This window comes from Leifsonia sp. NPDC058248 (genome assembly GCF_042881905.1).
In the GTDB taxonomy this organism is placed as follows: Bacteria; Actinomycetota; Actinomycetes; order Actinomycetales; family Microbacteriaceae; genus Leifsonia.
On the sequence record NZ_JBHVXB010000005.1, the window covers coordinates 159,647 to 327,594 of the forward strand.

150 protein-coding genes, 1 tRNA gene and 1 pseudogene are annotated in these 167,948 nt (G+C 68.9%); 84 read left to right on the forward strand and 68 right to left on the reverse strand.

Annotated elements, in window-relative coordinates; genetic code table 11:
• Positions 1–35: 35 nt before the first annotated feature.
• Positions 36–1,055, forward strand: a complete 1,020-nt coding sequence (locus ACFVV5_RS10070) for an NAD(P)-dependent alcohol dehydrogenase (RefSeq protein ID WP_387242810.1) — start codon at positions 36–38, stop codon at positions 1,053–1,055.
• A gap of 5 nt (positions 1,056–1,060) precedes the next feature.
• Here ACFVV5_RS10070 and ACFVV5_RS10075 read toward each other — a convergent pair whose 3' ends face one another.
• Entirely contained in the window at positions 1,061–1,987 is a 927-nt protein-coding gene (locus ACFVV5_RS10075) for a Ppx/GppA phosphatase family protein (protein WP_387242813.1), read from the reverse strand.
• 43 nt (positions 1,988–2,030) lie between these two features.
• Here ACFVV5_RS10075 and ACFVV5_RS10080 point away from each other — a divergent pair, with 43 nt between their 5' ends.
• Positions 2,031–2,414 carry a VOC family protein gene (locus ACFVV5_RS10080; RefSeq protein ID WP_387242816.1) on the forward strand — a complete coding sequence of 128 codons (384 nt, stop codon included), beginning with the start codon at positions 2,031–2,033 and terminating at the stop codon, positions 2,412–2,414.
• A gap of 24 nt (positions 2,415–2,438) precedes the next feature.
• On the opposite strand, the gene ACFVV5_RS10085 is transcribed toward ACFVV5_RS10080, so the two are convergent.
• The 5 genes from ACFVV5_RS10085 to ACFVV5_RS10105 form a co-directional block, all read right to left on the reverse strand.
• Complete coding sequence (locus tag ACFVV5_RS10085) at positions 2,439–3,629, reverse strand: OmpA family protein (RefSeq protein WP_387242819.1); 1,191 nt, start codon at positions 3,627–3,629, stop codon at positions 2,439–2,441.
• 53 nt (positions 3,630–3,682) lie between these two features.
• Positions 3,683–4,552, reverse strand: a complete 870-nt coding sequence (locus ACFVV5_RS10090) for a hypothetical protein (protein ID WP_387242821.1) — start codon at positions 4,550–4,552, stop codon at positions 3,683–3,685.
• 20 nt (positions 4,553–4,572) lie between these two features.
• Complete coding sequence (locus tag ACFVV5_RS10095) at positions 4,573–4,929, reverse strand: hypothetical protein (RefSeq protein WP_387242824.1); 357 nt, start codon at positions 4,927–4,929, stop codon at positions 4,573–4,575.
• On the reverse strand, positions 4,916–5,584 hold the full coding sequence (locus ACFVV5_RS10100; protein WP_387242827.1) for a hypothetical protein: 669 nt from the start codon (positions 5,582–5,584) through the stop codon (positions 4,916–4,918). The genes ACFVV5_RS10095 and ACFVV5_RS10100 overlap by 14 nt, the downstream gene beginning before the upstream one ends.
• A 284-nt stretch (positions 5,585–5,868) precedes the next feature.
• Positions 5,869–6,576 (reverse strand): TetR family transcriptional regulator, encoded by a 708-nt coding sequence (locus tag ACFVV5_RS10105; RefSeq protein WP_387242830.1) that lies wholly within the window; start codon positions 6,574–6,576, stop codon positions 5,869–5,871.
• 59 nt (positions 6,577–6,635) lie between these two features.
• On the opposite strand from ACFVV5_RS10105, the gene ACFVV5_RS10110 reads away from it, so the two are divergent.
• From ACFVV5_RS10110 to ACFVV5_RS10125, 4 genes are all read left to right on the forward strand, one after another.
• The gene (locus tag ACFVV5_RS10110) at positions 6,636–7,505 is read left to right on the forward strand and encodes an SDR family NAD(P)-dependent oxidoreductase (protein ID WP_387242833.1); all 870 of its coding nucleotides are present in this window, start codon (positions 6,636–6,638) and stop codon (positions 7,503–7,505) included.
• Between the two features lie 159 nt (positions 7,506–7,664).
• A complete protein-coding gene (locus ACFVV5_RS10115; protein WP_387242836.1) occupies positions 7,665–8,258 on the forward strand; it encodes a DUF2510 domain-containing protein in 594 nt (197 codons plus the stop codon).
• A 107-nt stretch (positions 8,259–8,365) separates the two neighbouring features.
• Complete coding sequence (locus ACFVV5_RS10120; protein WP_387242839.1) at positions 8,366–8,620, forward strand: hypothetical protein; 255 nt, start codon at positions 8,366–8,368, stop codon at positions 8,618–8,620.
• A gap of 235 nt (positions 8,621–8,855) precedes the next feature.
• Positions 8,856–10,241 (forward strand): FAD-binding oxidoreductase, encoded by a 1,386-nt coding sequence (locus tag ACFVV5_RS10125; protein ID WP_387242842.1) that lies wholly within the window; start codon positions 8,856–8,858, stop codon positions 10,239–10,241.
• A 20-nt stretch (positions 10,242–10,261) separates the two neighbouring features.
• Here ACFVV5_RS10125 and ACFVV5_RS10130 read toward each other — a convergent pair whose 3' ends face one another.
• Positions 10,262–11,344, reverse strand: a complete 1,083-nt coding sequence (locus ACFVV5_RS10130; protein ID WP_387242845.1) for a DNA glycosylase AlkZ-like family protein — start codon at positions 11,342–11,344, stop codon at positions 10,262–10,264.
• A 94-nt stretch (positions 11,345–11,438) separates the two neighbouring features.
• Between ACFVV5_RS10130 and ACFVV5_RS10135 the strand changes: the two genes are divergently transcribed.
• Together ACFVV5_RS10135 and ACFVV5_RS10140 are read left to right on the forward strand one after the other, a co-directional pair.
• Positions 11,439–12,092, forward strand: a complete 654-nt coding sequence (locus ACFVV5_RS10135) for a DUF1345 domain-containing protein (RefSeq protein ID WP_387242848.1) — start codon at positions 11,439–11,441, stop codon at positions 12,090–12,092.
• Between the two features lie 111 nt (positions 12,093–12,203).
• Positions 12,204–13,319, forward strand: coding sequence for a fatty acid desaturase family protein (locus ACFVV5_RS10140; protein WP_387242851.1), 1,116 nt, complete (start codon positions 12,204–12,206; stop codon positions 13,317–13,319).
• Positions 13,320–13,351: 32 nt separating this feature from the next.
• Here ACFVV5_RS10140 and ACFVV5_RS10145 read toward each other — a convergent pair whose 3' ends face one another.
• Positions 13,352–14,749 (reverse strand): diguanylate cyclase domain-containing protein, encoded by a 1,398-nt coding sequence (locus tag ACFVV5_RS10145; RefSeq protein WP_387242854.1) that lies wholly within the window; start codon positions 14,747–14,749, stop codon positions 13,352–13,354.
• On the reverse strand, positions 14,746–15,591 hold the full coding sequence (locus ACFVV5_RS10150; RefSeq protein ID WP_387242856.1) for an alpha/beta fold hydrolase: 846 nt from the start codon (positions 15,589–15,591) through the stop codon (positions 14,746–14,748). The genes ACFVV5_RS10145 and ACFVV5_RS10150 overlap by 4 nt, the downstream gene beginning before the upstream one ends.
• Positions 15,592–15,695: 104 nt before the next feature.
• Here ACFVV5_RS10150 and ACFVV5_RS10155 point away from each other — a divergent pair, with 104 nt between their 5' ends.
• The gene (locus ACFVV5_RS10155) at positions 15,696–16,472 is read left to right on the forward strand and encodes an EAL domain-containing protein (protein ID WP_387242859.1); all 777 of its coding nucleotides are present in this window, start codon (positions 15,696–15,698) and stop codon (positions 16,470–16,472) included.
• On the opposite strand, the gene ACFVV5_RS10160 is transcribed toward ACFVV5_RS10155, so the two are convergent.
• Positions 16,469–16,783 (reverse strand): hypothetical protein, encoded by a 315-nt coding sequence (locus ACFVV5_RS10160; protein WP_387242862.1) that lies wholly within the window; start codon positions 16,781–16,783, stop codon positions 16,469–16,471. The two genes, ACFVV5_RS10155 and ACFVV5_RS10160, sit on opposite strands and share 4 nt — an antisense overlap.
• A 109-nt stretch (positions 16,784–16,892) precedes the next feature.
• On the opposite strand from ACFVV5_RS10160, the gene ACFVV5_RS10165 reads away from it, so the two are divergent.
• A complete protein-coding gene (locus ACFVV5_RS10165; RefSeq protein ID WP_387242865.1) occupies positions 16,893–17,225 on the forward strand; it encodes a hypothetical protein in 333 nt (110 codons plus the stop codon).
• A 60-nt stretch (positions 17,226–17,285) separates the two neighbouring features.
• Here ACFVV5_RS10165 and ACFVV5_RS10170 read toward each other — a convergent pair whose 3' ends face one another.
• Positions 17,286–17,735, reverse strand: coding sequence for a DUF1931 family protein (locus tag ACFVV5_RS10170; RefSeq protein ID WP_387242868.1), 450 nt, complete (start codon positions 17,733–17,735; stop codon positions 17,286–17,288).
• Between the two features lie 246 nt (positions 17,736–17,981).
• Between ACFVV5_RS10170 and ACFVV5_RS10175 the strand changes: the two genes are divergently transcribed.
• The gene (locus ACFVV5_RS10175) at positions 17,982–19,718 is read left to right on the forward strand and encodes a cation:proton antiporter (RefSeq protein WP_387242870.1); all 1,737 of its coding nucleotides are present in this window, start codon (positions 17,982–17,984) and stop codon (positions 19,716–19,718) included.
• A gap of 89 nt (positions 19,719–19,807) precedes the next feature.
• Positions 19,808–22,450, forward strand: a complete 2,643-nt coding sequence (locus ACFVV5_RS10180; RefSeq protein ID WP_387242873.1) for a transglycosylase domain-containing protein — start codon at positions 19,808–19,810, stop codon at positions 22,448–22,450.
• 29 nt (positions 22,451–22,479) lie between these two features.
• Here the strand turns inward: ACFVV5_RS10180 and ACFVV5_RS10185 are convergent, their stop codons facing one another.
• Complete coding sequence (locus ACFVV5_RS10185; RefSeq protein WP_387242876.1) at positions 22,480–25,764, reverse strand: glucodextranase DOMON-like domain-containing protein; 3,285 nt, start codon at positions 25,762–25,764, stop codon at positions 22,480–22,482.
• Between the two features lie 269 nt (positions 25,765–26,033).
• On the opposite strand from ACFVV5_RS10185, the gene ACFVV5_RS10190 reads away from it, so the two are divergent.
• Positions 26,034–27,287: a low temperature requirement protein A gene (locus ACFVV5_RS10190; protein WP_387242879.1), complete on the forward strand. Its 1,254-nt coding sequence runs from the start codon at positions 26,034–26,036 to the stop codon at positions 27,285–27,287.
• A 28-nt stretch (positions 27,288–27,315) separates the two neighbouring features.
• On the opposite strand, the pseudogene ACFVV5_RS10195 reads toward ACFVV5_RS10190, so the two are convergent.
• Positions 27,316–28,181, reverse strand: a pseudogene (locus ACFVV5_RS10195) (aldo/keto reductase).
• 81 nt (positions 28,182–28,262) lie between these two features.
• Between ACFVV5_RS10195 and ACFVV5_RS10200 the strand changes: the two are divergent.
• On the forward strand, positions 28,263–28,937 hold the full coding sequence (locus tag ACFVV5_RS10200; RefSeq protein ID WP_387242882.1) for a DUF4386 domain-containing protein: 675 nt from the start codon (positions 28,263–28,265) through the stop codon (positions 28,935–28,937).
• A gap of 33 nt (positions 28,938–28,970) precedes the next feature.
• Here ACFVV5_RS10200 and ACFVV5_RS10205 read toward each other — a convergent pair whose 3' ends face one another.
• Complete coding sequence (locus ACFVV5_RS10205; protein WP_387242884.1) at positions 28,971–29,591, reverse strand: hypothetical protein; 621 nt, start codon at positions 29,589–29,591, stop codon at positions 28,971–28,973.
• Positions 29,592–29,676: 85 nt separating this feature from the next.
• On the opposite strand from ACFVV5_RS10205, the gene ACFVV5_RS10210 reads away from it, so the two are divergent.
• Together ACFVV5_RS10210 and ACFVV5_RS10215 are read left to right on the forward strand one after the other, a co-directional pair.
• A complete protein-coding gene (locus ACFVV5_RS10210) occupies positions 29,677–31,101 on the forward strand; it encodes a glutamate decarboxylase (RefSeq protein WP_387242887.1) in 1,425 nt (474 codons plus the stop codon).
• A gap of 55 nt (positions 31,102–31,156) precedes the next feature.
• Positions 31,157–32,563 (forward strand): DUF2252 domain-containing protein, encoded by a 1,407-nt coding sequence (locus tag ACFVV5_RS10215; protein WP_387242890.1) that lies wholly within the window; start codon positions 31,157–31,159, stop codon positions 32,561–32,563.
• Positions 32,564–32,584: 21 nt separating this feature from the next.
• Here the strand turns inward: ACFVV5_RS10215 and ACFVV5_RS10220 are convergent, their stop codons facing one another.
• The 9 genes from ACFVV5_RS10220 to ACFVV5_RS10260 form a co-directional block, all read right to left on the reverse strand.
• On the reverse strand, positions 32,585–33,679 hold the full coding sequence (locus tag ACFVV5_RS10220) for a DUF1611 domain-containing protein (RefSeq protein ID WP_387242893.1): 1,095 nt from the start codon (positions 33,677–33,679) through the stop codon (positions 32,585–32,587).
• 237 nt (positions 33,680–33,916) lie between these two features.
• Positions 33,917–34,951, reverse strand: coding sequence for a zinc-binding dehydrogenase (locus tag ACFVV5_RS10225; RefSeq protein ID WP_387242896.1), 1,035 nt, complete (start codon positions 34,949–34,951; stop codon positions 33,917–33,919).
• Between the two features lie 73 nt (positions 34,952–35,024).
• Complete coding sequence (locus ACFVV5_RS10230) at positions 35,025–36,584, reverse strand: PucR family transcriptional regulator (protein WP_387242898.1); 1,560 nt, start codon at positions 36,582–36,584, stop codon at positions 35,025–35,027.
• A complete protein-coding gene (locus ACFVV5_RS10235; RefSeq protein ID WP_387242901.1) occupies positions 36,581–37,618 on the reverse strand; it encodes a DUF917 domain-containing protein in 1,038 nt (345 codons plus the stop codon). The genes ACFVV5_RS10230 and ACFVV5_RS10235 overlap by 4 nt, the downstream gene beginning before the upstream one ends.
• A 3-nt stretch (positions 37,619–37,621) precedes the next feature.
• Positions 37,622–38,725, reverse strand: a complete 1,104-nt coding sequence (locus ACFVV5_RS10240) for a DUF917 domain-containing protein (RefSeq protein ID WP_387242904.1) — start codon at positions 38,723–38,725, stop codon at positions 37,622–37,624.
• A complete protein-coding gene (locus tag ACFVV5_RS10245) occupies positions 38,722–39,843 on the reverse strand; it encodes a DUF917 domain-containing protein (RefSeq protein WP_387242907.1) in 1,122 nt (373 codons plus the stop codon). Before ACFVV5_RS10245 ends, ACFVV5_RS10240 begins: the two co-directional genes overlap by 4 nt.
• The gene (locus ACFVV5_RS10250; RefSeq protein ID WP_387242910.1) at positions 39,840–41,393 is read right to left on the reverse strand and encodes a hydantoinase/oxoprolinase N-terminal domain-containing protein; all 1,554 of its coding nucleotides are present in this window, start codon (positions 41,391–41,393) and stop codon (positions 39,840–39,842) included. Before ACFVV5_RS10250 ends, ACFVV5_RS10245 begins: the two co-directional genes overlap by 4 nt.
• A 41-nt stretch (positions 41,394–41,434) precedes the next feature.
• Complete coding sequence (locus tag ACFVV5_RS10255) at positions 41,435–42,799, reverse strand: purine-cytosine permease family protein (RefSeq protein ID WP_387242913.1); 1,365 nt, start codon at positions 42,797–42,799, stop codon at positions 41,435–41,437.
• A gap of 153 nt (positions 42,800–42,952) precedes the next feature.
• Positions 42,953–43,369, reverse strand: coding sequence for a (deoxy)nucleoside triphosphate pyrophosphohydrolase (locus ACFVV5_RS10260; protein WP_387242916.1), 417 nt, complete (start codon positions 43,367–43,369; stop codon positions 42,953–42,955).
• 108 nt (positions 43,370–43,477) lie between these two features.
• Between ACFVV5_RS10260 and ACFVV5_RS10265 the strand changes: the two genes are divergently transcribed.
• The 5 genes from ACFVV5_RS10265 (at position 43,478) to ACFVV5_RS10285 (ending at position 51,055) form a co-directional block, all read left to right on the forward strand.
• Positions 43,478–47,968 (forward strand): FtsK/SpoIIIE domain-containing protein, encoded by a 4,491-nt coding sequence (locus tag ACFVV5_RS10265; protein ID WP_387242919.1) that lies wholly within the window; start codon positions 43,478–43,480, stop codon positions 47,966–47,968.
• A gap of 69 nt (positions 47,969–48,037) precedes the next feature.
• Positions 48,038–48,334, forward strand: a complete 297-nt coding sequence (locus ACFVV5_RS10270) for a WXG100 family type VII secretion target (RefSeq protein WP_387242922.1) — start codon at positions 48,038–48,040, stop codon at positions 48,332–48,334.
• Between the two features lie 41 nt (positions 48,335–48,375).
• Entirely contained in the window at positions 48,376–48,660 is a 285-nt protein-coding gene (locus tag ACFVV5_RS10275) for a hypothetical protein (RefSeq protein ID WP_387242925.1), read from the forward strand.
• Entirely contained in the window at positions 48,660–50,519 is a 1,860-nt protein-coding gene (locus tag ACFVV5_RS10280; RefSeq protein WP_387242928.1) for an alpha/beta hydrolase, read from the forward strand. The genes ACFVV5_RS10275 and ACFVV5_RS10280 overlap by 1 nt, the downstream gene beginning before the upstream one ends.
• A gap of 26 nt (positions 50,520–50,545) precedes the next feature.
• Positions 50,546–51,055: a hypothetical protein gene (locus ACFVV5_RS10285; RefSeq protein ID WP_387242931.1), complete on the forward strand. Its 510-nt coding sequence runs from the start codon at positions 50,546–50,548 to the stop codon at positions 51,053–51,055.
• A 214-nt stretch (positions 51,056–51,269) separates the two neighbouring features.
• Here ACFVV5_RS10285 and ACFVV5_RS10290 read toward each other — a convergent pair whose 3' ends face one another.
• The gene (locus ACFVV5_RS10290) at positions 51,270–51,572 is read right to left on the reverse strand and encodes a DUF1905 domain-containing protein (protein WP_387242934.1); all 303 of its coding nucleotides are present in this window, start codon (positions 51,570–51,572) and stop codon (positions 51,270–51,272) included.
• A 40-nt stretch (positions 51,573–51,612) separates the two neighbouring features.
• Between ACFVV5_RS10290 and ACFVV5_RS10295 the strand changes: the two genes are divergently transcribed.
• On the forward strand, positions 51,613–52,098 hold the full coding sequence (locus tag ACFVV5_RS10295) for a hypothetical protein (protein WP_387242937.1): 486 nt from the start codon (positions 51,613–51,615) through the stop codon (positions 52,096–52,098).
• Positions 52,099–52,181: 83 nt separating this feature from the next.
• A complete protein-coding gene (locus ACFVV5_RS10300; RefSeq protein ID WP_387242940.1) occupies positions 52,182–52,805 on the forward strand; it encodes a hypothetical protein in 624 nt (207 codons plus the stop codon).
• A 55-nt stretch (positions 52,806–52,860) separates the two neighbouring features.
• On the opposite strand, the gene ACFVV5_RS10305 is transcribed toward ACFVV5_RS10300, so the two are convergent.
• On the reverse strand, positions 52,861–54,300 hold the full coding sequence (locus tag ACFVV5_RS10305) for a lipase maturation factor family protein (protein WP_387242943.1): 1,440 nt from the start codon (positions 54,298–54,300) through the stop codon (positions 52,861–52,863).
• 79 nt (positions 54,301–54,379) lie between these two features.
• The gene (locus ACFVV5_RS10310) at positions 54,380–55,102 is read right to left on the reverse strand and encodes an endonuclease/exonuclease/phosphatase family protein (protein WP_387242946.1); all 723 of its coding nucleotides are present in this window, start codon (positions 55,100–55,102) and stop codon (positions 54,380–54,382) included.
• A 98-nt stretch (positions 55,103–55,200) separates the two neighbouring features.
• Between ACFVV5_RS10310 and ligD the strand changes: the two genes are divergently transcribed.
• Positions 55,201–56,220, forward strand: a complete 1,020-nt coding sequence (ligD, locus tag ACFVV5_RS10315; RefSeq protein ID WP_387242948.1) for a non-homologous end-joining DNA ligase — start codon at positions 55,201–55,203, stop codon at positions 56,218–56,220.
• Positions 56,221–56,239: 19 nt separating this feature from the next.
• Here the strand turns inward: ligD and ACFVV5_RS10320 are convergent, their stop codons facing one another.
• Entirely contained in the window at positions 56,240–57,307 is a 1,068-nt protein-coding gene (locus tag ACFVV5_RS10320) for an ATP-dependent DNA ligase (protein WP_387242951.1), read from the reverse strand.
• A 108-nt stretch (positions 57,308–57,415) separates the two neighbouring features.
• Here ACFVV5_RS10320 and ACFVV5_RS10325 point away from each other — a divergent pair, with 108 nt between their 5' ends.
• On the forward strand, positions 57,416–57,862 hold the full coding sequence (locus tag ACFVV5_RS10325; protein WP_387242954.1) for an SIP domain-containing protein: 447 nt from the start codon (positions 57,416–57,418) through the stop codon (positions 57,860–57,862).
• Positions 57,863–57,890: 28 nt separating this feature from the next.
• On the opposite strand, the gene ACFVV5_RS10330 is transcribed toward ACFVV5_RS10325, so the two are convergent.
• The 7 genes from ACFVV5_RS10330 to ACFVV5_RS10360 all read right to left on the reverse strand — a co-directional run bounded on the left by ACFVV5_RS10330 (position 57,891) and on the right by ACFVV5_RS10360 (position 63,927).
• Positions 57,891–58,763: an SDR family NAD(P)-dependent oxidoreductase gene (locus ACFVV5_RS10330; protein ID WP_387242957.1), complete on the reverse strand. Its 873-nt coding sequence runs from the start codon at positions 58,761–58,763 to the stop codon at positions 57,891–57,893.
• Positions 58,760–59,125: a Fe-S oxidoreductase gene (locus ACFVV5_RS10335; RefSeq protein WP_387242961.1), complete on the reverse strand. Its 366-nt coding sequence runs from the start codon at positions 59,123–59,125 to the stop codon at positions 58,760–58,762. The genes ACFVV5_RS10330 and ACFVV5_RS10335 overlap by 4 nt, the downstream gene beginning before the upstream one ends.
• A 4-nt stretch (positions 59,126–59,129) precedes the next feature.
• Positions 59,130–60,578 (reverse strand): dihydrolipoyl dehydrogenase family protein, encoded by a 1,449-nt coding sequence (locus ACFVV5_RS10340; RefSeq protein WP_387242964.1) that lies wholly within the window; start codon positions 60,576–60,578, stop codon positions 59,130–59,132.
• A gap of 60 nt (positions 60,579–60,638) precedes the next feature.
• Positions 60,639–61,424: a crotonase/enoyl-CoA hydratase family protein gene (locus tag ACFVV5_RS10345; protein ID WP_387242967.1), complete on the reverse strand. Its 786-nt coding sequence runs from the start codon at positions 61,422–61,424 to the stop codon at positions 60,639–60,641.
• A gap of 23 nt (positions 61,425–61,447) precedes the next feature.
• On the reverse strand, positions 61,448–62,371 hold the full coding sequence (locus tag ACFVV5_RS10350) for an arginase family protein (protein ID WP_387242969.1): 924 nt from the start codon (positions 62,369–62,371) through the stop codon (positions 61,448–61,450).
• 16 nt (positions 62,372–62,387) lie between these two features.
• On the reverse strand, positions 62,388–63,035 hold the full coding sequence (locus ACFVV5_RS10355) for an NADPH-dependent F420 reductase (protein WP_387242972.1): 648 nt from the start codon (positions 63,033–63,035) through the stop codon (positions 62,388–62,390).
• 115 nt (positions 63,036–63,150) lie between these two features.
• Entirely contained in the window at positions 63,151–63,927 is a 777-nt protein-coding gene (locus ACFVV5_RS10360; protein WP_387242975.1) for a PspA/IM30 family protein, read from the reverse strand.
• Positions 63,928–64,238: 311 nt separating this feature from the next.
• Here ACFVV5_RS10360 and ACFVV5_RS10365 point away from each other — a divergent pair, with 311 nt between their 5' ends.
• A complete protein-coding gene (locus ACFVV5_RS10365; protein WP_387242978.1) occupies positions 64,239–64,991 on the forward strand; it encodes a gamma-glutamyl-gamma-aminobutyrate hydrolase family protein in 753 nt (250 codons plus the stop codon).
• A 31-nt stretch (positions 64,992–65,022) separates the two neighbouring features.
• On the opposite strand, the gene ACFVV5_RS10370 is transcribed toward ACFVV5_RS10365, so the two are convergent.
• The 8 genes from ACFVV5_RS10370 to ACFVV5_RS10405 all read right to left on the reverse strand — a co-directional run bounded on the left by ACFVV5_RS10370 (position 65,023) and on the right by ACFVV5_RS10405 (position 73,260).
• Positions 65,023–65,625 (reverse strand): GNAT family N-acetyltransferase, encoded by a 603-nt coding sequence (locus tag ACFVV5_RS10370; RefSeq protein WP_387242981.1) that lies wholly within the window; start codon positions 65,623–65,625, stop codon positions 65,023–65,025.
• The gene (locus ACFVV5_RS10375; RefSeq protein WP_387243246.1) at positions 65,595–66,230 is read right to left on the reverse strand and encodes a protein-L-isoaspartate(D-aspartate) O-methyltransferase; all 636 of its coding nucleotides are present in this window, start codon (positions 66,228–66,230) and stop codon (positions 65,595–65,597) included. Before ACFVV5_RS10375 ends, ACFVV5_RS10370 begins: the two co-directional genes overlap by 31 nt.
• A gap of 256 nt (positions 66,231–66,486) precedes the next feature.
• Positions 66,487–67,506: an N-acetylglucosamine kinase gene (locus ACFVV5_RS10380; protein ID WP_387242984.1), complete on the reverse strand. Its 1,020-nt coding sequence runs from the start codon at positions 67,504–67,506 to the stop codon at positions 66,487–66,489.
• On the reverse strand, positions 67,494–68,765 hold the full coding sequence (locus ACFVV5_RS10385; RefSeq protein ID WP_387242987.1) for a 6-phospho-beta-glucosidase: 1,272 nt from the start codon (positions 68,763–68,765) through the stop codon (positions 67,494–67,496). Before ACFVV5_RS10385 ends, ACFVV5_RS10380 begins: the two co-directional genes overlap by 13 nt.
• A 2-nt stretch (positions 68,766–68,767) precedes the next feature.
• Positions 68,768–69,673: a carbohydrate ABC transporter permease gene (locus ACFVV5_RS10390; RefSeq protein ID WP_387242990.1), complete on the reverse strand. Its 906-nt coding sequence runs from the start codon at positions 69,671–69,673 to the stop codon at positions 68,768–68,770.
• Entirely contained in the window at positions 69,670–70,572 is a 903-nt protein-coding gene (locus ACFVV5_RS10395; protein ID WP_387242992.1) for a carbohydrate ABC transporter permease, read from the reverse strand. The genes ACFVV5_RS10390 and ACFVV5_RS10395 overlap by 4 nt, the downstream gene beginning before the upstream one ends.
• 83 nt (positions 70,573–70,655) lie before the next feature.
• Positions 70,656–71,993, reverse strand: a complete 1,338-nt coding sequence (locus tag ACFVV5_RS10400; protein WP_387242995.1) for an ABC transporter substrate-binding protein — start codon at positions 71,991–71,993, stop codon at positions 70,656–70,658.
• Between the two features lie 85 nt (positions 71,994–72,078).
• Positions 72,079–73,260: an ROK family protein gene (locus ACFVV5_RS10405; RefSeq protein ID WP_387242998.1), complete on the reverse strand. Its 1,182-nt coding sequence runs from the start codon at positions 73,258–73,260 to the stop codon at positions 72,079–72,081.
• Between the two features lie 200 nt (positions 73,261–73,460).
• On the opposite strand from ACFVV5_RS10405, the gene ACFVV5_RS10410 reads away from it, so the two are divergent.
• Entirely contained in the window at positions 73,461–74,018 is a 558-nt protein-coding gene (locus ACFVV5_RS10410) for a hypothetical protein (protein ID WP_387243001.1), read from the forward strand.
• 12 nt (positions 74,019–74,030) lie between these two features.
• Here the strand turns inward: ACFVV5_RS10410 and ACFVV5_RS10415 are convergent, their stop codons facing one another.
• Positions 74,031–75,029 carry an SDR family oxidoreductase gene (locus tag ACFVV5_RS10415; RefSeq protein ID WP_387243004.1) on the reverse strand — a complete coding sequence of 333 codons (999 nt, stop codon included), beginning with the start codon at positions 75,027–75,029 and terminating at the stop codon, positions 74,031–74,033.
• Positions 75,030–75,137: 108 nt separating this feature from the next.
• Here ACFVV5_RS10415 and ACFVV5_RS10420 point away from each other — a divergent pair, with 108 nt between their 5' ends.
• Complete coding sequence (locus ACFVV5_RS10420) at positions 75,138–76,406, forward strand: mechanosensitive ion channel family protein (protein WP_387243007.1); 1,269 nt, start codon at positions 75,138–75,140, stop codon at positions 76,404–76,406.
• Between the two features lie 31 nt (positions 76,407–76,437).
• Here ACFVV5_RS10420 and ACFVV5_RS10425 read toward each other — a convergent pair whose 3' ends face one another.
• Complete coding sequence (locus ACFVV5_RS10425; protein WP_387243010.1) at positions 76,438–77,166, reverse strand: alpha/beta fold hydrolase; 729 nt, start codon at positions 77,164–77,166, stop codon at positions 76,438–76,440.
• A 247-nt stretch (positions 77,167–77,413) separates the two neighbouring features.
• Between ACFVV5_RS10425 and msrB the strand changes: the two genes are divergently transcribed.
• From msrB to ACFVV5_RS10440, 3 genes are read left to right on the forward strand one after another with little or no spacing between them, the layout of a single operon-like run.
• On the forward strand, positions 77,414–77,875 hold the full coding sequence (gene msrB, locus ACFVV5_RS10430) for a peptide-methionine (R)-S-oxide reductase MsrB (RefSeq protein WP_387243013.1): 462 nt from the start codon (positions 77,414–77,416) through the stop codon (positions 77,873–77,875).
• A complete protein-coding gene (gene msrA, locus ACFVV5_RS10435; protein ID WP_387243016.1) occupies positions 77,872–78,408 on the forward strand; it encodes a peptide-methionine (S)-S-oxide reductase MsrA in 537 nt (178 codons plus the stop codon). The genes msrB and msrA overlap by 4 nt, the downstream gene beginning before the upstream one ends.
• Positions 78,409–78,432: 24 nt before the next feature.
• Positions 78,433–79,389 carry an MBL fold metallo-hydrolase gene (locus ACFVV5_RS10440; RefSeq protein WP_387243019.1) on the forward strand — a complete coding sequence of 319 codons (957 nt, stop codon included), beginning with the start codon at positions 78,433–78,435 and terminating at the stop codon, positions 79,387–79,389.
• Between the two features lie 16 nt (positions 79,390–79,405).
• Here ACFVV5_RS10440 and ACFVV5_RS10445 read toward each other — a convergent pair.
• Positions 79,406–79,478, reverse strand: a tRNA-Arg gene (locus ACFVV5_RS10445).
• 65 nt (positions 79,479–79,543) lie between these two features.
• The gene (locus ACFVV5_RS10450; protein ID WP_387243022.1) at positions 79,544–80,185 is read right to left on the reverse strand and encodes an iron ABC transporter ATP-binding protein; all 642 of its coding nucleotides are present in this window, start codon (positions 80,183–80,185) and stop codon (positions 79,544–79,546) included.
• Between the two features lie 170 nt (positions 80,186–80,355).
• Between ACFVV5_RS10450 and argS the strand changes: the two genes are divergently transcribed.
• The 8 genes from argS to prfA all read left to right on the forward strand — a co-directional run bounded on the left by argS (position 80,356) and on the right by prfA (position 91,649).
• Positions 80,356–82,032: an arginine--tRNA ligase gene (argS, locus tag ACFVV5_RS10455; RefSeq protein WP_387243025.1), complete on the forward strand. Its 1,677-nt coding sequence runs from the start codon at positions 80,356–80,358 to the stop codon at positions 82,030–82,032.
• A gap of 10 nt (positions 82,033–82,042) precedes the next feature.
• The gene (locus tag ACFVV5_RS10460) at positions 82,043–82,843 is read left to right on the forward strand and encodes a DUF2993 domain-containing protein (RefSeq protein WP_387243028.1); all 801 of its coding nucleotides are present in this window, start codon (positions 82,043–82,045) and stop codon (positions 82,841–82,843) included.
• A gap of 129 nt (positions 82,844–82,972) precedes the next feature.
• Entirely contained in the window at positions 82,973–84,427 is a 1,455-nt protein-coding gene (lysA, locus tag ACFVV5_RS10465; protein ID WP_387243031.1) for a diaminopimelate decarboxylase, read from the forward strand.
• Positions 84,424–85,797, forward strand: coding sequence for a homoserine dehydrogenase (locus tag ACFVV5_RS10470; RefSeq protein WP_387243034.1), 1,374 nt, complete (start codon positions 84,424–84,426; stop codon positions 85,795–85,797). The genes lysA and ACFVV5_RS10470 overlap by 4 nt, the downstream gene beginning before the upstream one ends.
• Complete coding sequence (gene thrC / locus ACFVV5_RS10475) at positions 85,797–86,912, forward strand: threonine synthase (protein WP_387243037.1); 1,116 nt, start codon at positions 85,797–85,799, stop codon at positions 86,910–86,912. The genes ACFVV5_RS10470 and thrC overlap by 1 nt, the downstream gene beginning before the upstream one ends.
• Positions 86,909–87,889, forward strand: a complete 981-nt coding sequence (thrB, locus tag ACFVV5_RS10480; RefSeq protein ID WP_387243040.1) for a homoserine kinase — start codon at positions 86,909–86,911, stop codon at positions 87,887–87,889. Before thrC ends, thrB begins: the two co-directional genes overlap by 4 nt.
• 277 nt (positions 87,890–88,166) lie before the next feature.
• The gene (gene rho / locus ACFVV5_RS10485; RefSeq protein ID WP_387243043.1) at positions 88,167–90,458 is read left to right on the forward strand and encodes a transcription termination factor Rho; all 2,292 of its coding nucleotides are present in this window, start codon (positions 88,167–88,169) and stop codon (positions 90,456–90,458) included.
• A gap of 111 nt (positions 90,459–90,569) precedes the next feature.
• Complete coding sequence (gene prfA / locus ACFVV5_RS10490) at positions 90,570–91,649, forward strand: peptide chain release factor 1 (protein WP_387243046.1); 1,080 nt, start codon at positions 90,570–90,572, stop codon at positions 91,647–91,649.
• Between the two features lie 43 nt (positions 91,650–91,692).
• Here prfA and epsC read toward each other — a convergent pair whose 3' ends face one another.
• Both epsC and cysK read right to left on the reverse strand, forming a co-directional pair.
• Positions 91,693–92,265, reverse strand: coding sequence for a serine O-acetyltransferase EpsC (epsC, locus tag ACFVV5_RS10495; protein ID WP_387243049.1), 573 nt, complete (start codon positions 92,263–92,265; stop codon positions 91,693–91,695).
• Between the two features lie 6 nt (positions 92,266–92,271).
• Positions 92,272–93,210, reverse strand: a complete 939-nt coding sequence (gene cysK, locus ACFVV5_RS10500; protein ID WP_387243052.1) for a cysteine synthase A — start codon at positions 93,208–93,210, stop codon at positions 92,272–92,274.
• Between the two features lie 108 nt (positions 93,211–93,318).
• Here cysK and prmC point away from each other — a divergent pair, with 108 nt between their 5' ends.
• Positions 93,319–94,197, forward strand: coding sequence for a peptide chain release factor N(5)-glutamine methyltransferase (gene prmC, locus ACFVV5_RS10505; protein ID WP_387243055.1), 879 nt, complete (start codon positions 93,319–93,321; stop codon positions 94,195–94,197).
• 53 nt (positions 94,198–94,250) lie between these two features.
• On the opposite strand, the gene ACFVV5_RS10510 is transcribed toward prmC, so the two are convergent.
• A complete protein-coding gene (locus ACFVV5_RS10510) occupies positions 94,251–95,228 on the reverse strand; it encodes a TetR/AcrR family transcriptional regulator (protein ID WP_387243058.1) in 978 nt (325 codons plus the stop codon).
• A gap of 134 nt (positions 95,229–95,362) precedes the next feature.
• Between ACFVV5_RS10510 and ACFVV5_RS10515 the strand changes: the two genes are divergently transcribed.
• Both ACFVV5_RS10515 and ACFVV5_RS10520 read left to right on the forward strand, forming a co-directional pair.
• Entirely contained in the window at positions 95,363–96,274 is a 912-nt protein-coding gene (locus tag ACFVV5_RS10515) for an ATP-binding cassette domain-containing protein (protein WP_387243061.1), read from the forward strand.
• Positions 96,271–97,086, forward strand: a complete 816-nt coding sequence (locus ACFVV5_RS10520; RefSeq protein WP_387243064.1) for an ABC transporter permease — start codon at positions 96,271–96,273, stop codon at positions 97,084–97,086. Before ACFVV5_RS10515 ends, ACFVV5_RS10520 begins: the two co-directional genes overlap by 4 nt.
• A 53-nt stretch (positions 97,087–97,139) precedes the next feature.
• Here the strand turns inward: ACFVV5_RS10520 and ACFVV5_RS10525 are convergent, their stop codons facing one another.
• A complete protein-coding gene (locus ACFVV5_RS10525; RefSeq protein ID WP_387243068.1) occupies positions 97,140–97,838 on the reverse strand; it encodes an HAD-IA family hydrolase in 699 nt (232 codons plus the stop codon).
• On the reverse strand, positions 97,838–98,470 hold the full coding sequence (locus tag ACFVV5_RS10530) for an HAD family hydrolase (RefSeq protein WP_387243071.1): 633 nt from the start codon (positions 98,468–98,470) through the stop codon (positions 97,838–97,840). The genes ACFVV5_RS10525 and ACFVV5_RS10530 overlap by 1 nt, the downstream gene beginning before the upstream one ends.
• Before the next feature lie 62 nt (positions 98,471–98,532).
• Between ACFVV5_RS10530 and ACFVV5_RS10535 the strand changes: the two genes are divergently transcribed.
• The 13 genes from ACFVV5_RS10535 to ACFVV5_RS10595 all read left to right on the forward strand — a co-directional run bounded on the left by ACFVV5_RS10535 (position 98,533) and on the right by ACFVV5_RS10595 (position 109,496).
• Positions 98,533–99,258 carry an L-threonylcarbamoyladenylate synthase gene (locus tag ACFVV5_RS10535; protein WP_387243074.1) on the forward strand — a complete coding sequence of 242 codons (726 nt, stop codon included), beginning with the start codon at positions 98,533–98,535 and terminating at the stop codon, positions 99,256–99,258.
• Positions 99,259–99,261: 3 nt separating this feature from the next.
• Entirely contained in the window at positions 99,262–100,599 is a 1,338-nt protein-coding gene (locus tag ACFVV5_RS10540; RefSeq protein ID WP_387243077.1) for an MraY family glycosyltransferase, read from the forward strand.
• Positions 100,596–101,081 (forward strand): hypothetical protein, encoded by a 486-nt coding sequence (locus tag ACFVV5_RS10545; RefSeq protein WP_387243080.1) that lies wholly within the window; start codon positions 100,596–100,598, stop codon positions 101,079–101,081. The genes ACFVV5_RS10540 and ACFVV5_RS10545 overlap by 4 nt, the downstream gene beginning before the upstream one ends.
• A 176-nt stretch (positions 101,082–101,257) precedes the next feature.
• Entirely contained in the window at positions 101,258–102,055 is a 798-nt protein-coding gene (atpB, locus tag ACFVV5_RS10550) for a F0F1 ATP synthase subunit A (RefSeq protein ID WP_387243083.1), read from the forward strand.
• Positions 102,056–102,106: 51 nt separating this feature from the next.
• On the forward strand, positions 102,107–102,328 hold the full coding sequence (gene atpE / locus ACFVV5_RS10555) for an ATP synthase F0 subunit C (protein WP_064111451.1): 222 nt from the start codon (positions 102,107–102,109) through the stop codon (positions 102,326–102,328).
• A 33-nt stretch (positions 102,329–102,361) separates the two neighbouring features.
• Positions 102,362–102,919: a F0F1 ATP synthase subunit B gene (locus ACFVV5_RS10560; RefSeq protein WP_387243086.1), complete on the forward strand. Its 558-nt coding sequence runs from the start codon at positions 102,362–102,364 to the stop codon at positions 102,917–102,919.
• A complete protein-coding gene (locus ACFVV5_RS10565) occupies positions 102,919–103,713 on the forward strand; it encodes a F0F1 ATP synthase subunit delta (RefSeq protein WP_387243087.1) in 795 nt (264 codons plus the stop codon). The genes ACFVV5_RS10560 and ACFVV5_RS10565 overlap by 1 nt, the downstream gene beginning before the upstream one ends.
• A gap of 67 nt (positions 103,714–103,780) precedes the next feature.
• Positions 103,781–105,418, forward strand: coding sequence for a F0F1 ATP synthase subunit alpha (gene atpA / locus ACFVV5_RS10570; RefSeq protein ID WP_387243090.1), 1,638 nt, complete (start codon positions 103,781–103,783; stop codon positions 105,416–105,418).
• 36 nt (positions 105,419–105,454) lie between these two features.
• Positions 105,455–106,354: a F0F1 ATP synthase subunit gamma gene (locus ACFVV5_RS10575; protein WP_387243093.1), complete on the forward strand. Its 900-nt coding sequence runs from the start codon at positions 105,455–105,457 to the stop codon at positions 106,352–106,354.
• Between the two features lie 41 nt (positions 106,355–106,395).
• Entirely contained in the window at positions 106,396–107,859 is a 1,464-nt protein-coding gene (gene atpD / locus ACFVV5_RS10580) for a F0F1 ATP synthase subunit beta (protein WP_387243096.1), read from the forward strand.
• A 2-nt stretch (positions 107,860–107,861) separates the two neighbouring features.
• Positions 107,862–108,122, forward strand: coding sequence for a F0F1 ATP synthase subunit epsilon (locus ACFVV5_RS10585; RefSeq protein ID WP_387243098.1), 261 nt, complete (start codon positions 107,862–107,864; stop codon positions 108,120–108,122).
• A 2-nt stretch (positions 108,123–108,124) separates the two neighbouring features.
• Positions 108,125–108,682: an AAA family ATPase gene (locus ACFVV5_RS10590; RefSeq protein ID WP_387243101.1), complete on the forward strand. Its 558-nt coding sequence runs from the start codon at positions 108,125–108,127 to the stop codon at positions 108,680–108,682.
• 1 nt (position 108,683) lies between these two features.
• Complete coding sequence (locus ACFVV5_RS10595) at positions 108,684–109,496, forward strand: YaaA family protein (protein ID WP_387243103.1); 813 nt, start codon at positions 108,684–108,686, stop codon at positions 109,494–109,496.
• A gap of 488 nt (positions 109,497–109,984) precedes the next feature.
• Here the strand turns inward: ACFVV5_RS10595 and ACFVV5_RS10600 are convergent, their stop codons facing one another.
• Together ACFVV5_RS10600 and ACFVV5_RS10605 are read right to left on the reverse strand one after the other, a co-directional pair.
• Positions 109,985–110,560 (reverse strand): DNA-3-methyladenine glycosylase I, encoded by a 576-nt coding sequence (locus tag ACFVV5_RS10600; RefSeq protein WP_387243106.1) that lies wholly within the window; start codon positions 110,558–110,560, stop codon positions 109,985–109,987.
• Positions 110,557–111,054: a methylated-DNA--[protein]-cysteine S-methyltransferase gene (locus ACFVV5_RS10605; protein ID WP_387243108.1), complete on the reverse strand. Its 498-nt coding sequence runs from the start codon at positions 111,052–111,054 to the stop codon at positions 110,557–110,559. The genes ACFVV5_RS10600 and ACFVV5_RS10605 overlap by 4 nt, the downstream gene beginning before the upstream one ends.
• A 124-nt stretch (positions 111,055–111,178) precedes the next feature.
• On the opposite strand from ACFVV5_RS10605, the gene ACFVV5_RS10610 reads away from it, so the two are divergent.
• From ACFVV5_RS10610 to ACFVV5_RS10625, 4 genes are all read left to right on the forward strand, one after another.
• Positions 111,179–112,141, forward strand: coding sequence for an aldo/keto reductase (locus ACFVV5_RS10610; RefSeq protein WP_387243111.1), 963 nt, complete (start codon positions 111,179–111,181; stop codon positions 112,139–112,141).
• A gap of 102 nt (positions 112,142–112,243) precedes the next feature.
• Positions 112,244–112,936 carry a TetR/AcrR family transcriptional regulator gene (locus tag ACFVV5_RS10615; protein ID WP_387243114.1) on the forward strand — a complete coding sequence of 231 codons (693 nt, stop codon included), beginning with the start codon at positions 112,244–112,246 and terminating at the stop codon, positions 112,934–112,936.
• A 9-nt stretch (positions 112,937–112,945) separates the two neighbouring features.
• Entirely contained in the window at positions 112,946–114,679 is a 1,734-nt protein-coding gene (locus ACFVV5_RS10620; RefSeq protein WP_387243116.1) for an ABC transporter ATP-binding protein, read from the forward strand.
• A complete protein-coding gene (locus ACFVV5_RS10625) occupies positions 114,676–116,658 on the forward strand; it encodes an ABC transporter ATP-binding protein (RefSeq protein WP_387243119.1) in 1,983 nt (660 codons plus the stop codon). Before ACFVV5_RS10620 ends, ACFVV5_RS10625 begins: the two co-directional genes overlap by 4 nt.
• Before the next feature lie 232 nt (positions 116,659–116,890).
• Here the strand turns inward: ACFVV5_RS10625 and ACFVV5_RS10630 are convergent, their stop codons facing one another.
• From ACFVV5_RS10630 to ACFVV5_RS10640, 3 genes are all read right to left on the reverse strand, one after another.
• Positions 116,891–118,279, reverse strand: coding sequence for an NAD(P)/FAD-dependent oxidoreductase (locus ACFVV5_RS10630; protein WP_387243122.1), 1,389 nt, complete (start codon positions 118,277–118,279; stop codon positions 116,891–116,893).
• Positions 118,280–118,395: 116 nt separating this feature from the next.
• A complete protein-coding gene (locus ACFVV5_RS10635; RefSeq protein WP_387243124.1) occupies positions 118,396–119,808 on the reverse strand; it encodes an aspartate aminotransferase family protein in 1,413 nt (470 codons plus the stop codon).
• A gap of 2 nt (positions 119,809–119,810) precedes the next feature.
• Entirely contained in the window at positions 119,811–120,293 is a 483-nt protein-coding gene (locus tag ACFVV5_RS10640; protein ID WP_387243127.1) for an Lrp/AsnC family transcriptional regulator, read from the reverse strand.
• 88 nt (positions 120,294–120,381) lie between these two features.
• Between ACFVV5_RS10640 and ACFVV5_RS10645 the strand changes: the two genes are divergently transcribed.
• Positions 120,382–121,815 (forward strand): gamma-aminobutyraldehyde dehydrogenase, encoded by a 1,434-nt coding sequence (locus ACFVV5_RS10645; protein WP_387243130.1) that lies wholly within the window; start codon positions 120,382–120,384, stop codon positions 121,813–121,815.
• 149 nt (positions 121,816–121,964) lie between these two features.
• A complete protein-coding gene (locus ACFVV5_RS10650; RefSeq protein WP_387243133.1) occupies positions 121,965–123,464 on the forward strand; it encodes an APC family permease in 1,500 nt (499 codons plus the stop codon).
• An 88-nt stretch (positions 123,465–123,552) separates the two neighbouring features.
• Here the strand turns inward: ACFVV5_RS10650 and ACFVV5_RS10655 are convergent, their stop codons facing one another.
• From ACFVV5_RS10655 to ACFVV5_RS10665, 3 genes are read right to left on the reverse strand one after another with little or no spacing between them, the layout of a single operon-like run.
• The gene (locus ACFVV5_RS10655) at positions 123,553–124,956 is read right to left on the reverse strand and encodes an aldehyde dehydrogenase family protein (protein WP_387243136.1); all 1,404 of its coding nucleotides are present in this window, start codon (positions 124,954–124,956) and stop codon (positions 123,553–123,555) included.
• Positions 124,953–126,116: an acyl-CoA dehydrogenase family protein gene (locus ACFVV5_RS10660; RefSeq protein WP_387243139.1), complete on the reverse strand. Its 1,164-nt coding sequence runs from the start codon at positions 126,114–126,116 to the stop codon at positions 124,953–124,955. The genes ACFVV5_RS10655 and ACFVV5_RS10660 overlap by 4 nt, the downstream gene beginning before the upstream one ends.
• On the reverse strand, positions 126,113–127,366 hold the full coding sequence (locus tag ACFVV5_RS10665) for a CaiB/BaiF CoA transferase family protein (protein ID WP_387243142.1): 1,254 nt from the start codon (positions 127,364–127,366) through the stop codon (positions 126,113–126,115). The genes ACFVV5_RS10660 and ACFVV5_RS10665 overlap by 4 nt, the downstream gene beginning before the upstream one ends.
• A gap of 147 nt (positions 127,367–127,513) precedes the next feature.
• Between ACFVV5_RS10665 and ACFVV5_RS10670 the strand changes: the two genes are divergently transcribed.
• The 11 genes from ACFVV5_RS10670 to ACFVV5_RS10720 all read left to right on the forward strand — a co-directional run bounded on the left by ACFVV5_RS10670 (position 127,514) and on the right by ACFVV5_RS10720 (position 145,518).
• A complete protein-coding gene (locus ACFVV5_RS10670; protein ID WP_387243145.1) occupies positions 127,514–128,287 on the forward strand; it encodes a FadR/GntR family transcriptional regulator in 774 nt (257 codons plus the stop codon).
• Positions 128,280–129,038: a cache domain-containing protein gene (locus ACFVV5_RS10675; RefSeq protein WP_387243148.1), complete on the forward strand. Its 759-nt coding sequence runs from the start codon at positions 128,280–128,282 to the stop codon at positions 129,036–129,038. Before ACFVV5_RS10670 ends, ACFVV5_RS10675 begins: the two co-directional genes overlap by 8 nt.
• A gap of 109 nt (positions 129,039–129,147) precedes the next feature.
• Entirely contained in the window at positions 129,148–130,584 is a 1,437-nt protein-coding gene (locus ACFVV5_RS10680; RefSeq protein WP_387243151.1) for a gamma-aminobutyraldehyde dehydrogenase, read from the forward strand.
• Positions 130,585–130,613: 29 nt separating this feature from the next.
• Entirely contained in the window at positions 130,614–131,777 is a 1,164-nt protein-coding gene (locus tag ACFVV5_RS10685) for an FHA domain-containing protein (RefSeq protein WP_387243154.1), read from the forward strand.
• 37 nt (positions 131,778–131,814) lie between these two features.
• Complete coding sequence (locus tag ACFVV5_RS10690) at positions 131,815–132,651, forward strand: PP2C family protein-serine/threonine phosphatase (RefSeq protein WP_387243158.1); 837 nt, start codon at positions 131,815–131,817, stop codon at positions 132,649–132,651.
• A 244-nt stretch (positions 132,652–132,895) separates the two neighbouring features.
• Positions 132,896–134,320, forward strand: a complete 1,425-nt coding sequence (locus ACFVV5_RS10695; protein ID WP_387243161.1) for a serine/threonine-protein kinase — start codon at positions 132,896–132,898, stop codon at positions 134,318–134,320.
• Positions 134,320–140,223 (forward strand): Ig-like domain-containing protein, encoded by a 5,904-nt coding sequence (locus tag ACFVV5_RS10700; protein ID WP_387243165.1) that lies wholly within the window; start codon positions 134,320–134,322, stop codon positions 140,221–140,223. The genes ACFVV5_RS10695 and ACFVV5_RS10700 overlap by 1 nt, the downstream gene beginning before the upstream one ends.
• 94 nt (positions 140,224–140,317) lie before the next feature.
• Positions 140,318–141,289 carry an AAA family ATPase gene (locus ACFVV5_RS10705; RefSeq protein WP_387243168.1) on the forward strand — a complete coding sequence of 324 codons (972 nt, stop codon included), beginning with the start codon at positions 140,318–140,320 and terminating at the stop codon, positions 141,287–141,289.
• Positions 141,286–142,629: a DUF58 domain-containing protein gene (locus tag ACFVV5_RS10710; protein ID WP_387243171.1), complete on the forward strand. Its 1,344-nt coding sequence runs from the start codon at positions 141,286–141,288 to the stop codon at positions 142,627–142,629. The genes ACFVV5_RS10705 and ACFVV5_RS10710 overlap by 4 nt, the downstream gene beginning before the upstream one ends.
• 1 nt (position 142,630) lies before the next feature.
• Complete coding sequence (locus ACFVV5_RS10715) at positions 142,631–144,949, forward strand: transglutaminase family protein (RefSeq protein WP_387243173.1); 2,319 nt, start codon at positions 142,631–142,633, stop codon at positions 144,947–144,949.
• A 65-nt stretch (positions 144,950–145,014) separates the two neighbouring features.
• Positions 145,015–145,518, forward strand: a complete 504-nt coding sequence (locus ACFVV5_RS10720) for a hypothetical protein (protein WP_387243176.1) — start codon at positions 145,015–145,017, stop codon at positions 145,516–145,518.
• A gap of 6 nt (positions 145,519–145,524) precedes the next feature.
• Here the strand turns inward: ACFVV5_RS10720 and ald are convergent, their stop codons facing one another.
• Entirely contained in the window at positions 145,525–146,649 is a 1,125-nt protein-coding gene (gene ald / locus ACFVV5_RS10725; protein WP_387243179.1) for an alanine dehydrogenase, read from the reverse strand.
• Positions 146,650–147,017: 368 nt separating this feature from the next.
• On the opposite strand from ald, the gene ACFVV5_RS10730 reads away from it, so the two are divergent.
• The 4 genes from ACFVV5_RS10730 to ACFVV5_RS10745 are packed head-to-tail and all read left to right on the forward strand — an operon-like array spanning position 147,018 to position 151,154.
• Entirely contained in the window at positions 147,018–148,232 is a 1,215-nt protein-coding gene (locus ACFVV5_RS10730) for a PotD/PotF family extracellular solute-binding protein (RefSeq protein ID WP_387243182.1), read from the forward strand.
• On the forward strand, positions 148,232–149,431 hold the full coding sequence (locus ACFVV5_RS10735) for an ABC transporter ATP-binding protein (protein ID WP_387243185.1): 1,200 nt from the start codon (positions 148,232–148,234) through the stop codon (positions 149,429–149,431). Before ACFVV5_RS10730 ends, ACFVV5_RS10735 begins: the two co-directional genes overlap by 1 nt.
• Positions 149,431–150,354 carry an ABC transporter permease gene (locus tag ACFVV5_RS10740; RefSeq protein WP_387243188.1) on the forward strand — a complete coding sequence of 308 codons (924 nt, stop codon included), beginning with the start codon at positions 149,431–149,433 and terminating at the stop codon, positions 150,352–150,354. The genes ACFVV5_RS10735 and ACFVV5_RS10740 overlap by 1 nt, the downstream gene beginning before the upstream one ends.
• Positions 150,351–151,154 carry an ABC transporter permease gene (locus ACFVV5_RS10745; protein WP_387243191.1) on the forward strand — a complete coding sequence of 268 codons (804 nt, stop codon included), beginning with the start codon at positions 150,351–150,353 and terminating at the stop codon, positions 151,152–151,154. Before ACFVV5_RS10740 ends, ACFVV5_RS10745 begins: the two co-directional genes overlap by 4 nt.
• A gap of 103 nt (positions 151,155–151,257) precedes the next feature.
• Here ACFVV5_RS10745 and ACFVV5_RS10750 read toward each other — a convergent pair whose 3' ends face one another.
• Positions 151,258–152,256 (reverse strand): asparaginase, encoded by a 999-nt coding sequence (locus ACFVV5_RS10750; protein ID WP_387243194.1) that lies wholly within the window; start codon positions 152,254–152,256, stop codon positions 151,258–151,260.
• Positions 152,253–153,614 carry a 4-aminobutyrate--2-oxoglutarate transaminase gene (gene gabT, locus ACFVV5_RS10755; RefSeq protein ID WP_387243197.1) on the reverse strand — a complete coding sequence of 454 codons (1,362 nt, stop codon included), beginning with the start codon at positions 153,612–153,614 and terminating at the stop codon, positions 152,253–152,255. The genes ACFVV5_RS10750 and gabT (ACFVV5_RS10755) overlap by 4 nt, the downstream gene beginning before the upstream one ends.
• Before the next feature lie 37 nt (positions 153,615–153,651).
• Between gabT (ACFVV5_RS10755) and ACFVV5_RS10760 the strand changes: the two genes are divergently transcribed.
• Complete coding sequence (locus ACFVV5_RS10760) at positions 153,652–154,125, forward strand: OsmC family protein (protein WP_387243199.1); 474 nt, start codon at positions 153,652–153,654, stop codon at positions 154,123–154,125.
• Positions 154,126–154,222: 97 nt separating this feature from the next.
• On the opposite strand, the gene ACFVV5_RS10765 is transcribed toward ACFVV5_RS10760, so the two are convergent.
• Positions 154,223–154,501: a hypothetical protein gene (locus ACFVV5_RS10765; RefSeq protein WP_387243202.1), complete on the reverse strand. Its 279-nt coding sequence runs from the start codon at positions 154,499–154,501 to the stop codon at positions 154,223–154,225.
• A gap of 67 nt (positions 154,502–154,568) precedes the next feature.
• Between ACFVV5_RS10765 and ACFVV5_RS10770 the strand changes: the two genes are divergently transcribed.
• Positions 154,569–155,129 carry a CGNR zinc finger domain-containing protein gene (locus tag ACFVV5_RS10770; RefSeq protein WP_387243204.1) on the forward strand — a complete coding sequence of 187 codons (561 nt, stop codon included), beginning with the start codon at positions 154,569–154,571 and terminating at the stop codon, positions 155,127–155,129.
• Here ACFVV5_RS10770 and ACFVV5_RS10775 read toward each other — a convergent pair.
• Genes ACFVV5_RS10775 through gabT (ACFVV5_RS10785) form a run of 3 tightly spaced genes read right to left on the reverse strand, consistent with a single transcriptional unit; the run spans position 155,126 to position 158,147 of the window.
• Positions 155,126–155,884, reverse strand: coding sequence for a lysophospholipid acyltransferase family protein (locus ACFVV5_RS10775; RefSeq protein ID WP_387243207.1), 759 nt, complete (start codon positions 155,882–155,884; stop codon positions 155,126–155,128). The genes ACFVV5_RS10770 and ACFVV5_RS10775 overlap by 4 nt on opposite strands.
• 48 nt (positions 155,885–155,932) lie before the next feature.
• Entirely contained in the window at positions 155,933–156,793 is an 861-nt protein-coding gene (locus ACFVV5_RS10780) for a hypothetical protein (RefSeq protein ID WP_387243209.1), read from the reverse strand.
• A 16-nt stretch (positions 156,794–156,809) separates the two neighbouring features.
• Entirely contained in the window at positions 156,810–158,147 is a 1,338-nt protein-coding gene (gabT, locus tag ACFVV5_RS10785; protein ID WP_387243212.1) for a 4-aminobutyrate--2-oxoglutarate transaminase, read from the reverse strand.
• Between the two features lie 92 nt (positions 158,148–158,239).
• On the opposite strand from gabT (ACFVV5_RS10785), the gene ACFVV5_RS10790 reads away from it, so the two are divergent.
• The 5 genes from ACFVV5_RS10790 (at position 158,240) to ispG (ending at position 163,786) form a co-directional block, all read left to right on the forward strand.
• Positions 158,240–159,217 carry an FKBP-type peptidyl-prolyl cis-trans isomerase gene (locus ACFVV5_RS10790; protein WP_387243215.1) on the forward strand — a complete coding sequence of 326 codons (978 nt, stop codon included), beginning with the start codon at positions 158,240–158,242 and terminating at the stop codon, positions 159,215–159,217.
• A gap of 39 nt (positions 159,218–159,256) precedes the next feature.
• On the forward strand, positions 159,257–160,336 hold the full coding sequence (locus tag ACFVV5_RS10795; RefSeq protein WP_387243218.1) for a 1-deoxy-D-xylulose-5-phosphate reductoisomerase: 1,080 nt from the start codon (positions 159,257–159,259) through the stop codon (positions 160,334–160,336).
• Between the two features lie 245 nt (positions 160,337–160,581).
• The gene (locus ACFVV5_RS10800; RefSeq protein ID WP_387243221.1) at positions 160,582–161,022 is read left to right on the forward strand and encodes a hypothetical protein; all 441 of its coding nucleotides are present in this window, start codon (positions 160,582–160,584) and stop codon (positions 161,020–161,022) included.
• A 232-nt stretch (positions 161,023–161,254) separates the two neighbouring features.
• The gene (locus tag ACFVV5_RS10805; protein WP_387243249.1) at positions 161,255–162,577 is read left to right on the forward strand and encodes a M50 family metallopeptidase; all 1,323 of its coding nucleotides are present in this window, start codon (positions 161,255–161,257) and stop codon (positions 162,575–162,577) included.
• A 54-nt stretch (positions 162,578–162,631) separates the two neighbouring features.
• Positions 162,632–163,786, forward strand: a complete 1,155-nt coding sequence (gene ispG, locus ACFVV5_RS10810) for a flavodoxin-dependent (E)-4-hydroxy-3-methylbut-2-enyl-diphosphate synthase (protein WP_387243224.1) — start codon at positions 162,632–162,634, stop codon at positions 163,784–163,786.
• Positions 163,787–163,936: 150 nt separating this feature from the next.
• On the opposite strand, the gene ACFVV5_RS10815 is transcribed toward ispG, so the two are convergent.
• Both ACFVV5_RS10815 and ACFVV5_RS10820 read right to left on the reverse strand, forming a co-directional pair.
• Positions 163,937–165,364 (reverse strand): RNB domain-containing ribonuclease, encoded by a 1,428-nt coding sequence (locus ACFVV5_RS10815; RefSeq protein WP_387243227.1) that lies wholly within the window; start codon positions 165,362–165,364, stop codon positions 163,937–163,939.
• 9 nt (positions 165,365–165,373) lie between these two features.
• Complete coding sequence (locus tag ACFVV5_RS10820; RefSeq protein WP_387243231.1) at positions 165,374–166,075, reverse strand: YoaK family protein; 702 nt, start codon at positions 166,073–166,075, stop codon at positions 165,374–165,376.
• Between the two features lie 34 nt (positions 166,076–166,109).
• On the opposite strand from ACFVV5_RS10820, the gene ACFVV5_RS10825 reads away from it, so the two are divergent.
• On the forward strand, positions 166,110–167,876 hold the full coding sequence (locus ACFVV5_RS10825; RefSeq protein WP_387243234.1) for a proline--tRNA ligase: 1,767 nt from the start codon (positions 166,110–166,112) through the stop codon (positions 167,874–167,876).
• The last annotated feature ends 72 nt before the right edge of the window (positions 167,877–167,948 follow it).

The following is a 167,948-nucleotide window of genomic DNA, read 5'->3' on the forward strand; positions in this document are numbered from 1 at the left end:
CAACGTAAGGTAACGACGTGATCCGAGGCGGAATCATGAGGGCAGCGGTCTATCGCAGGTTCGGCGGTCCCGAGGTCGTGCACGTCGAAGAGCTCCCGAAGCCGACGCCCGGACCGGACGACGTGCTCATCCGGGTGCACGCGAGCACGGTGAGCGTCGCGGACTACCGCGCGCGCAGCCGCGACCTCCCGAAGGGGCTCTGGTTCTTCGGACCGCTCACTTTCGGCGCGTTCCGGCCGCGCATCCCGGTTCTCGGCATGGATGCCGCGGGAGTCGTCGAAGCCGTCGGCGCGAACGTCACGCGGTTCTCACCGGGGGACGAGGTCATCGCGATGCTGGGATCGAAATTCGGCGGCCACGCCGAGTACGCCCGCATCCCGGAGCACGGCGGCATCGCCCTGAAGCCGGCGAACCTGGACTTCGACGACGCCGCCTCTCTGATCTTCGGCGGCCACACCGCCGTGTCGTTCCTCGATCGCGCCGGCGTCGGCGCCGGCGACGAGGTCCTCGTGAACGGGGCCTCCGGCGCCGTCGGCTCCGCCGCCGTGCAGATCGCGAAGCACCGGGGCGCGACCGTCACCGCCGTGTGCAGCGGTGCCAACGCCGAGCTGGTGCGGGAACTCGGCGCCGACCGCGTCATCGATTACGCCGAGACCGACTTCGCCTCCGAGGGGCTGACCTATGACGCGATCGTCGAATGCGTGGGAAACGCGCCCTTCGAACGCGTCGAGAGCTCCATCAAGCCGGGTGGCGCCTACCTGCCGGTGATCAGCGATCTGCGCGGCATGCTGCGCGCCCGCGGCAACGCCCGTCGCAGCGGCAAGGCGATCCCGTCGAGCAGCGTCCCGTCGTCTCCGACGCTCCTCGCCGAGGTGGTGGCGATCGCCGAGCAGGGCGGGCTGCGCCCTGTCATCGACAGCGCCTACGGCCTCGACGATGTCGCGGAAGCGCATCGGCGGGTGGCGACCGGTCACAAGCGGGGGAACGTGGTGCTCCGCATCCGTGGCGCCGAGGAGGGTGCCGCCGAACACCATGCGGCGGCCGAGCAGGGGTAGCCGCGCTACGCGAGGTGGTCGAGGTAGCGCAGGATGATCCCCTCGCGCAGGGCCCAGGGGCAGACCTCGAGCTCGTCCACGCCGAACGCCCGCATCGTCTCCCGCAGCACGACCCCTCCGGCGACGATCTGGAACGTGCGGTCGGCGGTGATCCCGGGAAGGGCAGTGCGCGCATCCGCCGGCATCTGCGCCAGCCGAGGAACCCAGTCGGCCAGTTCCGACCGCTTGAGCAGGCTCCGCTCCGTGCCGCCGGGACCCGCAGCCGTCGAGCCCGCGAGCCGCGCAAGCGACCGGATGGTCTTCGACGTCCCGATCACGTGCTCGTTCGGCGAGCGCTTCGGGAACGCCTTCACCGCATCCTCGAGCACCGCCCGGGCGTGGTCGCGAAGCGTCTCGACCTGGTCGGGCAGCGGGGGATCGTCGTGCAGGAACCCGATCGTGCTCCGTCCGGCGCCGAGCGGCACCGAAACGGCGACATCCGGGTACTCATCCACTCCTGCCGCGATCTCGAGCGAGCCGCCGCCGATGTCGAGGAGCAGGATGCTGCCGGATGACCAGCCCGACCAGCGGCGCACGGCCAGGAACGTCAGCCGTGCCTCGTCCTCGCCCGACAGCACCTGGAGGTCGACACCGGTCTCGCGAAGGATCCGGTCGAGGACCGCGGGCCCGTTCGTCGCCTCGCGCAGGGCGGACGTCGCGAACGGCAGCAGCTCGTCGATGCCCTCCGCGTCGGCGACCCGCATCGCCGCGGCGATCGCATCCAGGATCGCCTGGCTTCCCTCGTCGCTGATCGCGCCATCCGGGGTGATGTACCGCATCAGCCGAAGCACCGACTTGTGCGTGGCGGCCGGGATGGGGCGGGCGCCCGGGTGCGCATCCACGACGAGCAGGTGGATGGTGTTCGAACCGACGTCGAGGACTCCGAGGCGCATAGTCAGACAGTACTGCGCGCGAACCCCGCGTAGCATGGCGCCCATGGCCAATCCGGTTGTACATTTCGAGATCATCGGGCCCGACCCTGACGGGCTGCGAAGCTACTACGCGGCTCTGTTCGGGTGGGATGCTCCCGCTGGAGCGCCGGTCGCGGCGGAGGTGTCCGATCAGGACGCGTACTCGTTCATCGACACCAGCCTGACCGGCGATGCCGGCATTCCCGGCGGCATCGGGGGAGGGCCGGATGCCGTGGCGCACGTCACCTTCTATGTCGGGGTTCCGGATGTGGAGGCCGCGCTCGACGACGCCGAGCGGCTCGGCGGCACGCGGGTGCTCGGGCCGGTCCGCAACGAGGGCGGCGACGTGACCGTGGGGCATTTCATCGATCCTGCGGGCAACCTCATCGGGGTAGCGGGCCCGCAGTAGAGGGGCCACCGCCCAGGCAGCGCGCTACCCGCAGAGGCTCACGCCCGCCGAGGTGAGGATCACCGAACGGTTCTGCTCCGCGAGAGCATCCGAGTAGCGGCCCGACGCGTCCGTCTCGCTCTTCCAGCCGCACCAGTCGTAGCCGACGCCTGCCGTCGTGAGCAGCGAAGCGGGCACGCCCAGCCCGACGAGCGCCGCCTTCACCGCGTCGGCTCGCCGCAGCGACAACGCCGTGTCGGACGTGTTGTTCGTCGCCTGATCTTTGGAGGCGGTCCCGGTGATCGTCACGGCGGCCCCGTTCTGCTCGATCGAGGGCACCAGCTGCGACAGCACCTGCGACGCCTTCGCGGGGTCGGAGAAGGTCGCGGTGTCCTTCACGAACAGCAGGTCGCTGTTGCGGATCACGATCGGCTTGGTCCAGTCGGTCTTCGTCTGCTCGGCCTCGACGGGCACGACCGAGACGGCGGGCAGACCGGATGCCGCACCGCCCGACGCGGGCTCCGGCAGCAGCGACAGGGTGCCACCGGCCGCCTTGATGATCGCCGCCCACAGGGCCTGGAGATTGCTTCGCGCCGGAATCGTCAGCGGAGTCTGCGAACCGGCGACGTCGCCCAGCCCCGACCAGTACACCGTGACCCCCTTGAGGTCGGTCGGCAGCAGCCCGCGCGAGCGAAGGTCGCCGACCACCTGCGCCGGGTCGGCGTAGAGCACGCCGCTGGCCGCGAAGTTCAGCGGGTCGGTGGTCTGCAGCCCGCTGCCCACGACGAGCACGCCCATCGGGTGGGAGCCGAGGTTGCGGGCCGCCTGATCGATCGATCCGAGGAAGTCGACCTGCGGCGAGGCCGCCTTGAGGCCGTCGATGTACGAGGTGATCTGGGCGAGCTTGGTGCGCTGGTCGTTCTGGCAGACCACGGCATCCTGGGCCGTCGAGCCGATCACCGTGGTGCCCATCACCTGCGGCTTCCCCGACGGCACGACGACCGTCACGCTGCCGTTGCTCTTGCCGACGGCGGCGAGCTGGGCGGTCGCGGAGGTCGGCAGGCTGGCCGCGGGCGCGTTGGCCGTGCTGCCGGCGACGACGCCCAGGTTGCGCTTCTGGGACTGGTCGCAGGCTCCGCCGGACGCGGTCGCCGGGGTGCAGGCGGTCAGGCCGGCGCCGAGTGCGATCACAGCGGCGAGAGCGATGCCTGCTCGAGCGAGGAAGCGGGAATTCACGGTTGATGGGTCCTTTCAGTGCCGAGGCAGGGGCCGCGGGCGGCCGAGGCGAGTCAGTCGGTCAGCTGAGCCGGCGGGATGCTCGGCGAGATCTCCGGCGGCTCGACGTTCCGCCGTGCCCGCAGCTCGCGGATGATCTGGCTCGTGCTCTCGGGGTCGCGCTCGCGCCGCGCCAGCTGGGTGGCGAGCTGAGCACGCAGGAGGTCGACCCGCGCTGCGAAGGTGACGCGCGCGCCGGTGTAGCGGACCGCATCCTCGCGGTCGAGTCGCAGCGCCTGCTGGGTGGCCTCGCGCGCCGCGACGGCTTCGCCGAGCAGCTTGTCGCGGTGGACGCGCAGTTCCTCGACGTGCCGGTGCGCCTTCTCGGCGGCGCTCAGCAGCGGACGCGTGGTGAGCCAGGCGACGATGAAGCTGATGAACCCGGAGGTCGCCAGCACGCCCAGCATCAGGAACGCCATGATCGTGTCGGGCGCCGACCACGAGAACGCGGCCGGGGCGGGCGTCGTCGTCGCTCCCGTGAGTCCGGTGAGTCCGCCCGCGTTCGAGGCGTCGATGCCGGCCTTGATCCGCGCGATGGTGATCGTGGCGAGAAGTGCGCACCAGATCAGGGCGAGCAGCACGGCGGCGATCGACCACCGTCGCGCCATCACCCCGGCCTGGATGCGGCGCATCAGGATGGCGACGACATGCGGCAATGCGACGACGGCGAGCGAGATGCCGAGGGTGATCACGTACATCTGCAGGCCGATGGACCCGTACTGGCTGTCGTTGCGCAGCAGCAGGGTCAGCGCCTGCGAGAGCAGGATGTAGTCGACCGTGATCATGCCGAGCAGCAGCAGATACACGAGGACGTGTGCGAACGTCGAGATGTGTCCGACCCGCGGGCGCATCCGGGGCGGTCTCAAGACGATGTCTCTGGCCATGTCGTTGCTCCTTCAGCCGCTCACGCGTAGTTGTGCAGCTCGGGGTCGCCCCCGAGCAGCTTGGAGTCCATGCGCTCGGCGGCGACTTCGGCGCGGGCGATCTGGTCGTCGCTGCGCACGAGCGCGCTCCGGATGAGTTCCTCGCGCGTCTGCGCCGTGGCCACGCGGGCGGCGGCGAGGGCGACGTTCCGGGTTCGCTGGCGCTCGATCTCGGCGACGCCGGTGCGCTCGAAGGCGGCGAGTTCGTGCTCGAAGACCTCCAGCGTCTCGACGTCGACCGCTGCGCGCATCCGGCGCAGTTGCCACAGCAGCCGTCGGCGGAGTCGTCGCGTCTTCGGGACGGTGTAATCGGCCAGCGGCCGGTCAGGCTTGGACATCGGTTCTCCCCTGCCAGAGTTCCAGAAGCTTGTTGTTCTCTTTGGTGGTCAGCCACTCGGAGCGGCGCAGCACGGGGGCGCGGTCGACGGGAGGGACTGCAGCGGTGCCGGATCGCCGGAAGGCTCCCCAGTAGATGGCGATCTTCTCGTCCGAGTGGTCGTAGAAGCGGTTCGCGCGCAGTTGCGCGGCGGTGAAACGCGAATGGATGAGCGCGGAGAGCTCGTCGGTGCGGCGGTGGTCGCGCTTGATGCGGCGTTCCAGCCGCCGCAGCTCGTCGAAGATCGGCCCGTGACCTTCGGCGATGCTGTCGCGTTCGGCCGGCGGGAGGATGTCGAGCTTCTCCTCATACGTGGCCAGGTCGGTGTCGAGCTCCTTGGTGAGGATGCGGTGCTCGGTCAGTTCGCGGTGGATGTTCGAGAAGAACCGTTGCTCCTCGCGGCGTGCGTACGTGTTCGCGCGCGCCTGGATCGCCTGCACCGTGGGGGTGGTCGGCTCGACCTGGTCGTCGTCGAAACGCGATCCGGATGCACTCGATCCGGATGCACTCACCGCCGCATCCCGCTGGGCGAGGCGCTCGAGGCGCTTGCGCGCGAGTCTCCCGACCCGAAAGGGCAGCAGGGCGGCGCGGGGTGCACGATGCGAGCGTGTCGCCATGAGAGTCCCTTTCCGTCGTGCCTGTTGGTCCGCATACCGGCGGACCTCGAAGCGTACGGTCAGGTCCTGGCAATGTTCTAGGGGAATGTCGAATGAATACCGATAGTGATCTCATTCGGGCGCCGCCGCGCGGTCGTCGTGAGCATCCGGGCGACACGCCGCGCGCGCATCAGCGAGGGGTGCGAAAGGTGCCGCATCCGGCGTGAATGCGCCTTTTCGCCCCTCTCGGCCGCGCATCCACGCGTGTCGGGAAGCCGCCATGTCGAGCGTTGCGTGCGCGGCGGTCAGGGGGCGATGCGGCCGGCGAGGAAGCCGTCGATCATTCCGGCGAGCATCCGGGTCACGCGAGGCTCGACGTCGACGACCGCGTGCGCGAGTCGTGGATCGCTGCGGTAGAGCGCCTCGACCTCCGGTCCGGGCGTCGCCATCTGGAACAGCGCCCCCGACAGCGAGGTCGCCGCGGCGACGATGTCGACCACGTCGCGCTCGGTCATGGTCGGCAGAAGTCGCCGGACCGACGTGACGATGAGGTCTACTTCTTCGAGGGTCACGAGCTTGAACGCCCGCACAGACTCGAGCGAGACGTTCCGTTCCAGGTTGAGCGGCGCCTGCGCGAGCAGGTCGCAGAACATGGGACGGGCCGCCAGCGACGACGCGAACGCCCGGGCGACGGCCTGCGCGGTGGCGACGGCCTGCGCGGTGGCGACGGAGGAGCGCGCGTCCGGCGCGTCGAGCGCGTCGAGGGATGCCCGGAGCGCCGGCGACCACTCGCGCCAGCCGTCGGCGGTCAGCCGCAGGAAGATCTGCTCGCGCGTCTCGAAGTAGCGGAGCAGTGCCGACTTGTGCATCCCGACCGCCTCGGCGATGTCCGTGAGCGTGACCTGCCGGATGCCGCGCTCACCGCCGAGGGCACGCGCGGCATCGAGCACGGCGTTTTCGCGCTGCCGTTTGGCCTCGACGCTGCGGGCCCGCTGGAATCCTGTCGTGGTCACGCCGACAGTCTAACGCAACCCAGTTGCGTAAATAAGAGAACAGTGTTTTACTAACTCTCATGACACAACAGGTCTGGTTCATCACAGGTTCTTTGCGCGGCTTCGGTCGCGCCCTCGTCCGCGCCGCGCTCGTAGCAGGCGACCTCGTCGCCGCCACGGCGCGCAAGCCCGAGCAACTCGACGATCTCGTGGCCGAATTCGGCGACAGCGTGCATCCGATCGCCCTCGACGTGACCGATCCCGACGCTGCGCGCTCCGCGATCCGGGATGCCCGCGAGCGGTTCGGCCGCCTCGACGTGATCGTCAACAACGCGGGCTACTCCAACGTGTCGCCGATCGAGACGACCGACGACGACGACTTCCGCACCCAGTTCGAGACCAACTTCTGGGGCGTCTACAACGTCTCGAAGGCGGCGATCCCCGTGCTGCGCGAACAGGGCGGCGGTCTGGTGATGCAGTTCTCCTCGACCGGGGGCCGGGTCGGCGGATCGCCCGGGATCGCGTCGTACCAGGCGGCCAAGTTCGCGATCGACGGCTTCAGCCGCGTGCTCCGGGTCGAGACCGCGCCGTTCGGCGTGAAGGTGATCGTGGTCGAGCCGAGCGGGTTCAAGACCGACTGGGCGGGCTCGTCCATGATCGTGCGGGACATCCCCGAAGCGTACGAGCCGACGGTCGGCTTCATGAACAGCCGGATGCGGCAGAACGCCGACGGCCCGGCCGGCGACCCGCAGCGCGCGGCCGAGATCCTCGTGCAGGTCGCCAAGCGCAGGGACATCCCGTACCACCTGCCGCTCGGTGTGAACGCGGCCGAGATGTCCATCGATCAGGACCACCGCCTGCTGGGCGAGGACCAGAAGTGGCGGCTCGTGAGCCGTTCGGCCGACTTCGCCGAGCCGTACCCGGCCGAGTTCCCGCCCGACGCCGCGTAGCTGCGGGCGCGGTGGCTGCCGGTGCCGCCGCGGCGCCGTCGCCGGAGCGACGTCACCGCAGGAGCGCCGAACTCCGGATGCGCGCCCCGCGCTCTGGGGCTGCCGCGCACGTCGGGCGTCCCCGTACGCTGTGGGTGCCCACCGACGAGAGGCCGCTCGATGACCGACACCCGCTTGCCCGCTGCGGGCTGGTACGCGGACCCCGCGAACCCGCTGACCGCACGATGGTGGACGGGTGCGACCTGGAGCGAGCACATCCAGGCGATCCCGCCGGAGGCTGCGCCGGTGCCCGTCGCTCCCGCGCCCCAGCCCGCCGCCGCACCGCCTTTCGCGCCCGCGCCCGCCGCACCACAGCCCGCCGCCGCCGTGCCCGACAACGTCTACCGGCCGATGGCGCGCCGCTACGACCCCCCGCTCGAGCTCGCCGGGCGGGGCCAGCTGAAGAACGTGCTCGCCTATCGCAGTGTGAACTTCGGCGTGGTCGCGGTCATCCTCTTCGTCGTCAGCGTCATCTGCACCGACCTCGCGGTCCACGGGCCGGTCTTCCTGCTCTTCGCGTCCATCGCCTTCGTGATCGTGGGCACGGCGATCGCCGTGACGGGTCTCATCCTCGCGATCGTCAGCCTCTTCCGCGTCCCTACGTACCGCGGACTCGGGCCGGCGCTGACCGGTCTGGTGCTGGGCCTCGTCTTCAGCTTCACGATCCTGCTCGTGCGCTTCGCGATGACCTTCGTACTGACCTTCCTGGGGTGAAACGCCGGCCGTGAGGGCGCAGCGCGGGCCGGGGCGGCGGGGCGCGGGCCGGCACGGTGCAGCGCAGGCCGGCACGGTGTAGCGCGCCGCCCGGGACCCGCGGCACAATGATCGACATCACGATCGTCCGCGCCGGGTATCGCGGGCGGGGGATCACCTACGCTCTCGTGCGGGAGGCGGTCGGGTTCGCGCGCGAGCGGGGCGCCCACGCGCTGGAGGGGTATCCGATGATCACCCAGCCCGGCCGGGCCGTCTCGTGGGGCGAAGTGCACGTGGGCAGCCGGAACGTCTTCGTCGCGGCCCGGTTCGACGAGGTCAGCCGGCCCACCAAACGCCGCGTCGTCATGCGCATCGACTTCTAGGACGGGAGCGCGGCCGCCGGCAACTCCGGAGATCCGGGCCGGATGCGCGCCGATCCTCCTTGTCCCGGCAGAATTCGCCGGTGTGTCGAATGAAAGTTCCGGAGTAGCCGACGGGCACGAATGAGCACGAACGCAGGGATGGTGATTTTTACTCATTTCTTGCAAGCTAGGGGGCAGCGATGTGCCCGCCACCCGGACGGACCCACCCTCGACCCCACGAAATGGAGATACCCGAATGTCCAGCTCCCTTGTCGACACCGTCGCCGACACCCCGTTCCGGCGCCTCGCCGAGCAGATCGCCGGCGCGGTGGTCACACCATCCGATCCCGACTGGGACGTCGTGCGCCAGGCCTGGAACCTCAGCAACGATCAGCGACCCGACGTGGTCGTCGTGCCGGCCGACGCCGCCGACGTGAGCACCGCGGTGCTCTTCGCCCGCGACAACGCCCTCCGCATCGTGCCCCAGGGTACCGGCCACCTGGCCTCCCCGCTCGGCGACCTCGCCGGGAGCCTGCTCCTCAACACCTCCGCCCTCCGCAGCGTCGAGGTCGACGCCGAGAACGAGACGGTCCGGGTCGGCGCCGGTGTCGTGTGGGGTGAGGCGACCGGCGAGCTCGCACAGTTCGGCCTCACCGCCCTCGCCGGGTCCTCGCCCGACGTGGGCATCGCCGGTTACATGCTCGGCGGCGGCTACAGCTGGCTCGCCCGCAACCGCGGCCTTGCCACCTCCACCGTGACCGCGATCGACGTCGTCACCGCAGACGGCCGCCCGCTCCACGTCACCGCCGACGTCGAGCCCGACCTGTTCTGGGCGCTGCGCGGCGGCGGCGGAAACACCGCGATCGTCACCTCGATCTCGTTCCGCGTCTTTCCGATCGCCGACGTGTACGCGGGCATGATGCTCTTCCCTCTCGCCCGCGCCGGCGAGGTGCTCCGCGCCTACGAGGAGTGGACGCGCGACCTGTCGGACCAGGCCACCACGTGTGTGCGCCTGGTGCGGCTGCCTCCGATGCCCGAGCTTCCCGACTTCTTGCGCGGTCAGTCGTTCGCGGCCGTCGACGGCGCCATCAACGCTCCGGATGACGAAGCGGAAAAGCTGCTCGAACCGTTGCGCGAGCTGGGCCCGGCGATCGACACGTTCGCGCGCATCCCCGCCTCGCAGCTCGGGATGATCCACATGGATCCGCCGACCCCGGTGCCGGCCGTCGGCGACGGGATGATCCTCGACGACCTCACCCCCGAGGCGATCGATGCGCTGCTCGCCGTGGCCGGACCCGAGGCCGAGACGCACCTGCTCGCCGTCGATCTGCGCCACCTCGGGGGAGCGGTCGGCGTTCCGGCGCCCGACGGCGGCGCCATCGACCACCTCCCGGGCCGGTTCCTCCTCTACGCGGTCGGTGTGACGCCCGACGCCGAGAGCGCCGCTGCGATGCAGGTCGATGTCGACGGCATCCGGGATGCTCTGGCGCCGTGGGCGAACCCGCTCGACTACTCGAACTTCCGCGAGGTCAAGACGGATCCGAGCCGCTTCTACTCGGCGGAGACGCTGGAGCGCCTGCGCGCCGTGAAGAACCGGTACGACCCCGACCGCGTCATCCGCACGAGCCACGAACTGTTCTGACGAGGCTGTCAGACCAGGGGTCAGGCGACCGGCAGCCCGAGCCACCCCGCCAGCTCGTCGATCTCGGCCCGGACCGCGGCGGCGGTCGCCGTCGTGAACGGCACGTCTTCGTGGATCGCGCTGACGACGAATGCGCCCCGCTTGCGGTCGGCGACGGCGTCGAGCTTCCCGACCAGGCGGTCGTCGTGCAGGATCGGCAGCGCGAAATAGCCCCACCGGCGCTGGGCCGCGGGCTTGTACATCTCGAGCAGATACTCGAAGTCGAACAGCTCCTGCGTGCGGATGCGGTCGTGGATGAGGCGGTCGAACGGGGAGAGCAGGGCGGTGCGGCCCGTGAACGGCCGATCCAGTGCATCCGGATCGACCCGCCACTCGAGGGCGCTGCCGTCGACCTCGGCGGGCTCGCCGGCGTCGCCCACCGTCGACGCGCGAGCGATGCCGAGCGCCTGCAGCCGCCGCACGTCGCGCAGACGCTTCGCCTCCGCCTCGGGCACGACGTCGATTCCCGACGGGTAGACGCGCTCGGCGAGATCCCAGGTGCGCTGGCGGCCGATGCGCCCGGACGTCGCCACTTCGCCCCGGGCGACGAGGAACTCCAGCATCCTGGTCACGTTCTGGTTGTGGGTCCAGCCCGTGGACACCCACGGGACCAGGCTCGTGTCGGGCACGTCGCGGGAGAGGAGGGGGCCGGCGTCGCGGAGCCGGGCCAGCACATCCCGACGGAACGGCTCGTTCGCCTCGAGCCAGGTGCGCCAGCCGCTCGCCGGCGGCCAGGCCGACATCGCGTCGAGGTAGAGGCCGAGGTCGGACGCCGGCCTGATCATGGCGATCGGCGGGGTCTTCGCGTCTTCCTGGGCCTTGAGCTCGAACAGCGTGCGGTCGCGCTCGATCGCCTCCTGGAGCTGCTCGGGCCGGTAGGCGGAGCCCAGGCGTGTCCACGCGATCAGGTCGGCGCTCGGGGCGACCGCGGCGGTCGGATCCACCTGGAGGAACATCAGGTGCCGCACGAGCTCGAGCAGGTCGGCCGGGCGATCGGCACTGAGCCGCTGGGCGCGGATCGCGATGCGGCGGGCCTCGTCCCGCTCGAGACGCAGTGCGGTCATCCCCACAAACTAGTACGGGTCGGGGGCCGATACGCCTCGCGTTCCGATCGCGGTAGCCCGTGAGATCGCGCCGAGGCCGTGCGACGATCTGCACATGGACGCAGAGAAGAAGTACGGCCGCTCGCACAACACCCGCCTGCGGCTGCTGGTCATGGCCGTCGCGGGACTGGTGGTCGGCGCGGTCGTCAGCGTCACAGCGGGCGGGCAGTACGGCCTCACGGCGGGCTGGGCCGTGGCGTGCGCCGTCTACATCGCGTGGGCGTGGATCGTGGTCGGGCGCATGGACGAGAAGGAGGCCGAGAGGTACGCGACACGGGAGGATCCGAGCAGGGCGGCCGCCGAGATACTGATCCTCATCGCCAGCGTCGGCAGCCTGGTCGCGGTCGTCTTCCTGCTCGGCGGCGCCAAGCACGCGGCGGGAGCCGGCAAGGAGATCATCCCGGTGCTCGCGCTCGCGAGCGTGGCATTGTCGTGGTTCCTCGTCCACACCCTGTTCACTCTCCGCTACGCGAGTCTGTACTACACCGGGACGAACGGCGGCATCGACTTCAACGAGGACGAGCCGCCGAACTACCTCGACTTCGCGTACGTGGCGTTCACGCTCGGGATGACCTATCAGGTGTCCGACACGGACCTCCAGACAAGGGCCATCCGGGCGACCGCGCTGCGGCAGGGCCTCCTGTCGTACCTCTTCGGCGCTGTGGTGCTGGCATCCGCCATCAACCTGGTCGTCGGCCTCGCCCAATGAGCTACGGAGCGGACACACCAGGCCTTCCCAGACTGGCCGCGTATCGTAGTACTCGGTTGCCCCAGATCCCGGTTGCCATGAGCACTCCGCTCATCCCGATTGGGGGACCTGATGTCCATAGCAACCGTTACTGCGCCCACTTCGGCGCCCGCAGTCACGTTCACGCGCACCAAGCGCGGTGGCAACGGCTCCAACCCGACCACTGAGTATTCGGCGCTGCTGCGCACGGTGCGGGATGCCGGGCTGCTGACCCGTCGCCGCGGCTTCTACATCGGCATGTTCGCCGTCCTGACCGCTGCCCTCGGCGCCGTCGGCGTCGGCTTCGTGCTGCTCGGAGACTCCTGGTTCCAGCTGATCCTGGCCGGCGTGCTCGGCCTCATCCTCACCCAGTTCGCGTTCCTCGCCCACGAGGCGTCGCACCGCCAGGTGTTCACCTCCGGCAAGGCCAACGATGTCGCCGGCCGGACCATCGCCAACCTCATCGTCGGCATCAGTTACTCCTGGTGGATGACCAAGCACAGCCGCCACCACGCGAACCCCAACATCATCGGCAAAGACCCCGACATCGACCGCGACTTCGTCTCATTCACCGAGACGGATGCGGCGAAAGCGCGCGGACTGTACGCGTGGGCCACGAAGCGGCAGGGCTATCTGTTCTTCCCGATCCTCACGCTCGAAGGATTGAACCTGCACCTGCACGGCTTCCGCACGGTCTTCGGCCGCGGCAAGGTCGACAAGCGCTGGCTCGAGGCGGTCATGCTCGTCACCCGCATCGGCGCGTACCTGACCGCGCTCTTCCTGCTGCTGCCCCCCGGCATGGCGTTCGCGTTCCTGGGCGTGCAGCTGGCCGTCTTCGGCGTGTACATGGGCGCATCCTTCGCACCGAACCACAAAGGGATGCCCATCCTGCCGCACGACTCGAAAGTCGACTTCCTCCGCCGTCAGGTGCTGACCGGCCGCAACGTCAAGGGCGGCGTGCTGATGGACACCTTCATGGGCGGCCTCAACCACCAGGTCGAGCACCACCTCTTCCCGAACATGCCCCGGCCGCACCTCAAGAAGGCCCAGGCGATCACCAAGCAGTACTGCGCCGACAAAGACATCCTGTACACGGAGGCCACGTTGCCGCAGTCGTACGGGATCGTCATCCGGTACCTGAACCGCGTGGGCCTCTCGGCCGGCGCCGACCCGTTCGACTGCCCGGCCGCCACCGCGTTCGGTCGCTGACCCGCCCGCGGCGCACGCCGCGATCGCGGCCGCTAGAACGTGGCGACCGTGACGTAGTCCTTGCCGCGGTTCTTCGACTCGTACATCGCCGCGTCGGCCCGGCGGTAGAGGTCGCGCCCGTCGAGCAGACCCCCGGGCTCCGGCCGGTGCACCACGACCCCGATGCTCGCCGTGACGGTGACCTCGCTCGCCTCCGCGACGATCGGCTCCTTGACGGCCTCCCGGATGCGCTCCGCCACGATCGACGCGGCCGCTTCGTCCGTGCCGTCGCAGACGACGAGGAACTCGTCACCGCCCGTGCGTCCGACCAGGTCGTCGCGCCGCACCGCTGACCGCAGCCGGGCCGCGACCGTCTGGAGCACGGCGTCTCCGATGCTGTGGTCGAGCTCGTCGTTGATGGCCTTGAACCCGTCGAGGTCGACGAAGATCATCGCCATCGGGCATCCGGTGCGTGCCGACGTGCTGATGGTCTCGGCCAGTCGTACGCGCAGCAGGTTGCGGTTGGCCAGCCCGGTCAGCGCGTCGTAGTTGGCGATCGCTTCGAGCCGCTTCTGCAGCCGGATGCGGATGAGCGTCTGAGCCGCCTGGCGGGCCAGCGCCCGCTGCAATTCGTCGAACGCCTCGTCGAACCGTCGCGCGCGGCTGAAATAGGAGGTGACGGTGCCGATCACGTGGCCGCCGTCGACGACGGGGATCGCCGTGACCGCTTCGAGCCGGGCGGCGTCGAGGGCATCCTTCACGAGAGCCTCGAACGGCGTCGCATCCGCCGCAACATCTGTGACTGCGATCGTCACGCCCTGGGCGCGCGCCACGGTCTCACGTTCGAGCTTCTCGCTCAGGGCCGGGGTCAGGCCGGCCGGATGCTCGCCCCCGCGCAGGTGCAGCCCGCCGATGTCGTCGTTCAGCATGACCGCCGTCGCGATGGCCTCGGACGATTCCTTGGCACACGCCGCCAACGCCTCCGCGAGGTCCTCCTCGCTCTCGCAGGAGCCGAACGCCATCGAGGCGTTCTGCAGCATCCGGATGCGCGTCTCCGACGTCTCCGCCGCCCGCCGCGCCTGCAACAGCTGACGTTCGTAGTCGTTGCGTTCGGTGGCGTCGAAGACGGCGCTGTGCACGGCGCCCCCGGCAGCGGCTTCGTCGCTCACCGAGTTGATGAGGATCGACAGGATGCTCCCATCGGCCCGCCGCATCGTCAGCGCCACTTCCCGCACGGCTCCGCTCAGCCGCAGCACCGGAAGGTAGCGGGTCTCGTAGAAGATCCGGCCGCCCGCATCCAGGAGCGTCACGAACGACCTGCCGATCAGCTGCTCGCGCGTGTAGCCCGTCCACGACAGGAACGTCTCGTTGACCAGCGTGATCACGCCATCCGGTGTGGCCGAGATCAGACCGCACGGAACCCGTTCGTAGAGCTCGTCGAAGCCGGTCATCGCAGGTACGTTCGGATCGTCTCCGACAACTCCTCCGGCCCCGACAGGTTGGGGCAGTGACCGGTGGCAGCGAGCTGGACGAACTCGCTGCCGGCGATGTTCTCGTGCACGTACAGGCCGACCTGGGTCGGCGCGATGATGTCGTCGGAGCACTGCAGAACGAGCGTCGGGGTGGTGACCTTCGCGAGGTCTCGCCGATTGTCGGACAGGAAGGTGGCCTTGGCGAACTGGCTCGCGATGGCGGGGTCGGTGCGGCAGAAGCTCTCGGTGAGCTCCTCGCCGAGCTCGGGGCGGTCGGCGTTGCCGACGATCGCGGGAGCCATCGCCGCGGACCAGCCGAGGTAGTTGGCGTCGAGCGTGTCGAGCAGGTCGTCGATGTCGGCCGGTTCGAAGCCGCCGACGTAGCCGCCGTCGTTCACGTAGCGGGGAGACGGGCCGACCAGGATGAGCGCGCCGAACCGGTCGGGACGCCTGGTCGCCGCGAGCACGCCGATCATGGAGCTCACCGAGTGCCCGACGAACACGGCGTCGCGCAGGTCGAGGTCGTCGAGGATTTCGAGGAGGTCGTCGGCGTAGCCGTTCAGCGACGCGTACTTGGCCGGCTCGTACGCGCTGAGCTCCGAGCCTCCCGCTCCGACGTGATCGAAGAGGACGACCTGGAAGTCGTCGAGGAACTCCGGCGCCACCCGGCTCCACATCTCCTGGCTGCAGCCGAAGCCGTGCGAGAAGACGAGCGGGCGGCCGTCGGGGTTGCCGGCGACACGCACATTGTTGCGGCGTCGGATCGGGGTGGTGGCGCTGGTCGCAATGGCGGCCGTCGTGGCGCCGGTGGCATCGGTCATGTCGCTCCTCGGGAAAGGGTGGCAGCCGTCGTCAGCGAATGCACTGCACCCATTATCGCGCCAGGGTGTTGACCTCGCCGGGTAATCCGGGGACGATCGCGTTCATGACCCTCCACTCCGCGCTCGGCCGACTCGAGGCGGACCTGCCCGGGGCGGTCGCACGGCGCGACATCGTCGCCTACTTCCAGCCGCAGATCTCGCTGGCGACGGGTCGCGTCGTCGCCATCGAGGGACTCGGCCGCTGGCGCCACCCTGAGCTCGGAGTCATCCTGCCGTCGGTCTTCATCCCGCTCGCCGAGAAGGCGAAGGTCATCCACGACCTCGGCCACCACATGCTGCGGCAGTGCCTGAGCTTCGGTCGTGCCTGGCAGCACGACGGCGTCGCGCTCGAGGTCGCGGTGAACGTCTCGCCGTCCCAGCTCGCCGGGCGACAGTTCTTCGACGAACTCCACGAGGAGATGGACGATGCCGGGCTCGACCCGCACACGGTCATCCTGGAGGTCACCGAAACGCAGAGCATCGACGACACGGCAGCGGTGGCGTCGCGGCTCGACGGGCTGAGGGCGCAGGGCTTCACGATCTCAATCGACGACTACGGCACCGGATTCTCATCGGCCGAGCGCGTGGCCGAGCTGCACGCCACCGAGCTCAAGATCGACCGGAGCATCGTCGCGGGAGACGATCGCGGGGCCGTGGCCGACGCGATCGGGTTCGCGCACGAGCGCGGGATCCGCGTGGTCGGCGAGGGCGTCGAGACCGAGGAACAGCTCTGGATGCTCGCAGAGCTCGGCTGCGACCGGGCGCAGGGATTCGCGATCGCGGCCCCCGCCTCGCGGACCGACTTCGAGCACTGGATGGCCCCGGTGGAGACGGCTGACTAGAGCCCGTCGAACCCGTCGAACTGGCGGTACATCGACGGCGAATCCTCGGCCGGCTCGGGCTCGCCCCCGACGTCGATCTGCGTCCAGGTCACCGGCATCCCGGGGGAGAACAGGATGTCCACGCCGGGTCCGGTGCGCAGCGGCGGGATGTTGACATACCCTCCGCCGGCTTTGACCGCCTCCAAGATCTTGGCGCGCAGTTCTGAGACCGGATCGGGCAGGAAGTAGTCCTTCCCGTCGACCGTGAGCCGATGAACAATCATGGGGAAGGAGACCTCCGATGCCGTCGTGACCGCGTTGCGCAGGATCACGCTGTCGCCCCGTGAACTCTACGCCCGATAAACGAAACTACAGGGTCTCCCAGAGGGTATCCTTCGAGAGCGGCAACGAGGCGGCGCTGCGATCGGGGAAAGGGCAGATGTGGGCACTCTCACGTACGACAACGACAGCTACGAGCTCGACGATCGTGTCCTGACCCATCTGCAGATCGTCATCAGCACCAAGCTCCGTCGCGGAGAGAACTTCTTCCTCACCTGGGCGGTCCCGGTCGAGCGGGGGAGCGGCCGGCACGCGATCTGGGTCGACAACGGCGTTCCCATCCACTTCTACTACAGCGGTTCGCGTTCCGTCTCGATCAACCGGGACTGGATCGAATCGATGCTGATGTCGGCTGGGCGGGCATCCGGTCTCTACCTCACCGAGGAAGCGGAGGCGTCCGCCGTCGCTGCCGCGCTGGCGGTGCGCGCCGACTGACGCCTGCGCGGGCAGGCTCAGACGGGCGGGCTCAGACCCCCGCAGCTCCGACCCAGCAACTCAGAGCAGCAGATCGAAGATGCGTGTCGCCTTGTCCCACTGCCCCGGCTGCGGGGTCTTTTGGCTCTCGTCGAGGATGCGGAACGTGCGCGCCAGGGCCACGCCCAGGCCGCCGGCGATCTGAGGGAGCTGATCCCGGGTCTCGTCGTCGTAGACCAGGTCGAGAGCCGGGCGCTTGACGAGCTGGTCGAGGATCGCGTCGAGGGAGACCTCCTCATCGATCTTTCTGAAGACGTGCATCGATTCCTGCAACCCGGCGGTGATGGGCAGGTCCTGCGACTCGACGACGTCGCGGCCGTTGGCCTTCGCGGTCGCAACGGCACGGAGCAGCAGGTCGTAGAGCTTGTCGTTGACGAAGTCGTCGAACCGCCGCAGGTCGTTCTTGTCGATGTCGATGCCCGCGGCCATGCGGAAGAAGCGCTCGAACTTCGAAATGCCGAAAAGGTGCATGATGTGGCTCCAGTCGTGCTGGTTCCCCTGGGGATGCCCCGGTCGCCCGAATCTACTCCCGTGCCGGCGCGAGGGATACCCTGGCCGCCTCGCGCCCTTCACTGCGCCGTCGTTTGCCATTAGGTGCGCTCATCCCGGGCGTGTCGGGCGCACCTACTGGCAAACGGCGTCCACCCGGGGACGCTTTCAGCGCAGGCGCCGTCAACCCGGGTCGTGCCGCGTGCATCCAGTCCGTACCCTTGACAGATGGAGCTGGGTTTCTATGCCGTCATCGGCATAGCCGTGATCGTGGCGGTGGCCGCCTTCTCGAAGCGGCTGGGCATCGCCGCGCCCATCATCCTGGTCGTCGTCGGTGTCGGCCTCTCCTACCTGCCCGGGGTTCCCTCGATCGAGGTGCAGCCGGAGATCGTGCTCGACGTCGTGCTGCCGCCGATCCTCTACGCCGCCGCTATCAAGCTCCCGCTCGCCGACTTCCGGCGTGACCTCGCGCCGATCGCCGGGCTGTCCGTGGCTCTCGTCATCCTGACCGCGTTCGCCTCCGGGTGGGTCCTGTTCACGTTGCTCCCCGAACTGAGTCTGCCGGCCGCGATCGCGCTCGGCGCCATCATCAGCCCACCGGATGCCGTCGCCGCGACCTCGATCGGCCGTCGCCTCGGCCTGCCGCCCCGCCTGCTCACGCTGCTCGAGGGGGAGGGCCTCGTCAACGATGCGACGGCCCTGGTGCTCCTCCGCACGGCGACCGTGGCGGCGGCCGGCCTCCTCACGACCCCGTTCGCCGGCGTGCTGGACTTCGCCTACGCGACGGTCGTCGCGGTCGCCGTCGGGTTCGTCACGGGGCTGGTCTCGGTCTGGGTGCGTTCGAAGCTCACGGACCCGCTGCTCGACACCGCGGTCTCGATCGCCGTGCCGTTCGCCGCGTTCATGCCCGCTGAAGCGATCGGCGGGTCCGGGGTGCTCGCCGTCGTCGTCGCCGGTCTCTACACGGGCTACGCCAGTCCCAAAGCCTTCTCGGCGCAGGCGCGGATCACCGACCGCATCAACTGGGGCACGATCCAGTTCCTCCTCGAGAACGCGGTGTTCCTCGTCATCGGCCTCGAGATCCGCACCCTCATCGAGGACGTGCACGAGCACAATGAGATCCTCGGCGTCTGGGAGTCGGTCGGCATCGGGCTCCTGGCGACCCTCATCCTGATCGTGATCCGGTTCGCCTGGGCGGGGCCGCTCGTCTGGAGCCTCCGAAAACGCAGGGAGCGAGCGGAGAGACGGACGCTCCACGAACTCCTCATGGTCAGTTACTACCGCAACCATCCGGTCGAGAATGCGCGGCAACGCCGCCGCAAACAGATCGCCGAGCGCCGCTACAGCCGGATGCGCGCCGACCTCGAGGCCATGCGGGAGCAGCAGATCGACTGGCGCGGCGGCGTGATCATCGGCTGGTCCGGGATGCGCGGAGTGGTCACTCTCGCCGCCGCGCAGTCCCTGCCCAACGACATCCCGTACCGGCCTCAGCTCATCCTGATCGCCTTCACGGTCGCGGTCGTCAGCCTCGTCGTGCAGGGCGGGACCCTGCCGGCCCTGATCCGCCTGCTCAAGGTGCAGGGCGCCGACCCCGACCAGGACCGGCGTCAACTCGCCAGTCTCCTCGACGATCTCAGCAGCGCCGGCCTCGAAGTGCTCGACGATCCGTCCCTCGCCGCCGGGGTCGACGAGATCCTCGACCCCGAGGTGGTCGAGCGCGTGCGGCAGTCGTCCTACCTGCGGACCGAGGCGGCGTGGGAGCGCACCCGGCTGATCACCGGGCCGGTCAGTGAGCGTCCGCACCACCTCTACCGCACCCTGCGCCTCGCGGTGGTCGACGCCGAGCGCGCCAAGCTGATGGAGGAGCGCCGGCAGGGGCTCTACCCGTCGCGCATCTTCGAGGAGGCCGAGTCGATGCTCGACGTGGAGGAGACACGCCTACGCCCGAGGACGCGTCCGCACTAGTGCTCGCGGAAAGAACTTTCTGAGAGTTCGGCCATGCTCTGCACGCGTACCCCAGCCGATTTCAAAGCGGGGCGTGAAAGCGTGGTGGTGTGTCTTCCCATCCGTTGTTACCCGATCGGGCGCGCCTGGCGGAGCTCTCGCAGCGCCTCGAGCCGCTGCGTCGCTACGAGATCACACCCTCGAGGTCGCGGCTGGGGCTCTTCGTCCAGTTCGCCCTCGCCCTCCTGCTCGCCTCGGTCCTCTGCGCGGCCCTCGTCCTCCCGGGTCTGCTGGGTATGGGCCAGGCGGCCGCCGCCGGGATCAGCGGATTCGAGCAGCTCCCCACCACTCTGGCCATCGCGCCGTTCGCCCAGAACTCGACCATCTACGCGAAGAAGGGCGGCGTCGACGTCCCCATCGCCTCCTTCTACGCTCAGAACCGTCAGGACGTCACCTGGGGCGCCGTGTCGCAGACGGTGAAGGACGCGACGGTCGCCGCCGAGGATCCGCGCTTCTACACGGACGGCCCCATCGACGTGCTCGGAACGGTGCGGGGCGCGCTGTCCACCGCGTTCGGCAGCCAGGTGCAGGGCGGCTCGTCCATCACGCAGCAGTACGTGAAGAACGTCGAAGTGCAGAAATGCGACGCCCTCACCGACGCCAAGAAGCTGCAGGCCTGCTATCAGGATGCCGCCGGAGTGACCCTGCAGCGCAAGGTGCAGGAGATGCGGTACGCCGTCGGCATCGAGAAGAAGTACAGCAAGGAGCAGATCCTGCTCGGCTACCTCAATGTCGTCGGGTTCGGCGGCCAGGTCTACGGCGTCGAGAGCGCGGCCCACTACTACTTCAACACGACTGCCGCGAAGCTGACCCTGCCTCAGGCGGCGACTCTGGTGGCCATCCTGAACAACCCGGCCAACCTGCGCATCGACCAGCCCAAGAACGCCGCGAACGGAGCGGCCGACGGCTACAAGGCCACCAAGGACCGCCGCGACTACGTGCTCGACCGCATGTACGTGAACCACAAGATCACGGCGGCCCAGCGCGACGCGGCGAAGGCGACCCCGGTGAAGCCCACGATCATGCCGGTGAGCTCCGGATGCGCCACCGCCGCCCGCTACAACGCCGCGTTCTTCTGCGACTACGTCCGCGACGTGGTCCTCAATGACCCGGCCTTCGGCTCGACCTCGGATGCCCGCTGGGCGACCCTCAACCGCGGCGGCCTGAAGATCTACACCTCACTGAACCTCGACCTCCAGGCCGTCGCGCAGCAGTCGCTGAGCTCGTACATCCCCGCCTCGCAGGCCGGCATCGACCTGGGCGCGTCGAGCGTGTCGACCGAGACGGGGACCGGGCGCATCGTCACGATGGTGGAGAACCGGGCCTTCAACAACACCGGGCAGCCGGCCGACGGCACGACCGCCGTGAACTACAACACCGACGAGGCGTACGGCGGGTCGCAGGGCTTCCAGACCGGATCGACGTTCAAGGCGTTCGACCTGGCGGCGTGGCTGGAGGCAGGCCACAGTCTCAACGACACGATCGACGCGACGCAGAGCGACTTCCCCACCTCGGACTTCACGAACACCTGCGCCGACATCAATGGTCCCGACTGGCCGGTGACCAACGACGAAGGCTCCGCGAGCTTCCTCTCGGTGCTGGAGGCGACGGCCGAGTCCGTCAACACGGCCTTCGCGCGAATGGGCACCAAGGTCGACCTGTGCTCGATCCTCAACGCCGCGAAGGGCCTGGACGTGCATCCGGCCTCTCCCAGCAACCCGCTGAACTCGTTCCCGTCGATGATCCTCGGCACCAACTACCTGTCGCCGCTCACCATGGCGACCGCCTACGCCGGCATCGCCAACGGCGGCGTCGTATGCACCCCGATCGCGATCGACAAGGTCATCAACCCCGACGGCTCGTCGCGCAAGGTGAGCCCGTCGACCTGCACGCAGGGGATGCGCCCCGACATCGCGGCCGGTGTCACCTACGCGCTGCAGGGCGTGATGCGTGGCGGCGGAACGGCGTCGAGCGCCAACCCGGACGACGGCGTGCCGATCATGGGCAAGACCGGAACCACCGACAACTCGCTGCAGAACTGGCTCGTGACCTCGACGACGAAGGTCTCCACGGCGACCTGGGTCGGCAATGTCTCGGGCGCGACCCCGCTGCGTAGCCTGGACTTCAACGGGGTCGGCGGCGGCAACGTCAAGTTCGAGATCGCCCGGCCGATCCTGCAAGCCCTGAACGCCGTCTACGGCGGCACCGACTTCACGCCGCCCTCCGACGCGGTGCTCTACGGCTCGCAGATCACGGTCCCGGATGTGACGGGCCAGACGCCCGCGGCGGCCCAGACCCAGCTCGAGGGCCTCGGCCTCACGGTGACGGTCGACCCGACCCCGATCGACGGCTCCCAGCCCGCGGGCCAGGTCGCCGCGACCAACCCGTCGGCCGGCTCGTCGATCTCGTCGGGCGGTCAGGTCACGATCCAGGTCAGCAACGGCCTGCTCGTCACGGTGCCGTCCGGCCTGGTCGGCCAGTCCGTCGACCAGGCGAAGGCGACGCTGGCCGCGGCCGGGTTCACGAACGTGACCGTCAACGGTGGCGGTGGCGGTGGCGGTGGCGGCAACGGCGGTGGCAACGGCAACGCCGGCGGCGGTGGCGCTGCCGGGTCCGCGATGGTGACCTCCGTGCAGCCCGGCGAGGGTTCGCCGGCGCGCAAGGACGCCGCGATCGTGCTCACGACGGGCTAGCGGAGTCATCCGCACTCAGCGGGCGCCGCCTACGGCAGCGGCAGCCCCTGCACCACCACCGGCGAGTGCACCCCGAAGTTCAGCTCGTCGGCCTGCGTCACACCGGAGGGCACGATCGTGTCCATGACCTTGGGCACGGTGTTCGGGTCGGTGGCGCACAGCGGGCTGGAGGCGCCGACGGCGCAGACGCCGAAACTGTAGTCGCCGGGCGTCGCGGTGAAGGCTCTCGTCTGGTCGACTCCGTGGGTGCCGTCCTGGCCGGTGAGAGTGACCGTGAACGACCATCCGGATGCCGGGGTGCCGCCGAGAGCGGCCTTCGTCACGCTGAAGGTCGTGTAGCGGGAGACCGCGTTGGCGCCGACCGTGACGACACCCGTCGACGCGCCCGAGGCATCCGTGACCTTGCTGCCGGTGAAGCCCTGGGCTTCGATGAGGCGGCTCCAGGCGGGCGAGACCTGGTAGTTCATGCCGGGGTAGGACGACGCGGTCGACGTCGATACCGCGCCGGGCTGGGCGACGTAGACGTCGACGAGCTGGGCGCCGTTGGTTGAGCCGAAGGTCGGCGTCAGGTCGGCGGTCTGCACGCGGAACGTGATCGTCGTCCCGGTGTCGTAGACCTGGAACTTCGTGAGGTCGAACGCGCCCGCGTGGAAGTCGCCCGCCTTGGGGTAGGCGTATGTTCCGGGCCCGTTGTCGTCGCCGGTCGGGTCGTCGGCAGTGAAGAGCAGGGTGCCCGCCACCACGTCGTTCACGACCGAGCGGACCACCTGCGCGGTCCCGCCGCCGGGTGCGGTCGAGGTCACGACGAGCACATTCGTTCCCGCGGCCGCGGTGATCGCGACACTGAACGAGCCGTCGCCACCTGCGGTCACGTGGGTGACGGTGGTCGCCGAGTCGCCGTCGGTCGCGACGTCCGCGATGTCGACCGAGGCGCCGGGAGCGGCGGTGCCGCTGACAGTGATCGACGCCCCTACCGCCGTGCCGTCGACGGGCGAGGTGACCGTGAGAGGCGTGCCGCCTTGCGTGTGGGTGACGTAGCGGTCGCGCACCTGCGCCGGCTGCTCGAGGCTGCGGCGGGCGGCCAGGTCGGCGGTGAGACGCACCTGCGAGGCCGAACCCCAGGTGAGCGGCGATGCGGAGCCGTCCGCCTGCCCGTTGACGAAGCCGATGGATGCCGTGGCCGGGTCGCTGCCGTACGGCGCGCGCGGCAGGTTGGCCGCGTCCCACACCTGCTCCGGCACCAGGCCGGGTCCCGAGTTCATCCGGTTGATGGCGACCAGCAGACCGGATGCGGCGCTCGTCTGACCGACGGCCAGGTGCTGCTGCGCGCGCTCGGCGCCGAGCACGGGCCACGGGTGGCCGGTGCCGGTGTTGGCGCCGGAGTTCGTCCAGGGCGCGCCGTCGATGGTGCAGCTGGTTCCGGCGCCGACGACGCAGTCGCCGTAGCCGTCCCCGTTGTAGCGCAGCCATCCGGGGCCGCTCGCCGTCTGGCGCTGGATGGTCCCATCCGTCACCTTCAGGGAGTTCGCGATGACCGGATCCGTGGCGGGCAGGATGCCGAGGCGCACGTACTCGAGGAAGCCGGCGTCGACGATCGAGCGCTGGTCGAGGGTGGGGCCGCCGTTGCCGGTGTTGTAGCTGATGGCGGCGTTCGGGTCGCCGGTCTTCGAGAGACGGATGAAGTATGGCGACGTCGAGAGCGGGCCGTTCGTGGTGACGCCCCAGGTCTTGATCGTGCGCTGGTACTGGTCGGCGGTCGCGCGCCAGACGCGGGCGCTCGCTGCGTCGCCGTGCGTGTCGGCGATGCTGGCTGCGGCGATCAGGCCGGCGATCTCTGCGGCGATCGTCGAGGGCGAGTATCCGGTCTGCTCCTCCCAGCGTTCGACGCCGAAGCTCGGGCCGTGGCTGATCAGGAAGTTCGCGGCCAGTTCGACGCGCGGCCAGATCGCGTTGTCGGAGGCGAGACCGGACTGCAGCGCCATCAGGATCGGGTAGGCCGTCTCATCCAGCTGGTCGTTGAACGCATCGGCGGCCTTCGTTCCGTCGAGCAGCGAGTTGCGGGGCTGGGAGCCGTTCGCCTGCTGGCTCTTCAGGAGCAGGTAGCGCACGGTGTCGCGGGCGGTGGCGAGGTCGCCGTCGGTGTAGAGAGCGGTCCAGGCTTCGTAGAGGTCGCGTGAGAAGACTTCGCGGTAGCCGTTGCTGAACAGGTTGTTGGGATCGTTCGCTACGATCGACTGGCCCCAGGGAGCATCCAGCCCAGCCACGATCGCGCCGGGATACGTCTTGTCCTCGGACGCCTTCACGACGTTCGCCGACTGGTAGTAGTCCTTGATGGCGGTGAGACGCTGCGAGCCGGTGAGTCCCGAGGCGGTCAGCAACGGGAACTTCAGGCCCGCGTCGTACTTCAGCCAGCCGGCCAGGTAGCCGGCTGTGAGTGCGGTCATCGACGATTTGGTGGTCGCGGTGGCCGTGCCGACCGCAGAGGCCTGCGTGCTGCCGAAACCGAGGGCGAGGGTGGCGTTGCCGTTGCGGTCGCGCGTGACGCCGACCGTCTGCTCGACGTTGCCTCCTGTGGCCGAGTCGGTCGCCGGGGTCAGCGTGCGGGTCGTGTCGAGCTGGGTGATCGAATCGGATGCGGTGCCGACGAAACCGCTGCTGACGGAGGAGAACGGCTTGTCGCCCTTCAATGCCAGGTAGGAGGGAACCGCGTAGGCGGTGCGGTTCGCCTGGCTGACCGTGTTGGTGTCGAAGGTGACGGGCACGCTCGTTCCGGTGGACGTGTCGACGACCGCCGTGTCGGCCCCGCCGTTCGCGGTGCGGCCGCCGCCGTTGCCTCCGGCGTTCGCATCCAGTCGCACGTAGAGCTTGTAGGCGCTCGCGCCCTTCTTCAGGGCGTCGTACTTCGTGCGGATGACCACACTGTCGCGCGCGGGGTCGGTGAGGTAGGTGGTGACGAGGCGGTAGGCGCCGCTCTTGGCGGTGGAGGTGACGGTGCACATCATGCCGGTCGCGTCCGCTGCGGCCTTGTATGTCATGTCGCGCGCTTGCAGGTCGGTGAAGCTCGTGCCGTCGGTGACGAGGAACTGCATGGTCTCCACGTTGGTCGCGTCGACGGTGGGCGCGTAGACATCGCTCAGGATGCCGTTGGCCACCGTGAACCAGATCTTCGAGCCGGTGTTGCGTGCCGTCCCGACGCAGTCCTTGCGCGACTGGGCCTGGTGACTCACGGCGCCGGGGGAGCCTGGGGCCTCGCCGGGCGCAGCGGATGCGCTGGTCGCGCTCAAGCCGATCGCGACGAGCGCGAATGTGGTCACGGCTACCGGCAGAACGAAACGACGACGATTCACGGTCGCACCCCTTCGAGCACGCTGCGGTGCGCGCTCTCCAAGCGGCACCGTACCCCCGTTCGGGGGATAGGGGCAACGGTCTGGCCCGCCCATTTGCCACTCGTCGTCGTCGACATGCCCGGGATGGCCGCATCTTCTGGCAAACGGCGGCGCGAGCATCCGGTGTGCCCCGCCCGCGTTTCGGCAACAATGGAGGCACCCGACTGACGCCCGACGCCGCCGAACGGAGGGACCACGTGTCAGACCTCACCCGGAACGACCGGGGCCATCGCCTCCTCCGGATGACCGGGCGGGACCCCGGCGAGTCGCACCGCGCCGCCACACCGCTCGAACTGCTGTTCGATCTCGCCTTCGTGGTCGCGTTCGGCCAGGCCGGCGATCAGCTGGCGCACCTCCTCGCCGAAGGCCACGTGCTCCCCGGCATCGGCGCCTTCTCGTTCGCGATGTTCGCGATCTGCTGGGCGTGGATCAACTTCTCGTGGTTCGCGTCGGCTTATGACACCGACGACTGGTTCTACCGCGTTTCCACGATGGTCCAGATGATCGGCGTGATCGTGCTCGCGCTGGGCCTTCCGGCGATGTTCGCATCCGTCGACCACGGCACGTCCTTCGACAACGGCGTCATGGTCGGGGGCTACGTCGTGATGCGGGTGGCGATGGTCGCCCAGTGGGTGCGCGCCGCCGTGCAGGATCCGGGCCGACGGCGGGTGGCGCTCACCTATGCGGCGTTCGTGACGGCGGCGCAGATCGGCTGGGTCCTGCTCGCGCTGGCGAACCTTCCGTTCGGCGCCGTGGTGCCCATCGCCGCCGTGCTGTTCGTCGTCGAGCTCTGCGGCCCGATCGTGGCCGAGGTGAAGCTCGGTGGAACGCCCTGGAACGCGAGTCACATCTCCGAGCGTTACGGTCTGCTGACGATCATCGCCCTCGGCGAGGTGCTCTTCGGCACGGTCACATCGGTCGCCGCCCTGGTCGAAAAGCAGGGGTGGAGCGTGGAGGCCGTGCTGGTCGTGGTCGCCGGCGTCGGGCTCACGTTCGGATTGTGGTGGTCGTACTTCATCATGCCGTCGGCGCAGCTGCTCGGGCGCTACCGGCGGCGGTCCGTCATCTGGAGCTACAGCCACATCCTGCTTTACGCGTCGATCGCCGCGACCGGAGCCGGGCTGACGGTGGCGGCGTTCGTGGTCGAAGGCGAGGCGGAGATCGGCACGACCGGCGCGGTGCTCACCATCGCGGTGCCCGTCCTGGTCTTCTCGGTCGTCCTGTTCCTGCTCTACACCTACCTGATGCACGAGGGCGACCCGTTCCACATCGGCCTGTTCCTCGGCACGGTCGGGATGCTCGCAGCGGCCGTCTGGGCGGCCGCGGCGGGTGCGCCGCTCGGGGTGAGCCTGGTGCTGATCACCCTGTCGCCGGCGGTGGTCGTCGTGGGCTACGAGATCGTCGGACACCGCCACCAGGCGGCCGCACTGGAGCGTGCGCTGCGGGAGTAGCGCGCGCTGCGCGAGGGACGCCCGGCCGTCACATCTCTTCGTGGGTGTTCGGGTCGGCACCGAACAGCCGGCCGTCAGCGCTTCCGAGGGCGGTGATGCCCGCGAGCTCGTCGGAGGAGAGCTCGAACCCGAAGATGTCGAGATTCTCCCGCTGCCGCTCCGGATCGCCCGACTTCGGGATCGGAACGGCGCCGAGCTGGGTGTGCCAGCGCAGGACGACCTGCGCCGCGGTCACGCCATGACGACCTGCGCCGCGGTCACGCCATGACGTTCCGCGGCCGATGCGACGGCGGGCTCGCCCAGCACGTCGATGCCGCGGCCCAGAGGGCTCCACGACTCGGTGACGATGCCGTGCTCGGCGTGAAAGGCGCGCAGCCGCTCCTGCGGGAAGTACGGGTGCAGCTCGATCTGGTTGACCGCAGGGCTGACCCCGGTCTCGTCGATCAGCCTGGTCAGGAACTCCTCCGTGAAGTTCGAGACGCCGATCGACTTCACCACTCCGTCGTTCTGCAGCGCGATCATCGCGCGCCACGAGTCGACGTATCGGTCCACGCTCGGGTTGGGCCAGTGGATCAGGTACAGGTCGAGCACGTCCAGATCCAGCGCGGCGCGCGACTCGTCGAACGAGGCCAGCGTTTCGTCGTAGCCGTGATGGCGGCCGGGGAGCTTCGTCGTGATCGTGATCTCGTCGCGCGGAACGCCGCTCTGCCGGACGGCGCGGCCGACCGCCTCTTCGTTCCGGTAGTTCACCGCGCTGTCGATGAGCCGGTAGCCCACGTCGAGAGCGCTCGTCACCGCGGTCAGAGCCGCGTCTCCTGTGAGCGGAGAGGTGCCGAAGCCGATCGCGTCGATCGTCCGCCCGTCGTTCAGAACCTGTGTCGGAATCGCATTCATGATCGAGACTGTACGCCGGTGACGCAGGCAGGCGACTCCAGCCCGGCCACCCGGTCGCGCGCCAGGGACTATGTTGGCCGCATGACGGCACACGAAGCCGTGCTCGCGATCGGACTGATCGTCGTCCCCGTCGCGTTCACGGCGTTCTACGCGGCACTGGCCGTGCGGTTCCGCTATCCCGCCATCCTGCGCGAGCCGGCGCAGGTCGTGCTGGAGCGGTTCCACGCCGGCGGCCCCGGGCTCGTGCTGCTGTGGTGGGGGTTCGGGCTCACCGCCGTGGCGTTCATCCCGATCGCCGTGCTGGCGGCCCCGCTCGCCGGGGTGGGCGCCCTCGCCACCCTCACCCTCGTGGTGGGATCGCTGGCCGGGCTCGTGCAAGCCCTGGGCCTGCTCCGGTGGCCTTTCCTCGTTCCCCAGCTGGCGCGTGACCGTGACCGCTCGCCGGCCGCGGTCGACGCGATCTTCGACGCGACCAACCGCTACCTGGGCGTCGCGATCGGCGAGCACCTGGGCTACCTGCTGACCGGCTCGTGGACGATCCTGCTCTCGGCCGGGATGCTCGCGACGGGCTCGCTCCCCGGCTGGTTCGCCATCGCCGGAATCGTCGTGGGGGCTGCGCTGCTCGTCGGCACCCTCGAGTTCGTCGGACCGGCGGAGCGGGAGGGCTGGGCCTTCGCCGGAGCGACGGTCGCCGTGGCCTACACGGCCTGGTCGATCTGGCTCGTCGTCGGCGGCATCCTGCTGTTCGTGACCTGACGTCGACGCACCCGTCGGCAACCGCGGTGCGCGTCAGCGCGGTCGGCGGCTCAGGAGCGCAGCGACGAGGAAGCACGCTGCGCCGAGGAAGGTGCCGAGGTTCGCCCACAACAGACTGACGAGGTCGTTCGTCGACGGGATGACGAATGCACCGATCGCCGAGAGCCCGAAGAACACGGACCCGAGGAGGTTGAGCCAGGTGCACCGCCAGGTCCGCGCGCTCGGGTCCCAGAGCTTGTCGCGTTCCGTCGTCGCCACTGCTGCGAAGACGCTCGCCACCAGGAAGCAGATCGAGCCGAGGGCATCCGGTCGCCAGCCGCTGTTCAGCCGCGTCTCGCTGTTCAGAGCGGTGATCAGAGCATCCGTCGTGCTCACATTGAAGAACAGGGTGCCCACGAACTGCACCGCCGACGCCCACCAGTCGAACAGGTCGGGTCTGGATGCTCCGCGCCGGGGAGGCCGGCGTCCGCTCAGGCTCAACTGGATGAGGGCCGCAGCCGTGAAGAACAGGGCGCCGACGAAGAAGGTCAGATCGGTGACGACGATGCCGACGGCGCGCTGATAGAACGGGACGGCCCCGACCAGGAAGAAGAGGGAGCCGATGGCGAACCCCCAGGCCTCACGCCTGAGACGCATGGCTCTCGGTGGCGGCATGGTCCGAGCGTAGAAACGCGGCCGGTGGCCGACATCACCCAATTGGGATGATGCCGGGCGGGGAGGGAGTTCCTAGCGTGAGACCATGACCATCACCAGGCCTCCGGTGCGCACGGGCGAGCCGAGCCACGCGCACACCGGAATCGGATCCCAGAACCAGCTCAACCCGCTGTTCGCGCGCGAAGGGGAGTCGACGGATTTCCCGCTCGACGCGATCCCACCGTTCGAGTCGCTGCCCGAGACCGCCTACCAGGTGGTTCATGACGAGGCGATGCTCGACGGCAACTCACGGCTGAACCTCGCGACCTTCGTCGGCACCTGGATGGACCCGTTCGCGAGCCGCCTCTACGCGGAGTCGGCCGACAAGAACATGGTCGACAAAGACGAGTACCCGCAGACCGCCGCGATCGAGACCCGCTGCTGGAAGATGCTGGCGAGGCTCTGGAACGCACCCGACGCCGAGAACGCGATCGGCACCTCGACGATCGGATCCTCCGAGGCGTGCATGCTCGGCGGTCTGACCTTCAAGCGCCGGTGGCAGAACGCCCGGCGCGCGGCCGGGAAACCCATCGACAAGCCGAACCTCGTCCTGTCGAGCGCGGTGCAGGTGTGCTGGGAGAAGTTCTGCAACTACTGGGATGTCGAGCCGCGGTACGTGCCCATCTCGCTGGAGCACAAGGTCCTCGACGGTCACGACCTGGAGAAGTACGTCGACGAGAACACGATCGGCGTCGTCGCGATCATGGGTGTGACGTACACCGGCATGTACGAGCCGGTCGCCGAGATCTCGAAAGCCCTCGACCGCATCCAGGAGAAGACGGGGCTCGACGTCCCGATCCACGTCGACGGAGCATCCGGTGGCATGATCGCCCCCTTCCTGCAGCCGGACCTCGCCTGGGACTTCCGCCTGCCGCGCGTCGCCTCGATCAGCACCTCCGCCCACAAGTACGGCCTCGTGTACCCGGGGCTCGGCTGGGTCATCTGGCGCACGGTCGACGACCTCCCGAAAGACCTGGTCTTCGACGTGACCTACCTCGGCGGCCACATGCCGAGTTTCGCCCTCAACTTCTCCCGCCCCGGCGCGCAGGTGCTGCTGCAGTACTACCTGTTCCTCCGCCTCGGGTGGGACGGCTACTACAAGGTGCAGAAGGCGTCGCAGGATGTCGCCGTCTACCTGTCAGGCGAGATCGCGAGCATGCCCGCCTTCGACCTCTGGAACGACGGGACGGACATCCCGGTCTTCGCGTGGCAGCTCACCGCGAACTACACGGACAAGTGGAATCTCTATCACCTGTCTGAACGGTTGCGGCTCAAAGGGTGGCTGATCCCCGCCTACCCGATGCCCGACGATCTGACTGACATCGTCGTGCAGCGCATCGTCGTGCGCAACGGTCTCAGCCGCAACCTGGCCGAGAGTCTCATCCTGGACATCCGGGACGCCGTCGACTACCTGGACGCGCTCCAGGCGCCGATGCCCACCGAAGGTCTCGTGTCGAGTTTCACCCACTGAAGTCGACGCTGCTCGGTGCGACCGGGCATCCGGCGTCGAGATTGCGAGGCGCACCATGACGATGGCCGATTTCGACGAGCGGCGTGCGAGAGGTCTCGAGGCGCGAAAGCGAACCCCGCGATCGCTCCACGCCGGCTGGACGCCCCCGATCGATCGTCCCGACCCCGTCGCGCTGCTCGAGGAGCAGGCCGCGAGCAGGGTGCCGGAGCTCGTGCCGATCCGTTACGGGCGCATGATGGTCTCGCCGTTCACGTTCTTCCGGGGAGCCGCGCTCCTCATGGCGTCCGACCTGTCGACCACGCCCGACTCGGGGATCTACACCCAGATCTGCGGCGACGCCCACCTGTCGAACTTCGGCGTGTTCGGCACCCCAGAGCGCACCATGGTGTTCGACCTGAACGACTTCGACGAGACGCTGCCGGGGCCGTGGGAGTGGGATCTCAAGCGCCTCGCCGCCAGCTTCGAGATCGCCGGCCGCAACGCCGGATTCTCGGCTGAGGAGTGTCGCGAGACCACGCTGGACGTCGCACGGAGCTACCGTGAGCAGATGCGCTCGTCCGCGGAGGCGCCGGTGATGCGGGCCTGGTACGAGCGTCTCGACGCCGAGCAGCTGCTCGAGCGGGTGCGGACCGAACAGGCCGCACAGCGCGCCGGCAAGCACCAGGTCAAGAAGGCCGACGCGATCGTCGCCAAGGCCCGCACCAAAGACAGCACGACCGCGTTCGCGAAGCTGGTGCGCGTGATCGACGGAGAACTGCGCATTTCGGCCGACCCGCCTCTGATCGAGCCGATCGAGAACCTGACGCCGGATACGGAGGTGCGGCGGCTCCTGCAGGACGACATGCGGCTTCTGCTCCAGGAGTACACGACGACGCTCCTGCTCGAGAACCATCCCGTCCGGGAGTTCACTTACGTGCACATGGCCCGCAAGGTGGTCGGCGTCGGCAGCGTGGGGACGCGTGCCTGGGTGCTGTTGCTGCGGGGACGGGATGACGAAGACCCGCTGATCCTGCAGGCCAAAGAGGCGCAGGAGTCGGTGCTCGAACGGTTCCTCGGCGCGAGCCAGTACACCGACCACGGGCAGCGGGTGGTGATGGGTCAGCGGCTGATGCAGGCGGCGAGCGACATCTTCCTCGGCTGGCAGGCCGTGGAAGGGTTCGACGGCGTCACCCGCGACTTCTACATCCGCCAGCTGCACGATTGGAAGGGGTCGTTCGACGTGGAGGACGTCCAGCCCCGTGGGGCGAGGATCTATGCCACCATCTGCGGCCAGACCCTGGCGCGGGCGCACTCGCGGGCGGGGGACCGCGTCGCGATCGCCGCGTACCTCGGCAACAGCGACCGCTTCGACCGGGCGATCGCCGACTTCTCGTCGGACTACGCCGATCAGAACGACCGCGACTACCAGGCGTTCGTCGAAGCAGTGTCGTCCGGGCGGCTGGAGGCGCAGCCCGGTCTCTGAGGAGGGGTGGCGGCCCCGCGCCTAGACGACCGCGCCGAGCATCCGCTTCTCTTCGATCTCGGGGAACGCGAGCAGCACCATGTCGGCCAACTGGTCGAGGGGACGGGTCAGCGGGTCGGTGGCCGGCAGGCCGAGTTCGAGCTCGTGCTCGTCGATGGCCGCGGAGATCTCGTCATCGGTCATCCCCTCGTGGTTGATCGTGATGCCGATCACCTTCGTGGCGGCGAACGATTCGATCAGGGCGACCTCGCTCGCGGCCGTCGGTGTCGGCATCATCGGGAAGTCGCCGAGCATGACGCGTGCGGGGGCGTGCTGCACGATGACGCCGTCGGGGCGGCCGCCGCGCAGGATGGTCGTCGAGCTCAGGTAGGCGGGGTGGCTCAGCGCGCCCTGCCCTTCGATGATGATCACGTCGGGGTTCTCGTTCTCGAACGCCGCCACCACCTGGTACTCCACCTCGCCCGAGCAGAACTGCGGGATGGTCGCGTCCAGGGCGACCGCGTACTTCGCGCCCTGGATGAGAGCGGTCTGGCCGGTGCCGACCATCACGGCCTTGATGCCGCGGTCGTTGAGCGCCTGGGTGAGCAGGGTGGCGGTGGTGCGCTTGCCGACGGAGCCGTCGGTGCCGAGGATCGCGATGCGCGGGCAGGTCACGTCGAAGATGCGGCCCGAGAACAGGTGCAGATCCTTCTTGTCCTTCGGACGGCGCACATCGGTGATGGTGACGCCGGCGAGCAGGGCGGCGGCGGCGAACTCGGCGTCGTCGTTGAGGAACTCGTGCAGGCCGTTGACGATGTTCATGCCGCGGTCGATGCCGTCGAGCAGCACGACGCGCTGCGCCTCCGACAGCAGTCCGTCGGCCGGCGCCATTCCGAAGATCAGCGAGTCCGGCAGGAAGCCGGCATGCGCAATGGCCTCGGGGAGGCTGGCGAGCACGGGGATGCCGTTGGGCACGCCGTCGAGCACGACCCCGGCGTCTTCGCCTGCGTGCCGGCTGTCGACGATGCTCAGGATCTGGAACTTCTCCGAGTGGCGCACGAGACCGTTGGCGGTCTTGCCGTCCTGCTCGCCGAAGAGGCCCTCGCAGTAGACGATGGCAGGGATGGACGCAGTCATGGCGCTCCTCTAGTCAACCCAGAGGAGGCGACGGGATCGTGGCCGGACCGGACGGTCCAACGGTCAACGAGGCGTCTTCCCTGAAGCCGGTGCACTACCGGCCTCCGAACGGTAGCAGGGCTTCCTGTGCGTCGGCCCGCCTGCGCCGCCGCCCGGCCCGGGGCGCGCCGTTTGCCAGTTGGCGCTGTCATCCCGGGCGTGTTGACGACAACGTGTGGCAAACGACGGATGCGCGCGTCAGCGTGCCGGCCGGATGACGGTGATGCCCGTGGAGATCGCCTGGTCCATGAGGGGGAGGAGCGCTGCGCCTTCCTCCAGGGTGACCGTGCCGCCGAGCAGCTCCTGCGGGCGCAGCACCCCGCGGGCGACCAGTTCGAGCATCCCGGGGTAGTCGGCGGCCGACATCCCGTGGCTTCCCAGCAGGTCGAGTTCCCAGGCCAGGATGCGGTCCAGCGGGAGCACCGGCAGCTGGTCGCGCGAGAGCAGGCCGATCTGCACGTGCCGGCCGCGCCGCCGGAGGGACAGCACGGCCTCCGTGCTGGTGTCGGCGGACCCGACGGCGTCGATGCCGACCTGGGCGCCCCCGCCGGTGAGTTCGATGATCTCTGCGGGTGCCGCCTCTCCCGCCGCGACGGTGTGCACCGCGCCGAGCTCGCGTGCGAGCTCGAGGGCCGCCGGGTTGCGGTCGACCGCGATGACGCGGGCCCCGAGCGCGGTCGCGATCATCACGGCGCTGAGACCGACCCCTCCCGCTCCGTAGACGGCCACCCACTCATCGGGTCGGACCCGCGCTCGCGACCTCACCGCGCGGTACGCCGTCGCGAACCGGCAGCCGAGGCTGGCCGCCGCATCGTCGCCGAGCCCGTCGGGAATCGCGACGAGGTTCACGTCGGCGGCCCGGATGCTCACCAGTTCGGCATGCGAGCCCCAGTGGGTGAACCCCGGCTGCGTCTGGGCGGGGCACACCTGCGACTGGCCGGTCCGGCACCACTCGCACTCGCCGCATCCGTTCACGAAGGGCGCGGTGACGCGGTCGCCGACGCGCCAGTCGTTCACGCCGTCGCCGACCGCCTCGACGGTTCCGACGAACTCGTGCCCGGGGACGTGGGGCAGGTGCACGCTGTCGTCGTGCCCCGCCCAGGCGTGCCAGTCGCTGCGGCACAGCCCGGATCCGGCGACGCGGATCACGACGCCGCCGGCGGGGGCGATCGGCTCGGCGACCTCGGCGACCGACACCGGTCCGCCGAACTGCTCGTAGTACATCGCCCTCATGGTGCGCTCCTCTTCGTCGGGCTCGGGCTCGGGTTCGGGTGCGGTCGGCCTGGGCTCCGGATGCACGCAGCGGTCACGATCTCACCGCACGGCACGCGAGGTGCACCGCCAGCCGCACCTCGGGATCAGACAGGTCGAGGCCGAGGAGCTCTTGCGCTCTGGCGATTCGGGTGGAGACCGTATTGCGGTGCAAGCCGAGCGCGTCGGCGGTGGCGGCGATTCCGGACTCGTGGTCGAGGTACGCGGTGAGCGTCTCGAGCAGGTCGGGCGCGCGGGTGATGAGCGGGGCGAGCAGCGACTCCGCGGCCGGGACGAACGTGTCGTTCTCGGTCCAGGAGAGGAGGAGCTGCTCCAGACCGAGGGTGTCGATGCGCACGAACCAGCCGGTCGCCGAACGGTTGGCGGCGATGCGGGCGGCGTCCGATGCTCCGTCGATCGTCGCGACCAATCCGGCCGACCCGCTCTCCAGCGATCCGATGCCCGCCGCGACGTTGAAGGCGCGACGTGCCGCCGCGTGGAGTCCCCGGAGGGCGGTGACGTAGTTCTCGACCTGGCTGGGGGCCGGCGGTGCGCTGAAGCTGAGCCAGCCGGTGACTCCGCGCCCGCTGGTGGCCGCGTGCGAGTCGACGGGCAGCGCCGCCAGTTCGCGGGTGACGAACCGAAGCAACTGGAACGTGTCCACACGGGTGCGGCCGATGATGCGGAAGCCCAGGTGGTAGCCGGTGGTGCGCCAGCCGCTGTCCAGCATCCGTTGCTCGAGCTCGGCGTCTCGGCTGTCGCGCTGCTCCAGGAAGTCGCGCAGCAGTCCCGAGGCGACGGCAGCATCGTTGACGTCGGCGACCTCGTCGATGAGGATGCGCGCGGCCACCACCGGCATCGCGACCTCGGCGGCCACGGCGAGGGCGCTCAATTGCAGCGTGTTCAGCCCGGTGCCGAAGAAGGTCAGACGGAGGCCCGCACGACTCGGACTGTCGACGCGCACGGATGCGGCGGCGCCGTCGGAGCCGGTGACCGTGTCGAGCCACCGGCCGAAGTCGATCGCCGCGTGCACCTCCGTCGGAAGCGTCCCGCCCGCCTGGAGCAGCACCCCTTGGGCATCGATGAGCGCGACGCCGTGCCCGACGCTCGCGGACAGATGGCTCAAGAGGTCGGCCAGGCCGTTCGCGTGGTATTCGATCGACTGCGCGACCCGGCGCACGTAGCCCAGCGTGAGGGCGTCCCTGCCTTCGAGCAGCTGCCAGCACGCCTTGGCGAGCACCATCGGATCGTCCGTGTGGAGCAGTGTCAACCCGAGGCGCTCGGCGAGGATGCGGCTCCCGGCCGTGAAGACGTCGGCGTTCGGCACCGCGAGTGCCCGATAGCCGTGGTCGCGCACCCGCCGGATGAGGGCATCCTGCTGCCAGGAGGTGAGCGGAGGGTCGACGGTCAGAATCGCGAGGGAGTCGGTGCCGTCGACCGGGAGTCGCGACTCGCTGGAGTCGACCACCACATCGCGCCAGGGGATCGTGGCCGTGGCACGGATGGCGTCCGCGGCGCTGGTGCGGGCGGCGCCGGCGGCGGGCGTGGCGACCGCTCGGAGGCCACCGTTGGCGGGATGCGCGAGAAGGGCGGGCAGATCGAGTTGCTGGCTCATGCCGCCGGCTCCAGACCCGCGAGACCGAACGCCGCGGGAGTGACGTGGCGCATGCGATCGGGTGACGATGTCCACCACCCCGGAGCCGGCAAGGCGAACACGGCCACATGCCGGGCATACGTCAGACCGTCGACCTGCAGGATGTCGCGGGAGATCGAGTCGATGGTGACGATGATCTCGGGAGAGGCCGCCTCGACCCGGCCGTCTCGCATGAATGCGAGCACCTCGGAGCGGGCGATCACCCGGAGGAGCCCGCCGTCGTCGCCCATCATCTCGATCGTCGACACGTATTCGTCGGTCGGGGAGCTCTCGACGGCCGCGATGCGCCCGATGCCGAGCATCCGGCCTCCGAGCCGCTCGGCGAGTTCGCTGAGCGGTGCCTCGGTCGCGGAGTCGAACGCGGTGCCGAGCTGGAGAGCCCGACGGAAGGTGCCTTCAACAGCATGCTCCGCCAGATCGCCGACGGTGAAGCCGGCCACGACGACTGCCGACGCACCCCCTGCCTGCACGATCGCGCCTCGGAGAACGCTTTCGACGTCGTCAGCGCGGTCGGTGTCGATGAGCACGACACCACCCGCGCCCGAGCCGCACACGGTCACCGTGCCGGGAACGCGGTCGACGAACAGCGACAGCTGGTCGAGCCGGGGGAGAGCGCGGCCCATGAAGTCGGCGTCGACGACCGCGAACTCATCGGCAAGAAGGAACGGCGAGAGCCCGTTCAAGCCGGCGCCCTCGAGAGGGCAGACGGCCCGCGCCCGCACCCCGGTCCAGCGCTCGGCTGCATCGATCAGCTCGGCGAACGGACTCTCGCCCGGAATGCGCTCGGCGAGCAGGTAGGTCGAGCCGGCGAACGCGGCGGCGAGGCACGGCGTCTCGGGGTCGAGCTCGCCGACAGCGTGCAACCCGATCGGCCAGGCCGGAGAATCCGGCAGCATGAGCTCCAGCATGGTGGTCGTCCCACCGCCGCCGGAGCCGAGGAGCGAGAACCCCCGGGCAAGCGCCGGCAACCGGTCGTGCTCGAGGGTTCTCGCCATGGATCAAGCGTAAACGCGCGCTTCCACCGGGATGAACGGTTCGGTGAGGCCGAACGCCGAGGGCCCGAACGCTGCGAGCGCCTCCGGCGTGCGCATCATCGCCGGCGTCGAGATCCCGAGCACGCGCACGCGCTGACCGTAGCGAAGACCTTCGGTGGTGATCGGCTCACCCGACTCGATGTCGACGACGCAGATCAGGTCGGGGACGATGGCCACCACTTCACCGCCGCGTCGTGCGATGAGGTTCTCGTTCTGGAACGCGATCTCGAGCGCGTCGTCGCTCGCCGCATCGAGGGAGGAGATCGTCGCCCGGCCCTTCGCGAAGCCTTCTGTGGTGCGTCGCTCGACGTCGGTGACCTTGCCGGTGAACAGCTCGCGCACCTCGGAGTAGAGGGTGGTCGACAAGGTCTGAGCGATCGCATCGAACGGCGAACGATGCTCCTCCCTGGCTTCGCGGATGGCACGACCCAGGGCGAGTGCCATCGAGATGGTGCGGGGAACGGCCGTGCGCTTCACATCGGCGCCGCTCATCGCGTATTCCGCGATGTGGCCCACTCCGCCGAGACGGATGGTCACGCCGCGCGCGAGCCATTCCATCTGACGGTCGTCGTCCCCGGTGTCGATGACGACGGTCTCGCCGCGTTCGCCGGCGAGCGCCAGGGGAGAGCCGTGCACGCCGTAGACCGCGAACGTCTCCATCGAGAGCTCGGGGAATGCGCGGCCCATGCCGTCGGCGTCGACTACGGGCAGTCCGGTCTCCGCCGCGACGATCAACGGGATCATCGAGTTGATGCCACCGCACTCGATGGGCATGGTGGCATCGGCGGTGCGGCCGAGGTGCTTCTCGAGCGTCCGGAGAGCGAGAGTCGGCTCCGTGCCCGCCGGGATCTTCTCGATCATCACGGTCGGCGCGCCCATCTGCGCGGTCGGGATCACGAACAGGTCGTCGTCGAGCTCGTCGGGGTCGAGCACAGTGATGCTGCCGTCCCCGAGCACTCGCTGCACGAGCATCTGGCCGATGTACGGGTCGCCTCCGCCTCCGGTGCCGAGGAGGGTGGCGCCCCGGGCGAGGTCGGGAAGGTCCGCAGCGGTGAGGGTCCAGCTCATGCGACGACCTCCGCCGCACCGTTCTGCACCGTTCCGTCCGCCGCGACGAGCTCTGCCGTTCCGTCGAAACGGTGTGACGGGATGTCGTAGCCGAAGTAGCCGGGGCCGACGATCGCGAGCGCCTCCGCGCTGTGCCAGCGCGGGTCGCTGGGCGCGGCGATCACACGCACGCGCTGGCCGTAGCGCAGCGCCTCCGTGGTGATCGGCTCGCCCGAGTCGTGGTCGAGCACGATGATCAGGTCGGGTGTCGTCACGAGCACCTGCCCGTCGGCCTCGGCGATCAGGTGCTCGTTCTGGAACGAGAGGGTGAGCGTCGAGAGAGCGTTCTCGATACGTGCCCGGCCCCGGGCGAAGCCGGCCGTGGTCCCGCGTTCGACGTCGACGACTTTGCCGGCGAAGAATTCGCGGCCGCCGAGCAGTTCGACGGTGCGGCCGACCGGATCGCTCTTCGTGTCCCGGGCGTCGGCGATGCCCGCACCGATGGCGAGCGAGTGGCGCAGGGATCCGGGCACGAGCGCCTCCCGGGCCTGCGACCCGCTCATCGGAAAGCCCGCGATCATGATCGAGCAGCCCATCTCCACACAGGCGACGCGGGCGATCCGCTCCGTCCAGTTGTTGTCGACGGTCTGAAGCACGCCGATGTTGCCCTTCTCATCCGCGAAAGCGAGCGGCGACGCCGTCACTCCATAGAGGGTCGGCAGCACCATCTGCAGTTCGGGGAAGGCGCGGCCCATGCCGTCCGCGTCGACGAGAGGAAGGCCGAGAGCGGCCGCGGCGGCCACGGGGATGGTGGAGTTGACACCGCCGACTTCGGCGCAGGCGACATGGGTGACGGGCCGTCCGAGGTAGGCGGCCAGAGCCTTCACCGGTGCGATGACCTCGTCCAGGCTCGGGAGCTTCTCGACCATGACGGTCGGGGCGCCCATCATGGCGACCGTGAGCACCAGCGCATCATCCGGTACCTCGTCGAGCGCGACCACGGTGACGGGGCCGTGCGCTGCGAGGGCCTGTTGCGCGAGGAGGGCGCCGATGTAGGGGTCGCCCCCTCCACCGGTCCCGAGCACGGCAGCACCGCGCGCGAGCTGGGGCACGGCGTCGGCGGTCAGCATCCAGCTCATACGCGCACCGCCATGTCGAGGTCGCCGACGGCCTTGACGCGGATGCGCGTGGCATTGCCGGGGAGGTAGGGGATGGGCACTTCGTCGAAGTCCACGATGGAGACGGACTGCGGGGAGGCTCCGGCGGCGATCGCCTTGTCGACGGCTTCGGCCCGCACCTCGGCGATCGCCTCGTCGCGGCGTCCCGGCTCGATCGCGTACACCTTGTCGATCTCGCCGCCGACCTGGGCGATGGATGCTCCGATAGCGTTGGCGACGGCGTAGTTCTCCGGCCGGTGGACCGTTCCGAACAGGGGGAGCTCGTCCGGCAGCAGGATGGAGCCGCCGCCGACGGCGACCACCGGGATGGGGTCCGGCGACGTGCGCATCCGGTCGACGGCCTCCGCGATGCGCTCGGCTATCCGCTCGAGGACCCGCGCCACGAAGGCCGGGTCGAGGTGTTCGACCAGCCGGGGGTCGCCGATGTCGGCACGTCCGGCGGCGACGGCGATGTCCGTCGCCGTCAGCGTCGATCCTCCGAAGACGAGGGCCTCCGTGGTCAGCCGGTATCCGACCGACTCCGGTCCGACCTCGGCCGTCTCCGTGTTCACGATGGAGCCGCCGCCGATTCCGATCGACAGCACATCGGGCATCCGGAAGTTCGTGCGCACCCCGGCGACCTTCACCTCGTTGGCCGTCTCCCGGGGGAAGCCGTTGATCAGCAGGCCGATGTCGGCGGTGGTCCCTCCGATGTCGACGACGGCGCACGTCTCCAGGCCGCTGGTGAGCGCCGCCCCGCGCATCGAGTTGGTGGGGCCGGAGGCGAAGGTCGCCACCGGGTAGAGGCGCACGTAGTCCTCATCCATCAGTGTGCCGTCGTTCTGACTGAGGAAGATCGGGGCGCCGATGCCCTGGGCGCGAACCGCTGCCGTGAGCCCGTCGACGATCTCGGACGCCAGTTCGCGGAGCGCTGCGTTGATGATCGTCGCGTTCTCGCGTTCGAGGAGGCCGATCCGCCCGATCTCATGTGAGAGCGAGATGGCGACGTCATCGCCCAGCTCGTCCGCGATGATCGCAGCCGCCTGCGTCTCGACATCGTGGTTGACCGGACTGAACACCGACGAGATCGCGACCGAGCGGATTCCGTGCTCCGCCATGTCCGCCGCAAGGCCTTTGAGCTCGGCGTGGTCGAGCGGGGAGATCGGGCGGCCATCGAACTCGTAGCCGCCATGTGCCAGGTAGCTGCGGGCCCCGATCGCCTCTTTCAACGGCTCGGGCCAGTCGACCAGCGGGGGCAGCGCCTTGGTGGCGGGCAGTCCCAGCCGCAGTGCCGCCGTCGGGGCCAGCCGCTTGGCTTCGACGAGCGCGTTGATGAAATGCGTGGTGCCGATCATCACGGCGGTGATGTCGTCGCCTTCGAATCCGTGCGCGCTGCGCAGTGCCTCGATCGCCTGCACGATCCCGGCAGTGACGTCGGGGCTCGTCGCGTTCTTGACCCCGGCCAGTGTCTGCTTGCCGTCCATGAGCACTGCATCGGTGTTTGTTCCGCCGACGTCGATGCCGATATGCATTGTTCTCGCTCTCGTTGTGGTGCTTGTCGTTCGTGGTGCGGTCACTGCTGGTTGGTGGAGACGCCGAGGCCCGACGCGACAGGGGTGGCGGCGGTCTCGGCCTGGATCGTGGTGGCGCGTCCGACGCCGCGAACCCAGCCGAGCTTGCCGGCGATCACATAGAGCACGATCGACAGCGCGAGGGAGATCAGCGACGGGATGCCCCAGGTGACGAAGTAGCCGACCACCGACGAGACCGCCCAGATGATGAGTGTGGCGGGCACCACACGGGGCGCCGTCGCCGGAAGCGTGCCGGAGGCGCGCGTCTCCTCGAGCTCTCCGCGCCAGCGCTTGACGATGAAGTACTCGGCCACCATGATGCCGGCGATCGGAGGGAAGGCGACGCTCAGGATGATGAGGAACCCGGTGAACTGCGACAGGATGCCCGCAGCGGCCAGGATCGAGCCGACGATTCCGAGCACGATGGTCGTCGTCACACGGTGGATGTTCTTCCCGAACGCGGTCGAGATGAAGTTCACCAGGCCGAGAGTCGAGGAGTAGAGGTTCCAGTCGTTGATCTTGAGGGTGCCCGTGATGACGATGATGAGGCCGACGAAGCCGATCGACGAGGTCACGATGGCGACGATGTCGCCGGTGGCCGCCGCGTGGGCGAGGAGGACTCCGGCGAGGCCGATGACGAACTCGCCGAGCGTGACTCCCACGACCGTCTGCTTGACGACGTCGGCCTTGGAACGGTTGAAGCGGGTCATGTCCGCGGTGATGATCGCACCGACGATGAGTCCGCCCGCCACGATCGCTGTGCCCGCCCACACGCTCATCGTCGGGCCGGGTGCCGGTGAGGTGAGGAGTTCGCTGATCGAGTGCTTGGTGAGCTCGCTGATGACGGACCAGCCCACGAGGATGAGGAACAGCGGCACGGTGATGTTCGCGAGCCACTGCATTCCGACGAATCCGAAGCTGACGATCGCGGTCACGGCCAGGCCGAAGATGAGGCTCCACGACCAGATCGGCATGACGCCGGGCATCAGCACGTTGAGGGACTGCGCGGAGATCGCGCTCTGGATGCCGAACCAGCCGATGAGGCTGATGCCGATGGCGAGTCCGACGAGCGAGGCGCCGATCTCACCGAAGCCGGTCCAGCGGGCGAGCAGCGCCGTGTTCAGGCCTTCTTTCTGACCGATGATGCCGACGATGCACATGATGATCTCGAGGATGATCGAGCCGAGGAGCAGGGCGAGCGCGGCCTGCCCGAAGGTCATGCTGTAACCGAGAGTGGCTCCGAGCAGGAACTGCGAGAGAGCGGAGACCTGGCCGAATCGCTGCACCGCGATGCCGAACCAGGGCTTCCGAGCATCGGGCGTGACGCGACTGAGGGCGAAGTCGTCGGCAGGTGCGGTGCGAGCCATGAGGGTGTCCTTCGTGACGGGGGAATGGGTGTGGAAAGGCTAATTGCCACCCACACCCCGATCCATGTGCAATCCGCACTGATCGCAGCGTGTCGTGTGCACTCTGCACTCTTCCATTCATGGGCGCGGCCCGACGGAACACCGTCGCTGCGCTCACACCCCCGCGAGCAGCTTCCGCACCGCCGGGAGATCGGGCAGTGCCCAGTCGAGCGCCTCGAGGTCCAGGATGCGCACCCACTGCATCCGGTCGTGGTCTGTGCTGTGCTGGGGACGTTCGCCGATGAGCTCCGCGCGGTAGCAGCTCAAGGCGATCGGGCGCGTGCCGGTCGCCGTCACGCTGCGGTCGATCAGCTCGCCGACCCGTATGCCCACCGCCAGCTCCTCGCGGATCTCCCGCGCCAGCGAGTCCCCAGGGCTCTCGCCCTCCTCGACTTTGCCGCCCGGGAACTCCCACTTGCCGGCCGCATCCTTCGCGGGCGAGCGGCGGCAGGCGAGGACGCGTCCGTCGCGCACGATGACGGCCGCCACCACCTCGAGTGGCGGGCGCGGGTCGGCGTCCACAGTGTCCACGGAGTCCATCATGCCGGGCGATGACGGTGCTGTGGGCATCCGGTCGCACGTCGGCAGTGGGGTGGAATCGGTGTTCTAGACTCACCGGCGGACAGGGGGAGGTCTGGAATGAAGCTCACGATCACGGTTGCAACGGGGCCGGATGAGGGACGCGACGTGGTGGTGACGGCCGACGTCACAGCCACCGTCGCCGACATCGCAGAACGGCTCGCCGCGTTGCCGAAACGGTCGGCAGCGCGGACGGAACAACGTGCCCCGGGAGAGCGCCCGCCGCTCACGCTGCGCGTGGAGTTCCCGGGTGCGACCCAGGGCAGGGTGCTCAACCCGGGCGCCGCCGTGCACGAGTCGAGTCTGCGATCCGGATGCCGCGTCGAGGTCGTGCCGGTGGGGGAGCGGCGGCCGGGAGATGAGAGGGACGACGCGCCGGCGGCGCTGGTACGCATCCTGGCGGGACCGGAGTCCGGACGCGAATTCGGGGTGACTTCGGGGGTGAATCTCGTGGGCCGCGACCCGTCGGCGGCGGTGTTCCTGCCCGGCGACAGCGAGGTGTCGCGACGGCACGCGACGATCACCGTCGCCGAGACCGTGACGGTGGCCGACCTCAACTCCGCCAACGGCGTGCAGGTCGACGGAGCGCTGGTGCAGCGGGCGATCGTGAGGGCAGCCTCCCGCGTGCAGGTGGGCGGCACACAGTTCCAGGTCGTGCCGCTGCCTGTCGCCGCGCACGGGCCGAGGGCGCAGGCGGCCGCCGGGTTCTCCCGCTCGCCGCGCGTGGAGCCCGCCTACCGGGGCGAGACCTTCACCCTCCCCGAGATCCCCGTGCCGCCGGCGCCACCGCGGCTGCCGCTGCTCGTCCTGCTCAGCCCGCTGGTCCTGGGCGCGGCGCTGTTCGTCCTGACCCAGCAGGTCTTCACCCTGCTGTTCGTCGCCCTCTCTCCGCTCATCATGGTCGGCACCTGGTTCGACACGCGGCGTCAGGGCTCCCGCAAGCGGAAGGAAGCCCGCCGGGCCTTCGACGACGGGATGGAGGACGCGCGCCGGCGACTCGGGGCCGAGCGTGTGCGGGAGGTCGCGGCGCGGCGGTCGGAGTCGCCGCAGACGGCCGAGATCACCGAGGCGATGCGCGCGCGGACGCCGTTGCTCTGGACGCGCAAACCCGAGCACACGACGTTCCTCGAGCTGCGTTTCGGCCTCGGCGCGCAGGAGTCGCGCTCGAGCATCCGGATGCCGTCGAAGAACGGTGGTGACGCCGCCGATTGGACCGCGGCCGCCGAGCTGGCCGATGCGTTCGCCGAGGTCGGACCGGTCCCCGTGGTCGAGAGTTTCGAGCGGGCGGGAGCGGTCGGGGTGGCCGGAGTGGGCATGAGGGCCCAGGATGCGGCGCGCGCCCTGGTGATCCAGCTCGCCGGCCTGCACTCGCCCGCCGACCTCGCGATCGTCGCGTTCGCCGCCGGGGACGCCACCGAGACCTGGACGTGGCTCAAGTGGCTCCCGCACGTCGACTCGTCGTACAGCCCGTTGCGCTCGAACGGCCTCGTCGCCGACTATCAGGCCGCAAGCGCCCTGCTCGCCGAACTCGAAGGTCTCATCGCAGCCCGCCGCAGCGCCGGCGTGGGACGGGAGCGGGTGCGCTCGCGCCTCGACGAAACCCGGCCGCTCGACGATGGCCACGGCTCCGCGGTCGACCGGCTGCCCGCCGTACCCGCCGTCCTCGTCATCGTCACCCAGGAGGCGCCGGCAGACCGGGCGCGTCTCGTCGCGCTCGCCGAGGAAGGCCCCGATCACGGCGTCTTCGTGCTCTGGCTCGCGCCGGCGGTCGACGCGTTGCCGGTGGTCTGCCGCACGTACGTCACGGTCGACGCCGCCACGGCACGCGCCGACGTCGGGTTCGTGCGCTCCGGACGGAACGTCGCTTTGCAGACCACCGAGTTGATCGACGCGGTGGCCGCCGAGACCGCGGCTCGAGCCCTCGCCCCCGTGGAAGACAGCGGCGCACGCGTGCTCGACGAGACCGATCTTCCGCACAGCGTGCCATTCGCCGACCTCTACGAAGGGGACGTGATGAGCGACGAGGCCGCCGTCGTGCAGCGCTGGGTGAAGAACGACAGCCTCACCCGCGGCTGGATCCCCGGAACGCCGCGCGACGCCGGGGGCATCCGCTCCGTCGTCGGTCAGGGTCCGAGCGAGCCGTTCGCACTCGACCTCCGCGCCCACGGTCCGCACGCCCTCGTCGGCGGGACGACCGGCTCGGGCAAGAGCGAGTTCCTGCAGAGCTGGATCATGGGGATCGCCGCCGAATACTCGCCCGATCGCGTGACCTTCCTCCTGGTCGACTACAAGGGCGGCGCCGCCTTCTCCGAATGCGTCGGGCTGCCCCACACCGTCGGTCTCGTCACCGACCTCACGCCGCACCTGGTCCGCCGCGCGCTCACGTCGCTGCGCGCCGAGTTGACGCATCGCGAGACGCTGCTGAACCTGCGAGGCGCCAAAGACCTGCTGACGCTGGAGAAACGCAGCGATCCGGATGCTCCTCCCGCGTTGGTGATCGTGGTCGACGAGTTCGCGGCGCTCGCGGCCGAGGTGCCGGAGTTCGTCGACGGCGTGATCGACGTCGCCCAGCGCGGTCGCTCCCTCGGGCTCCATCTCATCCTCGCCACCCAGAGGCCCTCCGGCGTGATCAAAGACAGCCTGCGCGCCAACACCAACCTGCGGGTCGCCCTCCGGGTGGCCGACGAGGCCGACAGCGCCGATGTGCTGGGGGTGCCCGACGCCGCCCGGTTCGACCCGGGGACACCGGGCCGGGCCGCGGCGAAGCTGGGACCCGGCCGTGTCTTCGACTTCCAGTCGGCCTACCTCGGTGGTCGCACCGAGCGGGCAGGCGCGGACCCAGACGTGCAGGTGCAGGATCTGCCGTTCGGCCCCGGCCAGCCGTGGGCGATGCCCGGGCGGGAGCTGCGCGTCCCGCAGGGCTCCCGTGACATCGAGCGGCTGGCGGACACCATCGCGCGCGCCGCCGACGCGCGCCGCGTAGACGTGCCGCGCCGTCCGTGGCTCGACCAGCTCCCCGAGCTCATCGACCTGGGTGCACTGCCGCCCGGTGAAGGCGGCCGCATCCCCATCGGAGTCGTCGACGAGCCGGAAGCCCAGCGCCAGGGCCCGTATCTGCTCGACCTCGAAACGGTCGGCAACGTCGCGATCCTGGGCGCAGGCGGCGCAGGCAAGAGCGCACTGCTCCGCACGATCGCCGCAGCGGCGTCGGCGACCGCGGCCGAGCATCCGGTGACCATCCACGTCGTCGACTTCGCGGGCGGGGCGCTCGGCATGCTCGAGACGCTGCCCACCGTCAGCTCGGTCGTCCCCGGCACCGACATCGAACGGGTCACCCGGATGCTCGCCGACGTGACTGAGGCCGTCGCCGAACGTTCGGTCGCCTTCGCGGATGCCCGTGCCGCCTCTCTCTCCGAATACCGTGCGGTCACCGGGCGGGCGCTGCCGAGGGTGATCGTCCTTGTCGACGGGTTCGGGGCCTTCCGCAGCGACTACGAGTTCCGCAGCGCCGGGAGCGTCTTCGACCGGCTGCTGGCAATGGCGTCGACGGGGCGTCAGCTGGGCGTCCATGTCGTGCTGACGGCCGATCGCTCCGGCGCCCTCCCGACCGCGCTCACCGCCACCATCGGGTCGCGCCTGGTGCTGCGGCTGGCCGGCGAGGCGGAGTATGCGGCGGCAGGGGTTCCCGGCGACGTACTCGCCGGAGCGCCGGCCGGGCGCGGACTTGCCGACGGACACGAGCTCCAGATCGCCGTGCCGGGTGGCGGCCCGGACCTGAGCGTCCAGGCCGCTGCGATCGACGCCGTCGGCGGCCGCCTCCGTTCGGCCTCGGTGACGCCGGCGAAACCGATCGAACGGCTGGCCGCCCACATTCCGGCCAAGGGGCTTCCGATCTCGGTGGACGGACGCCCGACCCTGGGGGTCAGCGACGAGACGCTCGAGCCCGTGGGCATCCCGCTCGACGGTCTCTTCGTGGTCACAGGTCCGTTCGGCTCGGGGCGCACCACCGCTATGACGACCGCGATCAGGGCGACGCTGGCCGTGCATCCGCAGCTCGCGCCGTTCCTTTTGGTGGCCAGGGGGAGTGCCCTCGCCCGGGCCTGCGACTGGACGGAGCTGTCACGGGATGCCGACGAAGCAGAGTCTCTCGCGCTGCGGCTCGCCACGCGGCTCGAAGCGAGGACCGCCGAGGGTGACGCGTCGCCGCTGATCGTGATCGAGAACGTGGGGGACTTCGAAGGGCTTCCCGCCGAGAGCCAAGTCGCTCGGCTGATCAAGGCGGCGCGACGGGCGGGAGTGCCCGTCCTCGCCGAGGCAGACACCGTGACCGCGCCGGGGGCCTGGCAGCTCTTCGCCGAGCTGAAGACCGCTCGTGCCGGCCTCGTGCTGCAGCCGGAGGAGACCGACGGTCTCGCCCTGTTCCGCACGCCGTTCCCGCGTGTGACCCGCGGTGAGTTCCCCGTGGGACGCGGAATCCTCGTCGACTCCGGCCGTCTGACGCGAGTGCAGGTGGCATTCTTGGAATGCGAGATTGAAGATGACTTGTCTTAATATTTTTGCTTCACTAAGGTGGAAACCACGCGCCGCCGGCGCGCTTCATTTCACTTGGGGGAGTTCACCATGTCCAACATCAACGTCTCGTATCAGGAACTGAACGGCAATGCTGATCGGCTGGTGGCCGGCCGCGATGAGATCAACGCCACGCTGACGAAACTGCAGTCGCAGATCTCGGCTCTGGTCGCCGCCGGGTTCACGACCGACAAATCATCGGGTGCGTTCTCCGACGCCTACAACCGGTTCACCTCGGGGGCGCAGAACACCATCGGCGGTCTGAACGATCTGGCCCAGTTCCTGCGCACGGCCGCGCAGACGCTCGGCGAGGTCGACTCCCAACTCGCCGCCCGGCTGAGCCGCTGAGCGTCCGGGGATCGTGATGGGGGGATGCCCGAGGGTCGAGCATGTCTGATCTCCGTGTCGACGCGTCGCGATTGCGCGACGCGTCGACAAAGATCATCGGGGCGGTCGCTCGCGTACCGTTCGCGTCGTCGTTGACCGCACCCGGCGGCGCTGGCGCCGGTGCAGTCGGCTCGCGCGTGGTCACGGCGGAATTGCGCACGGGTACCGCTCAGCAGGCCGTTCGGGCTCGGCTGAGCGCCGACGCGCTCACACGCGTCGGGGCCACGCCTGCCGTGACCGCGCAGACGTTCGTGAACACGGATGCCGCGTTGGCGCGGGTGTTCTGATGGGTGAGATCGTGGCCGATCCGGGGGTCGGTGAGCCAGCCGGGATTCGTGCGCTGGCGCGGGAGCGGTCGGCGAAGGCGGTCGAGCTGCGTGCAGTGCATGCGGAGGTGGTCGCGGCTGAGAAGACGGTGACGGGGTCGGCGTGGACGGGGAAGGCGCAGGCCGCCTTTACGACGGCGATGGACGCGGTCGCCCCCGATCTGCTCCTGTTGTCTCGTGGCCTGGAGGCGCAGGCGAGCGCGTTGCACGACTATGCCGGTCAGGTCCAGCAGATCAAAGACCAGCAGAAGGCCCTGGAGGCCCGGCGCCGGTCGGCGACCGACGCGCTGACCAGCGCACGGGCCTTGCTGGCGGCGTCGCATCGGGCCGACGATCGGGTCCTCGCCCAGGAGAGAGCGCTCGACCGGGACATGCGCACCAGCAGCATCCTGGCCAGCCGCGCCGGCTACACCGAGACCATCGCCGAGAACACGTCGCTGCTGACCCAGGTCGACACCCAGTGGGAGCACCTGGTCACCTGGCGCCGGCACGCCGACCAAGCGTGCATGTCCGCCCTGTCCGGTCCGGAGGTGCTCGGCAGAACGGCACCCTTCACCCCGGCGGTGATCCGCACCAGCGCACCGGATGCCCTGCTCCGGATGCTCACCGGCCTGTCCGCCACCGACCTCATCGTCCTCCTCCAGACCCACCCCGACCTCGCCGACAAACTCACCACCGCCGACCCGCCCGCCGTCGCCGCCTGGTGGACCGCCATGAGCGGACCCACCCCCGGCACCCCATCCGCCGAACAACTCGCCCTGATCACCGCAATCCCCACCATCATCGGCAACCTCAACGGCGTCGCCTACTGGGCGCGCGACCGTGCCAACCACGTCGCCCTCGACCGGGCTCTCGAACGGGAATCCACCAAGTCGAATGGCGATCCAGAAGTATTGCGCGCCCTCAAGTCAGTCAAGAATGCATTGGGTAAAGGAATGAATGCGTCCCCGCCGCGCCAGTTTGTCGCGTTCTCCATGTCCCCGAATTTCAAGGCGGCTGTGTCTGTTGGGAGTCTCGACACCGCGAAGAACGCCACTTACATCATTCCAGGGATGGGAACAAACGTCGCCGGGGACATGACCAGATTTGTTGAGTCGGCGCGCGGTCTTCGAAGGGATCAGGTGAAAGCATCACGATTCACCACTGATGACCTCGCCGTGGTGGCGTGGCTCGACTACGAGGCCCCCGACGCCTCTGACGTTTACGGCGTGGCTCACGACTACCTTGCCGAACGGGGAGGGAAGCGATTGGCAACCGCGCTCAACGGCTTGAGTGCGGTTCACAATGCTTCGGGCAACTCGTCTCAGGTTTCAGTAGTGGGACATTCGTATGGCACCAACGTGGCGGCATTTGCGCTCACCAAGGCACGAGCGGACCATGTAGTGATGCTCGGTTCCGCAGGAATCGCAAGCTCAATCCCGAATGCCCAAGCCTTGAACGTGCCCGAGGGTGAGGTCTTCGCTACTCAAGGTCGCCACGACGCATGGGCGCCCACAGGCCAGGCTGTCAGCGGGCGCCAGGACCCGACCGCGCCGACTTTCGGTGCGCACGATTTCAGCTCCGAGGGTGCCGTGGACGATGAAGGGCAGGCGTTATACGAAGTGACGCAACACGGGCCGTTCGCCCCAAGGGACGAGACGGGAAAGTACAGCTATCTGGACATGAACACGACTTCGATGTACTACACGGCGAAGGCGACGACAGCGCAAGGCTTGGAAATACCCGTTGGCGGCACGCCAACGGAACGGCTGTCCCTGCAAATGCAAGATCGCGTCGACGATCTCTTCAGAACGGGCACGCCATGGGCGCCAGTGCGATGAGGACGCTCGTGCTCACTATGGTCACAATGATCATTTTGGCGGCGGTGACGAGCTGTGCTTCTTCTCCGGATTCGACGACCTCTGACCAGTCGAGAGCAAAGGACATGGCTGCCATGATGACCCCCGAACAAGCAAAACAAGAGGTCAGAGCGCTCTATGAAGCGACGCGTGATCTCATGCCCGGAAACTGGTTCGAAGACACCCGCACCTGGGGGACGTGCACAACAGCGAGCGGCGAGTCGGGGGCGTATTACGAGTTCCTCGCACAGCGCCGAGACCAGCCATTGCCCGCTGATCCGGCCTCGATCGCAGAGCAAGCGCAACGCGTTTGGGCGGCCCATGGGCATCCAGTCAGGATTCAGCGCGACAAGACGCTCGATCCGCCGCGCTGGATACTGTCCGATCCCGCGTGGCTGGCGGGAACAGGCCCGGATGGATTGCTCCTGCAGTTCACCGTCGGAGACGATTACGCCGACTTCATCGCGAACAGCCGCTGCGTCGCCGGTGACTCCGTGGAACTAGGCCTTAACGAGTGACTGCAACACAGGCGGATCAGCGATCACACGGATCGTCGGCGCGACCCAGAGCGCTTCGAAGGGGCGAAAGCATCAACAAGCAAGAGCACAACCGGGTGAATGACCAACTCCATGCAGGCTTGTCGGGCCCCACACGACCACCGACGCGAACTGCCACGACGAGGGCGTGCTCGAGGCGGGTGGCCGCGCCCGGCGAATCCACGCCCCACGCGACCTAGAGCAGGGTCTCGATCCCGAGCCGCACCACATCGCCGAGCTCGACACCCTCCGCCCGGCGCACCGACCCTTTGATCGCGACGATGTAGGCGCCGTCGGCAGACTCAGGGAACACGGACGTCGACCAGCGCGAGCCGCCCAGAGTGACCATCACCTTGATCGAACCGAACCCGGCCGGCGGATGCGGCTGGTCGCGGATCTCCTCCGAAACGTCCAACGGCAGGCGCGCGAACACCCACAGATCCTTGCGCGCCTCCCAACGCCACAGCTCCGCCTCGAACTCGTACCGGATGCCCGCCATAGCCATACTCTGCCGCAAACGACCGACAGGTGCGTATCCGATGCCATCTGCAGCCCACGGCGTGACGCGCCCCGCCGACGGGTGCGACACGGTAGTGTGTGCGTCATTCACCGCGGAGGTCGACCTGCTCATGAAGCGTCCTGGTTCTGTCACATTCGTCGCCGTGCTCGCCTACCTCAACGGCATCCTGAACATCGTCGCCGGGGTGGTACTGCTGGTCACCCGCGGGATGTCGCCCGCGAGCCAGAGTGCCGCCGCCGCTGCCGGCGTCACCACCTCGGCCATCATCTCGCTCGTGTTCGGCGTGGTCACCCTGATCGTCGCCGGGGGACTGCTCAGAGGCAACCCGGTGTCGCGCGGACTGGTCACGGCGGTGATGGTCGTGAACGTCGTCAACGGCATCCTGCTGCTGTTCTCGCTGCAGCTCGGACAAGGCATCGTCGAGATCCTCTGGGCGCTGCTGATCGTCGGGATCCTGTTCAGCGGACGGGCCAACTCCTACTTCCTGGGACGACCGACGCGCTGACGCGAGCCGACCCGCCCCGCATCGTCCGACAGAATGGTCACAGGGCGGCGCGGTCCTCGCGCCTGCCGCGAGCAAGGAGACGGATGCGCTGGTCGAACTGGTTCCGCAAGCGGGCTCCCGCGCCCAGCGTGCGGCCATTCGACGAACACGCGCTCGACGCCTCCGTGCCACCGACCGTCGAACAGTCGGTGGAAGAGGGGATGCTCCTCGCCGACTACGCGACACGGATGGCGGTGAAGAACCACATCGTCGTCGACACCATCCAAGACGGCAACCCGTTCGACCCGTCCCGGCACACGGTCCACGCCGCGGAGATCCTGCGGGAGCTGGCGGACGAGCAGGATCAGGCCTCCGCGCGAGCATCCGGAGCCCGAGAATCGGTGGCGGGGCTCGGCGGCGACGCGATGCACCCGCACGACTACCGCGACGTCGACGTCGCCAACCTGCGGCTCCGCGAGCAGGCCGCCACCATGCTCGCCTCGGAGCTCCGCGAGCGTGCGGCGTCGGAAGAGGAGCTGCGCGCCATCGTCGAGCGCGCCCGGGAAGACGCGTGGCACGAGGTCGGTCAGGCGATCGAAGCCTCGCTGGACGCGTTCTCGGGCGCCGAAGCCCTCAAAGAGAACTACGAGGCCGAGCGACCGGCACGGCTGAAGCTGCTCATCTGGCGCGACCTGGCGAAGCTGGAAGAGGAGCGGGGCGGGTACTGACCGACCGGCGACGGCCACACGGTGCGGGCGGCGACGGCCGGACGGTGCGAAAGCGTCAGCCGCGCAGTGCTGCCGGCGGCACCAGCACGCCGACCTCGCTCCGCACCCAGCGATCGCCGGTCGCCCGCTTCTGCGCGTGCGTCGCGAAGTGGTAGAGGAACATCCGCGCCCGCACCGCCCGGGGAGGCTCCCCGTCGAACGGGTCGATCCGCAGCAGGCGCAGCATCCGGGCATCCGCTTCGAGCAGGCGCAGCAGAAACGTCTCGAACCAGCGGGTGTCACGGGAGCCGAGCGCCAGGAACCACATCAGCCAGTCGAGGCGCAGATGATACGGGGCGAACTGCCGGGGCATCCGGCGCACATCGCCCGGCTTGCCCTTGAACTCGTACTCCACCCAGTGCGCTGCGGGGTCGTCGGGCTCGTCCCTGGTGCCCTCGACGATCACCTCGTAGCGCTCCTTGGTCACACTGCCGAAGGCACCGTAGGCGTTCACGAGGTGCCAGCGATTGAAGCTCGCGTTCATCAGCTGATGCCGCGAGAACAGGTTGCGCAACGGCTGCCAGCTGAGCACGACCAGGAAGACGCTCGCGGCGAGTGCGACGACCGCGAACCACAGCGGCATGGTCGTGGCCCCGACGTGCGCGGCCGGTATACCGCCGAACGCGAAGCCGAACACCGGGTCGCTGACGGCCGCGAACGCCAGCACGATCGTGATCACGTTCAGCCACGCGAAGTTGCCGGTGGCCACCAGCCACAGCTGCGTCAGGATGACGACCGCGGCCGCCACGCCGGCCACCGGTTGCGGAGCGAACAGAAACCACGGGGCGACGAGCTGAGCGAAATGATTGCCGAGCACCTCGACGCGGTGCCACCACTTCGGCAGCAGGTGCGCCGTGCGGCTGAACGGGTTCGGCATCGGCTGCGTCTCATGGTGGTAGTAGAGCGCCGTGAGGTCGCGCCAGGAGCGGTCGCCGCGCATTTTGATCATGCCGGCGCCGAACTCCAGCCGGAACACCAGCCACCGCACCAGGATGACGATCGTTAGCGGGGGAGTCGTGTCGTGCGAGCCGAGGAAGCCGACGGTGAAGCCGGCCTCGAGCAGCAAACTCTCCCAGCCGAACGAGTAGAAGGTCTGGCCGACGTTGACGATCGACAAGTAGAGCAGCCACACCACGAGGAAGACGACGATGAGCACATACGAGGGCGCCAGCTGCGGGATGCCCGCCACGAGCAGCAGGGAGAGTGCGGCTCCGGTCCAGGCCACCGCGAGGAGCAGCCGATCGGAGTAGCGCCAACGGAAGAGCGTGGGCTGCTTACGGGCATAGAGGGACTGCAGGAAGCGCGGGACGGGGAGCAGACCGTGCTCGCCGAGGAGGGCGGGGAACTGGTTGATCGCCGAGACGAACGCCACGACGTAGATCGCCGCGACGCCACGCTGCAGCACTTCGCGCGCGATCGTGTAGTCGCCGGCCGAAAGCCATCCGAACACGTCCATTGCGCACCGCCCCGCATCGAGACGCGTCCACACTACGCCGGGGCCCGTGGCGCGACCAGGGCGGGGCGCGCCTCAGCGGTCAGGCCGCGAGCTGCGCATCCAGGCTGATCGCCCGGTGATCGGATGCACCTGCGGGGAGCACATCGACGCGGTCGATCTCGAGACCGGTCGAGGTGACGAAGTCGAAGTAGCCGGTGAAGAACTTGTAGCGCAGGTAGGTGGGCTCGGTGCTGCGCATGAGCGCGTATCCGGTGGTGATCAGGTGGCGTTCGAGGCCGCGGATGAACCAGGGGTAGTTGAAGTCGCCGACCATCACGGCGGGAACGTCTTCAGCGAGCGAGCGCATGCCCGCGTGGGCTGCAGCGATCTGTTTGCGCCGCAGTGAGTTGGACGCGGTGAGGGGGGCGGCGTGGAAGGAGCCGATCAGGACGTCCTCATCGCTCTCCTTGTCGTGCAGATGAGCGGCGAGAAGGCGTTCGTGCGCCGGGGCCAGCACGCGATCGTGCACCGACTTCTGCACGGCGAAGACCTTGGTCTCGAGGATGTCGAAGCGGTCCTCGCGCACGTAGATCGCGAGGCCGAGACGATTGGTCTTGGTGGCGTCGGCCAGCACGAGGTGTTGGAGACGCTCGGGAAGCACTTCGGTATCGCATTCCTGCAGGCAGAGTGCATCGACGTCGTAGGCTGCTGCGATGTCGGCGAGTTCATGGCCGGCGGCGTGCTTTCGCAGGTTGTAGCTGACGATTCTCAGTGGGATCCCTCTTTTCGTTGCGCTCGCCGTCGGTGGAGGACGCGACAACATTCTGGCCCACATCCGGCCGGATGGAGGCGACCTCGGCGGATCGCACACGGAATTCACACGAGAGTCATCGCCGCGACCCGATCGAGTACGGTGGTCGCATGGCGAGCGAAGCGGTTGTCATCACTGTCCCGGGTCCGAACGGCGAACGCGAGGTTCGCATCTCCAGTCCGAGCCGGGTTCTCTGGCCTGAGCTGGGCATCACCAAACTCGATCTGGCGAACTACTTCATCGCCGTGGGAGAGGCTTTCGTCCGCGCGAACGGCGACCGGCCGGTGTCGCTGCAGCGCTTTCCCGAAGGGATCGACGGCGAGCAGTTCTTCTCGAAGAACCCGCCGAAGGGCGCGCCCGACTACGTGCGTTCGGTGATGGTGGTCTACCCGAGCGCGCGTTCGCATCCGCAGGTCGTCATCGATGAGCCGGCCGCGGCGGTGTGGGCGGTGCAGATGAACACCATCGTCTTCCACCCCTGGCCGTCGCGTGCCGAGAACTCGGACAACCCGGACCAGCTGCGCATCGACCTGGACCCGCAGCCGGGCACGGACTTCGACGACGCCATCCCGGCCGCGATCGAGCTCCGCAAGGTACTGGCGGAGGCCGGACTGGACGCCTTCGTCAAGACGTCGGGCAACCGTGGCCTGCACGTGTTCGCGCCCATCGAGCCGACCCACGAGTTCCAGGATGTGCGCCACGCGGTGATCGCCGCGGCCCGCGAACTGGAGCGCCGGATGCCCGAAGCGGTCACGACCGCGTGGTGGAAGGAGGAGCGGGGTGAGCGCATCTTCGTGGACTTCAACCAGGCGAACCGCGACCGGACGATGGCTGGCGCCTACAGCCCGCGAGCACTCGCGCATGCTCCCGTCGCGACTCCGATCACCTGGGACGAGCTGGAGTCGGTCGACCCTCGCGCCTTCACCATCGAGACGGTCCCCGATCGTCTCGCGACGACCGGTGACCCCTGGGAGTCGTTCGGCGCCCAGGCCGGCCGCATCGACGAGCTGCTCGGATGGTGGCAGCGCGACCTCGACAGCGGCCTCGGCGAGCTGCCTTTCCCGCCCGACTACCCGAAGATGCCCGGCGAGCCGCCGCGCGTGCAGCCGAGCCGCGCCAAGAAGGAGTGAGTCGCGCCGCGCCGCGCCGTCAGCCCATCACGTCGGCGAGGTCGTACGCGATCGGCCGGTCGAGCTGCTCGAACGTGCAGGAGCGGGCTTCGCGATCGGGGCGCCAGCGTTCGAACTGCGCCGTGTGGCGGAAGCGCATGCCCTCCATCTGGTCGTAGCGCACTTCGAGCACGCGTTCGGGCCGGAGCCGTACGTACGACACGTCTTTGCTCCCTGAGAACCGGCTGCGTTCGGTCTCGCCGGTGACCGCCTCGCCGGAGTCGTCGCGTTCGATGAGAGGTGCGAGCTCGTCGATGAGCTCGAGCCGGCGCACATCGCTGAACGCGGAGACGCCTCCGATACTGCGGAGCTGTCCGTCGGCGTCGTACAGCCCGAGCAGGATGGACCCGACCCCTCGTCCGCTGGCGTGGATGCGGTAGCCGAGCGCGACGACGTCCGCGGTGCGATGGTGTTTCACCTTGAGCATCGTTCGCTTGTTCGGCGTATAGGGGCCCGCGAGGGGCTTGGCGACGACGCCGTCGAGTCCGGCGCCCTCGAATTCGACGAGCCACGTGCGGGCGAGGTCGACGTCGGTGGTCGTGCGCGTGAGCTGGATCGGCTGGGGGAGCGGCCCGGCGAAGCGCTCGAGTTCGGCGCGACGCTCGGCGAACGGGCGGTCGAGGAGCGACTCGTCTCCGATGGCGAGCAGGTCGAACGCCACGAAGGTGGCCGGTGTCTGCCCAGCGAGGAGGTTCACCCGGCTGGCGGCGGGGTGGATGCGCTGCGAGAGGGCTTCCCAGTCGAGACGCTGGTTGCCGGGTTCGCCGGTCGGGACGACGATCTCCCCGTCGAGCACGCACGGCCCGGGAAGGAGCCGGATGAAGGCTTCGACGAGCTCGGGGAAGTACCGGGTGAGCATCTTGGAGCCGCGGCTCCCGATTTCGATGCTCTCCACCGTGTCGCCGGTTCCGGTTGCGTAGACGATCGCCCGGAAGCCGTCCCATTTGGGTTCGTAGCTGAGGCCCCCGTCGACCGAGTCGGGGGCCGGCACCTGCGGCACTGCTTTGGCGAGCATCGGTGCGATCGGTGTTTCGGCCGTTGGCTGCATGTCACGATCATGCACCAGGCCGCCGGGCGAGGGAAGGCCGCACGACCGCTGAGCATCGTCCTAGAGCCGTCTGGGGTTAGGTAAGGCTCCCCTATAATCGGTAGCAAGATGTATCGACCCGAGCACGCGAAGCACACCGCGACCACCGCCCACCACGACGACCGAGTGCAGTTCCTCGTCGTCGGCGATGAGTCGTCCCTCCTTCAGCTCGAGGCCGAGCTGGCCTTGCTTCCTCTGTGTGCGCGTGGACGTGCGTTCGTGGAGGTCGAGAACCCGGATGACGTCGTCGAGCTGTCGACTCCGCTGCGCATGACGGTCACCTGGTTGCCCCGAGCCCGCCGCAGCGGCCGCCCAGGCACGGGCGAGTCCTGCGCGAAGGGCGACGCCGCGACTCGCGCCGTTCGCGCCTGGACGACCGAGATGCTCTGCGACGGCCCCGGCGAGACGCGTGCGATCGTCACGGGCGGTTTCGCCCTCGTGACCGAGGTGCAGGAACACCTGCGTTGCGAGGTCGGAATGGCCGACGAGGCCATCACCGCTCCGCTGTACCGCTGAGCGCGCTCCCTGCCGGAGTCTCTCGGTCTCACACGACGGCGTCGACTCCGACGAGCGTCTCGCTGAGCGACCACAGGTCGCGGCCCAGCTGGGCGTTCTTGGCCTGGTGACGCATCCGGCCGTTGGCGTTGAGCCGGTCGAAGTAGGTGCCGCTCGGAGCGCCGACCGGGGCGTCGGCGGCCAGCCGGATCAGCGGCGCCGCACCGTCTTCTACCGGGATGCCGTAGCCGCCCCGGGTGACGGCGCCGCCGAATCGGACGAGCGGGGACGATTGGCCGAAGTTGGTCGCGATCGTGCCGGGATGGAACGAGAAGGCGTCGACACCGGTGCCGGTCAACCGCTCGGCGAGCTGCCTCACGAACAGGATGGTGATGAGCTTCGCCGTCCCGTAGGCGCGCCAGCCCCCGAGCCAGGGGCGTTGCTCGAAGTCGAGGTCGTCGAGCCTCACGTTCCCGAACAGGTTTGCCAGGCTCGCGGTGGAGACCACGCGCACGTCGTGGCCGTGGGCGGCCGTGGCGATGAGTCGCGGGAGCAGCAGGTTGGTGAGCAGGAAGGGTGCCAGGTGGTTGGCCTGGATGGTGCGCTCGTGGCCGTCGACCGTGAGCTCGCGCTTGGCGTTGAGCCCGCCCGCATTGTTGGCGAGGACGTCGATGCGGTCGTACCGGTCGAGCAGGGCGCCTGCGAGCTGTCGCACGTCGTCGAGACGCTCGAAGTCGGCGAGGAACGGGGTGGCCCCGATCCGTTCGGCCACCGCGCGCGTGCGCTCGGGGTTGCGCCCGACCACCGCGACCTGGTTGCCCTGGGCGGCCAACTGCTCGGCGGCGACGACTCCGATGCCCGAGCTCGCGCCGGTGAGCACGATCGTGCGCTGCGGGGCGCCTCCGGGGTTCGTCTCACTCACAGGTATCCGCCTTTCTCGAGACCGGCTTCGATCTCGAATCGATTCTTCAGGGGGTTGCGGCCCGCCAGAAGGTAGAGGAACGGGAAGAGCATCCCGTAGTGCTGCCACTGTCGTTTGTGCGCGCTCTCGTGCTCGAGCACGTCGTCGGTGACGTTCTGGGCCGTGAGGTAGCACGCACCGACGCAGGAGCCGCCGCGACCGAAGGTCCGGGCCGGCATTCCACGGAAGACGAACAGGCCCTGGCGGCGTTCGACCCGTCCCGTGCTCCAGACGAAGCCCCAGACGAGGCCGACCGCCGTGGCATAGAGGTAGCCGACCCAGCTGATCGGCGAGTCGAACAACAGCCGGTGTAGAAGACGCATGGGGCTACTCCGCCGGCCGGCCGTAGGTCTCGAGCAGGCGGAGCCACACCTCGCTGAGAGTCGGGTAGGAGGGGACCGCGTGCCACAGCCGGGAGAGCGGCACCTCGCCGACGACGGCGATCGTCGCGGAGTGCAGGAGCTCGCCGACGCCGGGCCCGACGAAGGTCGCACCGAGCACCACCTGCCTGTCTTCGTCGACGACCATGCGCGCGTGCCCTGTGTAGTTGTCGGCCGCCATCCGGGCGCCGGCCACGCGGCCGATCGGGTAGTCGACCACCCGGATGCGGAAGCCTGCCTCATCGGCCGCGGCAGCCGTGAACCCGACCGACGCGACCTCCGGGTCGGTGAAGATGACCTGCGGAACGGCCGTGTGGTCGGCTGTCGCCACGTACGTGCCCCACGGATCCATGGGCACGTCGCGCCCGCGAGCCCGTGCGGCAATGGCGTCACCGGCGGCACGCGCCTGGTACTTGCCCTGGTGGGTGAGGAGCGCGCGACGGTTCACATCGCCCACCCCGTAGAGCCAGCCGCCGTCGACGGGGAGGCCATCGGCTCCCAGCACTCGCATCGTGTCGTCCACCTCGAGCCAGGCTCCGCCCTCGAGGCCGAACGCCTCGAGCCCGATCCCGGCCGTGCGGGCCACACGGCCGGCCGCGACGACGAACTCGTCGGCGTCGACCGTGCGCCCGTCGTCCAGCTGGATGCGGAATCGATCGGTGTCGGTGCGCTCGACGGAGGTGGGCATCACGTCGAGGTGCACCGTTGCGCCGAGCTCGCGGAGGGAGTCGCCGATCAACTCGCCCGCGAACGGCTCGTCCGCTCCCAGCAGACCGTGCCGGGCGATGAGGTCGACCTGCGTGCCGAATCCGGCATATGCGGTCGCCAGCTCGACCGCGGTCACCCCGCCGCCGAGGATCGCGAGGGACACGGGCACCCGTTTCACGCTGGTGGCGTCGCGACTCGTCCACGGCCGGCTCTCACGCAGGCCGGGTATGTCGGGCAGGAGCGACGCCGATCCCGTGCTGACCGCGACCGCATGGCGCGCGGTCAGAACCGTGACGGTGCCGTCCATTGCGGTGACCGTCACCTCGCGAGGCGCACTGATCACGGCGTGACCGCGAAGGAGATCGACGCCGCTGCGTTTCAGCCACCTCACTTGGCCGGCGTCGTCCCAGTTGTGCGTCATCTCGTCACGGCGTTTGAGGACGGCCGCCACGTCGAGCGGACCGGTGATGGCTTCCCGGGTGCCGCCGACATGCTCGGCCGCACGCAACAGGGCACCGCTGCGCAGCAGCGCCTTGGACGGCATGCAGGCCCAGTAGGAGCAGTCGCCGCCGACGAGCTCGGCCTCGACGATCACGGTGCGCATACCCCCTTGGGCCGCCCGATCGGCGACGTTCTCGCCAACGGCGCCCGCGCCGATCACGATGACGTCGTACTCGGTGTTCGTCATGCCTCTCCTCGTCGATCCGCGTCTGTCGTCGATCCGCGTCTGTCGTCGTCGCCGCTGCGCTCACCGCCCGACGAAGGCGGCCTCCGTGCGGGTCAGGAAGGCGTTCATTCCAATGGCGGCATCTTCGCTCGACGCGAGGCGCACGAGTTCGGGCTGGAGGTCGGCCTCGGCAGCGGCGTCCCCGTCGCGCACAGCGCGCTTGGCGTTGACGAGCGCGGCCTGCACGGCGAGAGGAGCCTGAGCGGCGATGCGCTCCGCGATGGCGAGAGCGCGATCGAACTGTTCGCCGTCATCGACGACCTCCTGCACGAGGCCGATGCGATGGGCCTCGGCGGCGTCGAAGAGGTCGCCCGTGAGGATCCAGCGCATGGCGTTGCCCCAGCCGACAGCGCGCGGAAAGCGCAGCGTCGCGCCGCCGAACGGGAGGATGCCCCGCGTCACTTCGATCTGCCCGAAACGGGTCGACCGGGCCGCCACCGCGATGTCGCTGGCGAGGATCAGCTCGACACCGAGTGTGAGGCACGTGCCCTGCACGGCGATGACCACCGGCTTGCTGAGCTGTGCTCCGGAGACCTGCCACGGGTTGATGCCGCCTTCGCCGGCGAAAGACAGGCCGTCGGCCCCGATGCGTGGACCGACGTCGGCGAGGTCGAGCCCGGCTGTGAAATGCTCGCCGACGGCGTGGACCAGCCCGACCCGCAGCTCGGGGTCGCGTTCCAACTCGCCGTACGCCGCGGCCAGCTCGCTGAGGAGCTCGAAGTCGGCGGCGTTGCGTTTGTCGGGACGGTTGAAGCCGATCAGCAGGACGTGCCCGCGGCGCTCGGTGACGATCTTGGGTTCGGTCATGGGTCCCAAGCTACCTCGGGCGCTCAGACGTCGTCACCGGCGGTGCGCGGATCTGTGGAGAGGTGACGGGCGGCGCCGCTTGTGGAGGAGGAGCCCGACGGCTGCAACGGGCCGGTGAGCGCCCCGAGGATGCGCAGGATCACCGTCAGGTCGTGGCCGGCGCGCTCCGGGGACTCCGGCGCGAACTCGGTGATCGCGGCGCCGGCGAGCTCGAACCGGCCGCGCAGCGCCCTGATCGCGTCGCAGAGCTGCTCGGGCTGAACGCCGAACGGCTCCGGATAGCCGATGCCGTCGATGGTCGCAGGATCGAGCACGTCGAGGTCGATGTGCAGATACACCGAGGAGGCGCCGGTCGCCTCCACTGCGGCCACCACGTCGCGCGGCTCCGAGAGCGTCTCCGCCGACAGCATCCGGATGCCGTTCGCAATGATGTACGCGCTCTCGTCGTCGTCGAGCGAGCGCGTGCCCGCCAGGACGATCGACTCGGGAGAGAGCAGTGACGCTCCCCGCGAGGCGAGACCGTCCGGTCCGTCACCCAGCAGAGCGCGGACCACCATCCCGTGAAAAGCGCCGGAGGGGGAGGACTCCACGTCGTTGACGTCGCCGTGGGCGTCGAACCAGACCAGCGCCACAGTGCCCGGCTCCCGCGCCGCCACCGCATGCTGCACACTCGCCAGATCGGCGCCGCAGTCGCCGCCGATCGTCACCACAGGCGACTCGAGCAGCATCAGTTCGGCCGAGGCCGCCTCGCGGATCATGGTCAGCGCCGAGAACCGGTGCACGCCCGTTCCGAGGGATTCGCCGGCCGACGCCGGAATGGGCACGACCGTGGTCGCCGTCGCCGGAAGGTCGCCACGGATCGCCTCGGCACCGTCGATCAGCCGCATCGCGCGCGACGATCCGGAGCCCTGCCACTGCGGCACGACCAGGAACGATGCCCCACTCATGCGTGCGCCCCGCCCACTACATGTCCCTGTGACGTTCGGCGGCGGCGGTGGCCTGACGAAGTTCGGCGGAGGTCAGCCTCGGACCGTAGCCGGGGGTGTCGCGCTGGATCCGCCAGCCTTCCGACAGTGCTCCGAGGTCGACGGCGTCGAAGCCGATGTCGTCGAGGAACGCGGTCACAGCGGCCTTCGCTGCGTCGTCGTCTCCGGCGATCGCGAGGGCACGGCGGTCCGGGTCGCCGGACGGCAGCCCGTCCGTGCCCAGCGCGGACGCGTAGATGTGGTTGAACGCCTTCACGACCCGGGCATCCGGCAGCCGGCGCTGGAGCAGCTCGGAGACCGTCGTCGACTCGTCGTCGAGCTCCGGGATCAGGCCGTCGCGCTGCGCGTAGTAGTTGTTCGTGTCGATCACGATCTTCCCGGCGAACGCGTCGGCGGGGAGCGACCCGATGTTCTTGAGGGGGATGCTCACCACCACCAGGTCGCCGGCCCGGGCGGCTTCGTCGACGGTCGCAGCGCGGGCCGACGGCCCGAGCTCGGCGACGAGGTCGCCCAGAGTCTCGGGACCCCGCGAGTTGCTCACCACCACGTCATACCCGTTCGCGACGGCCAAGCGTGCGATCTGACTTCCGATGTGTCCTGCTCCGACGAGCGCCAATGTGGTCATATCGTCATCCAACTCCTTCGGGCGGTGTCCTGTTCCTCACGCGCGCAGACCCGATGTGAACACACCGGATGCTCACAGACCGGATGCTCGCACACCGGATGCTCGCGCAGCACCGTCACTGACCGGGCGTGTACGGCGCCGACGGCTTCGGGTCGGCCGTGACCGCCGCCTGAGCCGGCGCGCCGCTCGTCTTGAGGGCCGCGAGCCTGGCTTCGACCTCGGTCATCTCGCCGAGGTCGTCCAGCTGGTTGAACTGGGCGTCCAGGCTCGACGCGGCGAGTTCCGACGCGCCGCGCACCTTGGCCTCCTCACGCCTGATCTTGTCTTCGAACCGGCCGACCTCGCTGGTCGGGTCGAGGATGTCGACGCTCTTGACGGCATCCATCACCTGGACCTGCGCCTGGGCGCTCTTCGCGCGGGCGATCAGCTCGGAGCGTTTGCTCTTCAGCTGCTCGAGCTTGCCCTTCATGCCGTTGAGGCCCGACTTGAGCTTGTCGACGACCTCGGTCTGCGACGCGATCTGCGGCTCGGCCGCCTTCGCCTCATTCTCCGAGGAGATCTGCCGCTGCAGCGCGACCTTGGCCAGGTTGTCGAACTTGTCGGCGTTCGCCGCGTCTCCGCCGGCGCGGTAGGTGTCGGCCTGCTTGCTGGCCGCGAGCGCCTTCTGCCCCCATTCGACGGAGGCCTCGAGGTCTTCCTTGTGGTCGTCTTCGAGCATCCGGAGATTGCCGATCGTCTCAGCGATCGCACTCTCGGCGTCGGCGATGTTGTCGGTGAAGTCGCGGACCATCTGGTCCAGCATCTTCTCCGGGTCCTCGGCCTGGTCGATGAGGGCATTGACGTTCGCCTTCATCAGCTGCGAGATGCGCCCGAATATGGACTGCTTTGCCATGGTGTTGCTCCCTTTCGCTCGAGCCGTCGACCCCGGACGGGATCCACGACCTCCCACCTCCGCTGCGACTGCCTGGACCGTCGCCTCCCGCTGCCGCCATCCGACCCGCCGCTTCCGCCGCTGAGCACCGGATCGGTCAGCCCGGTGGTTCCTAGGCGAGTCTATTGGCGGCCGCTTCGGCCGCGCCAGGACGACGGCTCGGAGAGGGCTGCGACTTCTGTTTCACCCTGTTACACACCGGATGCACAGCAGCACGCACCCCCTTCAGAATGGTGTGACCGCCGGACGACCGCGACGAGAGGAGCACCCGGATGAGCATCCACCGCCCCGAACGCTCGCTCGCCGTCGTCGAGGCCACGCGCTTCCGCCGTCACGACCCCGAATACCACGAGTACGTGCAGATCCTCGTGGGCGCCGCCGTCGCCGAAGCCGAGAGCCAGGGCTGGACGGTCACGCGGCTGGCCGCCGATCAGGGCACGGATGCACTGCTCGCGCGCACCGAGGCGGCCGACGCGATCCTGGTGATGGGTGGAGAGGACATCCAGCCTGCCGTGTACGGCGGGGCGCACGTCTACGACGGTCAGAGCCGGCATCTGCCCGAGGCGGATGCGGCGCAGGTCGCACTCGTGCTCCGGGCGATCGAGCGCGAGACCCCGCTGCTCGGCATCTGCCGCGGCCTGCAGATCCTCAACGTGGCGCTCGGCGGGACGCTCGTCCAGCACCTCGGCGGGGAGAGCGCGCACAAGAACCACGGTGTCCCGATCGGCGAGATCATGGCAACCCATCCGGTGCACCTCGCCGCCGGCAGCCTGGTCTCGGGCCTGCTCGAGGGCGACACGATCGACGTGCAGAGCGCCCACCACCAGGCGGTGGACGTCGTCGGCACCGGCCTGATCGTCACGGGCCGTGCCCCGGACGGGACCATCGAAGCCCTCGAGCACGAGAGCGCACCGGTCCTCGGCGTCCAGTGGCATCCGGAGGACCCGGGAGCCCCGCGCGGTCAGCTGGCGGCGCTTCTCTCCTCGCTCGACCGCGCGTCGGCGCGCGTCGCCGTCGCGGCCTAAGACCGGTCTCCCGGGTCGATCACCGTGCGCATCACGCAGTGGTTTCTGCCCTTCGGGCGCAGATAGTCGAAGCCCGCCCGCTCGAACATTCCGCGGGTGGCGCTGTACAGGAACGTCGACGAGACCTTTTTGCCCCCGGAGTGTCCTGCGGGTAGGCCTCGACGGTGCCGCCGCCGGCCGAGGCGATGAGCTCCAGGGCGCCGTCGAGGGCGGCCACGGCGACGCCGCGGCGCCGGTACGCCCGGTCGACGAAGAAGCAGGTGATCCGGTAGTCCGGGAGGACATCGACCCCCTCCAGGTACTCCTTGCGGTGGGCGATGCCGGGGAGCTCGGCCGGGCTGCCGAACTGGGCCCACCCGACCGCCCGCTCGCCGTCGAACACGAGAGCGGCGTGCGCGTGGCCGGTGTCGACCAGGTGGTGTTTGAAGTCGCGGGAGTCGTCGGCTGTGCGAGGCACGGTGCTCGACGAACCCGGCGCGGAATGCGTCTCCCGGTGGAACCAGGTGCACCAGCAGCCGCCCATCCCGCCCCCGCTGTGCCGGGCGGCCAGCTCGGCGAAGGCGTCCCAGGTCTCGCTTGTCAACGCCCGGATCCCGTACGCGCTCACGACCGCCTCGGCTCGGGCGCCGGCCACGCCTGCTCCCCGACGAGCGGGACGAACGACACCCCGCCCAGGTTGGTCTCGACGAGCATCCCGTCGGCACCGCGCTCGAACAACGCCAGGTGCTGCGCTCCGCCCGAGCGGCCCACCGGCATGACGATGCGGCCTCCGTCGGCGAGCTGCGCCAGCCAGGCATCTGGAACCCCCGGCCCGGTCGCGGCGGCGACGATCACGTCGTACGGCGCCCCCTCCGGCCAGCCGAGCGAGCCGTCTGCCGTGACCACCTGCACCGAGTAGCCGAGCGATGTCAGCGTGCGCTCGGCGGATTCGGCGAGCCCCGGATGCCGTTCGACGCTCACGACGCGGGCCGCCAGCTCCGAGGCGACCGCGGCCGCGTATCCGGAGCCCGTGCCGACGTCGAGCACGGCGTCGTCCGGACCGATGCGCGCGGCCTCCAGGGTGAGCGCGACGATGTAGGGCTGCGAGATCGTCTGGCCGTCGCCGATCGGGAGGGGGTGGTCGTCGTAGGCGTTGCGCGCGAACTCGGGGCCGACGAAGAAGTGCCGCGGCACGTGCCTCATCGCCTCGAGGACGCGCGCGTCCCCGATCCCGCGGAATTCGAGCTGCCGCTCGACCATCCGCCTGCGCTCGGCGTCGTGATCCGTCTGCGTACGGGCCTCCCACGCCCAGTGAACCACGACGCCTGCGCTGCGTCTGCCCCCGGTGAGCACGACCGCCTCCTGTTTTCAGGAGTTCCGGCGCTCGTACGGCCGCCGGCTCCCGAATACAGGAGCGGGCGGCTCGGGAGCGCGATTTCTCCTGAATTCAGGAAGCGGGTGGTGGGTGGGTCGGGCGGTCCGGATGGGGCGGGTCGCGCAGGGCGGGCCGGGCCGGTCAGGACGCCGGCTGCGCCAGGGGCAGCGCCGACTGGCGGGCGCCGAGCTCGTCGCGGGCGCGCTCCAGCGCCGCCGCATCCGCGCCGGCCGCCTCGAGCGCCAGCAGGCCCGCGCCGAGGATCGGCGCCGCAGCGACCAGCTCGATGTACGCCAGCGGCGCCCGTTCCGCGAGACCCTTCGCGACCGCGTCGAGCAGGCGCTCGTCGCGCGAGCCGATCACCCCGCCGCCGAGCACCACCGGCACCGCGCGCTGCAGCAGCCCGAGCCGTCGGAGCGTCGTAGCGGCGAACGTCACGATCTCGTCCGCCTGGTGGTCCACGAGCGCGGCGGCCACGGCGTCCCCGGCGCGGGCCGCATCGAAGACCGCCGGGCTGATCAGGGACAGGTCGGCGTTCGGGATGCGCTCGAAATGGAGTCCCTCGATGACCTCCCGCACCGTGCCGAGGCCGTAGACCGCGGGGATCGCGTCCACGAGTGACGTGGCAGGGCCCCGGCCGTCGACCGCCCGCGCCGCGTGCCACAGCGCCTGCTCGCCGAGGTGCCATCCGCCGCCCCAGTCTCCCGAGATCATCCCGAGGGAGGGGTAGCGCACCACCTCGCCGTCGGCCCGGACCCCCACGCAGTTGATGCCGGTGCCGCAGACGACCGCCACGGCATCCGGTGCGTTGGTCCCCGCCCGCAGCAGGGCGAACAGGTCGTTGTCGACGACGGCGTCCGCCCACGCGAGACCGGCGATCCCGGCGCGGAACGCGTTCACCTCCGCCGGCAGGTCGAGCCCGGAGAGGTACACGTTCGTCTGCGCGATCGGGCGGCCGCCGGTCTGGTCGAGGATGTCGGCGATCAGGCCGTCGACGAGAGCGACCGCCTCAGGCGTCCCGATGAGGTGGGGGCTCGACGTCGTGCCGCGCGCGCTGGCGACGACGGTCCCGTCGAGGTCCAGTCCCACGGCGTCGGTCTTCGATCCGCCGCCGTCGACGGCGATCACCAGGGGAGCGGCGGCGCCGCTCACTTCGCCCATGCGAGGTGGTCCCGGTTGCGAGCGATCAGGAGGTCGGTGAGCTTCTCCGCTCGGTCGTACTGACCGACCAGTGGATGCGCCAGCATCGCCCGCACCACCCGCTCGCGCCCTCCGCGGACGGCGGCGTCGAGGGCGAGGCGCTCGTAGCCGGCGACGTGCGAGATCAGCCCGCGGAGGTCGTCGGCCACCGGCTCGACGGGAAGGGCGGCCACGCCGGAGGCCCCGACGACGGCCGGCACCTCGATGACGTGGTCATCGGGCAGGAACGGCAGGGAGCCGTCGTTGCGCAGGTTCACGACCTGGGTGTCGCCGCGGTCGCTGCGCAGTGAGGCGAGCAGGTCGACCGCCGCCTCCGAGTAGAAGGCGCCGCCGCGTTGGGCGAGGGCCTCCGGCTTGGTGTCCACGGACGGGTCGGCGTAGAGCGCGAGCAGCGCCCGCTCCACCTCCTGAACGGCTTCCGCGCGGGTCGGTGCGCCGAGCTGCTCCCGCAGCACCTCGTCGTGCGCGTAGTAGTAGCGCAGATAGTACGAGGGGATGTTGCCGAGCATCGTGATGAGGGATGCCGGCAGCTCGATCTCCTCGGCGAGCCGGCCCAGGTGTGCGTCGATGAGGCCGGGCAGCGCGTCACGGGTCCCGTACGCGTCGGTGACGTAGGCGGCGCGCTCCCAGGTGAGGTGGTTGAGGCCGACATGGCCGAGAGTGATCGCCGTGTGGTCGACGCCGAGCAGGTCGGCGAAGCGTCGCTGGAACCCGATGGCCACATTGCAGAGGCCGACTGCGCGGTGGCCTTCCTGGAGGAGGGCGCGCGTGACGATGCCCACCGGGTTGGTGAAGTCCACGATCCAGGCGTCCGGTCGGGCGTGCTGACGCACCGCCTCGGCCACGCGCAGCACCACCGGGACCGTGCGGAGGGCCTTGGCGAAGCCGCCCGGACCGGTCGTCTCCTGACCGATGCAGCCGCACTCGTGCGGGAACGTCTCGTCTCCGTGGCGGGCGGCCTGACCTCCCACCCGCAGCTGGATGAGCACGGCGTCGGCATCGGACACCCCTGCGACGAGGTCGCCGGTCGGCACGATGCGCCCGGTGTGGCCCGCCGCGCGGAACATCCGTTCGCTCATGCCGCCGACCAGCCGCAGCCGCTCGGGATCGGTGTCGACGAGCCACAGCTCCGCGATGGGGAGGATGTCCCGCATCCGGGCGAACCCGTCGATGAGTTCGGGGGTGTAGGTGGAGCCTCCACCGACGACAGCGAGTTTCACGGCTATCCCTTCACGCCGGTCAATGTGATGCCCTCGACGAACACGCGTTGGGCGAAGAAGAAGATGAGGACGACGGGGACGGTGACCAGGATGGTCATGGTCATCGTGAGCCCCCAGTCCGTCCCGTGCACTCCGCGGAAGGACGCCAGACCGTAGGCCACCGGCCAGTTGTCCGGGTTCTCCGACGTGTACAGCAGGGGACCGTAGTAGTCGTTCCACGAGTTGAAGAACATGAAGATCGCGGTCGCGGCGATCCCCGGTTTGGCCATCGGCAGCACGACCCTCCACAGCACCCCGAACTCGCCGTTCCCGTCGATGCGCGCGGCGTCCGCGTACTCGCTCGGGATCGTCAGGAAGAACTGGCGCAGCAGGAAGATCGAGAACGCGTCGCCGAGCAGGTTGGGCAGGATGAGCGGCCAGAGCGTGCCGGTCAGGTTCAGCTGCGACCACATCACGTAGATGGGGATCGCCGTCACCTGGGGCGGCAGCAGCATCGCGATGATGATCACCGTGAACAGCACGTTCGCCCCGCGGAACTTGATCTTGGCCAGCGCATAGGCCGCCGGCACGCTGGAGACGAGCATGAACGCCGTCGCCAGGATCGCGTAGAGGGCAGAGTTGCCGAACCACTGGAGGAGCGGGACGGTGGTGAACACCGTCGCGTAGTTGCTCCAGACGAACGGCTGCGGCCAGAGCGACGCGGTCAGCGTCTGCTCGCTCGACATCAGCGAGGTGAGGAACACGAACACGATCGGCGCGATGAACAGGATCGCGAGCACCACGAGCACGGTGTGCTCGGCGATCCAGGCGAGGACACGTCGCGTCCGCAGCGATCGCGGGGTCGGGATGCGTCGCTGCCGTTGCGGGGCGGGGGCCGCTTGCGGCGGGGTGAGGGTGGCGGAGGTCATTGGGCGCCTTCCGGTGTGAACGCCTTGAAGCGGCGCAGCAGGAGGATGAGGATGGCGGCGGCCACCACGAACAGCAGCACCGCGAGGGCGGACGCGTAGCCGAGCTGGTAGGTGCCGAATCCGCGGACGTAGAGCCACTGCGTGTACGTGAGCAGGGAGCCGTCCGGGTAGCCGAGGTTGTTGCTGATGCCTTCGCCGATCACGGCCTTGCCGCTGGCGACACCGGAGGCAACGGCTGCCTCCGTGAAGTACTGGATGGCCGCGATCACCCCGGTCACCACCGAGAACAGCAGCACTGGGGCGATGCTGGGCAGCGTGACGTACCGCACCTTCTGCAGACCGTTCGCCCCGTCGAGCGAGGCGGCCTCGTACTGCTCTTTCGACACGTCGAGGAGGGCGGCCAGGAAGATGATCATGATGTCGCCCATCACCCACACGCCGAGCAGCACGAGGGACGGCTTCGACCAGGCCGGGTCGTTGAACCACAGCGGCCCCTGGATGCCGAAGAGCGCGAGCATCTGGTTGACCGGGCCGGTGCCCGGGTTGAAGAGGAAGACGAACGCCACGACGCTCGCGACCGGGGGCACGAGGGCCGGCAGATAGAACACGGTGCGCCAGACGCCGGATGCCCGCTTCGCCCGGGCCAGCAGGCCGGCGATCAGCAGGGCGAACACGACTTTGGCCGGCACCCAGATCACCACGAACCACAGCGTGTTGAGGGTGGCCTCCCAGACGTTCGGGTCCTGCGTGAACAGGTACTGGTAGTTGCGCAGACCGATCCATTGCGGGGGCGACACGAGGTCGAACCGGGTGAACGAGTAGTACACGGATGCGATGAGCGGGTACACGAAGAAGATCGCGAGTCCGAGCAGGGCCGGCGCGAGCATCGCCAGCGTCACGAGCTTCCGTCGGGTGCGGGCCCGCGAGGGGCGGACGGCTGCTGTCGCCGCCCGCCCCCCGCGAAGAGCGGTCGAGGTCATCGTCACGGACCGGTGGTCAGCGCCAGCGCGTCGTCGATCTGCTTGTCGACGTCCTTCAGACCGGCCTGCAGGTCGCCGCCCTGGCTCTGGTACTTGTTCCAGTAGTCCTGGAAGGACTGCTGGTAGCCGGCGCCGAGCGGGCTCGCGGGCGTGGTCGCGACGTTCTTGTCGGCGGCGATGTCGAGGAACGTCTTGTACTGGTCCGACACCTCGAGCGCCGGCGACGTGAGTGCGTCCGATGTGGTGGGCACGTTCTTGAGGCCGTTCGCGAGCTTGACCACGGCATCCGTGTCGGTCGTGAGGTACTTGAGCAGTGCCCACGCCAGCTCGGGGTTCTTGGAGCCTTTCGAGATGCCGATGATGTTGCCGGTCATGTAGCCGCCGCCGTAGAGGTCGGTGTGGTTGTCGGCCGTCGGGAACGGAGCGGTTCCGTAGTTGAGGTCCTTCGCCTGGTCGGCGATGAACGCTGTGCGGTACTCGCCGTCCATGTTCATGGCCACCTTCCCCTTCTGGAAGGCGTTGTCGGCCGAGAACTCCTGGCCGAGGCCGGAGGTGAACTTGTTGAGCTTGTCCCAGCCGATCTTGTCGACGAAGGCCTTCTGCCAGGTCATCAGCTCGGTCCAGCCGGGGCTGGAGCTGATCGCGCTGGTGCCGTCGGGCTTGAGCCATTCGGCGCCGGCGGCGGGGCCGTAGTGGGCGGCGGCGTTCTCGTACCAGCCCATGGTCGGGTTGAAGCCGAGGGTCTTGATCGAGCCGTCCGCCTTGTACGTGGTCAGCTTGTCGGCCATGGACTCCAGCTCGGACAGCGTCTTGGGTGCGGCGGTGAAGCCGGCCGCCGCGAGCAGGTCCTTGTTGTAGTAGAGACCGTAGACGTCGGCGAGCATGGGCATCGCGCAACGCGTTCCGTTGAACTCCGTGTACGACTTCACGGTCGGTGAGAACTGGCTCATGTCGACGCCGTCGCGCTCGATCACCTTGTTGAGGTTGCGGAACGCGCCGTTGGAGCAGAAGTTGCCGACGATGTCGGTGGAGTAGGAGAGGCCGACGTCGACCTTGCTGCCGGTGGCGATCGCCTTCTGCAGCTTCTCGTCGTCCTGGCCGGCGTGCACCTGGACCTTCACCTTGGGGTTCTTCTTCTCGAAGTCGTCGACGACGGACTGGATGACCTTCGCCTCGCGGTCGGAGAAGAAGTGCCAGAACGAGACGGTGCCCGAGAGGTCCGTCGGCGTGCTGGAGTCGAATCCACTGCTGCTGCCTCCGCCGGAGCACCCGGCGAGGGTCAGTGCCGCGGCCGCGGTGACCGCGACGGCGGCGATGATGTGACGGGGACGGTGTTTCACGGTTGGTTCCTCACTGATTCCGATTCGTGATGGTGCTGCGGGTGGGTGCGTTCTCGATGGTGGGTGGTTCTCGGTGGTGGGCGGCTCAGGCGGAGATCCTGGACACTTCGGCGAACAGTGCGGTCCGCACCTCTGCGAGCAGGTGTTCGCGTGCGCCTCTCAGCACCGGATGCTCGGGGACGCCGGTCGCGACGACGGTGGCCGAACCCCAGGCCTTGCGCACGTGCTTGCCGACGAGCTCGGCCAGGCGGGCTCCTCCGGCGCTCCCGGTGGGGCCGCCGAGCACGACCAGCTCCGGGTCGAGCAGGGCGAGCACCGGGATGACGCCGACGGCGATGCGCGGCGCGAGCTCGGCGAGGAGGGCTTCGCGTTCCGGGGCGGCAGGGATGGCCTCGACCAGCGCGGTGAAGCCGCGGCCGCGCATCCCGAGCCCGCGTGCCAGCCGTGCGACCGTCGGTCCGCCGATGAGGTCCTGCAGGTCGCCGGCATCCGGGTCGAGCTCGGCGGCGTTGCGGGGGATGGGCAGGTAGCCGATCTCGCCGGCGCCCCCGGATGCTCCGCGGTGCACCGAGCCTCCCTGGTCGACGGAGAGGCCGAGGCCTTCTCCCATCCAGAGCAGGGCGAATCCGGCGGTGTCGCGTCCGGCGCCGTCCGTTCGTTCGGCGATGGCGGCGAGGTTCACGTCGTTGTCGATGTGCACGGAGAGGCCGAGCGCGTCTTCGAGGTGCTTGCGGATGCCCTTCTTGGGCCAGCCGGGGAGGGTCTCGATGAAGCTCAACTCGTCGGTGCGCGGATCGAGGGCGCCCTGAACGCCGATGCAGGCGGCCGTGACGGTGGCGCTCGCGATGCCGGCGATGTCGCAGGCCGCGTCGATGGCTGCGCGCACGTCGGTCTCGGGGGAGCGGTCGCGGGCCGCTTTGGCGAGGGGGGTGGTGGCGATCGGATGCTCGTGGCCGCTCGCGTCGACCACGGTGGAGCGCATCACGTGCGCGTCGATGTCGATGGCAACGCCGAGCATCCGGTCGGTGCGGACCGCGTAGCTGGCGGCGTTCGGGCCGCGGCCTCCGGAGACCTCGCCGACGGCGTGGATGAGGCCGGCGTTCTCGAGCCGCGAGACCATCTGGGCGGCGGTCGGCTTGGAGAGCCCGCTCAACTCGCCGATGCGGCTGCGGGTGAGCACGCCGTGTTCGAGCAGCAGCGAGAGGGCGGTGCGGTCGTTGGTCTCGCGCAGCCAGGAGGGGGTTCCCGGAACCGGCTTGGACGCCATCTCGCACATCCCTTCGTTGGAACGATTGTGATCCCGAAATGTATCAGGAAAGTTTCTTAATAGTAAAGCTTCTGTTTCCGCACGGACATCTCGAATAGGTCACGAAGTTCGAACCGGACCGAAAAACACTGAACCTGCCGCTCGCCGCATCTCGTGGTCTCAGCAAGGGCGAATCACCCGGAAGCGGAACGGAACGCACCATGAACAGAAGAATCGGGATCGTGCTCGGCGCGGCGGCCGTCACGCTTCTGGCACTCACCGGATGCACGAGCGGCGGAGCGAGCTCGATGTCGTCGACGCCGTCCGCGCCGCCCTCGTCGTCGAGCTCGTCGTCCGGCGTCGCTCTCGCGACAGCGGCGACCTCGCTCGGCACGGTCCTCGTCGACGGCAGAGGACTCACCGTCTACGTGTTCGACCACGACACCAGAGGCGCGACGAGCAGTGCGTGCAGCGGCGCGTGCTCGACCCAGTGGCCCGCCGTCGAGACGACCTCGGCAGCGCCGAAGGTCGACGGCGTCACCGGCACGGTCGGCACCATCGCCGCCGTCGACGGCCGGATGCAGGTCACCGTCAACGGATGGCCGCTCTACACGTACACCGGCGATTCGTCGGTCGGCGACGTGACGGGCCAAGGCGTCGGCGGTCTCTGGTGGGCGGTCGGAGCGGACGGCGACAAGATCGGAGCGCCCTCTGGCAGCGGTTCGACGAGCGGTTCGACGAGCGGCACGATGAGCGGTTCGAGCGGCTACTCGCAGTAGGCGCTCAGGACCTCAGCTCCCGAAGGAGCGGGCGCGATCGGCCAGATGGTCGAACGCCGCGTCGAGGTCGCGGTCCACGCGCTGACGCGACGGATCGGCGAGGAACCAGTCGACGATCTCGCCCGCACCGTGAGCGAACGGCACACGCGCCCGGAACTCCGGCACCAGAGTCTTGACCTTGCTGTTGTCGAACACCATCGAGTGCGCCTTGTCGCCGATCAGCCCGGGGCCGAGCTCCGGGACGACCGCGGCGATCGACTCCGACGCCACGTGCACGAGGTCGGCCTCCACGCCGAGCCCCTCGGCCAGATAGCGGTAGATCTGGTCCCAGGAGGGCGCCTCGTCCGACGTGATGTGGAACGACTCGCCGACCGCCTCCGGGCGGCCGAGGAGTCCGGTGAAGGCGACGGCGAAGTCGGAGCTGTGCGTGATGGTCCAGAGGCTCGACCCGTCGCCGTGGACGACGACGGGCGCTCCGCGGCGCATCCGGTCGAGGTCGGTCCAATGGCCGCTCGTGGGGATCGTGGTGCGGTCGTAGGTGTGCGACGGGCGCACGATCGTGATCGGGAAGCCGCGTTCGCGGTACGCCTCGATCAGAAGGTCTTCGCAGGCGATCTTGTCGCGGGAGTACTGCCAGAACGGGTTGCGCAGCGGTGTCGACTCCGTGATGGGAAGCCGGGCGGGCGGGGTCTGGTACGCCGATGCCGAACTGATGAACACGTACTGGCCGACGCGCCCCTCGAAGAGGTCGAAGTCGGTGCGGATGTGCTCGGGCGTGAACGCCAGGAACTCCGCGGCGACATCGAAGCTGCGCTCGCCCAGCACGGCGTGGACGCTCTCGGGATCACGGATGTCGGCGTGCAGGACCTCGACGCCCTCCGGCAGCGGACGTGTCGTCGAGGCCCCTCTGTTGACCACCGTGACCTCGTGCCCCGCATCGACCGCGCGAACGACGCAAGCGGAGCTGATGACCCCGGTGCCGCCGATGAAGAGTGTCCGTGTCGCTGCCATGCTCGCTCCTTCGCTCGTGCCTGCCGGACTCAGCGTACAGAGCGCCGGGCTCGCGTGCACAGCGCGTACACTCCGCAGCAGACCCGACCTCGAAGGAGTTCCCCCACCGTGTTCGTTCTGCGTTCCTGGCCGGGCTTGGCGATCGCCTGCGTCGTGGCGATCCTGGCCGCCATCGTCATCACCGCGGTGGCCGGAGTGATCCTGCGTGCCGCCGCTCACCGCCGGGCCTGGGCCCAACTGCTCCTCAAGCGCGCGCGCATCCCGTTCCGCTTCTTCCTAGCCGTGATCGTGCTGTGGATCGCCGTCACGATCAGCCTGCCCGCCGACGTGACCGCCGTGTGGCGGGACGTCATCCACCACACGTTCCTCATCGCCGCGATCGCCACCGGGGTGTGGTTCGGTGCAGCCCTCGCCGTGTTCGTCGAAGACCTCGGGCTGAGCCGCTATCGTCTCGACGTTCCGGACAACCGGTACGCGCGGAAGGTGCGGACGCAGGTGCTGATCCTCCGTCGTCTGACGGTCGTCGCGGCCGTGGTCGTCGGGCTGGGGGCCATTCTGCTGACCTTCCCGCCGCTCCAGGCGGCCGGGGCGAGCATCCTGGCGTCGGCGGGTGTGATCGGGATCATCGCCGGCGTCGCGGCCCAGTCGACCCTCGGCAATCTGTTCGCGGGGCTGCAGCTGGCGTTCAGCGACGCGCTCCGCATCGACGATGTCGTGGTCGTCGAGCAGCAGTGGGGGACGATCGAGGAGATCACGCTCACCTACGTCGTGGTTCACATCTGGGACGACCGGCGCCTGGTGCTGCCGTCGAACTACTTCACGACCAAGCCGTTCGAGAACTGGACCCGGCAGCACAGCGAACTGCTCGGCTCCGTGGAGTTCGACCTCGACTGGCGCGTCTCGCCCGGCGGGATGCGCGGTGAGCTGAACCGTGTGCTCGCCGGCACCGACCTCTGGGATGGCCGCACCGGCGTGCTGCAGGTGACGGATGCCGTCGGCGGGTACGTGCGGGTGCGCATCCTGGTCACGGCTCGCGACGCCCCGACCCTCTTCGACCTGCGCTGCCTGGTGCGCGAGCGGCTGATCGACTGGATGCAGCGGTACAGCGCCACGTCGCTTCCGCGCACCCGCGTGGAGATGGTCGAGACTCCGGAGCCCGCCACGCCGCCCGCGCGTTCCCGCAACCAGGATGACGCGCGACTGTTCAGCGGCACACCCGACGGCGAGCATCGTGCGGCGCAGTTCACGGAGTCGATCCCGATCGTGCGGGACGGCGACACCGGCGGCCCCGCCGACACCGGCGGCACCGGTGGCGCAGCAGACACCGGTGGCGCGGGTGACAGGGACACCCGCGACCCGGGCGACCGGCCGGAATGACGGCCGCCGCCCGCGCCGCACGATGGTGGGCTCAGCCGAGCGAGGCGACCGCCGCGAGGATCGCGTCGATCGAGGCCTGCGGCTGCGCGACCATCGACACGTGCGAGGCCGCGACCTCGGTGATGGTCGCCCCCGCGCGCTCCGCCATGCTGCGCTGGACCGCCGGCGGGATGACCCGGTCTTCTGTGCCGATGACGGCCCAGCTCGGGATGCTCTTCCAGGCAGGTGCTCCAGCCGGGGTCGTGTTGGCCGACAGGGTGATCGGGCGCTGACTCGAGGCGATCAGCAGCCGATCCGCCTCGGGCAGATCCTGGGCGAACGACTGGTGGACCGTCTGCGGCTTGAGGAAGGCCTCGGCGTCGCCTTCCGGCGCGCCCGGATAGCCGGCGAGGTCGAGCACGGTGGTGGGGTCGGGAACGTCGAGTGCCGATCCGGAGCCCCCCAGGATCGCGAACACCGTCTCGCCTTCGTCGGGCATGAAGGCGTCCACGTAGACGAGAGCCTTGACGTCGCCGCCTGCCGCGCCCGCGCCGCTGATCACCGCGCCGCCGTACGAGTGGCCGACGAGGACGACGGGGCCGCTCGTCCGCTGGGCGAGGTACGAGGCGATGTAGGCCGCGTCGCCGGTCAGCCCGCGCAACAGATTCGGCGGCGTCTGCACCGTGAAGCCCTGGGACTGGAGTTCGCGGGAGACGGCATTCCAGCTGGAGCCGTCCGCCCAGGCTCCGTGGACGAGGACGATGGTGGGTTTGTCTGACATGTTGTTTCCCTTTCACTCGCGATCGCTCGTACGGGACAGCAGCCTCCGAAGACTCGGAACGGCCGTGCTCCGAAAGCTACTCCGCCGCGCATCCGTCGCACCAGACCGTGTCGATGAACACCCCGCGACGATTGCTGTGGGTTCGCTGAGTGGCTGCTATCGACGTGGAACTTAATAAAGCGCACCCTTGTTTTATGAGATGAACGCGCCCGCAGCCAGCGGCGCGCACAGTCCCCGAGGAGGACACGTGACGCAGGAGTATCGCAAGAACCCGGATGCTGTCTCGCGGCTGACGCCGAAGCAGTACGCGGTCACCCAGGAGGCGGCGACCGAGCCGGCTTTCCGCAACGAGTTCTGGAACAACAAGGACGCAGGCATCTACGTGGACATCGTCTCGGGCGAGCCATTGTTCGCGTCCGTCGACAAGTACGACAGCCGGTCGGGCTGGCCGAGCTTCACAGCGCCGATCGACCCTGCGAACGTCGTCGAGAAGAAGGACCGCACCTGGGGCATGGTGCGCACCGAGGTGCGCTCGACCAACGGAGACAGCCATCTCGGCCATCTGTTCGACGACGGCCCCGCCGAGGCCGGTGGACTGCGCTACTGCATCAACTCGGCCGCACTCCGTTTCATCCCGCTCGCCGACCTGGAGAAGTCCGGCTACGGCGAGTACCGCCAGCTTTTCGACGCCGAGGAGGCAACCCGATGACCACGACCGACACCGACAAGACCACCACTGAGACGGCCGTGCTCGCCGGAGGCTGTTTCTGGGGCATGGAGGACCTGATCCGCAAGCGCCCCGGAGTGTTGAACACCCGCGTCGGCTACACCGGCGGTGACGTTCCCAACGCCACCTACCGGCACCACGGAACCCACGCCGAGGCGATCGAGATCGTCTACGACCCGTCGGTGACGAGCTACCGCGACATGCTGGAGTTCTTCTTCCAGATCCACGACCCGTCGACCAAGGACCGTCAGGGCAACGACGTCGGGACCAGCTACCGTTCGGCGATCTTCTACGAGAACGACGAGCAGAAGCGCGTGGCGGAGGACACCATCGCCGACGTCGACGCGTCGGGGCTGTGGCCGGGCAAAGTCGTCACCGAGCTGACGCCCGCCAGCCCGTTCTGGGAGGCCGAGCCCGAGCACCAGGACTATCTGGAGCGCATCCCGTGGGGCTACACCTGCCACTACGTGCGTCCCGGATGGAAGCTGCCGAAGCGCGAGGACGTCGCCAGCTAGTCTGAAGGCGATCCGAGGAGGGCCGTGCCGACATCGATTGCGGGGATGACCGGGCCGGAGCAGCTCCGGCCCGGCATCCACATCGTTCCGATCGCGATGCCGGGCGGCCCGATCCCGTACAGCCTCTGCTACCTGATCGAGGACGACCGGGGCGGCGTCCATGTCGTCGACCCCGGCTGGTCGTCCGACGAGAACGAGGAACGGCTGAGCGCCGCCTTCGAATCCATCGGACACACCATCGACGACGTGGCGCAGATCGTCATCACCCATCTGCACGCCGACCACTTGGGCGGCGCCGACCGGTTGCGCACCGCATCCGGAGCGACGCTGGTGATGCACGCGGCGGAGCAGACCGCCCTCGACGCCCCTGCACCCGCGCCGCCGCTGGAGGCGTGGGGCGTTCCCACCGATCGCCGAGCCGAACTCGACCTTCCGCGGACCGTCCCCCGACTCGGGCGCCCGGCGGACCGTCTGGTCACGCACGGCGACGAGCTCGCGGTGCCCGGACGACGGCTGCGCGTGCTGCACACCCCCGGACACACCGCCGGACACATCTGCCTGGACGAACCGGATGCCGGCCTGGTCTTCACCGGAGACCACGTGCTGCCCACCATCAACTCGGGCCTCGGTCTGGGTGGAGCGAGCGATTCGAACCCGATCGCCGACTACCTCGGATCCCTGCGCCGGGTCGCGGTCCTCGACGACCGCGAGGCGTGCCCCGGGCACGAACGACCGTTCCGCGGTCTGGCCGAGCGCTCCGCGGCACTCGCCGAGCACCAGCTGGAGCGCGCCCGTGAGGTGGCCGGCCTCCTGCGGACCGAACCGGACGCGACCGTGTGGCGCATCGCATCCGGGCTCACCTGGACGGCCGGCTGGCCGGACCTCGCCGGTTTCGCTCTGCTCTCAGCGCTGTCGCAGACGGCCCTTCATCGCGACTTCGTGCTGTCGGGAGAGTATGAGGATTGGCAGCAGCCGCAGTGAGCCGGCCGGCGAACGGTGCCCCCAGTAGGATTTGAACCTACGGCCTTCTGCTCCGGAGGCAGACGCTCTATCCCCTGAGCTATGGGGGCCAGGAGTGCCCATCCAGGCTAGCATCCCCGCGCCGGTCTCTGAGACGGGTCGGCTCTGCGGCGGCTCAGCTCGCCGGCACGTTGGCCAGCACGTTCTGCATCAGTGGCGCAGGATCGCCCGGCTCGAAGAAGGCCGTGGAGGTCGCGACGATCCAGTACGGTCCACGGAAGATCTGGACCTCACCGGCCGTGCCGGGTTTGAAGTAGCCCTCGATCTGCGGCGGGACGCCGTAGGTGGGAACGGGCTGGCTGGAGGTGACGGCTGCGTTCTTGAGACTTTCGAGCTCACTCGCCGGCGGCTTGGCGACGGCGATCTCGATCACCTCGTTGCTGGTCTGGTTGAGCCAGCCGCAGGTGGCGCCCTTCCAGTCGGCGATCTTCTTCTCGAGCGAGCCGGCTTTGGGGGCGTACCCCGGGTCGGCGCCGTAGTTCGGGTTGAACGCGTACAGCTGGTCGGCGGTGACGATCTGGTCGCAGGCGAGGGTGACCGGGGTCGGCGGGTCGGACGGAGTGGGGGTCGGTGTCGGCGTCGCGGAGGCGCCGCCGCCGGCGGCCATGGTCGCCGCCGAGGAGGGAGTGCCGGAGGGCTTCGCCGGAGAGTGGGCGCAGGCACTGAGCGTCAGTGCGCCGGCGAGCACGGCGACGACAGCGGCTGCAGTGCGGCCGACGAGGACGGAGCGAGAGCGAGAGCGAGCGGAAAGAACCATGCGGGGCGTGTTCCTCTTGATGATGCGGTCGGATGCGCGGGGCGCGTTACGCGAGAGCGCTTCGGCGCGCGTCGCGAAGACCCTATCAACGGAGCCGATCCGAAACCTCAACGTTCGCCGCGATCGTTGCGCAATCGATGCTCCGCCGCTCCCCGGTAGAATCGATGATCGTGACTCCCGCTGACCTCTCCGCCTCCCTGCTCGACATCGTGACCGCGATCGTCGAACGGCGTCGTGCCGCGGGCGCCGACCTCCCCGAGCTCACCGTCACGATCGACGACGTCCCGCTGGAGCGTCCGAAGAACCGCGAGCACGGCGACTGGGCCTCCAACGTGGCCATGCGCCTGGCCAAGCGCCTCGGTGCGAACCCGCGTGAGCTGGCCGCCGAGATCGCGGAGGCCGCAGCATCCATCGAGGGTGTCGCCTCGGCCGAGGTGGCCGGGCCCGGCTTCATCAATTTCCGTCTCGACGCGGCCGCCGCCGGCCAGCTGGCCAAGACCATCGTCGAGGCCGGCGACCAGTACGGCCGCGGTCACCTCTACGACGGCCTCACGGTCAATCTCGAGTTCGTCTCGGCCAACCCCACCGGCCCGATCCACATGGGCGGCGTGCGCTGGGCCGCTGTCGGCGACAGCCTCGCCCGCATCCTGCAGGCCGAGGGCGCCGACGTGACCCGCGAGTACTACTTCAACGACCACGGTTCGCAGATCGACCGGTTCGCGCGCAGCCTGCTCGCCTCCTATCTCGGTGAGCCGACGCCGGAGGACGGCTACGGCGGTGCGTACATCGGCGACATCGCCCAGCAGGTGGTGGCGCAGTACGACGGCGACCTGGCCGACCTGCCGCGCGTCGAGCAGCAGGAGGTGTTCCGCTCGATCGGGACCCAGCTGATGTTCGCCGAGATCAAGTCGAAGCTGCACGGCTTCGGCGTTGACTTCGACGTGTACTTCCACGAAGACTCGCTCCACGAGTCCGGGGCCGTCGACCGGGCCATCGAGCGCTTGCGCGATCTCGGGCACATCTTCGAGGAAGACGGTGCGATCTGGCTGCGCACGACCGAGTTCGGCGACGACCGCGACCGCGTGATCATCCGGAGCAACGGCGAGCCCGCCTACATCTCCGGCGACCTCGGCTACTACTTGAACAAGCGCGAGCGGGGCTTCGAGCAGAACCTGATCATGCTCGGCGCCGACCACCACGGCTACGTCGGTCGCATGATGGCGATGGCGGAGGCCTTCGGCGACACCCCCAACGTCAACCTGCAGCTGCTGATCGGTCAGATGGTCAATCTGCTCCGAGACGGCCAACCCGTCAAGATGTCGAAGCGCGCGGGCACGATCGTGACCCTCGACGACCTGGTGGACGCCGTGGGCGTCGACGCCGGACGATACGCGCTCGTGCGCTCGTCCAGCGACTCCCAGCTCGACATCGACCTCGACCTCCTGAGCAAGCGCAGCAACGAGAATCCCGTCTACTACGTGCAGTACGCCCACGCCCGCACGCGCTCGGTCGAGGCCCGCGCAGCCGCCAGCGGCGTCGACCGCAGCGGGTTCGCGCCGGAGCTGCTCACCGATGAGAGCGAGTCCGCTCTGCTCGGTGCGCTGCAGGAGTTCCCCCGCATCGTGGCGCTCGCGGCCGAACTGCGCGAGCCGCACAGGGTCGCGCGGTACCTCGAAGAGCTCGCCGGGCTGTACCACACGTGGTACGCGGCGACCCGCGTGAACCCCCTCGGCGACGAAGCGGTGACCGATCTGCACCGCACCCGCCTGTGGCTGAACGACGCCACCGGGCAGGTCATCCGCACCGGCCTCGGCTTGCTCGGGGTCTCAGCACCCGACCGGATGTGAGGACAGCGCGATGAGCGACGCCCAGCCGACCGAGGTGCTGCCCGGCACCTACCCCGGACCGATCCCGCCGCGGCGGCGCGGGCGCGGCTGGCGCGTCCTGCTCTGGATCGCCATACCGCTCGTCGTGCTGGTCGTCCTGTTCTTCGTCGCCGACGGCGTGGTGCGCTCGATCGCCGAAGACCGGGTCGCCTCCGAGATCGAGAAGAACCTGCCCGCCAACGTGACGGGCGACGTCTCCGTGCACATCGGCGGCGCATCTGTCATCCAGCAGTACCTCAGCGGATCCTTCGACCGGGTGGAGCTCGACGCCCCCGAGCTCATGGTCCAGGATGCCCCGCTCAGCGCGACGATCGTCGCCACCGGCGTCCCGTCCGACCTCACCAAGCCGGTCTCGGCCGTCGACGGCACCCTCTCGATCTCGCAGACCTCGCTGAACAAGCTGGTCTCGGTGCCGGGTGTCACCGGAGACCTGACCCTCGGCAAGGGCATCCTCTCCTACAACGGCTCAGCCAACCTCCTCGGGCTCCCCATCGGCTACCAGGTGACCGTCAAACCGGTGGCGGCGGGCAAGACCGTGCTCCTGCAGCCGGTCGACGCCAAAGTCACCACGGGAGGGGGAGCCCTCGACCTGTCGAAACTGGTCGCCGCCATCACCCAGCGCGGCCCGATCCCCGTCTGCGTCGCCCAGTACCTCCCCGAGGGCGTCGGCGTCAACCAGATCGACATCGTGCCGGGCCATGCCACCGTCCACCTCGACGCGAAGAACATGGTCCTCGACCAGGCCACCCTGCGCAGCAAGGGCAGCTGCTAGCCGACGTAACACGGTCGGACCGCCCGGCAAAGCCTCGATAGACTGCCGGTACTTCAGTGGCTTCAGGGACCAAGCCGGGTCCGCTCGCCCGAGAGACCCCCACTCGTCCCCACCCGTGAGGTTATCCCCGTGGCTTCGTATCCGAACGCATCAGCGAATCCGCTCGCTCCGGAATGGCTCGCCGTTCCGGGCGACGCGAACTCGCTCGCGCCCGAATTGTGGTCGCGCACCGTCGCCCGGGTCGACGGTGAGCTGACCGTCGGCGGTGTCAGAGCCTCCGAACTGGCCGCCCGTTACGGCACCCCGATCTATGTCGTCGACGAGGCGCACGCCCGTGAGCGCGCCGCCGAGGTGCTCGCCGCGTTCACCGCCGCGTTCGAGCGCGTCGGGTCGAGCGCCAAGGTCTACTACGCAGGCAAGGCGTTCCTCAGCATCGAGGTCGCTCGCTGGATGGACGCGGCCGGCCTCAACATCGACGTCTGCAGCGGCGGCGAACTGGCCGTCGCGCTCGCGGCCGGGGTCGAGCCCGCCCGTCTCGGCTTCCACGGCAACAACAAGTCGCTCGCCGAGATCGACCGTGCCGTCTCGGCCGGCGTCGGCGCCATCATCATCGACAGCCTGCAGGAGATCGAGCGCGTCGCCGAGGCCGCCTCCCGGCACGGCCGCACGCAGCGGGTCCGGCTGCGGGTGAACAGCGGCGTCCACGCGCACACGCACGCCTTCCTCGCGACCGCGCACGAAGACCAGAAGTTCGGGATCGGCCTCACCGACGCTCCGGCCGCCGTCGCGCGCATCCGGGAGCTCGGCGGGCTCGAGTTCCTCGGCCTGCACTGTCACATCGGTTCGCAGATCTTCGGATCCGACGGGTTCGCCGAGTCGGCTGCCCGCCTGCTGGCGGTGCACAGAGAGCTGCTCGCCGGAGGCGCCGTGCCCGAGCTGAACCTCGGCGGGGGCTTCGGCATCGCGTACACGACCGCCGACGACCCGTCGCCGATCGGCGAGCTCGCATCGCGCATCGCCGAGACCGTGGCATCCGGATGCTCGGAGCTGGGCATCCCACTGCCGGTCGTCGCTTTCGAACCGGGCCGCTCGATCATCGGAACCGCCGGCCTCACCCTTTACTCGGCCGGAACCATCAAAGACGTGCCGGTGTCGTACCAGGACGACGGCGAGACAGCGGTGCGGCGCTACGTCAGCGTCGACGGCGGCATGAGCGACAACGCCCGTCCCGCCCTCTACGGCGCCGACTACTCCGTGCGCATCGCCGGCCGGGTCACGGATGCGCCTCCCGCGCTCGTGCGCATCGCCGGCAAGCACTGCGAGAGCGGCGACATCGTCGTCGAGGCCGACTACCTGCCCGCCGACGTCGAGGCGGGCGACCTGCTCGCGGTCCCGGCGACCGGAGCCTACTGCTGGTCGCTGGCGAGCAACTACAACTACGTCGGCCGTCCCGCCGTGATCGCGGTGCGCGACGGCGTCTCGCGCGTGATCGTGCGGGGCGAGACCGAGGCCGACCTGCTGGCGCGCGATGCCGCGTACTCGGGTCCGCCCACAGGAGATCGCGAAGTCGAGGGAGCGAAATGATCGAGTACCGCAGTCTCCGGGTGGCGCTGCTGGGAGCCGGCTCCGTCGGCTCGCAGGTCGCGCGCCTCCTCCTCGAGCAGGGTGACGAGCTCGCCTCGCGGGCCGGCGCCGGCCTCGAACTGGTGGGAATCGCAGTACGCGACGTGAACGCACAGCGCGACGTCGACCTGCCGCGCGAGCTCTTCACCACCGATGCGTCCTCGCTCATCCTCGGCGCCGACATCGTGATCGAGCTCATGGGCGGCGTCGAACCGGCCCGCGGCTACGTGCTGCAGGCGCTGAACTCGGGCGCCGACGTGATCACCGGCAACAAGGCGCTGCTCGCGACCCACGGCCCCGAACTGTTCGAGGCGGCCGAGCAGGTCGGCGCACAGCTCTACTACGAGGCGGCGGTCGGCGGCGCCATCCCGATCATCCGCCCGCTGCGCGACAGCCTCGCCGGCGATCGCGTGAACCGCATCCTCGCGATCGTCAACGGCACCACCAACTTCGTGCTCGACCGCATGGACGTGAACGGCGACACCCTCGCCGCGGCGCTCGCCACCGCGACCGAGCTCGGATACGCCGAAGCCGACCCGACCGCGGACATCGGCGGCTACGACGCCGCGCAGAAGGCCGCGATCCTCGCGAGTCTCGCCTTCCACACCACGGTTCCCCTCGAATCGGTGTACCGCGAAGGCATCACCGGAGTGAGCACGATTCAGGTCGACGCCGCGCGGGAGAACGGCTCGGTCATCAAGCTCCTGGCGATCTGCGAGCGCCTGACCGATCCCGAGACCGGCGAAGAAGGGGTGTCGGCGCGGGTCTATCCGGCGCTGATCTCGCGCGAGCATCCACTGGCCGCCGTTCACGGAGCGCACAACGCGGTGTTCGTGCAGTCGGCAGCCGCCGGCGACCTCATGTTCTACGGCGCCGGCGCCGGGGGAGTGGAGACCGCATCCGCCGTCCTGGGCGACCTCGTCTCGGCCGCCCGTCGCCACGTGGCCGGCGGTCCCGGAGTCGCGGAGTCGACCCACGCGCAGCTTCCGGTGCTCGACATCGGCCGCGTCGTCACCCGCTACCAGATCACCCTCGAGATCGCCGACCAGCCCGGAGTGCTGGCGACCGTCGCCCGCATCCTCAGCGACGGCGACGTGAGCGTCGAGACGGTGCAGCAGTCGGTGCCCACCGCCACCGGCGCCGTCGTCATCTCCCGCAACGCAGCGGATCACGGGCGCACACCGGTTCACGGGCACGCGGCCCCCACCGCTACCCTGGTAATCGGCACGCACGAAGCCGAGGAAGCGGCGCTGGCGGCCACCGTCGAGGCCCTGGCGGCGAGCGATGTCGTCACAGCCGTCTCATCCGTACTCCGAGTCGAAGGATCGTAATGCCCGAAAAAGCGAACAGTCGTCAGTGGCGCGGGGTGCTGCGTGAATACGCGGACCGCCTGAACATCAGCGACGCCACTCCGATCGTGACGCTCGGCGAGGGCGGCACGCCGCTCCTGCCCGCCCCGGCGCTGTCCGCACGCACCGGAGCGAACGTCTACGTGAAGTTCGAGGGCATGAACCCCACCGGGTCGTTCAAGGACCGCGGCATGACGATGGCCATCTCCAAGGCCGTCGAGCACGGAGCGAAAGCCGTCATCTGCGCATCGACCGGGAACACCTCGGCCTCCGCTGCCGCGTACGCGACCCACGCGGGCATCCAGGCCGTCGTGCTGGTGCCGGAAGGCAAGATCGCGATGGGCAAGCTCAGCCAGGCCATCGCCCACAACGCTCAACTGCTGCAGGTGCAGGGCAACTTCGACGACTGCCTCGAGATCGCGCGCGACCTCGCCACGCACTACCCGGTGCACCTCGTGAACTCGGTGAACCCCGACCGCATCGAAGGCCAGAAGACGGCCGCCTTCGAGGTCGTCGAGGTCCTCGGCGACGCACCCGACTTCCACATCGTCCCGGTCGGCAACGCGGGCAACTACACCGCGTACCACCGCGGGTACACCGAGGAGCTGCTGCGCGGCGAGGCCACCAAGCTGCCCCGGATGTTCGGCTTCCAGGCCTCCGGCAGCGCACCGATCGTGCTCGGTCACCCCGTCAAAGACCCGGAGACCATCGCGTCGGCCATCCGCATCGGCAACCCGGCCTCGTGGGAGCTCGCGCTCAACGCCCGCGACGACAGCGACGGCTACTTCGGGGCCATCGACGACTCGGCCATCCTCGCCGCCCACCGCATCCTCTCGGCCGAGGTCGGCATCTTCGTCGAGCCGGCGTCCGCGATCAGTGTCGCAGGACTCCTCGAGCGCTCCGAGGCCGGGGTCATCCCGGCCGGCGCCACCGTCGTGCTGACCGTCACCGGCCACGGCCTCAAGGACCCCCAGTGGGCGCTGCGCACCGCAGACGGCTCCGACGTCCAGCCCACCGTCGTGCCGGTCGACACGACCGCCATCGCGGCCGTGCTCGGACTGACCCCGAGCACCGAGGTCGCGGGAGCGAGCGCGTGACCTCCTCGGCCGGCGACCTTCGCGGGCGTGCGGTCACGGTCAAGGTCCCCGCGACGAGCGCCAACCTCGGCCCCGGCTTCGACACCCTCGGTCTGGCACTCGCGCTCTATGACGAGCTGCAGGTCACTGTGCGCGACGAGCCGGGAGCGACGGTCGACGTGATCGGCGTGGGGGCCGGAGAAGTCCCCACCGACGAGTCCAACCTCGTCGTGCGGGCGATCGCGCACACCTTTCAGGCCGTCGGGCATCCGATGCCCGGGCTCGACCTGGTCGCACGGAACAACATCCCGCACGGACGGGGGATGGGATCGTCCGGCGCGGCGATCGTGTCCGGCATCATGGCGGCGAAGGGACTGCTCGACGGCATCGTCGACATCGACGCGCAAGGGCTGCTCGCTCTCGCCAACGACATGGAAGGGCATCCGGACAACGTGGCGCCCGCCCTGTTCGGCGGCCTGACCATCGCGTGGGTCACACCGGAGGGGCCGCGGTTCAAGAAGCTCATCGTGCACCGTGGCGTCTCGCCGCTGGTGTTCGTGCCGGAGCACGTCATGTCCACGGCGCTCGCCCGCAGCCTGCAGCCGCAGTCGGTTCCCCACGAGGACGCCGTCTTCAACGTCTCGCGCTCGGCCCTGCTGGTCGCGGCCCTCATCCAGAGCCCCGAACTGCTGCACGCCGCCACCGAGGACAAGCTCCACCAGAGCTACCGCGCCTCGGCGATGCCGGAGACCGATCGGCTGATCACCCTGCTGCGCGAGAACGGCTTCGCGGCCGTCGTCTCGGGCGCGGGGCCGTCGATCCTCGTGCTGTGCAGCGACCCGAGCCAGCGCCTCGCCGCAGCGGAACTCGTCGCCCAGAAGGCGGAGACCCGCTGGCAGCCGCTGATGCTCGCGGTCGACTTCAAGGGCGCGACGGTCGCCGCCCTCGCCACCGATCGCGCGGATGCCGGGGTGTCGTCGGATACGCCGGCGGCTTAGACCGGACACACCGGCGGCGGAGGTCAAAAGCCTGTCGCCAATGGTGGTAAACTGACGCCGCACCCGCAGAAAACCGCGTCACGAGCGAATCTGATCTTCGGGTGACTTCTAGCAATCATGCCGTCACTCCTACCTGAGTACCCGAATAACAATCGGGGAGCCACGTCGAGCGGATCAGAACGCATCGAGCGAGCTCCATCGATCACAGGGCAGTTCATGTGACGAGCGCTCCATACGACTGCGAAAGACGCATGTCGGGGGAAAGGAATCCTCTTCTGTGACTGATGTCAAACTCCACGCCGGGGGCGTGGACACCAGCGATCTGGCGACCCTCAAGGTGGCGGAGCTTCAGGCTCTCGCTTCTCAGCTGGGTCTGCAGGGCGCCAACAAACTTCGTAAGGGCGAGCTCGTGGAGGCCATCTCGGCCGCCCGTGCCGCCAGTGCGCCGACCGGTTCCGGCGACGCAGCCGTGCCCGGCGATGCCGTCGAGCCCGTCGAGCACGCGACCGCGGCGTCGCAGGTGCTCCTCGAGCCGCTCATCGCCGAGCCCGTCTCGGCCGAGCCGCACGTCGGCGAGGCTGTGCTGCCCGACGCAGCGGCCCAGGCCCCCGCGGAGACCGGTGCGCCGCGTCGTCGCGGTTCGCGGCGTGCGACCAGCGCCGACGCCGTCGGCGCCGGCGTCCCGGCAGCGACCCACGTCAACTCCGGCAGCACCGGTGTCGACGCGCTGATCCCGGATGTCGACGCACTGCTCGACTCGGCGCTCGCCTCCCGCGAGAACGCCGCACAGCAGGCGCAGGGCACGCAGGGCGCCGAGTCGCCCGCCGACGAGAAGCCGGCCGAGCAGGGTCAGCAGCGCGGCGGACGCCGTCGTGGCCGTGGTCAGGGCGAGCAGAACGAGCAGAGCGCTCAGCAGGACCGGGCCGAGCAGGCCGACGGCTTCGCTGAGGATGCTCAGGACGCTCAGGGCGGCGAGCAGGGCCAGAGCGGCGAGCAGGGCCAGGGCGAGCAGGGGCAGCAGCCCCGTCAGGGCCGCAACCGCAACCGCAACCGCAACAAGAACAGCCAGGGCGCCGAGCAGGGTCAGGGCCAGCAGGGTCAGCAGGGTCAGGCTCAGCAGGGCCAGAACCAGCAGAACCAGAACCAGCAGGGTCAGCGCGACCGCGATCGCGATCGCGATCGCGATCGCGACTACGACGAGTCCGGGCGCGGCGACAGCGGTCAGCAGGGCCGCAACGGCCAGCAGAACCGCAACAACGGTCCGCAGAACGACGCTCAGGCGCAGGCCGAGTCCGACCGTTCGGGCCGCAGCCGCTACCGCGACCGCAAGCGTCGCGGAGGAGTCGGCAACGACGACCTCGAGCCGGAGATCGCCGACGACGACGTGCTGATCCCTGTCGCGGGCATCCTCGACGTCCTCGACAACTACGCGTTCGTGCGCACCTCGGGCTACCTGCCCGGCGCCAGCGATGTCTATGTCTCCCTCGGCCAGGTGAAGAAGTACAACCTGCGCAAGGGCGACGCCGTGGTCGGCGCCATCCGCCAGCCGCGCGAGGGCGAGAACAACAGCCGCCAGAAGTACAACGCGATCGTCAAGGTCGACTCGATCAACGGCCAGACAATCGAGGAGGCAGCGGGACGCGTCGAGTTCGGCAAGCTCACGCCGCTGTACCCGCAGGAGCGTCTGCGTCTCGAGACCGAGCCCGGCAAGATCACGCAGCGCATCATCGACCTGGTCGCCCCGATCGGCAAGGGTCAGCGCGGCCTCATCGTCGCGCCGCCCAAGGCCGGCAAGACCATCGTGATGCAGCAGATCGCCAACGCCATCACCACCAACAACCCTGAGGTCCACCTCATGGTCGTCTTGGTGGACGAGCGTCCCGAAGAGGTCACCGACATGCAGCGCACGGTGAAGGGCGAGGTCATCGCCTCCACCTTCGACCGTCCTGCCGAAGACCACACCACGGTCGCCGAGCTCGCCATCGAGCGCGCCAAGCGTCTGGTGGAGCTGGGCCACGACGTCGTCGTGCTGCTCGACTCGATCACCCGCCTGGGCCGTGCGTACAACCTGGCCGCGCCGGCATCCGGTCGCATCCTCTCGGGTGGTGTCGACGCCTCGGCGCTCTACCCGCCCAAGCGCTTCTTCGGCGCAGCCCGCAACATCGAGCACGGAGGATCGCTCACGATCCTCGCCTCGGCGCTCGTCGAGACCGGGTCCAAGATGGACGAGGTCATCTTCGAGGAGTTTAAGGGCACCGGAAACATGGAGCTCCGCCTGTCGCGCCAGCTGGCCGACAAGCGCATCTTCCCGGCTGTCGACGTCAACGCCTCCGGCACCCGCCGCGAAGAGATGCTCATGGGCGCCGACGAGGTCAAGATCACCTGGAAGCTGCGCCGCGCCCTCGCCGGGCTCGACCAGCAGCAGGCGCTCGAGATCGTCCTCGGCCGCCTCAAGGAGACCACGAGCAACGTCGAGTTCCTGATGCAGGTGCAGAAGTCGATGCCCGCGGCTCCGGTCAACGGCCACGGAACGGCGCACTCGCACTCCAGCGAGCACGACCACCGTTAGCTTTGAGAGTGCCCGTCCACCTTGGCTCAGCCGGGGCGGGCGGGCACTTTTCCTTGCCCGGAGACAGTATCGACTGCCCGGAGACAGCAGCAACAGAGTGAGGAAGACGCGATGTTCGAATCGGTGAACGGCCTGATCGCCGAGCACGACGACCTGCAGGAGCAGCTGGCCGACCCCGAGCTGCACGGCGACCCCGTGCGCTCCAAGCGGGTCAACCGCCGCTACGCGGAGCTCAGCCGCATCGTCGCGTCGTACAACCAGTGGAAGCAGCTCGACGACGACCTCGCCGCCGCCAAGGAGCTCGCTGCGGAGGATGAGACCTTCGCCGAGGAGATCCCGGGGCTCGAGGAGAGCCTGGCCGAGTCCGGTGAGAAGCTGCGTCGTCTGCTCATCCCGCGCGACCCGAACGACAGCCGCGACGTGATCATGGAGATCAAGATGGGTGAGGGCGGTGCGGAGTCCGCGCTGTTCGCCGCCGACCTCCTGCGCATGTACCTCCACTACGCCGAGTCGAAGCGGTGGAAGACCGAGATCCTGGAGCAGACCTCCAGCGACCTCGGCGGCATCAAAGACGTGCAGCTGGCCATCAAGGGCAACTCGTCCGACCCCGCCGAAGGCGTGTGGGCGCACCTCAAGTACGAGGGCGGCGTGCACCGTGTGCAGCGTGTGCCGGCCACCGAGTCGCAGGGGCGCATCCACACCTCCGCCGCCGGCGTGCTCGTCTTCCCCGAAGTCGACGAGCCCGAAGAGGTCGAGATCAACCAGAACGACCTCAAGATCGACGTCTACCGGTCGAGCGGTCCCGGCGGCCAGTCGGTGAACACCACCGACTCCGCCGTGCGCATCACGCACCTTCCGACCGGCATCGTCGTGGCCATGCAGAACGAGAAGAGCCAGCTGCAGAACCGCGAGGCGGGGATGCGCGTGCTGCGTGCCCGCGTCCTCGCGCGCCAGCAGGAGGAGCTCGACGCTGAAGCCGCGGCCGTGCGCAAGAGCCAGATCCGCACCATGGACCGCTCGGAGCGCATCCGGACCTACAACTTCCCCGAGAACCGCATCGCCGATCACCGCACGGGCTACAAGGCCTACAACCTCGACGCCGTCATGAACGGCGCCCTCGAGCCCGTGATCGAGTCGTGCATCCTTGCCGACGAGGAGGCGCGCCTGGCCGATCTCGGCACCGAGGACTGACCGCACTTCTGCACTCGTCGCCGGCCAGACGGGCTCGGCGCTGCTAGATGTAGATGGCGGGGTCGATCCACTCGTCGCCGGCGATCGCCTCGTGCCCGGAACGCGGGCGGGCTCGCGCCGGCACCCCGGTGAGCACCGAGTCCGCCGGCGCGTCGTGCACCACCACGGCGTTGGCCCCGATGACCGTGCGGGTCCCGATCGTGATCGCCCCGAGCACCTTCGCACCCGCGCCGATCGTCACCCCGCTCTCGACCGTCGGGTGTCTCTTGCCGTGCCCGCTGCCGCGGCCGCCGAGAGTGACCCCGTGGTAGAGCATCACGTCGTCGCCGATCCACGTCGTCTCGCCGATCACCACCCCCATCCCGTGGTCGATGAAGAACCGGCGGCCGATGGTCGCGCCCGGGTGGATCTCGATCCCCGTCAGGAACCGCGTGAACTGCGAGAGGAGGCGGGCCGGCGTTTTCAGGCCGGCCCGCCACATCCGGTGCGCGAGGCGGTAGGACCACACGGCGTGCAACCCCGAGTATGCGAGAGAGATCTCGACAGCGTTGCGCGCCGCGGGGTCGTGCTTGCGCGCGTTCGCGATGTCTTCGCGGGGGCGGGAGAGGAACGCCATGGATGCTCAGTCGAGCAGGTCGGCCCAGAGCGGCGTCGAGATGTACCGCTCACCGGTGTCGGCCACGACCGCGACGATGGTCTTTCCGGCGTTCTCCGGGCGCTTCGCCAGTTCGAGGGCGGCCCAGACGATCGCGCCCGACGAGACGCCGGCCAGGATGCCTTCCTCGCTCGCGAGCTTCTTGGCCACCTCGATCGAGTCGTCGAACGACACGTCGATCACTTCGTCGTAGACGGTCGTGTCGAGGATCTCGGGAACGAAGTTCGCGCCGATGCCCTGGATCTTGTGCGGTCCCGGTTTGCCGCCGTTCAGGATGGGGGAGTCGAGCGGCTCGACCGCGACCACCTGCACCCCGGGCTTGCGCTGCTTGAGCACCTGGCCGACGCCGGTGATCGTGCCACCGGTTCCCACGCCCGAGACGAAGATGTCGACTCCACCGTCGGTGTCCGCCCAGATCTCCTCCGCGGTCGTCGCACGGTGGATCGCCGGGTTCGCCTCGTTCGCGAACTGCTGCGCCCAGATCGCGTTGTCGGTGGACGCCACGATCTCTTTGGCCGTTTCGACTGCGCCGCGCATCCCGTCGGGTCCGGGGGTGAGCACGATCTCCGCGCCGAACGCGCGCAGGAGCACGCGCCGCTCCTTGCTCATCGTCTCCGGCATCGTCAGGATCACCTTGTATCCGCGCGCCGCACCGACCATCGCGAGCGCGATGCCCGTGTTGCCGCTCGTGCCTTCCACGATCGTGCCGCCGGGACGCAGGGCGCCCGACTTCTCCGCCGCATCGACGATGGCCACGCCGATGCGGTCTTTCACGCTGCCGGCGGGGTTGTAGAACTCGAGCTTGCCGAGCACCGTGGCGTTCAGCCCCTCCGTGAGCCGGTTCAGCTTCACGAGCGGGGTCTTGCCGACCGCTTCGGTGATGTTCTCGTAGATGTGACCTGTCATGGCCTCTTCCTTATGGCGAGATGAGATGGGCGTCACCACTCTAATCTTCCGGACCGGTCCCGGGCTCGTTGTGACGCCCCCGGACTTGCCCGCTAGGCTCGACGGGCGATGACCCCACCCGACTCCTCTCTCCTCTCCATCGGCACCCTTCGCGACGAGGTGTCCGGCGTGCTCGCGCGCGCCGGCGTCCCCGACCCCGAGGTCGACGCCGAACTCCTGATCGGCCACGTTCTCGGCGAAGGGAGGGGGCGCATCCAGGCCCTCGCGCTCATGGGGTCGGAGATCGGCGAAAACGACACCGCTCGCGTGCGCGAGCTCACCGAGCGGCGGGCCGCCCGCGAACCCCTGCAGCACATCACCGGGCGCGCGCCCTTCCGTTCGCTCGAACTCGCCGTCGGTCCCGGCGTCTTCGTGCCGCGGCCCGAGACCGAGCAGGTCGCGCAGTTCGCCATCGACGCGCTGCGGGCCGTCCCGAGTCCGGAACCGATCGGCGTCGACCTCGGAACGGGGAGCGGCGCCATCGCCCTCGCCATGGCGACCGAGGTGCCCCAGGCGCGCATCCTGGCCGTGGAGAACTCGCCCGAGGCCTTCATCTGGGCCCGCCGAAACGTCGAGGAGTCGGGTGCGGCGAACGCCCGGGTCGTGTTCGTCGACCTCGCGGATGCCCTGCCCGACCTCGATGGAACCGTGGACGTCGTCGTCTCCAACCCGCCGTACATTCCGGCCGAGGCGATCCCGCGGGACCCGGAAGTGCGTCTCTTCGACCCGCCGGCCGCGCTCTACGGCGGCCAGGACGGGCTGGATGTGGTGCGCACCATCTCGCAGGTCGCCCAGCGGCTGCTGCACCCTGGCGGCACGCTCGTGCTGGAGCACGGCGAGCTGCAGGGCCAGGAGATCCGCGACATCCTGACGGCCGACGGCTGGCGCGCTGCCTCGACTCATCGCGACCTCACCCTGCGCGATCGTACGACGACCGCCGTGCGCTGACGCGCGGGTTCTCTACTCAGTCGCGCCCCAGCGTCCGCTCCGCGCGCCCGGTCCTACCCCATCGCGTCCTTCCCTGAACCCTTCCCAGCTCCCTTCGCAGCCGCCTTCTCCTCGGCCTTCGCCTGCCGCTCGCGCGCCTTCGCGATCGCGTCCCGCTCCCGCTTGCGCGCGTCACGCAGTCTGCTCTCGGCCTCGCGACGCGCTTTCGCCGTTTCCCGCACCGCTTTGTCGTAGGGCACCGGCTCGGGTCGCGGCTCGGCGGCCGCGACGGGCCTGCCTGCTGCGCGAGCATCCACGTAATGCTGGATGCCGTCGAGGATGCGTTCCAGGCCGAAGGCGAAGTCGTCCTGCTCGTCGTCGCCTTCCGAGTCGGCATAGACGCCGGAGCGCACCAGCGGCGCCAGGTAGGGGAACCGCACGTCGGTGACGAGCTCGGACAGCGCCTCGGTGAACGCTTCGCCCCGCGGTGCCGGCTGAGTCGCCTTCTCGCGGGCCTGCGACACGTCGCGCTCCACCACACCCACCGCACGCGCATACGAGCTGAGCAGCAGCGCCGTCGACATCTTCTCGGGATCGGTGAGCGGCAGCCCCTGCATCACGCGCAGACCCCAGTCGAGCACAGCGAGATTGTTCGGCATCAGCGGCATCCCCGAGATGGGGATGTCAGGGAACCACGGATGCGCTCGGATGACGTGGATCGACGCCCCCGCCCACTCGCGCAGCCCGGCCCGCCAGTCGGTGATCTCGTCGTCGGGCGGGATCGGGATCTCGCACACGGCATCCTGCATGAGCAGAAGCACGTCGTCTTTGCTCGTGACGTAGCGGTAGAGCGACATCGTCGTGAAGCCGAGCGTGGTCGCGATCTTGCTCATCGAGACGGCCGGAAGCCCTTCGGTGTCGGCGATCTCGATGGCGGTCTCGACGATGCGCTCGATGCTGAGCTCGCGTTTCGGCCCGCGCTGGGGGCGCTCGGCGACTCCCCAGCTGAGGGCGACGGCGCGGGGGAGCGCGTCTTCGACGGCGTCGGCCATGTCTGCCGCCTTCCTGGTCGGTCGTTGACACCCATCCTAGAACTGTGTATTACTTAAACAAAACCGTATGCGACATAAACAGTTTGCGCAATACGCAGAAGAACCATCCTAGAAGAACGAGAAAGGAAACGATCATGGCAGCCAACGCCATCGAGGTCAGCGACCTCCGCAAATCGTTCGGCGACCAGTGCGTCCTCGACGGAATCGACCTGCGCGTGCAGGCAGGAACCGTCTTCGCGCTGCTCGGGCCGAACGGGGCCGGCAAGACCACGCTCATCAACATCCTGGCCACGCTCGTCGCCCCGGACTCCGGCACGGCCAGCGTCGACGGTCACGACGTGGTCGCCGACCGCGACAGCGTCAAGCGCGCCATCAGCCTCACCGGCCAGTCGGCAGCGGTCGACGAGGTGCTCACGGGCGAAGAGAACCTCCGGATGATGGCGCGCCTCTCCGGTTACAGCGCTCCGGATGCTCGCGCCAGGGCCGCCGAACTCATCGAGCGCTTCGACCTCGCCGATGCCGCCCGCAAGCGGGTCAGGACGTACTCGGGAGGAATGCGGCGGCGGCTCGACCTCGCGATCAGCCTGGTCGCGACGCCGCCGGTCATCTTCCTCGATGAGCCGAGGACCGGTCTCGACACCCGCAGCAGGCAGACCCTCTGGACGATGATCCTCGGGCTCGCCGCGCAGGGCATCACGATCTTCCTCACGACGCAGTACCTGGAGGAGGCCGACCTGCTCGCCGACCGCATCGCCGTCATCGACCACGGCAGGGTGGTGGCCCAGGGCACGGCCGCCGAGCTCAAGGGGCGCGTCGGGGGAGAAGTCGTCGAGCTCCGGAACCCGGACGACGAGATCGTGCGCGAGCTCCCCACCGACGGCACGGTACAGGGACTGCGCACGGCCATCGATGTGCTCGACGCGGCGAGCGTGCCGGGCGCGAGCGTCAGCATCCGGAAGCCGAGCATGGACGACGTGTTCCTCGCCCTCACCGCCTCGCACGACACCACCACCGCCGCCGCAGAAGAACTGGAGGTCATCCGATGACCGTCGCACTCGACACCCGCCCCGTCGCGGTCGCCGCACCGGCCGACCGTGCCGTCTCCGGCGCCACGAGCACCCTCGTTTTCGTGGGCCGGAGCATCCGCCACACGCTCCGCAACGTCGAAGCGCTCACGATGGCGATCGTGCTCCCCATCATGCTGATGCTCCTGTTCACCTTCGTGTTCGGGGGAGCGCTCGACAGCGGCGGAGGCTACGTGAACTACGTCGTACCGGGGATCATCCTGCTCTGCGCCGGTTTCGGCTCGTCGAGCACGGCGGTCGACGTGGCGGACGACATGACCAACGGGATCGTCGACCGGTTCCGCACGATGCCGTTGCGCGCGAACGGAGTGATCACCGGTCACGTCGTCGCGAGTCTCGCCCGCAACCTGATGGCCACCGGCGTGGTGATCGGCGTCGCGTTGCTGGTCGGGTTCCGTCCGACCGCCGGACCGCTCGCCTGGCTCGGTGCGATCGGGATGATCGCCCTGTTCATCCTCGCCATCACGTGGCTGTATGCCGCGATCGGCCTGGCCGCCCGCACGACCGCTGCCGCGAGCGGCTACGGGTTCGCCCTGCTGTTCGTCCCGTACCTGTCCAGCGCTTTCGTGCCCACCGACACGATGCCGGAGTGGCTGCAGTGGTTCGCCGACAACCAGCCGATCACCCCGGTGATCGAGACGATCCGCGCGCTGCTGTTCGGCACTCCGGTCGGCGACCGGGCCTGGTGGGCGGTGGGCTGGTGCCTGCTGATCACGGTCGGCGCCTACATCTGGGCCGCCTGGCTGTTCCGCCGCAAGGCCGGTCGCCGCTAGCCGCCACCCGCCACCCGCCACCCGCCACCCGCCACCCGCCACCGAGTCCGGAGTTAATCGGTCGAAATCGCTCGATTCGACCCAGCAACTCCGGACTCGATGGCGGGAGCGCGAGCGGGAGCGGGAGCGGGAGCGGGAGCGTGAGCGGGGGCGTGAGCGAACGCGTCGACGGCGGCGAGCAGCGCCGCCGGGGTGCGGAACAGGTGGGCCGCGATGCCGACGGATGCGGCCCCCGCCACGTTCTCCGGCAGGTCGTCGGCGAAGAACGTCTCGGACGGCTCCGCTCCGTACCTCTCCAGCACCCGCTCGAACACGACCGGGTCGGGCTTGCGGGCGCCGTAGTCGGACGAGGCGAACAGGTGTGCCTCGCCGAACAACGGCACCAGCTCGGGCGCGAGCGTCGCCAGATTCTCGCCCACCAGCGGGCCGTTGTTGGTGAGCAGGGTGACGGTGCCGTACGAGGCCGCGCGGGCGACCGCCTGCAGCGAGACCGGCCACGCCGTCATCGCTCCGCCGCGAGCACGCAGGAAGTCGCGCTCCGACACGCTGGTCCCGAGCGCGTCGCAGAGCGCGGCCAGGTAGGAGTCCGCCGACGGATACGCTCCGGCCTCGGCGGCGCCCTCGCCCGCAGCGTTCCACCACCGGTCCCTCAGCTCGGTCAGGCTCAAACCTGTCAGCTCGGTCATCACGGACATCCGGCGCTGCCAGTCGTACTCGAAGAGCACCTGGTCCATGTCGAAGACGAAGAGCATCAGCGGTCGCGTTGCGCGAAGGCGTGGAGCGCGTCGCGCAGCCCGTCGACGTCGAAGCTGCCGTCGTCGCGTTTCGTGAAGTGGAACGCGTGCATCCCGACTTCGCGGGCGCCTTCAACGTTCGCCAGCGAGTCGTCGAACAGGATGGCGTCGCCCGGCTCGACACCGAACCGTCCGAGCGCCCGGGTGTAGATGCGCCGCTCGGGCTTGCGCGCGCCGAGCACGGCGGAAACGAGGTCGTTGCCCTGGAGCACGTCGACGATCTCCGGGGTGAGGACGGGGAGGGAGTCCTTGAACGGGATCGGATTGTTCGACAGCAGCGAGACGGTCCCGAGTCCGGCCGCCTCGTGGAGGGCGGCGATCGAGCCGTCGATCGGGGTCATGGCCGCCTTGCGCGCCTGCTGCCACTGCTCGAGGGACAGTTTCGCGCCGGTGACCTCGGCGAACGCCTCGAGGTACTCCTCGCTGGTCGAGTACTCGCCGATCTCGGCCGCGCGCTCGAACCCGCCGGCCCACCACGTGGAGGCGAGCCGGTACTGGCTGACGTGGCCGAGTTGCGCGAGCATCGGAAGCCGCTTGTGGAAGTCGTAGTCGTAGAGGGTCTTATCGCAGTCGAAGAAGTAGACGTCCATCGCTTCCAGTATCGACCCGTCAACAGGGAACCTTGTGATCGCTCAACTATCATTGTGCCGACATGGCTCCCATCTACGACTGTTCGGTCGACTCCGAACTCCTCTCCGGCATGCGGTTGGCTCGCGCCGCCATCGGCCGCGGCGAGCTCGTCGTCATCCCCACCGACACGGTGTACGGTGTGGCCGCCGACGCGTTCAACCCGGCCGCTGTCCAGCGGCTCCTCGACGCCAAGGGGCGCGGTCGTCAGTCGCCTCCGCCCGTGCTCATCCCGGGCATCCCGACCCTCGCCGCCCTCGCCGAGGTGGTCCCGCAGGCCGTCACCGACCTGGTGCGGGAGTTCTGGCCGGGCGGTCTCACGGTCGTCCTCCCCGCCCAGCCGTCCCTCGTGTGGGACCTGGGGGAGACCCGCGGCACGGTCGCGCTCCGGATGCCCAGCGACACGATCGCTCTCGAACTGCTCTCCGAGACCGGCCCGCTCGCCGTCTCGTCCGCGAACCTGACCGGCGAACCGGCCGCCCGCACGGCCGCTGAGGCGGACGGGATGCTCGGCGACTCCGTCGAGGTCTACCTCGACGGCGGCGAGGCCGGCGCCGCCTACGGACCGGTCGACGCGAAGGACTCCTCGTCGACCATCGTCGACGCCACAGCGCTCGCGGCCGGCACCGGACCGCTGCGCATCCTGCGGCACGGAGTCATCTCGGAGGAGCAGATCCGTGCGGTCGTCGGCGATCAGCTGGCCGCGGCCGAGAAGATCGCGGAGCCCACCGAGACCCCCTCGGATGCGTGAGCCGTGACCCTCCTCCTCGCCCTCGCCCTGATCTCGGCGGTCATCACGTTCGGGATGTCGCTCGTCGTCTACAAACTGAGCCTCAAATACCGGCTGTACCCGAAGATCCGGGCTCGGGACGTCCACACGACGCCCACTCCGCGGCTCGGCGGGATCGCCATGTTCCTCGGGATCCTGGTCGCCTTCGCCGTGGCCTACCTGCTCTCCAGTCAGTTCGGCGTGCTGAGTCTGATCTTCTCCGACTCCGGCCCGATCCTCGCCATCCTGGGCGCCTCCCTGCTCATCGTCGTCATCGGCGTGGCCGACGACATCTGGGACCTCGACTGGATGACCAAGCTGGCCGGTCAGTTCGTCGCGGCCGGTCTCGTGGCCTGGCTCGGAGTGCAGATCTACTCGCTGCCGATCGGCGGCCTCACGGTCGGATCGCCGGTGATGAGCATCATCATCACGCTCTTCGCGATCGTCCTCGTGATGAACGCGATCAACTTCATCGACGGGCTCGACGGGCTGGTGGCAGGAGTCGCCCTCATCGCCAACGGCACGTTCCTCGTGTACACCTATCTGCTGCAGCGTGAGATCAGCCCGCAGAACTACTTCAGCCTGGCCGGGGTGATCGCGGCCATCCTCGTCGGGGCGTGCGCGGGCTTCCTGCCGCTCAACTGGCACCCGGCCAAGATGTTCATGGGCGACGCGGGCGCACTGCTGATCGGACTGCTGATGGCGACGTCCGCCATCTCGGTCACCGGCACGATCAACCCCGAGGTGCTCCCGACACTCGGCCGTTCGTCACTGGTGCCCGCGTTCATCCCGATCATCCTGCCGTTCGCCGTGCTGATCGTGCCGCTGCTCGACTTCGGGCTGGCGGTCATCCGGCGGCTGCGCGCGGGCAAGTCGCCGTTCAGCGCCGACCGCAAGCATCTGCACCACCGGCTGCTCGACATGGGACACACCCACCTCCACGCGGTGCTCATCTTCTATGCGTGGACGGCCGTGCTGTCGATCGGCTGCCTGCTGTTCTTCTTCGACCCGTACTGGATGGCCATCGTCTTCGTCGCCGTCGGCCTCGTGATCTGCACCGCCTTCACGCTCGCGCCGTTGAGCCGCCGCAAGGCCAACGAGGCCGCCGCCGAGCTCGCGCCGGTCGGCACGCACGAAGCGGATGCGACGGCCCACCTCGATCAGCTCGACATCGCGAGTGAGTCCGAGGCCGAGATCGAGGCCGACACGCTCGAGACCACGCCGCCGAGCGGCGCCCCCCGCAGCGGCACCCCGCACAGCGGCGCCCCGGGTGGGACGACCCCGCCCGGCAGCACCCCACCCAGCATCAAGGAGACACCATGACCGACCCCGAGAGCGGAACGCCTTCGCCCGGCCGGCCCGTACAGCCCACTTCGACCCCCGTGTTCAAGGATGTGCTGAAGTACGGTGCGATCCTCGCCGTCGTCATCGCCGTGGTCGGCGCGGTGCTCGGGGGAGTGTTCGCCGGCTGGGTCGGCGTCACGAGCGCGCTCATCGGTACGCTCATGGCGGTCGTGTTCCTCAGCATCACGGCGCTCAGCATCCTCATCGCCAACCGCTTCATCGGCAGCGACCTGTTCGTCGGGCTGTTCTTCGGCATCGTGCTGGGCGGCTGGCTGCTCAAGTTCGCACTGTTCATCGTGCTCGCCGTGATCCTCAAGGATCAGCCGTGGATCGACCCCGTCGTGCTGTTCCTGAGCCTCATCGCCGGGGTGATCGGGTCGCTGGTCGTGGACATGGTCGTGGTCTTCCGATCGCGCATCCCGTATGTCAGCGACGTGACACTCCCGGGCGACAAGCACTGAGCTGTATCCGATTCGTTACCCTGCCAAAACTCTTGTAGAGTAATTGAAGTTCCCCCACCCCACACCTGCCCATTCGAGATTTATGTGGCGCGATTGTGAGGGTGTTCACATGTTCGTCGTCGCGAGAGCGTTAGCTCGACGCCCCGAAACAGGAGATAGCGCTGTTAGCTAACGCTGTGAACCTGCTGGTCCAGACCGCAAGCTCCGATGATGGCAGCTTCCACGGTCCGTCGATCGATGAGTTCTTCCCGCCCGCAATCTTTTCCATCGGTGACTTCCAGGTCAACCGCATCATGGTCGTCCGCTTCATCGCGGTCCTGGCCATCGTGCTGGTCTTCTGGCTCGGCACCCGCCGCATGAAGATCATCCCCGGTCGCTTCCAGTCGATCGTGGAGATGGGTCTCGACTTCACGCGGGTCAACATCGCAGAAGACCTGCTCGGCAAGAAAGACGGCCGGCGCTTCCTCCCGCTGATCACCAGCATCTTCTTCATGGTGCTGTTCATGAACCTCACGGGCGTCATCCCGTTCCTGAACATCGCGGGGACGTCGGTCATCGGTGTTCCGCTGGTGCTCGCGATCACGGCCTACATCGTGTTCATCTACGCCGGCATCAAGAAGAGCCCCGGCAACTTCTTCCGGAATGCGCTGTTCCCGCCCGGCGTGCCGAAGCCCCTCTACATCATCGTGACGCCGATCGAGTTCGTCTCGACGTTCATCCTGCGTCCGATCACACTGACGCTCCGACTCCTGATGAACATGGTCGTCGGCCACCTTCTGCTCGTGCTCTTCTTCAGCGCGACGGCGTTCTTCTTCTTCACGGCGGGCGGCTGGTGGTCGCTCTTCGGAGTGGGCACCTTCGCCTTCGGCTTCGTCTTCACCCTGTTCGAAATCCTGGTGGCAGTCCTCCAGGCTTACGTCTTCGCACTGCTCACTGCTGTCTACATTCAGCTCGCAGTCGCCGAGGAACACTAACAACGCTCCGCGCGCCCGCACGGATCGCCATCACGGAAGGAAACACATAACGTGGACATCGCTGCTATCAACGGCAACATTGCCACTGTCGGATACGGCCTCGCCGCCATCGGCCCTGCCATCGGCGTCGGTATCGTCGTCGGCAAGACGATCGAAGGCGTCGCCCGCCAGCCTGAGCTGGCCGGTCGTCTCCAGGTTCTGATGTACATCGGTATCGCCTTCACCGAGGCGCTGGCGTTCATCGGTATCGCAACGTACTTCATCTTCGTCTAAGTCCTCTTTATCTTTCTTCAGTAAGGAGGAACGATGCTCAACGGTGTGGTTAACGCCGCTGCGGCAGCAGAGCAGATCAACCCGCTCATTCCCCAGTGGTATGACGTCGTCGGTTCGCTGATCTGCTTCGTCATCATCCTGTTCTTCTTCTGGAAGCTGGTTCTTCCGCGCATGAAGAAGCTCCTCGATGAGCGCGCAGAGGCGATCGAAGGGAACATCGCGAAGGCCGACGAGGCACAGCACAAGGCGGAGGCGCTCCTCGAGGAGTACACCGCCCAGCTCGCCGACGCACGCGCCGAAGCAGGCAAGATCCGCGAGCAGGCTCGCGCAGACGGCCAGAAGATCCTCGCGGATCTCAAGGAGCAGGCGACCGCTGAGGCCGCCCGCGTCACATCCAACGCGCAGGCTCAGATCGAGGCGGAGCGTCAGTCGGCCGTCGTGTCGCTGCGCGCCGAGGTCGGATCGCTCGCGATCGACCTCGCGTCCAACGTGGTCGGCGAGGTACTCAACGAGGACAAGCGGGCTCAGGCGATCGTCGACCGGTTCCTGGCCGACCTCGAGGCCAGCGAGAAGGCGGGATCGAGCACGTAATGGGAAGCGCCACCAGAGAAGCATTGGCCCGGTCCGTGTCGGCTCTCGCCGCCCAGGGGACCAAGGCCGATCTGGCGACGGCCGAAGACCTGTTCGCCGCAGGCCGAGTCGTCGCCGACTCGGCCCAGCTCCGAGCGGCTCTCACCGACCCGTCGGCAGTCCCGGCGGGCAAGGCCGCGCTCATCGAGCGCGTCTTCGGCTCCCAGGTCTCTCCGACCGCTCTCGAACTCCTCACCGTCGTCGCCGCTCAGCGTTGGTCGAAGGCGGTCGACCTGCTCGCCGCCCTCGAAGAACTCGGTATCCGTGCGATCGCGCAGTCGGCTCCGGCCGACGTCGACATCGCGACGGAGCTCTTCACGTTCGGAGGCGCCGTGACCTCCAACGCAGGGCTCGAGCTCGCGTTGCGCAGCAAGCTCGCCGACCCGGCCTCCAAGGCCGCCCTGGTCGACCGTCTGCTCGCCGGCAAGGCCTCGAAGCAGACTGCGGCCATCGTCGGGCAGCTCGTGCTGCAGCCCCGCGGCCGGAGCATCCGCGAAGCTCTCCGCGATGCCGCGCGCATGGTCGCGGCCCAGTCCGAGCTGACCATCGCCACCGTCTACACCGCCACGTCGCTTCCCGCCGAACAGGAGAAGCGTCTGCAAGCCGTGCTCGCGAAGAAGTACGGCAAGCTGAAGATCAACCAGATCGTCGACACCGCCCTCGTCGGCGGCCTGCGCGTGCAGATCGGCGACGACGTGATCGACGGCAGCATCGCTTCGCGCATCCACGAATTACGACTTCAGTTGGTGGGCTGACCGCACGGTCTCCTGCCGAACACAGGCATTCAGGGACGTCCACGTCCCGCAGAGATAGGGAACAACGATGGCAGAACTAACGATCAGCCCCGATGAGATTCGGGATGCGCTGAAGGACTTCGTCTCCAACTACGAGCCGTCCAAGGCGGACACCACCGAGATCGGGCACGTCATCGACGCGTCGGACGGCATCGCGCACGTCGAGGGTCTCCCCGGTGTCATGGCCAACGAGCTCATCCGCTTCTCGAACGGTGTCGCGGGCCTCGCCCAGAACCTCGACGAGAACGAGATCGGCGTGGTCATCCTCGGTGAGTTCGACGGGATCGTCGAAGGCATGGAGGTGACCCGCACCGGCGAGGTCCTCTCGGTGCCCGTCGGCGACGGCTACCTCGGCCGTGTCGTCGACCCGCTCGGCAACCCGATGGACGGACTCGGCGAGATCGCTTCCGAAGGCCGTCGCGAGCTCGAGCTGCAGGCGCCCGGCGTCATGCAGCGCAAGAGCGTGCACGAGCCCCTGCAGACCGGCATCAAGGCGATCGACGCCATGATCCCCGTCGGCCGCGGCCAGCGTCAGCTGATCATCGGCGACCGGCAGACCGGTAAGACGGCCATCGCGATCGACACGATCATCAACCAGAAGGCCAACTGGGAGTCCGGCGACGAGAACAAGCAGGTCCGCTGCATCTACGTCGCCATCGGCCAGAAGGGCTCGACCATCGCCTCGGTGAAGGGCGCGCTCGAGGACGCCGGCGCGATGGAGTACACCACCATCGTGGCGGCCCCGGCCTCCGACCCCGCGGGCTTCAAGTACTTGGCCCCGTACACCGGCTCGGCCATCGGCCAGCACTGGATGTACGCGGGCAAGCACGTTCTGATCATCTTCGACGACCTGTCGAAGCAGGCCGAGGCGTACCGCGCCGTGTCGCTGCTGCTGCGTCGTCCGCCGGGACGCGAGGCGTACCCCGGTGACGTGTTCTACCTGCACTCCCGTCTGCTGGAGCGTTGTGCCAAGCTCTCCGACGAGCTGGGCGCCGGCTCGATGACCGGTCTGCCGATCATCGAGACCAAGGCCAACGACGTCTCCGCGTACATCCCGACCAACGTGATCTCGATCACCGACGGCCAGATCTTCCTCCAGTCCGACCTCTTCAACGCCAACCAGCGTCCCGCGGTCGACGTGGGCATCTCGGTCTCGCGCGTCGGCGGTGACGCACAGGTGAAGTCGATCAAGAAGGTCTCGGGAACGCTCAAGCTCGAGCTCGCCCAGTACCGGTCGCTCGAGGCGTTCGCGATGTTCGCGTCCGATCTCGACCAGGCCAGCCGTCGCCAGCTCGCCCGGGGTGCCCGCCTCACGGAGCTCCTCAAGCAGCCGCAGTACTCGCCCTTCCCCGTCGAGGAGCAGGTCGTCTCGATCTGGGCCGGCACCAACGGCAAGCTCGACGAGGTCCCCGTCGAAGACATCCTGCGCTTCGAGGCCGAGCTGCTCGATCACCTGCGCCGCAACTCCGACGTGCTCGACGTGCTGCGCGAGACCAACGTGCTCTCCGACGAGACGGTCGACAAGCTCTCGGCCGAGGTCGACAAGTTCAAGCTCGAGTTCCAGACCGGTGAGGGCAAGCCCCTCGCCTCCGTCGGGCGCGAAGAGTTCGAGGCGATCGCTCAGGAAGATGTCAACCAGGAGCAGATCGTCAAGGCGAAGCGCTGAGCGCGACGCACGAGCAGATAGGTACGTAGGAGACACATGGGAGCGCAACTTCGGGTCTACCGGCAGAAGATCAAGTCTGCCCAGACGACCAAGAAGATCACTCGGGCCATGGAGCTGATCTCCGCCTCACGCATCCAGAAGGCGCAGGCGAGGGTCGCTGCATCGTCGCCGTACGCCCGCGCCATCACGCGCGCGGTCTCGGCGGTCGCGACGTACTCGAACGTCGAGCACGTCCTCACGACCGAGCCGGAGAAGATCGAGCGCGCTGCGATCGTCATCTTCTCGTCCGACCGCGGACTCGCCGGCGCGTTCAACTCGAACGTGCTCAAAGAGTCCGAGCGGCTCGCAGAGCTGCTGCGCAGCCAGGGCAAGGATGTCGTCTACTTCCTGATCGGACGCAAGGCGAGCGGATACTTCAGCTTCCGCCGCCGGGCGTTCGAGCGGGTGTGGACCGGTGGAACGGATGCCCCGCAGTTCGAGCAGGCCAAGGAGATCGCGGACGCGATCCTCGAGTCCTTCCTGCGCGACGCGTCGGACGGCGGCGTGGACGAGATCCACATCGTCTACAACCGGTTCGTGAGCATGCTCACGCAGGAGCCGCAGGTCGTCCGCCTGCTCCCGCTCGAGGTCGTCGAAGGCGTGGAGGAGCCCAGCACCGGCCAGGTCCTCCCGCTCTACGAGTTCGAGCCGGATGTGAGCACGGTGCTCGACTCGCTGCTGCCGGTCTACATCGAGAGCCGCATCTTCAACGCGATGCTGCAGTCGGCCGCCTCCAAGCACGCCGCGACGCAGAAGGCGATGAAGGCCGCGAGCGACAACGCCGACAAGCTCATCACCGATTACACCCGCCTGGCGAACAACGCTCGCCAGTCCGAGATCACCCAGCAGATTTCCGAGATCGTCGGCGGAGCGGACGCACTGTCCTCCGCCAAGTGACCGGGCCGACACACGTTTAGTAGAACGAGAAGAGAAGACACATGACTACCGCAACCGCCGAAGCCCAGGCTTCGACCGCGCAGCCTGCCGGCGTGGGGCGTATCGCCCGCGTCACGGGCCCGGTCGTCGACATCGAGTTCCCGCACGACTCGATCCCGGGCATCTACAACGCGCTCAAGACCACCATCACCATCGGTGAGCAGGCGACCGAGATCACACTCGAGGTCGCCCAGCACCTCGGCGACGACCTCGTCCGCGCCATCGCGCTGAAGCCGACCGACGGCCTCGTCCGCGGCGGCGAGGTCCGCGACACCGGCGGCCCCATCACGGTGCCGGTCGGAGACGTGACCAAGGGCAAGGTGTTCAACGTCACCGGTGACATCCTGAACCTCGAGCCCGGCGAGAAGGTCGAGATCACCGAGCGCTGGGGCATCCACCGCGAGCCCCCGAAGTTCGACCAGCTCGAGTCGAAGACCCAGCTGTTCGAGACCGGCATCAAGGTCATCGACCTCCTCACCCCGTACGTGCAGGGTGGAAAGATCGGCCTCTTCGGAGGTGCGGGCGTCGGCAAGACGGTCCTCATCCAGGAGATGATCCAGCGCGTCGCGCAGGACCACGGCGGTGTGTCGGTGTTCGCCGGTGTCGGCGAGCGCACCCGTGAAGGCAACGACCTCATCCACGAGATGGAGGAGGCGGGCGTCTTCGACAAGACCGCGCTCGTCTTCGGCCAGATGGACGAGCCGCCGGGAACGCGTCTGCGCGTCGCCCTGTCGGCCCTGACCATGGCGGAGTACTTCCGCGACGTTCAGAAGCAGGATGTGCTGCTCTTCATCGACAACATCTTCCGCTTCACGCAGGCCGGCTCCGAGGTCTCGACGCTGCTCGGCCGCATGCCGTCCGCGGTGGGCTACCAGCCCAACCTCGCCGACGAGATGGGCGTTCTGCAGGAGCGCATCACCTCGACGCGCGGACACTCGATCACCTCGCTGCAGGCGATCTACGTCCCCGCCGACGACTACACCGACCCCGCGCCGGCGACCACGTTCGCCCACCTCGACGCCACCACCGAGCTGTCGCGTGAGATCGCGTCGAAGGGCCTCTACCCGGCCGTTGACCCGCTGACCTCGACCAGCCGCATCCTCGACCCCCGCTACTTGGGCGAGGACCACTACCGCGTCGCCACCACGGTCAAGCAGATCCTCCAGAAGAACAAGGAACTGCAGGAGATCATCGCCATCCTCGGTGTCGACGAGCTCTCCGAGGAGGACAAGATCACGGTGTCGCGTGCGCGCCGCATCCAGCAGTTCCTCTCGCAGAACACCTACATGGCGAAGAAGTTCACGGGCGTCGAAGGTTCGACCGTTCCGCTGAAGGACACCATCGAGTCGTTCGACGCGATCGCCAAGGGTGAGTACGACCACGTGGCAGAGCAGGCCTTCTTCAACGTCGGTTCGATCTCCGACGTCGAAGAGAAGTGGGCGCAGATCCAGAAGGAGAACGGCTAGTCATGGCTGTCCTCAACGTCAGCGTCGTCGCCGCCGACCACGAAGTGTGGTCGGGCGAGGCGAGCATGGTCGTCGCGAGAACGGTCGAGGGTGAGATCGGTATCCTCCCCGGCCACGAACCGCTGCTGGCCATCCTCGCCGCCGGCGAGGTGCGCGTGACTCTGACCGGAGGGGAGTCGATCAAGGCTCAGGCCGATGACGGCTTCCTCTCCGTCGAGAACAACACGGTCACGGTCGTCGCGCGACAGGCCGAGCTGGTCTGACCATGGCTGAGCCGGTAGTGCCGTTCGACCGACAGTTCGGAGACGTCCGCGTCCCCGTACTGGTTGCGATGGCCGGGCTCCCCGGCTCGGGCAAGTCCACGCTCGCCGAGATCATCGGTGCGCGCATGGGGGCCACGACCGTGTCCGTCGACCCGATCGAGGCGTCGATCCTCAAAGCAGGGATCGACTCCGATCAGCCGACGGGCCTGGCGGCCTACCTCGTCGCCGAGACGATGGCCGAACAGGTGCTGCTCGCGGGTCACTCGGTGATCGTCGACGCGGTGAACGCGGTCGAGCCGGCCCGGCTGCAGTGGCGTGACCTCGCGGCACGCTCCGACGTGCAGTTGCGGGTGATCGAGGTCGTGTGCTCCGACGGGGAGCTGCACAAGGCGCGCCTCTCGAAGCGTCAGGTCGTCCCCACGGTGTATGCGGTCGAACAGAGCGTCGATGAGTACGCGGAGTGGAAAGGCGCCTGCGCCACGCTTCCGCGCGTGACCATCGACACCGCCCTGCCGCTCGGCGAGAACGTGGAGATCGCGCTGGCCTTCCTGGAGCGTTAGGGTGCTCATCCTTCTGCCGCCCTCCGAGACCAAGCGGGACGGGGGAGCGGGGGAGCCGCTCGATCTCGCGCGGTTGAGCTTCGCGCCGCTGACGACGGTTCGCCGCGACGTACTGGACGCGGTCGCTGTGCTGTCGCGTGATCGTGAGGCGAGCATCCGGGCCCTTAAACTCGGGCCGAAGCAGGGTGCCGAGGTGGACCGGAACCGGGCGATCCCGACCGCGCAGACGATGCCGGCCCTGGAGCGCTACACCGGCGTGCTCTACGACGCCCTGGATGCTCCCGCGTTGACCGCGCAGCAGCGAGCGTTCGCGCACGACAACGTCGCGGTGCACTCGGCTCTGCTGGGGCTGGTGGCGGCCGGGGACCCTGTTCCCGCCTACCGGCTGTCGTTCGACTCCCGCCTGTCCGCCGAGCGCGGTGCGCCCAGCTTGAAGAAGCGCTGGGTTCCGGCCGTCGGTGACGTACTGGCCGCACGCGAGGGTCTCATCGTCGACCTGCGCTCGGAGGGTTACGCGGCGTTGGGGCCGGTGCCTCTGCGCGACCACGTGCACTTTGTCCGGGTTCTCGCTCGGGACGAGAACGGTCGTACTCGCGCGCTCAATCACTTCAACAAGCAGGCGAAGGGCCTGTTCACCCGTGCGCTGATCGAGGCGGGCGTCGACTTCGCCGGCAGCGGGGAACTGCTCGACTGGGCTCGGGCCGAAGGGTACGACCTGAGTCTCGCGAGCGGTCCCGAGGCCGGTGGGGGCCTGGAGTTGGTGGTGCCCGAGGTGACCGGAGTGCCGGGCCGATTGATGGCGGCCCTCCGCTAGAGCGTGAGCGGCGGGAGCGCTCTATCGTGTCCCCCGAACTGGGCACACACTCAAGAGTGCATGACCGCGATCAGGGACCGACGGCGGTAGTGAACCTGAGAAAAGTGAGATAAGCTCACACCAAGGTGAAGCTCAATCACAGCTTCGTATCGGGCAATGCGAACCAGAGGAGGAGCATCCAGCCGAGGTGGGTTTGGCGCTCTCAACGTTGAGGTGCGCTCAGCCTCGCCGATCTGTCGGGCCGACGAAACGGAAACCCGGTGTGAATTCCCATTCACGCCGACCTTGTTCGCTCGGATGCGTGACGGTCATCAATCCGCCTGCGGTCGGGCACGTGCGGATGTTGGCCCCGCGAGCGAGAATCCAGCGTTCGAAAAGAGTGCCGTCGTCGGCCCGACCCCTTCGGGGTGGGGGTGCGCCTTTGCTGCCGAGGCGGCTGCTGTTCTGCGTGGGCGGGTGCGCGTGCGGGCGACTGGGCTTCGAGCTGGTCACGCAGCGCGGAAGCAGCCCTCGAAATGGTCGTCGACCATTCCGGTTGCCTGCATCAGGGCGTACATCGTCGTGGGGCCGACGAAGCGAAAGCCCTGGCGCCGCAGCTCCTTGCTCAGCGCCGTGGACTCCAGCGTGACCGCCGGTACATCCGACCATGCTTGCGGGCGAGGGCGGGAGTCTCTCGCCGGCGCGAAGCCCCACATGAGGTCGGTGAGGGAGCCGTCGAGGGCGAGGACCGCTTTGGCGTTGGAGATGGTGGCCTCGATCTTGCCGCGATGACGGATGATGCGAGCATCGTGAAGCAGGGTCTGCACGTCGGCTTCGGTCATTTCCGCGACTGCTGCCGGTTCGAAGCCGTGGAAGACCTCGCGGAACGCCGGACGGCGGCGGAGGATGGTGATCCAGGAGAGGCCGGCCTGAAATCCTTCGAGGCACAGCTTCTCGTAGAGGGCGCGGGGGTCGCGTTGCTCGCGGCCCCATTCTTCGTCGTGATAGCGGCGGTAATCGGCGTCGTTGGCCGACCAGGAACAGCGGGCGAGTCCATCGTCGCCGGTGATGACGGCGTCGCTCATGCGGCCAGCATGATCCCCTCGTGCGTGAGCAGCCAGAGTTTGGTGGGGATGCCCTCGCCTCCGCTGTAGCCGGTGATCTTACCGTTGGAGGCGAGCACGCGGTGACAGCCGATGATGATCGGGATGGGGTTGGCACCGACGGCGCCGCCGATCGCACGGCCGGACCCCGGACGCCCGATCTCGAGCCCGAGCTCGCCGTAGGACGTGAACTGGCCGTATTCGAGATCGGCGAGTCTCTGCCAGACCGCGCGCTGGAAGGCGGTGCCGGTGAAACTCACCGGCAGGTCGAAGTCTTTGCGATCGCCGGCGAAGTACTCGTCGAGTTGACGTACGGCGCGCTCGAGGACAGGGGTGCTGCGTTCCGGATGCTCTTCGAGAGGCAGGTGACCGCCGCGCTCGATCGAGAGCGAGGTGATGGCCTGGCCGTCGCTCGTGAGTTCGAGGCGGCCGATGGGGCTGCTCATGCGAGTGAGATAGGCGAAGGAAGTGCTCATGCTTCGACTTTAGGGCGAGGGGCCGACATCCACTCGCGGAAATCGGACATTGGGGATAACGAAGCCAGGGCTGCGGCTGTGGAGGGGTGCTCGGCGGGCTTCGACGGCCAAATAGACTCGGAGCATGGCAGAAATCGACTACCGCACCCTCGGAAACTCGGGACTCGTCGTCTCGACCATCGGCCTGGGCTGCAACAACTTCGGGCGGGCGGGCACCGCATCCGAGTCCCAGGCCGGAACGGATGCGGTGATCGGCGCCGCGCTCGACGCTGGCGTCACCTTCTTCGACACCGCCGACATCTACGGCGCCGAGCGCGGGCTCTCCGAAACGCTGATGGGCAAATCGCTCGACGGGAAGCGCGACCAGATCGTGCTCGCCACGAAGTTCGGCATGGACATGGCGGGCGCCAACGGCCCCGACTGGGGCGCCCGCGGGTCGAGGCGGTACATCCGGCTGGCCGTGGAAGCCTCCCTGCGCCGCCTGCGCACCGACTGGATCGACCTCTACCAGCTGCACACCCCCGACCCCATCACTCCCATCGAGGAGACGCTCGCAACGCTCGACGACCTCATCACCGAGGGCAAGATCCGGTACATCGGCCATTCCAACCTGGCCGGCTGGCAGATCGCCGAAGCCGAGTTCACCGCGGAGTTGCATGGGCATCCGAAGTTCATCTCGTCTCAGAACGAGTACAGCCTCCTGGTGCGCGGGGCGGAGAAAGAGGTGCTGCCCGCGGTCAACGCCTACGGGCTCGGCTTCCTCCCCTTCTTCCCTCTCTACAACGGCCTCTTCACCGGCAAGTTCTCGCGCGAGGGCGGGCCGGCCGACAGCCGCATCATGATGATCCGCAAGCACCTGGTCGACAACGCGCCCTGGGACGTGATCGAGATGTACCAGGAGTTCTGCGACGAGCGCGAGGTCACCATGCTCGAGGCGACCTTCGCCTGGCTGCTGGCCCAGCCCGGCCTCACGAGTGTGATCGCCGGGGCGACCAAGCCCGAGCAGATCGTGCAGAACGCGCAGGCTGCGACCTCCTGGCGCGCCACGCCCGAGGAGATCGCCGCGATCACCGCGCTCTTCTCCTAGTCCCTCGCTCCGGGCGCTGCGCGCGGTAGGCGCGTGCGTGTTCGCCGGCGGCGAACGCTGGGATCGTTGTGAGTGAGCACTCACTCCGCGTAGAGTGACGAGGTGGAAAGCGCGGAGAAGGAACGCACGCGGCGCGCCCAGGCGATGTCGATCGAAGATCGGCAGGCGATGATCATCGACGCCGTGATCCCGCTGCTCCTTGAGCACGGCCGCTCCCTCACCTCGAAGCAGATCGCCGAGGCGGCCGGCATCGCGGAAGGCACCATCTTCCGGGCCTTCGGCGACAAAGAGACCCTCGTGCGGGCGGCGATCGAGACGTACCTCGATCCCGAGCCGCTCCGCGAGGCGCTGCGCTCCATCGACCCCGTGCTCCCGCTGCAGCACAAGGTGCGTGCGATCATCTACCTGCTCCGCGAACGGTTCGAGAGCGTGATGCGGATCATGGCGGTGATTGGTCCCGAACGCCCTCCGGTCAAGCAGGAGCGTCAGGAGTTCGCGAAGATCATCGCGCGCATCCTGGAGCCGGAGGCCGAACAGCTCAACTGGCCGCCCGACCGGATCGCGTACATCCTGCGGCTGATCAGTTTCGCATCGGCGTTCCCGGCGCTCAACGAGGGCGTCGAGTTCGGGATCGACGAGCTCGCCGACATCGCGCTCATCGGCGTCGCGGGAAAGCCGTTCGTGGTCTTCACGCCCCGCACGGCCGAGTCCCCGGAATCGCCAACGTCGGCCGCATCCGCAGCATCCACATCACCAGCAGCACCAGCAGCGACTCCCGCACCCACGGCACTCTAGGAGGCCCCCATGCTTCTCCCGCTCCTCGGCCGGTTCCTCCGCCCGCATTGGCCGCTCCTCGTCGGGGTGGTGGCCTTCCAGCTCGCGCAATCGCTTCTGTCGCTGTGGCTTCCCACCCTCAACGCCGACATCACGGACAACGGCATCGCGAAGGGCGACACCGAATACATCGTGATGGTCGGGCTCGCGATGCTCGGCGTGACGCTCCTGCAGGTGGCATGCGCCATCACCGCCGTGTACTTCGGGGCCAAGGTCGCCATGCGCGTCGGTCGCGACCTGCGCGGCGCGATCTTCCAGAAGGTCGGCGAGTTCTCGGAGCGGGAGGTGTCGAAGTTCGGCGCCCCGTCGCTCATCACCCGCAACACGAACGACGTGCAGCAGGTGCAGATGCTGGTGCTGATGACCTGCACCCTCCTGATCTCCGCACCCATCCTGGCCATCGGCGGGATCATTTTGGCGATGCAGCAGGACATCCAGCTCTCCTGGCTGATCGCGGTGAGCGTTCCCATCCTCCTGGTGGCGGTCAGCGTGATCATCTCGCGCATGGTCCCGCTCTTCCGCAAGATGCAGGAGCGGATCGACCGGGTGAACCGGGTGCTGCGCGAACAACTGACGGGCATCCGGGTGGTGCGGGCGTTCGTCCGCGAGGACATCGAGACGTCCCGTTTCGAGAAGGCGAACGACGAGGTCACCGACACCGCGCTGCGGGCCGGCCGGCTGTTCGCCCTGATGTTCCCGATCGTGATGCTGGTGCTCAACGTGTCGAGCGTCGCCGTGATCTGGTTCGGCGCCTTCCGCGTCCAGGACGGGTCGCTGCAGATCGGCACGCTCACCGCGTTCCTTCAGTACCTGCTTCAGATCCTGATGGCGGTGATGATGGCGACGTTCATGGCGGTGCTCGTTCCGCGTGCGGCCGTATGCGCCGATCGCATCGGCGAGGTGCTGAAGACGGAGTCGTCCGTGCACGCCGTCGACGACCCGATCACCGCGCTCGAGTCGCGCGGCACGGTCGAGTTCGTGGATGTGAGCTTCTCGTATCCGGGGGCCGAGCAGCCGGTGCTGAGCGACATCACGTTGATGGCGAAGACCGGCGAGACCACGGCCATCATCGGCAGCACCGGCGCCGGCAAGACCACGCTGATCAACCTCATACCGAGACTGTTCGACGCGACGGGCGGCATCGTCCTCGTCGACGGCGTCGACGTGGCCGAACTCGACCCCGACCTGCTCTGGTCGCGCATCGGACTCGTTCCGCAGCGCCCGTACCTGTTCTCCGGCACCGTCGCCAGCAACCTGCGGTACGGGAAGCCGGACGCCACCGACGAGGAGCTCTGGCAGGCGCTGGAGATCGCGCAGGCCAAAGACTTCGTCGAGAGCATGGGCAAGCAGCTCGACGCGCCGATCTCGCAGGGCGGGACGAACGTGTCCGGCGGTCAGCGCCAGCGGCTGGCGATCGCCAGGGCCCTCGTGAAGCGTCCCGAGATCTACGTGTTCGACGACTCGTTCTCGGCGCTCGACACGGCGACGGATGCCCGGCTGCGCGCGGCCCTCGCGCGAAACGTCGCCGACGCCACGATGATCGTGGTCGCGCAGCGCGTCTCGACGATCGTGGACGCGGACCAGATCGTCGTGATCGACGACGGCCGGGTGGTCGGGCGCGGCACCCACGAACAACTCCTGCAGACGAACGAGACCTACGCAGAGATCGTCTCGTCGCAGCTCACCGCGGAGGAAGCAGCATGAGCGACGAGATCGACACCGAGGAGGAGGCGCCCGTTCGTCCGATCCCGCGCCGCGGCCCGGGTGGAGGGGGCCCGTTCGGCGGGATGGCGGGACCGGTCGAGAAGTCGATGAACTTCGGCCCGTCGGCCAAGCGTCTCGCCGGCCGGCTGCGGCCGGAGGTGATCAAGCTCACGTTCGTGACCCTGCTCGCCGTGGTCAGCGTGTTCTTCGCCGTGCTCGGCCCGAAACTGCTCGGCAACGCCATCAACCTCGTCTTCGCCGGTGCGATCTCGCTGGGTTACCCGAGCGGGATGACGCAGGCGCAGGTGATCGCCTCGGAGCGCGCCAAGGGCAACGGCCAGCTCGCCGATCTGCTGAGCGGCACCACGTTCACCCCCGGCGCGGGCATCGACTTCACGGCGGTCGGCATGGTCCTCATGTGGGTGCTGGCGCTGTACATCGCGTCGTCGGTGTTCAGCTATCTGCAGGCCTACGTGCTCAACGGCATCACGCAGCGGACGGTCTACCGCCTCCGTCAAGATGTCGAGGCGAAGATCCACCGCCTGCCGCTCAAGTACTTCGACGGGATGCAGCGCGGCGAGCTGCTGAGCCGGGTGACGAACGACATCGACAACATCTCGCAGACCCTGCAGCAGTCGATGAGCCAGCTGCTCACCTCGTTGCTCACGGTGATCGGTGTCGTCGTGATGATGTTCACCATCTCCCCGCTGCTCGCCGTGATCGCGCTGATCACCATCCCGCTGACGCTGGTCATCACCACGGTGATCGCCAAGCGTTCGCAGAAGCTGTTCGTCAGCCAGTGGAAGCACACCGGCGAGCTGAACGGCCAGATCGAGGAGGCCTTCACCGGCCACGCCCTGGTGAAGGTATTCGGCCGTCATCGCGAGGTCGAGGAGCAGTTCCGGCTGAAGAACGAGGAGATGTACGAGGCGAGCTTCGGCGCGCAGTTCATCTCGGGGATCATCATGCCGGCGATGATGTTCGTCGGAAACCTCATGTACGTCGTGATCGCCGTGGTCGGCGGCCTGCAGGTGGCGACCGGCGCGATGCAGCTCGGAGACGTGACCGCGTTCATCCAGTACTCGCGTCAGTTCACGCAGCCCCTCACGCAGCTGGGCTCGATGGCGAATCTGCTGCAGTCAGGCGTCGCCAGCTCCGAGCGCGTGTTCGAGCTGCTCGACGCCGGCGAGCAGTCGACCGACCCGGCGGAGCCGCGGAGCCCGGAGGGGACGAAGGGGCGGCTGGCGTTCGAGGACGTGTCGTTCCGCTACGTGGAGGACCGGCCGCTCATCGAGGACCTGTCGCTCGTCGCCCAGCCCGGGCAGACGGTTGCGATCGTCGGTCCGACCGGCGCCGGCAAGACCACCCTGGTCAACCTGATGATGCGGTTCTACGAGCTCGACTCGGGTCGCATCACTCTCGACGGCGTGGACATCGCGTCGATGACCCGGCGCGACCTGCGCCGTCGGATGGGCATGGTGCTGCAGGACACCTGGCTGTTCAACGGGACGATCCGCGAGAACATCGCCTACGGGCGACCGGATGCGACGGAGGAGGAGATCCTCGACGCGGCCCGCGCGACCTACGTCGACCGGTTCGTGCACTCGCTGCCCGACGGCTACGACACAGTGCTCGACGACGAGGGCGGCAACGTCTCCGCGGGAGAGAAGCAGCTGCTGACGATCGCGCGTGCGTTCCTCGCGCGGCCGAGCGTGCTCATCCTGGACGAGGCGACGAGCTCGGTCGACACGCGCACCGAGGTTCTGGTGCAGAAGGCGATGGCGGCTCTGCGTACGGATCGCACGAGTTTCGTGATCGCGCACCGGCTGTCGACCATCCGGGATGCCGACCTGATCCTGGTGATGGAGGCGGGCCGCATCGTCGAGCAGGGCACCCACGCCGAGCTGCTCGCGGCGGGCGGGGCGTACTACTCCTTGTACAACGCGCAGTTCGCGGCGCCGGTCAGCGACGAGACGTAGCGGTCGGCAATTCCGGATGCCCGGGGCGGCGCGCCGTCTGTGTGAGCGTGACTCCGGGGATCGTGGCCCGAGCGGGTGGCGATCTCCGGAGTTGCGTGCGTGCAGGAATGCGCGCTCGCCGGCATCCGGTCGGTCTCGGCGCACGGCCGCCTGAATTCAGGAGCTGGGAGGCGACTGCTGCGGGGACGGGTGGAGTGCGGGGCCACGGGACGGGTGCCGACCGCCGACAGCGTCAGTGGCCGGTGAGGGGGCCGAGCAGCCGCGCGATGACCGAGGGGCGCCCGGTCAGGCGTTCCTCGGTGTCGGCGAACTGCATGCCGACCAGCCCTGCGTTGGCGCCGGCGAAGCGCAGCGGCTCCGGCTCCCACCGCGGCGAACGGTGGCCGACCCACGGGAGCCGGGTGAGGTCCGTGCTCGCGCCGGTGAGGAGGTCGGCGAGCGTGCGGCCGGCGAGGTTGGTGGTGCTCAGGCCGTCGCCGACGTAGCCGCCGGCCCAGGCCTCGCGGCGCTCGCGGTCGATGCCGACGCTCGCGTGCCAGTCGCGCGGGATGCCCAGCGGTCCGCCCCAGTGGTGGGTGATCCGGGCGCCGGCGGCAGCGGGGAACAGGTCGACGAGGGCGTGCCGCAGGTGCTCGCTCACGCGCGAGTCGTTCTCGTAGTCCGGGCTGATGGCGCTGTTCAGGTGGTAGAACGCTCCGCGGCCGCCGAACGCGATCCGGTTGTCCGCTGTGCGCTGGCCGTAGATGATCAGGTGACGGAAGTCGGCGAACGTCTGGCCGTGCTCGATGCCGATCCGTTCCCAGGTCTCGTCGCTGAGCGGCTCGGTCGCGATCATCAGCGAGTAGATGGGCAGGATGCGCCGTCCGACCTGGGCGATGGCCGAGCCGTAGCCTTCGGTCGCGTTCACGACGGTGCCGGCGCGAACCGTTCGCGCGACGTCGCCGGAGACGGCCGACACGGTGCCCCGATCCCAGGAGAGGACCTCGGTGCCTTCGTAGATCGTGGCGCCGCGGCGCTCGACCACCCGGGCGAGGCCGCGCACCAGCTTGGCGGGGTGCACGCGGGCGCAGGCCGGCGAGAAGGTCGCGGCCACGGCATCCGGAACCCCGAACCGGGAGCGCACCGTCTCGGTGCCGAGCAGCGAGACCTGGTCGGCGCCGTACCGCTCGGATTCGGCGAACTCATCGCGAGCACTGCCGAGCTGCACGCGTGACCGGGCGAAGGTGACGGTCCCGCCGCGCACGAAGTCGCAGTCGATGTCCTCGGCCTCGGCGACCCGGCCGACCTCGTCGACGGTATCGACCATGGCGCGCCGCTGGGCGACGGCCGCGTCGAAGCCGTACCGGGCCTCGAGGGCGCGGCCCGACTTCGGGAACAGGGCCGAGCACCAGCCGCCGTTGCGACCGGAGGCGCCGAAACCGGCGACCTCCTTCTCGAGCAGGGCGATGCGCAGAGCAGGATCGCGCTCGTGCAGGTAGTACGCGGTCCACAGGCCGGTGAGTCCCGCCCCGACGATCGCGACGTCCACGTCGATGTCGCCGCCGAGCCCCGGACGAGGCCGGAACCCGTCCTCCACCTCCCTGATCGAGTCGAACCAGTACGCCGACTGCCTGTCGCGCATGAGCATCCGTTTCGTGAGTGCGGGTGGTCAGAGAGATCGAGTCCGGACCTCGTCAGCCGAATCGGGCTTCGACCGGAGAGGTCCGGACTCGATGGTGGTTCACCAGGGGCAGAGCCCTAGAGGTGGTTGGACGCCTCGGTGAGGACGGACTCGAGGATCTGACGGATCTCCGTGAACTCCTCGGGGCCGATGGTCAGCGGCGGGGCGAGCTGCACGACGGGGTCGCCACGGTCGTCGGCGCGGCAGTACAGGCCGGCCTCGAACAGCGCCTTCGACAGGAAGCCGCGCAGCAGGCGCTCGGACTCGTCGTCGTCGAACGTCTCCTTGGTGGCCTTGTCCTTCACCAGTTCGATGCCGAAGAAGTAGCCGTCGCCGCGCACGTCGCCGACGATCGGCAGCGCGAGCAGCTTCTCGAGCTCGGCACGGAACAGCGGCGAGTTCTCGCGAACGCGCTCGTTGAGCTTCTCCTCCTCGAAGATGTCGAGGTTCTCCAGCGCCACGGCCGCCGACACCGGATGCCCGCCGAACGTGTAGCCGTGGTAGAACGACGTGTTGCCGTGCTTGAACGGCTCGTACAGCTTGTCGCTGATGATGGTCGCGCCGATGGGGGAGTATCCGCTCGTCATGGCCTTGGCGCAGGTGATCATGTCGGGCACGTAGCCGTACTCGTCGCACGCGAACATGCGACCGATGCGGCCGAAGGCGCAGATGACCTCGTCGCTGACCATGAGGACGTCGTACTTGTCGCAGATCTCACGCACGCGCTGGAAGTAGCCGGGGGGCGGCGGGAAGCATCCGCCCGAGTTCTGCACAGGCTCGAGGAAGATCGCCGCGACGGTCTCCGGACCCTCGAACTGGATCATCTCCTCGATGCGGTTGGCCGCCCACACACCGAAGGCCTCGATGTCGTCGGCGGGGGCGCCCATCTCGGCGGCGCGGTAGAAGTTGGTGTTCGGAACGCGGAAGCCTCCGGGCGTCAGCGGCTCGAACATCTCTTTCATGGCCGGGATGCCCGTGATGGCGAGTGCTCCCTGCGGGGTGCCGTGGTACGCGACGTTGCGCGACAGCACCTTGTGCTTGGTCGGACGGCCTTGCAGCTTCCAGTAGTACTTGGCGAGCTTGAACGCGGTCTCGACGGCTTCGCCGCCGCCCGTGGAGAAGAACACGCGATTCAGGTCGCCGGGCGCGTAGTGGGCGAGGCGGTCGGCCAGTTCGATGGCGTTCGGATGCGCGTAGGACCAGATCGGGAAGAACGCGAGCTGCTCGGCCTGCTTGGCGGCCGCCTCGGCGAGACGCTTGCGGCCGTGCCCGGCGTTGACGACGAAGAGCCCGGACAGTCCGTCGATGTATTTGCGCCCGTGCGAGTCCCAGATGTGGTGGCCCTCGCCCTTGGTGATGATCGGCACGCCGTGGCCGTCCTCCATCACCGACTGCCGGGCGAAGTGCATCCAGAGGTGGTCCTTGGCCTTCGCCTGCAGCACGGCGTCTTCGGCCGTGATGGGCGCGTCGAACGTTTCTACGTATGTCATCTCTATCGTGTTCCCCAGTTGTAGAACTGTTTGTGGAGTTTGAGATAAACGAACGTCTCGGTCGACAGCACGCCGTCGAGCGTCCGGATCTCGGAGTTGAGCATCGTGATCAGGTCGAGGTCGTTCTCGCAGACCACTTCGGCGAGGATGTCGAACGTCCCCGCCGTGAGGACCACGTAGTCGACGGCGGGCATCGCTGCCAGCTTGTCGGCGACCGTGCGGGTGTCGCCGGTCACCCGCACGCCGATCATGGCCTGGCGGTAGAAGCCGAGCTGCATCGGGTCGGTGACGGCGACGATCTGCATGACGCCTGACTCGGTCAGCTTCTGCACGCGCTGACGCACGGCAGCCTCGCTGAGACCGACGGCTTTGCCGATCTCCGCGTAGGACCGGCGGCCGTCGACTTGCAATTGCTCGACGATCGCTTTGGACACGTCGTCGATCTGCATCGGTTTGGCCGGATTCGCTGCCCGAGGGGTGCTCATGGAGCGATTCTGTCAGTGAGAGCAGCGCTGGGCAAGCGAATCCGCACTAATCGGTCCATTTTGCTATCGGAATCAGTAGACTCCCGGCATGACTTCGCGTGAACTCCGCAACTTCGTCGACGGCCGCTATGTCGACTCGCGCTCCTCCGATCGCATCCCGCTCGTCGACCCCGCGACCGAGGAGGTGTACGCGACGTCGCCGGTCTCCACCTCCGAGGATGTCGCCGAGGCGTACCGGGCCGCTCAGGGCGCCTTCGGCGTGTGGGGGGAGACGACCCCGGCGGAGCGCCAGCTCGCCCTGTTCCGCATCGCGGACGCGATGGAGCAGCGTGCCGAGGAGTTCGCCGACCTGGAGTCGCAGGACACCGGCAAGCCGCGCGCGACCCTCGTCGACGACGAGATCCTGCTGTCCGTCGACCAGATCCGGTTCTTCGCCGGCGCCGCCCGCAACCTGGAGGGCCGGTCGGCGGGGGAGTATCTGAAGGACCACACGTCGTTCGTCCGTCGCGAGCCGATCGGCGTCGTCGGCCAGGTGACCCCGTGGAACTACCCGCTGAACATGGCGGTCTGGAAGTTCGCGCCGGCGCTCGCCGCGGGCAACACGACGGTGCTGAAGCCGTCGGACACGACGCCGCTGTCGACCCTGCTGCTCGCCGAGGTGGCCGCGGAGTTCCTGCCCGCGGGCGTTCTCAACGTGGTCACCGGCGACCGCTCGACGGGCGCGGCTATGACGGAGGACCCGATCCCGCAGCTCATCTCGATCACCGGCTCCGTGCGGGCGGGCATGGAGGTTGCGCGTGCCGCCTCCTTCGACCTCAAGCGCGTGCACCTGGAGCTCGGCGGCAAGGCGCCTGTGATCGTCTTCGACGACGCCGATGTTCAGCAGGCCGTCGAAGGAATCGTGGCCGCCGGCTACTTCAACGCCGGTCAGGACTGCACGGCCGCGACCCGGCTGCTCGTCCAGGAGGGCGTCCACGACGAGTTCGTCGCCGCCCTCGCCGAGTACGCCCGCGCGAACGCGCGCACTGGCGGGCCGCGTGAGGACGGCATCCTGTTCGGCCCGCTGAACAACGCGAACCAGCTCGCCCAGGTGAGCGGTTTCGTCGACCGCCTCCCCGACCACGCCGAGGTGCGGCTCGGCGGCCACCGGCAGGGCGACCGGGGCTACTTCTACGAGGCGACCATCGTGTCCGGACTGCGGCAGGACGACGAGGCGGTGCAGAACGAGATCTTCGGGCCGGTGCAGACCGTTCAGAAGTTCACGGACGAGGCGGAGGCGCTCCGGTGGGCGAACAGCGTGCAGTACGGCCTGGCGTCATCGGTGTGGACCCGGGATCACGGCCGCGCGATGCGGTTCGCGAAGGGCCTCGACTTCGGGTGCGTGTGGATCAACACGCACATCCCGATCGTCGCGGAGATGCCGCACGGCGGCTTCAAGCACTCCGGCTACGGCAAGGATCTGTCGATGTACGGATTCGAGGACTACACGCGCATCAAGCACGTGATGAGCTATATCGGGTGAGGTGGTGTGAGCCTTCGAGCGGGACAGTTTTTTAATCATCCTGTTCTATAGGTTTGCGAGCGTTCTTTCGACTAGGTTGTGATCGCACACGACGATGTGTGCGCGATCGAAGGCGATCGCCGGCTCCTCACATCACCCGAAAGGGCACAATGTCCGCTGAACCAACCACGTCCGAGCATCTCGGGGACGGCGAGCACCTCGCGGTGCTCGGCTACGAAGACTCGTTCAACCGCTCGATGACGCTCTGGGCGAATTTCGCGCTCGGATTCACCTATCTCTCGCCGCTCGTCGGCGTCTACTCCCTGTTCGCCACGGCCCTGGCCACCGGTGGCCCGCCCTCGATCTTCTGGCTCGTGATCGTCGGCGCGGGGCAGCTCACTGTGTCGCTCGTGTTCGGCGAGGTCGTGTCGCAGTACCCCATCCACGGCGGCATCTACCCCTGGACCCGGCGGCTCTGGGGCAAGCGCTACGCGTGGATGGCCGCCTGGGTCTACATCTGGGCGATGATCGTCACGATCACCGCGGTGGCCGCGTACGGCAGCGGGTTCCTCGCGAGCCTGTTCGACATCCCGGTGACCAAGGAGGTGACGCTCGTCCTCACGGTGCTGTTCCTCGTGGTGGCGCTCGGGCTGAACTTCTCCGGCACGAAGATGCTGGGACGGGTCGCCCGCATCGGTCTCGGGGCCGAGCTCATCGGCGTGATCGCGGTGGGGCTGTACCTGCTGATCTTCCAGCGCAAGCAGGACTTCGGGATCTTCTTCAACACGATGGGCGTCGAAGGCAACGGCTCGTACGTCGCGGCGTTCCTCGGAGCCGCGCTGGCCGGCCTGTTCCTCTTCTACGGCTTCGAGGCGTGCGGCGACGTCGCCGAAGAGGTCGCCGACCCGGCACGGCGCATCCCGCGGGCCATGGTGCTGACGATCCTCGTCGGCGGCGTGTCCGCGCTGCTCGCCTTCGGCGGCTACGTGATGGCCGCCCCCGACCTGCAGAGCATCGTCTCGGGCAAGGACACCGACCCGATCCCGGGGATCCTGCAGGCCACCCTCGGGCCGGTCGGCGCCAAGATCTTCCTGGTCGTCGCCCTCACCGCGTTCCTGTCGTGCGTGCTGAGTCTGCAGGCTGCCGCGAGCCGTCTGCTCTTCTCGTTCGCGCGTGACGGGATGCTCCCCGGGCACCGTTGGCTCGCGAAGGTCTCGCCTCGCAGCAAGGTGCCGGTGAACGCCCTGATCGTCGCGTGCAGCATCCCGGTGCTGATCACGCTGATCATCTACGTCGGTCCGGACGGTCTGCTGAACCAGATCACTGCCTTCGCCGTTCTCGGCATCTACGTGGCGTTCCAGTCGGTCGTGCTCGCCTCGCTGCGGCAGCGGATCAAGGGCTGGCGGCCGGCTGGACCGTTCAGCCTCGCGCGGACCGGCTTCGTGATCAATGTGATCGCGCTCGTCTACGGGGTGGCTGCGATGCTGCTCCTCGCGTGGCCGGGTCACAGCGGCAACGTGCTGAACGACTGGATCGTGCTGATCGGGCTCGGCATCGTGGCCGGCACCGGCCTGCTGTATCTGTTCCTCGCGCGGCCCGATCGCAAGTCGGATGCCCCCGAGGGCGACGCCATCCAGGTCGCCGAGCTGCTGCGCGCGCGGCGCGGCTGAGCGGTTCGACGCAACGGCTGCGGCCCGGCACGGATCTCCGTGCCGGGCCGTTCGGCGTGCCTGTACGTCCCGGGTCAGCGCCCGCGGTTCACGGATGCTCGCGACGCGGGATGCCGAGCGGGTTGCCGGTGCGCAGCTCGGCGGGGAGCGACGACTCGGGGGCGTCCTGGTAGGCGATCGGGGTGAGGAATCGGCGGATCGCCGTCGCCCCCACCGAGGTGTGCACCGACGCCGTCGTGGCCGGCCAGGATCCGCCGTGGTGCTGCGCCCAGGCGATGGCGACCCCGGTCGGCCAGCCGTCGAAGACGATTCGGCCCGCGACACGGGCGAGTGCGGCCGTGAGCCGTGACACGTCCTCGTCGGCGCCGCGGTGGATCGTGGCCGTGAGGGACGAGTCGAGGGCGGCGATCGACCGGTCGAGCTCGTCGGGCCCCCGGTAGCGCACGAGCACCGTGAGCGGTCCGAAGCACTCGGTGAGGAACGGCCGGGGGTCGGCCGTGAAGGCTTCTGCGTCGGTCACGACGACCGTGGGGGAGGAGCCGGGGAGTTCACTCCCGCCGAGCACGTGCACGTCGTCGCGCGCGGCGAACGCCGCAGCCCCGTTCGTGAAGGCCGTCGTCATCCCGTCGGTCAGCTGCTGCTGCGGGATCACGGTCGACAGGGCTGCGTCCACGGCGTCCTCGACCCCGGAGCCCGCCGGCACGAACACGAGTCCCGGCTTGGTGCAGTACTGGCCGGCATCCCGGGTGAACGAGCCGACGAGCCCAGCGGCGATGGCGGCCGCCCGTTCCCGGGCCGAGGCTTCCGTGACGACGACCGGGTTGATGCTCCCGAGTTCGCCGTAGAAGGGGATGGGTCGCTCGCGCGCGGCCGCCAGGTCGAACAGCGCCCGGCCGCCGCGTTCCGAGCCGGTGAAGCCGGCCGCGGCGATCGCCGGATGCTGAACCAGCTCGACTCCGGCGTCGAGACCCTCGACGAGTCCGAAGGCACCCGCGGGCGCCCCCGCCGCGTCCAGCGTCCGCGACGCCAGCTCGGCGGTGCGCCGCGACAGCTCCGGATGCCCGGGATGCGCCTTCACCACGACCGGGCATCCTGCAGCGAGCGCGGACGCGGTGTCGTTGCCGAGCACCGAGAACGCGAACGGGAAGTTGGACGCCGCGTAGACGGCGACCGGCCCGAGCGGACGGAGCATCCGCCGCAGGTCGGGCCGCGGCGGAACGGCCGACGGGTCGGGGGCGTCGAGCGTCGCCTCGAGGTAGGCGCCGTCGCGGGCGACGTCCGCGAAGAACCGCAGCTGCGCCGCCGTGCGCGTGATCTCACCGTCGAGGCGCGCGTCGCTCAGGTGGGTCTCCGCCGCCGCGATCCGCACCAACTCGAAGCGTTCGGTCTCCAGCGCGGAGGCGAGTGCCTCCAGCCACCGCGCACGGTCGTCCCGTGCCGTCGACGGCAAGCCGCTCGCGGCCGCGCGCTCGACCGTCTCCGCGACGCTCATGCGAACGCCGCCAGGCCGGTGAGGGCGCGGCCGAGCACCAGGGTGTGGATCTCGTCGGTGCCCTCGTAGGTCCGCACGGATTCGAGGTTGGCCATGTGGCGCATCACGGGGAACTCGCTCGTGATCCCGTCGCCGCCCAGGATGGTGCGCGCTTCGCGTGCGATCGCCAGCGCTTCGCGCACGCTGTTGAGCTTGCCGACGCTGATCTGCGTCGGGGTCAGCGCACCGTTCTCCTTGAGCCGGCCGAGATGGAGCGCGAGCAGCACCCCCTTCTCGTACTCGACCAGCATGTCGGCGAGCTTGGCCTGGATGAGCTGGGTCGCCCCGATCGGCTTGCCGAAGACCTCGCGGCTGGTCGACCGGTCGATCGCGACTTCGATGCACGAGCGCGCGGCGCCCATCGCACCCCAGACGATCCCGTACCGGGCCTCGTTGAGGCAGCTGAACGGCCCGGAGAGGCCGTGGGCGCCGGGGAGGATCGCCTCGCCGGGAACGCGCACGTCGTCGAGCACGACATCGCACTGGATGGAGGAGCGCATCGAGAGCTTGCCGTCGATCTTCGTGGCGGTGAAGCCGGCGGTCGACGTCGGCACGAGGAAGCCGCGCACCCCCTCGTCGGTGTTCGCCCACACCACGGCGATGTCGGCGATCGCGGCCAGGCCGATCCAGCGCTTGCGGCCGGCGATGACCCAGTCGTCGCCGACGCGCCGGGCAGTGGTGTCCATGGCGGCGGGGTCGCTGCCGCCGGTCGGCTCGGTGAGCGCGAAGCAGCCGATCTTCTCGCCGCGGGCCATCGCGGGCAGCCAGGTGCTCTTCTGCTCGTCGAAGCCGAATTTGGAGATCGCGCTCATAGCGAGGGAGCCCTGCACCGACACGAAGGTGCGCCAGCCGCTGTCGGCCGCCTCCAGCTCGTGACACACGAGGCCGTAGCTGACCGCTCCGGCGCCCGCGCATCCGTCGTCCTTCAGGTGCATGCCGAGGAAGCCGAGCGCACCGAGTTCGGCGACGAACTCGGTGCGGAAGTACTTGTCTTCGAAGTCCTGCTCGGCCGTCGGAAGGATGCGCTCGGTGGCGAAGGCGCGTGCCTTCTCGCGCCAGGCGAGCTCCTCGTCGGTGAGCAGGTGGTCGATGCTGAATGCTTCGTGGAGCCGTGAGCTCACGGTCGTCCTTCTTCCGTCGTGTGGGGGTGGGTGCGGTGGTAGGGTTCCGGCCAGCCGGCTCCCGGATGCTCGCCGAGCAGCGGCGCCACCGAGTGGTATCCGGCCGTGCTCCGGGAGAGGTGGATCGGATTGGCCGGCTGTACGGCGACCCGTCCGCTCGCCTGGTCGTCGATGCGCACGGTCGGGTCGAGGCCGAGCCGGGCCGCGAAGTCGAACGCCTCCCCGATCGTGTTCACCGGTCCGGCAGGCACCCGCGCCGCAGCGCAGGCGTCGACCCACTCGGCGGCGGTGCGACCGGCGAGCGCCTCCTCGACGAGCGCCCGCAGCGTCTCCCGGTTGCCCACCCGGTCCGCGTTCGTCGCGAAACGGGTGTCGTCGGCCAGGCCGTGGCGGCCGAGCACCGTCGCGAAGTCGCGGAACTGGCGATCGTTCCCGACCGCGATCGCGAGCTCCCGATCGGCCGCGCGGTACACCTCGTACGGCGCGATGCTGGGGTGCGCGTTCCCCATCCGGTGCGGCGAGACCCCGGTGGCCAGGGTGCTCGACGCCTGATTGGTCAGCGCCGCCAGCAACGAGGTCAGCAGGTCGACGTCGATCCGCTGGCCGAGCCCGGTGCGCTCGCGCTCGCGCAGGGCGAGCAGGATGCCAGAGAAGGCGTTGAGGCCGGTCAGCACATCCACGAGGGCGACGCCGACTTTGGTGGGGCCGCCGTCCGGGCTCCCGGTGATGCTCATCAGCCCGCCGACCGCCTGCACGAGGAGGTCGTAGCCGGCGAGCTCAGCGCCGTCTCCGCGGCCGAACCCGGTGATCGAGCAGTAGATCAGGCCGGGATCGGCGGCGCGCAGGGTCGCCTCGTCGAGGCCGAAGCGCTCCATTACGCCCGGCCGGAAGTTCTCGATCACGACGTCGGCGGCCGAGGCGAGCCGTCGCGCCTCGGCGAGTCCGGCATCCGTGCGCAGATCGCAGACGATCGACCGCTTGTTGCGGTTCACGGCGGCGAAGTAGGTCGACTCGCCGGCCGCGTCGACCGGCGGCAGCCAGGAGCGGGTGTCGTCTCCGTCGGGGCTCTCGATCTTGATCACGTCGGCGCCGAAGTCCGCGAGCATCATGGTCGCGTACGGACCGGCGAGCACCCGGGAGAAGTCGGCGACGCGGATCCCGGCGAGCGGTCCGACGCCGCGTGATCCGACGTGAAGGTCCTCCGTATCGGGCCCTTCAGTGCCCTGGTCGCCCGGGCTCTCAGCGTGCATCCGCCCGTCCATGAGCCCCTCCGTCCGCTCCGACGGGGCATCCGGTGGGCCGCCGCTGGTCCTGAATTCATCCTATACCGCATGATTATCGGCGCGTTAGGGTGAAGGCATGGCAACGGCTACGGTTCCGATGGGCGGTGCGCGCTCGTGACGAGCGTGACGGGCCCGACCCGTGCGGCGCCCGGGGCACGCGACGCCGTCTTCGCGCAGCTCTCCGACACCGGCCGCTCCGAGCAGGTGGCGCAACGCCTGACCGACGCGATCGTGCTGGGGGTGCTCACCCCCGGCGAGCGGCTGCCGAGCGAATCGGAACTGGCCAGGCGCTTCGGTGTCGCGCTCGTGACGGCGCGAGAAGGGCTCGGGATGCTCCGCGAAGCGGGGCTCGTCGAGACCAGGCGCGGCCGCGACGGCGGAAGCTTCGTCATCGGCGCCGGCACGCAGCACGGAGCCCTGCTGGCGACGCGGCTCCACACCCTGTCGCAGGTGGAGATCTCCGACCTGGCGGTCTACGTCGCGACGATCGCCGCGGGCTGCGCCGATCGCGCCGCCGAGCGGTCGACGCCGTCGGACGACGAGCGACTGCGCGCGTGGCTGACCACGGCCGACTTCGGCTCGGCGGCGGAGGCGCGACGCAACGCCGGGGGCTTCTTCCTCGAACTGGCCGTGCTGAGCCAGTCGACGCGCCTGGTGCGCGAGCAGATCCGGCTGCAGGCGGAGTTCGGCCCGCTGCTCTGGGCCGGGATGATCGACGCCGGCCTGCGTGAACGCACGGCGGAGTCCGCTCGGGCCGTGGCCGAGGCCGTCGCTCGGCGCGATGGTCCGGTGGCCCGCTCCCTCGTGACCGCGATGGTCCGGGCGATCGCCGAATGGCTGCTCGCCGCGAAGGTGCGGATCGAGCGCGGAGGGGACATCGATGGTTGAGACCCGAACAGCGCGCGCCGGCGGTGGTGGGGCGCTGGCCGGCAGTGCTGCCCTCGTCGGCAGTGCTGCGGTCATCGGCTCGCTCTTCGATCGCGTCGTCGCCCAGCTCGGCGACTGGCGCACGGGCATCCTGAGCGATGGAACCGCCGAGACGACCGCGGCGCGCCTCGACGAACGCGTGCGCGCCCTCGTCGTGCCCGCCCTCGCCGCCGACGACCCGCTGCTGATCGGAGCCGGCTTCATCGCCTCGCCGGAGCTGGTCCGCGGGCGTGACGTTCACTTCGCGTGGTGGCTCGGGCCGCTCGAGGCGAACCCCGTCTTCGGTGCGACGACCGAGCCGGCCAAGCTCGACCTCGCCACGCGCAACCACGCCGACTATCTGCGCGACTTCCGCTCGCTGGAGTGGTACCGCATCCCGGAGTCGACGCATCAGACGCACATCACCGGCCCCTATGTCGACCACTTGTGCGCGTGCGACTACATCATCACGATCACGGCGCCGGTCGAGGTCGAGGGCGGGATGATCGGGGTCGTCGGCGCCGACATCCTCGTCAAACGGCTGGAACGCGAACTGCTGCCGGCGCTGCTGGCCATCGAACGGCCCGTGTCGCTCGTCAACGAAGTGGGCCGCGTGATGGTGTCGACCGACCCGGCTCTCGGCGCGGGGAGCATCCTGCCGCCCGATGTGATCGAGTCGGTCTCCTGCCCGGGTACGCCGTTCTCCCTCGCGCTAACATCCCATTCCAGATGAATTCGAGGTATGGTCGCCTCGTCGGGTCGTTCGAGCCCGGCGGGCGACGCGGGTGTCGTGCAGCACTCCGGGCCCAGGACCAACGCGGAAAAGCTGGAGAGGGACTGCCATGAGCATCCGAGAACTGAAGAACTTCGTGGGCGGCGGCTACGTCGACTCGAGCGCGACGGAGCGCCTCGACATCGTCGACCCCGCGACGGAAGAGGTCTTCGCTACGACCCCGGTGTCCACCGAAGCGGATGTGGCGAACGCGTACCGGGCGGCCGCAGAGGCCTTCGAGACCTGGGGCGACACCACGCCGGGTGAGCGGCAGCTGGCGCTCCTCAAGTTCGCCGACGCGCTCGAGGAGCGGGCCGAGGAGCTCGCCGACATCGAGGTCGGCGACACCGGCAAGCCGCGCGCCGGGATCGTGGCCGACGAGGTCGAGGTGATGGTCGATCAGGTGCGATTCTTCGCCGGCGCCGCACGCAACCTCGAAGGCAAGTCCGCCGGCGAGTACATGAAAGACCACACGTCGTTCATCCGGCGCGAGCCCATCGGAGTGATCGGGCAGGTGACGCCCTGGAACTACCCGATGATGATGGCCATCTGGAAGATCGCTCCGGCTCTTGCCGCCGGGAACACGGTCGTGCTCAAGCCCAGCGACTCGACCCCGTCGTCGTCGCTGCTCATGGCCGAGATCGCCTCCGAGTTCTTCCCGGCGGGCGCCTTCAACGTGATCACGGGCGACCGGAACACCGGCCGCGCCCTCGTGGCCGACCGCATCCCGCAGATGGTGTCGATCACCGGCTCGGTGCGCGCCGGCATGGAGGTCGCGGGATCCGCGGCCGTCGACCTCAAGCGGGTCCACCTGGAGCTCGGCGGCAAGGCGCCCGTCGTGGTCTTCGACGACGCAGACATCGCTGCGGCGGCCGAGGGCATCGCGACCGCGGGCTTCTACAACGCCGGCCAGGACTGCACGGCGGCCACCCGTGTTCTCGTGCAGGAGGGCGTCCACGACGAGTTCGTGGCAGCGCTCGCCGAGTACGCGAGGGACAACGCCAAGACAGGGGCCCCGCGCGACGAGGACATCCTGTTCGGCGCTCTCTCCAGCGGCGACCAGCTCGCGCGCGTCCAGGGGTTCATCGAGCGGCTTCCCGACCACGCGACCATCGCGCTCGGCGGCCACCGCCAGGGCGACAGGGGCTACTTCCACGAGGCGACCATCGTCTCCGACCTCGTGCAGGACGACGAGGCCGTGCAGAACGAGATCTTCGGGCCGGTGATCACGGCGCAGAAGTTCCGCGACGAGGAGCAGGCGCTGCGGTTCGCGAACGGCGTGCAGTACGGTCTCGCGTCGTCGGTGTGGACACAGAACCACGGCCGGGCGATGCGCATGGCGAAGGGCCTCGACTTCGGCTGCGTGTGGATCAACACCCACATCCCGCTGGTGGCCGAGATGCCGCACGGAGGGTTCAAGCACTCCGGCTATGGCAAGGACCTCTCGGCGTACGGCTTCGAAGATTACACTCGGATCAAGCACGTCATGAGCTACATCGGCTCGTGACCATCGTCTGAAATCGGGAGGACGCCGAGGTGACCCCCGGTTTCACCAGGTACGCCCCGTCGGGCGCGCCGTCTCGCTGGCTGTTCGTGGCCGGTCTGCGGTTCGTCGCCGTGTTCGACAGCACGGTCTCCGACGAGATCCTCGACTCCGTGTGGTGGCTGGCCCGTTCCGAGCTGGCCACCATCGAGTCGGTGGTCGGCGCCTTCCCGCTGACCGGGCCGGATGCCGTGCGGTCGTTCGCCGTCGCCGAACTGGGCGAGCCGAACGCCGCGAACGAGGTCCTGGTGACCGCGGTCGTGCGCGGCTCCGCCGCGATCGACGTCTTCTCCGTCGGCGGTTCGCGGCGTTTCACTGCGGCGGGCGTCCAGCCCTGGGTGCTCGCCGAGTTCCGCTCCGTCACGGGGCTGGTGCTCGGCGGTGACGACCTTCCGACCGCCCCGGTCGCGCGAGCGGGCGCGGGGTCGCTGCCGCTCGGCAGCGGTGTGGTCGACGGCGAGCTGCTGGCCTGGTCGTCGACGCCGATCCCGTCCGTTCCGAGGACTCCGAGCGTCCAGAAGGCTGCAGACGCTCCGGATGCCCGCGGAGCCGTCGAGTCCGCCGCGCCGATCGACGACACCGTCATCCGGGCCCGTGGGGGAGCCAGCCTGTTCGGCCACGGAGGGGCGGAAGCCGCCGTCGGCGCAGACGCCCTCCACGCAGGGGCTGAGCCGGCGTCGGCGCCGCACGAGCTTCCGGGCGCCGTCGACATCGAGCCGCCGTCCGACACGCCCGAGTCCCGGGCTTCGTGGGCGACCGACGCAGAGCCTCCGGCGACACAGCCGGACCCGGTCGTCCTGCCGCCGGGCCGCTTCGCCATCCGGGTCGGATCGGGGGACATCCTGGCCCTCGACGTGCCCGTGCTGATCGGCCGGCGTCCCGCCCCGCTGCGCGTCGCATCCGGTGCGGAACCGCGCCTCATCGCGGTCCCGTCGCCCGAGCATCAGGTGTCGTCGACCCACGTGCTCATCGAGCAGTCGGGGGACGCCGTGGTGATCACCGACCTGCGCTCGACGAACGGCACGACGGTGACTCCGGCCGGCGGGCCGACTGCGCGAATGCGCCCCGGTCAATCGCTGGTCGTGCTGCCTGGCACGCGTGTCGAGATCGGCGACGGTAATATCATCGAGATCACCGCCGCACCGGGGGAATCGTGAACGACGATTCGCCTGACCGGATAAGAAGAGGACGCGAGTGACCCAGATCGGTCGCAGCAACAGACGCCACAACGTGGTCGTGCCTGGTGCAACTGACGCGCGTATCAGCCTCGCGTGGGCGGCGCTCAGCGACAAAGGGTATCGCCGCTCGGTGAACGAGGACAGCCTGCTCGCGCGGTCGCCGATCTTCGCCGTGGCCGACGGGATGGGCGGCCACACGGCGGGTGACTTCGCCAGCGCCGCCGTCGTGACCAGACTCGCAGAGAAGGTCAGGGTGGACTTCGTCGGGGAGGAGGCCCTCACCTCCGCTCTGCGCGCAGCGGTCGACGACATGGGGCGCGGCGTCGGGCACACCGATCTCGGCACCGGCACGACGGTGACGGGCATCGCGCTCACCCTGGTCGACGGCAACCCGTACTGGCTCGTGTTCAACATCGGCGACTCGCGCGTCTACAGCTACCGCGACGGCTCGCTGGAGCAGCTCACGGTCGACCACTCGATCGTGCAGGAGCTCATCGACGCCGGCGCGATCACACCGGCCGAGGCGGAGGTGCACCCGCACAGCAACGTGATCACGCGCGCGGTCGGGTTCAACGAAGACCCGGTGCCCGACTACTTCCTGCTTCCGATCGTGGCGGGCGCCCGTCTGCTGGTCTGCTCGGACGGTCTCACCAAAGAACTGACCGAACACGGCATCCGTCATTTCCTCGGCGAGGGCACGTCGCCGCTCGACGCGGCCCAGCAGCTGATGGATGCGGCGCTCGGCAACGGCGGGCGAGACAACGTGACCGTCGTGGTCGTCGACGTGCTCGCGACGCCGGAGAGCGGGTCGCACCGCGAGGGAGTGTCCCGCCGCGCCGCTCGCCGCCACTGAAGCGGCGCTGAGGCGGCGCTGAGACGGCGCTGATGCGGCGCTGAAGCGGAGATGTAACCCGGTTCTTGTCCCCCGACTTGGGGGTGGGTGAGTTGTCCCCAGTCTGGGAGGAAGGCACCGGAGGCCCAGGGGGCGCTGCCTACAATGGTGGAACGATTGCCGAGGGGCCCGTGCGGCGGCGCGAGGCGGACCTGAGACCACGAAACCAGCATCTGCGGGTGCACGAGTCGAACCGGGAGGCGATATGGCGCGACGTCTGCCCTCACAACCGCCCAATCTCCCCGGTTTCTCCTACGTCCGGGTGCTCGGCTCGGGCGGATTCGCCGACGTGTTCCTCTACGAGCAGAACATGCCCCGCCGTCAGGTCGCCGTCAAGGTGATGCTTGCCGAGGTGGTCACGAGCCACGTCAAGCAGATGTTCCAGGCCGAGGCCAACCTCATGGCGCAGCTCAGCACGCATCCGTCGATCCTCACCGTGTACCAGGCGAGCGTGTCGGCCGACGGCCGGCCCTACCTCGTGATGGAGCTCTGCTCCGCGGCCATCGGCCAGCGCTACCGCACCGAGCCCTTGTCCGTTCCGGAGGCGCTGAGCGTCGGCGTGCGCATCGCCAGCGCCGTCGAGACCGCCCACCGTGCCGGCGTGCTGCACCGCGACATCAAGCCCTCCAACATCCTCTCGACCGCTTACGGGCATCCGGTTCTCAGCGATTTCGGCATCGCCGCGACGCTCGGCGAGGCCGATGTGACCGAGGCGATCGGCCTGTCCATCCCGTGGTCTGCGCCCGAGGTGCTGCTCGACGAGACGAGCGGCACGATCGCCAGCGAAGTGTGGGCGCTCGGCGCCACCATCTACTCCCTGCTGGCGGGGCGCTCGCCGTTCGAGGTGCCGGGCAAGGAGAACACCTCGTCGGAGCTCATCCAGCGGATCACGAAGGGGAGACCGCAGCCGATCGACCGGCCCGACGTGCCCGCCCGACTCGAGCAGGTGCTGGCGAGGTCGATGTCGAAGAAGCCGTCGGCCCGCCAGCGGAGCGTTCTCGAGTTCATCCGCGAACTGCAGGCCGTGGAGACGGAGCTGGGCCTGCCGCAGACGCCCATCGAAGTGGCGATGGACGACTGGGCGCTCGCCACGGCCGACGATCCGGAGGACCGAACTCGCATCAAGGGCGTGGTCTCCGTCGACCCGTCCGGGCTCCGCCGCCGCCGACGGCAGTCCACGACGCAGACCGTGACGCGCGGGTCAGGCCGCACCGTCGTGCGGGAGAGCATCGGGAGCAGCCCGAGCGCTCAGGCCCCCGCCCCGCCGCGCTGGTCGCGAGCGCTCGTGCTCTCGGTCGCCGCCTGCGCGGTGCTTGTCGTCGCCCTCGCGATCACGGCGATCTTCGTGCTGGTGAAGGTCTCGGCCAGCACCGAGATCCCCACCGTGCGCGACCTCTCCGGGCGGGTGGCGAGCGAGACCATCGTCTTCACCTGGAGCGATCCCGGCCTTCAACCGGACGACACGTATCAGGTGGCGGTCGGCGATCAGCCGCCCAGCGTGCAGCACGCCACCGAGTTCCGGGTCGATGCCAAGCAGGGCGAGACCGTCTGCGTGACGGTCACCGTCAACCGCGACGGCAAGACCGGCGAGCCGAGCGGGCAGAAGTGCGTCGAGCGGGTGAGCGGCTGATGTGGAAATGGCTGGCCGCCCACAAGTCGCTCGCCGCCACGGCGACGAGCGGAACGGCTGTCGTCGCCCTGGTGACGACGCTCGCGGTGGTGTCGGGCGGCTACAGCGCGCAGCGCATGGATCTGGGCGACGCCGCCGTCTGGGTGGCGAGCGACGCCAAGAAGGCCATCGGCCGGGCGAACACGGAGATCGACAAGCTGAACTCCGTGGTCTCCGGCACGGGCGAGGCCCTCGACGTGGCGCAGGACGGCGGCAACGTGCTGATCGTCGACAAGGAGACCAACACGGTCGCGGTCGTCGACCCCGCCACCAGCGAGGCCGGCAAGAGCGTGGCCCTGCCTCCCCGCAATCCCCGCGTGCACCTGTCGGGCGACCATGTCGCGCTGGTCTCCGAGACCACCGGGCAGGTCTGGCTGACGACGGTGAAGCAGCTGGAGGAGTTCAACGCCGGCTCGGCGGCCACGATCGACCTGGGCGGTCAGGCGACGACGGCGATGGACACGAACGGGGTGCTCTACGCGTTCCTGCCCGACACCCGGACCGTCACGCGCATCGACACCAGCGGGGACGAGCCCTCGACGACGTCGACGAAGGTTCCGACCACCGGCGACGGTAAGAACGACACCCTCACGGTCGTGGGCGGAAAATGGGCGCTGCTCGACCCCGACCAGCGCACGCTCTACCTCTCCGGCCGCACGATCGACCTCTCCGGCGTCGTCGCCTCCGGCAGCGACGCGGTGCTGCAGCAGCCGAGCGCCACCGGGAGCGCGGTCTGGATCGGCACGTCGGCCGGCCTCGTCGAGGTCCCCTTCGACGGCTCGGCGCCGAGTGCGGCGGTCGCGGGAGCATCCGGGGCCCCTGCCGCACCCGTCGTCGTCGGCGACTGCACCTACGCCGCCTGGTCAGGAGGATCGACCTGGCGCGAATGCTCCGGCAGCGGGTCCGGTCAGCGCGGAACGCTCAGCGCGGTTCCGTCCGGCGCGGCGCTCGCGTTCCGCGTCAACGGGGACAGGGTCGTGGTGAACGACGCGAAGTCCGGTGTCGCCTGGGCGGTGCAGAGCGGCAACACGCGCATCGACAACTGGGACGAGCTGGTCACCAAAGACAGAACCAAAGAGCTGGTCGACCAGAACAAGCAGGACACCGCGCCGGAGTACGAGAAGCAGCAGCAGCAGCCCGTCGCCGTCGCCGACCGGTTCGGAGCACGCCCGGGTCGCGTGACGCCGCTGCCGGTGCTGCTGAACGACTACGATCCGAACGGCGATGTGCTCGTCATCGACTCGTTCACCTCGATCCCGCAGCAGCGCGGCATCCTGGAGCTCACCAACAGCAACCAGCAGCTGCAGATCACGCTCCCCGAATCGGCCACCGGCACGATCGCGTTCGACTACACCATCTCCGACGGGCGCGGCGGGACCGCGACCGCCCACGTCGTCGTCGCGGTGCGGACGGCCGCCGAGAACTCGCCTCCGGTCTGCACCCGGACCGCCAAGGCCGTGGTGCAGACGGGCGGCCGGGTGAGCAGCCAGGTGCTCGGCGACTGCTACGACCCCGACGGAGACTCCTTCTTCCTCGCGGGAGCGACGGTCGCGGGCCCCGACACCGTCACGTTCACCCCGCAGGGCCAGGTCGCCTTCTCCGACCACGCGAAGGGCGGAACGCTGAAGGACGTGTCGCTGATCGTCTCCGACGCGCGCGCGCAAGGTACGGGCACGCTGGCCGTGACGGTCCGGCCGCCGGGCCAGGTGCCGATCATCGCCGACCCCTTCGCGGTGCTCGCCTACCAAGACCAGGAGGTGACGGTGAAGCCGCTCGCGCACGTGCGCGGCGGAACCGGTACCGTGCGCCTGAGCAATGTCCCGACCAAGGCCGACGCGACGCTCACGCCCGACTACCAGGGCGGCAGCTTCCGTTTCGACAGCGGTCAGGTCGGCACCCACAACATCGAGTACACCGTCACCGACGGGGTGATCACCACCACCGGCACCGTCCGGATCGACGTCAAGGCGCCGCCCGGGGCGAACACCGCGCCCATCCCGGTGCCGCACACCGCCTTCATCCGCGAGCAGACGACGCAGGACGTCGACGTGCTCTCCACCGACATCGACCCGTCGGGCGGCGTGCTCCTCGTCACCGGCGTCACGCCGCCGCCCGTCGCGTCGGGCGTGCGCGTCGAGATCCTCGGACAGCGGACGCTGCGCGTGACCCTCAACCGCCCGCTCGACGCCCCCATCGACTTCCACTACCGGCTGAGCAACGGGCTCGCCGAGGCCGAGGGAACCGTGACCGTGGTGCAGTTGCCGCCGCTCACCGTGCACCAGCCACCGATCGCCGCACCGGATGCCGTCTCCGTGCGTGTCGGCGACGTCGTCGACATCCCCGTGCTGGCCAACGACGTGCAGCCCGACGGCGACACGCTGACGCTGGACCCGAAACTCGCGACGCCGCTCCCGTCCGGCGCCGGACTGCTGTTCGCGAGCGGGGACGGGCTGCGCTACCTGGCCCCCTCGAAGCCCGGCAACTTCACGGCCGCCTACCGGGTGGTCGGGGAGGACGGGCAATGGGCGACGGCCGACGTGAACATCTCGGTGCGCGAGCGCGACGAGGCCACCAACAACCCGCCGGTGCCGAAGACCGTCACGGCGCGCGTGCTCGCCGGCGACGTCGTGCGGGTGACCATCCCGCTCTCCGGCATCGACCCCGACGGCGACTCCGTGCAGTTCATCGGACAGGAGACCAACCCGCAGAAGGGCGCCGTCATCGCGTCCGGGCCCGACTGGATGGACTTCCAGGCCGGGGAGTACGCAGCGGGCACGGACACGTTCACCTACGCGGTGGTCGACGCGCTCGGCTCCCGGGCGACCGGAACCGTGCGCGTGGGCATCGCCGCCCGCGTAGACGGGGCCCGCAATCCGGTGGCGATCGAAGACGACGTGACTGTGCGTCCCGGCAAGACGCTCTCGATCCAGGTGCTCGCCAACGACAGCGATCCGGATGGCAGCCCGCTGAACGTCACGCATGTCGCCTCGCTCGACGGCAAGGCCCGCGCCACCATCAAGGGCGACCTCGTGGTGGTGACGGCGCCCAAGCTGGAGGCGACGTACAGCTTCCTCTACACGATCCAGAACGCGCGAGGAGGCTCCAGCGAGAACTTCGTGCGCGTGACCGTGAGCAAGAACGCGCCGCTCGCGCGCCCGATCGCCGACGACACCGTGCTCGGGTTGTCGGACATCCTCGGCAAAGACCAGGTGAACGTCAACGTGCTCGCCAACGTGTTCTTCGCCGACGGCCCGGTGTCGAGCCTGGTCCTGCAGGTCGTGCCCGGGTACACGCACTCCGCGCAGGTGACGTCCGGCAAGCGCATCCGGGTGGCCATCACCGCGAAGAGCCAGATCATCCCGTTCAAGGTGTCCAACCCCGACGACGAGACCATCTCGGGTTACGCCTTCGTGCGGGTCCCCGGCTACGACGACGCGCTTCCCCAGGTGAAGCGCGGGGCGCCGAAGCTGTCGGTCTCGAGCGAGAAGACCCTCACCATCCACCTGAACGACTACATCGTGGCCGTCGGCAACCGCAAGGTGCGGCTCACCGACGCGGCGACCGTGCGGGCGACGCACGGCAACGGCGACGACCTGGTGGTCAACAGCGACACGCTCCAGTTCACCAGCGGCTCGCGGTACTTCGGGCCGGCGTCCATCTCGTTCCAGGTCACCGACGGGTCGTCCGCCACCGACCCGAACGGCAACGTCGCCACCATCGTGCTGCCGATCACAGTCACCCCGCGGCAGAACCAGCCGCCGGTGTTCACCGGTGCGCTCATCGACTTCGAGCCGGGGCAGTCGAAGACCGTCGACCTGACGAAGCTGACCAGCTACCCGTACGCGAACGACCGGGGCGAGCTCACATACACCGTGCAGGATCCGAAGCCCGAGGGCGTCGGTCTCTCCCTCAACGGCGACAAGCTGACGATCTCGGTGGACGAGGGAACGGCCAAGGGCGCGCATCCGTCGATCTCGATCGGTGTGAAAGACGCGGTCAACGCCGGGCAGGCGGGACGCATCGACCTCAATGTCGTCCCGTCGACGCGGCCGCTGGCCAGCCCGCAGGCCGACAAGGTCATCGCACCGCGCGGCAAGACCACCGTCGTCGACGTGCTGCAGAACGACGAGGCCACGAACCCGTTCCCGGGCAAGCCGCTGCGCGTCGTCGGGGTGCGCGGACTCAACAGCGCCAACCTCCCCGCCGGGGTGTCGATCACTCCGAGCGCCGACAACTCGACCCTCACGGTCACCGTCGCGTCCGACGCCGCGCCCGCCGACACCACGCTGCAGTACGAGGTGGCGGATGCGACCGGCGACGCCGACCGGGATGCGTGGGGCACCGTCACGGTCTCGGTGCAGGACCGCCCGTCGCCCGTGTCGAACGTGCAGGTCCTGGCGTTCGCCGACCGCGCACTGACGTTCTCCTGGATCCCCGGAGCGTTCAACAACTCGCCGATCACCGGCTTCGAGGTCACGGTCACCCGGGCGGCGACGGGACAGCTGGTGTCGACGACGACGTGCACCACCACGACCTGCGTGGTGCCGACCCCCGGGAACGGTCCGGACAATGCGGTGCACGTCTCGGTCGCCGCCCGCAACGCGCTCGGGCTCTCCGACCCGACGTCGTACGCGGAGGGCGTGTGGTCCGATGTCATCCCCGCGGCTCCGGCCGGCGTGTCGACCCTGCCCCTCGATCACGGTCTCCGGTTCACCTGGAACAAGCCGGCCGACGTGCCGGGCTCGAGCCCCATCACCTCCTACCTCATCGTCGTCGGGGGCGTGACGGCATCACTGTCGGTCGGCCGCGGGGACGCCGTGGGAACCTCCTATGCGCTGAACGTCACCGACCCCGGCATCGCCAACGGTGCCGCGATCGGGTTCACCGTCGCGTCGCGCAACGACTTCTACGCCGGGCGCACGACCTGGAACCAGGCGCAGGGGAGCGGCGTGCCTGCGGGCCCCCCGCTGCTCACCGGAACCGCGCCCGTCGCCACGCCGAGCCTGACCGACGGCACGACGGCCATCCTCAGCTGGCCCGGCGTCTTCGGAGACAACGGCGCCTCGATCACCCAGTACTACGCCGGCGTCTACGAAGGCGCAGCGCCCGGCTGCACGGTCACCGGCGTGGAGAGCGGCAGCCCGGTGCCGCACGTCGACGCCGGCCTGTCGCCGACCACCGGCGGGTCCATGTCGTTCTCGGGCCTCCACCCCAACCACAACTACTCGTTCATCGTCTACGCGTACAACGGCCAGGGATGCACCCCCGCCGCAGTCGTCACGGCGACACCGCGGCAGGCTCCCACCATGGCGACCCACGCGAGCATCTCGGCGGCTCTGGTCGGCAACGGCTCCGGCCGGTGGGACTTCAACCTCGACGGTCTCGACTACACCCCGGGAAGCGGTGGCGCGAACACGGCAGTGGCCTACCGGATCGTGGGCGACAACGGCGTCGTGGAGTCGGACACGCTCGGCGGCACCAGCGGCGTGCTCGTCGGCGCGGGCGGACAGCACTACGGAACGAACCTGACGCTCGTGATCGACCGGATCTGTGAGACCTACCCCGGCGGGTCGCGGGTGTGCTCCCCGCAGGGCGAGACGTACAGCCAGACCCTCGGGGTTGCGGTCAGCACCGAGCTCAGCGGGCTGAACTACGACGCCCCCAGCCGCACATTCACCTGGACGGGCTGGCCGACCGGCTCGTACGACGCGGTGACCTACAGCTGCGGCGAGGCCCCCCTGCCGATGCCGGCGGCCGGCCAGACCGCCAGCTGCGTCGTGCCGGACGGCCTGCCCGAGACACTGACGATCACGGTGACCGCGAACGGGCATCCGTACACGCAGAACTACCAGGGCAACGGATGATCGCCCGGGCCAACCGCCATACTGAAGGGCAACGTCCTTGACAAGCGAGGTGACAGTGGAGCCGTTCACGCAGACGACGGAGAGAAGCCAGAGCATGACCATGACTCCGGAGCAGGCCGCCTGGTTCTCCGGCGTGTTCGATCGCCTGGTGTCGAACATCGACACCGTGCTGCTCGGCAAGAGCGCCATCATCCGCCTCGCGCTCACGGCCCTCTTCAGTGAGGGCCACCTCCTCCTCGAGGACTTCCCCGGCACGGGCAAGACCTCCCTCGCCCGCGCGATCGCGGAGAGCGTGCGCGGGACCAGCAACCGGGTGCAGTTCACGCCCGACCTGCTGCCCGGCGACATCACCGGGGTCAACATCTTCGACCAGCGCACCGGAGAGTTCGAGTTCCATCGCGGACCGGTGTTCGCCAACATCGTCCTCGCCGACGAGATCAACCGGGCCAGCCCGAAGACGCAGTCCGCCCTCCTCGAAGTCATGGAGGAGCAGCAGGTCACGGTCGACGGCGTGCGGCATCCGGTCGGAGCGCCGTTCATGGTGATCGCGACCCAGAACCCCATCGAGCAGGCCGGCACCTACCGGCTGCCCGAGGCGCAGCTCGACCGCTTCCTGATGAAGGCCTCGATCGGCTACCCCGACCACGAGGCGACGCTGCGCATCCTGGAGGGCGCCGATCGCAAGGCGCACGACATCGTGGTCCCCGAGATCATCGGCGCGTCGACCGTGGTGGAGATGGGCACGATGGCGCGGAGCGTGCATGTCGACTCGAGCATCAACGACTACGTCTCGCGACTGGTCGACGCCACCCGCAACGCCGACGAGGTGCGGCTCGGCGCGAGCGTGCGCGGTGCGCTGGCGCTCGTGCGCGCCTCGAAGACGCTCGCGGCGTCTCTGGGGCGCTACTACGTGACGCCCGACGACGTGAAGGCGCTGGCCGAGCCGGTGCTCGCCCACCGCCTGGTGCTCGACCCGGAGGCCGAATTCGAAGGCGTCACCACCTCGAGCGTCATCGCGCAGATCCTCATCGAGACGCCGCCGCCCACTGATCGGCCCGCCGTGTGACGAACACTGTCAGTCGAACCCAGGTCGAGCTCACCAACGCGCGCGCCCGGATCGTCGGCACCCGCGACGGAGTGCTGGCGGACGCGATCGTGTGGTCGGTGCGCTCGACGCGCGTGCTGTGGTCGGGTGTCGCGACCGGATGGCGCTGGCTGAGCGGGGTCATCACCGCGCTCGGCTGGTCGATGATCGCCGTCTCCGTGCTCGCGCTGGTCTCCGGCTACGTCTTCGGCTGGACGGAAGCCGTCGTCATCGGCTGGACGGCGGTCGCGATGCTCGTCGTCGCCACCGCCTACCTGGCCGGCCGCAACGCCTATCAGGTGCAGCTCGCGCTGCCCGCCAACCGCGTGGTCGTCGGCGACAAGGCGCCCGGCGAGGTCACGGTGCATAACTCGACCCGCCGCAGATTGGCCGGGGTGCGCGTCGAGGTGCCGGTCGGCCACGGCCTCGCGGAGTTCGCCTCGCCGTCGCTGGTGCGGGGGGACTCGCACACCGACGTGTTCATCGTCCCGACCCCGCGCCGCGGGATCGTGCCGATCGGCCCCGTGCGCACGGTGCGCGCCGATCCGATCGGACTGCTCCGGCGCGAAGTGGTCTGGGCCGAGTCGCTCGACCTGTTCGTGCATCCGCGGACCATCGCCATCCCGAGCATGAGCACCGGATTCGTGCGCGACCTCGAAGGAGCGCCTACCCGCGACCTCACCGCGAGCGACGTGGCGTTCCACGCGCTGCGCGAATACCTGCCGGGGGACGAGCGGCGCAACATCCACTGGAAGAGCACGGCCAAGACCGGCAGCTACATGGTCCGCCAGTTCGAGGAGACGCGGCGCAGCCACCTGCTGGTCGCCCTGAGCCTCTCGGCCGCCGACTACGCGACCGAGGAGGAGTTCGAGCTGGCCGTCAGCGCCACCGGATCCCTGGGGGTGCGCGCACTCAAGGACTCCCGCACGGTGTCGGTCGTCGCGAGCGCCCTCACGCCCGACTTCGCCAAGCGGGCGGTGCACAGCGTGCGGCGGGTGAGCACCGTCAACCGGGGCCGCCTGCTCGACGACCTCTCCGGCGTCGAGACCGCCCAGACCGCCTTGCGGGTGACCGAGCTCGCCCGGATCGCGTCGGAGGACGCCGCCGGCACGTCGATCGCCTTCCTCATCTGCGGGTCGACCGTCACCGCCGCCCAGCTGCGCGCGGCTTCGCTGCATTTCCCGCTCGGCGTCGACGTAGTCGCGGTGGTGTGCGACGTCGGCGCGGTGCCGTCGCTGCGTCGCGTCACCGAGCTCAACGTGCTCACCATCGGCTTCCTCGAAGACCTGCAGAAGAGCCTCGCCAAGCGGATGGCGGCCTGACATGAACCGGATGCGCGGCCGACCGCTGATCGTAACGGTTCTGTTCGCCCTGGCGGCGACCGGGCTCGCAGCGTGGTCCTTCTGGGGCGTCTACCAGTCGAGCGCTTTCGTCGTGATGCTGGCCGTGACGCTCGTACTCGGCTCGGCGATCGCCGTGCTCGGCGCGCTGTTCCGCTGGCCGAGCATCGTGCTCGCCGCCCTCGTCGTCGCGGTGTTTCTGGGAGTGGGCGTGCAGGTCACCGTGCCCGGGGAGGCCTCGGCCGGGGGACTGCTGCCCACTTGGCCCGGATTCGTCGACCTGGTGCAGGCCACCTGGCTCAGCTGGAAACAGCTCGTCACGATCTCGCTGCCGGTCGGCTCGTACCAGGCGCTGCTCGTCCCCCCGTTCATCCTGACCCTGCTCTGCATCGTGGTGTCGCTGTCGGTCGCGCTGCGGGCGAAGCGCGGCGAGCTGGGGGCGATCCCGCCGATCCTGCTGCTGCTGGCGGGCATCCTCCTCGGGTCTGGCGTCTCGCCCGTCCCGCTCTGGCTCGATCTCACCCTCCTCGCTGTGCTCCTGGCCTGGACGATGTGGTTCCGCTGGCGGCGGCGGTCGGAGGCCATCCGGAGCCTCGCCGAACAGAGCGGGATGTCCGTCGAGTCGCCGCGTGAGCGCCGGTTCGTCGGCGCCCGCACCGTCGCCGGCGCCGCCGTGATCCTCCTGGTGGCCGGTATGGCCGGAACGGCGGCCAGCGTGCTGCTCCCGGCGCGGAGCGACCGGCAGGTGGTGCGCACCGCGGTCGAGCAGCCGTTCGACCCGCGGGCGTACGCGAGCCCGCTCAGCGGCTTCCGCGCCTACCTGCAGCCGGCGAAGACCGACCTGCCGATGCTCACCGTCAGCGGGATCCCCGACGACCGGCGCATCCGGATCGCCACCCTCGACACGTACGACGGGGTCACCTATGCGGTGGGCACCGACCAGGTCAGCAGCGCATCCGGATCGTTCACCCGGATGCCGTACCGGCTCGACCAGACCGGCGTGAACGGAGTCCACGACCAGATCTCGGTCACCGTGCGCGACTACAGCGGGCCGTGGGTGCCCGGAAGCGGGCAGCTGCAGCAGATCTCGTTCACCGGCTCCGACGCCTCCGATCTCAACGACTCGTTCTTCTACAACGACGTCACGGGCACCGCCGCAGTCACCCGCGGTCTGCACAACGGCGACGCCTACACGCTCGACACCGTGGTGAAGCCCGTGCTGACCGCCGACCAGCTGGCGAAGACGACACCGGGCAGCGCCGAGGTGCCCAAGCCGACCGTGGTGCCCGACGAGCTCCAGCAGACCCTTCAGAAGTACACCGCGGGCGCGACGGGTCCGGGAGCGAAGCTGGCGGCGGCCCTGCGCGGGATCGCCGCGGACGGGTACATCAGCCACGGGATCGCACCGGACGAGCCGCCGAGCCGATCCGGTCACGGCGCCGACCGCATCACCGAGCTGCTCACGGCCATCCCGATGCTCGGCGATCAGGAGCAGTACGCGGTGACCGCCGCGTTGATGGCCAGGCAGCTCGGGTTCCCGGCCCGCGTCGTCGTCGGATTCGTCGCACCCGTCGACGCCTCCGCCGGCCAGTCGATCACGCTCACCGGCTCCGACGTCTCGGCCTGGATCGAAGTGCAGACGGCCCAGGGCGGCTGGGTCACGGTCGACCCGACCCCGCCCATCCGGCCCGTTCCGCCCAAGAAGCCCGACCAGCCGACCCAGATCTCGCGCCCGCAGACGAACGTGCAGCCCCCGATCGACGACACGCCCGTGCAGCACGAAGAGCCGCCGCAGGCCGTGGTCGACAGTGCCGACCAGCAGAAGCCCGACCCGGTACTCGACACCATCCTCGGATTGCTGGTCATCGTCGGCTGGACCCTGCTCGTCCTCGCCGTGCTCGCGTCGCCGTTCCTGGCGGTCATCGGGGCGAAGTGGCGTCGGCGGTCACTGCGGCGGTCGGCGCCGACGGCCCTCGAACGCATCTCCGGCGGCTGGCGCGAGTTCGCGGACGCCGCCCTCGACCACGGGTACGAACCGCCGCCCGCCTCCACCCGGCGTGAGATGGCGACGACGATCGGCGGCTCCCGCGCGGCAGCTCTCGCGTCGGTCGCCGATCGTGCGGTCTTCAGCCCTACGGCTCCCAGTCCCACCGAGGCCGACTCGGTCTGGCGCGCGGTCGACGACCTGCGCCGGGCTCTCGCCAAGCGCGAGACCCGCTGGAGGCGGTTCGTCGCGGCCGTTTCCCTCCGATCCCTCGGTTACCGTGGGTGGGGCACCAACAGAAAGAAGGGCAGAGCGTGAATTGTCGGGTGTGTGGCAGCGAATTGGCCCAAGGCTCGCTGTTCTGCGGGTCCTGCGGCAGCTCGGTGACGGCGACGCGGGTGCGCCCGCCGTCGGTGGCCGACCCGCGCCCGTCCGACACCACCATCGTGGAGCCGTTGCCCAAGCCCGCCGTCGCCGGCCGATTCCCCGGCGACGATCTCGTCGACACCCAGGCGATGCTCATCGAGTCGATCGAGTCGGCCCCGCCGGTCGAGGAGCGCACGGTGCGCTATACGCTCAGCTTCTCATCGGGCGACATGGTCGAGGTCACCGGATCCGGCCTGATCGGCCGCCGTCCGATCACGCAGCCGGGGGAGGCGGTCGACCAGCTGGTCGCCCTCAACGACCCCGCGCGTTCGGTCTCCAAGACCCATCTCGAGTTCGGCCTGGAAGGCGACGAGCTCTGGATCTGCGACCGTTACTCCGGCAACGGCACGGTCGCCCGCCCGCTCGGCGGGGTCGCTCGGCAGTGCGAAGCCGGACGCCGGTACCGCGTGACCCGCGGCACCCGCGTCGAGATCGGCGACCAGTGGTTCGACGTCGGCTGACGCCGGCTACGACTGCGGGGCGAGCGCGGCCTCGATCGTTCCGGCCGTGAGGCCGTGGGCTTCGGCGACGGCGGCGTTGGTGACCGTGCCGGCGTGCGTGTTCAGGCCGAGCGCCAGCGAGGGGTCCGCCGAGAGCGCATCGCGCCAGCCGCGGTTGGCGATCGCCCGTGCGTAGGGCAGCGTGGCATTGGTCAGCGCGTAGGTGGAGGTGTGGGGAACGGCGCCCGGCATGTTCGCCACGCAGTAGAACAGCGACTGGTGCACGGTGAACGTCGGGTCGGCGTGCGTCGTCGGGTGCGAGCCCTCGAAGCATCCGCCCTGGTCGACGGCGATGTCGACCAGCACACTGCCGCGCTTCATGCGCGACACGAGCTCGTTGCTCACGAGCTTGGGGGCTTTGGCGCCCGGTACCAGCACGGAGCCGATCACGAGGTCGGAGGCGACGACCGCCTTGTCGATCTCGAAGCTGTTCGAGGCGATCGTCTTGATGCGACCGGCGTAGAGGGCGTCGAGCTCGCGCAGGCGGGCGATGTTCGTGTCGAGCACGGTCACTTCGGCGCCGAGGCCGACGGCGACACCGATGGCGTTGGTGCCGGCGACGCCGCCGCCCAGAACGGTGACGACGGCCGGGTGCGTCCCCGGAACGCCCGGAACGAGCAGGCCCGGGCCGCCGTTGGGCTTCAGCATCGTGTTGGCGCCGACGATCGGGGCCAGCCGGCCGGCCACCTCGCTCATCGGGGCGAGCAGCGGAAGGGCACGGTTCGGCAACTGCACCGTCTCATACGCGATCGCGGTGACCTGCGCGTCGATCAGTGCGCGCGTCAGCGACTCCTCGGCGGCGAGGTGCAGGTAGGTGAAGAGCACCAGGCTTGGGCGGAAGTAGCCGTACTCGCTCTCGACCGGCTCCTTCACCTTGAGCACGAGGTCGGCCGACTCCCAGATGCCGGCCGCGTCGGGGAGGATCGTCGCGCCCGCAGACACGTACAACTCGTCGGGGATGGACGACCCGACCCCTGCGTCGGTCTCGACGAACACCTCGTGCCCGTTGTTCACCAGATCGTGCACACCGGCCGGAGTGATCGCCACCCGGAATTCGTTGTTCTTGATCTCGCGGGGGATCGCGACCTTCATGGGGCTCCTTACACATCGGCGTGGTGGTTCGACCTCACCCTAGCCGCAACCGACTGACGATTTCGACCGGATTCTCTGCGTTCTTCTGCTGATTTCGTAAATTCTGTGTGACGAGATGGGCGATTTCCGCCCCCGGTCCCGCACGAGCATCCGGATGCCCGTGACGATCGGAGTCCCGAACTGCGGTTTCCCGTGCCGATTGCCCCGAACGGAACGGATTTCGTAAAGATTGTGTTTCCAAATGGCTGATTTGCCCCCTAATTGCTGCGCATCGCGTCGTCGTGTGCCAGGATCATCCCACCGCGACGGCGCGGAGAACGTCCGAGCGAACGATGTGAGATCGTGTTCGACCCCGAAGGAGCCCCCAAGTGAAATCCAGGCAGCTTCCGCAAGACCCGATGATCCAGAAGCTGGTGCAGGCGGCTCGGCAGTCGCAGGTGACGAGGCGCAACGTGCTGGCCGGCGCCGGTGCGAGCGCGGCCGCCCTGGCCCTCGCGGCCTGTTCGACCGGCGGTGCGTCCAGCAAGCCGACAGCGGCCGCCGACAAGTCGTCCTCCGACAAGACCCTGACCTGGGCGAACTGGCAGGCCTACCTCGACCAGGACGACGCCGGAAAATACCCGACACTGGAGGCGTTCGAGAAGCAGAGCGGCCTCGCAGTCAAATACGACGTCGCCGTCGACGACAACAACACCTACTACGCGAAGGTCAAAGACCAGCTCGCGCTCGGGAAGGACATCGGGGCCGACGTGGTCTGCCTCACCGACTGGATGATCGCCAGGCTCATCCGGTTCGGGTATGTGCAGAGCTTCGACGCGTCGAAGATCCCGAACAAGAAGAACCTCACCCCGGCCCTCCAGAACGCCGACTTCGACCCGGGTCGCAAGAAGTCCCTCCCGTGGCAGAGCGGCTTCGCCGGCATCTGCTGGAACAAGTCGAAGGTGCCCAACGGCCTCAAGTCGGTCGACGACCTGTGGAAGCCGGAGCTCAAGGGCAAGGTCGGCGTGCTGAGCGAGATGCGCGACACGATGGGCCTCATCATGCTGCAGCAGGGCGTCGACATCTCGAAGCAGTTCAGCGACGACGACTACAACAAGGCCATCGACAAGATCACCAAAGAGGTGAGCGACGGCCAGATCCGCAACATCAAGGGCAACTCGTACCTCAACGACCTGAAGAGCGGCGACACCCTCGCGGCCATCTGCTGGTCGGGCGACATCACGCAGCTCAACGCCGAAGCCGGAGACAACTGGGAGTTCATCCTGCCGGAGGCGGGCGGAACGCTCTGGAGCGACAACTACGTCATCCCGATCGGCTCCCCGCGCAAGTCGAACGCCGAAGAGCTCATCAACTACTACTACGAGCCCGAAGTGGCAGCCGAGGTCGCGGCCTGGGTGAACTACATCACGCCCGTGGTGGGCGCCAAGGAGGCGGCGGTCAAGATCGACCCCGCCCTGGCCGACAACCAGCTCATCTTCCCCGACGACACCACCCTCTCGAACGCCCACATCTTCCGCACCCTCACGCCGGCTGAGGAGCAGAAGTACCAGGCGGCCTTCCAGAAGGTGATCCTGGGCGCCTGATGGTCAAGGGAGTCTTCGCCGAGTCGGGCGCCGACCTGCAGCTGGTCGGAATCAAGAAGCGTTTCCCGGGGTTCACGGCGATCGAGAACCTCGACCTCACCATCCCCGCCGGTTCGTTCTTCGCGCTGCTCGGGCCATCCGGATGCGGCAAGACGACGACGCTCCGTCTGGTCGCCGGGCTCGAGGAGCCGACCGAGGGCCAGATCATCATCGGCGGCAAGGACGTGACCACGACCAAGCCATTCCAGCGGCCGGTCAACACGGTGTTCCAGAGCTACGCGCTCTTCCCTCACATGACGATCCTCGAGAACGTCGCGTTCGGGCTCCGCCGACGCAAGATCGGGGATCCGATCGCGAAAGCGCACGAAGCCCTGCGGCTGGTCGAGCTCGACCACCTGTCGGCGCGACGCCCGGCGTCGCTCTCCGGCGGACAGCAGCAGCGCGTCGCGCTGGCGCGTGCGGTGGTCAACCGTCCCGCCCTGCTGCTCCTCGACGAGCCGCTCGGAGCACTCGACCTCAAGCTGCGCCGTCAGATGCAGCTGGAGCTCAAATCGATCCAGAACGAGGTCGGACTCACCTTCGTGCACGTCACCCACGACCAGGACGAGGCCATGACCATGGCCGACACCGTCGCCGTGATGAACAAAGGCGCGATCGAGCAGATGGGCGCACCGGAGGTGCTGTACGAGCTGCCGGCGACGGTCTTCGTCGCCAACTTCCTCGGCCAGTCCAACCTGTTCATCGGACCGGTGCGGGATGACGGAGGAGACACTCTCGGCGTCGAGGTCGCCGGACACCGGCTCTCGGTGCCGAAGTCGCGCGCCCAGCGGCACAGCGGCAACGTGACCGTCGGCGTGCGCCCGGAGAAGCTGTCGCTGCACGAATCCGCGGCGAGCATCCCGAGCGGTCGCAATCAGCTGGGACCGGGCCGCGTCACCGATGTGTCCTTCAGCGGTGTGAGCACCCAGTATCTGGTCGCGATCCCCGGCCTCGGAACCGTCGTCGTGTTCGCCCAGAACATGGCAGCCGGCCCCGTCGTCGCGGTCGGCAGCGAGGTCTGGGTCGCATGGGAAGCCGCGCACACATTCGTGCTCGCCGACGAACCGCCGGCGGACGGCAAGTTCGCCGACGACACCGACACGAAGGCCGTCGCCGCGCAGGCGCAGCAGCGCCTGCTGTCGGAGCTCGAGGAGGCGTAATGGCCCTCGCCGCCTTCACGACCGCCGCCCCACCAGGCGTCGACCAGGAACCGGCGCAGCGGCGCAAGAGCGGGATCGCCTTGGTCCTGCTGCTGCCCGGCGTGCTCTATCTGGTGCTGTTCTTCCTGACGCCGCTCGTCTCCCTGATCATCACCTCCTTCCAGGCGCCCGTAGAGGGTGGCGACATCGGGCAGTACCAGGCGGCGTTCCGCTGGGAGAACTACACCGAGTCGATCGCGGAGTACTGGCCCCAGATCATCCGGTCGTTCGTCTACGCGCTCATCGCGACGGCCGCCGCCCTGCTGATCAGCTACCCGCTGGCCTATTTCATCGGTGTCAAGGTGCGGCGGTTCCCGCTGGTGCAGAACCTGCTGATGACCCTCGTCATCGCGCCGTTCTTCATCAGCTTCCTGCTGCGCACCCTGGCCTGGAAGCAACTGCTCTCCGACGACTCCTGGTTCACGAGCTCGCTGAAAGCGCTGTCGATCCTGCCGCCGGACGCCCACATCACCGGAACGGCGTTCTCGGTCATCTTCGGTCTGACGTACAACTTCATCCCCTTCATGACCCTGCCGCTCTACTCGACGCTCGAACGGCTGGACACGCGCCTGCTGGAAGCCGGCTCCGACCTCTACGCCAGCGCGTGGACGACGTTCCGCAAGGTGACGATCCCGCTGTCGTTGCCCGGAATCGTCTCGGGAACACTGCTGACGTTCATCCCGGCGGCCGGCGACTACATCAACGCGTCCCAGGACTTCCTCGGGGCCGCGGACACGTCGATGATCGGTAACGTCATCGAGAGCAACTTCCTGGTGCTGCAGAACTACCCGGTGGCGGCCGCGATGTCGGTCGTGCTGATGGCGGTGATCCTGGTGGTGGTCGGCTTCTACGTGCGACGGAGCGGGACGGAGGACCTGCTGTGAAAGGCTTCCGGTTCAAGGGCCTCGGGCTCGCCGTCTACTCGTTCCTGGCGCTGGCGTTCCTGCTGACGCCGATCGTCTACACGTTCATCTACTCGTTCAACGACGCGCTGAAGAACAACATCGCCTGGCGCGGGTTCACCTGGCACAACTGGACGAACGTCTGCGACGCGGCGGGCATCTGCGACGCGTTCGCGGCGAGCATCGGGATCGGCATCATCTCGACGGTCATCGCGACGATCCTCGGCACGATGATCGCGATCGCGCTGATGCGTTACCGCTTCCGGTTCCGGTCGCAGACCAGCCTGCTGCTGTTCCTGCCGATGGCGAGCCCCGAGGTCGTGCTCGGCGCCGGTCTCGCGGCCCAGTTCCTGAGCCTCGGGGTCAACAAGGGCTTCGGCACGATCATCATCGCCCACGTGATGTTCTGCATCAGCTTCGTGGTCGTGACGGTGAAGGCACGTGTCGCGAGCCTCGACCCGGCGCTGGAGGAAGCAGGACGGGATCTGTACGGGTCGCCGGTCGCGGTGTTCTGGCGCATCACGTTCCCGCTGCTCCTGCCGGGCATCCTGGCGGCCGCTCTGCTGTCGTTCTCGCTGAGCTTCGACGACTTCATCATCACCAACTTCAACGCCGGTGCCGTGACGACGTTCCCGATGTACATCTACATCGCGGCTTCGCGCGGCATCCCGGCCCAGGCCAACGTGATCGCCTCGGCGGTGTTCATCATCACGATCCTCGTGGTGCTGATCACCCAGGTGACGTCGGCTGCGCGAGCCAAACGGCTGGCGCGCATCCAGTAGCCCCCCAAAACCGTACGGCCCGGCACTCTCGCGGTGCCGGGCCGTACGTGTGCGCTGGGCGCGGGAGTCGGGCTTCGGGTCGGCCGCCGGGTCAGGCGGTCGGTCAGGCTGCGTAGGAGGCGCGGATCCCGCCGACGGGCACGCCGCGACCGAACACGGCCAGATCCAGCCGGGGCGCGAGAGCGTCGACCGCCTCGTGCTCCACGGCTCCCGCATCGGCGAGGAGGGAGAGCGCCACGATCGTGGCCGCCCGCAGGCTGCCGTCGAGGATCTTGAGCGCCACGGTGGTGCCGTCGGCCGCCGCCATGACCATGACGCCCTCGGCGCCGAGCTTGGCGAAGATCCCGAGCTCGTCGATGACCACCGTGTTCGAACGCCCGGGGCCGTCGATGGCCCAGCCGTTCGCGAGCACCGCGTTTTTGAGGATGGCCGCGTTGCGATACAGCGCGAACGGCGAACCGTCGGAGGCGGTGGCGATGCGCTGGATGCCGCGCGCCAGGGTCGACAGCGCCATCGCGTGCACCGGTGCGCCGCAGCCGTCGATACCCGTGGCGACGACCTTCTCGCCCGTGAGGCGCTCGACCACGTCGCGCACCAGCTGCTGCATCGGATGCTGCACGTCGAGGTAGCTCTCCGTCGGCCATCCGTTCACCACGCAGGCCAGCAGCATGGCCGCGTGCTTGCCGGAGCAGTTCATGTAGATCGGCTGCTTGCGCTCGCCGGCGCGGATGAGCGCGTCGCGAGCCTCCGCATCCAGAGGCCAGTCGTTCGGGCACTGCAGCGCGCTCTCCGGAAGCTGCGCCTGAGCGAGCAGTCCGCGCACCACCGAGAGGTGGGCGGGCGTTCCGCCGTGGCTGGCCGTGGCGAGCACCGCCGCCGCGCCCTCGAGCGGGACACCTGCGCCCATCACCGCGATGGCCTGGAACGGCTTCAGGCTCGAGCGGGTGAACACCGGAGCGCCCGGGGCGCCGAGCGATCGGACGATCGCGCCGTCCGGACCGAGCACGACGGCGGAGCCGACGTGGCGGGACTCGACGAAACCGCTGCGCTCGACGACCGCCAGTTCGACGGCCTCTGCGCCGGTGAAGACGGCGGCGCTCACAGAGCGGCGAAGGCGTCGTCGAGCACCGAGACGGCGTCTGCGATCAGAGCGTCGGTCACGGCGAGGCTCGGCAGGAAGCGGAGGACGTTGCCCCAGGTTCCGGCCGTGAGCACGAGGAGGCCCTGCTGCGCCGCATACGCCGCGATGGCCGAGACGGCCGCCGCGTTCGGCTCCTTGGTGGTGGATGCGGTTCCCGGCTGCACGAGTTCGATCGCGAGCATCGCGCCCTTGCCCCGCACGTCGCCGATGATGTCGTACTTCTTCTGCAGTTCGAGCAGGGCCGGCCGGAGGGTGTTCTCGATGCGCTTGCCCTCGTCGAGGAGGTTGCTCTTCTCGATCTCCTCGAACACGGCGATGGCGGCCGCGGCCGCGACCGGGTTGCCGCCGAAGGTTCCACCGAGCCCGCCGGGCTGCGCGGAGTCCATGATCTCGGAGCGGCCGGTGACGGCGGCGAGCGGGAGACCGCCCGCGATGCCCTTGGCGCTCAGCACCAGGTCGGGGACCAGGCCGAAGTGCTCGCTGGCGAAGTAGACGCCGGTCCGGGCCATGCCGCTCTGGATCTCGTCGGCGATGAAGACGACGCCGTTGGCCGTGCACCATTCCTGCAGGGCGGGGAGGTAGCCGTCGGCGGGGACCATGAAGCCGCCCTCGCCCTGGATCGGCTCGACGACCAGGCAGGCCAGGTCGGTGGCGCCGATGACCTTCTCGAGGTAGGCGATCGTGCGGGCGGCGGCCTCGGCCCCGCTCAGGCCGTCGCGGTACGGGTAGGAGCTCGGTGCGTGGTAGATGTCGCCGGCGAACGGACCGAAGCCGGTGCCGTACGGCATGGCCTTGAAGTTCATGGCCATCGTGAGGTTGGTGCGGCCGTGGTAGGCGTGGTCGAGCACCGCGACGGCGCGGCGACCGGTGTGCTTGCGGGCGATCTTGACGCCGTTCTCCACGGCTTCGGCGCCCGAGTTGACGAGCACCGTCTTCTTGGCGTGGTCGCCGGGGGTGTGCTCGCCGAGCAGTTCGGCGACGCGCACGTACTCCTCGTACGGAGTGATGGTGAAGAGGGTGTGGATGACGTCCTGGAGCTGGCTGGCGGCGGCCTCGACGACGGCCGTCTCGGTGTGACCGATCGTGGTGACGCCGATGCCGGCGCCGAAATCGACGAACTGGTTGCCGTCGACGTCGACCAGGACGGCGCCGTTCGCCTTCGCGATGTACACGGGCAGGGTCGAGGACACTCCGCCCGGCACGACCGCCAGTCGTCGCTCGTGCAGCTTCTGCGACTCCGGGCCGGGGATGGCGGTGACGATACGACGTTCCTGCGCGACGGTGTAGACGGGCGCAGCCGGGCTCAAAGTGTCAGTCATGATGTGACGAGTTTAGCCGCGGTGCGAGAATCGGAGGATGAACCTCGAGCACAGCTACGCGATCGACCTCCAGTGGACCGGCAACCGGGGGAGCGGCACCAGCGGCTACAAAGCCTACGGGCGCGACCACGTGGTTTCGGCCGTGGGCAAGCACGCGATCGAGGGCTCGGCCGACCGGACCTTCTTCGGCGACCGCGACCGCTGGAACCCCGAGGAACTGCTGCTGGCGGCGCTCAGCCAGTGCCACATGCTCAGCTATCTGGCCGAGGCGGCGCGTGCGGGCGTGGTGGTCGTCGGGTATTCGGATGCCGCGACCGGCGTCCTGCGGCAGACGTCCAACGGTGGCGGACATTTCACGAGAGTGCTGCTCTCGCCGCGCGTGACGGTCGCCGATCCGGCCCAGGCAAGGCTCGCGGCGGCCCTGCACGCTCCGGCCGCCGACAAGTGCTTCATCTCGGCCTCGGTGAACTTCCCCGTCGAGCACGCTCCCGAGATCCTCGTCCTCGCCTGAGCTCCGTCCCGCCCAGCGCTCCCGTCCCGCAATCGAGTCCGGAGTTGCTGGGTCGAAATCGCGGATTTCGAGCCAGCAACTCCGGACTCGATAGCGGTCAGGCGCAGCCGAGACGAGCGGTGGGGACGGCGGCGCGCACGGTGGGAGCGGGAGCGGGAGCGGGCGCGGCGGATGCGGGCGCGGCGGGCGCAGGCGTCTCCGCGGCTTCGCTCGAGCGCTCGGCCCAGCGGTGCATCGCGGCAGCCCAACGGCCGTCGCGGGCGATCGGACTGAGGTCGTCGCCGCGCGATTCGCGCTGACGGCGGATCGTCGCCCGGTCGCGCTCTCGCTCGCCGAGTTCGGCGATGTTCGTCAGCCACAGTGTGAGCGGATGCATGATAACCACCTAACTTGTTTTGATGGTTATAGCTTACCGTAACCTGCTAATGAGTTACAATGGTTACATGCGTACGAATGCACCCGAACTCGGAGCCGACCTGCTCGTCGATTTCCTCAACACGCTCGACGTGGAAGAGGGCACCGACGCGATCGACGACGCCGCGGCCTTCGGCGACTGGGCCGAGCACCACGGGGTCGACACCGGCGATCGCGCCGAGGCCAAGCGGGTCCGGGATGCCCTGCGGGCGGTGCTCGACGGCGAAAGCGCCTCCCTCCCGTCCGTCGGGCTGGAGACCTCCTGCGGCGACCGCACCGTCGGCCTCACAGCGCGCACCGCGGCGGAAGCCGCCGTCGCCTCCTCGGTGATCCTGAGCATCCAAGGCCAGTTCGGCCGCGTGAAGCTGTGCGGCGCCGACGACTGCCGCTGGGCGTTCTACGACAAGTCGCGAAACGGCTCCCGCACCTGGTGCAGCATGGGCGTCTGCGGCAACCGCCAGAAGGCGCGAACCTTCCGCTCGAAGCAGGACGAGCAGGACGAGCCGCACGAGCAGCACGAGCAGCACGAGCCGGACGAGCAGGACGAGCCGCACGAGCAGCACGAGCCGACCGCGTCTGTCGAGACCTAGAACCGTTCCGGCCGGAGCGCCCGTTTGACCCGCTCGACCGCGCCGGCCGGGGGAGCCTCGTTGTATTTCTCCGCGAGTTCCTGGCCCGTGAGCCCGTGGATCGCGGCCATGATCTCGTCGGTCGCCTGACGGCGCGCGCGTCCCGATTCGGCCGAGCCGTAGTGGCTCACGTCGATCGGCTCCCCGAACGCGACCGTGATCTTCTTCACGCGCGGGATCTTCTTGCCCACCGGTTGCAGTTGGTCGGTGCCGATGAGCCCGACCGGCACCACCTTGGCGCCTGTCGTCAGGGCCAGCCACGCCACCCCGGTGCGGCCTTTGTAGAGTCGGCCGTCGAGCGAGCGCGTCCCCTCCGGGTACAGAGCGAACGCCGCACCGGTGTCGAGGATGCGCTTCGACTGATCGAGGGCGTCCTGCGCGGCCTGACCGGCGCCGCGCTTGACGCCGACGGCGCCGATCGCCGAGAAGAAGGAGCGTGACAGCCAGCCTTTGAAGCCGGTGCCCTCGAAATACGTGGACTTGGCGAGGAACTGGACACGGCGCGGCGCCATCAACGGGATGACGATGCTGTCGATGAACGACAGGTGGTTGCTGGCGAGGATGATCGCGCCCTCACGCGGGACGTTCTTGCGTCCGACCACCTTCGGCCGGTAGACGACGCGTGCGATGGGGGCGATGACCGTGCGACCGAACAGATAGGTGAAGCCGGGACGCTTCACTGCGTCCGGCCCCTCATCGGGTTCGATGTTCGTCACGCCTACGAGGATAGTCTCGTCCGTATGCCGGGGTCGGCATGTGCGCGGTCACATTCGGTCGAATGGCGAGATCGGCGGGCATCCGAAGCCACCGGCATAGGTCAGGCAGGCGGGCAGCCAGCCGCTGAACCGCACGTTGAGCGGCGAGCCGAACCATTGAGCGTAGAGCCGCGAGAAGTTGAGGTTGCCGAACGTCGAGCAGGCGCCCGCCGGGCCGGTGGGCCGAGCGAGGGTGTCGGCGTTCGGCTGGTACGGCGTGTAGTTGTAGAGGTTCGCTGTGGCCTGGTTGACGATGTTTACCTCGCTCGTCCCGCAGCGGGCATTCGGGTGGTACTGGATGCGATTGGAGCCAATGCGGTACCGCCAGTCGGTGGGGTGCACCGTGTACTCGCGGAACTGCCACGCGGCCCGGTACACCTGGTTGAAGAAGCCGAAGTACTTCTTGTCGCACGCCGCGGTGTCCGGGCACGCGTATCCCGTCGCCTTCTGGTATCCGGATGCGCTGGGAGCCGTCAGCAGCGACTGCTCCTTCTGCAGCAGCACCAGCAGCACCCGGGGGCTGATCGTGCACGCGGCGGCGACCCGAGCGATGATGCTGCTCGCCGACTCGTCGCGCCGGCCGTGCATCGCCGTGCAGCGGTCCTTCGACGCGGGGACGTAGGGGGTGTCCATCCGGAAGTCCGCGAGGCAGGGAACGCCGTCTTTCGGCCTGCAGGTGCGGTCGCCCAGGAAGTCCTGGATGTCCGCGGCGGTCATCGCATACGGGTTGAAGAAGCTGTCGTCGCTGATGATGTCGCCCGGATCGAACCCGGGCTTCTCGTCGGCGATCACCCCGACGGCCGGAAGCAGAGTCAGGGCCGCGGCGACCGCCGCGACCCCGGCCAGCATCCGCCAGCGCATGATCCGCATGGGATTCCCGTCGTGCTCAGCTGAGGCGGGCGAGGGCTTCTTCGAGCACCGTCGCGGCGTCGTCGATGAGCTCGTCGCTGATCACGACCGACGGCAGCAGGCGGAGCACGCTGTCCCAGCTGCCCGCGTCGAGCGGGATCACGCCGTTGGCGGTGGCGTGGGCGAGGACGGCTTTGAGAGCATCCGGGTTGGGCTTCTTGGTGCCCGGCTGCACGAGCTCGATGCCGAACATCGCTCCCTTGCCGCGCACCTCTCCGACCACCGGGAACTTCTCCGCCCAGTCGCCGATGCGCGCCCAGAGGGCCTTCTCGACCCGCTGCGCCTCGGCGAGCAGGTTCTCCTGCTCGATCACGTCGAACACGGCCAGGGCGGCGGCGGTCGAGACCGGGTTTCCCCCGAAGGTGCCGCCGATGCCGCCCGGCTGGACGGCGTCCATGATCTCCGCGCGCCCGGTGACCGCTGCGAGGGGGAACCCGCCGGCGATGCCCTTGGCTGTGGTGATCAGGTCGGGCACGACGCCGTGGTGCTCGATCGAGTACCACGTTCCGGTGCGGCCCATGCCGGCCTGGATCTCGTCGGCGACGAAAACGATGCCGTTCTCGGTGCAGTACTCGGAGAGGCGCTTGAAGTAGCCGGGGGCCGGGATGATGATGCCGCCGTCGCCCTGGATGGGCTCGACGAACAGCGCGGCGAGCTCGGTCGCCCCGATGTGGGTGTCGATGTAGTCGATGGTGCGTTCGGCGGCCTCTTCGCCGGTCATCCCCTCGGGGTCGCGGTAGGGGTAGCTGATCGGCACGCTGTAGATCTCGCCCGGGAATGGCCCCATGCCGGCGCGTTCCGGCCAGGGGCGGTAGGTCATGGCCATCGTGAGGTTGGTGCGGCCGTGGAAGGCGTGGTCGAGCGTGGCGATGGCGCGGCGGCCGGTGTACTTGCGGGCGATCTTCACCGCGTTCTCGACCGCTTCGGCGCCCGAGTTGACCAGGATGCTGTGCTTCTCGAAGTCGCCGGGCGTGATCTCGGCGAGCTTCTCGGCGACGCGCACGTAGTTCTCATACGGCGTGACGGTGAAGAGCGTGTGGGTGAGCTTGGCCGCCTGCTCGGCCGCCGCGGCGGCGACGGCGGGGTGCGCGTGGCCGATCGTGGTCACGCCGATGCCGCAGCCGAGGTCGATGAGGTGGTTGCCGTCGACGTCGACCAGGATGGCGCCCGAACCGCTCTCCATGTAGATGTTCGCGAGGGTTCCGGCTCCGCGGCTGACCGAGGCGACGCGGCGTTCCTGCAGTTCGACGGATCGGGGGCCCGGCAGCGAGGTGACGAGCGTGCGGGTCTGAGGAACGGAGAAATCGCGAGTCATGTCTCCATCGTAGGTTGCGATGCTGTCAGCTTCGGCAAAGGGGGATGCGGCAGACTGTTACCGCTTCCCCCCGAAACGCGAAGGTGTTCACAGTGCGCAAAACCCTCTCCATCCTGGCCGCCGGCCTTGTCGTCGCCGGCCTCGCGGCGTGCAGTTCCGGCGCTCCGACGGCATCGTCGACGCCCACCGCCACGGGAGCGTCGACCGCCTGCGTGAACGTGAAATCGGGTGACGCGTCGAAGTCTGTGACCGTCGCCGGCGATTTCGGAGCAACTCCGAAGGTCACGTTCAAGAGCCCGCTCAAGGCGACCGACCTGCAGCGCAGCGTGGTCATCACCGGCGACGGCGCCGAGGTGAAGGGCGGCGACTCCGTCGAGGTGGCGCTCGCCGCGTACAACGGCACGACGGGCAAGGCGATCAGCGCGCCGGCCGGATTCGACGGTCAGCCGACCCAGACCATCAAGGTCGACACGGCCGTCTTCGTCCCCGGCCTCGTGCGCGCCGTCGAGTGCCTGCCGCTCAAGTCGCGCGTCGTGCTCACGGGTTCCGCAACGGAGGTCCTCGGCAACGTCGACCTCACCCAGCTCAGCCTGAAGAAGACCGACTCCGTAGTGTTCGTCGTCGACACCTTCAACAAGGCGGTCACCCGCGCGAACGGAACGACGGTGGCCCCGACGGCCGGATTCCCGACGGTGAAGCTGTCCTCGACCGGCGAGCCCTCCATCACCATCCCGAAGGCAGCCCCGCCCACGACCACGAAGATCGCCGTGCTCAAGCAGGGCAGCGGAGACGTTGTGAAGCACGGTGACACCGTCACCGTGCAGTACAAGGGAGTCCTGTGGCGCAACGGTCAGCCGTTCGACTCGAGTTGGAGCCGTGGCGCCCCGGTGTCGTTCCAGACGACCGGCGTGGTCAAGGGCTTCGGAAAGGCGCTCGAGGGCCAGAAGGTCGGCACGCAGGTGATCGCGGTCGTCCCGCCCGCCGACGGCTACGGCACCCAGGGCAACGGTGACGTCAAGCCCACAGACACGATGGTCTTCGTCATCGACATCCTGAAGACCGTTCGCTGACCCGGATGCGCGCCCGGCCGTGCGCCGTACGATGATGGCGTGCGCAGAGTAGTCATCCTCGGATCCACCGGCTCGATCGGTACGCAAGCCCTCGACGTGATCGCCGCGAACCCGGATCGGTTCGAGGTGGTCGGGCTGACGGCCGGCACGAACGCCGAGCAGCTCGCCGCCCAGGCGGAGCGGTTCGGCGTCGCCGAGACGGCGCTCGGAGCCGAGGACGCCGAGCGGCTCGTGCGTTCGGTCGAGGCGGATGTCGTGCTGAACGGCATCACCGGCTCGGTCGGGCTCGGGCCGACACTGGCGGCCCTCGAGACCGGCGCCAGCCTGGCCCTCGCGAACAAGGAGTCGCTCATCGTCGGCGGCGAGCTGGTGAAGCGGGCTGCGGCTCCCGGCCAGATCGTCCCCGTCGACTCGGAGCACTCGGCGCTCGCCCAGGCGCTGCGCTCGGGGACGGCCGGCGAGGTGCGCCGGCTCGTGCTGACGGCATCCGGTGGCCCGTTCCGCGGGCGGAGCCGCGAGTCCCTGCGTGACGTGACGCCGCGCGAGGCGCTCGCACACCCCACCTGGGCCATGGGCCTCGTCGTCACCACCAACTCGTCGACCCTCGTGAACAAGGGACTCGAGATCATCGAGGCGCACCTCCTCTTCGACGTGCCGTACGACCGGATCGACGTCACCGTGCATCCGCAGTCCGTCATCCACTCGATGGTGGAGTTCATCGACGGCTCGACGATCGCGCAGGCGTCGCCGCCCGACATGCGCCTGCCCATCTCGCTCGGCCTGGACTGGCCGAACCGGGTGCCCGGGGTCGGCGTTCCTCTCGACTGGACGAAGGCGCACACGTGGACCTTCGAACCCCTCGACGGCGAGGCGTTCCCGGCGGTCGCGCTCGCGAAACGTGTTGGCACCGCCGGATCCACTTACCCGGCAGTCTTCAACGCTGCCAACGAGCAGGCGGTCGCTGCGTTCCACGCGGGCGCCATTGGCTACCTGGCGATCGTTGAGACGGTTGAGCGGGTCGTCGACGCCCACGAACCGGCCACCGAGCTCACCCGAGAGTCTCTCGTGGAGGCCGAGGCGTGGGCGCGAGCCGCGGCCGACGCGCTGATTGACCGCTGACGGGCGAGTCGCATGGAATCCCACCGTGGTGGAGAGCGTCATGAAGGCACCAGGGAGGCATGAGGGAGACTCGCGATTTCTCTCAATGGGGCACGGATGACACATCAGACATTAGCGGCTAGGGTAGACAACGTTGTCTAATGGGTGGCACGGCGGATCGTCCTAAAGGCGTGCCCACTGCTGTTTCGACTATTCAGGGCCGAGCGAACTGAGCTCCGGTCCTCGGCATAACCGAAAGGATTTTCATGAAGATCTTCAAGCAAGGGAACGGAAAGATGGCCAGTCGTCGCAGACGGGCCGGGGTCGCAATCGCGGTGTCGATCGCATCCGTTGTCGTCAGCTTGGTCGGCGCGGTGCCCGCGCAAGCTGCAGCAGCGAAGGGGTTCACGATCTACTATTCCCCGAACTGCGCCGGTGCTTCGCGCTATTACCCCGGCGTGAACTCGGGCGAGCAGTGGATTAACGACACATTCAATTTGAGTCCCTTTGCGGCGGGATATGGGCAACACATCCGCAGCAATGCTGCGTCAATCGTTGTTCCCTATGGGACTACAGTGAACATTTCGTTCTCTGTCCTGTACAACGGGGTATGGACTGGAACTAACGCGAGCTTCACAGGGGGAGGCTTCTGTGTGAACTTTGGCGATTTACAAAGAAATGGCAACTTGAGCTGGTCTACGTACTAAGGCGCGTGGGGTCCTCACCGCTTTTCCAGGCAGCGGAGAAGCCATCAGTTGGGGCCGGGAGGACGTAGTTCGAAGGCCAGCCTCGCCGTCGATCGGCGAGGCTGGCCAACGCGTGTCATCCGTGCAGAAAGCAGTCCGGTGGCGGAAATCGCCGCGGCTGACCGGCGCAGGCGCATAGCGTTCCCCCGGCTGGTTCCAAGCTGCGCGCTATTACTCTGTAGCTGTGGAATCCGTGCTGCTCTTCATCCTGGGCGTGCTCATCATTCTGGTGGGTCTCGCCCTGTCGATCGGCCTGCACGAAATCGGGCACCTCGTCCCCGCCAAGCTGTTCGGCGTCAAGGTCACGCAGTACATGGTCGGGTTCGGCAAGACGCTGTTCTCGTTCCGGCGGGGGGAGACCGAATACGGCCTCAAGGCCATCCCGCTGGGCGGCTACATCTCCATGATCGGGATGTTCCCGCCCGGCGAAGACGGCAAGCCCGGCCGCAACGCCACCACCGGCTTCATGCAGTCGATGGTGCAGGACGCGCGGGTCTCCAGCATGGAGTCCGTCGCCGTCGGCGAGGAGGACCGCACCTTTTACAAGCTGCCGGTCTGGAAGCGCATCGTCATCATGTTCGGCGGACCGTTCATGAACCTCCTGATCGGCGTGGTGCTGTTCGGCGTGCTGCTGATGGGCTTCGGCACCCCGCAGTCGTCGACCACCGTCGGCACAGTGAGCCAGTGCGTGATCCCGTCGACCAGCACGCAGAAGAGCTGCGCCGCCGACGATCCCGCCGGCCCGGCCGCGCAGGCCGGTCTCAAGCCGGGCGATACGATCGTCAGCATCGACGGCACCAGGATCACCACGTGGGCGCAGTCCACCACGATCATCCGGAAGTCCACCGACCGGCCGCTGACCATGGTGATCTCGCGTGACGGCGCCGAGCGCACCGTCACGATCACCCCGCGCACCAACACCGTCGCCCGCACCGACGCCCAGGGCGCAGTGCTCAAGGACTCGAGCGGCACGGCGCTCACCCAGACCGTCGGCTTCGTCGGGATCGGTCCCGTGACCGAGCTCGTCCCCCAGCCGGTCACCTCGGTGCTCCCGGCGGTCGGCGCGCAGGCAGGCGCGGTCGTCGGCGTGATCGTGCACCTGCCGCAGCGCATGGTCGACGTGTGGAACGCGGCGTTCGGCCCGGGTGAGCGCGACCCCAACGGACCCATCAGCGTGGTCGGCATCGGGCGCGCGGCCGGCGAGCTGACGGCGCTCAACGGCGTCCCCGTCGTCGACAAGGTCTACACGATGATCGGGATGCTCGCCTCGCTGAACATCGCCCTGTTCGTGTTCAACCTCATCCCGCTCCTCCCGCTCGACGGCGGACACATCGCGGGAGCGCTGTGGGAGGGCATCCGGCGCACTTTCGCCAAGCTGTTCAAACGGCGCGATCCGGGGCCCGTCGACATGGCCAAGCTGATGCCGCTGACCTTCGCGGTCGTGGTCGTCCTCGGCGGGATGAGCGTGTTACTCGTCTACGCGGACATCGTCAAGCCGGTCAATCTCTTCGGCTAGCGGTTCACACCCCGGACCCAGCCGCCTCCCAAACAGCCGCGTAGGATTGCACTCGTGGCAGCAATCAATTTGGGAATGCCGAAGGTCCCCGAAACCCTCGCACCGCGACGCAAGTCCCGGCAGATCAAGGTGGGCAAAGTCCTGGTCGGGGGCGACGCCCCGATCAGCGTGCAGTCGATGACCACGACGCCCACCACCAACATCAACGCGACCCTCCAGCAGATCGCCGAGCTCACCGCATCCGGTTGCGACATCGTGCGCGTCGCGGTGCCGAGCCGCGACGACGCGGAAGCACTGCCGATCATCGCCAAGAAGAGCCAGATCCCGGTGATCGCCGACATCCACTTCCAGCCCAATTACGTGTACGCGGCCATCGACGCCGGCTGCGCGGCGGTGCGGGTCAACCCCGGCAACATCCGCAAGTTCGACGACCAGGTCGGCAAGATCGCGGCAGCGGCCAAGGCGGCCGGCGTCTCGCTCCGCATCGGCGTGAACGCGGGATCGCTCGAGCCCAGCCTGCTGCAGAAGTACGGCAAGGCCACCCCGGAGGCGCTCGTCGAGAGCGCGGTGTGGGAGGCGAGCCTGTTCGAGGAGCACGACTTCCACGACTTCAAGATCTCGGTCAAGCACAACGACCCCATCGTGATGGTCAAGGCGTACCGGATGCTCGCCGAGCGCGGCGACTGGCCCCTCCACCTCGGGGTCACCGAGGCCGGGCCCGAGTTCCAGGGCACCATCAAGTCGGCGACGGCGTTCGGCATCCTGCTGTCCGAGGGCATCGGCGACACCATCCGCGTCTCGCTGTCGGCTCCGCCTGCCCAGGAGGTCAAGGTGGGCCTGCAGATCCTGCAGTCGCTGAACCTCCGCGAGCGCAAGCTCGAGATCGTCTCGTGCCCGAGCTGCGGTCGTGCCCAGGTCGACGTGTACAAGCTCGCGAACGACGTCACCAGCGGCCTCGAGGGCATGAGCGTCCCGCTCCGCGTCGCGGTCATGGGGTGCGTCGTCAACGGGCCGGGCGAGGCGCGTGAGGCCGACCTCGGAGTGGCGTCGGGCAATGGCAAGGGTCAGATCTTCGTCAAGGGCGAGGTCATCAAGACGGTTCCCGAGGCGGAGATCGTGCAGACGCTGATCGCGGAGGCGAACCGCCTCGCCGCTGAAATGCCGCCTGCCGAGTCGGGCGAGCCCGTCGTCACCGTCGGCGCGCACTGACGCCGCTCCCGCACTGACGCCGCTCCCTCCGCTCGCCGCCGCATCCGCTCCCGCTCCCGCTCCCGCATCCGCTCCGCCATCGAGTCCGGATTTGCTGGGTCGAAACGGCGCGTTTCGACCCAGGAACTCCGGACTCGATCGCTGCGGCCGTCAGACAGCAGTGAAGGTCACGCCGCCGGAGGCGATGTCGGCGGTCAGCAGCCGCAGGCGCACGACGGTGCCGGGCTGAACGGCGTCCGGGCGCGGGCACGAGGCGACGACGGCGGGTTCGGCCAGCTGCACGGTCATGTTGTCGCCGCGGATCGCCAGCACCGTCGCGTCGAACTCGTCTCCGACTCGGCCGACGAGCAGCGCCGCCTCCACCCGATCGACGGATGCGGCGTTCAGCTGTGAGCCGAGGCGCGACGACGCCCCCATGATCGACGGGAGTTGACCGAGCGACGATCGCGCCCATCCGGGGATCTCGGCGCCCGCGCAGATCGCCTCGCAGATGACCAGCACCCACCGGTCGACGAGACGTCGCAGCGGAGCCGTCGCGTGCGCGTACGGGGCGGCGACCGCGGACTGCAGCGGGTCGGCCGGCGCCGCGCCGTCCATCACGACGTACCCGGCGCCACGGAACAGCCCGGTCGCTGCCTGCATCACGGCCAGCGCACGCGGGTCGCCGTGGTCGAGCCCGCGCAGGAATTCGCCGTACGGGACGCCTTCGGGCCAGGGGAGCCCCAGTGCCGTGGTCTGCGCGCGGAACGCCGTGAAAGCGTCGTCGGTCGGCGGCGGCATCGTGCGCAGGATGCCCACCCGGGCCTCCAGCATCAGGGCCGCGGCCGCCATCCCCGTGAGCAGGGAGATCTGCGCGTTCCACTCCTCGATCGGGAGCTGGGCCCGTCGCGCGAGCGTGTACGCCCCGTCGCGGAACACGATCTCCTCGTCGGGCGCGTTGAGGCTCGCGCCGCCGCGTTCGCGTTCGCGTTCGATGCGGGCAAGGCCGACCGGCTTCAGCAGCAGGAGGGTCTCGGGGCCGCTCCCGTCGTCGATCGCCGCCTGCGCCTCCGCGTAGCTCCACTGCCGACGCGACCGGATGCGCGCCCGCGCGACGCTCACGGACGTCTCGTGCCCGGCCGGGTCCAGGGTCACGTCCCAGACGAACGCACCGCGGTCGACGCCGGGCAGCAGCGAGCCGGCGTGCTCGCCGATGGGCGCCGGATGCAGAGGGATGCGCCCGTCGGCCGCGTAGATCGTCTGCCCTCGTCTGCGCGCCTCGGCGTCGACCTCGCCGTCCGGACGCACCAGCGCCGGCACATCCGCGATCGCGTACCGCACCCGGTAGCCGTCGCCCGCCTGCTCGATGTGCACGGCCTGGTCGAGGTCGGTCGCCCCCTCGGGATCGACCGTGAGGAACTCGACGTCGGTCAGGTCGTTGTCCGGCAGCGCGAGCTTCCGGGCCGCACGCTCGGCCTCCTGCTCGACCGGCGGGGGAAAGCCGTCCGGCAGGTCCAGGCTGTCGCGCAGCCTCGCCAGAGCGTCTGCGAGGTCGCTCTGAACGGCGGATGCGGTGACACGCGTTCGGCGATCGGGCATGCCGAAAGCCTATTCCGCGGACTCGGCCTCGTCGCCGGGGGTGCGGGTCTCGCGCAGGGCGTGGCCGAGGAGTGCGAGAGCCAGAGCGATGGCTCCCGCGACCGTCAGGCCGAGGGCGACGCCGACTCGCAGCAGCAGCGCACCGACGGCCGCGCCGGCCAGGATGAGCACGACCGCAAGCACACGGCGAGGCCACCGGATGCCCGTTCCGCCGGCCAGACGCGAGTCGGCGGCCAGCCCGGTGATGGTCGAGGTGACGACCACGGTGGTCACGTCGGCGACGGCGAGACGGCGCGCGGTGGCCGCCTGCAGGCCCATCGTCGTCGCGAGGATGGTCGTGAGCGCGAATCCCCACACGGTGCCCTTGGTAGGGGTGACCACGAGGCTGGTCACCCCCAGCGCGAGGGTGACCGAGGCCGAGACGACCAGCGCCGTGGTGGTCGCGCGCCCCCATCCGGTGCGGGAGGTCGAGAGCGTTCGTCCGCCGATCGCGGCGCCCAGCAGGAAGCCGCCGAGAGCGAGCGCCGGACCGACGATCGGAAGGCCGTCGGCGCCCGCGAGCGCCATGCCGAGGATGACCACGTTGCCGGTCATGTTGGCCGTGAAGACCTTGTCGAGGCCCAGATAGCCGACGGCGTCGACGATTCCGGTGGTGAACGTGAGGCCGAGCATCACGAAGAGGTGCAGGCGGGCGGTGTCGGTACGGAGCATGAACCCAGTGTGCCGTGCCCTCTAACATGGAACGGTGCCTACACGCCTGACGAACTATTTCCTCCGCACCCTCCGAGAAGACCCCTCCGACGCCGAGGTGACCAGCCACCGGCTCCTCGTGCGGGCCGGCTACATCCGGCGGCAGGCGCCGGGGATTTTCGCCTGGCTGCCGCTGGGCCTGCGCGTGAAGGGCAAGATCGAGGCGATCATCCGGGACGAGATGACGGCGGCCGGAGCGCACGAGGTGCACTTCCCGGCGCTGCTCCCGCGCGAACCGTACGAGGTCACCGGCCGGTGGGAGGAGTACGGCGAGGGGCTGTTCCGCCTCCAGGACCGCAAGGGCGGGGACTACCTGCTCGCCCCCACGCACGAAGAGGCGTTCACGCTGCTGGTGAAAGACCTCTACTCGAGCTACAAAGACCTGCCGCTGGCCATCTACCAGATCCAGGACAAGTACCGCGACGAGGCGCGCCCCCGCGCCGGGCTCCTGCGCGGCCGCGAGTTCACGATGAAGGACGCGTACACGTTCGACTACACCGACGCCGGCCTCGACGCGAGCTACCAGGCCCAGCGCGACGCGTACGAGCGCATTTTCCAGCGACTCGGGCTGGAGTACGTGATCGTGCAGGCCGACGCCGGTGCGATGGGCGGCTCCCGCAGCGAAGAGTTCCTGCACCCCACCGCGATCGGCGAAGACACCTTCGTGCGGTCGGCCGCGGGATACGCGGCCAACGTCGAGGCGTTCACCACGCTGGCGCCCCCGACGCGCTCGTACGAGAAACTCACCCCGCTCGAAGTGCTCGACACCCCGAACACGCCGACGATCCAGACACTGGTCGACGTCGCCAACGAGAAGCACCCCCGACCCGACGGCCGCCTGTGGACGGCGGCGGACACCCTCAAGAACGTCGTGCTCGCCCTCACCCACCTCGACGGAACGCGCGAGCTCGTCGTCGTCGGCCTGCCCGGCGACCGTGAGGTGGACCTGAAGCGCGCCGAGGTCGCCTTCGCCCCGGCTGAGATCGAAGCCGCCACGGAAGAGGACTTCACGCGCCACCCGGGGCTCGTCAAGGGCTACATCGGACCGTGGTCGGCCGAGGGTCAGGTGCTCGGAGAAGACGGCTCCACGGGTATCCGGTATCTCGTCGATCCGCGCGTGGTCGACGGCTCGGGTTGGATCACCGGCGCGAACGTCGACGGCAAGCACGTGTTCGGTCTGGTCGCCGGACGCGACTTCTCGTGGGACGCCACGGTCGAGGCGGCCGAAGTGCTGCCCGGCGACCCCGCGCCCGACGGCTCGGGTCCGGTCGAACTGGCCCGCGGGATGGAGATCGGGCACGTGTTCCAGCTCGGGCGTAAGTACGCCGAGGCGCTCGGGCTCAAGGTGCTCGACGAGAACGGCAAGCTCGTGACGGTCACGATGGGCTCGTACGGCATCGGCGTGACGCGCATCCTGGCGATCATCGCGGAGCTGAACAACGACGACAAGGGGCTCATCTGGCCGGAGTCGGTCGCGCCGTTCGACGTCCACGTGGTCGCCGCCGGGCGGGAGCCCGTCGTCTTCGAGGTGGCGGAGCAGCTCACGGCCGATCTCGAGACGGCCGGCCTCGATGTTCTCTTCGACGACCGCCCCAAGGTCTCGCCCGGCGTGAAGTTCGGCGACGCGGAGCTGATCGGCGTGCCGAAGATCGTGATCGTGGGCCGCAGCGCCGCCGACGGCGTCGTCGAGCTGTGGGATCGCCGCACGGGCGAGCGCACGCAGGTCCCCGTCGCCGACGCCGCCGCGGCGCTGCGCGCTTAGCGCGCCGCGCCGCCCGTGCCGCGCATTCGTGCCAAACGTGCGGTTCAGTCGCCCTTGAACCCCCCGGTTTGG

Excerpts from the sequence above, each read along its gene's own strand:
- msrA (WP_387243016.1), top strand. The coding sequence starts at position 77,872 with ATGACCACGACCGACACCGACAAGACCACCACTGAGACGGCCGTGCTC.
- ACFVV5_RS10070 (WP_387242810.1), top strand. The coding sequence starts at position 36 with ATGAGGGCAGCGGTCTATCGCAGGTTCGGCGGTCCCGAGGTCGTGCAC.
- gabT (WP_387243212.1), bottom strand. The coding sequence starts at position 158,147 with ATGACTCGCGATTTCTCCGTTCCTCAGACCCGCACGCTCGTCACCTCG.
- prfA (WP_387243046.1), top strand. The coding sequence starts at position 90,570 with ATGTTCGAATCGGTGAACGGCCTGATCGCCGAGCACGACGACCTGCAG.
- ACFVV5_RS10820 (WP_387243231.1), bottom strand. The coding sequence starts at position 166,075 with ATGCTCCGTACCGACACCGCCCGCCTGCACCTCTTCGTGATGCTCGGC.
- ACFVV5_RS10150 (WP_387242856.1), bottom strand. The coding sequence starts at position 15,591 with ATGACCGATGCCACCGGCGCCACGACGGCCGCCATTGCGACCAGCGCC.
- ACFVV5_RS10520 (WP_387243064.1), top strand. The coding sequence starts at position 96,271 with ATGACCGTCGCACTCGACACCCGCCCCGTCGCGGTCGCCGCACCGGCC.
- ACFVV5_RS10340 (WP_387242964.1), bottom strand. The coding sequence starts at position 60,578 with ATGACGAACACCGAGTACGACGTCATCGTGATCGGCGCGGGCGCCGTT.
- ACFVV5_RS10535 (WP_387243074.1), top strand. The coding sequence starts at position 98,533 with ATGGCTCCCATCTACGACTGTTCGGTCGACTCCGAACTCCTCTCCGGC.
- ACFVV5_RS10225 (WP_387242896.1), bottom strand. The coding sequence starts at position 34,951 with ATGAGGGCGATGTACTACGAGCAGTTCGGCGGACCGGTGTCGGTCGCC.
- ACFVV5_RS10380 (WP_387242984.1), bottom strand. The coding sequence starts at position 67,506 with ATGGGCGAAGTGAGCGGCGCCGCCGCTCCCCTGGTGATCGCCGTCGAC.
- ACFVV5_RS10460 (WP_387243028.1), top strand. The coding sequence starts at position 82,043 with ATGAGCGACGCCCAGCCGACCGAGGTGCTGCCCGGCACCTACCCCGGA.
- ACFVV5_RS10765 (WP_387243202.1), bottom strand. The coding sequence starts at position 154,501 with ATGCATCCGCTCACACTGTGGCTGACGAACATCGCCGAACTCGGCGAG.
- ACFVV5_RS10275 (WP_387242925.1), top strand. The coding sequence starts at position 48,376 with ATGTCTGATCTCCGTGTCGACGCGTCGCGATTGCGCGACGCGTCGACA.
- ACFVV5_RS10215 (WP_387242890.1), top strand. The coding sequence starts at position 31,157 with ATGACGATGGCCGATTTCGACGAGCGGCGTGCGAGAGGTCTCGAGGCG.
- ACFVV5_RS10740 (WP_387243188.1), top strand. The coding sequence starts at position 149,431 with ATGGCCCTCGCCGCCTTCACGACCGCCGCCCCACCAGGCGTCGACCAG.
- ACFVV5_RS10715 (WP_387243173.1), top strand. The coding sequence starts at position 142,631 with ATGAACCGGATGCGCGGCCGACCGCTGATCGTAACGGTTCTGTTCGCC.
- ACFVV5_RS10645 (WP_387243130.1), top strand. The coding sequence starts at position 120,382 with ATGACTTCGCGTGAACTCCGCAACTTCGTCGACGGCCGCTATGTCGAC.
- ACFVV5_RS10235 (WP_387242901.1), bottom strand. The coding sequence starts at position 37,618 with ATGGCGAGAACCCTCGAGCACGACCGGTTGCCGGCGCTTGCCCGGGGG.
- gabT (WP_387243197.1), bottom strand. The coding sequence starts at position 153,614 with ATGACTGACACTTTGAGCCCGGCTGCGCCCGTCTACACCGTCGCGCAG.
- ACFVV5_RS10530 (WP_387243071.1), bottom strand. The coding sequence starts at position 98,470 with ATGGACGTCTACTTCTTCGACTGCGATAAGACCCTCTACGACTACGAC.
- ACFVV5_RS10410 (WP_387243001.1), top strand. The coding sequence starts at position 73,461 with ATGAACAGAAGAATCGGGATCGTGCTCGGCGCGGCGGCCGTCACGCTT.
- ACFVV5_RS10155 (WP_387242859.1), top strand. The coding sequence starts at position 15,696 with ATGACCCTCCACTCCGCGCTCGGCCGACTCGAGGCGGACCTGCCCGGG.
- ACFVV5_RS10270 (WP_387242922.1), top strand. The coding sequence starts at position 48,038 with ATGTCCAACATCAACGTCTCGTATCAGGAACTGAACGGCAATGCTGAT.
- ACFVV5_RS10425 (WP_387243010.1), bottom strand. The coding sequence starts at position 77,166 with ATGTCAGACAAACCCACCATCGTCCTCGTCCACGGAGCCTGGGCGGAC.
- ACFVV5_RS10560 (WP_387243086.1), top strand. The coding sequence starts at position 102,362 with ATGCTCAACGGTGTGGTTAACGCCGCTGCGGCAGCAGAGCAGATCAAC.
- ACFVV5_RS10515 (WP_387243061.1), top strand. The coding sequence starts at position 95,363 with ATGGCAGCCAACGCCATCGAGGTCAGCGACCTCCGCAAATCGTTCGGC.
- ACFVV5_RS10780 (WP_387243209.1), bottom strand. The coding sequence starts at position 156,793 with ATGCGGATCATGCGCTGGCGGATGCTGGCCGGGGTCGCGGCGGTCGCC.
- ACFVV5_RS10175 (WP_387242870.1), top strand. The coding sequence starts at position 17,982 with ATGGAGCTGGGTTTCTATGCCGTCATCGGCATAGCCGTGATCGTGGCG.
- ACFVV5_RS10770 (WP_387243204.1), top strand. The coding sequence starts at position 154,569 with ATGCGTACGAATGCACCCGAACTCGGAGCCGACCTGCTCGTCGATTTC.
- ACFVV5_RS10285 (WP_387242931.1), top strand. The coding sequence starts at position 50,546 with ATGATCATTTTGGCGGCGGTGACGAGCTGTGCTTCTTCTCCGGATTCG.
- ald (WP_387243179.1), bottom strand. The coding sequence starts at position 146,649 with ATGAAGGTCGCGATCCCCCGCGAGATCAAGAACAACGAATTCCGGGTG.
- ACFVV5_RS10345 (WP_387242967.1), bottom strand. The coding sequence starts at position 61,424 with ATGACCGAACCCAAGATCGTCACCGAGCGCCGCGGGCACGTCCTGCTG.
- ACFVV5_RS10590 (WP_387243101.1), top strand. The coding sequence starts at position 108,125 with ATGGCTGAGCCGGTAGTGCCGTTCGACCGACAGTTCGGAGACGTCCGC.
- ACFVV5_RS10230 (WP_387242898.1), bottom strand. The coding sequence starts at position 36,584 with ATGAGCCAGCAACTCGATCTGCCCGCCCTTCTCGCGCATCCCGCCAAC.
- ACFVV5_RS10600 (WP_387243106.1), bottom strand. The coding sequence starts at position 110,560 with ATGAGCGACGCCGTCATCACCGGCGACGATGGACTCGCCCGCTGTTCC.
- ACFVV5_RS10640 (WP_387243127.1), bottom strand. The coding sequence starts at position 120,293 with ATGAGCACCCCTCGGGCAGCGAATCCGGCCAAACCGATGCAGATCGAC.
- ACFVV5_RS10545 (WP_387243080.1), top strand. The coding sequence starts at position 100,596 with ATGACCGACCCCGAGAGCGGAACGCCTTCGCCCGGCCGGCCCGTACAG.
- epsC (WP_387243049.1), bottom strand. The coding sequence starts at position 92,265 with ATGGCGTTCCTCTCCCGCCCCCGCGAAGACATCGCGAACGCGCGCAAG.
- ACFVV5_RS10080 (WP_387242816.1), top strand. The coding sequence starts at position 2,031 with ATGGCCAATCCGGTTGTACATTTCGAGATCATCGGGCCCGACCCTGAC.
- ACFVV5_RS10605 (WP_387243108.1), bottom strand. The coding sequence starts at position 111,054 with ATGAGCACTTCCTTCGCCTATCTCACTCGCATGAGCAGCCCCATCGGC.
- ACFVV5_RS10630 (WP_387243122.1), bottom strand. The coding sequence starts at position 118,279 with ATGCGCGACAGGCAGTCGGCGTACTGGTTCGACTCGATCAGGGAGGTG.
- ACFVV5_RS10115 (WP_387242836.1), top strand. The coding sequence starts at position 7,665 with ATGACCGACACCCGCTTGCCCGCTGCGGGCTGGTACGCGGACCCCGCG.
- ACFVV5_RS10295 (WP_387242937.1), top strand. The coding sequence starts at position 51,613 with ATGCCATCTGCAGCCCACGGCGTGACGCGCCCCGCCGACGGGTGCGAC.
- ACFVV5_RS10090 (WP_387242821.1), bottom strand. The coding sequence starts at position 4,552 with ATGGCCAGAGACATCGTCTTGAGACCGCCCCGGATGCGCCCGCGGGTC.
- ACFVV5_RS10205 (WP_387242884.1), bottom strand. The coding sequence starts at position 29,591 with ATGCCGCCACCGAGAGCCATGCGTCTCAGGCGTGAGGCCTGGGGGTTC.
- ACFVV5_RS10365 (WP_387242978.1), top strand. The coding sequence starts at position 64,239 with ATGAGCATCCACCGCCCCGAACGCTCGCTCGCCGTCGTCGAGGCCACG.
- ACFVV5_RS10300 (WP_387242940.1), top strand. The coding sequence starts at position 52,182 with ATGCGCTGGTCGAACTGGTTCCGCAAGCGGGCTCCCGCGCCCAGCGTG.
- ACFVV5_RS10220 (WP_387242893.1), bottom strand. The coding sequence starts at position 33,679 with ATGACTGCGTCCATCCCTGCCATCGTCTACTGCGAGGGCCTCTTCGGC.
- ACFVV5_RS10680 (WP_387243151.1), top strand. The coding sequence starts at position 129,148 with ATGAGCATCCGAGAACTGAAGAACTTCGTGGGCGGCGGCTACGTCGAC.
- ACFVV5_RS10305 (WP_387242943.1), bottom strand. The coding sequence starts at position 54,300 with ATGGACGTGTTCGGATGGCTTTCGGCCGGCGACTACACGATCGCGCGC.
- ACFVV5_RS10695 (WP_387243161.1), top strand. The coding sequence starts at position 132,896 with ATGGCGCGACGTCTGCCCTCACAACCGCCCAATCTCCCCGGTTTCTCC.
- ACFVV5_RS10675 (WP_387243148.1), top strand. The coding sequence starts at position 128,280 with ATGGTTGAGACCCGAACAGCGCGCGCCGGCGGTGGTGGGGCGCTGGCC.
- ACFVV5_RS10585 (WP_387243098.1), top strand. The coding sequence starts at position 107,862 with ATGGCTGTCCTCAACGTCAGCGTCGTCGCCGCCGACCACGAAGTGTGG.
- ACFVV5_RS10355 (WP_387242972.1), bottom strand. The coding sequence starts at position 63,035 with ATGACCACATTGGCGCTCGTCGGAGCAGGACACATCGGAAGTCAGATC.
- ACFVV5_RS10310 (WP_387242946.1), bottom strand. The coding sequence starts at position 55,102 with ATGTTGTCGCGTCCTCCACCGACGGCGAGCGCAACGAAAAGAGGGATC.
- ACFVV5_RS10760 (WP_387243199.1), top strand. The coding sequence starts at position 153,652 with ATGAACCTCGAGCACAGCTACGCGATCGACCTCCAGTGGACCGGCAAC.
- ACFVV5_RS10735 (WP_387243185.1), top strand. The coding sequence starts at position 148,232 with ATGGTCAAGGGAGTCTTCGCCGAGTCGGGCGCCGACCTGCAGCTGGTC.
- ACFVV5_RS10510 (WP_387243058.1), bottom strand. The coding sequence starts at position 95,228 with ATGGCCGACGCCGTCGAAGACGCGCTCCCCCGCGCCGTCGCCCTCAGC.
- ACFVV5_RS10210 (WP_387242887.1), top strand. The coding sequence starts at position 29,677 with ATGACCATCACCAGGCCTCCGGTGCGCACGGGCGAGCCGAGCCACGCG.
- ACFVV5_RS10320 (WP_387242951.1), bottom strand. The coding sequence starts at position 57,307 with ATGCAGCCAACGGCCGAAACACCGATCGCACCGATGCTCGCCAAAGCA.
- ACFVV5_RS10290 (WP_387242934.1), bottom strand. The coding sequence starts at position 51,572 with ATGGCGGGCATCCGGTACGAGTTCGAGGCGGAGCTGTGGCGTTGGGAG.
- ACFVV5_RS10325 (WP_387242954.1), top strand. The coding sequence starts at position 57,416 with ATGTATCGACCCGAGCACGCGAAGCACACCGCGACCACCGCCCACCAC.
- ACFVV5_RS10280 (WP_387242928.1), top strand. The coding sequence starts at position 48,660 with ATGGGTGAGATCGTGGCCGATCCGGGGGTCGGTGAGCCAGCCGGGATT.
- ACFVV5_RS10075 (WP_387242813.1), bottom strand. The coding sequence starts at position 1,987 with ATGCGCCTCGGAGTCCTCGACGTCGGTTCGAACACCATCCACCTGCTC.
- ACFVV5_RS10405 (WP_387242998.1), bottom strand. The coding sequence starts at position 73,260 with ATGGCGTCCAAGCCGGTTCCGGGAACCCCCTCCTGGCTGCGCGAGACC.
- ACFVV5_RS10120 (WP_387242839.1), top strand. The coding sequence starts at position 8,366 with ATGATCGACATCACGATCGTCCGCGCCGGGTATCGCGGGCGGGGGATC.
- ACFVV5_RS10625 (WP_387243119.1), top strand. The coding sequence starts at position 114,676 with ATGAGCGACGAGATCGACACCGAGGAGGAGGCGCCCGTTCGTCCGATC.
- ACFVV5_RS10240 (WP_387242904.1), bottom strand. The coding sequence starts at position 38,725 with ATGAGCTGGACCCTCACCGCTGCGGACCTTCCCGACCTCGCCCGGGGC.
- ACFVV5_RS10100 (WP_387242827.1), bottom strand. The coding sequence starts at position 5,584 with ATGGCGACACGCTCGCATCGTGCACCCCGCGCCGCCCTGCTGCCCTTT.
- ACFVV5_RS10415 (WP_387243004.1), bottom strand. The coding sequence starts at position 75,029 with ATGGCAGCGACACGGACACTCTTCATCGGCGGCACCGGGGTCATCAGC.
- ACFVV5_RS10145 (WP_387242854.1), bottom strand. The coding sequence starts at position 14,749 with ATGACCGGCTTCGACGAGCTCTACGAACGGGTTCCGTGCGGTCTGATC.
- ACFVV5_RS10705 (WP_387243168.1), top strand. The coding sequence starts at position 140,318 with ATGACCATGACTCCGGAGCAGGCCGCCTGGTTCTCCGGCGTGTTCGAT.
- atpD (WP_387243096.1), top strand. The coding sequence starts at position 106,396 with ATGACTACCGCAACCGCCGAAGCCCAGGCTTCGACCGCGCAGCCTGCC.
- ACFVV5_RS10450 (WP_387243022.1), bottom strand. The coding sequence starts at position 80,185 with ATGGTTCTTTCCGCTCGCTCTCGCTCTCGCTCCGTCCTCGTCGGCCGC.
- ligD (WP_387242948.1), top strand. The coding sequence starts at position 55,201 with ATGGCGAGCGAAGCGGTTGTCATCACTGTCCCGGGTCCGAACGGCGAA.
- ACFVV5_RS10130 (WP_387242845.1), bottom strand. The coding sequence starts at position 11,344 with ATGACCGCACTGCGTCTCGAGCGGGACGAGGCCCGCCGCATCGCGATC.
- ACFVV5_RS10140 (WP_387242851.1), top strand. The coding sequence starts at position 12,204 with ATGTCCATAGCAACCGTTACTGCGCCCACTTCGGCGCCCGCAGTCACG.
- ACFVV5_RS10665 (WP_387243142.1), bottom strand. The coding sequence starts at position 127,366 with ATGCACGCTGAGAGCCCGGGCGACCAGGGCACTGAAGGGCCCGATACG.
- thrC (WP_387243037.1), top strand. The coding sequence starts at position 85,797 with ATGCCCGAAAAAGCGAACAGTCGTCAGTGGCGCGGGGTGCTGCGTGAA.
- ACFVV5_RS10650 (WP_387243133.1), top strand. The coding sequence starts at position 121,965 with ATGTCCGCTGAACCAACCACGTCCGAGCATCTCGGGGACGGCGAGCAC.
- ACFVV5_RS10265 (WP_387242919.1), top strand. The coding sequence starts at position 43,478 with ATGAAGCTCACGATCACGGTTGCAACGGGGCCGGATGAGGGACGCGAC.
- ACFVV5_RS10375 (WP_387243246.1), bottom strand. The coding sequence starts at position 66,230 with ATGGTCGAGCGGCAGCTCGAATTCCGCGGGATCGGGGACGCGCGCGTC.
- ACFVV5_RS10610 (WP_387243111.1), top strand. The coding sequence starts at position 111,179 with ATGGCAGAAATCGACTACCGCACCCTCGGAAACTCGGGACTCGTCGTC.
- ACFVV5_RS10700 (WP_387243165.1), top strand. The coding sequence starts at position 134,320 with ATGTGGAAATGGCTGGCCGCCCACAAGTCGCTCGCCGCCACGGCGACG.
- ACFVV5_RS10255 (WP_387242913.1), bottom strand. The coding sequence starts at position 42,799 with ATGGCTCGCACCGCACCTGCCGACGACTTCGCCCTCAGTCGCGTCACG.
- ACFVV5_RS10125 (WP_387242842.1), top strand. The coding sequence starts at position 8,856 with ATGTCCAGCTCCCTTGTCGACACCGTCGCCGACACCCCGTTCCGGCGC.
- ACFVV5_RS10565 (WP_387243087.1), top strand. The coding sequence starts at position 102,919 with ATGGGAAGCGCCACCAGAGAAGCATTGGCCCGGTCCGTGTCGGCTCTC.
- ACFVV5_RS10655 (WP_387243136.1), bottom strand. The coding sequence starts at position 124,956 with ATGAGCGTCGCGGAGACGGTCGAGCGCGCGGCCGCGAGCGGCTTGCCG.
- ACFVV5_RS10575 (WP_387243093.1), top strand. The coding sequence starts at position 105,455 with ATGGGAGCGCAACTTCGGGTCTACCGGCAGAAGATCAAGTCTGCCCAG.
- ACFVV5_RS10620 (WP_387243116.1), top strand. The coding sequence starts at position 112,946 with ATGCTTCTCCCGCTCCTCGGCCGGTTCCTCCGCCCGCATTGGCCGCTC.
- ACFVV5_RS10525 (WP_387243068.1), bottom strand. The coding sequence starts at position 97,838 with ATGCTCTTCGTCTTCGACATGGACCAGGTGCTCTTCGAGTACGACTGG.
- ACFVV5_RS10110 (WP_387242833.1), top strand. The coding sequence starts at position 6,636 with ATGACACAACAGGTCTGGTTCATCACAGGTTCTTTGCGCGGCTTCGGT.
- ACFVV5_RS10170 (WP_387242868.1), bottom strand. The coding sequence starts at position 17,735 with ATGCACCTTTTCGGCATTTCGAAGTTCGAGCGCTTCTTCCGCATGGCC.
- ACFVV5_RS10470 (WP_387243034.1), top strand. The coding sequence starts at position 84,424 with ATGATCGAGTACCGCAGTCTCCGGGTGGCGCTGCTGGGAGCCGGCTCC.
- ACFVV5_RS10335 (WP_387242961.1), bottom strand. The coding sequence starts at position 59,125 with ATGCGTCTTCTACACCGGCTGTTGTTCGACTCGCCGATCAGCTGGGTC.
- atpA (WP_387243090.1), top strand. The coding sequence starts at position 103,781 with ATGGCAGAACTAACGATCAGCCCCGATGAGATTCGGGATGCGCTGAAG.
- ACFVV5_RS10200 (WP_387242882.1), top strand. The coding sequence starts at position 28,263 with ATGACGGCACACGAAGCCGTGCTCGCGATCGGACTGATCGTCGTCCCC.
- ACFVV5_RS10800 (WP_387243221.1), top strand. The coding sequence starts at position 160,582 with ATGAAGATCTTCAAGCAAGGGAACGGAAAGATGGCCAGTCGTCGCAGA.
- ACFVV5_RS10350 (WP_387242969.1), bottom strand. The coding sequence starts at position 62,371 with ATGAGTGGGGCATCGTTCCTGGTCGTGCCGCAGTGGCAGGGCTCCGGA.
- ACFVV5_RS10360 (WP_387242975.1), bottom strand. The coding sequence starts at position 63,927 with ATGGCAAAGCAGTCCATATTCGGGCGCATCTCGCAGCTGATGAAGGCG.
- ACFVV5_RS10815 (WP_387243227.1), bottom strand. The coding sequence starts at position 165,364 with ATGCCCGATCGCCGAACGCGTGTCACCGCATCCGCCGTTCAGAGCGAC.
- ACFVV5_RS10250 (WP_387242910.1), bottom strand. The coding sequence starts at position 41,393 with ATGCATATCGGCATCGACGTCGGCGGAACAAACACCGATGCAGTGCTC.
- cysK (WP_387243052.1), bottom strand. The coding sequence starts at position 93,210 with ATGACAGGTCACATCTACGAGAACATCACCGAAGCGGTCGGCAAGACC.
- ACFVV5_RS10135 (WP_387242848.1), top strand. The coding sequence starts at position 11,439 with ATGGACGCAGAGAAGAAGTACGGCCGCTCGCACAACACCCGCCTGCGG.
- ACFVV5_RS10635 (WP_387243124.1), bottom strand. The coding sequence starts at position 119,808 with ATGACATACGTAGAAACGTTCGACGCGCCCATCACGGCCGAAGACGCC.
- ACFVV5_RS10095 (WP_387242824.1), bottom strand. The coding sequence starts at position 4,929 with ATGTCCAAGCCTGACCGGCCGCTGGCCGATTACACCGTCCCGAAGACG.
- ACFVV5_RS10390 (WP_387242990.1), bottom strand. The coding sequence starts at position 69,673 with ATGACCTCCGCCACCCTCACCCCGCCGCAAGCGGCCCCCGCCCCGCAA.
- ACFVV5_RS10245 (WP_387242907.1), bottom strand. The coding sequence starts at position 39,843 with ATGAGCTGGATGCTGACCGCCGACGCCGTGCCCCAGCTCGCGCGCGGT.
- prmC (WP_387243055.1), top strand. The coding sequence starts at position 93,319 with ATGACCCCACCCGACTCCTCTCTCCTCTCCATCGGCACCCTTCGCGAC.